Raw genomic sequence first — 218,240 nt, forward strand, 5'->3', positions numbered from 1 at the left:
CTAGTGGCTAGTGGCTAGTGGCTAGTGGCTAGTGGCTAGTGGCTAGTGGCTAGTGTTTGCCAGCGGAAGGGCGGCGCAAGCGTTTCTGCTGCACACTGCCGGCCAGCCACTAGCCACTCGTCACCAGCCACTCGCGGCGCGCAACGCTGCGCCCGGCAAGGTTTGGTTAACTTTACGGCCCCAAGGCTGACGCAAAGCCCGGCGACGCTGGGTTCAGCGCCCGTGCGACTCGGGCGAACCGATCCCGGAGCCAGACCATGCACCGCCGCCACCTGATCCAGTCCGGCCTCGCCCTCGGCGCGACGTCCGCCCTCGGCGCCTGCGCCAGCACCGGCCCGAGCGATCCCAACTATCCGATCCGCTCGGACCAGACGGCCCCGGCCTACACCTCAGACGAACTGATCGCCGCCGGCTCGCGCGAGCTGGGCATCGCGGCCGAAGCCATCGGCGGCGCCATCGAGCGCATCTTCGCCGACCAGGGCGACCGCCCGACCGCCTATATCGCGGGCGAGGAAGCCGCCGGCGCCGTCGGCGTGGGCCTGCGCTACGGCCGCGGCGCCCTGCACATGAAGGACCTCTCGGCCTCGCAGGAAATCTTCTGGCAGGGCATCTCGATCGGCTGGGACATGGGCGGCAACGGCAGCCGGGTCTTCACCCTTGTCTACGGCCTGTACCACCCCGACATGATCTACCGCCGCTACCCCGGCGTGGAAGGCTCGGCCTACCTCGTGGGCGGCCTGGGCGTGAACTACCAGCGCGCCGACGGCATCGTCCTGGCCCCCATCCGCACCGGCGTCGGCCTGCGCCTCGGCGCCAACGTCGGCACCATGGCTTACAGCCGCCAGCGGAACATCCTGCCTTTCTAAGGAAGGGCGCTACCGCTCGCGACGCGGTCGCTCGCTGCTTGAGCGCAATCTGAAAACTGCCCCGCCCGGTTCGCCGCGCGGGGCTTTTCATTGGCGACCGCTAGCCCGCGATCATCGCCTCCAGCCCCTCGCGCCAGCCCGGATACCGCGGCCGCCAGCCCAGCTCCGCCTTGGCCTTGGCGTTCGAGAGCCGCTTGGAGTCGCGATAGAAGCGGCGCATGGCGTCTGACACCGACGGATCGTCCAGGTCGACTTCCGGCGGCAGGGGCAGGCCCAGCCGCTTCGCCGCGCCTTCGATGACGACGTCCGCCGCTGACGGTTCGTCGTCGCATAGGGTGTAGGCCGCGCCCGGATGGGGCCGCGCCATCGAGGCGAACAGGCCGCTTACGGCGTCGTCCACATGTACACGGTTGAAGATCTGGCCCGGCTTGCGGACGATCCGGGCTGTGCCGTCGCGCAGGCGATCCAGCGGCGAGCGTCCGGGGCCATAGAGGGCGGGTAGGCGGAACAGCTGGACCGTCAGCCCCATGCCCCGCCCGGCGTCCAGCCAGTCCCGCTCGGACCGGACACGACGCGCGCCCTCCAGAGAGGCCGCGTTCAGTTCGTCATCCTCGAAGGCCCAGCCGCCCGCGCGATCGCCATAGACCGCCGTGGACGAGACATAGCCGATCCAGTCGGGCCAGGCGCCCGAGGCGGTGATGGCGGGGACCAGGGCCTTCAGCCCGGGGCAACCGTAGGCGTCCGGCGGGGCGGTGATCAACAGGGCCGAGGCTCCGGCGACAGCGGCGGCCAGTGCCGCCTCATCCGCCGGATCGACCGCAGCGATCCCATCCGCCTCCAGCGCCGCGCGGGTGTCGGCGTCGCGCGAGGTGGCGACCGCCTTTCCGCCCCGGCGGATGGCCTCAAGCGCCGCGGCGCGGCCCAGCCAGCCGCCGCCGAAGACCAGCAGCGAAACGGGCGACAGGACGGCGTCGGGCATCAGACCTCAGGCGGAACGGGCGTGGGAGTCGGCGGCGGCGGCGGCGGTCGCAACCGTGACGCTTCCCGTCTTCAGCGCTTCGGCGCGCTTGCCGTTCCAGCTCGAGACGCACGGAATCTTGGACAGATCAGCGCGGCCGGCATAGCGGCGCGCCACCTCGGTCACATCCTGCATCAGGCCCTCGGCGAGGGTGATCGGCTTCAGCCCCAGTTCCTTGAACTGGTCATTGGCCACGACCAGCTCATTCTCGTCGGCTTCCTGACGCGGATTGGGGACGTTGTGGACCTCGGCCCCGGTCATGCCGGCGATCATGGCGGCCAGGTCCCGGACGCGGCGGCTCTCGGTCATCTGGTTGAGGATCTTCACCCGCTCGCCCGACTTGGGCGGGTTCTTCAGCGCCAGCTCGACGCAGCGGACGGTATCCTGGATATGGATGAAGGCCCGCGTCTGGCCGCCCGTGCCGTGCACCGTCAGCGGATAGCCGACCGCCGCCTGCATCAGGAAGCGGTTCAGCACCGTGCCGTAGTCGCCGTCATAGTCGAACCGGTTGATCAGCCGCTCGTCCTTGCGGGTCTCCTCGGTCTGGGCGCCCCAGACGATGCCCTGATGCAGGTCGGTGATCCGCACGCCGTCGTTCTTGGCGTAGAACTGGAACAGCAGGGCGTCCTGGGTCTTGGTCATATGGTAGATCGAGCCCGGGTTCGGCGGGAACAGGATCTCCTGCTCGGTTGGGCCGAAATCGGTGTCCACGGTGACCTTCAGATAGCCCTCGGGGATGCGCAGGCCGGCGGTCGTATAGCCATAGACCCCCATGGTGCCCAGGTGGGCCAGGTGGACATCCCGCCCGCTCTCCACGATGGCGGCCAGCAGGTGGTTGGTGGCGTTCAGATTGTTGTCGACCGTGTACAGCTTGTGCCGGGCGGTCTTCATCGAATAGGGCGCGGCGCGCTGTTCGGCGAAGTGGACGACGCTGTCGGGCGCCCAGTCCCTGATCAGGGCGACGAGGCGGTCGAACTCCTTGCCGACCGTCATGTTCACGAACTCGATGGTCTTGCCCGAGACCTCCTTCCACGCGGCGATACGCTCGCCCATGGTCCGGATCGGGGTCAGGGACTGGACCTCCAGCTCATTGTCGATGTTGCGGCGGCTCAGGTTGTCGACGACCAGCACGTCCCAGCCTCGAGCCGACAGGTGAAGCGCGGTCGGCCAGCCGCAGAAGCCGTCGCCGCCAAGAACCAGTACGCGCATAGTCTTCCCCGTCATTGCGTCTCGCCCTGCAGGAGCCTGATCGGTTGAGATGGAATCGCTTCGCGATCCATCGATGCCGTGAATCAGGCTCCAGAATTGTGCTGGAGCGAAATCTAAGTTCGGATGCGAAGTCATCCGAACCGATTTCGCTCTAGCCGAAGCCGGGCGACCGTCAAAGCGACGCCTTATCGCAGGTTCAACGCCGCGGGCGGGCTTTCCAGTCGGCGCGGGTCTGTCCCCAGGCCTCGACGGGCATCTCGGCGAAGGGCGGCGGCAACTGTGTCGGACCCAGATTGCGCGAGCCAAGCCGCTCGGCCAGCCGCTGCGACGGGGTATTGTCCGGGTCGATGCAGTGGATGAGGTCGTCCCAGCCCAGCACGTCGAAGGCGTAGTCCAGCGTCGCCGTGGCCGCCTCGAAGGCATAGCCCTTGCCCTGAGCGTCCGGGTGCAGGCCCCAGCCGACCTCATTGCCCGGCCAGCCGTGCGGACGCCACGGCCCGATCCGGCCCAGCCACAGGCCGGTGTCGCGCTCGATCACCGAGAACATGGCGATCCCGGTCAGGCTCCACGCTCCGGCCATGGACATGAACCCGCGCCACGCCGTCGCCGCGGGCTGGACACCGCCGATAAAGCGCGACGCCTCCGGATCGGCCATCATCTCGGCCCAGCGCGGGAAGTCCTCCATCACGATGGGACGCAGGATCAGGCGTTCGGTCTGCAGTAGCGATCCGGTCAAAGCAGATACTCCCGTTCGAGCTGATACTGGCTGCCGTCCGAGGTCAGGACGCTTGAATACAGACCAAAGCGATCCACGCGGATCGGCGGCGAGTGCAGCAGGTTATGGCCGGTGATCCAGGCGCCGACGCGGGCCGGATCGGTTTGGGGTTTCAGATGGGCCAGGGTCAGGTGGGGGCGGTATTCGCGACGCTCGATCTCGATCCGCGCCCGCTCGGCCGCCGAACGACAACGGCCCGCCAATATGTTCAGCCGCTCGCTGGGCGAGATCCCGGCCCAGATCGTGTGGCTGCGGTGCGCGTCGCCGAAAGCCCCGACACCGGTCAGCTCGATCTCGAACGCCCCGCCGGTCGCGGCGCGCTCCAGTTCGGCGGCCAGATCATCGGCGCGACGCTCGTCGATCTCGCCGTAGAAGGCCAGGGTGATGTGCAGTTGCTCCTCGCCGCGCCATTTGGCGCCGGGCAGGCCGGTTTGCCGACGCCTCAGCGTCTCGGCCACATCGTCAGGGACGGAAAGGGCGGTGAAGAGCCGGATCATGCGACCGTTGGTAGCGGCTCCAGCGCGCGGACCCAAGTCCGGTTTTCCTTGCGGAAGGGGCAGGTGCGACCGATATTTGCGTCAACGGTCGGGATTGCCCGACCCAAAGGAGGATCGAAACCGCGATGAGCGATTTCAGAAACGGATATTCCCTTCCGCAGACCGCCGACATGTCGGTGGACGCGGGCCTGCGCAGCTTCATGCTGGGCGTCTACAACAAGCTGGCCATCGGCCTCGCGGTCGCCGCCGCCCTGGCCTGGATCGTCGGCAATGTGCCTGCGGTCACCCAGCTACTCTATGTGCAGACCCCGACCGGTCTCAGCGTGACCCTGCTGGGCATGGTCGTCCAGTTCCTGCCGCTGGTGCTGATCTTCGGCTCGATGTTCTTCATGAAGAACCCGACGTCGGCGGGCACCAGCCTTCTGTACTGGGCCGTGGTCGCCTCGGTCGGCGCCTCGATCGGCTGGATCTTCCTGCTGTACACCTCGGGCAGCATCGTCTCGACCTTCCTGGTCACCTCCGCGGCGTTCGGCGGTCTCAGCCTGTACGGCTACACCACCAAGCGTGATCTGGGGCCGCTGGGCACCTTCCTGATCATGGGCGTCATCGGCCTGGTCCTGGCCTCGATCGTGAACATGTTCCTCGGTTCGAGCATGCTCTACTGGATCACGACCTACGCGGGCGTGCTCATCTTCTCGGGCCTGATCGCCTATGACACCCAGCGCCTGAAGATGACCTACTACACCCTCGGCGGCGACAAGAACGCCATGGGCGTGGCGACCAGCTACGGCGCCCTGAGCCTGTTCCTGGACTTCGTGAACCTGTTCATGTTCCTGCTGCGCATCATGGGCGGCAACCGGAACTAAGGCTTCAAGCAGCGAGCCGCCGCGCGGCGAGCGCTGGACCACTTCAAAGAGAAGGCCCCGGAGCGATCCGGGGCCTTTTTCTATTCGATGACGGTGAACTTGCGGCTGTCGAAGACCCGCAGCACCTGCGGCAGTTCGCGGCCCCGCTTCAGCACCACGCCACCCTCGCCGATGACGGCCCACTCGCCCTGCTTCAGGCGCAGGGCCGGGCGCTTTTCGATCCGGTAGGCAGGGGCGTCCCCCGAGCGGCGGAAGACCGCGAACTCGGCCACGTCCTTGTGGCCGACCATGGCGTAGTCGCGCCACTCGCCGGACGCGACCATGCGTCCGTAGACCCTCAGGATTTGATCCAGCTCGCGCCGGTCGAAGAAGACCGGGCCGGCCTGCGGCTGCGCGTCGGCGGCATCGTTCATGCTCTTAATCTAGGCCGCTGCGCGCCCGGCGCCAGTCCCCACGCGGGCAGGGAACAGCGTGTCCGGAACGCCGCAATGCGAAGAAATTGAACCGAACACGAAAACGCCTCCGTTCCGCCCATCGCCCGCCCCCTTGAGAGGCGACACCGGTCACATCGGCTCGTCGGAGTTCGGAACGGTTCCGGATCCTGAACAGCCCCCCCAGCCCCCTGGAATTGTTCCATTCAAGGGCTTCGGCGGGCCGATGCTTCCTCCAAAGCGAGACGCCCGCTCCGCCACCCTCCCCCCTCCGGCCGAGCGGGCGTTTTGCTGTCCGGAGCCAGGGGACGCCCCCCCCCCGAAGGGCGCCGAGTGAGGGCGTCAGGGCAGGGTGACGCGTTCTGTATCCCCGCCCCGCTCGACCGACAGGCGACGCTCGCCGGTCCCGTCCAGAGCCCGCGCCAGAGCCGACAGATCCGACACCGACCGCCCGTTGACCGAACGGATGACGTCTCCGGCCACCAGCCCGGCGGCGGCGGCGGGCGAACCGCCCTCGACTGCGAAGACCTGCAGGCCGCCCGACGGGCCGACGCGCACGCTGGCGCCACGCGCCAGAACGATATCGGCGCCGATCACCACCTGACGCTCGGCGCGCGGGGTGACGGTGAGGGTGGCGCGGCCTTCATGGCCGTCGCGCAGATAGACGACCTCGACCTGGGTCCCCGGCTCGGCGATGCCGATTGTCGCCTGGACGGTGCCGGCGTTGGAGACCGGGCGATTGCCGATGCGGGTGATGACGTCGCCGCGACGCAGGCCCGCGGCCTCGGCCGACGAGCCCGGGGTGACGTCCTCGACCACCGCGCCGCGCACGATGCCCAGACCAAAGGTCCGCGAGCGTTCGGCGTTCAGCGAGCCCAGGATGGCGCCCGTCACGCCGCGCTTCACCTCGCCATTGGCCCGCAGTTGCTCGACCACATACATCATGATCCGGCTCGGCACGGCGAACGCGATGCCGTCGTTGCCGCCGCCGCCACCCGACAGGATGGAGGTGTTGATGCCGATCAGCCGGCCCCGGCTGTCCAGCAGCGGTCCACCCGAGTTGCCCGAGTTCACCGCCGCGTCGGTCTGGATGTAGTCCTCGATCCGGTCGCCCATGCCCGAGCGGCCCAGACCCGAGATGACGCCCATGGTCAGGGTCTGGTCGAGGCCCAGCGGATAGCCGACCGCGAAGGCCAGGTCGCCGGTCCGCAGGCGGTCCGAGCTGGCCACCTCGATCTGAGACAGGCCGGGGGCGACGATCTTCAGCACCGCGATGTCGGTCGCCTTGTCGGCGCCGATCAGGACGGCGTCGAAGATGCGGCCGTCGGTCAGGTCGACGGTGTATTTCCGCCCGCCCTCGACCACATGGTTGTTGGTCACGACGATGCCTTCGGCGGCGTCGAGCACGGCGCCGGAGCCGCTGGCCATCGGGCGGGGCTCGTTGTCGCCCGAGCTGGGGCCGGTAGACTGGCCCAGGGTCGTCACCTGCACCACGGCGGGCAGGACCCGTTCCAGATCGGTGGCGAAGCTGAACACGCCGCGTTCGGTGTCATAGGGCAGGGGCAGCTGCGGTGCGGCGTCCTGGGCCCAGGCGGGGGCGCCGAGCAGCAGGGGCGCGGCCAAGGCCAGCGCCAGCACGGAGACTCCGCCGGTCCGGAAGATGGTGCGCCGCATACTGTATCCCTCGTTCTTCAACGAGGACCCTAGCGCGAGAAACGCGCCGTGACGACAGCCCCCGGACGGGCGTCATCAATCGTCATGACGGCGCCGTGGCGCTTGAGGATGGACCGCACGAAGGCCAGCCCCATGCCGTGGCTCTCGCGACCCTCGGCGGAGGCGGCGGCGACCGTGGCGGCATCGCCCTTGCCGTTCCCCCGGAACCCCGGCCCCTGATCCGCGACCGCGAAGGTGGGCCGCCCCTCCCCCGCCGAGACGGTCAGGGTCACCACCCCGCCGTCAGGCGAATATTTCACCGCATTGTCCACCAGATTGGCGGCGGCGCGTTGCAGCAGGCTGCGTACGCCCAGCACCTCGACCGGTTCGGCCTCGACCCGGATGGCGACACCGCGCAGTTCGGCCAGCGGCTCGTAGAGCTCGGCTGTCTGGGTCGCCAGGGCGTCCAGCCGGATCGGCTCGAACGACCAGGCCTCGCCGTCGCGCAGGGCCATGGCCTCGTTCATCGCCCGGGTCAGTTCGTTCAGATCGGCGTGGGCCTCGGCCACCAGCCGCTTCATCTCCGGCGTCCGGGCCGTCTCTTCCAGCTTCTCCAGCCGCGCCGTGGCCCGGGCCAGCGGCGTGCGGAAGTCGTGGGCCAACTGGTCGGCGGAATCGCGCAGCCAGGCCAGCAGCTCCTCCAGCCGGTCCAGGGTCCGGTTCACATGACCGGACAGCTCGGTCAGTTCGGGCGCCACCTCGGTCTCGGGGGCGCGCTCTGAGAAGTCGCCGACGGCGGCGCGATCCAGCGCCACGCTGACCCGGGCCACGGCGCTGGTCAGGCGACGGCGGGCGAAGGTGGCCGCCGTCAGGCCGATGGCCAGCAGCAGGACCCCGGCCCCGATCACGGCCGCCACGGCCCAGCCCCAGGCGTCGCCCGAGGCGTCCACGACCCGGCCCACGGCGATATCCAGCGCGCCCACCGAGCGCTTGACCACCACCACCTCGACCCCGCGCAGGGGGCACAGCACCCCGCGCCCCAGCCGTATCACATAGACGTCGTCGCCCAGACGCGGCGACCGCTCGCCCCGGATGGTCTCCAGCTCGGTCAGGCCGGCGGGTTTGCCCACCGGAGCGCGAATGAAGCGCACCCCCGCCCCGCCCCGACCGGTGCGGCAGGTCTCTTCCAGCGTCCGCGCCTCGCGCTCCCGCGCCGGGCCGTTCTGGAAGGCCGTCAGCCAGTTCGACAGATAGACCGCGTCAGCAGGCGTCAGGGCGTCCCCGGTCATGCCTTCCACGCCCAGCTTGGAGGCCATGGAGCCATAGTCGTCCAGCGCCGCCAGCGCCGCCTTCTCGCGCTGGTCCATGCGCACCGCCGCGCTGGTCACCGCCAGAGAGCCGCTCAGGGCCAGGGCAGAGAGCACGGCGATCCCCGCCGCCAGCTGGGTCGTGGTGCGCCGCCCCAGCCAGACCCTGACGCGGCGCAGCAAGCCGATCATCCGGTCCAGGCGGACAGGTCGCGGAACACCAGGCTCTGGCTGCGCGCGGAGACGATCAGCGGATGCAGGTCATCGCCCAGCTCGGGCGCCTGTTCCTTCAGCCGCCGCCGCAGGGCGCTGATCCGGGCGTCGATGATGTTGACGAAATTGTCGGGCAGGAAGGTCCACTCGACCCAGCACCGGTCCCACAGCATGGTCTTGGTCACCGGCTGGCCGCGCGCGGTCATCAGCTCGCAGACGATGGCGAACTCCAGCGGCGACAGGTCGATGGTCCGGGCGCCGGTCGGCAGCTCCAGCTTCACCGTCCGCGCCCCGAACGACAGGCGGATCGGCCCGTTGACCAGATCGGAGTTCACCGGCTTGGCCCGCCGCGCGGCGCGGCGCAGCTGGGCGGCGATCCGGGCCAGTAGCTCCTCGTCGCCCACCGGCTTGGCCACATAGTCGTCGGCGCCTTCCAGAAGGCCCTCGACCTTCTGCCGCTCGCCGCCCAGCGCGGTCAGCATCAGGGCCGGCGCATCCGCCGACGGCCCGGTCGAGGCGCGCAGCCGCTTCAGCGTCTCAAGCCCGTCCAGCCCGGCGGTCATGCGGTCGAGGATCAGCACGTCATAGGCTTTGCCCGCCGCAGCCTCGAGGGCTGCTTCGCCCCGGTCGACCCGGTCCACCGTCGCGAACCCGGCACGCAGCAGGCGCTCGGCGACGTGTTCGGACAGATCGGGATCGTCCTCCAGCAGCAAGGCGGCGCGGCCCGCAAAGACCTCGCGCAGCTGGGCGAAAGCATCCTCGCCCGCGATCACAGTCTCTCCGTCCATCAGCCGCCTCCCGTCGTCCGAACGATAGGAGGTTGAGGCGCAATGGCAATGCTCAGCCGTCCCAAGCGCCACCGTGCCCGCGCGTGCGAAGGAGAGAGCCTGATTTTTCCTGATCGACACCAGTTGGCGCCACAAGGACAGCCGCCGCCCCTCCCACGCTCAAGCAGCGAGCCGCCGCGCGGCGAGCGTTAGCGCCCTAGAATGCGCTCAAGCAGCGAGGCTCCGCGAGCCGAGCGTTAGCGCGGCGCGAAGCCCCCTTCCTAGAAAGCGCTTTCACCCGTGATCGCCCGGCCCAGAATCAGGGCGTGGACGTCGTGGGCGCCCTCGTAGGTGTTGACGGTCTCGAGGTTCATCGCATGGCGCATCACATGCAGCTCGCCGGTGATGCCCGCGCCGCCGTGCATGTCGCGGGCCTCCCGGGCGATGGCCAGGGCCTTGCCGCAGTTGTTGCGCTTCATCATCGAGATGGCTTCCGGGCACCAATCGCCGTTGTCCAGTCGACGGCCCAGCGCCAGCGCGCCCTCGAAGCCGAGGAAGATTTCGGTCTGCATGTCGGCCAGCTTCTTCTGCACCAGCTGACGCGAGGACAGCGGACGGCCGAACAGCATGCGCTCGGCGACATAGTCGCGGGTGGCGTGGAAACAGAACTCGGCGGCGCCCATCGCGCCCCACGAAATGCCGTAACGCGCCTTGTTCAGGCAGGAGAACGGCCCGCGCAGGCCCTTCACGTTCGGCAGCAGGTTCTCTTCCGGCACGAAGACGTCGTTCAGGCCGATGTCGCCGGTGATGGAGGCGCGGAGCGACAGCTTGTCGCCGATCTTGTCGGTGGTGAAGCCGTCCATGCCGCGCTCGACGATGAAGCCGCGAATGACGTCATCCAGCTTGGCCCAGACGACGGCGAGGTCCGAGATCGGGGAATTGGTGATCCAGTATTTGGCGCCGTTCAGGCGGTAGCCGCCGTCGACCTTGACCGCCTTGGTCTTCATCGAGGCCGGGTCGGACCCCCCGTCCGCCTCGGTCAGGCCGAAACAGCCGATCAGTTCACCCGCCGCCATACGGGGCAGGAAGCGCATCTTCTGTTCTTCCGAGCCGAAGGCGTAGATCGGGTACATGGCCAGCGACGACTGCACCGACATGGCCGAGCGGTAGCCCGAATCGACCGCCTCGATCTCGCGCGCGATCAGGCCGTAGGCGACGTGGCTGGCGCCCGCGCCACCGTACTGTTCCGGCAGGGTGGCGCCCAGGAAGCCCATCTCGCCCATCTCGGTCATGATCGAGCGGTCAAAGGTCTCGTCGCGGAAGGCGGCGACCACGCGCGGCAGCAGTTTCTCGCGGGCATAGGCCCGCGCCGCGTCCTGGATCATCCGCTCGTCGTCGGTAAGGCGGCCGTCCAGATCCAGCGGGTCTTCCCAGCGGAAGGTCTTTTGGGTGGTCGAGCCGTCGGCCATGATCGTGTTTCCTGTCGGTGCGGGGTTCAGGCGATCGTGAGCATCCGTGACGATCAGCCCCCTGTTCTGACGCGCGGTTTAGGCCAGAATAGCGCTCGCGGGTAGAGGGACGGCCCGCGACATGTCAGGGTGGGGACCATGATGCGCACGCTGAATCGCCTGTTCGCCGATCACCCTCGTGAAGTGGGCGAGAGCTATTTCCAGCATATGGGCCAGGCCTTCGGCTTCGGCTTCAAGCTGGCGCGTCTGTCCGCCTGCGCCTTCGCCCACGCCTTCGTGCCGGGCGTCCACAAGGCAACGGTCTCCAACGAGATCAAATGCATGGCCCGCGAAATGGGCGGTCGCGCGGATGAAGCCCGCGAATGCCGCATGCGCGACGCGGGCGTCTGGGACGTGGGGCTCTGAGTGGCGAGTGGCGAGTGAAGCTGTAGGACGGTAGAGCCTTCCTCTGCCAACCCTGTTCGCAGGACATTCCCTTGCTCGCCACTCGCCACTCGCCACTCGCCACTCCCCCCGGCCCCCTCTCCGGCGTTCGCGTTCTCGATCTCAGCCGCGTCCTGGCCGGTCCCTGGGCCACCCAGACGCTCGCCGACCTCGGCGCCGAGGTGATCAAGATCGAACGGCCGGGCGTCGGCGACGACACCCGTCAGTGGGGCCCGCCCTTCACCACCAGGGCCGACGGATCGAAGGGCGACGCCGCCTATTTCCTGTGCGCCAACCGGGGCAAGAAGTCGGTCGAGCTGGATATCGCCAGCCCTGAGGGCGCCGCCGCCGTGCGCGAACTGGCCCAGACCTGCGACGTGGTGGTTGAGAACTTCAAGACCGGCGGCCTGCGCAAATACGGCCTCGACTACGCGGGGCTGTCAGCGATCAATCCGAAGCTGGTTTACTGCTCCATCACCGGCTTCGGTCAGGACGGGCCGGACGCCCACCGGGCGGGCTATGACTATATGATCCAGGCCATGGGTGGCCTCATGTCCGTCACTGGCCAGCCGGACGGAGCCCCCGGCGCCGAGCCGATGAAGGTCGGGGTGGCGGTCGTGGACCTGTTCACCGGCCTGTACGCCTCCAACGCCATCATGGCCGCCCTGTTGCACGCCCGCGCGAGCGGAGAGGGACAGCACATCGACATCGCCCTGTTCGACGTGCAGGCGGCCATGCTGGCCAATCAGGCGGCGAACTACTTTGTCTCCGGCAAGGCGCCGACGCGGATGGGCAACGCCCACCCCAACCTGGCCCCCTACCAGCCCTTCCCGTGCAGCGACGGCATGGTGGTGATCGCGGTCGGCAATGACGGCCAGTATCGCGCCCTGTGCCTGGCGCTGGGGGTCGAAAGCCTCGGGACCGATGCACGCTTCGCCACCAACGCCCAGCGGGTCGCGCATCGCGAGGACCTGACCCCCGCTCTTTCGGCCCTGACCGGCAAGCACAGCATGAAGGCCCTGATGGCCATGCTGGAGGCGGCGGGCGTCCCCTGCGGCCCGGTCAACACCATCGATCAGGTGTTCGAGGAGCCGCAGGCCATGCATCGCGGGCTGGAAGTGCGTCAGACCCGCGCAGATCTCGACGGCCCGGTCCGAACCGTCGCCTCTCCGATCCGGATGTCGAAAACGCCCGTCGCCTACGACCGCGCGCCGCCCGCGCTGGGCGCGGATACGGATGAGGTTCTGGGTGCGCTGAAGGGCTAGCCGCCGGGCTACATGCAGACCCAGTCATCATAAGGCACCGGCGCAGACTCCCACCCCGTCAGGGTCAACAAGATGCCCAATCCCACGGCGACGACGAAGAGAACCGGCCCCAGCCCACGCGCCGGGCCTGAGCGCGCGGCCGGAGCCTCCTCCGGCTCGTCCTCAATCTGCTCGTCGCCGGCGCGCAGACTGTTCAGCAGAACGCGGGCGGCGGCCGCCTGATTGTCCGGCACCGAAAGCCCCACTCCGCCCAGCGCAAGCAGCGCCAGCGTATTGATCTTGGCATGCTCCGCCCCGCCCAGCACCGGGTCATAGCCGTCCGCGCGGAGACGCGCGGCGGCGATCTCGGCTTCGTACACATCAGAGAAACGGGCGATCTCGGTCAGGTCCATCACCTCCAGATAGTGATGGTCGCCGTCCCGGCCAGTCGCCACCGGAATTGAAAACGGCGGTCGCCCGTCGACGACCGCCGCTTCCGTTCAGTCCGAAGACCGGCCTTACAGGTCCAGCAGCGCCCGCGCCGGGTCTTCCAGCAGTTCCTTGACGCGAACCAGGAAGGTCACGGCTTCCTTGCCGTCGACGATGCGGTGGTCGTAGCTCAGGGCGATGTACATCATCGGGCGGATCTTCACCTCGCCGTTGATTGCCATCGGACGCTGCACGATGTTGTGCATGCCCAGGATGCCCGACTGCGGCGCGTTCAGGATCGGCGTCGACATCAGCGAGCCGTAGGTGCCGCCGTTGGTGATGGTGAAGGTGCCGCCCTGCAGCTGGTCCAGGGTCAGGCTGCCGTCACGGGCAGCCTTGCCGAGCGCGCCGATGCCCCTCTCGATACCGGCCAGCGACAGGGTGTCGGCGTCACGCAGGACCGGAACCACCAGACCCTTGTCGGTGCCGACGGCGACGCCGATGTCGTAGTGGTTCTTGTAGATGATGTCGGTGCCGTCGATCTCGGCGTTGACCGCCGGGATCTCGTGCAGGGCCGCGACGACCGCCTTGGTGAAGAAGGACATGAAGCCCAGCTTCACGCCGTGGCGCTTCTCGAACACGTCCTTGTACTGGGCGCGCAGGGCCATGACGTTGGTCATGTCCACCTCGTTGAAGGTGGTCAGCTGGGCGGCCGTGTTCTGCGATTCCTTCAGGCGACGGGCGATGGTCTGACGCAGGCGCGTCATCTTCACCCGCTCCTCGCGCGGCTGGTCGGCGCGCGGAGCCGCCGGGGCGGCGGCCGGAGCCGGAGCCGCGGTCGGGGCGGCGGCGCCGATGGCGGCCAGAGCGTCACCCTTGGTGATGTTGCCCTTCGGACCCGTGGCGGCGATGGCTTTCGGGTCGAGGTTGTTCTCGGTGACCACGCGCTGGACCGCCGGCGACAGGTGCGGCGCGTCCGAGGTGATCTGGGCCGAACCGGCGTTGGCCGAGGCGGCGGCCGGGGCGGGAGCAGCGGCGGCGGCAGCGCCCGAAGCCGCGATGCTGCCGATCTGCTGGTTCGGGGTTACGGTCGCGCCCGCATCGGCCAGGATGGTCAGCACGCCCGCGGCCGGAGCCGAGACTTCCACGGCGACCTTGTCGGTCTCGATCTCGACCAGCAGTTCGTCCTTGGCGACGGTGTCGCCCGACTTCTTCAGCCAGGTCCCCATCGAGCCTTCGGCGACGCTTTCGCCCATGGTCGGAACATTGATGGCGACCGCGTCACCGCCCGAGGCTGCGGGGGCGGCAGCGGGCGCTTCGGCGGCGGCCGGAGCAGCCGGAGCAGCTTCAGCCTTCGGCGCGGCCGGGGCGGCGGCGGCTCCGCCTTCCGACACCACGCCCAGCACGGCGTTCGGGGTCACGGTCTCGCCCTCGGCGAACTTGATCTCGGCCAGCATGCCGTCCGACGGCGACACGACTTCCAGCGAGACCTTGTCGGTCTCCAGCTCCACCAGAACCTCGTCCTTCTTCACCGGATCACCGGCCTTCTTCGTCCACTTGCCGATGGTGGCTTCGGTGACGGATTCGCCGAGGGCGGGGGTGAGGATGTCGGCCATGGTCGGGTCCGGTTCTCTTCTGGTGCGGTCAGTTATCTAGGCATCATCCCGGCGGCGGGGGAACCGCCGATCGGGACTTTATTCTCAGGCGAAGGCGTCGGTCAGGAAGGCGTCCAGTTCCTTCAGGTGGCGGCTCATCAGACCCGCCGCCGTCGAGGCGGATGCCGGGCGACCCACATAACGGGCGCGCTTCGACTTCACGTTCAGCTTCTCAAGTGTCAGTTCGATCCACGGATCGACGAAGGTCCAGCCGCCCATGTTCTTCGGCTCTTCCTGGCACCAGACCAGTTCGGCGTTCGGGAAGCGCGAGAGCTCCGTCGACAGCGACTTGATCGGCCACGGATAGAACTGTTCCAGGCGCAGGATGTAGACGTCATCCACCGGCTTGCCGTCCTGGGCGTCCTTCTCGCGGCGCTCCAGCAGGTCATAGTAGACCTTGCCCGAGCACAGGATCACCCGGCGGATATCCTTGTCCGCCTTGATCTTGATGCCCGCGACGTCCGGACGGGTCTGGGCGTCGTCGTGCAGCACGCGGTGGAAGGAGCTGCCCTCGGCCAGATCGGCCAGCGGGGAGACCGCCTTCTTGTGACGCAGCAGCGACTTCGGCGTCATGATGATCAGCGGCTTGCGGAACGGCCGGTGCATCTGGCGACGCAGGATGTGGAAATAGTTGGCCGGGGTCGTGCAGTTGGCGACCTGGATGTTATCCTCGGCGCAGGCCTGCAGGAAGCGCTCCAGACGGGCCGACGAGTGCTCGGGGCCCTGACCTTCGTAGCCGTGCGGCAGCAGCATGGTCAGGCCGCTCATGCGCAGCCACTTGCGTTCGCCCGAGGTGATGAACTGGTCGATCACCACCTGCGCGCCGTTCACGAAGTCGCCGAACTGGCCTTCCCACATGACCAGGGTGTTCGGGTCGGCCAGAGAGTAGCCGTACTCGAAGCCCAGCACCGCCTCTTCGGACAGGGCCGAGTCGATGACCTCGAAGTGGGACTGCTTGTCCGACAGATTGTTCAGCGGGATGTAGCGCTTCTCGGTCGTCTGATCGACGATGCCCGAGTGGCGCTGCGAGAAGGTGCCGCGCACCGAGTCCTGACCCGACAGGCGGACCGGGAAGCCCTCTTCCAGCAGCGAGCCGAAGGCCAGGCTTTCCGCCGTCGCCCAGTCCAGGTTCTGGCCGGTCGTGATCATCTCGCGACGACCATCGATGACGCGCTTCAGCGTCTTGTGGATGTCGACGGCGTTCGGGATGGTCGTCAGGCGGTGGCCCAGGTCGGTCAGCTTGGCGACCGGCACGGCGGTCTCGCCGCGACGCTCATCACCCTCGGCCAGGCCGATGCCGGTCCACTGGCCGTCCAGCCAGTCGGCCTTCTTGGCCTCGAAGGCCTTGCCCGCGTCGAACTCGGCGTCGAGGAAGGCCTCGAAGCGCGCGACCTCGGCGTCCACGTCGGCTTGGGCGATCACGCCTTCCTTGACCAGACGCGCGGCGTAGATCTCGCGCGTCGACGGCAGGGCGCGGATCTTCGAATACATGATCGGCTGGGTGAAGGTCGGATCGTCGCCTTCGTTGTGGCCGAAGCGGCGGTAGCAGAACATGTCCACCACCACGTCCTTGTGGAACTTCTGGCGGAATTCGGTGGCCACCTTGGCGGCGAAGACGACCGCCTCGGGGTCATCACCGTTCACGTGGAAGATCGGGGCCTGGACCATCAGCGCCACATCCGACGGATAGGGCGACGAGCGGGAGTTCCGCGGGCTGGTGGTGAAGCCGATCTGGTTGTTGATGACGAAATGCAGGGTGCCGCCGGTGCGGTAGCCCTTCAGCCCCATCAGGGCGAAGCACTCGGCCACCACGCCCTGGCCGGCGAAGGCGGCGTCGCCGTGGATCAACAGCGGGATGACGTGGCTGCGGTCCAGCGCCCACTCTTCCTCGGGCTTGCCGGCGTTGGCCTCACGGATGTCGAAGGCCTGCTTGGCGCGCGACTTGCCCAGCACCACCGGGTTGACGATCTCGAGGTGCGAGGGGTTGGCCGTCAGCGACAGGTGGACGGTGTTGCCGTCGAACTGGCGGTCCGACGAGGCGCCCATGTGGTATTTGACGTCGCCCGAGCCGTCGATGTCCGACGGGACGGTCGAACCGCCCTGGAACTCGTGGAAGATGGCGCGGTAGGGCTTGCCCATCACCGCCGCCAGGGTGTTCAGACGGCCGCGGTGGGCCATGCCGAAGACGATCTCGTCAACGCCCAGATTGCCGCCGCGCTTGATGACCTGCTCCAGCGCCGGGACCATGGCCTCGCCGCCATCCAGACCAAAGCGCTTGGTGCCCGGGAACCGCTTGTGCAGGAAGCGCTCGAAGCCCTCGGCCTCGATCAGCTTGTTCAGGATGGCCAGCTTGCCTTCCTTGGTGAAGGCGTTCTGCTCGAACTTGTCCGGGCCTTCGAAGCGCTGCTGGAGCCAGGATTTCTCCTCCGGCTCGGCGATGTGCATGTACTGGATGCCGATGTTGCCGCAGTAGGTGCGCTTGAGGATCTCGAGCACTTGGCGGATCGAACCGGTCTGCAGGCCCAGCACGCCGTCCAGGAAGATCGGACGGTCCATGTCGGCGGCGGTGAAGCCGTAGAATTCCGGGGTCAGTTCCGGGTTGTGGGTCGGCTGTTCGATGCCCAGCGGGTCCAGCGTCGCCTGCAGGTGACCGCGCACACGGTAGCTGCGGATCAGCATCAGGGCGCGGATCGAATCGTGGGCGGCGGCGCGGACCTCATCCGCCGAGGCGGCGGGAGCGGCGGCGGCCGGAGCGGCGCCCGGCTTGGCGGCGGCCTTGGGATCAGGCTTCGGCGCGGGCCAGCGGCCGTCGAACACGCCGGTGGCTTCGGTCGGCTCGGTCGTGACCGGACGGCCCCAGCCGCCCGCCGCGCCCGAGGCCTTCACCTGGGCGGCGTTGTCACGCAACTGGTCGAAGAAGGCGCGCCACTCGTCGGACACGCTCGAGGGATTATCGGCCCACTTCTCGTGGAGATCCTCGATAAACGAGGCATTGGAGCCATACAGGAAGCTGGTCTCGGCAAAGACCTGGTTCAGCCGTCCGGCGTCGTCAGCCATCGTTCTCGTCAGTCCCTAAGATCGCGCGCGCACGTCTGCACGGAGGCGACGGCGCTCATATAGGCGCTGTTTCCTTATGGGTCATGACCGAATAGCGGCGCTGGGGTCGAAATTCGCCGGAATTCTGAAATTTTAGCCCTCGATTTGTCTCGCCCGCGAGACTTGCGTCGCCGTCCGGGTCGGATCAGCCCGAGCCGGACCTGCCCCCGCGCCAGATGCAAAAGGGGCTCCCGCGAGGGAGCCCCTTGAGCAGATCAGCTGTGGGACAGGCTTAGCCCTTCAGGACTTCAACCAGGGTCTTGCCCAGACGCGCCGGCGACGGCGACATCTTGATGCCCGCGGCTTCCATGGCGGCGATCTTCGACTCCGCGTCGCCCTTGCCGCCCGACACGACCGCGCCGGCGTGGCCCATGGTGCGACCCTTCGGCGCGGTGCGGCCCGCGATGAACCCGGCCATCGGCTTCTTGCGGCCCTTCTTGGCCTCGTCGATCAGGAACTGGGCGGCGTCTTCTTCCGCGCCGCCGCCGATTTCACCGATCATGATGATCGAGGTGGTCTCTTCGTCGGCCAGGAACATCTCCAGCACGTCGATGAACTCGGTGCCCTTGACCGGGTCGCCGCCGATGCCGACCGCGGTCGTCTGGCCCAGGCCCTCGTTCGAGGTCTGGAACACGGCTTCATAGGTCAGGGTGCCCGAACGCGACACGATGCCGACGTTGCCCTTCTTGAAGATCGAGCCCGGCATGATGCCGATCTTGCACTCTTCCGGGGTCAGGATGCCCGGGCAGTTCGGGCCCAGCAGGCGCGACTTCGAGCGGTCCAGGCGAGCCTTCACGCGCACCATGTCCAGCACCGGAATGCCTTCGGTGATGCAGGTGATGAAGGGGATCTCGGCCTCGATGGCCTCGATGATGGCGTCCGCCGCGCCTGCGGGCGGAACGTAGATGACGGTGGCGTCGGCGCCGGTGACGTCACGGCCTTCGGCGACCGAGGCGAAGATCGGCAGGCTTTCGCCGTGCGAACCGGTCCAGGTCTCGCCGCCCTTCTTGGGGTGGATGCCGCCGACCATTTGCGTGCCGTAGTAGGCCAGCGCCTGTTCGGTGTGGAAGCTGCCGGTCTTGCCGGTCAGGCCCTGGACCAGGATCTTGGTATTCTTGTTGACCAGAATGGACATGTCTGAGCTCTGAATTCTGTGTGTCTGCTGGGCGGTGCGGCGCTTACGCGACCGCCGCGACGATCTTTTGGGCGGCGTCGTCAAGGTCGTCGGCGGCCTGGATGGTCAGGCCCGACTCGTTGAGGATCTTCTTGCCCAGTTCGGCATTGGTGCCTTCCAGACGGACGACCAGCGGAACCTGCAGGCCGACTTCCTTCACCGCGGCGACAACGCCCTCGGCGATGACGTCGCAGCGCATGATGCCGCCGAAGATGTTGACCAGGATGCCTTCGACCTTCGGGTCGGCGGTGATGATCTTGAAGGCCGCCGCGACCTTGTCCTTGCCGGCGCCGCCGCCGACGTCACAGAAGTTGGCGGGCTCTTTGCCGTACAGCTTGATGATGTCCATGGTGGCCATGGCCAGGCCGGCGCCGTTCACCATGCAGCCGATGTTGCCGTCCAGGGCGACGTAGGCCAGGTCCCACTTCGAGGCCTCGATTTCCTTGGCGTCTTCCTCGGTCTCGTCACGCAGGGCCTTGATGTCCTCGTGGCGGAACAGGGCGTTGCCGTCGAACGAGACCTTGGCGTCCAGAACGCGCAGGTGGCCGTCCTTCATGACGATCAGCGGGTTCACTTCCAGCATGTCCATGTCCTTCTCGACGAAGGCCTTGTACAGCGCCGGGAACAGCGACTTGCCGTCTTCAGCCGCCGCACCGTCCAGCCCGTAGGCCGCGTTGATCTTGGCGACGTCGGCGTCGGTCACGCCCGCTTCCGGGTCGATGACGACGGTGATGATCTTCTCGGGGGTGTCGTGGGCGACGGTCTCGATGTCCATGCCGCCTTCGGTCGAGACGACGAAGGAGATGCGGCCATAGGCGCGGTCGACCAGCAGCGAGCAGTACAGCTCGCGCTCGATGTCGGCGCCGTCCTCGATGTACAGGCGGTTCACCTGCTTGCCGGCCTCGCCCGTCTGGGCGGTGACCAGGGTGTTGCCCAGCATTTCCTTGGCGTGGGCGACGGCTTCCTCGACCGAGAAGGCCAGACGGACGCCGCCCTTGGCGTCGGCGGGCAGTTCCTTGAACTTGCCCTTGCCGCGGCCACCGGCGTGGATCTGCGACTTCACGACATAGAGCGGGCCGGGCAGCGACTTGGCGGCGGCCTCGACTTCATCAACCGAGGTGACGGCCACGCCGGCCGCGACGGGCGCGCCGAAGCCCTTGAGGACCTGCTTGGCCTGATATTCGTGGATGTTCATGGGGAGACCGCCGCAACGCTGCTGGGGAAAGTTGCGGGGCTTATAGGCCCCCCGCCTTCGCAGGTGCAACCTCACGCCACGTCACGCGCGGGATCGCCGGTCCGGAACCCGCCCGGACCGGCCTTGTCGCCCTAGTCGACCCAGTCTTTCTTCAGCGTACGCGAGGCGCCGATCAGCAGGATGGACGCCATCACATAGAAGCCCATGCCGGTGTAGATCGCCCAGCGCAGGCTTTCGTCGCCGAAGCGCGGGGCCAGCAGGTCGCTCATCCAGCCGAAGTAGAAGAAGCCGACGGCGATGCCGAGCAGGTTGTTCAGCAGCAGGAACAGGGCCGAGGCGGTCGAACGCATCGGGGCCGGGACCAGATGCTGGACGGAGGCGGTGATCGGACCCAGCCAGGCCAGGTTCAGGCCGGTCGGGACCAGGAAGATGACGAAGGCCACGGCCAGTTGCTGGAACTGGGTGCCGCCGCCCGGGAAGATCAGGCCGATCAGCCACGGCGAGTTCATCGCCAGGATAAAGCAAGGCGCCGAGATCAGGAAGGCGATGGCCGGGACCAGCGGATAGGCGCCCTTGCCGCGCTTGGCCAGCTTGTCGGCGATGGCGCCGCCGCCCCAGATGCCCAGGATGCCGCCGATCAGCGCGATGCCGGAATAGTACCAGCTGACCTGCGGCAGGGTCATGTCGAAGCTGCGCATCATGAACAGCGGCAGCCAGCCCGCCACGCCGTAGCCGCAGACCGACGACGAGGCGGCCCCCAGCGCCAGCAGCCAGAAGCTCGGCTTGGGAATGACGGCGGTGGCGGTCACCCGGGCGATCATCAGCGAGCCGCCGATGACCCCGGCCAGCAGGCCGGCGAAGACCAGAACCAGGGCGCTGGCGGCGATGACGCCGAAATGGGCCAGGGCGGCGAGGATCACCAGACCGGCGGCCAGACCCAGCAGGCCCTGCGCGACGCGCTTGCCCAGACGTCCGTCGTTGGCCGGAGCGGCGACTGCGGGCGCATCCAGGGCGACAGCCTTGGGCGCATCGGTTCCGCCCCGGACCGGGTCCTTGACGGTCAGGCGCAGCAGGGGCGCGACCAGCAGGCCCAGCAGGCCGACCACGATGAAGGCGGTGCGCCAGCCATAGGTCGCGGCCAGCAGACCGCCGACCAGGGTCCCGGCGGCGGTGCCCAGCGGAATCCCGAAAGCGAAGGCGGCCAGGGCGCGCGCCCGCTGGTTCGGCGGGAAATAGTCGGCCACCAGCGAATAGGCCGGGGCCACGCCGCCCGCCTCCCCCACGCCGACGCCCATGCGGAACAGGAACAACTGGGTGAACGACCCGGCCACCCCGCACAGGGCGGTGAAGCCGGACCAGACGGCCAGGGCTCCGGTCATGATCCAGACGCGGCTGAAGCGGTCGGCCAGCCAGGCCAGAGGAATGGCGAGGGTCGAGTAAACCGAGGCGAAGGCGATGCCGCCCAGCAGGCCGAACTCGGTGTCCGACATGCCGAACTCGGCCTTCAGCGGCGCGGCGAGGATGCCGATAATCTGCCGGTCGAGGAAGTTCAGCATGTAGATGAGGATCAGGATCGCCAGAACGTAGAAGCGATACCCGGGTCGGTCGGTCGGCTGTCCGGGGACCGGAGCGTCCGTGGCGGTCATGGCGTTTCCCTCGACTGTACTTTTTCGTTGAACGAACCGTAGCGGCGTCGCGGCCCGACGCCAGAAGAAAAGGGCGGCGGCTCGCTTGAACCGCCGCCCTTGATCAGAACCGATCAGGCTTCAGGAGATCAGAACTTGAACTGCACCATCGCGGTCACCGTTTGCGGCGGGCCGTAGTAGGCGATCAGCGAGTCGTTGTAGAGCGCGCCTGCGAAGTTGTAGCCGCCGACCTTGTACTCTTCGTCGGTCAGGTTCTTGCCGTACACGCCCAGGGTCCAGCGGTTGGTCGGATCGGTCCAGACCACCGACAGATCGACCAGGGTGTAGGCCTGCTGGTCGAGGACCGGGTTCGGGAATTCGAACTGGCTGTAGTCGCCGCGGTAGGCGACCGACGGGGTCACCGCCAGCTCACCGCCGCCGACGTTACCGATCCAGGTGAAGCCCAGATAGCCCGTCCATTCCGGCGCGTTCTGCAGCACGACCTGATCCGAGATGTCCTCGTAGGCCATGGTGGTCAGGTTGTAGCGCAGGAACTCCTCGAAGTCGGAGTGCAGGTAGCCGACGGCGAAGTTGGCCGACAGGCTGTCGAGGATCTGCAGGCGACCTTCGAACTCGGCGCCGTAGAAGGTCGATGAGCCGACGTTGTCGACGAAGGAGGCGATGCCGCCCACGGCCGGAACCTGGGTCGTGACCTGCTGGTCGTTGTACTCGTTGTAGAAGATGGCCGACGAGAACGAGAACCGGCTCATCGCGCCCTTCAGGCCGATCTCGTAGGAGTCGACGGTTTCGGGGCTGTAGCCGTTGACGGTGTTCGGCGTCAGGATGGCGTCGCCGCGCATGTCGAAGCCGCCCGACTTGAAGCCGCGCGAGTACGAGGCGTAGGTCGTCAGATCGTCGGTCAGGTCATACGACAGCGAGATCTTCGGCGTGACCTGATCGAAGTCCTTGCTGGCCACATAGTTGGTGCGGACCAGGGTCGGGGCGCGGGCCGTGCCGCCCAGCAGCGGGCTGCGGGTCGCGCCAGCGTAGTTGGCGCGGAACACGCTGCCGGTCTTCTCGTCCAGCGTATAGCGCAGACCCAGACCCAGGTGCAGGCGGTCGGTGAAGTCCAGGTTCACATCGCCGAAGAAGGCGTAGCTGGTGGTGTTCACATAGCCGGCGGTGCCGATCACAATGCCCAGATTGCCCGCGATGGTGTCGAAGGCGCCCTCGGCGTGACCGTCGAGGTAGAAGAAGCCCATCACGCCCTGGATGCGGTCGTAGTTGAACAGGAACTGGAATTCCTGCGTCAGCTGGTCATCCGAATAGACAGCCGGGACGTCCAGGGTCGGCGCCGGGGTGTTGTCGAAGTCGATCAGGGTGTTGGTCTCACCCTCGCGCCAGGCGGTGATCGACTTGAAGGTCCAGGCGTCGTTCAGGTCGACCTGAACGGTGGCCGACAGGCCCTGGTTCATCACCTCATTGGTGTCGCCAAGACCGGCGTAGGTGTCATAGACACTGCCCGGAATACCCGCGCCCGGACCGACGCCGGCGACCTGACGGTGGCCGTGGCGGGGGTTCGAGTTGTCCTCGGTGCGGTCATAGGCCAGGCGCACCTGCACGCCGTCCTGCGGCTCCCACTCGGCGCTGACGCGACCGGCCAGCACGTCCTTGTTATAGTGCTCGGCGCCGGTGTTCAGGTTGGCGCCGTAGCCGTCGCGCTGATAGCTGGCGATCGCGCCGCCGACGCGGAAATTGTCGGCCAGCGGCATGCTGCCCGAGGCCAGCAGATCGATCTGGTTGTAGCTGCCGTACGACCCGCGCAGGGTCATCTCCGGATCGCGCGACAGGCCCGAGGTCACATACTTGACCGCGCCGCCGACCGTGTTGCGGCCGTACAGCGAGCCTTGCGGGCCGCGCAGCACTTCGATGCGCGAGACGTCGTAGACGTCCAGGACGGCGCCCTGCGGGCGGGCGATGTAGACGTCGTCGACATACAGGCCGACGCCGGGCTCGAAGCCCCACAGCGGGTCCTGCTGGCCGATGCCGCGGATGAAGGAGATCAGGGTCGAGTTCGAACCGCGGGCGACCTGCACCGTGGCGTTCGGGGTCTGCTGTTGCAGGGCGGTGATGTCGGCGACGCCGGTCTGCTCCAGCCGCTCTTCACCGATGGCCGACACCGAGATCGGCACGTCCTTCAGCGCCTCGTCACGACGACGGGCGGTGACGACGACTTCACCCAGATCCGACGCGCCTTCCTGCGGCGTGGCGTCCTGGGCGATGGCCATGGTCGAGAGCGCGCTCCAGGCGGTGCCGGCGAGCAAGGCGGTTTTCACGAGTCTGTTCATTTGCAGCCCCAAATCCCTGTGTGTTTCCGATCGACGCTTTTATTCAGCGTTCAATGATTTTCCGGGACCGTAACCGTTTTACGCCCCCTGTCAAACCGTGGCGCTTCCCCGGCGGAAGCATGGCGGAAATCTGTGGCGCCGTTGCACAGCCCCCGCGCCACGGCCTAGCGTGGGCCATGACCAAGCCTGACGCGCCCTCCCCTGAAGCCGACGCCCGCCCCGCGCGGCGCGGTCGGCCGCCGAAAACCCGGGCCGCCGGGGGCAGCGACACCCGCGAATCAATTCTCGACGCGGCCGAGGACCTGTTCTCGAAACACGGCTTCTACGGCGTCACCATCCGCGAGGTGGCGCGCGAGGCGGGCGTCGATACCGCCCTGGTCCACTATTATTTCGGGGCCAAGCGGGGCCTGTTCGACTCCGTCTTCCTGCGCCGGGCCGAGGTCTGGAACAACGAGCGGGTCGACGCCATCAACCGCTATGCGCGCGAGGCGGGCGAGGCCATGACGCTGGAGGGCCTGCTTGAAGCCTTCCTGCGCCCGCCGTTCCAATGGTCGCTCAAGGGCGGGCCGGGCTGGAAGCACTATTCGGCCCTGGTGGCCCAGACCAACGCCAATCCGACCTTCGGCGGCGAGACCATGGCCCGCTATTTCGACCCCGCCATCCGCCGGCTGATCGAACTGATCCACCAGACCATGCCGACCGCGCGCGAGGTCGATCTGTACTGGGCCTACCACAACCTGTCGGGCGCCCTGACGCTGACGCTGGGCGAGACCGGGCGCCTGGACCGGCTGTCGGGCGGCCTGTGCCTGTCCGGCGATCTGGAGACCGCGGGCGACTATATGGTGCGCTTCGCCGCCGCCGGGTTCCGCGCCGTCTGCCTGCCGGACGCCAAATGACCGACACGCCTGTTCGTCTCTCGCTGACGCTGGACCGGGGTCTGGTGAAGGGTCTGGCCGTCTCGGGCGCCGCCGGGGTGGTGCTGGCCTTCACCGGCGCCTTCGGCATGACCGGCATGGGCTTTGTGCACCGGCTGACCTACTGGCTGCCGCTGATGCTGATCGGCGCCGCCTGGGGCCATATCTGCGCCCGTCAGGTCGAGCGCTGGATCGATTTTGACCGCCGTCCATGGCTGGGCGCCCTGATCCTGACCGCCGCCATGTCCCTGCCCCTGACCCTGTTCGTCTGGGCCTATACGGTCTGGATCTTCGAGGGCGGACGGTATGCGACGCTGGAGCGGCTGGTCTATTTCCTGCTGCCCGTGACCGTGGTGACCGGCGTGCTGAGCGTCCTCAACATCTTCCTCCAGCGCGAGCCGGTGCAGACCCAAGCCGCCCCCGCAGGCGCCGCCCCGGCCCGCTTCCTCGACCGCCTGCCGCCCAAGCTGCGCGGGGCGACGATCCGCGCGGTGGAGTCCGAGGACCACTATCTGCGCCTGCACACCGACCGAGGCTCGGACCTGATCCTGATGCGCCTGTCCGACGCCCTCGCTGAGCTGGAAGGGCTGGAAGGCGCCCAGACGCACCGCAGCTGGTGGGTCGCCCGCGCCGCCGTCCGCTCGGTCAGCCGGGGCGAGGGCCGCGCCACCCTGACCCTGGACGACGGCATCGAGGCCCCGGTCAGCCGCCGCTACGCCAAGGCCCTGCGCGACGCCGGCTGGTACTAGGCTTTCTTTTTGGCCTATCGCGCTTCGCGCTACTTGAGGCCGGACGAACTCACCCCGCCCATATCCCATGGAAGCCCGCGGGCAGGGCGATGTCCGCCCGCCAGCTGGTTACCGGCCCGTCCACCACCCGGCCCGCGTCGAAGGCGTGCAGCTCGGTCACCCCCTCGCGCAGATTGATCGCCGGAGCCACCAGCCAGGCGTCCCGCTCGCCGGACCGGCCCGGCTTCGGGACCCAGTTGGCCTCCTCCATGATCACCCCGTCGCCGAAGTCGAAGGCGTCGGACCGACCGGTCTCCCAGTCGTGCACCGCCAGCCCGGTCGGCAGGGGCCGCCCGCCCCGCTCGCCCGCGACATGGACCGTATAGCGACGGGCCAGCCCCGCCCGGCGCGGATCGCTCTTGGGGAATTCCGCCGCCACGCCGGAGCGAACCATCTCGGCCCGCCCGTCCGTGTGCAGGGTCACCAGCGACAGGTCCGCCGGATCGCCCGACACCGTCCCGTGCCCCCCCACCAGCACCCGCGCCCCCTCCATGGCGAAGGTCACATCCTTGCCCGCCGCCACGTCGAAGCGGATCGTCCCCGAGCCGTCCTCCCAGGCGTCGCCGAGGTGGAAATAGCTGAAGGCGGGCAGTTCGAAGATGCGGGTCCGGGTCAGGTCCGCCTTGTCGATGACCATGACCTGGGTCCCCAGTTCCGGCTTCCAGGCGAACTGCGAGGCATAGGGCATGCCGTGGTGGTCGAAGACCCAGGGCTGCATCACGATCACCAGATGCCGGGCGGTAGCGGTGAAGTCGTGCATGTAGCTGGCGCGCGGCAGGCTCATGACCTCGGCGGTGTGCAGGCTGCGGTCGGCGTTCAGCCGCCACACGATCATCCGGTCGCCCCACAGACCGATATTCCAGATCGTGCCGTCCGCGTCGTAGCGGGGGTGCGCCTGGAAGGGCATGCCCTTCAGGTCGTCGCGCAGGGTGACGAACCGCTTGGTCGACAGGTCCGACGCGTCCATCGCCATCGGCGAGCCGCCCTCCCAGAGGGCCCAGACCTCGTCGCCCGCCGTCATCACCGCCGTATTGGCCGCGTTGGCGTCATTGGGCGAGCCGATCCGGGCGCGGCTGGCGTCTCCGACCGTGCCGAAGCCCGGAGTGACCACGGCGTCGATCTCGCTTTCGTAGCGACGCTTGGGCGTATCGGCGAAGCGGGCCTCCAGCGTGGCCTGACCGTCGCGGACGCGGAAGGCCCGCATCAGCCCGTCGCCGTCGAACCAGTGAGTCGCCCAGCCGCCCGGTCGCCGGAACTTGCCCGGCCCGTTGCGGAACAGGGCGCCCTCCAGTCCCGCCGGCGCCCGGCCATGGACCCGACGCATCACCCGGCGGGCGACATCGCCCTCAAGGTCAGCGGTGGCCAGCGACCAGTCGGCGGCGACCTGCATGGCGGCCATGGCCCGGACTGTCTCCGGCGTGACGACAGCAGCCGACAGGGCGGCGGCGCCCATCAGGAAATGGCGGCGGGAAGCGAGCATGGAAATCTCCGGACGCGTGGAGCGGATCGTGAAAGGTGTGAGAGCCGGGGGTCTGGGGGCTCAAGCAGCGCGAAGCGCGTTAGCCCCCAGGAAAAATGAGATCACTTGATGCTGATGGTCTGGGCGGTGCTGCCCGAGACGGCGAAGTGGGCGCGTTCCCAGCTGGCCGGGCCCATCATGCCGACGGCGTTGTTCGAGAAGGCGTAGGGCTCGGACGGCATGCCGAACGGATTGGTGTTCATCCGGCCGTCGCCGTTCACATCGTGGAAGGCGCGGGCCGCATAGTCGCCTGCGGGCAGGTTGCGGAACACCGCCACCGCCGCCTCGCCCGAAGCGTCGGCTTCCGCCGAGGCCACCGGCTGGCCGGCGTTGTAGGCCTCTTCCGAGTTGAACAGGGCGACCATCACCTTGCCGGTGTGGGCGCCGGTCTCATAGGTCAGGGTGATCGAGGCGTCCTGGGCCTGGGCGGGGGCGGCGGCGAAGGACAGCAGGGCGGCGGCGGCGAGAGTGGCGATGCGGATCATGTCGAGGTCCTCAGGGAAGAGAGCCCGACCACCGGGCCTCCGATGACCTGACCGTGGCGGCGACCTTCACCGTCCGCCACGCCGTTTGCAGGAGAGGACGCTCCGACTTCGCCAACGGCCACGGGTGTTCATTCGCGAAACGCGAACGGACACTTCGCTTGTGGGCCGCGGACTGTCGGCCGCTACGCGGACCTCCCGACCCGACGCGGCCTTGTCTTTTTTGGCCGCGGTCAGAAGGCTCCGCCTTCTCGACCCGACGCGGCCCTAGCGCGGCGCGCGTTTGGCGAGAATGCGCTGTAGGGTCCGGCGGTGCATGCCCAGACGGCGGGCCGTCTCCGAGACATTGTGGTCGCACAGCTCATAGACCCGCTGGATATGCTCCCAGCGGACCCGGTCGGCGCTCATCGGATTTTCCGGCGGCTCCGGGGCCTCGCCGGTCATCAGCAGGGCCTTCACCACATCATCGGCGTCGGCGGGCTTCTGCAGATAGTCGACCGCGCCGGCCTTCACCGCGGCCACGGCGGTGGCGATGGCGCCGTAGCCGGTCAGCATGACGATGCGGGCGTCCTCGCGACGGTCGCGGATCATCTCCACCACCTTCAGCCCGTTGCCGTCCTCCAGCCGCATGTCCAGCACGGCGAAGGCCGGGACCGAGGTGCGCAGGGCCTCGCTGGCCTCGGCCACCGAAGCGGCCATGGTCACCACGAAGCCGCGGCTTTCCAGCGCGCGGCCCATGCGGGTGCGAAGGGCGTTGTCGTCGTCCAGCACCAGAAGGGTCTTGTCCTCCAGCGCGGCGATGCGGGCTTCGGTCTCGGGCATCTTCGTCAGTTCCATCCGGTTCAAGTCGGTAACGACGACCCTGTGGTCAAGGTTCAGAACGGGGGTGCGACACCAGGGCTCAGGTGGGGGCTCAGGCGGCCACCTCCAGCGCCGGGCGCGCCCAGCGCACCCCGACACGGGCGCCGCGCGGCTGGCCCTTGCCGCCCTCGCCGACCCCGACGCTGACCTTTCCGCCGGTCCGTTCCAGCAGGGTGCGGGCGATGAAGAAGCCCAGTCCCATCCCGCCCTGACTGGGCGCGATCTCTTCCGGTCGGGGCGCGGCGGAGGCCTTGCGCGCCTTGCGCCCCGGGGCGGCGGCGGCCACCGAGGCGGCGATCTGGGCGGCCAGCGCCCGGCGCGCCTTGCCCTGCGGACGGCTGGTCACATAGGGCTCGCCCAGACGCGGCAGGATGTCGGGGGGGAAGCCCGGACCGTCGTCCACGACCTCGATCTCGATGAAGCCCGCATCGACCAGCGCCCGCACCCGCACTCGCGATCCGGCGAAATCGGCGGCGTTCTCGACCAGGGTGGACAGGCCGTGGATCACCTCCGGCAGGCGGCGCACACGCGGCGGCGGCTCGCCCGAGGCGGTCCGGACCGTCACCTCGAACTCCAGGTCAAAGCCCCGGTGCGGCTCGACCACCTCTTCCAGCAGCGCCTTCAGCCCGACCTCGGCGAAGGCGATGCCGCCCTCCTCCGGCTGCTGCGACAGGCGTTTCAAAATCTCCCGGCATCGCTCGGCCTGTTGCAGGATCAGGGCGGCGTCCTCGGCCGCCGGGCCGTCCTGGGCCGAGGCCCGCAACAGCTCCTTGGCGACCACCTGAATGGTGGCCAGCGGTGTCCCCAGCTCGTGGGCGGCGGCGGCGGCCAGTCCGCCCAGCGCCGCCATCCGCTGCTCGCGCTGCAGCACGTCCTGCGTCGTCGCCAGCGCCAGTTCCAGCTTCTCGGCGTCAGCGGCCACCCGCCACGCATAGGTGGCGGTGAACACCACCCCGGTCGTCAGGGCCATGCCGATGCCGAACTTGTACAGCGGCGGCAGGACCAGCTCGGTCCCCGCCTGCCACGGCAGGGGCAGGGAGACGAAGAACAGGCATACCGTGGCCAGCAGCACCAACAGGCCCATCAGCATCGCCTGCCGCGCGGGCAGGGACGCCGCCGCCACCGTCACCGGCGCGACCAGCAGCAGGCAGAAGGGGTTCTGCAGTCCGCCGGTCAGGCCCAGCAGGATGGCGGTCTGCAGGATGTCGAAGCCAAGATGCGCCGCCGTCAAGGCGCCGTCGGGGGTCGAACCGTCGCTGCGCTTCAGCCGCGCCATGGCGTTCAGGTTCATAATCGCGCTGGCGCCGATCACCGCCAGACAGCCCCACAGCGGCAGGTCGAAATGGAACCAGGCGGTGGCGACGAAGATGGTCGCGCTCTGCCCGAAGATCGTCATCCAGCGCACGATGACGAGGGTGCGCAGCGACAGCCCCCGGCTGCGGCGCGGCAGGTTCCGCCAATGGGCGAAGCGCCCCATGCCCTCCCCCCCTCCGTCGGAAGGATCGGCGAACTGCGGCGTTGATTGGTCTTCTGTAGCGCTCACCCGCCTTCTATAGACGCCTTCGGTCCGCGTGGGACCAGTACGAAAGGGTCGCGATGCCGCGCCGTTCCATTCTCGTTTTCGCCGGCGCCTGCATCGCCATCGCCGCGGCACTCGCCGTCGTCACCCTCGTGGTGGTCAACCGCCAGCCCGCCGCTCCGGTCTCGGGCGAGATATCCGTCACCGGTCAGGGCGACATCGGCGGTCCGTTCCAGCTGCTCAATCAGGACGGCCAGCCGGTCGACCAGACCATCCTCGACGGCAAATGGACGCTCGTCTTCTTCGGCTTCACCTACTGCCCGGACTACTGCCCCACGACCCTGACCATGCTGGAGGCCACCAAGGCCCGGCTCGGCGACAAGGCCAGGGACCTGCAGATCGTCTTCATCTCGATCGACCCCGAGCGCGACACCCCGCAGATGCTCAAGGACTATCTGTCCTCCGAAGGCTTTCCCAAGGGCGTCATCGGCCTGACCGGCACGCCTCAGCAGGTCCGCGCCGCCGCCGACGCCTATCGCGCCATGTACAGCAAGGTCGGCGAGGGCGAGGGCTACACCATGAGCCACTCGCTGATGATCTCGCTGATGGGGCCGGACGGACAGTTCCGCACCTCCGTGGCCCACGACCTCGGACCGGAGCGCTCCGCGCAGGTGATCGAACGCAGCATGGCCCGGGGCTGAGTCCCTACGACCGAATTTGACGCATCGAGGGTGTAGGGTGGTCTGAGTAACCGCTCTTTCCGCCCTCGCCTCCCGAAATGTCCACTTTTGTGCACTCAAAAAATAATTGAGTGTCGCGCCGCCTCTCCCGTTCACGATTTCAGTGATCGGTGATTATCTTTTTGCAGTGCGGCATAATCTATGATGCCTTGCCGCACTCTCGGCGGGGGCCGTGTCAGGACACGCATGCTGTATACGCTTCATGAGCTGGCCTACGCCTCGGCCGCTCCCTTCCGGATCGGGGCCCAGATGGCCCGGGACTTCTGGACCTCTCCTCTGAATCCGGCCGCCGACACCGCCATCGGACGGACCGCCTTCGCCTCGGCCGAGCTGTTCGAGAGCGTCACCCGTCGCTACGGCAAGCCCAAATGGGGCCTGGACGTGGTCACCATCGACGGCAAGCCGGTCCGCACGACCGAGCAGGTCGTCTGGTCCTCGCCCTGGTGCCGCCTGGTCCGCTTCGCCCGCCACATCGGCGACCTGAAGCGCGCGGGCAAGCCGACCGTCGCCCCGGCGGTGATGATCGTCGCCCCCCTGTCGGGCCACTACGCCACCCTGCTGCGCGGCACCGTCGAGGGCTTCCTGCAGGACCACGACGTCTATGTCACCGACTGGGCCAACGCCCGTCAGGTGCCGATGCTCGAGGGCCGGTTCGACTTCTTCGACTACATCGACCACGTCCGCACCATGCTGGCCCAGATCGGGCCGCGCGCCCACGTCGTCGGCGTCTGTCAGCCCGGACCGCCGGTGCTGGCCGCCTGCGCCCTGATGGCCGAGGATGAGGACCCGAACCGTCCCGCCTCGATGACCTTCATGGGCTCGCCCATCGACGCCCGCCTGTCCCCGACGGTGACCAACCAGCTGGCGGAGGAAAAGCCCTTCACCTGGTTCAGGTCGAACATGATCCACACCGTGCCCTGGCCCTATCCGGGCTTCGGTCGGCGGGTCTATCCGGGCTTCGTCCAGCTCTACAGCTTCATGTCGATGAACGAGGACAAGCACATCGACGCCCACCGCCGCTACTTCGAGAGCCTGGTCGACGGCGACGGCGACGGGACCCAGAAGCACGAGGAGTTCTACGACGAGTACCTGTCGGTGCTGGACCTGTCGGAAGAGTTCTACCTCCAGACCATCGACATTGTCTTCCAGCAGCACCTGCTGCCCCGCGGCCTGCTGGAGCACCGCGGGCGCAAGGTCGACCTGTCGAAGATCACCGACATCGGCCTGATGACCGTCGAGGGCGAGAAGGACGACATCTCCGGCGTCGGCCAGACCCAGGCCGCCCACGTCCTGACCCCCAACCTGCCGAACGACCGCCGGGTGCTGTACGTCCAGCCGGAAGTCGGCCACTACGGGGTCTTCAACGGTCGTCGCTTCCGCGACGAGATCTATCCCCGCGTCCGCGACTTCATCGCGGCCAACGAGGCCCTGAGTGGTTCAGTACCGGCACGGTCAGCAGCTGCCGCCTGAGGCGGTCGGGGTCCCCGCCCGCCTCTCGGTCAACCCGCGCGCCCGCCGCCTGTCGATCCGCATTGACGGGCGCAAGGGCGAGGCGGTGCTGGTCGCCCCGTCCGAGCGCAAGCTGGCGGAGGTGGTCGCTTTCGCCCGCACCAAGGCCTCATGGATGCGCGAACGGCTGGCCGAGCGCCCCGACAGCGCCCCGCTGGAGCCCGGCGCGGTGGTGCCCCTCTATGGCCGCCCCACCCGTCTGGTCGCGGTCGGCGGCACGGGCGCAGCCCGGCTGATCGACGGCCCCGACGGCCCCTTCATCCAGTCGGGCGGCGAGGGCGAGGCCTTCTCCCGCCGGGTCGAGAACCTGTTCAAGCGGCTGGCCCGGCAGGTCCTGGTCGAGCGGACCGAGCATCATCTGAAGACCCTCGGCCAGCGCCCGGTGACCGTCTCCATCGCCGACACCCGGTCGCGCTGGGGCTCATGCAGCCCCCACAACCGGTCCATCCGCTACAGCTGGCGTGTCATCCTGGCCCCGCCCGCCGTGGCCGACTATCTGGCCGCCCACGAGGTCGCCCATCTGGTCCACGCGGACCACAGCCCGGCCTATTGGTCGGTCGTGCATGCGCTGGTCGGCGACCACCGCCCCTACCGCAAATGGCTGCGCGAGCACGGGGCCGCCCTGCACGCCGTGGGGCGCTGAGCCGCCTCAGAAGAAGAGCGGATCGGCCTTCTTCTCGGGTGTCGGCTCTGGACGAGGCTCTTCCCGCTGCGGCTGGGGCTGGGTCGGACGGACCACCGGCTGCTGCTCGGGCCGGTTCGGCGCGATCGGCCGCTGGGCCGGCGCCGGATCGATCAGGCGCTCATCCAGCGGATCGGCGTTGCCATCGCCCGGCGGGTTGTCGCCAAACAGGTCGCCGATCTGCCCGATCAGGCTCTCCACCGGGCTCGGCGGCGTCCAGCCTTCCGGCATGGGCGGTCCGGCGGGGATGGCCGGGGCGCTCAGGCGCGGCAGGGCCGCCTCCATGAAGCCCTTCCAGATGGCGGCGGGCGACGAGCCGCCGGTCACGCCGCGCATCGGGGTGTTGTCGTCCTTGCCGACCCAGACGGCGGTCACGAAGCCGCCGGTGTAGCCGACGAACCAGGCGTCCTTGTAGTCAGAGGTGGTGCCGGTCTTGCCCGCCAGGTCGCGCCCGGCGATGGCCGCCGAGCGGCCCGATCCCGAGGTGACCACGCCCCGGAGCATCTGGTTCATGTAGTAGAGGTAGGGGTTGGTGATCGCCTGCACCGGCCCATCCGAGCGGCTGGCGCGCTGGTAGATCACCCGGCCCTGCGGAGTGCGGATGCGGCTGATGCCGTAGGCCTCGACGCGGCGGCCGCCGTTGGCGAAGGCATCATAGGCCTGGGCCATCTCGATGGGCGAGACCTCGACCGCGCCCAGCGCCATGGCGGGCTCCAAACCGATCCGGCTGGTCACGCCCAGACGGCGGGCGGTGCGGGCGACGTTGTCACGACCGATCTGGTCGGCCACCCCGGCGGCGACAGTATTGGTCGACTGCGCCACGGCGTTGGCCAGGGTCATCTCGCCGTTGAAGGCGCCGGAGTAGTTGCGCGGCGACCAGTTGCCGATCTGGATCGGGGCGTCATTGACCCGGGTCTCGGGCGTGTAGCCGCTCTCGACCGCCGTCAGATAGACAAAGGGCTTGAAGGCCGAACCGGCCTGACGACGCGCCTCGGTGGCGCGGTTGAACTGGCTGTCGGCATAGGAGCTGCCGCCGATCATGGCGCGCACCCGGCCCTCGCCGTCCAGCGCGACCAGCGCGGCCTGTTCGACGCCCTTGGACTTGTCGCGATCCAGGATGCGGCGCACCGAGCGCTCGGCCTGGGTCTGCAGGGTCAGGTCCAGCGTCGTCTCGACGATCATGTCCTCGGTCGGCTCGCCGACCAGTTCGCGGATCTGCTTGTCCAGCCAGTCGATGAAGTACTGGGCGTGCTGGGTGGCCAGGGTGCGCGAGACGCGGACCGGCTCGGTCACCGCCTGAGCACGCTGTTCGGGCGTGATGACGCCGGCGTCGACCATCTCGTTCAGCACGACGGTGGCACGATTGGCCGCCCGCTCGCTCTCGGACACCGGCGAGTAGCGGGACGGGGCCTTCAGCAGACCCGCCAGCAGGGCCGCCTCGCCGACGGTCAGCTGTTTGGCGCTCTTGTCGAAATAGCGTTGCGAAGCCGCCTCGATGCCATAGGCGCCCGCGCCGAAATAGACGCGGTTCAGGTAGAGGGCGAGGATCTCTTTCTTGGAGAACTTCATCTCCAGCCACACGGCCAGCATGAGCTCCTGGACCTTGCGCTTCAGGTTCTGGTCCGGTGACAGGAACAGGTTCTTGGCCAGCTGCTGGGTCAGGGTCGAACCGCCCTGCACCACGCGCCCGGCGCGCATGTTGGACACCGCCGCCCGGCTCATGCCGACAGGGTCGAAGCCAGGGTGGTGATAGAAACGCCGATCCTCGATGGCGATGAAGGCCGCCGGGACATAGTCGGGCAGGGCGTCGAGGTCCGCGGGCGGGGCCTGCTGCGTGCCACGCACGGCGATCAGGGCGCCGTTGCGATCCAGATAGGTGATCGAGGGCTGGCGATCGACATTGTACAGGGTCGAGGTGTCCGGCAGGTCGCGCGCGAACACGGCGAAGAAGACGACCAGGAAGATGGCGCCCCAGACGCCCAGCACCGCGCCCCAGTAGAGCACGCGCTGCAATGGCGTACGGGCGGGCTTGTCACCGCCGCCACGTCCGAAGCTGAAGCCACCGGCCATCTAAAACCTCACCCAACCCGTAGACGGGCCTTAGCCCATCGTACGGTGCACGCAAACGCCCCGCCTGTCTTCACGGGACCGTGAAGGCGATTTCCGCCGAAAGGATGACCTTTCAGGCCACTATTCTAAAAACGCGTTCACCTCGGCGGCGAATGCGGCGGGCTGATCCAGCATGATGAAGTGGGCGCTGTTGTCGATTCGCTTCAGCTCGACGCCCGACAGGCCCTGATAGGACATCCGGTAGATGGCGTCGGTGATCTCTGGCGTCATGCGCGGATCGTTGAACTTGACGTACAGCACCTCGGTCGGGGCGGTGATGCGCGACAGTTCCGGTCGCAGGTCGGTCACGATCAGCTCGCGGAACGACGAGGCGGCCACCTGCTGGTCGCTGGTTTCCATGTCGCGGATCGGACCGGCGCGCAGGGCCTCAGTGTTTATCATGCCGTTGATCGAGGCCGTGGCCTGGGCGTTGTAGGCCTCGCGCGGGCTGGACGACATCCCGGCGTAGACCTGATCGGCGATGGGGGCGACGCTTTCAGCGGTCGTGCCCGGAGGGCCGAACATCACGCCCATGAACGGCACCATGTCCACGACCATCAGCTTGCCGACGCTGTCCGGGTGACGGGCGGCCAGCATCATGGCGATGGTCCCGCCCATCGAGTGGCCGATGACCACCGGCTTGTTCAGGTTCTGCTCGGCGATATAGCGGGCTAGGTCCTCAGCGACCGGCGCGGCCACAGGTCCGGTGGCGTTGTCCTCGGCAGGCGCGCCGGCGAAGCCCTGCACATGGACGCGGTGGACGCGATAGCGGCCCTTCAGTTCGTCAGTCAGGCCGTCCCAGATTTCCGGCGAGGAGGTCAGGCCGGGGATCAGGATGATGTCGCCCACCGGATGCTCAGGCCCGTCGATACGGACATGGAAACGACCCGACTCGAACTCGGCGTGCTGGTGGCCATGCGCGGCATGAGCGCCGTGTGAGCCGTGCTCCTGGGCGAAGGCAGGCGCGGCCAGACCCAGCGACAGACAGGCGGCGAGCGCGGCGACGGCGGTCATGGTCTTCATGGAGGTTCCCCCGGAGGCGAGCCCTGCGCCCGCTGTTACCCTCTGGTCGCCGCAGGAGGCGCGATTGGATGCAGGCGGTCAAGACTTCCCGACACGGCGGCGCTAAAGAGGGCGCATGACCCTCGCCGATCCCGCTCCGGTTTCCCCCAACGCCCCTGAAGCCAAGGCTCCGCCGACCGCTTTCGGCAAGGGCTTCGTTACCGACGCCTGGTATTTCGTCGCCCTGTCGCGTGACGTGAAGCCGGAGTCGCTGAAGCGCCATGAGCTGTTGAACGAGCCGGTGCTGATTGGGCGGACCAAGGCTGGGCAGGTCTTCGCCATGCGCGACATCTGCCCCCACCGCGCCGCGCCGCTCTCCGCTGGACGGGTGGTGAACAAGCCCGGCGAAGGCGAGACGGTCGAGTGCCCCTATCACGGCTGGCGGTTCCGGCCGGACGGCGTCTGCGCCAACATTCCCTCGCTGGTCGAGGCGCAGGCCTTCGAGGCCGAGCGGATCAAGGTGCGATCCTATCCGGTGCGTGAAAGCCAGGGACTGGTCTTTGTCTGGGTCAGCGCCGATCCGCGTAACGCCAGCGAGCCCGATCACGAGCCGCCCCAGTTCCCCGGCGTGGTCGGCGGCGGCGCCAAACTGGTCGAGTGGATGGATTTCGACAGCCATATCGACCATGCGGTCGTCGGCCTGATGGACCCGGCCCACGGTCCCTTCGTCCATCAGCAATGGTGGTGGCGCTCCGAGCATTCGATGCACGAGAAGGCCAAGGCGTTTGAACCGCGCGAGCAGGGCTTCTCGATGGTGCGCCACGCGCCCTCGTCCAACAGCCGCGCCTACAAGATCCTGGGCGGCGCCCCGGCGACCGAGATCACCTTCCGCCTGCCCGGTTACCGCTGGGAGCATATCCAGGTCGGCGAGAAGCAGGTGCTGGCCCTGACCTGCCTGACCCCCATCACCGATACGAAGACGCGCATCACCCAGATCTTCTGGTCGGATCACTGGATCTTCGACCTGATCCGGCCCTTCCTGCGCATGGGGGTCGTCGCCTTCCTCAAACAGGATGGCGGCATGGTGAACCTGCAGAACGAAGGCCTGCGCTACGATCCGGCCCTGATCTGGATCGACGACGCCGACAAACAGGCCAAATGGTACCAGCAGCTGAAGCGCGAATGGATCAAGAGCCGTACCGAGGGCCGACCGTTCGTCAATCCGGTGAAGCCCACGACCCTGCGCTGGAAGAGCTGAAGCCTTTTATTGAGGCGCTATCGCTCGCGACGCGGTCGCTCGCTGCTTGAGCGCTATGCAGCGCAGACAAAAGAAAAGGCCGCGGGGTGAAACGCGGCCTTATCATTTTCAGTCTCTCGTCCGCTTACTGGCGGCTCAGCACGCCGGCGAGGATCAGGTCGATCTGCTTGCCGATCTGGGTCGTCAGCTGCTCGATGCCCCAGCCGTCATAGGCGGCGTGACGGTAGTTGCCGACGTAGGCGACGTAGACCAGCTCACTCAGCAGGCGGATGTCGGCGTCCTGATGCAGTTCGTTCTCGCGGACGCCGGTTTGCAGCACGTCGCTGATGACGCCGGTGACCGGGCGCAGGGCGGCGCGGCTGCGCATCTCGGCGGCGACCGGCTGGAACCACGAGCGGGCGACCACGGCCTGAACCAGCGGCAGGTGCTCCAGCTGGGCGTGGTAGGCGGCGGTCAGGGCGGCGAGCAGGCGACCGCGCAGGGTGCTTTCGGCGGCGACCGCGACGTTCAGCGAGTCGGCCAGGCGGGCGGTGTCCTCGGCCAGAACGGCCTCGAACAGTTCGGCCTTGTCCTGGAAGTTGGCGAAGACCGCGCCGGTCGACATGCCCGCGCCCTTCGCGATGTCGCGAATGGTGGCCGGCTCATAGCCGCGCTCGGCGAAGAGGGTGCGCGCTGCGTCCAGAACCTTCTGGCGGGTCCGGACCTTGGCGGCCTGGCGGCGGTTCAGGCGGGGGGCTTCAGCCTCGATCTCGGAGGCGGTCTGGGCGGAGCTCAGGGCGATGTCTCGCATATAAAACGGCTACTCGACTAAGCGGCGGGGGGAGGACCGCCGGCAGTGAAAGAACGCCACAAAGGCAGGGATGGAAAGCGCCCGGGAGAAGCGCCCGGCCCGACCGTGGTCCGGCGAAGGTGGGCACTCATCACGCAACGATGACCAAATTGGGGTGCACAGGTTAACAGTGGGGATAGTTGCTGGGTTAACGGCGCAGCTTTGCTACTCCGTCGCTGCGCCGCGCCGAATTGTTGACCTCAGGGCGCGGGGACGACGCTCTCCTTTACTTTCCGGCATGGCGTCCTGGAACAATTTGCGGAACCGGTCGCGCCGTTCGTGGATCGAGGCAAGGACCAGACCCATCGGCACGCCGAGGTCGACCAGAGTGTTTTCCGCGAGCTGCAAACTGGCCTCGGTCGTCTCAGGAACCGCATCGGTCACGCCCAGCCTATACAATCTTTCCGCGTGTTTCGAATCTCGGGCTCGGGCGATCAGGATCAGATCCGGCCGAAGCGAGCGCGCCGCGCTCACAACTTCGTCGACTTTCGCGGGCGCATCCATCGTAACCACCATGGCGCGGGCCTTTTCGATGCCACAGCGCTCCAGAAGCTCGGTCTGACCGGCGTCGCCGTAGAAGACATTCGACCCTTCGGCGCGTCCCTTGGCGACGGTCGCGGCATTCGCATCAACAGCCACGAAATTCTGTCCGTGTTCTGCCAGTAATTCGCCGACCAGACGCCCCACCCGGCCGAAGCCGACGATCAGGACCTGACCGTCAATCGACGGCAATTCCAACGCTTCGGTCGGAAGATCAGGCGTTGAGACATCGCCCTGTCGCGTCAGTCGATCCGCAAACATCGCCATCAAGGGAACAGTAAAAATACTTATCGTTGCAGCAAGCATCACGGTCCCGGTGAATCCGGGCGAGGCGATGCCCTCGACCATGCCCGCGCCGAGAATGACGAAGGCGAACTCGCCCGCCGGGCCGAGGACCAGAGCTGTCTCTATGGCCGTCCGGTTCTTGACGCCCCAGGCCCGGGCCACGCCGTAGATCAGTCCGGCCTTGAGCAGGGTCAGCAGGATGGCCAGCCCGAACACCGCCGCCGGGTCGGCCGCCACGGCATCGAGGTCCAGACCGATGCCGACGCCGACGAAGAAGACCCCCAGCAGCAGGCCCTTGAACGGGTCGATGGAGACCTCGACCGCCCGGCGGAACTCGGTCTCGGCCAGCAACAGGCCTGCGATCAGGGCGCCGAGGCTCATGGACAGGCCCGCCGCCTGCGCCGCCACGCCCGCGCCGACCACGACCAGAAGGCAGGCGGCCACGAACATCTCCTGCCCCTGACCCTGCGCCCTCGCCTTGGCGACGGAGCGGAACAAGGGGCGCAGCACCAGCCGTCCCAGCACCACCAGCAGGGCCAGGCCGATGGCGGCGGGCACAAGGGTGAACAGCGCCGGGCCCAGCACCGCCGGATCGAACTCACCGCCCGCCGAGCCCGCCTGCGCCAGCGCCGCCAGCACAGTGACGGTGATCAGGATCGGCGCCACGGCCAGATCCTGCGCCAGCAGAACCGAGAAGGTCGTGCGTCCGGCCGCGCCGCCCAACCGTCCGCGCTCGGCCAGCACCGGCATGACCACCGCGGTCGAAGACAGGGCCAGCCCCATCCCCAGCACGGCCGAGGAGACCAGCGGCTGGCCCATCAGCATGAAGACCGCCGCCAGACCCACGGTGCAGACCGCCACCTGACTGAGCCCCAGACCGAACACCAGCCGCCGCATGGCCTTGAGTCGTTCCCACGACAGCTCCAGACCGATCATGAACAGCAGGAAGGCCACGCCCAGTTCGGACAGCGAGCGAATCTGGTTGGCGTCCGATATGGTCAGCCACGACAGCCACGGTATGGTCTCGGCGAAACGCGCAAGGCCGTCGGGCCCCAGCAAAACGCCCGCCGCAAGAAAGCCGAGAACCGGACTGATCTTCAGCCGGTTGAAAAGGGGAACCACCACCCCGGCCGCCGCCAGGAAGACCACAAGGTCCTTATATTCGCCGCCGCCGCCGTGAGTCGCCATTCGCCCTCCGTACGGTTCAGCCTACAGGCTGAAACGCCACCCCGTCTGGGTTTCCGTCGATTCATGACAAAAATTTCAGGCGACAGCCTCTGAAGCGGGCGTAGGGTCCGCCCCGACCCTTCCAGATTGGTGAAGAGAAGTCGGGAAATCTCCTATGAAGAAGCTGCTTATCGGCGCCGCCCTGGGCGCGCTGCTCGTGCCTGCCGCCGCCCAGGCCCAGGATCATGACCACGCCTGCATCGACGAGGCGTGCACGATCTTTGAACTGTTCCAGGCTCCGGCCCAGGGCGCCGCGGTGCAGGGCTACCAGGGCACTGTCGCCCCCCGCTACGGGACCTGGGGGTTCGACCTCAACGGCCGCGACACCTCGGTGAACCCCGGCGACAGCTTCTTCCGCTACGCCAACGGCGCCGCCATCGACCGCCTGCAGATCCCGTCGGATCGCACCTCGTACGGCTCGTTCAACCTCCTGCGCGAACTGTCGGACAACCGCGTGAAGGGCATGATCGACGCCCTCGTCGCCCGCACTGATCTGGCCGCCGGTTCGGACGAGCAGAAGATCGCCGACGCCTACCGCTCCTATATGGACGTGGCGCGCATCGAGGCGCTGGACGCCCAGCCGCTGCAGCCCTACCTGGCCGCCATCCGCGCCGCCGACACCCATGACAAGGCCGCGGTCTACATGGGTCAGACCCAGGGCCGCATCGGCTCGTCCATCTTCGGCACCGGCATCACCATCGACCAGAAGGCGCCGACCCGGTACGCCGTGTCGACCGGCCAGTCGGGCCTCGGCCTGCCGAACCGCGACTACTATCTGGAGCAGCGCTGGGCCGAGAAGAAGGTCCTGTATCAGGCCTACGTCGCCCGCATGCTGGGCATGATCGGCTGGGCCAACCCGGAACAGTCGGCCGCGGACATCGTCGCCTTCGAGACCCGGATCGCCGAGGCCCACTGGACCCCGGAGCAGAACCGCAACCGCGATGAGACGTACAACGAGTACACCATCTCGCAGTTGGCGTCGGAGGCCCCGGGCTTCCCGTGGCAGGCCTATTACACCGCCGTCGGCGTTGGTGAAGTGCCGCGCCTGATCGTCCGTCAGGACACGGCCATGCCGAAGATCGCCGCCATCTACGCCGAGACTCCGATCGCGGTGATCCAGGCCTGGCAGGCCTTCCACACCACTGACGACGCGGCCGGTCGCCTGTCGCAGCGCTTCTCGGACGCCCAGTGGGAGTTCCGCTCGCGCGATCTGCAGGGCCAGCCGGCGCAGCGTCCGCGCGACAAGCGTGGCATCAGCTTCGCCGAAGGCATGCTGGGCGAGGCCGTTGGTCGCCAGTACGTCGCCGAATACTTCCCGGCCGAGTCCAAGGCCCAGATGGAGCAGTTGGTCGCCAACCTGCGCACCGCCCTAGCCAACCGCATCCGCAACTACACCTGGATGAGCGCCGAGACGAAGGCGGCGGCGGAAGAGAAGCTGCGCAAATTCACGGTCAAGATCGGCTATCCCGAGAAGTGGCGCGACTACTCGGCGCTGGAGATCCGCCCGGACGACCTGTTCGGCAATGGCGAGCGCGCGGGCCTGTTCCAATGGAACTACCAGCTGGCCCGTTTGAACCAGCCGGTGGACAAGGCCGAGTGGGGCATGACCCCGCAGACCGTGAACGCTTATTACAACTCGGCCAACAACGAGATCGTCTTCCCGGCCGCGATCCTGCAGCCGCCGTTCTTCGATCCGACCGCTGACCCGGCCGTCAACTACGGCGGCATCGGCGGCGTCATCGGCCACGAGATCGGCCACGGCTTCGACGACCAAGGCTCCAAGTCCGACGGCGACGGCGTGCTGCGCAGCTGGTGGACCCCTGCCGACCGCGCCGCCTTCGAAGCCCTGACCGGGCGTCTGGGCGAGCAGTACGGCCAGTTCGAGCCCCTGCCGGGCTTCCGCGTCCGTCCGGGTCTGACCATGGGCGAGAACATCGGCGACGCCGCCGGCGTGGCCGTGGGTCTGGAAGCCTACCACCTGTCGCTGAACGGCCAGCCCGCCCCGGTGCTGGACGGCACGACCGGCGACCAGCGCTTCTTCTACGGCTGGGCCCAGGTCTGGCAATCGAAGTACCGCGACGCCGCCCTGCGCCAGCAGATCGACACCGACTCGCACAGCCCGGCGGAGTTCCGCGTCATCGGCCCGCTGCGCAACGTCGATGCCTGGTACGAAGCGTTCGGCGTCCAGCCGGGGACCAAGTACTATCTGGCTCCGGAAGACCGCGTCCGCATCTGGTAAGCGGATCGCATAGACGATGAATGAGGGCCGGGGCGGCGACGCTCCGGCCTTTCTTTTGGGACCTATATACGTGTGTGACCCAATGAGGTATAAGCGGCGGTAAGGAGAGACCGTCGTGATCCAGCAGTTCGACAACCTAGTGCAGCTCTTTCAGGCCTTCCCCACGGAACAGGCCGCCATCGACCACCTGACTTCGATCCGGTGGGCGCGTGGGAAGTTCTGCCCGCTGTGCGGCAATGCTGACGAGAAGCGGATTGGGACGCTGGTCGGGACCAACACCCACAAGTGCTACGCCTGCCGGAAGCGATTCAGCATCAAGGTCGGGACGATCTTCCAAGACACCAAGCTGCCGCTGCGCACTTGGTACGCGGCCATCTGGATGATCACCAACCACCCCAAGGGGATCGCCTCGACCACGCTGGCGCGCGACCTGGGCATCACGCAGAAGACCGCATGGTTCGTGCTGCACCGACTCCGCCATGCGGCGCGAACGGACAGCTTCAACGGCCCTCTGTCGGGCAGCGTCGAAGTGGACGAGACCTTCGTCGGCGGCCGGGAGTCCAACAAGCACAAGTCCAAGAAGCTGAACCAGGGTCGCGGCATCGTCGGCAAGACGGTGGTGCTCGGCATGGTCCAGCGCAACGGGGAGATCAGGGCCGGCGTTGTGCCGGACACGCGACGGGCCACGCTGCAAGGCGTCGTCAGGGAGCACGTCGAGAAGGGGGCGAACCTCTACACCGACGAGCACTCGTCATATCGCGGACTGAACGACGAATACGCTCACCACACCAACCACCACATGAGCGGTCGGTACGTCATCGACGGTCACAACCACACCAACACGATTGAGAGCGTCTGGGCCTTGCTGAAGCGGCAGATCATCGGCGTCCACCACTGGATCTCGCCGAAGCATCTAAACCGCTACGTCGGTGAGATGACCTATCGCCTGAACAATCGGGAACTCAGCGTCGGCGGGATCGTCAACGACCTACTGCGCCGGTCGGAAGGCCCGCTGCCCTACAAGGTGCTGATCTCATGAACGCCAAGGACGTGGAGCGCCCCCTTTTCATCGACATGGACTTCGACGAGGCCCTAAGGCGCTTCGCCCAGACCAAGCCGGAGGAGGTTCAGCCGCCTCCCGGCCAAAAGAAGAAGGGCGCCCGCCCGGAGCCGAAGCTCAAGACGGGCGCCCCGAAGAAGGACGATTAGAGAAGTCGGTGCGGACGGACTTTCGGCGACCAGTGAGTGCGGACGGATACGATCTTTCCGCTCTGCCTGATCTGTCGATAGCCCTGCACGCGAGCGCGTTTACGCGTCGCCATCGGCACAATCTCCATCAAAGGGGTTGACGGGAATTAGTCGCCGCGAGAGAATTAGGTGTTCAAGCTATCTCTGCGCGGCAACGTGCGAGACGAGGGAGCCCCTGCGAAAGCGGGGGCTTTCGTCGTTTCTAGGTGTCGTTAATCCATAGTCGATGCCTCCTGAGCCGCAGCAAAGCTCCCCCATCACGTACAACCAATAATTGAAAGCGCTGTCGCGCCTAAGCTATTGAAGTTGAAGGGTAATCACCACCTCGGAGAGTATTTGTCACCACCCTTCCGGCACCGTAGCCGAGATGTGGCTGATCCAGCGGGCGCGTTCGGTAGCTGTGAATAACTTCGCCCCTCGACCGCGCCTCACCCCGGCGCCATAGTCCCGCTCGTTGCGGCTCGGCTTGAACACCGCCCGCGACCGCGCACACCGCGAACACAGGAGCCCCGCTTTGTCGGGCGGCTCCCGAAATACAACACCTCCCGTAGGGAATACGGGAGGCGCGTTCCCTGTGTGCGCGTGTTCAACCGTCCCGGCGCCAGCCCGGGCGAGACACGGGGAAGAGTCATGGTTGTTTCGGTAGCCCTCATGGTCGCTGTGCTGGCGCAGGACCCGAAGCCACCGACCACGCCTGAAAGCACCTCGCCTGTCGGCGCTTGGCAGGCCAGCGATGAGACCGCGCCGCTGGACGGCAGGCGGACCGTCACACGTACGCTGCTGTCCACAAATCAGGTGACTGACAGCACGGGGAGGCCGGTGCCCGGCATTCTGATGCTGAAGTGCCAAGGCCGGTCGATAATCGTCTATGTGACGTGGCCGGGAGCCTACTTCGGAACCCACCTGAACGATGTGTCGTGGCGCGTAGACGGTTCGGCGATCCGAAGCGAAGGATGGGAAGCCCCTTACGGGATGCCGAACGTCACCTCAGAAGACAATCCGCGCCGCCTGTTGGATGCCATAGCGGGTGGGCAGCAGCTCGTGATGCGCGTGAGCAGCTACAACGTGGCTCACGACTTCACTTTCGATCTGGGTGATGGTGCAGAGGCTGTGGGGGCGGTCCGCGAGGCGTGCGTGCGGCGATAATAAGCGTTAAAACTTCGAAGTCACTTCGCTGATTAATTCGACGTTACCCATACACGTTCATGTGGCGTTCAACGCGGTTAGCGCATACCATTGGTCATGTAGCGCGTTGCGTAAACGCATTATTGCGATTATGTACCGCGCCACGGAGCGTCGTATTTTAGGGAACCCTTAAGGCGACTCTCCATTTTTTGCCGGGACGGCAAACAGCGCTAGACCCTGGATAGGGTTGAAGGGAGAGAGTTATGCATATCGAACTAGAGGCCCTGAAGCGGCGGCTGTTCGATGACAATCAGGTCAAGAACATTAAGTTCTTCCCTGGCTGGAACGCGGACGCCTCTGGTGAGGACATGGCCCGTGAAGTCAACAAGTTCTTCGCCGAAGCGGCGAACCCTGCGGATGACATTTGTGAAGCTTGACCGCTAGCACGCAGGTTGTAAGGAAAGCGCTGGGCAACCGGCGCTTTTTTTATGTCTTACACTCTTCTCTACGAACAAGTTCAGGCCCAAGGCGGCCGCATAAGCACGAACTGGCTCAAAGAGCTGGCGGTGAAGTTTTCCGATTTCACGCATATCAACGAGCAGTGGTCCGGCGCTGTCGACCAGATGGGATTGCGCGGGTTTTTCCTTGAAGGGCCTTTTGCGGGTCCGCCTCAGATAAGTGAGCATCAAGCGCTTATCGTGCTGTCTCGACAGATGGTGAAGGGACCAGAGGGTGCGAACTGGCGCCGACTCGTGTTCACCAAAGAACTCATGCACGTCTTCGATACTGCAGAGGAAAAGGCTGACACCGGCGAGAAGCTAGAGCGTCAAGCGGACCGCTTTGGTAATCCTGGCGCGAACATCTCTCCTCAGTACCGAGCAGAGCAGAAGGCCGTTTGGCGCGCCCTAGGGGCACTATGTCCAGAGTCGGACAGGAGTGCTTACAAGCGTGCGGTAGACGCCAAGACGATGAGCATAGCGGTCTTGGCAACGACGGTTGGTGTTCCTGAACGCTTTGCCACCGAGTTGATGCGGGATGATTTCATGGACCAGCTAACGTCCTCCATGGAATGAAGCTCGTCGGGTCCAATGGGAGACTCGAATTCGATCGGGTCACACACGTATATAGGTCCCATAAAAAAGCCCGCCGCGGGGGATACATCGCGGCGGGCTTTCTTTCGCTCTTGTCGAGCGGACGTTTCCTCCCCGAAACGCCTCCGGGCGGCTGCTGCGTCGAAACGCTGCGCTTCCCGAGTGCGTCAGAAAGACGACAATTTCCCTCTCAAGTCAATCAAGACCCTGACGCGAACAGGGGAATTTACTTACTTATCAGCGATAACTCACAAAGCTGTGCGTCAGGAACCGATGATACCCCGGACCGTGGCCACAAGCTCGGCGCGAGCCACCACCTGCTGGCCCGGACGCTCGGCCTTCCAGGCTTCGTTGTCGGTGACCCCGGCGGCGGCGGCGCGACCGGCGTCGAGATCCTTGATGGTCACCGTCCCGGCCGCGATCTCGTCCCCGCCCAAGATGATGGCGGCGGGGGCGCCGCGACGGTCCGCATACTTCATCTGGGCCTTCATGCCCGCCCGACCGAGGTACAGTTCGGCCGCGATCCCGGCGTTGCGCAGTTCGGACACCGCATCGAGGTAGTGCTGCATGTCGGCTTCCGAGAAGACGATGACCACCACCGGGCCCCGCACGGAATCCTCGTCCCCGCGGCCCGCGGCGCGCAGGGCCGAGGCCAGACGCGAGACACCGAACGAGAAGCCCGTGGCGGGCAGGCGCTCGCCCGTGAAGCGGGCCACCAGATCGTCGTAGCGACCGCCGCCGCCGATGGAACCGAACCGCACGGCGCGACCCTTCTCATCGGTGGTCTCGAGCAGCAGTTCGGCCTCGAACACGGCGCCGGTGTAGTACTCCAGCCCGCGCACGATGGTCGGGTCGAAGCGGACGGCGTCCTGCCCGACCTTCATGGCGTTCAGGGCCCGGTCGATGGCCGCCAGTTCTTCCAGAGCGGCCTCGCCGACGGCGCCCAGCCCGCCCGCGCGGGCCACGGCCTCCAGCGTCTCCGCCCGGCCGAGGGCCGCGTCGCCCGCCGAGGCGAGGAAGGCTTCGATGGTCGAGGCGACGCCCAGCGGCAGTTGCGCGCCCTTGGTGTAGTCGCCGGACTCGTCCAGACGCCCCTCGCCCAGCAGGGCCGAGACGCCTTCCCAGCCGAGACGGTCAAACTTGTCGATGGCGCGCAGGGCCGTCAGCTTCTGGATCGGATCGGTGACGCCGCCCGCCTCGAACAGGCCGTCGAACAGCTTGCGGTTCGAAACGCGGATCACCGCCTGCCCCGGCGCCAGACCGGCGGCCTGAAGCCCCTCGCAGGCCATGGCGATGATCTCTGCGTCCGCTTCAGGGCGATCCGAACCGACGGTGTCGGCGTCGCACTGGACGAACTCGCGGAAGCGGCCGGGGCCGGGCTTCTCGTTGCGCCAGACGGGGCCGAAGGCGTAGCGGCGGAAGGGCTTGGGCAGGGTCTCCCACGACTGGGCCGCGAACCGGGCCAGGGGCGCGGTCAGGTCATAGCGGAGGGCCATCCACTGATCGTCGTCGTCCTGCAGGGCGAAGACGCCTTCGTTCGGACGGTCGGCGTCGGGCAGGAATTTGCCCAGGGCGTCGGCGTATTCGAAGGCCCCGGTCTCCAGCGGCTCGAAGCCCCAGCGCTCATAGACCTCGGACACCCGCTGGACGAGGCGGCGCTCGGCCACCAGGTCGCGGCCGCGACGGTCGGCGAACCCACGCGGGTTCCGGGCTTCAGGGCGGGCAGGAGCGTTGTCGGTCATGCCGCGCGCTTAAGCCAAAGCCCGCGCGCGGGCAACGATCAGGCGTCTGCTGTCTTCCTCAGCGGCACCCAGCGCCAATAGGTCAGGCAGCGCCAGAGCCATTCAAACGGGCCCATGGTGAAGACCGACAGCCACAGGGGCGACCAGATCAGCTGGGCGAGCCAGACCGCGCCGATGACGAGCCACAGCCGTCCCGGCTCGATGGTCCCAAACCAGTGCGGCCCCCACGGCATGTAGAAGAGGGTCGTCATGATCAGGGTCTGGGTCAGATAGTTGGTGAAGGCCATCCGCCCGACCGGCGCGAACACGCCGGTGATGATCTTCAGCCCAAAGCGGGTCATCAGGATCAGCAGGCTGACATAGGCCAGGGTGATCAGGGGCGCGAAGCTGCCCAGGACGCCCGCCATCCCCTTCGTTGGGTCCGGCGCGCCGTGCGGGGCGGCGTAGAACTGCCAGTCGTACCAGGCGAAGGCCGCCAGATTGGCGCCGCCGATCAGCAGCAGCAGGACATAGATCCAGGTCGGCGACCGTCCGCTCAGGAAGCCGGCCTTGAACAGCCCCATCCCCAGGATCATCAGCCCCGCGGTGACCGGGACCAGGGTCAGGCTCACCAGTTGCAGGATGACCGCCGACTTGAAGTTTTCAATCAGCGCGCCCGGCCAGCCGGACTGATAGGCCTGGATGATCTGCATGAGTTGATCCTGCGTCGTGCCGAACGGATTGCCGCCTTGCTGCTGGCCGGCGCCGGGCAAGAGGCCCGTCATCAGGGCCGTCACCGCCGACAGCAGGCCGAAGACGAGATTCAGCGAGACGCCTGTCCAGATCAGCGCGCGCGACGACCATGACCGCACCAGCATCACCAGCAGGCCGGTGTAGGCGTAGTGCAGCAGGATATCGCCGAACCACAGGGCGAAGCCGTGGATCAGGCCGAACAGGCCCAGCCAGAGCAGGCGGCGCAGCAGCAGCGGACCGCGCGCCTCATCGAAGCGGGTCCCGCCGATCAGGAAGATCGACACCCCGAACAGCATCGAGAACAACGAGCGGAACTTGTCCTGGAAGAAGACATCCTTGGCCCATTCGCCGAGGATGTTGGCGTGATCATGCGGCCAGGGCGGCGCCAGGGACGGATCCATCTCGATCGCAATGGGCCAGGCGAAGGCCATGGCGTTGACCGCGAGAATGCCGAGGATCGCCCAGCCGCGCAGCATGTCGAGGGTGAAGATGCGATCCTTGACCGCGATGGGCGCCAAACGGGCCGGTGACGGACTCCCGCCGGTCTGGGCGTCGGTTGCGGCCATGGTCATCCCCCCGAGCGTGGCTTTCGCGCAGGTTGCGCGTCACGCGAGAAGCGTCAAACCAATTCGAGGTAATAAATCAGCGCTCGCCGCCGATGACGCCGAGGCGATCGCGCACCTCGGGCTGGGGCGAGAAGGCGATGAAGGCCACGCAGAGCCCGGCCCACAGGGCGTAGGCCACGCCGACGACCACCGCCAGCGGCAGACCGCCGACGCCGTAGATGAGCAGGGTCGTCTGGCTGCTGCCGACGCCCTCGCCGATGTTGGCGGCGTTCATCCACTGCAGGACCACCTGGGCCAGGGCGAAGACGACCGTCAGGGCCACGGCGATCAGGCCGCCGTAGAACATGAAGCGCCAGATGACCCCGAGCCGGGTCGCCGGGCGGCCCGAACGCCGGGTCTCCTGCGCCAGCAGCCACAGGATGCCGGGCATGACCAGAAGGCCGATCAGCATGACCTGAAGCCGCCAGTCCATCTCCAGACCGGGGATCCAGTTGTGCGGCGGCCAGATCAACAGGGTGGCCCACAGCGGCGGCCAAAGCACGCCCAGCAGGGCGGCCAGAACCGTGCGCTGCGGCTCACGCCGCCAGACCACGCGCTGCTGTCCCGGGAAGTCCTCGGGCCGCTCCAGACGGGGGATCATCGCGTCGGCGCCGGCGTTTCGCCGGAATAGTCATAGAAGCCGCGGCCCGACTTGCGGCCCAGCCAGCCCGCCTCGACATACTTCACCAGCAGCGGGCAGGGGCGGTACTTGCTGTCGGCCAGACCGTCGTAGAGCACGTTCATGATGGCCAGGACGACGTCCAGCCCCATGAAGTCGGCGAGTTCGAGCGGACCCATCGGATGGTTGGCGCCCAGCTTCAGCGCCTTGTCGATGGAGGCGACGTTCCCGACACCCTCGTACAGGGTGTAGATCGCCTCATTGATCATCGGGACCAGAATGCGGTTCACGATGAAGGCGGGGAAGTCCTCGGAATTGGTGGTCGTCTTGCCCAGCGACTCGGCGAAGGCGACGGCGGCCTCATAGGTCTCGGCCGAGGTGGCGATGCCGCGCACGATCTCGACCAGCTTCATAACCGGAGCCGGCTTCATGAAGTGCAGGCCGATGAAGCGCTCGGGCCGATCCGTGGCCGAGGCCAGGCGGGTGATCGAGATCGACGAGGTGTTTGACGCCAGCAGGGTGTCGGCGCCCAGCAGAGGCACCAGATCGGCGAGGATGGATTTCTTGACCGTCTCGTCCTCGACGGCGGCCTCGATGACCAGATCAGCCTCGGCGGCGTCGGCCAGCGACCCGACCGCGGCGATGCGGGCCAAGGCCGCGTCGGCGTCCGCCTGGGTCGTCAGGCCGCGCGCGATCTGGCGCGACAGGCTGGCCGCGATAGCGCCCATGGCCTGGGGCACGCGGTCGCCCGCGGCGTCGTAGAGCTTCACGTCATAGCCGCCCGTCGCCACCGTCTGGGCGATCCCCGCGCCCATCTGGCCCGCGCCGATGATGGCGACTGTCTTGATCGTGGTCATGAAGTCCGGTCGTCTGTCAGGCCAGCGGCCCCGTGGGCGGGCACCTTAGGACGGTCGCCGAACGGTGCAAGCGCGGAACGTCCCCTAAACGGTGAAGACGCTCCGGCGTGACCTCCGCGCCGCGCCCTCAGCCCAGCAGGGCGATCAGGAAGGGCGCGCTCATCCGGTTGAAGAGAATCCCGAGGAACTGCAGCGTCAGGATGGCCACGACCGGCGAGAGATCGACACCGCCCAGCGGCGGAATGACCCGGCGGAACGGGGCGAGAATCGGCCCGGTCACGGAATCGAGGAACATCGCCAGCTGGTTCACGAACCGGTTGCGGTTGTTGATGACGTCGAAGGCGAACAGCCAGCTGAGGATAGCCGACAGAATGATCGCCCAGGTCATGAGCGACAGGATGGTGTTGACCAGCCAGACGATGGCGTAACCCAAGGGGCGTCTCCCGCGTTGAAGCCCTGCCTTTAACGCGTCGCCGTTCGCTGTCCAAGGATTCGCGTTGATCCGCGACGATCAGCGCCACGACAGTTGACACCACCTGCCCGCCGCTCGTATGTCGCCCGCTCGCCTGCACCCTTACGTTCCGTGGGTTTCGGGGGGCCGTAGCTCAGTTGGTAGAGCGCGTCGTTCGCAATGACGAGGTCAGGGGTTCGACTCCCCTCGGCTCCACCATCTTTCTTCGCGCTGGCGCGCTTCGAAGGATGGAAAGACAGGCAGGCAGGACCTTGCGGGTCCGGATCTAGTCCATGACGTTGTCCCCTTCCCCCGCCGCTCCGTTTCGCGTCGCCGCCCTGTATCGTTTCGCGCGGATCGAGGATCGCGAGGCCGTGCGCGACGCGCTGGAGGCGCTGTGCGCGCCGGATGTGCGCGGCATTCTGCTGGTCGCGCATGAGGGGCTGAACGGGACCATCGCCGGTCCGCCCGAGGCCGTGGATCGGGTGTTGGACGGCATTCGAGCCCTGCCCGGCTTTGACAGGCTGGAACTGAAGTTCGGCACGGCGGAGACGCCACCCTTCCGGCGCATGAAGGTGCGGATCAAGGCCGAGATCGTGACCATGGGCGAGCCGGACCTCGATCCGGCCAGCGACGCCGGGACCTATGTCCCGCCGGACCAGTGGAACGCCCTGATCGCCGATCCGGACACCCTCGTGATCGACACGCGCAATGACTACGAGGCCGCCGTCGGAGCCTTCGAAGGCGCGATCCAGCCGAACACCCGCAGCTTCCGCGACTTTCCGGAGTGGTTCCGCACCGAGGGCCGCGCCCTGCTGGACCGGCCCAGAGAAGGATCGGGCCCGCCGAAGGTCGCCATGTACTGCACCGGCGGCATCCGCTGTGAGAAGTCGACCGCCTTCCTGAAGGCCGAGGGGATCGAGGAGGTGTTTCACCTCGAGGGCGGCATCCTGAAATATCTCGAGACCGTGCCCGAACCCGAGAGCCTGTGGCGTGGCGAGTGCTTCGTCTTCGACGAGCGGGTGGCGGTCGGCCACGGCCTGTCCGAAGGCAGTCACAGCCTGTGCCGGGGCTGCCGCATGCCGGTCAGCGCCGAGGGGCGCGCCTCACCGCTGTATGTCGAGGGGGTCTGCTGCGAACGCTGCCACGACAGCCGCACGCCGGAACAGCGTGACCGCTACGCCGAACGGGCGCGGCAGATGGAAATCGCTGAGAAGCTGGGCATCGACCACGTCGGCGCGGTCTTGCCGGATCGAGCAAAGGCCTGACGGCCTACTGATCCTCGTCGAATTTCCGGTTCACGAGGTCGGACAGGGCCTCGATGGCCTCGGCGGCGTCGGGGCCTTCGGCCTCGATGTGGACGTCGCAGCCATTGCCGGCGCCCAGCATCAGCAGGCCCATGATCGACAGGGCGTTGACCGTGACGCCATCGCGGGTGACGCGGATCTCGCTGTCGAAGGTCGAGGCCAGCTTGACGAATTTGGCCGATGCGCGGGCGTGCAGGCCGCGCTGGTTGCAGATGCCGACGGTGGTGTTGATGGTGTCGGTCATTTCTCGCCCTGCAGGACCCAGCTGGCGACGGAGATGTATTTGCGGCCCGCGTCCTGAGCATGAGCGACGCAGGATTCCAGCGGCTCGCGGCCGCGGACGCTGGCCAGCTTGATCAGCATGGGCAGGTTCAGCCCGGCGATGACCTCGGCGTGGGTCTCTTCCATCACCGAGATGGCGAGGTTGGACGGCGTGCCGCCGAACATGTCGGTCAGCAGGATGACGCCGTCGCCGTCATCGACGGCGCGCGCGGCATCGACGATGTCGCGCCGACGGCGCTCCATATCGTCCTCCGGGCCGATGCAGATGGCCGCGACGCCCCGCTGGGGGCCGACGACGTGCTCCATGGCCGAAAGGAATTCGGAGGCCAACCCTCCGTGGGTGACGATCACCAGCCCGATCATGAAGGCTTCACCAAGACTTGCGCCCCCGCGTTCCGGTCGCTTCCTGAGCTGACCGCAGGCCGCGCGGAATAGCCCAACTCCGCGCCGGGTTAAAGTCGGGCGATGACCGCCGCGACCTTTTCACCCGCGGAAGCCTCTCGCGGATTGAGCCGGAGCAGGGGCAGATCGACCCCCTGAACCCGCTTCAGGGCGGGGTCCGGCAGCCGCTCGACCGGTTCCGGAGCCAGCTCGACGGCCAGCACCACCCGGGCCAGGTCCAAGGTGCCGGCGGACACGATTCCGACCCCGCGCACCTCGATCTTGCCCGCGATGGTGCGTGGCGCGCGGGCGTAGAGACGGCCCGAGGCGGCGAACAGATGGGCATAGTCATCCGCCGCCAGCCGCCAGCCGGCGCCCATAAGCCGGAGGGCCAGATCGCTCTTGCCCGCGCCCGGCGGGCCGAACAGGGCGGCGGCGCGCCAACCGCGGCCCGAGGCCCAGTGGGCGACCACGGTGGCGTGGACAGGCTGGGTCACGGACGGCGGGCGACGGGGGCGGCGGGCAGGGCCACCTCGAACCGGGCCCCGGCGGGACCCGCCTCGCCCGGACAGTTCTCGGCGCGGACCGTGCCACCGTGCGCCTCGACGATCTGACGCACGATGGACAGGCCGAGGCCCGAGTTGGCCCCAAAGGCCGTGCCACGCGGACGCGAGGTGTAGAACCGCTCGAACACCGTCTCGAGGTTTTCCGGCGGGATGCCCGGACCGTCGTCCTCGATGCGGACGTGGACCGCGCGCTCGTCGATGTCGTCGCGCAGCAGGGTCAGGCGGACCTCGCCATCCGGCGGGCTGAATGAGCGGGCGTTGTCGATCAGGTTGCGGAACACCTGCCCCAGCGGACCGTCACGGCCGACGACGAAGGCGTGATCCCCCTCGGGCGGGGTGAAGACCACCCGCGCCTCGCCCGGCTTCCGTCCGGCGTCATAGACGCTGACGATATCGGCCAGCAGGGTGGTCAGATCGATGGTGCGCGGCCGGTCTCGGTTCAGTTCGGCGTCCAGGCGCGAGGCGTTGGAGATGTCAGTGATCAGCCGGTCCAGACGCCGCACGTCCTGCTGGAGCAAGGCGGTGAGCTTCTCGCGCTGGGCCTCGGTCTTGACCAGCGGCAGTGTCTCCAGCGCAGAGCGGATCGAGGTCAGGGGGTTCTTGATCTCGTGCGACACGTCGGCGGCGAAGGCCTCGATGGCGTCCATTCGGGCCGAAAGCGTCTCGGTCATCGACTCCAGCGAGCGGGCGAGATCGCCGATCTCGTCCTTGCGGCCTTCAAGGTCGGGCAGGGAGATGGCGCGTGCGCGCTGCAGGCGGACCTCGTCGGCGGCGGCCGACAGGCGCATCACCGGGCGGGCGACGAACAGGTGCAGCAGCAGCGAGCCCAGCAGGTTCACCGCCAGCGCCACCAGGGCGAAGGGCATGAGGGCGCGGCGCTGGGCGCCGATGGTCTCGTCGACGTCCCCGGCTTCCAGCGTCAGCACGCCCAGCACCATCTGCACGTGGCGCACGGGAATGGAGACCGAGACCACGCGGTCGCCGGTCTCGTTGGTGCGGATATCGGCCTGCGGGACGCCTTCCAGCGCGCCCTCGACCTCAGCGGCCAGGGCGATGCGGGCGCGTTCAACCTTCTGGGCGTCGCCGGCGGTCTCGGCCTCGTCCGGCGTCGGCACGGGCGAGCCGGCGGGGCGCGCGGCGGGCAGGGGTTCGCCGGGAATGGCCTCGGTCACCCAGTAGCTGTCGGCCACCAGAATGCCGTCCACGTCGAACAGGCGGGCGCGCTGGCCCGCCGGAATGAAGTTGTCGCGCAGCCAGCGGCTGGCCTCGATGGGATCCAGCGAGGGAATGGGCTCGCCGCGCGTGACCCCGATCTGGGGCTCGCCCAGCACCCGGACCAGCAGCTCGGCCTGGGCCGCCAGCGTCTCCTGCCGCGACTCGATCAGCCCCCTCTGCCATTCGTTCAGCAGCAGGGCGCCCACGAACAGGATCAGCAGGCTGAGCAGGTTGAGCGCGAGAATCAGGCCGCCAAGGCGCGACCCGCCGAACCGTTTGGGTCGGCGGGGGCGGTCCTCCCCGGCCTTGGCCGGATCAGCTCTCGCGGTAACGGTATCCGACGCCATACAGGGTCTCGATCGCGTCGAACTCGGGATCGACGACCCGGAACTTCTTGCGCATGCGCTTCACGTGGCTGTCGATGGTGCGGTCATCGACATAGACCTGATCGTCGTAGGCGGCGTCCATCAGGTTGTCGCGGCTCTTTACGAAGCCGGGACGCTGGGCCAGGGCCTGCAGCAGCAGGAACTCGGTGACGGTCAGCTTGACCGGACGACCGTCCCAGGTGCTCTCGTGGCGCGCCGGATCCATGGTCAGCTTGCCGCGCTTGATGGCCTTGTTCGAATTCTCGGCGTTCGGCTCGGGCTCGCCGCCGTCGGCGCCGGTGCGGCGCAGCAGGGCCTTCACCCGCTCGATCAGCAGGCGCTGGCTGAACGGCTTGTGGATGTAGTCGTCGGCGCCGAGGTTGAAGCCGAGTATCTCATCGATCTCCTCGTCCTTCGAGGTCAGCATGATGACCGGGATCTGCGAGGTCTGACGCAGGCGGCGCAGGACCTCCATGCCGTCCATGCGGGGCATCTTCACATCGAGGATGGCCAGATCGGGCGGCGAGGTCTCCAGCGCCTCCAGTCCGGACGCGCCGTCGTGGTAGGCCGTGATCTTGTGGCCGTGGCTTTCGAGGGCCAGCGACACGGACGCAACGATGTTCTCGTCGTCGTCGACCAGGGTGATGTTGGCCAAATCGGCTTCTCCTTGCAGGCTCGTCGTGTGCGTCATCAACGCATGGCAAGCGTAACCGTTCTACGTCATCGCGGTTACATTACGGCGGAAAAGATGGGCCGCGTCGCCTGAATCCGCAACGAAACCTGACCTTAAAGTCTGTCAGGCAGGATCAGGGGCTATCCAAAGAGTGCTCCATGGCCGGCCCCGTCCACTACGAAGTCTACATCCGCAAGACCGCCCCCTCGTCGTGGAGCCTCCAGATCGCGACCGAGGACCGGACCCACGCGATCGACACCGCCGAGGATCTGTTGCGCGACGGACGCGCCGCCGCAGTCCGGGTGACGAAGGAGACGCTCGACCCGGACACCATGGAATTCAACAGCGTGACCGTATTCAGCCGGGGCGCTCCGGAGGTGCGGCAGAGCAAGGCGCCGGTCGAGGACGCATCCGGCCCGCGCTGCAGCACCGCCTATGATCTCTATGCCCCGATGGCGCGCGAACTGATCGGGCGGGTGCTGGAAGACTGGCTGCGTCGGCAGGGCGTGACCGCCTTCGAGCTCCTCCACCGCCCTGATCTGGCCGAGCGGCTGGACGCCACAGGCGTGGAACTGCAACACGCCATCCAGAAGGTCGCCGTGCCGGAGGCCCAGGCCGACGGCAAGCCGGTGCACGATCTGGTGCGCCACTATCAGAAGCTCTCAGACGCGGCGATCGAGCGGCTGGTCACGGCCGGGCGCAAGAATCGCTTCCCCAGCCTCGAGCATCACTCGCTGGCCGATCTCGCCCACAGACTGGAGGGCCAGCCCGAGCGCGCCTTCATCATGGGCGGCGTGATCGCCGGAGCCCTGGTCGGACTGAAGAACGACCGGTCCCGGCTGGACAAGCTGATGGACCTGGCCGAACGGGCGCCGATGGATGGGCAGCCCCGCGCCATGGTGCTGGTGCCGATCGAACAGATCCTGTGCGAGATGCTGGGGTCGCGCAGCGGACTGGCCGACATTCTCGGCCCGTCGCTGGATCAGGGCGCCGCCCTTGCCGCCGTGGTCCGCATGGTCGCGCCGCGTGAGGTCGGCCTGCTGGTCCATCAGGACCCGCGCATGGCCCTGCAGGTGCCCGCCGTCGAAGGCCCCGCCGCCCGGCTGGGCGCGCGTATCGAGATCGCCGAGTTCCCCCTGCTGTCCGCGGCCCTGGCCCGGATGGTGCTGCGTGAACTGATGAGCCCCCGCCGCCTGCGTCCCGCCGACGCCGCCGGGGAAATCGACATCCTGCGCGCTCTGGCGACCAGCCTGACCGCCACCGCGGGCCGTCTGCTGACGCTGGAGGAGGTCCAGAACGCCTTCAACGAACGCTCCAAGGCGCTGGTCACCGCTGATTTCGTGGCCGCCTACGTCAAGGGCTGCAGCACCGTGCTTTGCGAGGCAGAGGCCCTGACCCGACTGTGCGAGAACGTCACTGGCGTGGCGAACAAGCGCTCGGCCGCGCGCTGGCTATCGGCCTGTGTCGGCTCCCTGCGCTTCGAAACCGAGATGCGGCAGTCGAGCGGTCAGACCGCGGCCCAGAAGCTGGGCGTTCTGGCCGGACTGCAACGGGCGGTGCGCGCCTGCGGCCTTTCGGAGCGGGACGAGACGGACATTTGCACTTCGATCGGCACGGTCGGCGGCGCGGTGGAGGGCGAGGCCCGGATCGTGCCCCTGTTGGCTCGATCTCCCGCTCCGGCGCCGCAGAAGCTGGCGGTCCTGCTGCGTCTGGCGGCGGGCGAAACGGCGCCGCTGGGCCCGGCGGCGGATCGCGCCAAGGCCGAGGCCATCAAGCTGTTCCGCGCCCCCGAGGCCCGTGCTGCACTTGTGGCCGCGCCCGAGGTGCTGGCCCCGCTCAAGACGCTGATGAAGGCCGCCGGTCTGGCGGCCTGATCAGGGGGCCTGTTTGCTGGGCCGCGGTCAGAAGGCTCCGCCTTCTGACTGCTACGCGCCGCCCTTCGGGTCGACCCGACGCGGCCTAGTCGAAGATATCGAAGATGCTGTCGCGCTTCTTCTTTTTGTATTTGTACTCGTCGTCGCGGCGGTAGCGGTCGTCGTAGCGGCGGTCGTCGCGATAGCCCGGCTGACCGCCCCACGGCTGTTGGGCCTGCTGCGGCGGATAGGGGGCCTGCGGCTGCGGCGCCGGCGCGGCCTGCGGGGCCGAGGCGCGGCCTTCGGCGGTGGCCGAGTCCATCAGCTTTTCCAGTTCGCCACGATCCAGCCAGACGCCCCGGCAGGTCGGACACATGTCGAACTGGACGCCGCCGCGCTCCAGCGTCTGCATGGCGGCGTTGTCGTTGGGGCACATCAAGAGCGGCATGCGGGTCTCCTCGCGTTTCCCAACAGCTACGTCCACGGCGCCGTTACGGTAACCCCCACGCGGCGATCCGCCGCGCGCTTGCGAGGCGCAGCGACGCTCCCCAATGTCACGCCATGACCGACCTTCCCGCCTCTACCGCCGAAGCCATGGGCCGCATGCCGGGCCGCGACCTGCTGCAGGCCGTTATCGACGGCCGCATCCCGCCCGCCACCATCGGCGAGACCATGTCTTTCGCCTTGGCCGAAGTCGGCGACGGCGTGGCGATCTTCGAGGGTGTGACGGGTCCGCATATCCTGAACCCGCAGGGCATGGTGCACGGCGGCTGGGCCCTGACGCTGATCGACAGCGCCACAGGCTGCGCGGCCCATTCCACCCTGCCCGCGGGCGTCGGCTACACCTCGATCTCGACCCAGACCAACTTCACCCGCCCGATCACCGCCAACACCGGCAAGGTCGTCTGCGAAGGACGGGTCATCAACGTCGGACGCCAGATCATCACCGCCGAGGCGACGATCAAGGACAGCACGGGCCGCCTGCTGGCCCACGGCCAGTCGACGATCATGGTGCTGCAGCCGCGCGGCTAGTCTTCCGGCAGCGGCGCAGGCATCAGGTTGCCGAAGGGCGCGGCGTCTTCCAGCGCGCGCACAAAGGACGGGCGGGCCATCAGCCTTGCATGCCAGGCGCGCAGCCGGGGCCGGTCGCCGAACGGAACCAGGCGGCGTGCGTATGTCATCAGCGGCGCCGCCGCGCAGTCGGCCAGGGTGAAGGTTTCGCCCGCGCCCCAGGTCCGGCCGTCCGCCAGCCGGGCCTCCAGCATGTCCCAGGCGGTCTCCAGTTCCTTGGCGTCCTGGGCCATCGCCGTCTCGTTCGGCGTGCCCGCGCGGCCCAGCCGGTTGAAGACGATCCGGTTCATGTTGCCGCCGACGTAGATGTCGAGGATCCGGTCGACGAACCGGGCCTCCAGCGCGGCCTCCGGATCGGCCGGGATCAGGCGCCCGCCGCCCGCCAGCCGGTCCAGATATTCGATGACGATGCTGGACTCGATCACCGTCCGGCCCGCCGCCGTATCGATCAGCGTCGGCATCTTGGCGAAGGGCGATACGGCCAGGAAGCCTTCCATCGCCTCGGGCGAACCATCGACCAGCTTCACCTCATACGGCAGGTCCAGTTCGTACAGGGCGACGGCCGCTTTCTGGCCGTAGCCGGAATAGGGATGGGACCACAGGATCAGGGACATCAAGCGGCTTCCTCGTTCGCGGCCAGCCAGTCGGCCATCTGTTGCATTCCGACAGCGGTGCCTTCCCGGCGGTCGGCCCAGCCGTCCTCGCCGAAATAGACGCCCTGCTCATTGAAGATCAGCCGCGCCCCGTCGCCATCCGGCAGGATCTCGACCGAGGCGATGGAGGCCGACAGCTTGCGCCCGCCCACATGCATGACGAAGGCGAAGATGAACCGGCGCCCCTCGACGATGTCGAGATAGGTCCCCTCGAACAGGTGCTCGCCGTCCTCGCCGCCGCCCCGACTGATCTCCTTGCCGCCCACCCGGAAATCGAGTTGCTCGATCACCGGCGAAGCGACGTGCTCGCAACCCATCCACGCCTGTTTGATCTCACGGTCGGCGAAGGCGGCGAAGACGCGGGCGGGTCGAGCGTCATAGCGCCGCTCGATCGCAAAGCCGCCGAAGACGATGTCGCGCGCGGCCATCACCCGCCCTTCCGGACGATGCGGAGGTGGGTCGCCCGCTCGCCCGCCGTAGTCTCGGCCACCTCATAGCCGAGCGTCGGCAGGTCCAGCCCGGCCCAGAACGGCTCGCCTTCGCCCAGAAGCACCGGCGAGACGGCGATGTGCATCTCGTCGATCAGGCCCGCACGCAGATACTGGCGGATGGTGTCGGCCCCGCCGCCGATACGGATATCCAGATCGCCCGCCGCCGCCCGCGCCTTCTCCAGCGCCGCCTCGGGCCCCTCGGTTTCGAAATGGAAGACCGTGCCGCCGTCCATCTCGAACGACGCGCGCGGGTGATGGGTCAGGAGATAGACGGGAACCCGATACGGCGGGGTATCGCCCCACCAGCCCTTCCACGCCTCGTCCGGCCAGTCGCCCCGGATCGGACCGAACATGTTGCGGCCCAGGATCCAGGCGCCGATCCCGGCCATGCCCCGCTCGGCGAAGTCGTTGTCGACACCAGTCTCGCCCTGGCCGTCGCCGTACATTCTCTGGAAGGTCCTCGTTGGGAAGAACCACTGGTGCAGCCGCTCGCCGCCGACGCCCAGCGGCGCTTCGAGGCTCTGGTCCGGCCCGGCGCCGAAGCCGTCCAGCGAGATCGCATAGCTGCTGACGCGAACCTTGCCGGCCATCACGCGGCCTCCCCGAGTTCGCGAGCGAGCGCGCCCAGCATCTCGGCGCAGCCCTGTTCCCGCATCGGAATATGCGCCGCACCGTCCTCGCCGAAGAAGGCGCCCTGTTCGGTGTGGATCAGCCGCGTGCCGGAGCCGTCCGCGACCAGTTCGGTCGTCGCCAGCGAGGCCGAGGCCCTTTCCTTCTCGCCCCCGATCAGCCGGCCCATGACGTAGCTGATGATGATCCGACGGTTGTCGACGATATCGAGGTATTCGGTGTCGTTGAACCAGGTGTCGTTCTCCGGCCCGCCGAAGCGAAAGGTGCCACTGAAGCGACCGCCGACGCGGAAATCCAGGTCCCAGTGATGGACGGTCCACTGGTCGCCTTCGGCGAACCAGCGGCGGAAGGCGGCGGGATCGGAATAGGCCCGGAACACGCGCTCGGGCGAGGCGTCGTAGCGCCGCTCGACGGTGAAGGTCCCGTGGGCGACGGTCGGGGTTGCGGCGGTCATCACTTCTCCTCCTCGGGTTTCGTCTCGTCCAGAAAGGCGCCCAGCCGGTCGAGGCTGCGTTCGACCGACAGACGCCGGGCGTTCAGCCAGCGTTCGGCGGCGGTCAGAGCCTCGGGCTCGACCCGGCAGGTCCGGACGCGGCCAACCTTCTCCGAGCGCACCAGACCCGCCGCCTCCAGAATCTTCAGATGCTGCATCACCGCCGACATCGACATCGGCAGGGGCTCGGCCAGTTGGCTGACCGAGACCGGCCCCGCCGACAGCCGCTCGACCATGCGCCGCCGGGTCGGGTCCGACAGGGCCTGGAAGGCGAGATCGAGCGGTTCCTGATACTGAAGCATTCGCTTAAGTATCAACTTGGGGCGAGAACGGCAAGCGGCGGCTGAGGCCACGGCAACGCGCCGTTAATCGACGCGGCGCACGCTTCCCAAAAATCGTGTTGGGAGAGACGGGATGTCGACCATGCAGACCGGCAGTTACCGGCGTCAGCGCGACCATTTCGAGCCGCAGGATATCGATCCGCAGGAGCAGCGACGGCTGCGCGGCCTGCTTGAGCAGATCGACTATTCGGCCTTCATCGCCAACCGCGAGGTGCTGGCCCAGATGGTGCCGGGGCTGGACCCTTCCGCCTTCCAGCGGCTGGCGGTCATGACGGCCACGGCGCGCGGCAAATGGGTGTCCGAGGGCCTGCGCCAGTCGGAATCCGGCGCCCCCGCGACGCCCGACCAGATTGCCCGCCTGACCGCCGCGCGGGCGGCCTATGAGGAACTGGCCGAGGTCTATGAGGGCCTGCGGCGCATGGTCGAGCGGGGCTACATCACCCTGCGCTGAGGCGGATCAGTCCTGCGGCTGGGGGCGCGTCAGAATCGGCGCATCCGGATCCGACGGCGGACGCTCGGCCGCGGTCGGCGGCGGCGCCGAGGGCGCGGGCTCCGGCAACGGCTGGGTGACGATGGCGGGCGGCGGAGCCTCGACCGGACGCGGCGCGGGCTGGGCTGTCGTGGTGGTCGCCGGACGCGCCGGCGCGGGGGTCACAACAGGCGCGGCCGTGGTCCGTGCCGAAGTCGCGGCCGGAGCGACAGCGGCGGGAGCCGGGGTAGGCGTCACAGGCTCGGGCTCAGCGGCGGGCGGGGCTTCGACTGTCGCGGCCTCCCCCGGTTCAGCAGCAGGCGGGGTCAGGGGCGCGACGGTCGCCGGGGCGACCGGCGACACGGGCGTTTCCGCCGGAGCCCGCGTCAGCATCCAGCCGCCGACGGCGACCGCCGCCAGCACCACCACCGCGCCACCCGCATAGAGCGGCAGACGACCGGAGGACTTGCCCCGCGCGCTGGCGGCTTCCAGCACGCCCTTGACCGGCGCCGGGGCGGCGACCACGACGTCCGGCAGAACATGGACTTCAGCCGCCGCGACCGGCGCCGCAACGGGCGTGGGTTCCGGCTCGGGCTCGGGCTCGGGCTCGGGCTCGGGCTCGGGCTCGGGCAGAGGGCGCACAGTCAGATCCGGCGCGGCAACCGGCGCCGCCTCGGGCGCGGGCCGTTCAACCGGCGGCGCGACAGGAGTGGGCGCGACGGGCGCGGGCGTCGCGGCGCGCGGGATCAGCGACCCGCTCAGAATGCCCGCCGAGGGCGCCGCCACGGGCCGGGGCTTGGGCGGCTCAGGCAGGGGCGCCAGCGTTCCGCCGCGCGGCAGGGGACCGGCGCGGAACACCGCCTGGGGCGGACGGCCCCAGTTCACCTGGCGACGAAAAGGCTGGGGCTGGCCATTGACGGGCGAACCGGTCGGCTTGGCGTCGTTCTGGTCGGACATGCAGGCTCCCGCGCCGTGTACGGCGCGTTTCTCAAACGCGAACTGAGCCCGAAGGTGGCGACCGATCTGGCCGCTTTCGTGACCGCTCAGTTCTTGAGGCGGTAGCCCGTGCGGAACATCCAGCCGACGACGGCCAGACAGGCCAGGAAGAAGCCCAGCGTCGCGATCAGGCTGACGCCCACCGACACATCGCCCACGCCAAAGAACGCCCAGCGGAAGCCGGAGATCAGATAGACCACCGGGTTGAACAGGCTGACCATGCGCCAGCCCTCGGGCAGCATGTCGATCGAATAGAAGGCCCCGCCGAGGAAGGTCAGCGGCGTCACGATCAGCATGGGAATGAAGTTCAGCTGTTCGAAGCTCTGGGCCCAGATGCCGATGATGAAACCAAACAGGCTGAAGGTCGCGGAGATCAGGATCAGGAAGGCGATCATCCAGACCGGGTGCAGGATCTGCAGCGGCACGAACAGCGCCGCCGTGGCCAGGATGATCAGGCCGAGGATGACCGACTTGGTCGCCGCCGCCCCGACATAGCCCAGCACCGTCTCGAACGGCGAGACCGGCGCGGACAGCAGCTCATAGATCGTCCCCGTGAACTTCGGGAAATAGATGCCGAAGCTGCCGTTGAAGATCGAGTTGGTGAACAGGCTCAGCATGATCAGGCCGGGCACGATGAAGGCGCCGTAGGGCACGTCCGACACCTCGGTCATGCGGCTGCCGATGGCCGAACCGAAGACGACGAAATACAGGGCCGTGGTGATCACCGGCGTCACGATGGACTGCCACAGGGTGCGCAGGGCGCGCGCCATCTCGAAGCGGTAGATGGCCCAGACGCCGTAACCGTTGAACGCCATCACGCCGCCTCCGTCTTCGACTGGTGGACCAGGTCCACGAAGATGTCTTCCAGCGAGCTCTGCCGGGTCGACAGATCCTTGAAGCCCACGCCCAGCGCCTCGATCCGGCGCAGCAGGCCGGGCACGCCGGTGTCGTCGGCGTTGGCGTCAAAGACGTATTCCAGTTCGGCGCCGTCGCTCTTCAGCTCGACCTTCCACTCCGCCAGTTCGGCGGGGAGCGTGGTCAGCGGCTCCTGCAGCTGCAGGGTCAGGGTCTTCTTGCCCAGCTTCTTCATCAGGGCGGTCTTTTCCTCGACGAGGATCAGCTGGCCCTTCAGGATCACGCCCACCCGGTCGGCCATCTCCTCGGCCTCCTCGATGTAGTGGGTGGTCAGGATGATGGTCACGCCGCGCTCACGCAGCTTGCGGACCATCTCCCACATGTCCTTGCGCAGCTCGACGTCGACGCCCGCCGTGGGCTCGTCGAGGAACAGGATGTCGGGCTCGTGGCTCAGGGCCTTGGCGATCATGACCCGGCGCTTCATGCCGCCGGAGAGGGTCATGATCTTGGCGTCCTTCTTGTCCCACAGGCTGAGGTCGCGAAGGATCTGCTCGATATAGGCCGGGTTCGGCGCCTTGCCGAACAGGCCGCGGCTGAGGGTGACCGTGGCCCACACCGTCTCGAAGGCGTCGGTGGTCAGCTCCTGCGGCACCAGGCCGATGGCCTGACGCGCCTTGCGATAATCCTTGCGGATGTCGTGGCCGTCGGCGGTGACCGTGCCGCTGGAGGCGGTGACGATGCCGCAGATGATCGAGATCATCGTCGTCTTGCCGGCCCCGTTCGGGCCCAGCAGGGCGAAGATCTCGCCCTTGGCGATGGTCAGATCGACCGGCTTGAGGGCTTGCAGCCCGGATTTGTAGGTCTTGGTCAGACCTTCGATGACAATGGCGGACGGCATGGGGTCCCTCTCCCTGGGCGCACGCAGATATGTGTCGCCCGCGCGCGCCACAAGACCGCTTTGGCAGCAGCGGAGCCATATCTTTTCCCGCGTGTTGGGGTGGGGTGTCCCGCCTCTCCGCCGCTCTCAAATCCGGCCTGCGCCGACTGACGCCCGCCCGGCGGCGCAAGCGCGCGGTCGTGCTGAACAGCCTCGAGCTGATCGCCCGCATCGGCTACGGCGCGCGCGGCTTCGTCTATCTGTCCGGCGGCGCCCTGACCCTGCTGGCCATTCCCGGCCTGATCGATGGCGCGGCGGGAACGCGCGGCGCCATCAGTTGGCTGGCGCTGCAGCCCTTCGGCCGGGCGTGGGTGCTGCTGCTGGGCCTCGGCCTGCTGGCCATCGTCAGCTGGCGGCTGCTGCAGGCGATCTCGGACGCCGACAACGAGGGTACGGACCGGCAGGGGATAAGCACCCGCGTCAGCCAGGGCTTCAGCGCGACCGGCTACGCCCTGCTGGCGTTCAGCGCCTTCAGCCTGCTGTTCCACACCCCTGCCGACCCGGGCGCCGCCGATGTCGCCGCAGGTCACCGCGAGGCCGCGCGGATGCTGTCCCTGCCCTTCGGCAATCTGCTTCTGGCCGGTCTGGGCCTGTGCATCGCGGGGGTCGGCGTCTCCAACATCGTCAAGGCCTGGCGCGACGACTTCGCCGCCCATCTGTCCTGCTCGGTTGAGCTGTGCCGTCGGGTCGTGCCCCTGGCCCGCGCCGGTTACATGGCGCGGGGGATTGCCTGGCTTCCGCTGGCGGCCCTGATCTTCCTCGCGGGGATCCGGTCGCGCGCCTCCGACGTGACCAGTTTCGACGCGGCGCTGGACGCACTGGGACGTCAGCCGGGCGGGGTCGTGCTGCTGGCCGCCGCGGCGCTGGGCTTTATCGGCTTCGGCGTATTCTCCTTCATTGAGGCGCGTTTCCGTCGCATCCGCCCGCCGCGCGAGATCGTACCAGTCTGAGGTCGCGGAACCCCGTTCGCGGCCGGGTATTCCCGATCCGGAGATCGCCTTATGACCCCGCGCATCCTCGCCGCCCTTGCCCTGACGGGCGCACTTTCAGCCTGCGTCACCGCCCCCTCGCCGTCCGAGTATCGGGCCCCGCAACCCGCCCGTTCGGTGGATGCGGAGCGCCTGTGGTCGGGTCGCTGGATCGAGGTCGCCCGCCTGCCCGACCGGCTTACAGACGGCTGCGTCGCCGGGGCGTCGAACTATGTCCTGGTGTCCCCGACCCGCGTGGATGTCCGGGACACCTGTGAGCAGGGTCAGCCGGGCGGGCGCGAAAAGTCGATCGGCGGGCGCGGCGAAATCCTCGACCCCGGCACCAATGCGAAACTGCGGGTGCGGTATCTCGGCGGGTTCGTGACCTGGGATTACTGGGTGCTGGACCATGACGAGGCCTACACCTGGTTCATCTCGGCCGATCCGACCTTCGAGCGGCTCTTCATCTACACACGGGAAATCCCGACGGCGGCCCAACGGGATCGACTGACCGAACGCGCCCGCGCGCTGGGCTACGATGTTAGCCGGCTCGAGTTTCCCCCCCTGCCGGCGCGTTGAAGGAAGTCGCCATGCGCCTGTCACCACTGCTCGCCGTCTCGGTCGCCGCGCTGACGCTCGCGGCCTGCGGCACGGAATCGACGCTGGACCCCGCCGCCGGCTACGGGCCCAATCCCACCCTGCCCGAACCGAGCCGAAGCCTGCTGCCGACAGTCAATGTCGCCGACGCCAGAGGCTGGCCCGAGGGCCGGACGCCGGTTCCGGCGCAGGGCTTCCGGGTGCAGGCCTTCGCTTCCGGGCTGAACCACCCGCGCTGGATTTATCGCCTGCCCAACGGCGACATCTTGGTGGCGGAGACCAATGCGCCGCCCAAGCCTGAGGAACACCGGGGCGGTTTCCGGGCCTGGGCTCAGGGTCTGGTGATGAAAAAGGCCGGAGCCGTCACACCCAGCGCCAATCGCATCACACTGCTGCGCGACGCAGACGGCGACGGCGTGGCGGAGACCCGGACGGTCTTCCTCGAAAACCTGATGTCGCCGTTCGGCATGGCGCTGGTCGGAGACACCCTATACGTCGCCAACGCCGACGCCGTGGTGGCCTTCCCCTACCAGACCGGCCAAACGCGGATCGAGGTTCCCGCGCGCAAGGTGGCCGACCTACCCGCGGGCCGCAACCACCACTGGACCAAGAGCCTGGTCTCAAGCGCGGACGGTTCGCGCCTCTATGTCGGCGTCGGGTCCAACTCGAACATCGGCGAGAACGGGATGAAGGAGGAGACGGATCGCGCCGCCATCCTCGAGATCGATCCCGCGACGGGCGCACGGCGGGTCTACGCCTCGGGTCTGCGCAATCCGGTGGGGCTGGCCTGGCAGCCGGACAGCGGCAGGCTGTGGACCTCGGTCAATGAGCGGGACGAACTCGGCAACGATCTGGTGCCCGACTACATGACGTCGGTCACCCCCGGCGGATTCTATGGCTGGCCCTACAGCTATTACGGCCAGATCGTGGATGAGCGGGTTCAGCCGCAGAACCCCGCCCTTGTCGCCCGCGCCCTGCGGCCCGACTATGCGCTGGGCGCCCACACCGCCTCGCTGGGGCTGACCTTCGGCGAGGGGACGCTGTTCCCGGCCCGCTATCGCGGCGGCGCCTTCGTCGGCCAGCATGGGTCGTGGAACCGCAAGCCGCGCAACGGCTACCGCGTCCTGTTCGTCCCCTTCATCAACGGCGCGCCCGCCGGGCCGCCCGAGGATATCCTGACCGGCTTTCTGAACGAGGACGATCAGGCCATGGGCCGCCCGGTCGGCGTTCAGTTCGATCGGACCGGCGCCCTTCTGGTCGCGGACGACGTGGGCAATGTGATCTGGCGGGTTTCACCCGCCGCCTGACAGACTAAGGCCCCGGCGGATCGCTCCGCCGGGGCCTTGTCATTTCACTTATCGGACCCGGTTCAGCCCAGCGGCTCGACCACGATGGCCGGGGGCGGCGTCGGGGTCGCCGTCGGAGCCGGAGTGGACGGCGCGAGGGTCGGCGTGGCCGGGGCGCTGTTCAGCGTCGAGGTCATCGGCGACGGCTCGGGCGTCACGACCCGCGGGGCCGGAGTGGGCGCGGCGGCCGGGGCCTCGACACGCGCCGGCGCGGCGCGGCGGGCGACCGGAGCCTCGCGACGAGCCGGGGCAGGCGCGGCTTCACGCGCCACCGGGGCCGGGGTGGCGTCCACCGGCGCGGGCTCAACCGCCATCGGCGAGGTCAGGGGCGCCGGGGTCGCGGGCAGCACCGGCGCCGTGGCGGCGGGCTCGACCAGCGGGGCCTCGGCGACATCGCCGCCGTTCATCAGCATCATCGCGCCGGCGCCGCCGATCACCAGAACCCCGATCGGGGCCAGGATCATCCAGCTGCGCACGCCGCCCTTGCGGGCGCTGCGGCTCTTGGTGCGGGCGTAGACCGGAACGAAGGCGTCCTCGCGCACGGTCTCGGCATGATCGTCGGTATAGGTCACGGACATTGTCTGTCTCCTCCTTGAGCGTGGGTCCCAAACCCCTCCCCGATGATCGCGGTTCCGCGAACAGTTTGAATGCCCTTAAGAAACACCCTTGCGGTCACATGTGAGGCGACAACCGTCCGGACCGCGACCATCGCGGGGCCGCGAAGTGACGCAACGTCACCGCCGCTTCGGCGCCACGCCATCAGACCAAACCGTACGCAAACGGTTCTCAATCGATCAAAAACGCCCTGTCGATTCCCCCACCGGTTGACCCGGGGGGTGCGCTTGTTCATCACCAGAGGAGGGGCTTTAGACGAGTGGACGTGACTATGGGTTTGGTGGCGAACATCCGGCGTGACATGCGGTTCGTGAAGGGGCTGCGCCGCCTGCTGGGCCGCATCAAGCCGATCACCATGGACAGCCCGGACCTGGTCTGTGACGACTGGGAAGAGGCGGTCGACAAATTCGCCGACCACATCGCCATCCAGGACGACCGTCGCAGCATCAGCTATCGCGACCTGGACGCCATGGCCAACCGCTTCGGCCACTGGGCCGTCAGCCGCCGGCTGAAGCGCGGCGACACCGTCGCCCTGGTGATGCAGAACCGCGCCGAATACATCGCCGCCTGGATGGGCTTCGCCAAGGTCGGGGTCGGAACGGCGCTGATCAACACCAACCTGACCGGCCATGCCCTGGCCCACTGCTTGACCATCTCCAACGCCTCGCAGATCGTCACCGACGAGGAGTGCTGGCGCCAGATCGAGGACGCGCGCGGCCTGATCGACCGCAACATGATGCTGTGGGTGCTGGGCCTGGGTGAGGCGGATGAGGCCGATGAACGGCGCGGCCTCGACAAGCCGGTCCGCAGCGGCTCCTCGGTTCGCCCGGCCCGCTCGATCCGCGCCGGTCTGACTAACCGGGACACGGCCCTGTACATCTACACCTCGGGCACGACCGGCCTGCCCAAGGCGGCCAAGATCACCCACGCCCGCGCCCGCACCTATATGCGCGCGTTCGCCGGAGCCACGGCGGGCACCGACAAGGACGTCACCTTCAACGTCCTGCCGCTGTATCACTCGACCGGCGGTCTGGTCGGCATCGGCCCGGCCCTGCTGAACGGCGGCAAGCTGGTTCTGCGCAAGCGCTTCTCGGCCTCCAGCTTCTGGCCGGACGTGAAGGCCTCGGGCGCGACCCTGTTCGTCTACATCGGCGAGCTGTGCCGCTATCTGGTCAACTGCCCCGAGAACCCGGACGAGCGCGCCCACAAGCTGCGCCTCGCCTTCGGCAACGGCCTGCGCCCCGATGTCTGGGAAGATTTCCAGAAGCGCTTCGCCGTGCCGAACATCATGGAGTTCTACGGCTCGACCGAGGGCAACGTCTCGCTGTTCAACTTCGACGGCAAGGCGGGCGCCATCGGTCGCGTGCCGGGCTTCCTGAAAAAGCAGATCAACTGCCGTCTGGTCCGCTTCGACATCGACACGGAGCTGCCGGTCCGCGGCGCCAATGGCCTGTGCGAACTCGCCAAGCCCGGCGAGGTCGGCGAGGCGATCGGCATGATCGGTGACGACACCCGCCACGCCTTCTCCGGCTATGCCGACAAGGCCGCATCCGAGAAGAAGATCCTGCGCGACGTCTTCACCAAGGGCGACCGCTGGTTCCGCACCGGCGACCTGATGAAGCAGGACTCCGAAGGCTACCTCTATTTCATCGACCGGATCGGCGACACCTACCGCTGGAAGGGCGAGAACGTCTCGACCGCCGAGGTCGAGCAGCGGCTGGCCGATGCGCCGGGCATCAAGGAGGTCGTGGCCTACGGCGTTCCGGTGCCGGGCCAGGAAGGCAAGGCGGGCATGGTCGCCCTGGTGGTCGATGGCCGCTTCTCGGCCAAGGCCTTCGCAGAGTGGGTCGATCAGGAGTTGCCCTCCTACGCCCGTCCGGCCTTCGTGCGCCTGATCAAGGAAGCCGAGACCACCGGCACCTTCAAATACCGCAAGGTCGATCTGGTCGCCGACGGCTTCGATCCGGACAAGGTCGAGGGCGCGCTCTACGTCCGGGGCGGCAAGAGCGGTTACGCCAAGCTGACCGACGCGGCGCGCGCGGCGATTCTGAGTGGCGAAACCCGTCTCTGATCCCGCCCCCGCATAAATGCGGAGCGGTTCGGCAATCGCCGGTTAATCATTAACGACGAAGGTCGGGGCCTCTCGCGCGCGTTGGGGCCTCCCGTCTTCCATGTTCCAGATTATCGGCATCGTTCTGCTGTTCGCCCTCGTGTTCGGCAGCTACGCCATCTCGGGCGGCAAGTTCGAGGTGATCCTGCACGCCGCCCCGCACGAGCTGATGGCCATCGGCGGCGCGGGCGTCGCGGCCTTCCTGATCTCCAACAGCGTGCCGGTGCTGAAGTCGTCGCTGGGCGGTCTGGGCAAGGCCTTCGCCGGACCCAAATGGAAGAAGCAGGACTACAAGGACCTCCTGTCGCTGCTGTTCCAACTGACCAAGACGATGAAGTCCAAGGGCGTCATCGCCCTTGAAAGCCATATCGAGAAGCCGTCCGAGAGCACCATTTTCCAGAAGTACCCCAAGGTGCTGAAGGACCATTTCGCCACGGACTTCATCTGCGACACCCTGCGGATGATGACGATGAACCTGGAAGATCCTCACCAGATCGAGGACGCCATGGAGAAGCAGCTCGAGAAGCACCACCACGAGGCGCTGGGCGCTCCGGGCGCGCTGCAGAACCTCGCCGACGCCCTGCCCGCCCTGGGCATCGTCGCGGCCGTGCTGGGCGTCATCAAGACCATGGGCTCGATCACCGAGCCGCCGGAAGTTCTGGGCGGCATGATCGGCGGCGCCCTGGTCGGCACCTTCATGGGCGTGTTCCTGGCCTACGGCCTGGTCGGCCCGATCGCCGCGCGCCTGAAGTCGATCGTCGAGGAGGAAGGCGCCTACTACAAGATCATCCAGTCGGTGCTGGTCGCCCACCTGCACGGCAACGCCGCCCAGATTTCGGTCGAGATCGGCCGTGGCGACATCCCCTCTCCGGCGCAGCCCTCGTTCGCCGAGATGGAAGAGACTCTGTCGGCGGCCCCGACCGAGTAACTCACGGGCCGCTCACGACGCCTCAAGGTCAATCACGGACGCGGGAACACCCCAGGCGCTCGCCGGTTGTCTTTCTGACGGGCTGTGAAGGCGGCCGCTCCGCGCGGCGCCGCAGCCGTTGGAGAACGCGTCATGAAAGCCTCCATCCCCCTGCTCGCCGGCGTCGCGGCCCTCACTCTGGCCGCCTGCTCCGGACAGGATGACGCCAAGACCGATCCGGCCCCGGGCCCCGAGACGCCCATGACAGGAACGCCGAGGGGCGGCGTCACCACCCCCGCGCCCACCACGCCGCCGCCCGCGACCGTTCCGCCCACCGATGATCCGGCAGGCACGCCTCAGCCCCCGCCGACCTTGCCCGTTGAGCCCGGCACGACGCCCGATATGCCGGCCACCCAACCTCCGGCCTGACGCCGGCGAAGACCGGTTTTGTTACAAGCGTTCACGAAGCCGTGAGAAATTGACTTGCGCTGCGTGACCATCGGAATAGCCTCCCTTTTGCGGGGACTCATCGCCTCGTGAACCTTCTGAAGGATGAAACCAAATGCGCATCACTGCTCTGATCGCCGCCTCGGCCGCCGCTCTGGCCCTGGCCGCCTGCCAACCGGCCGCTGAAGAGAAGGCCGCTGACGCCGCCACGGACGCCGCCGCCGCCGCCGAAACCGCCACGGACGCCGCTGCGACCGCTGACCAAGCCGCGACCGACGCCGCCGCCGCCGCTGGCGACGCTGCCGCCGCCGCGACCGCCGCTCCGGCCGCTGACGGCGCCGCCGCCCCCGCCCCGGCTGCGCCGGCTCCGGCCGCTCCGGCCGCCGCTCACTAAGAGCGACAGGACAGGGACCTTCGGGTCCACGTCGATCGAAGGGTCGCCCTCGCGGGCGGCCCTTTTTCGTTGCCGCCCGCCCGTGTAGGTGCGGGACCATGACTGACGACCGCTCGCCCCGACTGCTGTGGACCGAAGATGGCGCGCCGCAGTCCGGCCGGTTCGGCGATGTCTATTTCTCGCGTGAAGACGGTCTGGCCGAAACCCGCGCGGTCTTCCTGACCGGCTGCGGCCTGCCAGAGACCTGGGGCGGACGACGCCAGTTCACCGTTGCCGAGTTGGGCTTCGGTACGGGACTAAACATCGCCGCGCTTCTGGACCTGTGGCGGCGCGAGGGACCGGCGGCCGGACGCCTGCACATCTTCTCGGTCGAGGGCTTCCCCCTGAGCCGGGACGAGGCGGCTCGCGCCCTGTCCAACTGGCGCGACACCGCCGACGCCGCGGAGGCCCTGCTGGCCGCCTGGCCCGCGCCGACGCCCGGCCTGCACCGACTGGATCTACCCGGCTTCAACGCCACCCTCGACCTGGCCATCGGCGAGGTCGAGGATGCGCTCACCCAGTGGTCCGGCAAGGCCGACGCCTGGTTTCTGGACGGCTTCGCCCCCTCGACCAATCCCGGCATGTGGTCGGATGCGGTGATGGACCTGATCGCCGCCCGGTCCGCCCCCGGCGCCCGCGTCGCCACCTTCACCGTCGCGGGGGTCGTGCGCCGAGGCCTGTCCCAGCGGGGATTCACCGTCGAGAAGCGACCCGGCCACGGGCGCAAGCGCGAACGGCTGGAGGCGGTCCTGCCCGGCGGCGCGCCGGAAGTCGCGCCGCCTCGCGTGGCGATCATCGGGGCGGGCATCGCGGGCGCGGCCCTGAGCCGGGCCTTCGTCGATCTGGGCCTGCGCCCGAAGGTGATCGAGGCGGACCGACCCGGCGCAGGCGCGTCAGGCTTCGCCGCCTCACTCGTCACGCCACGGCTGGACGCCGGAGACCGGGTCATCGCCGCCCTGCACGCCGCTGCGCTGGAGCGGGCCGGAACCCTGTACGCCGCCGTTCCCGGCGCGGTGTTGGCCCGAGGCGTGCTGCAGTTGGAACAGGCGCCGCGCGATGCAGGCCGCCACGCCAAGGTCGCGGCGCAGGATTTGTGGCCCGAGGGCGCCATGACGGTTCTGGACGCCGCCGCCTGCACCGACCGACTGAGCGAGCCCGTGGACACCGGCGGCCTGTGGATGCGCGACGCCATGGCCATCCGCGCCGCGACGGTGCTGCCGGTCTGGCTGGCGGAGGCGGACCGCCTGACCGCCGCCGTGGCCCGCGTCGAACGCGGCGAGGACGGCTGGCGGATTCTCAGCGCGGACGGCCAGACTCTTCTGGAGGCGGACATCGTCGTTCTGGCCGCCGGGTGGGGGAATGCAGCCCTGGCGCCCGACCTGCCGTTGTCGCCCGTCGCCGGGCAGGCCGAGGTCGTGGCCGGGATCGACAGCCCGACGGCCATCGCCTGGGGCGGCTACGCCATCCCGACCGGCGAGGGCCTGCTGTTCGGCGCCACCCACGACCGGGGCGTCACGACGCCAGACGCCAATCCAGGCGACAGCGCCCGCAATCTGGCGACCGTCGCAACGCGTCTGCCCAGCCTGGCCGCCCGGATCGAGGCCGCCCTTCCCTCCACCGCCCGGACAGCGGTGCGCGCCACGACGCCAGATCGCCTGCCGCTGGCGGGCGCACTCGAGGCCGGACTGTTCATCCTCGGCGGCATGGGCTCGCGCGGTTTCTGCGTCGCCCCCCTGCTGGCCGAGCACATCGCCGCCTCGGCCGTCGGCGCACCGTCGCCCCTGGCCCGCGATCTGGCCGCCCGCGTCGCACCGTCACGGTTTCTGACCGCGAGGGGGCTTGTGCAACCCGATGGATCGGCAGACGGTTGAGCTTGTCGGGGGACGACAAGAGGAAGCCTTCCATGCGTTCTTCCATCCTGGCCTGTTTGGGCCTCACCGCCGCCGCCCTGCTGACCGTATCCTGCGCGCCGACCACCACCGGCGGCGAAAGCGCCGACGACGCGCCGCTGGCCCGCCAGTGCTTCAACGTCCAGCAGGTCAACAACTTCCGTCAGGGTCGGACCGATCAGGTTTTCCTGCGCGTGGGCCGCAACGAGGTCTATGAGATGAACGGCGCCGCCTGCCGGGATCTGGATTTCGCCAACCGTCTGGCCATCCTGCCCGACTTCGGCAGCAGTTCGCGCCTGTGCACGAGCGACTGGGCTCGCGTCGTTGTGCCCGGCTCCGCCTCCCCCACCGAGGTCTGCCGCGTCCGCATCAGCCGCAAGCTGACGGCCGAAGAGGTCGCCGCCCTGCCGAGCGCTCACCGTCCCTGACGCGATAGGGCGGGCAGATCCGTCGCTTGGAGTGTTGCCGTTTGACGGTGGGCCCCCAACATGGGTCCATCGCCTCTTCAGGAGCTTCCCATGGCTGATTTGTCCGCCTTCCCGATCACGACCCGCTGGCCCGCGCAGAACCCGGACCTGCTGCAGCTCTATTCGCTGAACACGCCCAACGGGGTGAAGGTCTCCATCATGCTGGAGGAGATCGGCCTGCCGTACGAGCCGCACTTCATCGACATCGGCCAGAACGAGACCTGGATCCCGGAATATCTATCGCTGAACCCGAACGGGAAGATCCCGGCCATCATTGATCCGAACGGTCCGGGCGGGAAGCCGCTGGCCCTGTTCGAGTCGGGCGCCATCCTGGTCTATCTGGCCGAGAAGACCGGCAAGCTGATCCCCGCCGACCCGGCCCTGCGCTACGAGACGCTGCAGTGGGTCATGTTCCAGATGGCGGCCATCGGCCCGATGTTCGGACAGGTCGGCTTCTTCAATAAATTCGCGGGCAAGGCCTATGAGGACAAGCGTCCGCTGGAGCGTTACGTGGCCGAGGCCAGCCGCCTGCTGCGGGTTCTGGAGACCCGGCTGGAAGGCCGCGACTGGATCATGGGCGACTATTCCATCGCCGACGTCGCCACCCTGGGCTGGGTCCGCAACCTGATCGGCTTCTACGAGGCCGCCGATCTGGTGAAGTACGACGAACTGAAGAACGTCCCGGCCTGGCAGAAGCGCGGCCTGGCCCGCCCGGCGGTGCAGCGCGGGCTGGAGATTCCGGCCCGCCCCTGATTGCGGAGCCGACCACCGAACAGCAAAAAGGGGACGGCCTCGCGGTCGTCCCCTTTTCTCTGGATATCGTGCGGGCCCGCGGTGTCGGGGGGCTGACAGGGAACCGCGGGCCCGCTCCGGCCGGAGGCTACTTACGCCGCGTCGACCAGGACCAGTTCGGCGTCGGTCAGGGCCGTCACCGTGAGCGTCTCGACCTCGGAGATGGCCACGCCATCGCGGGCCTTGGCCTTGACGCCGTTGACCTCGATCTCGCCGAACGCCGGAACCAGATAGCCGCGACGGGTCGCGCCCAAGGGGTACTCGGCGGTCTCACCGGCCTTCAGCGTCGCCGCGACGACCCGACCTTCGGTGCGGATCGGCAGGGCGTCGCCGTCGCCTTCGAAGCCCGAGGCGAGGACCACGAACTGACCGGCGCGGTCACCCTTGGGGAAGGGACGCGAACCCCACGACGGCTTCTCGCCGCGACGGGTCGGCTCGATCCATATCTGGAAAATCCGGGTCAGTTCCGGCTCGGCGTTGTACTCGGCGTGACGGATGCCCGTGCCCGCGCTCATCACCTGGACGTCGCCGGCCTCGGTGCGGCCCTTGTTGCCCAGGCTGTCTTCGTGGGTGATGGCCCCTTCGCGGACGTAGGTGATGATCTCCATGTCTGCGTGCGGGTGGGGCGGGAAGCCCGTGCCGGCGGCGATCTCGTCGTCGTTCCAGACGCGCAGATTGCCCCAGCTCATCCGCTTCGGATCATAGTAGTTGGCGAAGGAGAAATGGTGTTTGGCGTTGAGCCAGCCGTGGTTGGCGCCACCCAGGCTCTCGAACGGACGCAGCTCGATCATGGTCTTGTCTCCGCGCCCCCGCCGTCGGGGGCCGCTGTTGCTTGACGCCAAGATAGCGATCCGCTTGGGATCAGAAATAGAAACACCTGAAACACATCGTTTCGCGGAGCGTGCATGTCGAAACTGCCGGACCTTGAGGCCCTGGCCATCTTCTCCAAGGTCGCCGAGACCCAGTCCTTCTCGCGCGCGGCGGAGGCCCTGGCCCTGTCCAAGGCCACGGTGTCCAAGGCGGTCAGCCGTCTGGAGCTGCGGCTGGGCACGACCCTGCTGCACCGGACCTCGCGCCGCTTCTCCCTGACCGATGCTGGCCGAACGCTGGCGGGACGCGCCTCCCAGATGCTGTCCGAGGCCGAGGCCGCCGAGGGCGAGATGCTGGATCAGGCGGTCCGTCCGCGCGGTCTGGTGCGGCTGGCCGCGCCCATGTCGTTCGGCATGGCCTATGTGGCCCCGGCCCTGCCCGAGTTCCTGGCCACCCATCCGGACGTGTCCGTGGACCTGCACCTGTCCGATGAGGTGATCGATCTGGTCGGCGGCGGCTTTGACTGCGCTCTGAGGATCGCGGCCTTGGCGGACTCCTCGATGACGGCGCGGCGGCTGAGGCCGATCCAGCGCTATCTGGTGGCGGCGCCCGACTATCTGGCCCAGCGTGGGCGACCGCAGCATCCGTCGGACCTCGTCCGCCATGCCTGCCTCAGCTACGCCTATCTGCCGAACGCCGAGCTGTGGAGGTTCGTGAATGGCAAGGGCGAGGAGGCGACGGTGCGCCCGCACGGGCCCTTCCGCGCCAACAACGCCGACGCCCTGACCTATGCCCTGTGCGCCGGTCTGGGCGTCGCCCCGCAGCCCGACTTCATCTACTGGCGCGATCTGGCGGCCGGAAAGCTGGAAACGGTGATGACGGACTGGAGCCTGCCGCCCATCAGCCTGCATCTGGTGGCGCCCGGCGGCGGTCCGCGCCCCGCCCGGGTCACGGCGCTGATGGACTATCTGGCCGCCAAATTCTCGGGTCCGCTCTGGCCCGGCGACACGGTCGGCAGGCGCCAAGCCTAATCTGATGGTATGATAGGCGGTCGGGTTCGCCCTGTGGCAGGGTCTCGCCCGCTTCAACCGACCGCGAGGGGACATGCAGGCGACGCCGGTCATCCATATCGTGGAAGACGACGTCTCGCTGCGCGAGGCGCTGGCCAGCCTGTTCCAGTCTGTCGAGCTGGAAACCCGCGAGTACGGCTCCACCGCCGCCTTCCTCGAAGCGCACAGGCCCGAGGCCCCCGGCTGTCTGGTGCTGGACGTGCGCCTGCCGGGCGTCAGCGGCCTGGATTTCCAGAGCCAGATGGAGGGCCTGGGCGTCCGCCTGCCGGTCGTGCTGATGACCGGCCACGGCGACATCCCGATGAGCGTGCGCGGCATGAAGGCCGGGGCCGTGGACTTCCTGGCCAAGCCCTTCCGCGATCAGGACATGCTGGACGCCGCCACCGCCGCCATCGCCCGTGACCGGGCGCGACGCGAGGCCGAGGGCGACAGCGACCGCCTGCGCGAGCTGTTCGAGACCCTGTCGCCCCGCGAGCGGCAGGTCATGACCCTGGTCACCGCCGGCAAGATGAACAAGCAGGTGGCGGGCGACCTGAACCTCAGCGAGGTGACGGTGAAGATCCACCGCGGCTCGGCCATGCGGAAGATGGGCGCCCGGTCGCTGGCCGATCTGGTGCGCATGGCGACGGCGCTGGGCCTGCGCGCCTGATCCCGCCCGAACAGGTAAAATCCACTAACACCAGCGTATGATTTCAAACCCTTGGCCGGGGTGCGAAGCAGGGACCTGATCCGGTTCTGAAAGTGTCAGCGTGCCCAACCCTCCCCTCATCGCCATCGTCGAGGACGACGACTCCCTACGGGAGGCCGTCGCCGGACTGGCCGAGTCCATGGGGCATGAGGCCGTCGGCTTCGCCTCGGCCGAGGCCTTTCTGGAGGCCGGGATCAACCCCGCCTGCATCATCACTGACATCACCCTGCCGGGCCTCAGCGGCATCGAGCTGAAACAGGCGCTGGACGCGGCAGGCGGGACGGTTCCGGTGATCATCATCACCGCCCGGTTGGAAGAGGCGGTGCTGGAGAAGGCGAAGGCCAGCGGCGCCCTTTGCGTCCTGCGCAAGCCCTTCACCCCCGCCGCCCTGATCGACTGCCTCGAGCGCGCTCTGGCGCTGTAGGGGCGGACCTTGAGCCGGACCGCGCCAGACCTTAGCGTCAACGGATCGCGGCGCGACCGCGGCAGGCCATATCGCGGGGACCAGGGGCGATGACCGGCATTTCGCGTGAGCCTCTGTTCGAGCTGGTCCACGAGAGCATCGTGACCCGCGATCTCGACGGCCGCATCCGCTCGTGGAACCGCGCCTCGACCGACCTCTACGGTTGGACCGCCGAACAGGCCGTCGGACAGGACATGGACGCCCTGCTGGGCGCCGTTCACGCCGAGCCGGTGGAGACCGCCATGGCGCGGCTGATGGAGACCGGACGCTGGGACGGGGAGCTGACCCGCACCGCCGCCTGCGGCACCCCGCGCAGCATCGAGGCCCGCTGGTCCCTGCGTCTCGACGCGGAGGGCCAGCCGGTCGAGATCATCGAGATCGGGCGGGACATCAGCCGCCGCCGCGCCGCCGAGGCCGCCTTGCATAGGAGCGAGCGGCGCTACTCCAGCCTTTTCCAGGCCATGGCGGCGGCTTTCTGGGAGCTGGATTTCAGCCCGGTGGGCGGCATGCTGCGTGAGTTGAAGACAGCGGGTGTGACGGACTTCGCCGCCTATTTCCGAGACAATCCGGCCTTCGTACGCCGGATGATGGCAGAGACCCGGGTGGTCGATGTCAACGAGACCACCCTGCAGATGTTCGGGGCCGCCGACCGGTCGGTGCTCCACGCCTCTGTCGAGCCCTACTGGCCGGAAGCGAGCTCCCCCGTGTTCGCCGCCGCCGTCATGGCCGCCGTCAGCGGCAAGCCCTATCTGAAGACCGAAACGCGGCTGCGCCGACAGGACGGGACGGATTTCGACGCCCTGTTCACCGCTTCCTTCCCTGATGAGAGTGTGGCGCGCGGGACCTTGCTGGTCGGCGTGGTCGACATCTCCGAGCGCATCCGCGCCCAGACCGCCCTGAGCCGGGTCCAAGCCGAGTTCGCCCACGCCGCGCGCGTCTCGATGTTGGGCGAACTGACCGCCTCCATCGCCCATGAGGTCAACCAGCCGCTGGCCGCCATCGCCACCAACGCCGCAGCCAGTCTGCGCTGGCTGGAACGGGACGAACCCAATCTGGAGCAGGGGCTACGGCTGACCCGGCGGATCGCCGATGACGCCCAACGCGCCGGCGACATCATCGCCCGCATCCGGGAGATGGCCGCCGACCGCCGCCGACCACCCGAGCCGGTGTCGGTCAATGCCCTGATCCAGGAAGGGGCCCTGTTCCTGAAGCATGAGTTGCAGGGTCAGAGGGTGACCCCGGTGCTCGTGCTGGAGCCGGATCTGCCGCCGGTGCTGGCCGACCGGACCCAGCTCCAGCAGGTGCTGGTCAACCTGACCGTCAACGCCATGCAGGCGATGGCCGCCGCGGGCTCCGAGGTGCGCGAACTGCATCTTCGCTCCGGTCGCGCCGAGGCTGGCCAGCTGCGCATCACCCTGCGCGACACCGGACTGGGCCTCGAACCTGACCAGATGGATCAGCTGTTCCGCAGCTTCTTCACCACCAAGGCGTCCGGCATGGGGATGGGGCTGGCCATCTGCCGCTCCATCGTCGAGGCGCACGGCGGGACCATCACGGCGGCCAATGCGCCCGAAGGCGGCGCCCTGTTCACCCTGACCCTCCCGGTGATCACCGCCGACTGAGGCGCGAGGACACTCATACCAAGGTGTGAGACCGCCTGACCGGATGGAGAATAGGCCCGCCCTGATAACGGTATCATTGTTCAGCTCATCGAGGACGCCCGTGGGGGCGTCGGGGGACCGAGGAGACCGACCGTGACCAAGACCATCCTGCTGATCCACGGCGCCTGGCTGAACTCGGCCAGCTGGGCCGGTTTCAAGGCCCGCTATGAGGCCAAGGGCTACACCGTCGTGGCGCCGGACTGGCCGCACGACGACCGCACCCCCGCCGAGCTGCGCGACTTCCCCGACAAGGCCCTGGCCAAGGTCGGTCAGGTCGATCTGTTCGACCACTATGAAAGGGTGATCCGCAGCCTGCCCGAGAGCCCGATCCTGATCGGCCACTCGCTGGGCGGGGTCTGCGTGCAGCACCTGCTGGATCGCGGTCTGGGCGTCGCCGGGGTGGCGATCAACCCGGCCCCAACCCCCGGCGTCCCGCTGGGTGGCCACGCGATCGTCTCGGCCCTGCCGGTCTTCCTGGACCTGTTCAGCTGGGGGAAGGTGAAGACGATGTCGCGCAAATTCTTCGCCGAGCGCTTCGCCCAGACGGCGCCGCGCGACAGGGTCACCGAGCTCTACGACGCCTACATCGTGCCGACGCCGGGCAAGGTCTACTGGGACGGCGTCACCGGCGCCTCGGGCAAGATCAGCTGGAAGAACCCCAACCGCGCGCCCCTGCTGCTGATCGCCGGGGAGATCGACCTTATCGCCGACGCCAGCATGGTGCGCGGCATCTACAAGCAGCAGCGCAAGGCCCCCAGCCGCACGGACTTCAAGCAGTTCGACGGTCGCTCGCACTGGACCTGTCTGGACGCGGGCTGGGAGTCGGTCGCCGACTACGCTCTCGACTGGGCCGCAGAACACCAGATCGCCCGCTGATCCAGAGCGAAATCGGTTCGGATGCCTTCGCATCCGAACTCAGATTTCGCTCCAGCATAATTCTGGAGCCTGATTCACGGCATCGATGGATCGCAAAGCGATTTATCTCCACCGATCAGGCTCCGGGTCAGTTTTGGAAAGAATGAGTTTCAATCGTTTCGGTTTTCGTCCGAACGATCCGGGACGATGATCACCTCGTCAAACACAAGCAACCGGCCCCGCCGGACCCTCAGGAGAAACCAAGATGGCCTTCATCACCGCGAACGACGGCGCCCAGATCTTCTACAAGGACTGGGGCAAGGGACAGCCGGTCCTGTTCAGCCACGGCTGGCCGCTGAGCGGCGACGCCTGGGATGCCCAGATGCAATTCCTCGGCACGAATGGCTATCGCGTCATCGCCCATGACCGCCGCAGCCATGGTCGCTCGGACCAGACCTGGGACGGCAACCACATGGATCAGTACGCCGACGACCTGCATGCCCTGATCGAGAAGCTGGACCTGAAGGACATCGTCCTGGTCGGCCACTCGACCGGCGGCGGCGAGATCACCCACTACGTCGGCCGTCACGGCTCCAGCCGCGTCGCCAAGATCGTGCTGATCGGCGCCGTGCCGCCGCTGATGCTGAAGACCGAAGCCAATCCGGGCGGCCTGCCGATTGAGGTCTTCGACGGCATCCGCGCCGGGACCTATGCGGACCGCAGCCAGTTCTACAAGGACTTGACCATCCCCTTCTACGGCTACAACCGGCCGGGCGCGAAGGTCTCGGAAGGCGTCCGCGACTCCTTCTGGCTGCAGGGCATGATGGGCGGCATCAAGGGCCAGCTGGACTGCATCCACGAGTTCTCGGAGGTCGACTACACCCCGGACCTCGAAAAGTTCGACAAGCCGACCCTGATCATCCACGGCAGCGATGACCAGATCGTCCCCATCGACGCCGCGGGCCGCAAGTCGCACGAGATCGTCAAGGGCTCGATCCTGAAGGTCTACGAAGGCAGCCCGCACGGTCTGGCGACGACTGAAGCGGACCGCCTGAACGCCGATCTGCTGGAATTCATCCGCAGTTGATCCCCGAAGGGAGTCCGTCATGGCCAAGGTCAGGGATGGGGTCGGAAAGACGGTCGTCCTGATCCACGGTCTCTGGGTCATGACGGACTCCTGGGCGGATTTCCGCAAGCCGTGGGAAGAGGCCGGATGGACCGTGCTCACCCCCACATGGTCCGTTCTAGAGGGGCGTTCGGCGGCATCGCTGAACGCCTCTCCGCCCATTGAACTGGGCGGGCTGACGGTGGGCCGGATCGTCGGCGGCCTGCAGGCCTTCATCGAGGCCCTGCCGGAGAAACCTCTGCTGGTCGGCCACTCCTTCGGCGGCCTGTTCATCCAGATGCTGCTGGACCGGGGCGTCGGCCGCGCGGGGATCGCCATCAATCCCGCCCCCATCGGCGGAGTCGTCCCCGACTGGTGGACCCTGACCGCGGCCCTGCCCCCCATCCTGCGCTGGAACGGCTGGAACCGGCCCTACGCCATGAGCCGCCAGCGCTGGGCCGACCGCTTCGCCACCGGCGCCCCGCCCGCGATCCAGAACAGTTCCTACGACGCCTATGTGATCCCGACTCCGGGCCGTGTCTTCTATCAGGCCGCCCTCTGGCTGGGCACGCGGATTGACCCGCGCCGCCGGACGCAGCCGCTGCTGATCACCTCCGGCGACCGCGACCGGCTGGTGACCCCCTACCTGTCGCGGGCCGCCTACCGCATCCAGTCGCGCTCGCCCGCGCGCACCGACTTCATCGCCTTCCCGGACCGCTCCCACCTGCTGCTCGCCGAGCCAGGGTGGGAGACGGTCGCCTCCGCCTGCATCGACTGGGCGGATCAACTCGAAGAGGCCGCCATGAGCATCCGCCCCGACACCCCGGACACCGACGCCGTCGAGAACGAGGATCTGGATGACCGTCTGGACGAGGCGCTCGAGGAAAGCTTCCCGGCCAGCGACCCGGTCGCCGTGCATCGACCGGACTAGGTCACCGGGCGCTTGGCCAGCTTCCGCGCCAGGGTCCGACGGTGCATGCCCAGGCGGCGAGCCGTTTCCGAGATGTTGAAATTCGTCTCGGCCAGGGTCTCGTTGATCCGTTCCCACTCCAGCGTCTTCAGCGAGGTCGGACGGACGGACAGGCGGGTATTTACATCGCCCTCGGAGCGATGGAAGGCGGCCTCGATCTCGTCGGTGTTGGACGGCTTGGCCAGATAGTGGCCCGCGCCCAGCTTGATCGCCTCGACCGCCGTGGCGATGCTGGCGAAGCCGGTCAGGACCACGATCCGCATGTCCGGATCGTACTCATGCAGCCGGGGAATACAGGTCAGGCCCGACGCCGCCGCCAGCTTCAGATCGACCACGGCGTATTGCGGCCGGGCCTCCTCCAGCCGTTCGTCCAGCTCTTCCACGCTGCCGGCCACCCACACCTCATAGCCACGCCGTTCGAACGAGCGACGCAGGGTGGCGGCGAACCGGACATCGTCCTCGACGATCAGCAGGCGGCGGGGCTCGGACATCAGGATCAGGTCTCCGGAAGCGAACGGGGGCTCGCCGGTTCGGGCGTCGACAGCAACGGCACGATCAGCCGCACATCCGCGCCTCCGTCAACGCGGTTCGCCGCCGTCAGCCGGCCGCCCAGCCGGCGCGCCAGGGTCGCGGCCAGGAACAGGCCCAGCCCCCGGCCGGCGCCCTTGCTGGACCGGTAGGGCTTGCCGATGACCGCCAGCTGCTCCTCGCTGAAGCCTGGGCCACGGTCCGTGATCGAGACCACCAGACCGTCGGGCTCGCGCCAGGCGCTGATCGCCACCTCGACCGGCGAGGCCTCGGCGGCGTTGTCCAGCAGGCTGGCCAGCACCTGGCGCAGGGCGGGCTCGACCACCAGCATGGCCTGATCCAGCCCGGCCTCAAGGGTCACATCCAGGCGCACGTTCGGATGGGTTTCGCGCCAGGCCTTGGTGACCGTCCGCAGCAGCATCTCGGCGGCGCCGCGCTCGGCGCCCTCGCCGCGGGGCGTTCCGGCCGAGTGCAGCATGTCGCTGACGATGGCCTTGCAGCGCCCGATGTCGATCTGCATCTCGTTGACGTCGGCCATCAGCTCTGGATCGCGGGCCACCTGCGGCATGCGGCTCCAGTCGTTCAGGACAACCGACAGGGACGACAGCGGCGTGCCCAGCTCATGCGCGGCCCCCGAGGCCAGCAGCCCCATGCGCAGCAGGCCATCCTCCTCGATCGCCGCCTGCCTCAGCTCGGCCAGATAGACGTCGCGGGCGCGCAGGTTGCGGATCACCCGGGTGATGAAGACCACCAGCAGGCCGCCGGTCAGGGCGAAGCTGACCCAGGCGCCGAACTTCTCCAGCAACGGGGCGATGGGCTGGATCACCTCGGGATATTGCAGCGGCAGATAGTAGACCCCCAGCAGGCCATAGGCGGTCGCCGTCACCGCCATCAGCAGCGCCACCATCCCCGCCTCCAAGAGGATGGCGCCCAGCACCAGCTGCAGCAGGAAGAGCGAGATAAAGGGATTGGACGCCCCGCCGCTGAAGCTCAGCTGCAGGGTCAGGGCCACGACATCGAACACCAGGGCCAGCAGGATGGCGGGCTGGCCGATGGGACGGCGGTACAGCACCACCCGGGCGAAATGGTTGGCCAGCGCCAGCGCCGCCACCACCGCCAGCATGGGCGCCAGCGGCAGGGGCACGCCGAGGCCGAAATGCACGCCCAGAATGGTCAGCAATTGGCCGCCCACGGCGATCCAGCGCAGCTGCACCAGCAGCCGCATATTGTAGCCGGACACGCTGGCGGGCGAGACGCCGTTCTCCTCGCCCACCCGGGTCAGGGCCAGAATCGGGCGTTCCATCACTTGCGCCTTCCTTGCCGGAAGACCAGCCAGGCCCCCGCCAGCGACAAGCCGCACAGGCCGAGCCAGGTCAGGGCGTAGATCAGGTGGCTGTTCGGGAATTTGACCACCGTCAGGCCGCCAATGGGAAAGCCACCGGGATTGGGCGTGGCGTCCGCATCGATGAAATAGGGGGCGACCGGCTCGGTCAGGCCGCGCGCCCGGGCGATGGCCTCGACGTCGCGGGAGTACCAGCGTCCGGCCTCGGGCGCATTGGACCGCAGGAAACCGCCCCGGGGCTCGCTCTCGCGCAGCAGCCCGGTCAGGCTGACCGGACCCGGCGCCTGTCCGCCCGGCCGGCTGTCCGGCCGACGGCGGTCGTCCGGCACGAAGCCGCGGTTGATCAGGATTATGCCCCCGCCGGTGCGCAGCGGGGTGACGACCCACCAGCCCGGCCCCTGTTCGGTGACGGCCTGGACCAGGGTCTCGCGGTCATGTTCGAAGACACCGGAAACGGCGACGCGGGTGTAGACGGCCTCGGGGCTCCAGTCACCGGCGGTCGGCGGGGTGACGGGCGCGGCGGTCAGCCGCGCCTCGACCCGGGCGATCAGCGCCTCCTTCCATTGCAGGCGCTCGACCTGCCAGACGCCCAGCGCGGCGAAGCCCGCGGCGAGCGTCAGACAGAGAACAAGGAAGAGCCCCCGGATCACCTCGCTGCCGGCATCGGCGGCGCGGTGATGCCCGACGGATCGACCACCGGCTGGGGCGCCATCGGCATCATGTTGCCGTGCAGGTGGTACATGATCCACAGCGAGCCGGCGATCACGATGACCACCAGAATGGCGGTGAACACGAAGGCCAGCAGGGTCCAGCCGCCTTCCGAGCGCGTGTTGACGTGCAGGAAGTAGTAGGTGTGGACGCCGATCTGAACCAGGGCCAGCAGGACCACGATGATGGCGGTCGCCGGACCCGGAAGGGCCCCGCTCATGACCAGCCAGAACGGAATGGCGGTCAGGATCACCGACAGCAGGAAGCCGATCAGATAGCTGCGCTTGGAGCCGTGATCATCGGCGTGCGCATCAGCGTGCCCGTCGGGGGCGTCATGGTGAGCCGTCACTGCAGCGCTCCCAGCAGATAGACAAAGGTGAAGACGCCGATCCAGACCACGTCCAGCAGGTGCCAGAACATGCCCAGGCAGGTCATGCGGCGCTGGTTCTCGACGCTCAGGCCGCGCTGGTTCAGCTGAACCAGCATGACCACGATCCAGATCAGGCCGAAGGTCACGTGCAGGCCGTGGGTCCCCACCAGGGTGAAGAAGGCCGACAGGAAGGCGCTGCGCTCCGGCGTCGCGCCCTCGGCGATCAGGTGCGAGAACTCATACAGCTCGACGCCGACGAAGGCCGCGCCCAGCAGGCCGGTCAAGGCCAGCCACAGCTTCACGGCGCCCGCCTTGCCCGCCTGCATCTCCAGCATCGACATGCCGAAGGTGATCGACGACAGCAGCAGCAGGCCGGTGTTCACCGCCACCAGCGGCAGCTGGAACAGCTCCGACTGGGTCGGTCCGCCCGCATAGCCCGCGGCCAGCACGCCGTAGGTGGCGAACAGGGTGGCGAAGATGAGCGCATCGCTCATCAGATAGATCCAGAAGCCCAGCGGGGTCGGGCTGGCGTGTGCGTCCCCGTGGTCGTGAGCCTCTTCCTCTACCAGGTAGAAGGTCGGGCTGGCGTTGGTTTCGGTCTTCGCGCTCATGCGCCGGCCTCCAGGGCGGTCCGCGCCTTCTCATCTTCCGCCACTTCCTCGGCGGGGATGTAGTACTCGCGGTCGTAGTTGAAGGTGTGGGCGATCGAGTAGCCGAGCAGGGCCACGAAGCTGATCGCCGCCAACCACCAGATGTACCAGATCATGGCGAAGCCCAGGACCAGGGCCAGTGCAGAGATGATCACCCCCGCCCCGGTGCTGCGCGGCATGTGGATCGGCTTGAAGCCGGCCTTGGGCCGCTGATGCCCGCGATCCTTCATGTCGTACCAGGCGTCCAGATCGTGCACGACCGGCGTGAAGGCGAAATTGTAGGCCGGGGGCGGCGAGGTCGTGGACCATTCCAGGGTCCGGCCGTCCCACGGATCGCCCGTGGTGTCCTTCAGCTTGTCGCGGTTCTTGATGCTGACCGCGATCTGGATGACGAAGGCCAGGATGCCGACGAGGATGATCAGGGCGCCGATGCCGGCGACGATGAACCACGGCTGCAGGGTCGGGTCCTCGAAGTAGCGAACGCGGCGCGTCGTGCCCATCAGGCCGACGATGTAGATCGGGGTCCAGGCGACCCAGTAGCCGATGACCCAGCCCCAGAAGCTGACCCAGCCCCAGAACCCGTCCAGCTTGAAGCCGAACGCCTTGGGGAACCAGTAGGTCATGCCGGCGAACAGGCCGAATACGACGCCGCCGATGATGACGTTGTGGAAGTGCGCCACCAGGAACAGCGAGTTGTGCAGCACGAAGTCCGCGGGCGGCACGGCCAGCAGCACCCCGGTCATGCCCCCAACCACGAACGTGATCATGAAGGCGACGACCCAGGCCATCGGCAGCTCGAACCGGATGCGGCCGCGGTACATGGTGAAGAGCCAGTTGAAGATCTTCGCGCCCGTCGGGATCGAGATCACCATGGTGGCGATGCCGAAGAACGAGTTGACGCTGGCGCCCGAGCCCATGGTGAAGAAGTGGTGCAGCCACACCAGGTACGACAGGATGGTGATGACCACCGTCGCGTAGACCATCGACGAATAGCCGAACAGACGCTTGCCGGTGAAGGTCGAGGTGATCTCGGAATAGACGCCGAAGATCGGCAGGATCAGCACGTAGACCTCCGGGTGACCCCAGATCCACACCAGGTTCCAGTACATCATGGCATTGCCGCCAAGATCGTTGGTGAAGAAGTTGAAGCCTAGGTAGCGGTCCAGCATCAGCAGGGCGAAGGCGGCGGTCAGCACCGGGAAGATGGCGATGGCCAGCACGTTCGAGCACAGCGCCGTCCAGACGAAGACCGGCATCTTCATCATCGTCATGCCCGGAGCGCGCATCTTGATGATGGTGGTGACCATGTTGATCGCGGATAGGGTGGTCCCCACCCCGGCGATCTGGAGCGCCCATAGATAGTAGTCAGGCCCGGTGCCCGGACTGTTCTCGATATTGGCCACCGGCACATAGTTCAGCCAGCCGGCGGTCGAGAACTCGCCGATGAACAGCGAAGCCATGACCAGCGCGGCGCCGGCCACCGTCAGCCACAGGCTGAGGCTGTTCAGGAAGGGGAAGGCCACGTCGCGCGCGCCGATCTGCAGCGGCATCACATAGTTGATGAGGCCGACGACCAGCGGGATCGCCACGAAGAAGATCATGATCGTCCCGTGGGCGGTGAAGACCTGATCATAGTGGTGGGCGTTGAGGTAGCCCTCGCTGCCGCCGAAGGCGATGGCCTGCTGCAGGCGCATCATCAGGGCGTCGGCGAAGCCGCGCAGCAACATGATGATGCCCAGGATCATGTACATGATCCCGATCTTCTTGTGGTCGACCGTGGTCAGCCATTCGCGCCACAGCCAGCCCCAAAGCTTGAAGCGGGTGACCAGCGCCAGAATGCCGAGACCCAGCACCACCACGACGGCGAAGGTGCCCACCAGAATCGGCTCATGGATCGGGAAGGACTCAAGGCTCAGCCGGCCGAACAGCGGGCTGAAGGACGGGGTCGTATGGGACATCTTACTCTCCGTCGGCCTGGCCGTGGGCGGTATGGCCGGTCACCGGCGCCTGGTGGGAGGATGGGGCCGGGGCGTGCGCCGGGCCTTGCGGGCCGCGCTCGCCGGATTCCGCCGGGTGGCCGGAGCCGCGGTGCTTCATCTGATCCGCGATACAGGGCGTGCCCGGCGCGACGCAGCGGTTCACGACCCGGTCGAACAGGCCCGACGGCGCGGCGCTGTACAGGGTGATCGGGTGTTTCTCGGTCGGATGCTCGAGCGCCATATAGTCGGCGGTGGTCAGGGGCGTGCCCGTCGCCTGGGTCTGGCGGACCCACTGTTCGAAGGCGTCCTGCTTCACGCCCTGCAGGCGGAAGCGCATGCCCGAGAAGCCGGCGCCGCTGTAGTTGGCCGAGAAGCCTCCATACTCGCCCGTGCGGTTTAGCACCGCGTGCAGCGAGCTCTGCATGCCCGGCATGGCATAGATCATGCCCGCCAGCGTCGGGGCGTAGAAGGTGTTCATCCCGTTGGTGGAGGTGATGTCGAACCGCACCTCGCGGTCCACTGGCAGCACCAGCTCGTTCACCGTGGCGACGTTCTGGTCCGGGTAGATGAACAGCCATTTCCAGTCCATCGCCACGACCTGCACCCGCAGCGGCTCTTCGGTCCGGTCCACCGGACGCCCCTCGGCAATGCGGTCCAGACGGCGGAACGGATCCAGCAGGTGGGTGCTCGACCAGGTCAGGGCGCCCAGGCAGATGATGATCAGCAGGGGCCCGGACCAGATGACCAGCTCAAGCGCGGTCGAATGGTGGAAATTTGGATCGTAGGTGGCCTTTCGGTTGCTGGCCCGATAGCGCCAGGCGAAGACCACGATGAGGATCAGTACCGGGACGATAATCAGCAGCATCAGCGCCGTAGAGGCGTAGATCAGGTCGCGTTGTTGCAACGCGATGTCGCCGGCGGGATTCAGCACAGCCCTCTCGCAACCCTGGAGCAATCCGATGATCGGAAGCAGGGCGATGCCGGCCAGACGTCTGGCGAAGGACAGATGTGCACGCATGTCTATGGCGGTAGGCCGCACCCGGCTGTGGCTACATTGGACATTTTGTCCAATGCTTTCGTTTGGCCTATGACGTCAAGGAGGAAGTCAGACTCGGGCGGTCTCCGGGTCAGGGCCTTCACGGCTGAATTCAGGAGCACGATCCATGAGCGCACCGAACGGCGCGTCGACCTCGACGCCTCTCGAACGGGACGCCCGTCTGGTCACGGCGGACGATCATCAGGTGAAGCCCAGCGAGATCGCCATCGGCGTAATCCTCGGTCGAACCAGCGAATTCTTCGACTTCTTCGTCTACGCCCTGGCGTCGGTGCTGGTCTTCCCGGCCCTGGTCTTCCCCTATACGGACCCGGTCACCGCCACCCTCTATTCCTTCGCCCTGTTCGCCCTCGCCTTCGTGGCGCGACCGTTCGGCACGCTCCTGTTCATGTGGATCGACCGGAATCACGGTCGTGGGGTCAAGCTGACCCTGGCCCTCTTCCTGCTGGGCGGTTCGACCATGGCCATCGCCCTTCTGCCCAGCCACGCGCAGGTCGGCGCCCTGTCCGCCGGTCTGCTGGCCGTCTTCCGCGTCGGTCAGGGCGTGGCCCTGGGCGGCGCCTGGGACGGCATGCCGTCCCTGCTGGCGCTGAACGCCCCGCGCGGCAAGCGCGGCTGGTACGCCATGATCCCGCAGCTGGGCGCGCCGCTTGGCCTGCTCGTCGCCGCCGCGCTGTTCGCCTACTTCCTGCACGTCCTGTCGCCCGAGGACTTCCTGTCCTGGGGCTGGCGCTATCCCTTCTTCGTGGCGCTGGCGATCAACGTGGTCGCCCTGTTCGCCCGCCTGCGCCTGGTCGCCACGCCGGAGTTCGAGCGCCTGTTCGAAAGCCGCGAGCTGCAGCCGTCGCCCGCCTTCGCCACCCTGTTCAAGGAATGGCGCACCATCGCCCTGGGCGCCCTGGCCCCGCTGGCCAGCTTCGCCCTGTTCCACATCGTCACCGTCTTCCCGCTGTCGTGGGTGACCCTGTACGCCCGTGAACAGCCCATCCGCTTCCTCATGATCGAGATCGCGGGCGCGGTCGTCGGCGTTCTGGCCATGCTGGCCTCGGGCATCCTGGCCGACCGTATCGGCCGCCGCCTGGTGCTCGCCGTCTCGGCCATCCTGATCGGCGCCTACAGCGGCTTCGCCCCGCAACTGCTGAACGCCGGTCCGGTTGGCGAAACCGCCTATATGATCACCGGCTTCGTGCTGCTCGGTCTGGCCTTCGGTCAGGCGTCCGGCCTGGTCAACGACCGCTTCCCGCCCCATCACCGCTATACGGGCGCGGCCATCGTCGCCAACTCGGCCTGGCTGGTCGGCGCCGGCTTCGCCCCTCTGGTCGCCCTGTTCGTGGCCAGCCGCTTTGGCCTGTGGTCGGTGGGCGTCTACCTGCTGTCCGGCGTGGTCTGCACCCTCGCCGCCCTCGCCATCAACCGCGACTGGTCCCGCAAGGAGAGCTGAACCTCTCCTCGCGGCGCTCAGCTCTACCAAAAGCGAAAACGGCGGCTCCCTGCGAGCCGCCGTTTTTGTTTGGGCGAAGGCCAGAAGATCGCGACGCGCCGCGTGGCGGCGTCTTCACTCTGGATTGTCAGGAGGGAAATGGTGGACGCGACAGGGATTGAACCTGTGACCCCTACGATGTCAACGTAGTGCTCTCCCGCTGAGCTACGCGTCCGCCTTGGCGGCCCTGGAGACAAGCCCCCGGGCGGGAAGGCGCGGTCTATAACCCGCTCGTGTCGGAGACCGCAAGGGCCTTGTGACACTAAATGCAGGAAGCGACGGGACGGCGACCGCGCAGCCGCCCCGTCGTCGGTTGATCACCAGTTGAAGCGGGCACCGACGCGGGCGGTGAAGCCCTCGATCTGGCCGAAGGACGACTCGCCCTGGACGAAGACCTGGATCGGCCCCCGCACCAGGTTGGCGCCCAGCACCACCTCACCCCACTGGTCCGCCGCCACGTCGGCGACCTCGATCACATCCGAGGCCAGATGGATCCTGGAGGCATTGTCGCCGTCGAACTCATTGAAGGCGTACAGGCCGACATAGGGCTGCAGGCGGCCGCCGTCGGACAGGGTGAAGTCACGCGCCACCCGCACCCCGGCATTGCCAAGGACGCTGACGGTGTCGCCGAACTCGACCTTTCCAGCCTCGGCCTCGATCGAATCCAGATCGGTCTCGGTCCAGGACAGCGACGCCCGCGGCTCCACCCGCCATTGGGAGCCGAGATCGATGCGCCAGGCGGCGTCGAGGCGCACCCCGATCGTCTGGCCGTCGGCGGTGTCCTGCAGGTCCACCGAGCCCCAGTCATAGTCGAGCTCATAAACGTCGCCGCGCGCCGTGAGGCCAAGGGCCAACGGCCCCTTGGTCCATTGGGCGTAGGCCGACAGACCCCAGCCGGAGAAGTCCGCCCGGTCGCCGTTCGAGGCGAAGGTCAGCTCGGTCTCGCCGTAGCCCGCCGCGCCGCCCAGAATCAGGTTGCCGCCGGCGAAGCCTCGCACCACGTCAAGCCCCATCTGCACCCCGGCCACATCGACGTCGTGGCTCAGATCGACGCTCTCGTCGTCCAGCGTGCGACGCCCATCGACCTCGCCCGAGCCGCCATAGGCCTGGACCCAACCCTGCGCCCGCTCACCGCGCCGCAAGCCGAGGGCCTCGCCATCGCGCAGTTCATCGAACCGGGCCGAAATCACGTCGGCGGCGCGACGCCACTGCATCTGGGCGCCCGAGGCGACCTTGGTCGGCTCCCAGGCCCGCTGCTCGTCCACGGCGCTGACGATGCGATACTCTCGCGTGGCGGGGTCGAAGACGGCGTCGTAGTCGAGGAAGCCGCCCGACGTGGTGATCGACAGTTCCGTCCCGGTCTGCGCCGCACCCGAGGTCACCAGCGTCACCCCGGTGTCTCCCAGGACCCCGGCGCCGAGGATGTCCAGACGCAGGTTGCTGACGCCCTCAAGCCCGCCGACCACCAGCCGGTCCGCCAGGGTGGTCGCGCCCCGGGTGTCGAGGTCCATCCGCACCAGGTTTCCGAGCCCGCCATTCAGCACGCCGTCCAGGGTCAGGACGTCTCCAGCCACGCCGTTGGCGAGGTTGATCGTCCCAGTGTTGTTCAGACGCTCCAGCCCGCGCAGGCGCACCGAGGTCGGCGTGGCGGATTCGACGAAGGTCAGGGTCCCCAGATTGCCCAGCACATCGGCGCCCGCGCCGAAGTTGCTGTCGCCGCGCAGACGCAGGGTCCCCTCGTTGGCCAGCACGTCCGCACCGGCGGTCAGGTCCACGCGACCGACCAGAAGGCCGCGGTTGTTGATCGTCGCCGCGCCGCCCTTGATGTCCAGGGCCAGGCCGGAGTCGGCCTCGATCGTCCCCGCATTGGTCACGGAGGTCCCGCTGCCGGAGGCGAGGCGTAGACCGTCATGGCCGCCGCTGACACGGGCGCCGCCGGCCACGGTCACCGTCGCCGTATCCACCGCTGTCAGGAGGGCGCCGGTGTCCGCGCCGCGCAGCACGCCGTTGACCGTCAACGCCGTGGTGGCGCCAGCCATCTCGACGCCCACGCCGCCTTCACCGATGGAGGCGACCTCGCCCACGGCCGCCGTCGCGGCGCCCTGGGTCGAGACGCGGATGCCCCGAGCCTCGGCGCCGAAGGCCGCGATGCGGTTGGCGGCCATCGCCACCGGGCCGGTGGCCTCGACATCGACGCCGTCCGCCGAGGCGCCGCGCGTGGTGATGTCGCGCGCCTCGACGCGGACCTGACCCACGCCGCCCGCCAGCAGCGGGTTCGGCTCGACGCTGGGGCCGACCTTCACGCCGTCGGCGTTGTCGCCCAGGGTGCTGACCGTGTCGGCGACGACCGTCACCTCAGCCGCATCGACCACATGGATGGCGTGAGCGGCCGCGCCGGTCGTCTTCGCCTCGCCGGTCACCCGGACGCCGACGACGCCCAGGTCCATCCCGTGCACGTACACCGCAGAAGCCGCTTCCGCCGAGGCCGAAGCCAGACGGATGTCCGAGCGTCCGGCGTTCCACGCCTCCACGCCGCTGGACAGGCCCGTGGTCGTCACGGAGCCGAGGTCGAGGCTCAGCACGCCATCGGGGGCGCCCATCTCGACGTGCACCCCGTCCGACTCGCCGTCATCGGCGGCGCCGGTCGCGCGGATGTCGCCGGTCTTGATGGTCACGTCACCGACCCCATAGACGACCACACCCGCCGAGGACCGCCCGGCGGTGGTGATCAGACCTGTCTCGATGGTGACGTCACCGGGGCCCTGGCTTTCCACCAGAATGGCGTCGGAGGCGTCGCCTTCGGTCGACAGGCCGCCGACCGTGATCCGGCTGTCGCCGGACACGATCATGTCGATGGCGCGGGCGTTGTCGCCCTTGGTCGAGATCGAGTCCGCCGTCACGGTCGTGGTCCCGGCCCCTGCATTGTGAGCGACCACGCCGATCGCCTCATCGCCCTCGGTGGCGATGCTTCCCGCCTGGACCAGCACCCGACCGCTGCCGCCCGCCTCGGCCACGGCGCGCACGCCGACCGCCTGCAGACCCAGCGTCTTCAGCGCGCCCACGGCGACGACCACGTCTCCACCCTGGCTGTGCGCGACAATGCCCGTGGCGTGATCGCCCCCGGTCAGCAGGGAGTCCACGCTGACCTTGGCCGAACCGGTTGCCGAATCCGCGATGATCCCGAAGGCCGAGCTCCCGCGCGTCGTGACGGTCCCGGCCTCGACCCGGACATCGCCTTGGCTGAAGACGTCCACGCCCATCGCATAGCCGCCCGACGTGCTCACCTCGCCGACCTGGACGGTGACGGCGTCGCGGCCCACCACCGCCACGCCGCGCGACATCTCGCCGTGGGTGGTGACCTTGTCGATATCGACGTTGACGGGACCGTGCACATCGATGCGCACCGCATCGGAATAGGCGCCGGCGTCCGGATCGCCCTCGACTCCGGTCTCCACGGCGTCGAGATCGACCGTCACGGCGCCGATATCGGTCATCAGGTCGGGGTAGCCCTCGTCAGACTGGTAGATCGAGACCCCAACGGCCGAATAGCCCTTGGTCGACACCGTCCCGCCGGTGAGGGTGATGGGCGCGCCCAGCATGGCCTCGACCTGGACCCCCATGGCGCCGTCGCCCTCGGTGCGGATCTGGCCCACATCGGCGATCACCGCGCCGCCCTCGTCGCTGTAGATGACCAGCCCGTTGGCGTTCCCTCCCATGGTCGAGATCTCGCCGACCTCGACCACCGCGCCGCCGTCAGCATTGACCGCCACGCCCGTCGCGCCGTCGCCGGTCGTGGAGACCACATCGGCGCGGACCGTCCCGATCCCGCTGGCGTTGGCGAAGATGCCGGTGGCGCTGCCGCCGGTGGTCGTGACCTGACCCAGATCGATGGTGACGTCGCCGCTGTTGTTCACGCCCGCGACGGCGGTGGCGCTTTCACCGCTGGTCGAGATCGAGGCTCCGGTGATGGTGACGTTCAGGCCCGCCGAACCGTCGCCGTCCAGAATGGCTAGAACCCCGAACTCGTCATCGGCGGTGGTGGAGATCACGCCCGCGTCGATATTGATGGGTGCGTCGGATTCAATCCGGATGCCGGGGCCGGCCGGTTCCTCGGCGAGGGCGGGCGCGGCGGCCAGCACCATCAGGGTGCAGCCCAGGGCGGTGCCGGCGATCAGCTCGGCAGAACGGCGGCGGGGGGAGGTGCGTCGCATGAAAGAGTGTCCGTGTTCGGTTGAAAGCGAACGCGGTCTCACTCAGCAGATCACAGGAGGGCCGCGCGGTGCGTCCCCTGGCGATGCCGTCATCCCTGCGGCATCCGTTTTCGACGAACGGCTATCCAGCTTCGACGAGTCGTCGAAAAGCTTGGCCGTTTATCAGGCGGCGACCATCCGCTCGACCTCGCCCACCAGGTCACGCAGGTGGACAGGCTTGGACAGGACCTTGGCCTGCGGGCTGGCCTGGGCGGCCGACAGGGCTACGGCGGCGAAGCCGGTGATGAACATGATGCGGATGCCGGGCTGGCGGGCGGCGGCCACGCGGGCCACCTCGATGCCGTCGGCGCCGGGCATGACGATGTCGGTCAGCAGCAGGTCCCAGGGGCCTTGGTCGAGGGCGTCGATCGCGTCGTCGCCGTTCTCGCAATCGATGACGTCGTGACCGGCGCGCTCCAGCGCACGGGTCAGGAAGCCACGCAGCGAATTGTCGTCTTCAGCCAGAAGGATGCGCGCCATAGGTGTTTCGTCGTCCGCCCCGGATCGTCTTGAACCCGAACGCTACGCCCCGACTGGTAAATCCGCCATGAAAAACGCCGTAAGGGCGAGCCGCAGGGATCAACCCGGCCTGTGGATGATGCGGCGAAACAGGCTATGCGGTCTGCGATGACCGAAACGGGCGCGAACCAGAGGCGGGAGGAGCAGGCGACGGTCACCGTCGTGCGCCCCGCCGCGCCCGGCCGGCTGATCTTCGCCTCCCCCCATTCCGGCGACCTGTACCCGGCGGACCTGAACGCCGACCCGGCCCTGTCCGGGCCCAGTCTGCGCAGCGCCGAGGATGCGCTGGTGGACCGGCTGATCGCCCCCGGAACGGATCATGGCGCGACCCTGGTGCTGGCGCGGCTGGGGCGAGCCTATGTCGATCTGAACCGGGATCCGGCGGATCTGGACCCGCAGTTGATCGAGGGGCTGGATCACCTGGCCTCGCCCCGGTCGGCGGCGGGCTATGGCGTCATTCCCCGACTGACCGGCGACGGACGCCCGCTCTACACGCGCCGCCTGACGTTGGAAGAAGCTCAGCAGAGGCTGGAAACCGCCCACGCCCCCTGGCATGCGGCCCTGACGGTCGAAATGCACGCCGCGCGCGACCGATATGGCGAGGCCGTGCTGATCGACTGGCATTCCATGCCCGAGCGCGCGACGCGGGCGCCCGGCGGCCCGCGCGGACCGGACGTGGTGCTGGGCGACCGTCACGGCTCATCCTGTTCGGCGGAACTGACGCGACAGCTGAGAGCCGCCTTCGAGGCGCTGGGCTGGCGGGTGGCCCTGAACCATCCCTATGCGGGCGGCTGGACGACCCAGAGCTGGGGCAGGCCCGACGAGGGCTTCCACGCCATCCAGATCGAACTGAACCGCGCCCTCTATTTCGACGAGATCGAACGCCGCCCCGGTCTGGGCTGGTCCCGCACCGCCAAGGGCGTGGGCCGCGTCATCGCCGCCCTCGGCCAGACCATCGGCGCGACAGGCCTCGGGACATAAAAAAAGCCGCGCCCGAAGGCGCGGCATGAAAAGTCTATAGGGAGGAAACGCCCAGGAAGGGCATGACGCCTCGCGGCGTCGAAAATGAAGCTAGTGTGCAGTGCACAAATGGTCAAGCGGGTATTTCGCACCTGCGTTCACACGATGTAACGGCATCCTTCTGTCGCATTTTCGGCCCGTAACCGATTTCATCGGAAAATTTCACCTGACAAGCTAGGCGCATGCGAACGAGCATGGCCGTTTGGCCCGGACTCAGCGCTCCAGCAGTCGACGGGCGCTGCGAATGGCGCGGGCCGCGGGCGACCCGGACTGCCGCCAGACCAGCAGACAGAAAGCCGCGGCCACCCCCGCCGCCAGCCAGACGGAACCGAACAGCCACGCGGCGGCGGCCAGGGCGAAATAATAACCCCGCACGCCCTGGCTGAAGGCGCCCAGCGCCGGATTGAGCAGATTGGTCGCCGCCTCGCCCAGCGCCACCCGGTCCGCCTCGGTGTGGATTTCCGGCGCGGCGCCGATCAGGGCCAGGGTGTAGTTCATCTGGCGCAGGGCCCAGATAAAATCGAGCAGCCCCCGCACCAGACAGATCAGGATCAGCGCCAGCTTGGCCTCCAGCACCCGCGTCGGCACAGCCTCGGCGCCGACCGAGGCGAAGCCGTCCAGCGCCGCCTGCCCGCCGAACAGAATCCCTCCGACTGCCGCGATCAGCAGCAGGTTGGTCGAGGCGAAGAAGCTGGCCGAGTTGATCGAATGGCCCATCAACTGGCTGTCGACCAGGCGGATCTCCCGGTGCGTCATGGCCGTCATCCAGACCCGGCGGACGATGCTCATATCGTCGTTCAGCGTCCCCGTGCGATGCGCCAGCAGCTTCAGCAGCGGGCCGTAGCCCAGCCAGCACACGAAGAAGAGGCCCAGCGCCAGATAGTCCAGGGTGGTCATTCAGTGTCCTCGGCCCGAACCCCCGGGCGGTGCGCCATGCTCGCCCGCATCGCTCCCCGGCTCAAGCCGCGACGGTGAAAACCGCCGCCCTTAACGACGCCTTCGCCTTGCTTCGGGCGCCGTGGAGGCCTATCACCCCGGCCTTTCCCGTTCGCAGTTGCAACATAGACGAGTCCGTCATGAACCTCGACGCCATCCCCGTCGGCCCGAACCCGCCCTGGGACGTCAACGTCGTCATCGAAATCCCGCAGGGCGGCCTGCCGGTGAAGTACGAAATGGACAAGGACTCGGGCGCGCTGTTCGTCGACCGCTTCCTGCATACCGCCATGTACTATCCGGGCAACTACGGCTTCATCCCGCACACCCTGTCGGACGACGGCGATCCCTGCGACGTGATCGTGCTGAACCCGACCCCGGTCGTGCCTGGCTGCGTCATCCGCTGCCGCCCGATCGGCGTGCTGAAGATGGTCGATGAAGCTGGCGGCGACGAAAAGATCCTGGCCGTGCCGGTCGACAAGCTGAACCCGTACTACACGGACATCGCCAGCTACCGTCAGCTGCCCGCCATCCTGGTCGAGCAGATCGAGCACTTCTTCACCCGCTACAAGGACCTGGAGAAGGGCAAGTCGGTCACAGTCAAGGGCTGGGGCGACGCCGGCGAGGCCGCCGAACTGATCGCCATCGGCATCAAGGCCGCCGACGAGAAGAAGAAGGCCAAGGCCGCCAACGCGGCCTGATCTCTCGGATCAGAGTTTCAGAAAGGCCCCGGCGGAAACGCCGGGGCCTTTCGCGTTTCAGCCCTTCACCACCAGGCTTGCCAGGTCTCGTCCGTTTCAGGCGTGAAAGTCCCGGCGGGCAGGGTGTTGAAGGCGTCCATCGATTGGTGCGCCCCTGTCTGCGGACAATCCAGCGTTCGCACGATGGGCGAGGCGCCGGTCTCGCCGTGCACCACGGTGACGCCCGAGATGCGCTTGCCCGGGACGTCCGTCAGGTTCCCCGCCACCATACTGTGCACGATGTACTGGTAGCCGTTGTTGCTGAAGCGGATGTGCTCCTGACGCCCGCCACCGCCCCCGACCACGCCGCCGGTATGGGCGCGCACATGGCCCGCGCGGGAATCGATCTCCAGATCGGTCCGACGCGCATCGCCGAAACGATAGCTCAGGCGATTGTCGTTGGCGCAGACCGCCACCTTCCGATCGCCGAAATTGCAGGCGTAGATGACCCTCTCGCTGCGCCGGCAGGCGGGGGCCTCAGCCCCGTCGCCACTGCGCTCCAGCGCCTTTTCAGCCCGCAGGGCGGTTTCGGTCAGCTCGGTGCGCGCCTCCCGGCTGATGGCCGGGGCCTCGGCCTCGCAACCGACCATGACGAACAGCAGGGCGGCGCCTTTCAGGATCGCGGTTTTCATGGACGCACTCCATCTCCGAAGACCCCACAGAATCCGCTGATCCGGTTGTCAGTTCGATAACGCCCCTTCCCCTTCGCGCCCTGTCCGCTAGATGTCCCTCATGGCCGCCGCCGAGACCCCGACAGACCTGTTCAAACGCGCCCTTGCCCACGCCGCGCGGGCCCTGGCCGAGCAATCGGAGCTGGAGGTCGTCTTCGGCTCGGATGGGCCCAAGCTGTCCAACGGCGTCCTGACCTTGCCGCATCCGCCCCGCGACCCCGGCGCGCCCGAGAGCGCCGCCCTGCGCGGTCAGGCCGACCGGCTGGCCCTGCGGCTGGCCAATCACGACGACGCCGTCCACGCCCGCCTGCGCCCCGCCGACAGCCGCGCCGCCGAGGTGTTCGAGGCCGTGGAGCAGGCTCGGGTCGAAGCCGTGGGCTCGCAGTCGCTGGCGGGCGTGCGCGCCAATATGAACTCGGCCCTGCTGACCCGGCTGGAGAAGACCGGCGCCCTGCGGGTCACTGACGCCGAGCGCGTGCCGGTGGCCGAAGCCGTGGCCCTGCTGGTGCGCGAACGCCTGACCGGCCAGCGCGCGCCGGACGGCGCCGGCGCCCTGCTGGACCTCGTGCGGACCGAACTGGAGAACAAGGCGGGTCGCAAGATCGACGCCCTGACCGAGGTCTCCGGCGACCAGACCGCCTTCGGCGAGCGGCTGCGCGACGTGCTCAAGGCGCTGGACATGGATCCCGGCGACGGGCGCGGCGACGACGTCTCCGAAGACCCCGGCGAGGAAGAGCCCGATCCCCAGGACCCGGACGCCGCTGATCCCGAGGACGAGGAAGAGGACGACGCCGGGGGTGGCGAAGGCCAGTCCATGGATGGCACCAGCGACGACCAGACCGCCAGCGACGAGCGCGACGCCCGCCCCGACGGGGCCCCCGCCGACCCGGACGGCGAGGCCTCCGAGGACGGCCCCGAGCTGAACGAGGGCGCCCTGCCCAACCGCCAGCAGACCATGGACGACGGCCGCGCCATCGACGCCTACCGCGTTTTCACCACCGCCTATGACGAGATCGTCGAGGCGTCGGAGCTGTGCGACCCCAATGAGCTGGAGCGGCTGCGCGGCCTGCTGGATCAGCAGTTGACCGCCCTGTCGTCGGTCGTCGCCCGACTGGCCAACAAGCTGCAGCGCCGCCTGATGGCCCAGCAGAACCGCAGCTGGCATTTCGATCTGGAAGAAGGCGTCCTCGATACCGCCCGCCTGACCCGGATCATCACCGACCCGACGAGCCCGCTCAGCTTCAAGGCCGAGAGCGAGAGCCCGTTCCGCGACACGGTCGTCACCCTGCTGCTGGATAACTCCGGCTCCATGCGCGGGCGGCCGATCATGGTCGCCGCCGTCTGCGCCGACATCCTGGCGCGGACGCTGGAGCGCTGCGGGGTCAAGGTCGAGATCCTCGGCTTCACCACCCGGGCCTGGAAAGGCGGCCTGGCGCGCGAAAGCTGGATTACCGCCGGCAAGCCCGCCAATCCGGGCCGCCTGAACGATCTGCGCCATATCATCTACAAGGCCGCCGACGCGCCCTGGCGCCGGGCCAAGAAGAACCTCGGCCTGATGATGCGTGAGGGACTGCTGAAGGAGAACATCGACGGCGAGGCCCTGCTGTGGGCGCACGACCGGCTGATGGCCCGGCCCGAGCAGCGCCGCATCCTGATGGTCATTTCCGACGGCTCGCCGGTCGATGACTCGACCCAGTCGGCCAATGCGGCCCTCTATCTGGACAAGCACCTGCGGCAGGTGATCGAGCAGCTGGAGACGAAGTCGTCCGTCGAACTGCTGGCCATCGGCATCGGCCACGACGTGACCCGCTGGTATCGCCGCGCCCTGACCATCGTCGATGTCGAGCAGCTGGGCGGCGCCATGATCGAGAAGCTGGCCGAACTGTTCGACGCCAAGCCCGCGGCGGAACGGCCGTCGCGCCGCCGGAGAGCCGCCTGATGACCCTGCGCCGCGGTCTTGTCGCCCTCGCCTTCCTGGCCCTGTCAGCCTGCGCGACGGTCTCGGCGGCCCCGCCCCCTTCAGCGCCGCTGCCCGGCTGGACGGTGGCGGCGGCGGCAACCCGCCCGGTCGGCCTCGGCCTGCCCTTCGGCGCCGCGCTGGATCGCAGCGTCCGGTTCGCGGGCGGCGTCGAGATCGTGCTGGATGAGGCCTCGCCCCTGCACAGCCTGTCGGACTTCAAGCTGACCGGCGACGGCGGCGGCTTCATCAGCGTCACCGACGCGGGCGATCTGGTGCGTGGACGGCTTGTGCTGAGCAGCCGCGACCGGCTCACCGGCGTCGCCGACCTGCAGTACCGCCGCCTGACCCTGCTGGACGGAGCCCCCATCACCGAGAAGGTCGACGGCGACGCCGAGGGGCTGCTGATCTCCACCGACGGCGAGCTGTATATCAGCTTCGAGCGCCGCCACCGGATCTGGAACTACGGCGCGCCGGACGCCCCGCACGCCCGGCCGACGCCGGTGCGCCATCCCGACGTCGAGTTCCCGCTGAACGACGGCATGGAGGGCATCTCCACCGGTCAGGCCGGCGGCTGGCGCGTCACGGGTGAGAATGGCGGGGTCTGGGACTGCCGCCCGGCCGCCTGCGTGGTCGTCACCCCCGTCCCGGCGGTTCCCGCCACCGACGCCGACTTTCGCACCACCGGCCTGGATCGCGACCCGTCCGGCCCCGGCTATTATGTGCTGCAGCGCCTGTTCCGCGAACCGGCGGATGTCCGCGCCCAAGTCCGCCACATGGCTATGGACGGAACCCTCGGCCCGGTGCTGGTCGAGCTCAAATTCCCCGGCACGACCGACAATTTCGAAGGTCTGGCCGCCGTCGCCCACAACGGGGGCGCCCGCCTCTACATCCTGTCCGACGACAACGCCTCGAAGAAACAGCGCACGCTGCTGCTGGCGTTTGATGTGAGGCACAGGGAGTAGGAATCAGGGCCTGGGAATTGGTGGGATCGCGCCCGAACGGCCTTCCCTAATTCCTATTTCCTCCCGATTCAGACCCTCTCCGACACCTTGATCGCCACTTTGCAGCCCGCCTTGATGACGGCGCTGAGCAGCTGATAGCCGGGCGCGTCGCGGCTGCCGTGTTCAACAGCGTGGTCGTGGTGGGCCAGCTCTTCCTCGCGGAAGACCGTCAGTTCGGCGGCCAGGGCCGGGTCCTGATCCTGAATTTCGGCGATCTGTTCGGCGTAGTGTTCCTCGATCACCGCCTCGACCGCCTCAGTGCAGGCGTGGGCCGCCTTCTCGCTGATCAGGGCCGTGCCGGCGCCCAGGGTCAGGGCGGCCAGGCGCCAGATCGGGGTCATCACCGTCGGCCGCACGCCCTCGGCGTTCAGCAGGGCGTTGAAGCGCGCCAGATGCACCTGCTCCTGACGCCCCATCTCCTCCATATCGGCGGTGATGGCTTCCTTGCCCTTGCGGCCCGCGAACACGGCCTGCTGGGCGCGGTAGATATGGACGGCGGCGTACTCGCCCGCATGATCCACCCGCAGGATTTCACCACGGCGGCGCTGGCTGGCGCCACGACCGGGACGGGGCAGGGGAATGCGGCGTTCGCCGGTCGTGTCGGCGGGGCGGGGGTCGGTCATCGGTTCAGGAGCGCGGTGCGCGGGCATCCTTGGGCCTCTTGGCGGCGAGAAGGCTGAACACGGCGAGGGCCGCCGCGATCAGGGCGTTCCATCCTGCCATGCTCAGGCCGAGGAAGCTCCACGCCACTGCGTCGCACATGGCCACGCGCTGGACCGGGCCGGTGCCCAGCGCCAGCGAGGCCATGCTGGCCAGGTCGACCGAGCCGCCGCCCATGCAGGTGGCGGGCAGGGCCCACCACTTCAGCTCGCCGCCCATGTGGTAGAAGGAGGTGATGGCGCCGGTGGCGAAGATCACGGCCAGCAGGAAGGCGGCGATGCGCGGGGTGCCCCGGCTGCCGCGGCTGAACAGGTGCCAGACAGTGGCCAGCAAGGCCACGACCACCGCGCCCCAGTAAACCTCGCGCGCCTTCAGGCAGAGATTGCAGGGCGCGATATCCCAGATCATCTCTGACAGATGGGCGAAGCCCAGCAGCGCCAGCGACGCCACGAGCGCGAAAGCGGTCCACCACCGCGTCAGGAGTCGATAAAGGCCTCTCATCGGACGATGTTCATAGCCGGGCTTGGCGCGTCCGTCGATTGGCTTGCGGCTTGATCCGCGTCACGCCGCGACCGTTAGTGCAGCACGACCTTCAGCAGGACGATGGCGCCGATCAGAACCGCCAGACCGATCATGGTCCACAGCGCCAGCCGCTTCTCCACCCGCTCCCACACCGCGGGGCCCCAGCGCTTGATCACATAGGCCACCGCGAAGAAGCGGCCGCCGCGCGTGATCACCGAGGCGATCAGGAAGATGGGGAAGCTGAACTGCGCAAGGCCCGAGGCGATGGTCACCAGCTTGTAGGGGAAGGGCGTCAGCCCCTTGATCAGGATCACCCACAGGCCGAACCGGTCATACCAGTGCTGGAACTGCGATTGGGCGTCGGCGCTGCCGATGAAGCTCAGGATCGCCTCGCCCACGCCGGTCAGGAAATAGCCGATGGCATAGCCGAGGATGCCGCCCAGCACCGAGGCCACGGTGCAGATGGTGGCGTAGAAATAGGCCCGGTCCGGGCGGGTCAGCACCATCGGCGCCAGCATCACGTCCGGCGGAATCGGGAAGACAGAGCTCTCGGCGAAGGAGACCGCCGCCAACGCCTTGGTGGCGTGCTTGCTGCGGGCCAGCGAAAAGACCCAGTCGTAAAGCTTGCGAAGCATCGATCCTCCGGCGACGAGCCGAACGGACGCGTCTAGCAGGCCCGGCGACCGCGCGCATCCGCCGAAACGCCTGTTGAGTCGCCGTCGCGGCGATCCGCCGCTATAAGGCCCGCCTCCCTTTCTCCTTCAGGCCGAACACCATGCGCTATCTGCACACCATGGTCCGCGTGACGGACATCGACGCCTCCCTGCGCTTCTGGTGCGACCTGCTGGGTCTGCAGGAGATGCGCCGCATGGAGAACGAGGCCGGGCGCTTCACCCTGATCTTCCTCGCCGCGCCGAAAGACACGGCGCGCTCGCAGGCCGAACGCGCCCCAGAGGTCGAGCTGACCTACAACTGGGACCCCGAGACCTACACCGGCGGCCGCAACTTCGGGCACCTCGCCTACAAGGTCGACGACATCTACGCCGCCTGCCGGCGGCTGGCCGACGGCGGCGTGGTCATCAATCGGCCTCCTCGCGACGGCAACATGGCCTTCGTCCGCTCGCCGGACGGCATCTCGATCGAACTTCTTCAGGAGGGCGAACCGCTCGCCCCCGCCGAACCCTGGGTCTCAATGCCCAACACCGGGAGCTGGTGAATTTGAAAGCCCTCGTCGTCCTTCCCCTGGCCCTTCTGGGCCTCGCGGCCTGCGCCTCGACGTCCGAAACCTATCCCTCGCGCACCGCGACCGAGCAGCTGCTGATTTCGCGCGCCGCCGACCGCGCGGTCGAGGGCCTGACCCTGCCGATCCCGGCGGGCTCGCGCGTCTTCGTGGACGACGCCTATTTCCGCGCTGAGAATGGCCCCTACGCCGTCAGCGCCATCCGCAACGCCCTGTCTGACGCCGGCTACGCCCTGGCCCCCAACAAGGGCGAGGCCGACGCCGTGTTCGAACTGCGCGCCGGGGCCCTGTCGCTGGAGCAGATGCGCCGCGTCTTCGGCCTGCCGGACATGCGGGTGCCGATCAACGAGAGCTTCAACGTCGTCTCCATCCCCGAACTGTCGGTCTACAGCCGCCGGGACCGGGTCGGCGTGGCCGAGTTCTCGGGCTTCCTCTACGAGCCCAAGACCGGGGCGCCGCTGGGCGCCGTCATGCCCATGACCGGCCAGTTCCGCATCCGCAGCCACAAGCTGCTGATGATCGTCGCCTGGGGCCAGCAGAGCGTCGACCCCGGCGAACGCGATCCGGGCGACAGCTGGCGGCAGTTCTAAGGCTTCGCGGGCGTCAGCACCTTCCGCGCCCCCATCGTCTCGGGCGTCCGCACATCCCACGCCAGCCCGGCCGTCTCCAGCAACTGGATGAAGCGCCAGCCCCAGTCGCTCTGACCGGGATACAGGCCGATGCGGGCCGAGCCGGGGAAGGCGTGGTGATTGTTGTGCCAGGCCTCGCCCATGGTCGGGAGCGCCGCCCACGGCACGTCGTGCGCCTGCACTCCCGCGCCTTCGACCAGCCAGCTCTGCGGCCCGCGCCGGTGCGCCAGATGGCCGACGAACCAGTGCCCGATCACCGAGGCTGACACCCGCGCGCAGACGCCCCAGATCACGAAGCCCCAGCCGCCCATCAGATACAGCCCGCCCGCGATCGGAACCTGCTGCAGCATCCAGGTGCGCTCCAGGAAGCGGTAGAAGCGGTCGCGCCCGATCTTGCCCAGATCAAAACCCGGTGGATGCGTCAGCTCCAGCCGACAATGCATCTGCCAGACGGCGTCGATCAGTATGGGCCGCCGATGGGCCAGGTAGTCGTGACAGTCGGACTGGCGTTGCGCCCAGTCGCGCAGATCGTGGGTGCGGATCATCCAGAACGGCCCGCTCATCCCCACGACGGTCCCGATCCATACCAGTACATGCTCCAGCCACAGCGGACATTTGAAGCTGCCGTGAATCAGCCGCCGGTGAAACCCGACCGAATGCCCGAGCAGGATGGCGCCGCCGGTCGTCGCCACGAACACCGCCACCGCGCCCGGACTGATTGTCAGCGGGCCCAGCACGAGCGCGCCGGCCAGCATGCCGCCGTTCCACAGCGAGTGCGCCGGATCCCACACCACCCGCCCCTCCACCGGGGAACAGCTCGGCGTCTCGATCAGGCTGTTGACCGCGCAGGGGTCGTGATGATCGCCGCTCATGCGCCCCGCGCCCCGTCGTACCCCATCCGCCAAGCGGCATAGCCGGCCGCCGTACCTCCGACCGCCCCCGGAAGCATGCTGATCAGAACATGGGACGCCCCGCTCATGTCGACGGTGAAACGCCCGTCCGAAGCCATTCCCCACAGGATCAGGGGCGTCGCGGCTCCGGCGACGACCGCCCCCGCCACGATCGCGCTTCGGCGGTCGCGATACCCCATCCGGTGCAGAACGGCCCAGACAGGGCCTCCCACGACAAACAGGCCGCCGACCCAGAACGGCAGGGTCGCCGTCCCGATCAGAGCCCCGAACATGACGCCGGGCACGCCTCCGAACAGGCCGATCACCGCCATCATCCCCGTCGCTGCGCCACACCCCACCACACCCGCGACGAACAGGGCGATAGCCCCCAGTCCGGCCCGCGCCAGAGATCGTCTGCTGTCGGCTGCAACGGACATGATCGCCCCTTCTATATTTAAGACATTACCTAAATACCAAATCGATCCGCTGGCAAGTGGTTCGCAAATCGCTTAAATGTCGCAGTATGCAGCGCGTGTTCGAAGCCCTCTCCTCCCAGATCCGTCGCAAGATCCTGGCCTACCTCGCCCACACCGACCTGACGGCGGGCGAGATCGCCGCGCGGTTCGAGATCTCCAAGCCCGCGGTCAGCCAGCATCTGACCGTGCTGGAGAACGCTGGCCTCGTGACCAGCGAGAAGAAGGGCCAGTACGTCCACTACAGCCTGGTCCCGGACCATCTGGCCAATACCCTGCACAGCTACGCGCAGGAGGTCTGCCCGGTCTCCAAACCGCTGAAGGCCGAGAGCGCCGAGATCGCCAAGACCCGCAAGGACTGACGCGCCGACTTGCGCCCGACCGCGCGAGCGGGAAAGGTCGCGCCCTCAGTTTCCGGGAGGGTTCCATGCGTCGTCTTCTGATCTCCACCGCCTGCGCCATGGCCGTGCTGGCCGGCGCGCCCGCCATGGCCCTGGCCCAGACCGCCGCCCCGACGGCCGCGGCGTCGATCCAGACCGAGGACGCCCGCCTGGCCGCCTTCTTCGAGACGGCGTGGCAGGAGCGGATCGCCCTGTCGCCGCAGAGCATGACCTCGCTGGGCCTCAAGACCGACTACGACAAGCTGGACGACACCACCGACGCCGCCGCCGACCGGTCGCTGGCTCTGGCCGAAAGCCAGCTGGCGCGGATGAAAGCCGGGTTCGACCCGGCCCACCTCAGCGCCGACAGCCGGATGTCGATGCGGCTGTTCGAATACGGGGTCGAACAGGCCCGGCTGTCCAACCGCTGGCGGGACTGGGGCTATCAATTCGCCGCCAACGGCAATCCGACCACCAGTCTGCCGGTCTTCCTGATCAACAACCACCGCGTCACCAGCGTCTCGGACGCCGAGGCCTACGTCTCCCGCCTGCGCGAATCCGAGCGGGTGATGGGCGAGATCGCCGCCGAGTTGCGCGACCGGGCGTCCAAAGGGATCATCTCGCCCAATTTCGTGTTCGAGCCCTCCATCGCCAACACCCGCAACATCATCACCGGCGCCCCCTTCGACGGCGCGGCCGACAATCCGGTCTGGGCCGACTTCCAGCGCAAGATCGGCGCGCTGGAGACCGATCAGGCCACCAAGGACCGCCTGCTGGCCGAGGGCCGCGCGGCCCTGACCGGCGAGTGGAAACGTGGCTATGAGGGCGTGCTCGCGGCCCTCGCCGAGGTCCAGCAGCAGGCAGCGGTCATGCCCGACCGCGACGGCGGCGTCTGGCGGCTCCCGGACGGCGAGGCCTACTACAACGCCCGCCTGCGCCTCTCGACCACCACCGACCTGACCGCCGACCAGATCCACGAGATCGGCCTGCGTGAAGTCGCCCGCCTGCAGGGCGAAATGCAGACCATCATGACCCAGGTCGGCTTCACCGGCTCCCTGCAGGAGATGTTCGCCTATCTGAAGACCGATCCGCGCTTCCAGTATCCGAACACGCCGGAGGGCAAGGAGCAGTATCTGACCGACGCCCGCGCCTTCATCGCCCAGGTGATGGAGGCCGCCCCGCGCTGGTTCAGCGACCTGCCGGAGGCCGCGCTGGAGGTCCGGGCGGTCGAGGCGTGGCGCGAGTCCACCGCCAGCATCGCCTTCTACAACGCCCCCGCCCCGGACGGCTCACGCCCCGGCATCTATTATGTGAACCTGTCGGACATGACCCAGGTCCTGAAGCCCCAGATCGAGGGCATCAGCTACCATGAGGGCGCGCCGGGCCATCACTTCCAGATCGCCTATGCGCAGGAGATGCAGGGCCTGCCGTCCTTCCGTCGCTTCGGCGGCTACGGCGCCTATGCCGAGGGCTGGGGCCTGTACGCCGAGCGTCTGGGCAAGGAGATGGGCTTCTACCAAGACCCCTATTCGGACTTCGGCCGCCTCTCGACCGAGCTGTGGCGGGCGGTGCGTCTGGTCACCGACACCGGCCTGCACGCCAAGCGCTGGACCCGCGAACAGGCGATGGACTATTTCCGCCAGAACTCCCTGCTCAGCGAGCGCGACATCCAGAAGGAGGTCGAGCGCTACATCACCAGCCCTGGTCAGGCGACCAGCTACAAGGTCGGCGAGCTGAAGATCATGGAGCTGCGCCAGCGCGCACAGGCGGCGCTGGGCGACCGCTTCGACATCCGTGACTTCCACGCGGTCGTGCTGGGCTCGGGCTCGGTGCCGCTGGACGTGCTGGAGGATCAGGTCGACAGCTGGATCGCGGCGGGCGGGGGCGCGCCGATCGCGTAGGCGGTTAGTGCGCTTCCGGCGGGCGGGCGGCCGGGCTATGGTATTCGCTCTCGGTCTTCTTCTTTCCACCGAGCACGAATTTGCGGTCGCAGTAGCCGCACTCGACGAAGTCGTCCTCGCCCATGTCCATATAGACCAGCGGGTGGCCGAGGGCCCCGCCGCCGCCGTCACAGGCCACGCGCTTCGAGGTCACCACGATCTCTTCCGGCGGGGGGATGATCACGGAGGTGGGGCGCGAGGACATTCGGACGGCTCTGACTTGGCGATTGAGACGAGGGCGCCTAGGTATGCGCCCGCGCTCCTTACCGTCAAACGGATGCGCCCGAAACACCCGAAAGCGCCCGAATGACCGAGACCGACGCCCTGCCCGTGAACGCCATTGAGGTTCGGGGGCTGGAAAAGACCTATGCCGGGACCAAGAAGTCCCCCGCCAAGACCGCCCTGCGCGGCGTCGATCTGGTCATCCCGCGTGGCTCCATGTTCGGCCTGCTGGGGCCGAACGGGGCGGGCAAGTCGACCCTGATCAACATCCTGTCGGGCATCGTCAACAAGACCGGCGGCACGGTCTCGATCTGGGGCCGCGACATCGACAAGGCCCCCCGCGACGCCGCTGCCGCCCTCGGCGTCGTGCCGCAGGAGATCGTCGCCGACGTCTTCTTCACCCCGCGCGAGGCGCTGGAGGTGCAGGCCGGCTTCTACGGCGTGCCGGCCAATGAGCGCCGCTCCGACGAACTGCTGGCCGCACTGGGCCTGTCGGACAAGGCCAACGCCTACGTCCGCGCCCTCTCGGGCGGCATGAAGCGCCGCCTGATGGTGGCCAAGGCCCTGGTCCACAATCCGCCCATCCTGATCCTCGACGAGCCGACCGCCGGGGTCGATGTCGAGCTGCGCCGCCAGCTCTGGGAGTACGTCCGCAAGATCAACGCCGAGGGCGTGACCATCCTGCTGACCACCCACTACCTCGAGGAAGCGCAGGAGCTCTGCGACACCATCGCCATCATGAACCGGGGCGCGGTCGTGGCCTGCGAGCCGACGCCGCAACTGCTGCGCCGTCTGGACACCCGCAACGTCGTGGTCACGCCCGAGGGCGAACTGGACGGCCTGCCGACGGTCCAGGGCTTCGACGTCGTCGCCCGTCCCAACGGCGCCTTCGCCATCAGCTACAAGAAGGGCCAGTCGTCGGTCGAGCACGTCCTCGCCGCCGTCCGCGCCGCCGGCGTCACCATCGCCGACATCTCCACCGAGGACCCCGACCTGGAAGACGTCTTCCTGGCCCTAACCTATGGGGATGCGTCGCAGGTGAGTCCGACGAAGGACTGATCGGAAGGGAGTAGGGTTTAGGAATTTAGGAATCCGCGGAGCGGCTCTCGTGGCGCGCACCGGGCCATCTAATTCCTAATTCCTAAGCCCTACTCCCTCCTCAAACCACCATCACCGTCCCGATCAGCAGCCGCGCACCGGCTCGCCCCATCACCGTATTCGTCGCGCCCTGAAGCGCGGCGACCAAGCGTTCCACGTCGGGCGCGGCGCCGGGCAGCAGCATGCCGGCCTGTTGCTGGACGACTTGGGCGTAGGCGGCGCGCAGGCGCGGCGCCGACTGGGCCACCCGGGCGCGCAGGGCCGCGTCGGGCGTATCCACACCGACCTCGACCGTCATGACGCCCAGCGCCCCACCCGGACGGCGGACATTGCCGGTCACCGTGGGCAGGCCGAGGTAGCTGGCCTGCGTCCCGCCTCCACCCCCGCCCGAAGACGCGGCGGCGGGCGTGGCCGCGGCGGCGGAAGCGGTGGCGACGGCGGCGAGGCCGAGAAGAGCGCGACGATCCATGCGACCGCCTTAGCGCAAGGCGCTTTAAGGTCGCGTTACAGCGCGCCGTCCCACGGCAGGGTCGGGAAGCGCCGACGCGCCTCCGCGCCCGGAACCGTCTCCAGCAGCCGCCCCGTCTTCACGTCCGCGACCACCACGACGGTTTCAACCGCGCCCCAGCGGCAGGCGCCGGTCTCGCGCCGCGCCTGGGCCAGCACATAGATCTGCTTGCCGTCCGCCGCCCACGCCATGCCCCAGGTCGTGGCGTCAGGATCGGGAACAGACGCGCAGCCGTTCAGCCGTCCCAGCTCGGCGATCGCGGCGCGATGGATCTCGGCGTGTTCACGGGCGGCGCCGTTCGGCCCGACCTCGAACAGGCGGAACCGGCTCCACGCCGCGCTGCCGGAATCGTTGATGAACAGATGCTTCGAATCCGGCGCCCACGAGGCCCGCGACGTCAGCTCGATCCGCGCGACGGGATCGCGGTTGAACAGGCCCGCGCTGATCAGCACCTCGCCGTCCCCCTTGGACACCAGCCGCATGGAGCCGTTAGGCGCGAGAACCACCGTCTCCCGCCCGGCCTCCAGCAGGGTCAGTTCGGAGGGCTGGGGCGGCGCCGGAACAGCCGCATCCCCGCCCGCGCAGGCGGCCAGCATCAGCAGGATCGACGGGATCAGGACGCGCTTCATCCGAAAGGCTTAGCTTGGACTTCGCCCCTCGTCATCAGCGGCGCTTTCCCTCCCTCGACCGGCTTCCTACAAACCCCTCATGACGGCCCCGCGCGAGATCGACACCGGACTGGACGGCTTCCGCTGGTGGCCCGGCGCGCTGGACGCCGCCGCCCAGGCGGCCCTGTTGGCCGAGGTGCTCCGGGCGGTCGAACTCAGCCCCTTCTATCGCCCGGTCACCCCCGGCGGACGACCCTTTTCGGTGCGGATGACCAATCTCGGCCCGCTCGGCTGGGTGTCGGACCGCGACGGCTATCGCTACCAGCCGACCCATCCCGAAACCGACGCGCCCTGGCCGCCCATCCCCGAGACCCTGCTGGACCTCTGGCGCGACCTGACCGGCTGGCCCGAGCCGCCGGACGCCTGTCTGGTCAACCTCTATCGCGAGGCGGCGAAGATGGGCCTGCATCAGGATCGGGACGAAGCAGACCTCAATGCCCCGGTCCTGTCGGTCTCGCTGGGCGATACGGCGATCTTCCGGGTCGGTCCGGCGGCGGGCGGACCGACGAAGAGCATCCGTCTGGCCTCCGGCGACGTCTGCGCCCTGACCGGTCCGGCGCGGCTGGCGCGGCACGGGATCGACCGGCTGCTGCCCGGCTCCTCCGGCCTGATCCCGGGCGGCGGGCGGATCAATCTGACCCTGCGCCGGGCGGGCCCCTCTTCACGGCAATCGTGACTCGACCCCGGCAGGCCTCACCGCCACTGTCACGCCCACCATAGACCGGAGCCCGCCCATGTCGCTGATCCGTCCCGAAGGTCCGCAGGCCGAAGACCTGGTCCTGAGCCGCCGCACCCTGGGCGCGGGCGCCGTCGGGGGCCTGTTCTTCGCTGGCTACGCCCCCGCCGCGCTGGCGGCCCAGGCCAGCCCGGTCACGACCGACGGCGCGGGCCTGACCCAAGGCGACGTCTCCTTCCCCGCACCGGACGGTTTCGACCTGCCCGCCTTCGTCGCCCGCCCGGACGGCGAGGGGCCCTTCCCGGTCGTCATCGTGGTGTCCGAAATCTTCGGCGTGCACGAATACATCCGCGACATCTGCCGCCGCCTTGCCAAGGCCGGCTACGCCGCCGTCGCCCCCAGCTTCTTCAACCGGGTCGAGGACCCGGCGCCCCTGTCGGACATGACCCGCATCATGCAGATCGTCGGCGCCGCCGATTATGAGCAGGTGATGGGCGATGTCTCGGCGACGCTGGACTGGGTCAGTCAGCAGTTGTGGGCCAATGGCGACAAGGTCGGCATCACCGGCTGGTGCTGGGGCGGCAAGGTGGTCTGGCAGGCCTGCGCCCGCTTCGCCGTCATCGACGCCGGAGTCGCCTGGTACGGCCGCTTGGCCCCCGCCGCCGACGCCACCCCCGCCCAGATCAGCGGCGGCCAGCCGTGGCCGGTCGATCTGGCCGATGATCTGAAATGCCCGGTTCTGGGCCTCTACGGCGCGGAAGACCGGGGCATCCCCCTGCCCAGCGTCGAGGCCATGCGCAGCGCCCTGGCCCGCGCGGGTCAGACCTCCAGCGAGATCTTGGTCTATCCGGGCGCCCCGCACGGCTTCCACGCCGACTACCGCGACAGCTATCGCGCCGCCGACGCCGCCGACGGCTGGTCGAAGCTGCTGGCCTTCTTCGAGGCGCGGGTGAAGATGTAGGTCTTGACGAAAACGTCATCGGACTTGAAATCGGATTTGGCCAATCCAAATCCCATTTGACCAGATCAAGCCACAGCTCGCGTGCTGAGTTGACAGTCTCGCAACTGCGCGCTAGCCAAGAAATGGGCCAGCCGGTTGCAGCCGGCTGGCCCGTCAACAACCACATTGGAGCGACCAATGCACATCGTGCTGACCGAAAACGATCTTAGCAGACTCAAGCCCTCAACTCGAGCCGACATTCTGTCGACCCTCTTTCCACGAACGGAAGCATCCGCCGGTAACGGCGAGTTCGACTGGTCCGACGTCGTCGATCTGACGCCTGGAGAAGTGGAGCTTTTCATGGAAGGCTGCGCACCCGAGACCATCGCCGGCCTGAGAGTCATCGCGGAAAATGGCCCGGTGATTCATGCGACCCTGCTGCAGCAAGCAGGCATTGAAAACTACGGCCACTTCCAAGGCCGCGTCACAAAACGTACGCGTACGGTTACAGGCGATCGACACGCCTTCTTGTTCACTTGGGACGACTGGAACCAAGCGGAAGATGGCGTAGGTCGCTATGCGGTAACTGACACGACCCACCGGTCGCTCAGGGTCTATTTCGATCTGATCTGACTAACCGGGGGGAAGGGGCAGGAATGACCCTTCCCCCAATTCGGGATTAAGCTTGTCCGTCGAAATTCCCGCCGGTCTGGACCGTCGCCGCATAGGCCGCATTGCCCGCCGCCGCGCCGGAGCCCTTGGCGGCGACCACCACCATGGCCGGGCGCACAGTGCGGCCAAACAGGGCATAACCGGCCTGCAGGGTCTGGATCACCTGACCGCCCTGAACCGTGTCGGACGGTTGCTCCATCATCGCCTGATGCAGGTGCGGGTCGAATATCTCGCCCGGCTCGGGCGCGACGCGCTTCAGATTGTTGGCCTCGAAGGCCGAGAACAGGGCCTTCTGGGTCAGCTCTAGGCCGGAGACCAGACCGGCGGCGGCGCCGTCGGCGTCCTTCGGCGCGGCCTGGATGGCGCGCTCCAGATTGTCGGCCACCACCAGCAGGTCGCGGGCGAATTTCTGGATGGCGTAGGCACGAGCGTCGTTGTTCTGGGTCTCGGCCCGGCGCTTGATGTTCTCGGACTCGGCCACGGCGCGCAGGGCGCGATCCTTCCACTGATCGCGCTCGGCGATCACGGCGTCCAGCGGAGCCAGATCATCCTCGCCCGCAAGGCCCTCGGCCGCGGCGATGGCGGCGTCCAGTTCGGTTTCCGGTTCGTAGTCGGGGGTGTCGTTCACGTCTCTTGTCCGTCCAGCATCCGGCCCAGCACCCGGGCGGTATAGTCCACCAACGGGATGACACGGGCGTAGTTCAGTCGCGCGGGTCCGATCACGCCGATGGCGCCCAACACCCGCTGTCGGCCGCTCATATAGGGCGCCGCGATGACGGCGGAACCCGAAAGTGAAAACAGTCGCGTTTCCGCGCCGATAAAGATGCGCACGCCCTGGGCTGAGGACACCCCGTCCAGCAGACCGATCAGCTGTTCCTTCTGCTCCAGATCGTCGAACAGCACGCGGACCTTCTCCAGATCCTCCATCGCGCCCGCGTCCTGCAGCAGATTGGCGCGCCCCCGCACGATCAGTGCCCGCTCGCGCTCGACTCCACCCGACCAGGCGGCCAGACCGTCCTCGACCAGTCGCGCCGCCGTCTCGTCCAGATCGCGGCGAGCGGCGTCCAGCTCGGTGCGCATCTCGGTGCGGGCCTCATGCAGCGGGCGCCCCCGCAGCCGGGCGTTCAGGAAGTTCGACGCCTCCTGCAGGGTCGAGGGCGTCACCCCCGCCTTCAGCGGCATCAGCCGGTTCTCGACCGAGCCGTCGTCGCCGACCAGCACAGCCAGCGCCTGATCATGGCCCAGGGCCACGAACTCCACATGCTTCACGCCCGCGTCGCGCACCGGGCTGGCCACGATCGACGCTCCGCCCGCCAGACCGGACAGCAGGGACGACGCCTCGTTCAGCGCCTCGTCGAAGCTACGCCCGCGCCCGGCCAGCCGCCCGTCGATCTCGCGCCGTTCCTCGGTCGAGATGTCCCCGACCTCCAGCAGGCCGTCGACGAACAGCCGGAGCCCCGCATGGGTCGGGATCCGCCCCGCCGAGGTGTGCGGCGACGCCAGCAGCCCGGCCATGGTCAGGTCCTGCATGGTGTTGCGGATCGACGCCGGCGACAGGCTGACCCCGCTCATCGCCAGGGTCCGCGACCCGACGGGTTCGCCGGTCTGCAGATAGCTCTCGACGATGCGCCGGAAGATGTCGCGGGCGCGCTGGTCGAGCGCGGGCAGGCCGGGCGAGGGGTTGAGGAAAGTCATGCGTGAGCGCCCGCGAGGGCGCGGTGGAAGATCCAGCGGGTGGCGGGGGCATACAGGCTCACGGTTTCAGGATAATCACCGGCGCGACCGCTTCCAAGGACTCCCGTCATGACCACGCCCCGCCATTCCCACCGCACCCCCGAACAACTCCGCAAGGTGACGCTGGAAACCGGCGTGAACCGTTACGCCGAGGGTTCCTGCCTGGTCACCTTCGGCAATACCAAGGTGCTGGTCACCGCCACGGTGGAAGAGAACGTCCCCGGCTGGATGCGCGGCAAGGGTCAGGGCTGGGTCACCGCCGAATACGGCATGCTGCCCCGCGCCACCCACACCCGGGGCCGTCGTGAAGCCGCCGCCGGCAAGCAGACCGGCCGGACGCAGGAAATCCAGCGCTTGATCGGCCGCAGCCTGCGCGCCGTCGTCGATCTGAAGGCGCTGGGCGAGCGTCAGGTGGTGCTGGACTGCGACGTCATCCAGGCCGACGGCGGCACCCGCACCGCCGCCATCACCGGCGCCTGGGTCGCCATGGCCTCGGCCTTCGACTACCTGCGCGCCGAGGGCGTGATGAAGACCGACCCGATCCTCGATCAGGTCGCCGCCGTCTCCTGCGGCGTCTGCAATGACCAGCCGGTGCTGGACCTCGACTATGAAGAGGATTCCTCCGCCGAGGCCGACAGCAATTTCGTCCTGACCGGCTCGGGGACCATCGTCGAGATCCAGGCCACCGGCGAGAAGCGCGGTTTCTCCCGCGCCGAGTTCAATCGGCTGTTCGAACTGGCCGAGATCGGCTGTGGCGAACTGTTCGCCCTGCAGCGGGCGGCGCTGGGCCGCTAAAGCTTCGCCATTAAGGCGTGCGGTCTTTTATCGGTAACCAAAACGCGGCATCGTCGTTTCTCCACGTCATGGGGAGATGACGATGCGCCTGCCGATCCTGCTGACCGCCGCTGTCCTGCTGCTGGCCGCCTGTGGCGAACAGACGGGCTCAAAGACCGCCGAGGCGCCCGCTCCGGCCGCCGAGGCCGCGCCCGAGCCGGTCATGCCCGCCGACGCCCCGCCGCAGGAAGAGGCCATCGCTCCGACCGAGGCGTCCTCCATGTCCTGCACACTCGATCAGGGCTCGGACGGCGCCATGGAGCTGGTCCGCCGCTGCATGGCCGTCAGCCCGGCCTCGCACCCGCCGTGCAACCCCGAAAACCCCTGCAAGCTGATCCAGGACGAGATCGACCGCTCCTGCGCCTTGTACAAGCCGGGTGAGACCAAACCGGCGGAATGCACCGCTTAACGGTTTCGCGACTTAAGCGAGTGTACGGTCACGGGCATGACACCCGTCGCCACACCCGCTGATCTCCGCGCCCTGACCACCCTGCGCTTCCTCGCGGCGGCCTGGGTGGTGCTCTACACAGCCTGGCCGCACCTCAACGTCGGCTTCACGCCCGTGGCGATCACCAAGGGCTATCTGGGGGTCGAGGTCTTCTTCGTCCTGTCTGGATTCATCCTCAGCCACGTCTATCTCGAGGCGGCGGGTACGAATCGCTATTCGCACAAGGGCTTCCTCTGGGCGCGGATCGCGCGGGTCTATCCGCTGCATCTGGTGACGCTCGCGGGCATGGCCGTGCTGGGCGTCGGCGCCGTGGTCGCGGGCCTGTCCGTCAGCGACAGCCTGACCGACTGGCGGGCGCTTCCGGCCCACATCACCCTGACCCACGCCTGGGGCCTGGCCCCGTCGTCGGCCTTCAACCACCCCTCATGGTCGATCTCGGCGGAGTGGTTCGCCTATCTGACCTTCCCGGCCTTCGCCTTCGTGGCCTGGCGGCTGCGGAACCGGCCCGTGCTGGCCACCGTTCTGGCCGCCGCCGTGGCTCTGGGCATCTACGCCGCCTTCCAGCCGCTGGCGGGCTTCTCCCTGACCGAGGCCACCTTCCGCTGGGGCGCGCTGCGCATCGTTCCCTGCTTCCTGCTGGGCTGCGCCCTGTATCTGATCTACCGCCGCGCCCCCATTCCGCACGCCAGTCTGGTCGCCCTCGTGAGCGGCGCCGGCATCCTCGCCAGCGCCTCGCTGGGCGTTTGGGACCCGATCACCGTCCTGTTCGCGGGCGGTCTGATCCTCGCCCTCGGCTCGCTGAGCAACACCCAGGCGGGCGTCCTCGCCTCGCCCTTCGGCGTCTATCTGGGCGAGATTTCCTACTCGATCTACATGGTCTGCGCCCCGGTCCTGCTGGTCATGACCAACGTCGCCGCGCGCCTCACCGGGGCCGAGGACAAGCGGTTTCACATCATTGTGTGGTTGGGAATTGTCGCCGCCATACCGGTCGCCGCCATGCTGACCTACCACCTCGTCGAACGCCCGGCCCGCAAGGCTTTGCGCGGGTTGGCGAAGCGCAACGGCAAAGGTCAAGCCACGACAGAAACCCGCACCGAACTCGCCTGACAGGGGTTCAAACCGCCGCCACGATCCGTTACGGGTTGTTTCATCGTCGGCGGGATAAAGTCACAGCATGTTCAAACGGCTCAAAGCCGTCGCGGTTGCGACGACCCTCGGAATGTTTGCGCTGGGCTTCTCCGCCCCCGCGAATGCCGGTGAGCCCTATTGGCAGTGCGTGACCTTCGCCCGGATGTTCTCGGGCATCCAGATCTTCGGCGACGCCCTGACCTGGTGGCGTCAGGCGCAAGGGCGCTTCCAGACCGGCAACACCCCTCGCACCGGCTCCGTCCTGTCCTTCGAGGCCAACGGCCGCATGAGCCGCGGCCACGTCGCCGTGGTGTCCGAAGTGCTGACCGATCGCGTCATCCGCATCACCCACGCCAACTGGGGCGGCAGCCGCGGCAAGGTCGAGGAGAACGTCACCGTCGTTGACGTCTCGGACGGTAATGATTGGACGGCGGTCAAGGTCTGGTACAACCCGATCAATGATCTGGGCACGACCGTCTATCCGACCAACGGCTTCATCTATCAGCAGGCGCCCGTCGCCGCTGAAGGCGTCCAGATGGCGTCGGCTCCGGCCCACGCCGCCGGTCAGAACTGACACCCCGGCCCCTCTGACGGGGCCGCACCCATGATCCGCCTCTATCGCTCGACAGGCACGGCCTGCGAGGACGCCGTGCTGGAGCCCGCCGGGCTGGTCATCGGCCCCGATGTGCTCTGGATCGATCTGGTCAATCCGACCCGCGAGGAAGACGCCGCCGTCGAGAAGGCGCTGGGCGTCGCCGTTCCCACCCGTGAGGAGATGCAGGAGCTGGAGGCCTCCAGCCGCGTCTATCGCGAGAACGGCGCCACCTATCTGACCGCCGACATCATCGTGCGCGGCGATGAGGAAATCCCCGGCGTAGAGCCCGTCACCTTCGTCCTGACGCCCGGCCCGCTGATCACCGTCCGCTATGTCGAGCCCAAGCCCTTCGCCCTGCTGCTGGACAAGCTGCAGCGCGAGCCCGGCCTGTGCGGCTCCGGCCCCGACCTGTTCCTGCACCTGATGGAGGTGGTGGTCGACCGCGCCTCGGACATCCTGTCCAAGACCGTCACCCGGGTGGAGGCCATCGCCAACCACGTCTTCTCAGGCGGCAAGACGGTCGGCTTCGAGAAGCTGATCACCAAGCTGGGCCGCGCTCAGATCGCCAACGCCCGCATCGAGCAGAGTCTCGCCGGCCTGACCCGCGTCTTCGCCTTCGTCGCCATCGACGAGCGGATCGACAGCGGCGAGGCCCGCGCCCACCTGCGCTCGCTCAGCCGCGACGTCGAAAGCCTGACCGCCCACAACCAGTCGGTCGCCGCCTCGATCAATTTCCAGCTCTCCGCCGCCCTGGGCCTGATCAACATCGAGCAGTCGTCGATCATCAAGATTTTCTCGGTCGCCGCCGTCGCCTTCCTGCCGCCGACCCTGATCGCCTCGATCTACGGCACGAATTTCGACCACATGCCCGAACTGCACTGGATGGGCGGCTATCCGCTGGCCCTCGCGGCCATGGTCATCTCGGCCATCCTGCCGCTCCTGTGGTTCCGGCATAAGGGTTGGCTGTAAAAGCGACGCTTGACCCCGTCGGGCTGGCGGGGCCTTCTGCCCGCCCCTCGCCGGAGTCCTCCATGCGTCTGCTCGCCCTCGCCGCCTCCGTCCTGATCCTGTCGGCCTGTTCGCAGGGCGGCGAGACGCCCGCCGCGCCCGCCGAACCAACGGCGCCCGCCGCCGTGCTGGCCGGGGTCAATCTGGCCGAGCCGGTCAGCCTGACCGGCACCGAGCCCTTCTGGGGCATCCAGCTGACGGCGGACGAACTGGTCTACAGCGGCGTTGACCGCCCCGAGCAGCGCGCCCCGCGTCCCGAGATCAGCATCCAGGGCACCGTCGCCACCTTCCAGACCGCATCCAGCGCGGGCACGACCTTCGACGTCACCCTGACCGCCACCGAGTGCAGCGACGGCATGAGCGACCGCACCTATCCCCTGACCGCCCTGGTCAAGGTCGGCGACGAGACCCTGATGGGCTGCGCAGCCTCCGCCGCCGCCTTGGCCCGCGCAGGCGAGAGCGGCCCGGTCGTCTAGCCTCCGACCGGCTCCCTCAGCGTCCGCATCGCCCCCAGCCGCCCGAAGGCGATGGTCAAGGCCTTACGCCGAGCGGGGGCCAGCGGACTGGACGGCGCCGCCCGCACCACAGCCCCGCCGAAGCCGTCCGCCACGATCAGCCCCGGTTCTTCCGGCAGGACGCCTTCGGGAAACTCGGGCGCCACGGCGAAATAGAAGGCGTCGCAGAACGGCCCGTACTCGTGCCATTTGCGGTCGACGCGATAGTCCTCCAGGCCGGACTTCACCTCCACGATGATGATGTCCCCGCGCGGTCCCAGCGCCATCACATCGGCCCGCCGCCCGTTCGGCAGCCCGACCTCCAGCAGCGGCGCATAGCCCAGATCCAGCATCACCCGCGCCGCGCCGCGCGTCACCGCCAGCGTCGTGTCGGGACGGCTGAAAACCAGATCGATCTGCAGGACGGCGGCGGCCATGGAGCCTTTATGTTCCGGCTCTGTTCTCAACTCAAGAGGCGGGGCGCCGACAGACGACCTGTGCTATGATCTCCGACGGGGGGCCCTCTTCAAGGGGGTAAGGCGATGGCCGAGGATCGGATCGCCCGACGGAACCGTGGAAACGCCAACGGCCTGTGGCTATTGGCGGCCCTGACCCTTGTGGCGGGCCTTCTGGTGTTCGCCGTCGTGCTCAAGGCCGGCGCCGAACGCCAGCGCGCCCGGATAGAGACCGAAGCCGCCGCGACCGCGCCGCAAGAAAAATCATCCACCAATTCGCCCACCGGGAGTCAGGCTTCGCCGTTGCCGGTGACATAACAACGTCTTATTAACCATTCTGAACGACGCGCCGGGAGGGCGAGCAGGAATGGTCGAGGACCGGGGCGCCAAGCGGAATCGCAACGAGGGCGGCGTTTGGCTGATCAACGCCCTGCTCTCGGTGCTCGTCGCCCTGCTCAGCCTCTACGTCTTCCGCGCGCCCGAAACCCGCGCCGACGCGGGCGCGGCCCTGCAGGCGGTCGAGACCCTGCCCGACCACATCGGTCCCTCGCGGGCCATGGCGGCGACCCGCGACGGCTACTGACCCGTCTGCACCACCTGACCGGTTTCCAGTCCCAGCGCCGCCGCCCGCCGCACCAGATCCGCCCGCACCGCCGCCGACGGGCTCTGGCTGCGATGCCAGATCCACCAGTCCGACCGGTTCGGCAGCGACAGGATGGCCCAGCTGTAGTCGTCGGCGTGGGCCTGCACCCGATAGTTCTGCCCCGCCAGCCCGCCGAAACTCAGCAGGCCGGTCAGGCTGAAGCGGAAATTCCGGTTGGTGCCCGGATCGGTCACCCGGGCGTTGGCGCGCAAGGTCTCCACCTCCCCATCAGCGCGGCGGGTGCAGGTCACCACGATTCCGTAACGGTCCGCCCGCGCCTGCGCCGTAAAGTCGATCTGGGCCCGGCGGCAGTCCTTCTGCACATCGTTGGGACTGCGGGCGATTTCGAACCAGCGCCCATCGAAACGGTCCATGTCCACCGCCTGCGCGGCGGCGCTCCCGGCTGAGAACACCCAGGCGGTGATCAGGGCGACAACGAGTGAACGGGAACCCATAGCGAAACGTCTCCTGTGACCCCGACGTCACTCCTACGCGCCGGGACCGGAAACGGATGCGCCCGCCCTACAGGATGTAGCGGCTCAGGTCGGCGTTCCTGGCCAGCTCGCCGATGCGCTCGCGCACCTGATCGCCGTCAAAGGTCACCGTCTGGCCCGCCAGATCGGAGGCCTTGAAGCTGGTCTCCTCCAGCACCCGCTCCAGCACGGTCTGCAGGCGACGGGCGCCGATGTTCTCGACCGCCGAGTTCGCCGCCACCGCCGCATCGGCCATGGCCTCGACCGCCTCGTCGGTGAAGACAAGCGTCACGTCTTCGGTCGCCAGCAGGGCCTGGTTCTGGCGGATCAGATTGGCTTCCGGCTCGGTCAGGATGCGCTTGAAGTCGTCGCGGGTCAGGGCCTTCAGCTCCACCCGGATCGGCAGACGGCCCTGCAGTTCGGGCAGCAGGTCGCTTGGCTTGGCGACATGGAAGGCGCCCGAGGCGATGAACAGCACATGATCCGACTTCACCGGCCCGTATTTGGTCGACACCGTCGTGCCTTCGATCAGCGGCAGCAGGTCGCGCTGCACGCCCTCGCGGCTGACATCGGCGCCGCGGCCTTCCGACCGCACCGCCACCTTGTCGATCTCGTCGATGAAGACGATGCCCTCGTTCTCGGCCAGCGACAGGGCCTCAGCGGTCAGGCTCTCCTGATCCAGCAGCTTGTCGCTCTCTTCGGTCGTCAGCGGCGCGACCGCGTCCTTGACCGTCAGCTTGACCTTCTTGGTCCGCGCACCGCCCAGCTTGCCCAGCATTTCGGACAGGTTGATCATCCCGACATTGCCGCCGCCCGGCAGGTCCATGCCCTGCATCGCCGAGGCCGTATCGGCCAGTTCCAGCTCGATCTCCTTGTCGTCCAGCTCGCCCGCCCGCAGCTTCTTGCGGAAGGCGTCGCGGGTCGCCGGCTGCGAGCCCGGCCCGACCAGCGCATCAAGGATCCGATCCTCGGCGGCGCCCTCGGCCTTGGCCTTCACCCCCGCCCGGCGCTTGTCGCGCACCATGACCAGCGCCGCTTCGACCAGGTCGCGCAGGATCTGGTCCACGTCCCGGCCGACGTAGCCGACCTCGGTGAATTTGGTCGCCTCGACCTTCAGGAAGGGCGACCCGGCCAGCTTGGCCAGCCGCCGCGCGATCTCGGTCTTCCCGACGCCCGTCGGCCCTATCATCAGGATGTTCTTCGGCGTCACCTCATCGCGCAGGTCGTAGGAGACGCGCTTGCGCCGCCAGCGATTGCGCAGGGCCACGGCGACAGCGCGCTTGGCGTCGTCCTGGCCAACGATGAAGCGGTCGAGTTCGGAAACGATTTCGCGGGGGGAGAGGTCGGTCATTTCAGGGACTAGGGATTAGGGACTGGGGATTAGGCGGATCGGGTTCACGGGGGCCGGACAGAGATGTGGGCACAGAGGCGACGCTTCGCGATAGGCGTTTCCGTCGCAGCTCTAATCCCTACTCCCTGGTCCCTAATCCCTCACCCTACTCCAGCATCTCCACCGTCAGGTTCCCGTTCGTGTAGACGCAGATCTCCGCCGCCAGCGCCATCGACCGGCGGGCGATGGTCTCCGCATCCAGGTCGGTGTTCTCGATCAGGGCGCGGGCCGCTGACAGGGCGTAGTTGCCGCCCGAGCCGACCGCCGCCACCCCATGCTCAGGCTCGAGCACGTCGCCGACGCCGGTCACGGTGAAGATCGAGTTCCGGTCCGCGACCAGCAGCATCGCCTCCAGCCGCCGCAGGTAGCGGTCCGTCCGCCAGTCCTTGGCCAGGTCGACGCAGGCGCGGGCGAGTTGGTCCGGGTACTGCTCCAGCTTGGCCTCCAGCCGCTCGATCAGGGTGAAGGCGTCGGCCGTCGCCCCAGCGAAACCCGCCAGAACCCTGCCGCCGGCCAGCACGCGCACCTTGCGCGCCGCGCCCTTGACGATGGTCGGGCCCATCGAGACCTGGCCGTCGCCGGCGATGACCGTCCGGCCACCCTTACGCACCGCAAGGATGGTTGTGCCGTGCCAGTCGGGGAATGAGGATGCGTTGTTCGTCATCCGTTGCAGATGGAGACCGAAATGCGGCGCGGCAAGCCGAAAAGCGCGAGAAATCAATGGTACGGCAGAGCCATATTATGACCAACCTGCGCCGTTATAAGGGTCGATTGTACCCGTGAAAATCCAGGATGAGGGAAGCGACGTGCTTCATCGCGTGATCTACGCCAGCGAAGCCGTTGGTGCTACCGGTGTCTCCACCCTCTCCATCGCCCAGATTCTGGGCGCATCGGAGATGAACAATCGCCGTGACGACATCACCTCCGGGCTGATGTTCCACCGAGGCCATATCGTTCAGGCCATGGAAGGCCGCCGCGCCGACCTGGACCGGCTGATGCGCCGCCTGCTGGCGGATCGCCGCCACACGGGCCTGCGAATCCTGCTGGATACGCCGATCTCGCAGCGCCTCCTGCGCGAGCCGATCAGCGTCTGCCCGGACCCCTCGGCCCTGCTGCACAGGATCGGCGTCGGCGAGATCTCGCGCCTCACCGCCCATGAGGCCTCGGCCATCCTCGAAGTCCGCAAGGCCGCCTGAGGGCGTGACCTTCGTCGCCACAGCCCCTAACTGGGGCGGGTGACCTTCTCTGACGACGAAATCGAGCGCTACGCCCGCCATCTGGTGCTGTCCGAAGTGGGCGGCCCCGGCCAGCAGCGGGTGAAGGCCGCGCGCGTCGGCCTGATCGGCTTGGGCGGCGTCGGCGCCCCCGCCGCCCTCTATCTGGCCGCCGCCGGGGTCGGGACCCTGCGTCTGATCGACGACGACACCGTCGGCCTGTCCAATCTCCAGCGCCAGATCGCCTTCGACAGCGCCGACATCGGCCGCGCCAAGGTCGTCGCCGGCGCCGAGGCCCTGGCCGCGCTAAACCCCCATGTCGCGCTGGAACTCCGCCCCGAGCGCCTGACCGAGGCCAACGCCGCCGCCCTGATCGAGGGCTGCGACGTGATCATCGACGGCACGGACGATTTCGCCACCCGCTTCTGCGTCAACGCCGCCTGCGTGGCCCACGGCCTCCCTCTGGTCTCCGGCGCGCTCGGTCGCTGGAGCGGTCAGGTCGGCGTCTTCAGCGGCAAGCCCTGCTATCGCTGCATGGTCCCCGACAGCCCGCCGGACGCCGAGACCTGCAGCCGCGTCGGCGTCATCGGCGCCCTGGCCGGCGTGGTCGGCGCCATGGCCGCGCTGGAAGCCATCAAGCTGATCGCCGGCGCGGGCCAGCCCCTGTTGGGCCGCCTGCTGCTCTACGACGGTCTGGCGGGGACGGCGCGCACGGTCCGCGTCGCCCCCGATCCCGACTGTCCGGTGTGCGCCGCGCCCTAGGCGAAGGCCTGACGGAACAGGGCGATGTAGCGGGTCATCAGCTCCTGCTCCTTGTCGTTCTCCCAGTCCGCGTGGCCGAAGTCCGCGACCTCGATCAACTCGACCGGGCGACCGGCCGAACGGAAGGCGTCACGCATCCGGCGGGACTGGATGATCGGCACCACCGTGTCCTCCACCCCGTGCACCAGCAGCACCGGGCAGGTGATCTCGGCGGCGCGGCGGCGCGGCGAGGCGGCCTCCAGCGCCGGACCGTCGGTGCGGCGGTCGCCGATCCGCTTGGTCCAGAACTCATAGATCGGCTTGCCCGCCAGATCGTCCTCGCGCTCGACCCAGCCCAGCATGTCCGGCAGGTCATAGACGCCGCAGATGCCGATGGCCGCCTTGTACAGGTCCGGCCGCTTCAGAGCGCTCATCAGGGCCGCATAGCCGCCGTAGCTGGTGCCCATGATGGCGACCTTGGTCGCATCCAGCCCCTTCAGGGCCACGACGTGGGCGACGGAGTCCTCGATGTCCTCCTGCATGCGGGCGCCCCAGCGGGTCCAGCCCTCGCGCGCGAAGGCCATGCCGTAGCCGCCCGAACCGCGGAAGTTCGGCCGCAGCACCCACCAGCCCTGCGCCGCCAGCACCTGCACCTGCCGGTTCCAGCCCGGCTCGTCGCGCGCTTCCGGCCCGCCGTGCGGCAGCACGATCAGCGGCCCCGGCGCCCCGCCCGGAGGCGCGGTCAGATAGGCCTCGACGCTCGCCCCGTCCCGCGTCGGGATCTGCAGGATGTCGGTCGCGCCCAGACGGTCCGGATATAGGGCCGTTGACTGGCCGATATTGACGATGGCCCGCGCCGTCTTATCGTAGAAATACCAGCTGCTCGGCTCATTGCCCGCCGTCACCCGGGCGATGAAGCGGTTCCGCGCGGCGTCCACGTCCGTCAGGGCCACGTTGCACTGGTTGTCGAAGAAGCGGTTCAGGGCGCGGTGGTGCGGGATCAGCGCCGGATCGGCGAACTCATACTCCAGCCGCTCGCCGAAATAGGCCGCGCCCAGATAGTTGTCCGCGGAGTCGGTCAGCCCGCCCAGCACATCCTTGCCCGCGCGCCCGTTCATGGCCGGACCGACCGCCAGACTGGCCAGGTCCATCTCGCGGACGGACATCACGTCCTCGCTCTCCAGCCGCGCGGCCACCAGCACCGTGCCGGGCCGGTCCGTGCCGCTCACCCAGTAAAAGTCCGGCGCATCGCGGAAGCGCGACCGGCGGGCCAGCTTCCACTGGGTCTCGCCCGGCGCCCGCACCTGGATGCTCTCCATCGTGCCGTGCAGGTTGATGTCATGCCGCATGACCGGCACGCCGTTGACGGTGCGCCACTGGAAGGTGCCCGCCACGCCCTTCTCGATCAGGGTGGCGCGGCCGGTGTTCACGTCGACGCGGTGCAGCGCCATGATCCCGTCCGGCTCCCAGGCCGCCATCATGATGTTGTCCGGGTCCGACGGCAGCAGGTCGACGATCCGCCCCATGTCGGAGGTGTTGCGCATCCGCGTGCGCTGGTCGTTGAACAGCACCACGATGGCGCCCGTCCCGGCGTGCACAGACAGGGTCCGGCGCATCACGAACTCGACGCTGTCCGAGGTGAAATTGGTGCCCGCCTGCGACCGGCGGCCGGTCTCGCGGCGGATCAGGATGCCGACCAGCAGCCGGTCGTCATTGGCCCATTCGACATAGCTGACCTCGACCGGCCCCAGGTCCAGCCGACGGCGCAGGCCTTCCGGCGCATCCGCCTGGATGATGTCGATGGCGCCCTTGGGCTCGTCCTTGGTGCCTAATTGCTCCAGCACCGCGATGCGGTTGCCCGACGGCGACAGGACCACGCCCCGCGTGCCCGCCTCGCCGAAGAAGTCGGCCATGGCGTAGGGCGAGATCGCCTCCTGCGCCGAAGCCAGATGCGCCGGCAGCAGCGCCGCCGCCCCCAGGGCGCCCGCACCCATCATCAGCCCGCGCCGCGACAGCACGGCCTGGGCCGCCTCGCTCAAACCCGTTTTCACTGTAATCCCCCACAACCAGCGGCGGCACCCAACCCAAGCGGGGCGGTTCGGTCAAGAGGACATGGCGCGCGGTTCGTCGAACCGGGTCAGAACATCGCGGGGATGACACGATCCGGCGGCCGGTGGCCGTTGGCGAAGGTCTGGATATTGGCGATCACGCGGTCGCCCATGTCCTGCCGCGCCTCGATCGTCGCCGAGCCCAGATGCGGCAGCAGCACCACGTTCGGATGCCCCAGCAGGCCCGGATGCACCTTCGGCTCCTGCTCGAACACATCCAGCCCGACGCCCGCGATCCGCCGCTGGGCCACCGCCTCGGCCAGGGCCGCCTCGTCGATAAGCTCGCCCCGCGCCGTATTGACCAGAATGGCCTCGGGCCGCAGCAGGGCCAGACGCCGCGCCGACAGCAGGTGATGGGTCTCCTTCGTCGCCGGGCTGTTCAGCGAGATCAGGTCCATCCGCCCCAGCATCTGGTCCAGATCGTCCCAATAGGTGGCCCCCAGCTCCTCGGCGATCATCGGCGAGACCGGCTTGCGGTTATGATAGTGGACCTGCATGCCGAAGGCCCTGGCCCGGCGGGCCAACGCCTGTCCGATGCGGCCCATGCCGACGATGCCCAGCCGCTTGCCCCACAGCTTGCGCCCGGTCATCCAGGTCGGGCTCCAGCCCTCGAACCGGCCCTCCTGCATCACCTGCGCGCCCTCCACGATCCGGCGGCTCACCGCGAGGATCAGGGTCATAGCCAGATCCGCCGTGTCCTCGGTCAGGACGCCCGGCGTATTGGTCACGATCAGGCCGCGCCCGACCGCCGCGTCGATGTCGATATGGTCCACGCCCGCGCCGAAATTGGCGATCATCTTCAGCTGCGGCCCGGCCTTCGCAATGAGGTCGGCGTCGATCACATCGGTGATCGTCGGCGACAGCACATCGGCCCGCTGCACGGCGGCTTCCAGCTCGGCGCGCGTCATCGGCCGATCCGTCAGGTTCAGCTCGGCGTCGAACAGCTCGCGCATCCGCGTTTCCACGGCGTCGGGCAAGCGTCTGGTTAATACGACCTTAAGCCTGGGAGCGGACATTCGGAGCCTTCGATTTCACGTCTCCGGCTTTAATGGTCCTCCCGGTGTCTGGCAAAGTTCCTCGTCTGAACCGCCTCGCGGCCATCGTCGGTCTGATCGGCTGCGCGGTGCTGACCGGCGCCGGGAGCCAGATGCCGGACGGTCGCCCGACCCCCAGCGGCCAGCCCGTCCCGCGCTGGCTTTCGCTCAAGTCGGACAAGGTCTTCGCCCGTCAGGGTCCGGGCCTCGACTATCCGATCCTGTGGCAATACGGGGTTTCCAACCTGCCGGTTCAGGTCATCGCCGAGACCGAGGGCTGGCGAAAGATCTGCGACCCCGAAGGCGGCGTCGCCTGGGTCCACCGCAGCGTCGTCTCCAGCCGCCGCAGCGTCATGAATATCTCGGACCGCGAGATTCCGATCCGCGCCGGCCGCTCCGACACCTCCCCCATGCGCGCCCGCCTGTCGCCCCGCTCGCTGGTCTCGCTGAGCGAATGCGTCGACGAATGGTGCGAGGTCCGCGTCCGCCGCATGCGCGGCTGGGTCCCCCAACGCGCCGTCTTCGGCGCCCAGACTCACACCCTCTGCAACCCCGACCGCCCCGCCGGGACGGGCCGGAACGGGAACTAGCTCGCAACCCTCTCCCATGGGGAGAGGGAGGGAGTGGGGTTACGCAGTCAGCCCCGCCTGACTCAAATCACCCCACGCCCAGCCTCCCACCACCCAAGCCCCACACCCTCCCACCGACTGCGTTGGCGGGCCCCACCCTCTCCCCAGGGGAGAGGGACGCCACCCCCCGAACCCTCCGCCCCCCGTTAAAAAGTTGAGCGTTTCGGCCCGCTCGTGTAACCCCACGGCAACATTCGGGGCGCGCTTCGCGTCCCGCCGCGAAGAGATCGACTTTGTCCGAACTGAAATATCCGTCGTCGTTCGATTACGAAGCCCTGCTGGCCTCGGGCCGGGGCGAGCTGTTCGGGCCGGGCAACGCCCAGCTGCCGGCCCCGCCGATGCTGATGTTCGACCGGATCGTCGCCATCAACGCCGACGGCGGCGCCCACGGAAAGGGCTATGTCGAGGCCGAGCTCGATATCCACCCCGACCTCTGGTTCTTCCAGTGCCACTTCATCGGCGACCCGGTCATGCCGGGCTGCCTGGGCCTGGACGCCATGTGGCAGCTGGTCGGCTTCTACCTCGGCTGGATCGGCGGTCCCGGCAAGGGTCGCGCGCTCGGCGTCGGCGAGGTCAAGTTCACCGGTCAGGTCCTGCCGACCGTCAAGAAGGTCGTCTACAAGATCGACCTGAAGCGGGTGATCAATCGCAAGCTGGTCATGGGCATCGCCGACGGCGTGCTCGAGGCCGACGGCGAGGTGATCTACACCTGCAACGACATGCGCGTGGGCCTGTTCGGCGCGACCACTGAAGCGGCCGCCGGCTAAGCCCCCTATATTCTCCAGACCGCGGCCTACGCGGCGCCTGAAAAAGACTTGGAAGGAATCCGCCATGCGGCGTGTTGTCGTCACCGGCCTGGGCATTGTCTCCTCCATCGGCACCGGAGCCGATGAAGTCACCGCATCGCTGCGCGACGCGAAGTCGGGCGTCCAGCACGCCGCCGACCACGCCACCCACGGCTTCCGCTCGCAGGTCTGGGCCCCGCCCGCCCTGGGCCACACCGCCGAGGACTGGGCGCCGCACGTCGACCGTCGCGCCGCCCGATTCCTCGCCAACGGCACCGCCTGGGGTCACATCGCCTTCGAACAGGCGCTGAAGGATTCCGGCCTCGATCCGGAAGAGATCAAGGACCCGCGCATCGGCCTGATCGTCGGTGAAGGCGGCCCCTCGACCCAGGTCATCCTGCAGGCCGCCCAGACCACGATGGAAAAGGGCTCGCCCAAGCGCATCGGGCCGTTCGCCGTTCCGAAAGCCATGGCCTCCGGCCCGTCGGCCGTTCTGGCCACCTGGTTCGAGCTCAAGGGCATCAACTATTCGATCAGCTCGGCCTGCGCGACCAGCGCCCACTGCATCGGCGCGGCCGCCGAGCAGATCGCCTGGGGCAAGCAGGACGTCGTCTTCGCCGGCGGTTGCGAGGACATCGACTGGTCCATGTCGAACATGTTCGACGCCATGGGCGCCATGTCGTCGAACTTCAACGAAACCCCGTCGAAGGCCAGCCGCGCCTATGACAAGGACCGCGACGGCTTCGTCATCGCCGGCGGCGCGGGCATCGTGGTGCTGGAAGAGTACGAACGCGCCGTGGCGCGCGGCGCCAAGATCTACGCCGAAGTCACCGGCTACGGCGCCAACTCGGACGGCTATGACATGGTCGCCCCCTCGGGCGAGGGCGCCGAGCGCTGCATGAAGATCGCGCTGGAAATGGCCGGCAATCCGAAGATCGACTATCTGAACCCGCACGGCACCTCGACGCCGGTCGGCGACAGCAAGGAAATGGGCGCCGTCCGCAACGTGTTCGGCGACAACCTGCCGATGATCTCCTCGACCAAGTCGCTGACGGGCCACTCGCTCGGCGCCGCGGGCGTGCAGGAGGCCATCTACTGTCTGCTGATGATGGACAACGACTTCGCCGCCGAAAGCGCCCACATCGAAAACCTCGACCCCGAGTTCGAGGGCATGCCGATCCTCCGCGCGCGCCACGACGGCCCGCTGAAGCACGTCATGTCCAACAGCTTCGGCTTCGGCGGCACCAACGGCACGCTGATCCTGTCGAAACTCGAAGCCTGATCAAGAAACGCCTGGCCTCAAGCAGCGAGCGACCGCGTCGCGAGCGTTAGGCCACCCAAGAAGGAAGACTCCAATGGCCGCCGAATCCACCTGGGACATGCCCAAGGGCGACCTCATGAAGGGCAAGAAGGGCCTGATCATGGGGGTCGCGAACTCCAGCTCCATCGCCTGGGGCATCGCCTCCCAGCTGGCCGCCCAGGGCGCCGAACTGGCCTTCACCTATCTCGGCGAAAGCCTTGAGCGCCGCGTGCGCCCGCTGGCCGAAAGCGTCGGCGCCAAGCTGCTGATCCCGGCCGACGTCACCGACGACGCCTCGATGGACGCCGCCTTCGCCGAGCTGGAAAAGACCTTCGGCACCATCGACTTCGTCGTCCACTCGGTGGCCTTCGCCAACAAGGACGAGCTCAAGGGCTCCTTCGTCGACAACACCACCCGCGACAGCTTCCTGCTGGCCATGAACATCTCGGCCTTCAGCTTCGTCGACGTCTCGCGTCGCTCCGCCAAGCTGATGCCGAACGGCGGCAGCCTGATCACCCTGACCTACCTCGGGTCCGAGCGGGTCATCCCGAACTACAACACCATGGGCGTGGCCAAGGCTGCGCTGGAAGCGGCGACCCGCTACATCGCCCGCGACCTCGGTCCCAAGAACATCCGCGTCAACGCCATCTCGGCCGGCGCCATGCGCACCCTGTCGCTGGCCGGCATCTCGGGCGGCCGCGGCCTGCACTCCAAGTCGGCGCAGTTCTCGCTGATCAAGGAAGAGACCTCGATGGAAGGCGTCGCCGGCGCCGCCCTGTGGCTCTGCTCGGACCTCGGCCGCTCCACCACCGGTGAAGTCGTCCACGTCGACGCCGGCTTCCACGCGGTTGGTCTCCCGGAAGACATCGAGGGCTAAGGCGAAAACACTCGCCTAAAGGGCTTGAAACAAGAGGGATAGGTTGCACATATCCAGACGAACACTCCTTCGTCTGGAGTTTGCGATGACCGACACCGGCCCTCCTTTTGACCTCGGCGACATTTACTCGGTGGGCCAGCGACGCCGCCCGGGAGGTAGTTTCCCCACTGGAGGTGGCGGCGGCTCGGGCGGCAACAGCGACATCCCGCCAGACGAGCCTCTGGAGACAGAAGAGGGCGATCCCAACGGCGGAGAACTCCCACTTCACCCTTGCAGCGATCCGGAAACGGCGCTGGATTGGAATGCCGATGCGGCGGCGGCTGAAGCGTTAAGGAGAATGCAGGAGGACGCCGACGACCCGCTACTGGACGGTCGCGAACGCTCGTTCGTCATCTACCGAAACCCGCTCACAGGGCGAATTCAGCTCGGCAACATCGCTGTCGGCCCAAACAGGGGCGGCGAAGTACAACCTGATGATACCGGGATCAACCGCGGCGATATCATTGGGTTGATTCACTCTCACCCTGGAAGCGGACCTTATCCCTCAGGTCCCGATAGAACTAATTTTACGGAATTCTGGCAGCCGGAAATTGCCGCAAATGGCGGAGACCCATCGGCGTTCCGGTTATACTTGGTGGGCACAAGGACTGACCCGGGCGGACAAGCGCGCTTGCAAATTCGTGTCTACGATCAGAGCAATCTAGAGGGCGACGAAAATAATCCTGGCCCGGAGGTAAACCCGAATGCGGAACCCTGCCCCAACTAAAGCTGTCATCCCCTGGACCACTGTCGCGGTTTTGGTTGGATTGGCCTCACCGGCTTTCGCCTTGCAGCCACAAGAACCGCCACCTACGCGCGTGAATGGGTTGACGGCGGTCGCGGGCTACTTAGTCCGCGATACACACTCCAACGTCCAAGAGAGCGTCGAGATATTCATCCGTCCGCGCCAAGAGATACGCCTACCGAACGGCTCACCTTGGATCGAGTTCGTAGCACGTCGCAACGTCGTCGGTGATAGTGGCGAAGAGACGACTTGGGCGAACTCCCAAGATTGCCCGGCCCTGCGGAACACTCTCATTTGGCTCACAACCCTGGTCGCGCCTCGGATTGAGATACCGGGCATCTCGCCGAGTGAAAGCTCTCCCGACGGCCGGCGGCCCAGAACCGTTGTAGAGGACGGGCTGCAGACCTTGGTTTGGGGGCGAGGCACTCAGCCTGACCACATCGCCAACACCCGCGTGGAGATTGAAAGTAACGGGGGGCTGGTCGCACAGTTCGGACGCGCAGCAAGGGACAATCTGGCGAGTTGTTGGAGACCTGAAGCAGGCTGACGGCGGTTCTTTTCTCGAGATCACCGACCCGTTACACGCAAGGAATGACCGCCCCCCGCCTGCCCATCTCCGCCCTGTCGGCGGCCGCCGTCGGAACCGTGATCGGCTTCGGCGGCACCGTCGCGCTGGTGGTGCAGGCGGGCCATGTGCTCGGCGCCTCGCCCGACCAGATCGTGTCGATGGTGACGGCGCTCTGCCTCGGCATCGGCCTGCCCGGCCTGCTGCTCAGCTGGCGGATGAAGGTCCCGGTCATCCTCGCCTGGTCCACCCCCGGCGCGGCCCTGCTGGCGGCCTCGACCCTCGGAGTCGGCTGGCCCACCGCCGTCGGCGCCTTCGTGATCGCCGGCGCCCTGATGGTCGTCACCGGCCTCGTCCCCGCGCTGGGGCGGCTGGCGGCCCGCATCCACGGCGGCATCGCCTCGGCCATGCTGGCGGGCGTGCTACTGCCCTTCTGCCTGAGGCTGTTCCTCGTCTTTCCAACCGATCTGGCCCTCGCCGCCGGTCTGTTCGCCGTCTTCCTGATCATGCGGCGGCTGGCCCCGACCTGGGCTCTCCCCGCCGTCCTCGTCGGCGCCTTCGCCGTCCTGGCCCTGCGCGGTCAGGTGACCCTGCCGCCCGGCACCGGCCTGTTCGGCCAGCTGTCGCCGGTCGTCCCGGTCTTCGATCTGAAGGTGGCGGTCAGCCTCGCCCTGCCGCTGTTCCTCGTCACCCTCGTCTCGCAGAACCTGCCCGGCCTCGTGGTGCTCAAGGCCGCCGGCTATGAGCCGCCGCCGGGGCCGCTGCTGCTCTCGACCGGTCTGGCGACCGTCGTCCTCGCCCCCTTCGGCGCCTACGGAATCAACATGGCGGCCATCGTCGCGGCCATCTGCACCGGCCCGGACGCCCATCCGGACCCGCAGCGCCGCTGGATCGTCGGCGTGATCTACGGCGGCCTCTATCTGGTCGTGGCCCTGTTCGCCGCGCCGCTGGCGGGCCTGTTCATCGCCATGCCGCCCGCCGCCCTCGCCGTCCTGACCGGCCTGGCCCTGATCGGCCCGCTGACCGGGGCCCTGTCCGGCGCCATGGCCGAGCCGGACCACCGGGAGGCCGCCGTCATCGCCTTCGCCGCCACCGCCTCGGGCGTCGCCCTGTTCGGCATCGGCTCTGCCTTCTGGGGCCTGCTGGCGGGCTTCGTGGCGCTGGCCGCCCTGCGCTGGAGGCGAAATGCCTAGTCCGGCTCGCGCTCGCCGACCTCATTGGGCCGCACCACCAGCACCCAGCCGTCGGCCAGATGCAGTTCGGGCACGGCGTCGCGGGTGAACGGCAGATACCAGGTCGGGCCACCGGCGGCCGGGGCGATCTCCAGCATGTCGGAGGCGCCGAAATTCTGCACCGACTTGACCGTGCCCAGCACGGTCCCGTCCGGCTCCCGCCCTTCAACGCCGACCAGATCGGTCAGATAGAACTCGTCCTCGTCCGGCTCGGGCAGGCGGTCACGCGGGATGAACAGCTTGAGGCCGCGCATGGCGTCGGCCTGCTCCTTGGTGGCGATCTCCTTCGCCCGCCCGACCACGCCGTTCTTGTCCGGCCGCGCCGAGGCCAGGGTCAATCCGACCGAGCCATCGGCCCGCAGCAGGTCGCGATAGGCCAGAAGGGCCATCGGATCGGCGGTGTAGGCGGTCACCCGCACCTCGCCCCTCACGCCGAAGCCGCCGGCGACCTGTCCGACCAGAATGAGCTTGTCCTGCGCCACGGGCGACCTCGCTTGGATTTACGCCTCAACTCGCGCGAAGCGCGGCAGGCGCCTTCTAAAAAGACGAAAGGCGACGCCCATCGGACGCCGCCTCCCTTCAGATCAAATCCGGCGAACCGGAAGCAATCAGGCTTGCTCTTCGGTCGCTTCGGCAGCCGGAGCTTCTTCAGCAGCGGCTTCAGCGGCCGGGGCTTCTTCAGCCGGAGTTTCTTCAACGGCCGGAGCAGCAGCGGCGGCGGCGGCAGCGGCAGCGGCTTCTTCCTTGGCGCGCTGGGCGGCTTCAGCGGCTTCCACCTTGGCGGCGGCTTCAGCTTCGGCGCGGTCAGCTTCGCGCTGGGCGCGTTCGGCGGCGCGCTCTTGCGCCTTCTTGCCCGGCTGGGCCTTGTTCGGGTTGTTGCCCTGGGCCCACTTCACCTTGCCGGCCAGCGCTTCGTCCTGCGACAGGAAGCGAGCGACGCGGTCGGTCGGCTGGGCGCCCTTGGCCAGCCATTCCGAGATGCGGTCGGCCTTCAGCACGACGCGCTTCTGCTCACCGTCGCGCGGCAGCATCGGGTTGTACGAACCCACGCGCTCGATGAACTTGCCGTCGCGCGGAGCGTGCGAGTCAGCAACGACGATATAGTAGTACGGGCGTTTCTTGGCGCCACCACGGGCCAGACGGATCTTCAGCATTTCGGTCTCTTTTCTTGGAAGTCGTTATTTCTTGGGAGGGAAGCCCGGCAGACCCGGAAGGCCTCCCGGAAGTTGTCCGCCGCCCCCGAGGGGGTTTCCAAGCCCGGCGAGCCGGTCCTGAAGGGCTTTCATTTCGTCGGCGCTCGGCTCGGGCATCTTGCCCCCGCCCATCGCCTTCAGACGGGCCATGTCTGGGCCGCCCATACCACCGCCGCCGAGGCCGCCCAGCATGGCGGCCATCTGCTGCATCTTCTTCGGACCGCCCTTGGACAGCGACTTGACCATGTCGGCCATCTGCCGGTGCTGCTTGAGCAGGCGGTTGATCTCCTGAACCTCGACCCCGGCGCCGGCAGCCACGCGCTTCTTGCGGCTGGCGTTCAGCAGGTCGGGCTTCTTGCGCTCGGCCTTGGTCATCGAGGAGATGATCGCTTCCTGGCGGGCGATCATGCGGTCGTCGATGTTGGCGTCGGCCATCTGGGCCTTCATCTTCGCGACACCGGGCAGCATGCCCATGATGCCCTGAAGACCGCCCATCTTCTTCATCTGCTGCAGCTGGGCGGCAAGGTCGTTCAGGTCGAACTGCCCCTTGGCCAGCTTGCGGGCCATGGCCTCGGCCTTGGAGGCGTCCAGCTCCTGCGACGCCTTCTCGACCAAGGCGACGATATCGCCCTGCCCCAGGATGCGACCGGCGACGCGGCGGGCGTCGAAGACGTCCAGCTGGTCGACCTTTTCACCGGCGCCCATATATTTGATCGGCAGGCCGGTGACGGCCCGCATCGACAGCATGGCGCCGCCGCGGCCGTCGCCGTCGGCGCGGGTCAGCACCAGACCCGTCAGCGGCAGGCGCTCGTGGAAGGCCTTGGCGGTGCGGACGGCGTCCTGACCGGTCAGGCTGTCGGCGACCAGCAGGGTCTCAACCGGCTTGGCGATGGAGGCGACTTCCGCCACCTCGGCCATCAGGGCCTCGTCCAGGGTGATGCGACCGGCGGTGTCGAGGATCAGGACGTCGAAGCCCTGAAGCTTGGCCGACTGCAGCGCGCGGCGGGTGATCTGGACCGCGCTCTCGCCCTTGACGATCGGAAGGGTGGCGACCTCGATCTGCTTGCCGAGGGTTTCGAGCTGCTCCATGGCCGCCGGACGACGCGTATCCAGGGACGCAAGCATGACCTTCTTACGGTCGAACTTGGTCAGACGCAGCGCCAGCTTGGCCGAGGTCGTCGTCTTGCCGGAGCCCTGCAGGCCGGCCATCAGGAAGACGGCGGGCGGGGTGGCGTTCAGGTTCAGCGGAACCGGCTCATCACCGCCCAGCATCTCGACCAGGCCGTCATAGACGATCTTGATGACCTGATCGGCGGGCTTGACCGAGCGGATGACTTCTTCGCCGGTGGCGCGCTCAGTGGCGAAGGCGATGAAGTCCTTGACGACGGGCAGGGCGACGTCGGCCTCGAGCAGGGCCACGCGCACCTCGCGCATCGCCTCCTGCACGTCCTTTTCGGACAGGGCGCCGCGACCGGTGATCCGGTCGAAAACGCCTGTAAGCCGCTCGTTCAGAGCCTCGAACATCAACTACCTCATTTGGCGCAGGCGAGGCGGCTCCATACGAAAACGGCCTCTGGCGACGATCACGTCGGCAGAGGGTTCTCGCCGAGCTCGTCCATCCGAAGATGGGGTCGTCCCGGTGGAGACGCGAGGTTCACTTGCGTCGGAAGCGGCGGCTTATGGCGGAAAGTCGAGGGTTTGTCGACTCAGGATCGGCTCAGACCATGATGTCCAGCAGGACCGCCTCGGTCTTGCCGGAGCGGGCGGCGTCTTCCATCGAGCGCTGCATGGTATCTTCCATCTTCTGCTGGATGAGGCGGGCGATCTCGTCTTCCACCGAGTTGCGCTGCTCGACCGACATGCCGGCGACGCCCTGTTCGGTCAGCTTGTTCTCGGACAGGACCTCGGCGCGGATCTTGGCCTTCAGGGCCTCCATCTTCTGCTCGCGCGCCCATTCGGTGAGCCCCTTCTCGCGGATCTCTTCCCGCTCCGACCGGGCGGCACTTATCGAGGCGGGCGAAATCTGCGGGGTCTCATTGGACCCCATCAGCCCGGCGAGACCACCGAGGAAGCCGTTAATCAACGAAATAGCCATGACTTTCCCTTTCCGCGTCAGGGGCGGGCGTTTGCTGTCAGGGCGAAACTTGCAATCGGCGGACCGAACGCACTTTGGGTTTCGGCGTTGCGGTCAGGCATGGCCAGTCTGAAAACCCCTGATACGGTGAAGGTCACAGCCTCCCCGCTGAGAGACCTCAAGATGATCCAGGCCGCCGACGACCGGTTGAGAGAAGAAGTCCGCCTGCTGGGCGGTCTGCTGGGCGAGGTCATCCTCGCCGAGGGCGGCAAAGAGCTCTACGACCGGATCGAGGCGGTGCGGCAGGCGTCGGTCGCCTGGCACCGCGACGCGGGCGCCGCCGACGCCCAGCGGCTGGAGCATCTGCTGGGCGACCTGTCGCTCGACCAGGCGGTCGGACTGGCCCACGGCTTTGCCGTTTTCTCCCTGCTGGCCAATGTCGCCGAAGACCGGGCGGGCAAGCGGCGCGCCAAGGAACAGACCGCCGCCGGCGCCCGGCCCGACACGCCCGAGGGCGCGCTGGAGCGACTGAAAGCCGCCGGGCGCTCACCCGAGGAGGCCCGCGACCTGCTGGCCTCAGCCCTGATCTCGCCGGTCCTGACGGCCCACCCGTCCGAGGTGCGGCGCAAGAGCGTGATCGACCGGATCGCCGCCGTCTCCGACCTGCTGGACGCCTGCGACCAGAACGGGCTGGCCTGCGCGCCGGACATCCTGACCGCGGGCCTGCGTCGCCAGACCACCATCCTGTGGGCGACCCGGCTGGTGCGGCAGGCCGGACTGGTGGTGCAGGACGAGATCGACACCGTCGTCTCGTTCCTCGACCGCGTCTTCCTGCACGTCGCCCCGGCCCAGTTGGCAGACTGGCGCAAGCGGCTGGATGCGCCTGACCTTCAGCCCTTCATCCGCATCGGCACCTGGGTCGGCGGCGACCGGGACGGCAATCCGAACGTTGACGGCGCGGTTCTGACCGCCGCCTTCCGGACGCAGGCCCGCTCGGTGCTCCGCTTCTATCTGGACGAGGTGAACGCCCTGGGCGCCGAGCTCAGCCTGTCCGGTTCGATGAGCGTCATCTCGCCCGAACTGGCCGCGCTGGCGGAAGCCTCGGGGGATCACTCCTCCCATCGGGCCGACGAGCCCTACCGTCGGGTGCTGAGCCAGATCTACGCCCGTTTGGCGGCGACCCACCCCGTTTTGACTGGCCAGCCCGCCCCGCGCGCCGCCGCCTTCGCCGCCGAGCCCTATGACGGGCCCGACGCCTTCCGCGCCGATCTGGCCGTGTTGCAGGACAGTCTGGTGGCCAACCACGGCGCGGTCTTCGCCGACGACCGACTGGCCCGGCTGATCACCGCCGCCGACGTGTTCGGCTTCCACATGGCGACACTGGACCTGCGCCAGAACTCCGATGTGCACGAGCGGGTGGTCGCCGACCTCCTGAAGGTCGCGGGCGTGGCCGAGGACTATTCGGCGCTCGACGAGGAGGCGCGACTTTCGGTGCTGGCCGCCGAACTGGCCTCGGGCCGCCTGCTGTTCAATCCCTATGAGACCTATGCCGACGAGACGCTTAAAGAGCGGGGCATCCTGCAGGCGGCGGCGAAGGCGCTACGCCTGTTCGGGCCGCAGGCGATCCGCACCCATATCGTCTCCAAGACTGACGCGGCCTCCGACCTGCTGGAGGTCTATCTGCTGCTCAAGGAGGTCGGCCTGTTCCGGCCCGAGGACCCGGCCGCCTGCCCGGTGCAGGCCGCGCCCCTGTTCGAGACCATCGGCGACCTGCGCGCCGCCAGGCACACGCTGGAACGTCTGTTGAAGGAACCCTCCGCCCGCGCCGTCGCCAAGGCGCGCGGGGTGCAGGAGGTCATGATCGGCTATTCCGACTCCAATAAGGACGGCTCCTACCTGACCTCGACCTGGGAGCTGCACGAGGCCTCGCGCGCCCTGCTGAAGGTCACGGACAAGGCAGGCCTGCGGCTGCAGCTGTTCCACGGCCGCGGCGGGGCGGTGGGTCGCGGCGGCGGCTCCAGCTTCGCCGCCGTCCTAGGCCAGCCCCAAGGTACGGTCGCCGGACGCATCCGGGTGACGGAACAGGGCGAGGTCATCGCCAACAAGTACGGCGAACCCGAGGTGGCGCGCCGGAACCTCGACGCCCTGACCTGCGGCGTGCTGCTGGCCTCGCTGGCCCCGCCGCCCGATGCGGAACTGACCGCCAAACACGGCGCCACCCTATCGAAGCTGTCGCAGGCCTCGATGAGCGCCTATCGCGCGCTGGTCTATGAGACCGAGGGCTTCGTCGACTATTTCCGCGCCGCGACCCCCATCGCCGAGATCGCCGACCTGAAGATCGGCTCGCGTCCGGCCTCGCGCACCGCCTCCACCGCCATCGAGGACCTGCGGGCCATCCCGTGGGTGTTCAGCTGGAGCCAGAGCCGGGTCATGCTGCCGGGCTGGTTCGGCTTCGGCTCGGCGATTGAGGGCGTGGACCCCGACCAGTTGCGCGAGATGCATCGCGACTGGCCCTTCTTCCGCACCCTGATCCAGAACATGGAAATGGTCATGGCCAAGGCCGACATGACCATCGCCCGGCGGTACGCGACCCTCGTGCCCGACACCGCGCTGGCGGATCGGGTGTTTTCGGCGATCAAGGCCGAGTGGGACCGGACCGAGGCCGCCGTGCTGTCGATCACCGGACAGGACTCCCTGCTCGGCGGTCAGCCTGAGCTGGATCGGCTGATCCGGCTGCGCATGCCCTATGTCGAGCCGCTCAACCACGTGCAGATCGAACTGATCCGCCGCCGCCGGGCCGGGGACGACGACCCCCGGGTGCGCGAGGGCATTCTGCTGGCCCTCAACGGGGTGGCGGCGGGGCTGCGCAACAGCGGCTGATCAGCGGTCAGTTTTCCGCGATTTAATGCGGCGTCGCGATTTCGCCGCTGAAGTCACACGGGCCTGAAACAGGGGCGGCTCATACGGCCAGGGTCGCCGCCCCCGAGCGACGCAGCGCTCCTCAGGAGACCGCCATGAAGATCCTCGCTTCCCTGTCCGCCGTCCTCGCTCTCGCCGCCGCCGGTTCGGCCTCGGCCGCCGACGCCCGCATCGGCTGGTCCGATCTGAATCTCTCCACCGTGGCCGGAGGCGACGCCTTCGACCAGCGCGTCGAGGCCGCCGCCCGCACTCTGTGCCGCGACGCCCGCCGTCCCGGCAGCCGCCAGAGCGACCGCGCCTTCTGCCAGGCCGCGGTGCGCCGCGAAGCCCTGCGCCAGCTGCCCGCCGCCGCCCAGGTCGACTACGCCTCCAGCCGCCGCGCCGTCGCCTACTAGGCCCTGGCCGAAAACGAAAAAGGGCCCCGCGGATCGCTCCGCGGGGCCCTTGTCTTTCAGGCGTCTCAGTTGGTCGGGAAGCCCCGGACCTTCAGCAGGGCGCTGACGTCCGGATCGCGACCGCGGAAGGCGCGATAGGCGTCGGCGCGATCCGTGGTGTTGCCCGGCGCCAGGATGATCTCCTTGTAGCGACGGCCGATCTCCGGATTGAAGACGTCCCCCGACTCCTCGAAGTAGGCCCAGGTGTCGGCGTCCATCACTTCCGACCACAGGTACGAATAGTACCCGGCCGAGTAGGCGTCGGACGTGAACAGGTGATTGAACTGCGGCAGGCGGTGCCGCATCACGATCTCCTTGGGCATGCCGTAGCGCGCCAGGCTGTCGCGCTCGAAGGCGTCGATGTCGGTCGGCGGCGTGGCCTGGGTGTGCAGATCCATGTCGACCAGGGCCGAGGACAGATAGCTGACCGTCGCATAGCCCTGGTTGAAGGTGGAAGCGCGCTCGACCTTGTCCACCAGCGCCTGCGGCATGGGCTCGCCGGTCTGGTAGTGCTTCATGAAGCCGTCGAGGATCGGGCGCGACAGCACCCAGTGCTCGTGCACCTGCGACGGATATTCCACGAAGTCGCGCGGCGTGCCGCCCAGGGCCGGGTAGTTCACCGTCGAGTTCAACGCGTGCAGGGCGTGACCGAACTCGTGGAACAGGGTCTCGGCGTCATCCAGCGAGATCAGCAGGGGCTCGCCTTCACCCGGCTTGGTGAAGTTGTTGTTGTTCGACGACAGGACGTTCTTGCGGCCGTCGTAGGTCGAGTGCGAGCGGTAGCTGGTCGCCCAGGCGCCCGAACGCTTGCCGGCGCGAGCGAAGTCGTCCGAGTAGAACAGGCCCACGTTGCGACCGGTCGCCTTGTCGTTGACCTCGAACACCTCAACGTCCGGGGTGAAGCCCGGGACCGTGCCCTTGGGCAGGGCCTTGAACTCCAGACCGTACAGACGCTCGGCCATGTAGAAGGCGCCGCGCTTGACCGCGCCCAGCTCGAAGTAGGGCTTCAGTTCGTTCTGATCGAGGTCGTACTTCTGCTTCTTCACCTTCTCGGCGTAGTACAGATAGTCCCACGGCTCGATGTCGTGGCCGGCGATGGCGCGCATGTCCGCCACTTCCTCGGCCACGCGGGCCTTGGCCGGCGCCCAGACGCGGTTCATCAGGTCGCTGGCCGCGGCCGGGGTCTTGGCCATGGTGTCCTGCATGCGCAGTTCAGCGTGGTTGCGATAGCCCAGCAGCTTGGCGCGCTGGTCGCGGAGGCGGACGATCTCGGCGATGGTCGCATTGGTGTCGTTGGCGTCGCCGTTGTCGCCACGGTTCACGAACTTGCGCCACACGATCTCGCGCTGGGCGCGGTCGTCGCCGAAGGTCAGGAAGGGATCGACGCTGGAGCGGGTGTTGACGATGGCCCAGCCCTGAACATTGCGGCTGCGCGCGGCGGCGGCGGCGGCGGCCTTGTTCGAGGCGGGCAGACCGGCCACGCCGGCTTCGGTCGCGATGACCGTCCAGGTGTTCTCGTCCGCGACGACCTTCTGGCCGAAGCTGGTGAAGGCGTTGGACAGGGCGGTGTTGATGCGACCCAGCTCGGCCTTCTTCGACGCGTCCAGCGCGGCGCCGCCGCGGATGTAGGCGTCGCGGCTGCGGGTGATGATGCGGGTCTGTTCGGCGGTCAGACCGGCCGATTGCGCGTTGTCGGCGACCGTCTTGATGCGGTTGAACAGCTTCTCATTGAAGGTGATCTCGTCACCCGCGGCGGACAGCAGGGGCGAGACCTCGCGGTCCAGCGCCTGATAGTCGGCCGAGCCGATGTTCGAGGTCATGACGCCGAACAGCGACATCGCCCGGCCCAGCGGCTCGCCCGCCATCTGCATGGCGACCGAGGTGTTGGCGAAGGTCGGGGCGTCGGGGTTGTTGGCGATCGCATTGATCTCGGCGCGACGCAGTTCGATGCCTTCCAGAATGGCTTCGCGCAGCTTGGGCGCGGTGACCTTGTCCCACGGGGGCACGCCCTCATACGGACCGGTCCAGACCTGCAGCAGCTCGGCGCGCGGGGTCTGGGTCGGCAGCACGGCGCGGGCGATGCGCGCATCTTCCGCATAGCTCGCGGCCGACGAGCCGGAACCACCGACGGTGGCGCAGCCTGCGGTGGCGGAAAGGGCCATGAGGCTGCCTCCGGCGATGAGAAGATGGCGTCTGTGCATGGGAACTCCGTAGCGTCGCTTCGTTTCCCCGGACCCTAGGCCCGGGGCTGGCGAACTGTCACATGAACGCCGTGTAACCTCCAGCCATGGACGGCGGGAGGCGGCGCGGCTAAATCGCCCCCCATGGCCATTGGCGTTTTTGACTCCGGCGTGGGCGGGCTGACCGTTCACCGCGAACTGACCCGACGCTTCCCCGAGCGGGATTTCGTCTATCTGGCCGATCAGGCCAACGCCCCCTACGGCGGTCGCGGCGGCGAGGAGATCGTCGAGCTGACCCGCGCGGGCTGCGAGCGCCTGTTCGAGGCCGGGGCCAATGTCATCGTGCTGGCCTGCAACACCGCCAGCGCCATCGCCCTGCGCCGCCTGCAGCAGACCTGGGTGCCCGAGGCGCGGGCGCGCCATGGTCGCCCGGTCAATGTTCTGGGCATCATCGTCCCGACCATCGAAGCCGCGACCGGCCTGCCCTGGACCTATGAGGCCGAGCAGCGGGCCGAGGGCGAGAAGGTCGAGGCCATCACCGTCAACGGCGTCTTCTGCACCGCCGCCACGGCTATGAGCCGGGTCTATGAGATCGAGATCGACAAGCGGCGCGAGGATCTGGCCGTCTTCTCCGAACCCTGCCCGGGCCTGGCCGGTCTGATCGAGCTGGGCGCCCCGACCGAGGAACTGGAAGTCGTGGTCCGCGACCACGTCGACGCCCTGCGCCGCCGCATCGGCCGTCACCCGGACAAGGCCATCCTGGGCTGCACCCACTATGAGATCGTGGCTGACATCTTCGCCGCGGCCCTGCCGCCTGAGACCGCCATCATCCACCAGCCCGCCGCCGTGGCCGACGCGCTCGAACGCTATTTCGAGCGTCACCCGGAGTATGCGCTCGGCGGCTTGGGCCGTCGCGACTTCCTGACCACCGGCGCCCCAGGCCCGCAGTCGGAACGGGTCAGCCAGTTCTGGGGCGCGCCGTTGAGCTTCCAGTCGGCCTGACTTGACGCCGCCTCCTGATCGGCGGCCACTGCCGTCGGGAGGAAGGACCATGTTGAAATCAGTACTGGCGGCCTGCGCCTTCGCGGCCTCGCTCATCGCCCTGCCCGCCTCGGCCCAGGTGATCGAGCGCGACGCGGACCATTTCGTCCTGCGCTACGAGATGGATCTGGAATCCCCGCCCGAGGACATGTGGGTCTCGTTGGGCGAGATCGGCCAATGGTGGGACAGCGCCCACACCTACAGCGGCGACGCCTCGAACATGACGCTGGCGCTCACGCCCGGCGGTTGCCTGTGCGAGAAACTGGCCGACGGGACCGAGTTCGAGCACGGCCGGGTCGTGGAGGCTGATCCGGAAACCGGCGTCCTGCTGGACGCGCCGCTGGGACCGCTGAAGGGCAAGACCACGATGGCGCGCTGGAGCATCGGCTGGATCGGCGCGCCCGGCGGCGGCGGCTGGCGGCTGGTCATCACCTATGTGGTGCGGGGCGAGGGCGTCGGCGCCTGGGCCGACGGCGTGGACGGGGTGATGCGCACCCAGTACGGCCGCTTCACTTACTTCCTGCACTATGGCGAGGCGCCGGCTTCCACCGACGCCTCGTCCTGAACCCGATCAGTTCGCCAGGGCCGTTTCCGAAGCCACGATACGGCTGGCGGCGTGGACAACCGCGCCGATGCGCAGGGCGGCCTGGACCTGGGTGTTGGGGACGCCGTGCTTGCGCAGCTCGCTCTCGTGGGCGTCCATGCAGGCGCCGCAGCCGTTGATGGCCGAGACAGCGGTCGACCACAGCTCGAAGTCCATCTTGTCGACGCCGGGGTTGGCGATGACGTTCATGCGCAGCTTGGCCGGGAGCGTCGTGTACTCCTGGTTCTTCATCAGGTGCAGGGCGCGGTAGTAGATGTTGTTCATGCCCATGATGGCGGCGGCCGACTTGGCGGCGTTCATGGCTTCCGGCGACAGGATGGTCGCGGCCTGGGCCTCGATGGCCCTGACCACGGGAGCAACGCCGATGGCGTGGGCCGAGGCCAGGAAGCAGCCCCACTTCTGCTGGTCGTTCAGAACCGTTTCGCCGGCCAGCGACGACAGGTTCAGGGAAATGTCCTTGGCGTAGGCCGGGATCAGGTCACGCAAGGCGTCGATGGACATGGGAAAACTCCGTCGAGAGAAACAGGGATCGCGCTCAAGCCGCGAGCGACCGCGTCGCGGGCGTTAGCGCGGAAAAAGAAAAGGCGGCGACGGTCTCCCGACGCCGCCCTCTTTAGGGACGGCCCGGACCCTACTCACGCGGTCCGGACCTCGCCTGGGCCAGTAATTAAGCGGCCAGGGTCTCGCCGCCCACCGGGCGGTTGCAGGCGCACAGCTCGTCGGTCTGCAGGGCGTCAACGACGCGCAGGGTGTCGGCCGGGGCGCGGCCCACGTTCAGGTTGGTGACGTAGACGTGCTGGACGACGTTGTGCGGGTCGACCACGAAGGTGGCGCGCAGGGCGACGCCCTCTTCTTCGTTCAGGACGCCCAGATCGCGGGCGAACTTGCCGCCGTTGTCGGCGAACTGCCAGATCGGCAGGGCGTTCAGGTCGGCGTGGTCACGGCGCCAGGCAAGCTTGACGAACTCGTTGTCGGTCGAACCGCCGAGGACGACGGTGTCGCGGTCCTCGAAGTCCTTACCGAGCTTGGCGAATTCGGCGATCTCGGTCGGGCAGACGAAGGTGAAGTCCTTCGGATAGAAGAAGATGACCTTCCACTTGCCTTCGAAGCTCTCGCCGGTGATCGGCTCGAAGGCCGAGACGCCGCCTTCTTCGTGGCTGTTGAAGCCCGGCTTCACGCCGATAATCTTGAATTCCGGCAGTTTTTGACCGACGCCCAGCATTGCTGTTCTCCTGGATGAGCTTGAAAGATGGAAATCCGGAGCGCCGGGGGAGCGGCGCCGCAGCCGCGAAATGGCGCGTGCGATGCACAAAGTCAATCATTGGAGATCGGAAAGGATGATCGATTTTTTTTATGACCTCCATAGGCCTGACGGGTTCTGACGATCCCCTCCGCCCCCTTTACCCGAGGCGCGCGCAGACGCAGGCTCAGCCCGTAACAGGGAGTTCCAGAATGCGCCGTCTCACCGCCGTCCTGCTGACCCTGGCGACCGCTGTGCCGGTCGTCGCCCCCTCCGCCGTTCTCGCCCAAACTCCGCCCGCCAGCATCGGCGACCGATATGTCCCCGCGCCCTGGTGGATGCGCTCGCCGGTCATCGCCTCCATCGGCTATGTCCGCGCGGAGGTGACCGCCAATCGCGCCTCCTTCGCCGCCAGTTTCCAGTCCATCGACCGGTCGGCGGCCGAGGCAGCGAGGAAGGCCGGCGATCAGGTCCGCGCCCTCAGCCAGGCGCTCGGCGCCTACGGCGTGGATGTGGTCCGGGTCGAAACCACCATCACCACCCGCCCGATCTATGATCAGTATCGCGACGAGAACGGCGTCATGCGCGACAACGTCCGCGCCGACCGGATCGCCCGTTATCAGTCCGACGCGACCGTCAGCGTCACCATCCGGGACGTCTCGGTGCTGGAGCGGGTCTACGCCACCGTCACCGCCTCGCAACCGACCGCCGTCAGCGGCGTGTCGTTCCAGCTTCAGCCTGACAACGCCCTGAAGACCGCGCTGCAGGGCGAGGCCGTGAAGGACGCGGCCCGCCGCGCCCGCGCCGCCGCGGAGAACGCCGGAGCCACCCTGGGCCGGGTGCAGGTGATCGACCCGACCGGCCGCGCCTGTGAAACCGACGTGCTGGCGGGCTGGCCGTCCTATGGCGGCGGAGGGGGACAGGCGACCGATGTGTCGGACATCGTGGTGACTGGCAACCGGATGGAAGCCTATGCACCGCCCCCTCCACCGCCTCCTCCGCCGCCTGCTCCGGCGGGAGCCGCGCCGACCGAGGCTCAGATCGAGGCCGCGCGCCTGGCGCTCCAGCCGCCGCTCCGCGAACTCACGGATCAGGCCTGCGTGGTCTACGCGCTGAACTGACCGGGCGGGTTGACGCCCCGCCCACGCCGCGCGACCGAAGGCGGATGAGCATTTCCTTCAAGGCAGACCCCGCCTTCGACGCCGGTTCCGTCATCGCCCTGGACTGGCCCCTGTGTCAGGTGCGCTTGCAGGACGACACCCGTTTTCCGTGGCTGATCCTGATCCCGCGCCGGGCCGGGCTGCATGAACTCGAGGATCTCGATCCGTCAGAGCGGGCCGTGCTGATGGAGGAGGTGCTGAAGGCCGGGGATGCGGTGCGGCTGCTCGGCGAGGCAGCGGGCCGTCCGGTGCAGAAGCTGAACGTCGGCGCCATCGGGAATGTCACCGCCCAGTTGCATGTGCATGTGGTGGGCCGTCGCCATGACGACGCCCTGTGGCCCGATCCGGTCTGGGGAAAGGGCCCGGCGATCCCCTACGGCGCCTCAGGTCTTCAGGCCGCCGTGTCGCGGCTCAGGCTCAGCGAGGCCGACTGACCGTCACCGCGCGGCTGCGCCCGCCCTCGGTCAGGTTCCCGCGCCAATCGCGCCCGGCGGGTTCCAGCGCCAGCACGCCCAGACCCTCGAGCGTCAGCACGGCGCCGTCAGAGGTCGCCACGCCCGCGCCGGCGGTTCCACGCCAGCCGCCTTCGACCGGGCCGCGCCCGTTGTCGTTCATCACCAGGCCGAACAGGACGCGACCGTGTTCGTCGGTCACCCGCCACTGGCCATCCATAGGCCCGGCGCTCTGATCGACGCGGATTTCCGCCGAGGCCACGCCCTGATCGTAAGCCGTCTCGGTGTCGCCCGGCGAAAACTCATAGGAGCGGACATAGGCCTCGACCGAGACCGGGGCCTCCAGCGGACGGCGGTGCGCGTCGGTCTCTCCATCACCCTGCGCCCGCTCGCGCCCGAAGTCGGACGGCGGCTCGAACGGGCGGATCGCCGGCGCCGCGTACAGCGTCTGCGTAGAGGGATGGGGCGCGGCCTGTTGCAACAGCGCGCCCGCGAAGGCGAGAAGGATGAACCCCGACATGAGATCCAAGCTGACCTCTGGTCGCGCCCGAAGCTAGTGCAGACGTGCCACACGCGAAATCGTGATGTGCCCCGCACACCCCGATCACGCGTCTGCGAGACGATCAACGACCTTGGCCGCGTTGACCCCCCGGTCCCGGCTGACTAAAGCCTGTTCACCGATTTCGAGCGCCTGATTTCGCTCAGGTTTTTGAGAACCATTCGCAATATGTCGAGCTCCCCTCTGCCGGGCGACGCCTCCAACGAACAGTCGGCCGATCGCACCGGTCGCTTCGTGCGTCAGCCCAATGGCCGCATCCGGCCGCTGTCTCCCCACCTCCAGATCTGGCGCTGGCACGTCACCATGGCGGCCTCGATCCTGTTCCGGGTCACCATCGGCGCGATGAGCGTCGCCTCGGCGATCGCCGTGGGCTGGCTGGCCGCCCTGGCCTTCGGGCCGGAGTCCTACGCCAAGGTCTCCGCCTGCCTGGGCTCGCCGTTCGGCCTGTTCATCGCCTTCGGCCTGACGGTGGTGCTGTTCTCCTTCATCCTGAACGGCGCCCGCCACCTCTTCAACGACACGGGCCGGGGCCTGACGCTGAACTCGGCCAACCTGCTGTCCAACGTCGCCGTCTGGGCGCCGATCCCGCTGGGCGTGCTGTTCTGGGTCCTGCTGTTCGCCACCGGGAGGGTCTCGCTGTGAGCGGCCAAAACACCAAAAACGGGGCCAAGTTCAAGAACAACGTCAAGATTTCCGAGCGCCACGGCTCGGGCGAATGGCTGATCGAACGCGTCGCACTGGCCCTGCTGATCCCGCTGGGCCTGTGGGTCCTGGCCAGCGCCTTCAGCCTGGCCGGTTCCGGCTATGACGCCCTGCTGACCTGGTTCGCCAGCCCGCTGAACGCCGGCCTGCTGATCGTCACGGTCCTGGCCCTGTTCACCTTCGTCAGCCTGGCCTGGAAGGTGATCGTCGAGGACTACGTCCACAAGCCGTTCTCCAAGACCTTGGCGCTGGGCGCCCTGAACCTCGTCTTCCTGGCGCTGGCGGCTGTCAGCGTCTTCTTCATCGTGCGTCTGGCGCTGGGTTCGGCCCCGCTGCCGGCTGGTATCGGAGCCTGATCGGTGGCTGCTTACGAATTCGTCGATCACGCCTATGACGTCGTGGTCCTCGGCGCCGGGGGCTCGGGCCTCCGCGCCGCCCTGGGCGCCGCCCAGCAGGGCCTGAAGGTCGCCTGCGTGACCAAGGTCTTCCCGACCCGCTCGCACACCGTCGCGGCGCAGGGCGGCATCTCCGCCTCGCTCGGCAACATGGGCGAGGACTCGTGGAAATGGCACATGTACGACACCGTGAAGGGGTCGGACTGGCTGGGCGACCAGGACGCCATCGAGTACCTGGTCCGCGAGGCGCCCAAGGCCGTCTACGAGCTGGAACACTGGGGCGTGCCCTTCTCGCGCACCGATGAAGGCAAGATCTACCAGCGCGCCTTCGGCGGCATGACCCGCAACTATGGCGAAGGCCCGGTGCAACGCACCTGCGCCGCCGCCGACCGCACCGGCCACGCCATCCTGCACACCCTCTACGGCCAGTCGGTCCGTCGCGAGGTCGAGTTCTTCGTCGAGTATTTCGGCCTGGACCTGATCATGCAGGACGGCGTCTGCACCGGCCTGACCGCGCTGAAGCTGGACGACGGCACCCTGCACCGCTTCCGCGCCAAGATGGTCATCCTGGCCACCGGCGGTTACGGCCGCGCCTACTTCTCGGCCACCTCGGCCCACACCTGCACCGGCGACGGCAATGCCATGGTGCTGCGCGCCGGCCTGCCCTGCCAGGACATGGAGTTCGTGCAGTTCCACCCGACCGGCATCTACGGCGCCGGTTGCCTGATCACCGAGGGCGCTCGCGGTGAGGGCGGCTATCTGACCAACTCGGAAGGCGAGCGCTTCATGGAGCGCTATGCGCCGACCGTGAAGGACCTGGCCCCGCGCGACATGGTCAGCCGCTCCATGACCATCGAGATCCGCGAAGGTCGTGGCGTGGGCCCGAACAAGGACCACATCTTCCTGCACCTGGATCACCTCGATCCGGCGATCCTGCATCAGCGCCTGCCGGGCATCTCGGAAAGCGCCAAGATCTTCGCCGGCGTCGACGTCACCAAGGCGCCGATCCCGGTCCTGCCAACCGTCCACTACAACATGGGCGGCATCCCGACGAACTATCACGGCGAGGTGCTGACGCTGCGCGACGGCAACCCGGACAGCGTGGTTCCGGGCCTGATGGCCGTGGGCGAGGCCGCCTGCGTCTCGGTGCACGGCGCCAACCGCCTGGGCTCGAACTCGCTGACCGACCTGGTCGTGTTCGGTCGCGCCGCCGGTCTGCGCACCGGCGAGGTCGTCGACAAGAACAGCGCTGTTCCAGACGCTCCGGCCGCGACCACCGACAGCCACCTGGCCCGTCTGGATCGCTTCCGCTTCGCCGACGGCTCGACCCCGACCGCCAAGCTGCGCATTGAGATGCAACGCGCCATGCAGTCGGACGCCGCGGTGTTCCGCACCGGCAAGACGCTGGAGGAAGGCGTCCAGAAGCTGCGCGCCATCCACGCCGCCGGCGACGACATCAAGACCACCGATCGCGGCCTGATCTGGAACACCGATCTGGTCGAGACCCTCGAGTACGACAACCTGATCGACCAGGCGCTCGTCACCATCGAGGGCGCGCTCAACCGGACGGAATCGCGCGGCGCCCACGCCCGCGAGGACTATCCGGATCGCGACGACACGAACTGGATGAAGCACACCCTCGCCTGGAAGACCCCCGGCGACGCGGTGAAGATCGACTATCGTCCGGTGCATAATTACACGATGTCCGACGAGGTCTCGTACATCGAACCCAAGGCGCGGGTGTACTAATGGTCCAGCTGGCTCTTCCCCGGGGCTCCAAGCCCACCACCGGCAAGGTTCACAAGGCCCCCGCCGGCGCCAAGAACGTCAAGACCTACAAGGTCTATCGGTACGACCCCGAGGTCGACGCCGATCCGCGCTGGGACACCTTCGAGGTCTCGGCCGACGATCACGGTCCGATGCTGCTGGACGCCCTGATCCATATCAAGAACGAGATCGACCCGACCCTGGCCTTCCGCCGGTCGTGCCGCGAGGGTATCTGCGGCTCCTGCTCGATGACCATCGACGGGCGCAACACGCTGGCCTGCACCAAGGGCATGGATGAGTGCGCCTCGGACACCATCTCGATCGGGCCGCTGCCGCATCAGCCGGTAGTCAAGGATCTGGTGACCGACCTGAGCCTGTTCTACGCCCAGTACGACTCGATCCAGCCGTATCTTCAGTCGGACGAGCCCGATCCGACCACGGAACGTCTGCAGTCGCCGGAAGACCGCGCCAAGCTGGACGGCCTGTACGAGTGCATCCTTTGCGCCTGCTGTTCGACCTCGTGCCCGAGCTACTGGTGGAACCAGGAAGAGTACCTCGGCCCGGCGGCCCTGCTGCAGTCCTACCGCTGGATCGCCGACAGCCGTGACGACGCGACGGACAAGCGCCTCGACGACCTTGAGGACCCGTTCAAGCTCTACCGCTGCCACACGATCATGAACTGCGCCCAGGTTTGCCCGAAGGGGCTGAACCCGGCCAAGGCCATCGCCGAGACCAAGAAGCTGATGGTCGCGCCCAGCCGCAAGAAGGAAAAGGCTTCGGCCTGATCCCGATGACCGAAGTTCTCCTCTTCTCCTACGGCACCCTCCAGGATCCGCGGGTGCAGGAGGCGAACTTCGGACGCCGGCTGGACGGTTCGGCGGACGCCCTGTCCGGCTATGGCCGGACCCTGGTCGAGATCACTGATCCGGAGGTTCTCGCCGAAAGCGGCCTGGCCCACCACCCGATCGTCCGCCCGACGGCGGACGGCTCGGGCCGGATCGACGGCACGGTCTTCCGCATCACCGAAGCCGAGCTTCGCGCCGCCGACGACTACGAGGTCAACGACTACCACCGCATCCGCGTGACGCTGGAATCCGGGCAGGACGCCTGGGTCTATGTCGCCCGGCCATAGTCTGATAGCAGCCCTCTCATGGCGAAGATCACCTACATCGAGCACGACGGCCGCGAGCATACGGTCGAGGTCAAGAACGGCCTCAGCGTCATGGAAGGCGCGATCCGGAACAATGTCCCGGGCATCGACGCCGACTGCGGCGGCGCCTGCGCCTGCGCCACCTGCCACGTCTATGTGGATGAGGCCTTCCAGGCCGAGACCGGCCGCGCCTCGGCCATGGAAGAGTCCATGCTGGACTTCGCCGAGAACGTTCAGCCGAACAGCCGCCTGTCCTGCCAGATCCGCGTCTCGGACGATCTGGACGGCCTGATCGTCCGCCTGCCGGAAAGCCAGCACTGACACCCGAACTGATCGCCCTGATCGGTCGCCTGATCCAGGCCGGCCCGACGGATCGCCCGCCGGTCATCGGCATCGCCGGATCGCAGGGCTCGGGCAAGACCACCCTCGCCCGCGCGGCGGCGGAGGCCTTCGGGGCGGCGCAGCTGTCGCTGGACGATGTCTATCTGACCCAGACCCAGCGGGCGGCGATGGCGCGGGACGTCCATCCCCTGTTCGCCACCCGTGGGCCGCCCGGCACCCATGATCTGGCTCTGCTGGAGCGGAAGATCTCGGCCCTGTCCGTGGCGGGACCGCAAGACAAGACGCCGCTGCCCGTCTTCAACAAGCTGACCGATGGGCGACTGCCCGAGATCGACTGGCCGCGCTTCCGGGGCCGCCCTCGCGCCATCCTGATCGACGGCTGGTGTCTGGGCGCCCTGCCCGAAGCGCCCGATGCGCTCACTCATCCCCTGAACCGACTGGAGACGGAGCGCGATCCGGACGGCGTGTGGCGCAAAGCCGTCAACGCCTTCACCGGCGGCGACTATCTGGCCCTGGCCGAGCAACTGGACGCCCGGCTGTTCCTGCGCGCCCCGGATTTCGACGCCGTTCTGGACTGGCGATGTGAGCAGGAGGAAGGGCTGCGGGGCCACGACCTGACCGCCAAAGAGCGTCACGCCATCGCCGATTTCATCCAGTATTTCGAGCGCCTGACCCGCAGGATGATCGATGGCGGCGTGCGCATGGACGTCGTCGTGCAACTGGATCGAAACCGATTGCCGGTCAGTATCACCTCATGAGTTCCCAGGACCGTCGCTTTGAACCGCGCTCGCCCGCCAATGCGCGCGGAGTCGTCGTCGCGCCCGGGCTGGAGATGCCCTGCGTGATCGCGGACGTCTCCACCGCCGGGCTGAAGGTGAAGCTGGACCGCAAGCTGGCCCTGCCGCCGCAGGTGCAGGTGGTCGACATCGCCCAGGGCGTCGTCATCGACGCCGACGTCGCTTGGTCGAAAGGGCAGGAAGCGGGCCTCAAGCGAAAGGGCCAGGCCAATCTGCGCGGCCTGACCCCCTCCCGTCTCGCCGCCGCCCGGGCGGCCTATGTCCGGGCCGGCGGGCGCTAGTTCAGCGTCCGCGCCATAAAGGCCACGACCTTGGGCCAGGCGTCGGCGCGCGCCGCCGCATCGGCCTGGGGCGTGCCGCCGCTGCGCTCCACCTGACGCCATCCGCCATCACCGACCAGATCGTGACCAGCGTCCGGATAGACCGCGGTCTCGGTTTGCAGCCCCGCCGCGGCCCGATCCGTGAAGATCTCCCGCACCGCCTGGGCCGAGTTCCACTGGGCATCCTTGCCGCCCGCGATCAGCAGCAGGGCGCCGGGATAGTTTTCGACCGGGATGCGGGCAGCCGCGGCCTTGTCCGGATGGTCGGCGCGGCCGTTCTCATGGATGGCGCGCAGATCCGCCGCCGGACCGGCCAGCAGGCCTTCGACGAAGCCGCGATAGGGCGTGAAGGGCAGGGGCTGGCCGCCGAACGAGAAGGACGATCGGGTGCCCTCGGCCTCGACCATCTCCAACCCCCAGCCTTCCCAGACCACGTCGGTCGGGGCGTAGGCGACGATGCTGTCGATCCACGGATAGCGGCTGCCCGCGATCAGGGCGAACTCGGCCCCCTTGGAAGCGCCGAACAGGCCGAAACGCTCGACGTCGGCGCCGGGCATGCCGCGCAGGGCCTCGCGCAGTTCGGCGATCTGATCGACACGGATGTCGATGAAGCTGCCGGGCAGATCGGGGAATTTCGGCGGCGGGCCGTATTCGCCCCAGTTCGGCGAATAGTAGGGCAGGCCCACGGCGGCGTAACCCATCCGCGCCAGGATCGGGCCGAAGCGCGTGCTGGCCTCGTCATTGCCGTCGGCGCCGTGGAGGATGACCACCACCGGCTTGGGTTGGTCGCCCACGGTGTAGAGGACGGCGTGCGGGAAGCCCGCGATCGGGCGCTGCGTTACATCCTGCGCCGTCGCCGCGCCTCCGAAGAGGAGGGCGGCGATCAGGGTCAGCAGGCCGGTTAGTCGGTTCAGCATGGAGAACTCCCGCGGCGGATCATCCGCCTTCATGAAGGTAGTCGCCGCGCGAACCGGGATTGGATGCGGCCGGAAGTTCAAACCCCGTCGGGCATGGTTCCGGCGTTGATGGCGATGCGGCCGATCAGACCCTTCACGATCAGGTCCAGCGGCGAGCCTTCACGATAGTCGGCGGCGGCGACGAAGTTGACCCGGTCCTCGGAGATCAGGGAGTAGATTTTCTTCTGGTCCTTCTCGGAGTTGCGCGGGTCATAGACCGCGATCGAGAAGCCGCCCTTGGTGTGCATCATCTTCATGGTCGGAACGTCGGTGTCCCCGTCGCCCAGGAAGATCATCCGTTCGAACGGGATCGGGCGAGCGTCGTCCGGCATGAATTTGTTGATCTTGTCGTGCTCCCAGTGGTTCAGCACGCCCTTGTTGATGCGGAACAGGTACTGGGTCTTGGTGGTGTAGTTCACCCCCACCGCCGGCCAGATCGCCACGCCGTTCCGGTCGTAAACGAATTTCGATGCGAAGACGTGGTGGAACTCCTCGCGGATCGGGCAGCCGTCGATCATCTCCTCCAGCCCGGCGGAGATGATGTAGTGCTCGATATCGAGGCCGTACTCGCGGCCCTTTTCGTTGATGCGCTCGAACCAGCCCTTGCCGGTCAGGTCGTTCTTCAGCCCGTCGAACAGCTTCACGTCCTGGCCGTGCTCGCGCAGCCCCTCGCGGGTGATCGGCGCCCCGTTCTGGCGGGCGTGCTGCAGCATCAGTTGCATGTACATCAGGATGCCGTCCCCGTCGGCCTCGCGGGTCAGGGTTTCGGCCTCGCCCCAGAAGTCGCCGATGCCCATGCCGACGGACGGAATGAAGCTGACTTCCTGCATATTCCCCCGGGCGAGGGTGCCATCGAAGTCGTAGATGAGGGCGGTCTTGAGCAGCTTGGCCATAGGGCGGATCCTGAAGTTCTCCGCCGCTCTATACCAAACTAGCCGAGCCGCAACTCCGGGGCGACCGCCGCGCCTGCGGCCTCAAGCGGCAGGTGGAGGATGAAGGCCGCGCCCTTGCCCGGTTCGCTCTCCACCTCGGCCCAGCCGCCGTGCAGTTCGACCAGCGCCTTGACCAGCGCCAGACCGACCCCCGGCCCGCCGCGCTCGCGCCGGACGAAGCGGTCAAAGACGTGGGCCTGCAGGTGGTAGGGAATGCCCCGCCCGGTGTCCTCGACCCGGATGCGCACTTCTGACGGCGCGCCTTCGGCGATCAGATTGACCTCGCCGCCCTCCCCCACCGCCCGGGCGGCGTTGTCCAGCAGGTGCTCCAGCGCCTGACCCACCCGCTGGGCGTCGGCGCGGATCGGGCGCAGGCCGGTCGGACAGGCGACGGTCAGGGCCGCTCCACGCCCCTCGATCCGTGCACGGACCTTGTCGGCGGCGGCGTCCAGAAGATCGCAGACCCGCACGTCGCCCAGGGTCAGCTCCATCTCGCCGGCGTCGATCTGGGCCATGTCCAGGACATCGTCGATGGAGGTGGCCAGCTGGCTGGCCGCGACACGGATGGCGCCCGCGTGCTGGCGGCTGCGCTCGGGCAGTTCGCCCTGAAGCTCCAGCAGTTCGGAATAGCCGACGATGGTCGTCAGCGGGGTGCGCAGTTCATACGAAACGCTGCCCACGAACTCGCGCTTCAGGGCGGTGGCCTCCTCCAGAGCCTGGGCCTTGGCGGCCAGGGCCTGCTCCAGATCCCGGCGGGCGGTGACGTCCGAGAAGGCGACCAGGGTGGCGCCGTCCGGCAGCGGCCGGGTCTGCCAGGCGGCGACGCGACCGTCGGCGGTGCGCCCCTCGCCCGAGATCGGCACGCGGCTTTCCGGGTCCGGATCGGCCACCCGAGCCTTCAGGCCCAGCCAAAGACTCGGATCGGGCATGGTCGCTTGGCACAGGGCGGCGACGGCGTCGAAGTCCCCGGCGGCGCGCAACTGCTCGCTCGACACGTTCCAGAAGGTCTCGAAGGCCTCGTTGTGCAGGCGGATGCGGCCGTCCGAGCCGAACACGGCCACGGCGTCGTTCAGCTTGTCTAGGGTGGCCGTCTGGACCTGGAGCTGGGCGTTGAAGCGGCTGCGCAGCTTCAGCTCATCGGTGATGTCCGAGAACAGCAACAGGACGCCGCCCAGCGGGTGCGGCTGCCGCACGACACGCAGGGTGCGCCCGTCCGGCAGCGACCAGCTATCGTCCGGCGCGGCGGCCGAGGCGCCGTAGAAGTCCAGTTCGCGCGCCTTCCAGCCCGCATAGTCGATCACTTCCGGCAGCAGGCGGCGCTGGCGCAGGCGGTCCAGCAGTTCGGCGTGCGTCGGGCGCTCGTCCAGATAGCCGGGATCGACGCTGAACATCTGCTGGAAGGCGGTGTTGTGGAAGGCCAGCCGCTTGGACGGGCCGAAGATGGCGACCGCGTCGGCGATGTGGTTCAGAGTCTCGTCATGGGCCTCGACGTGACGACGCAGGGTGTCGCGCGTCTCTTCGGCGTCGGTCATGTCCAGGGCGAAGGCCAGGACGCCACCGCCGGGCGCGGGTTCGGCCACGATCCGCCAGGCGCGACGGCGACCGCCGCCGGTCGTCCAGCGGAAGCCTTCCTGGCGCTGATGCAGGCGGCCCGCCTCGGCCACGATGGCGTCGGCGCCGCGGTCGAAGGTCAGGCCCTTGTCGCGCGCGGCCTCGGCGGTCTCGACCTTCATCTCGGCCAGCCAGGCGCGGTTGGCCCAGGCGAGGCGTCCGCCCGCATCGACCACCCATGTCGGGGCCGGATAATAGTCGGCCAGCAGGCCCAGCCCGCTCTCGGCGGCGGCGCCCATCAGGCCCAGACGCGACACGCGCAGCCAGGCGGCGCCGGCGGCGGATCGACCCTCGACCGCCCAGGCGCCCGACTGACCCTCCAGCACGGCGTCGAACGCTTCGCCCCGGTCGATCAGCCCGTCCAGGCGCGGCCCCGCCACGTCGCGCACAGCGTCCAGCACCACCATGACGGGGTCAGACGGGAAGACGTCGGCGCCGTTCGTCAGATCACGGACGATGATGTCCCAGGTCGCGGGCGAACCCAGTCGGTTCGCGCCTCCGCCGGGGGTCAGGGCGACCCGCACATCCTCGAAAGCGGCCAGGGCGCCGTCACGGGCTGAGAGATCGGCGTGGGCCTGCCCCATGGCGGCTTCCAGCGCGCGATTGCGGTCCGCCAGCCGCCCACGCAGCCGCGCGGCCCAGGCGCTGAGCGCCAGGGCGAGACCCGCGGCGCCCGCGGTCGCGACATAGGCGATGTCCGCCTCGGCCATGTGGTGTCGTTCAGCTCCCGCAGCTTGATTCGGTAACCATACCTGAAGAGGGATTCGGGACTAGGGATTAAGGGCGCTGAGGAAATGACTGAGGGCCATCGGTCGCGGGCTTCGAGCCTTCCCAACCTGATCCCCAGTCCCTAATCCCTAATCCCTATGTGGAAAGACCAACTCGCCCCGTCCCTCGAGGACTTCGCCCGGCTGGCGCAGGAGGCGTTCGACGCCCTGCCCGAACCGTTCAAGGGGCTGGCGGGAGATGTCGTCATCCGCATAGACGACTTCGCCGATGATGAGGTTCTGGCGAGCTTCGGCATGGAGGACCCGTTCGAGCTGACCGGTCTGTATCACGGCGTCGATATCGGCCTGCGCGACAGCATGGGGCCGGCCGCCGAGCCCTCGCGCATCTTCCTGTATCGCCGCCCGATCCTCGACGAATGGTGCGAGCGCGGGGACGTGGGCCTCAGTGAGATCATCGCCCACGTCCTGATCCACGAAATCGGCCATCACTTCGGGCTCGACGACGACCAGATCCATCACATTGAGGATGAGGCGGACTGAAAAGCGTCAGTCCCTGACACCAGCCTTGTGCAATGCCGCACTGGCTCGGAACCGTAAGCGAGCGCAACGGTCTGTGACCTCTGCCTCCGCATCCGGAGGACAATCGCACCTGCTCGCTAGCCACTCGAGGTCAGATGGATCGAGCCAGAGCGCAATACGGCCCTTGGATTGTTCGTCGGTGGGGTTAGTCGCAGCCACGGGGCGTTCCATGAAATCAGCCTACCGCCACCCCGCCTTAAATCCAGCGCGATCTGTGGTATAAGCCCGTTCTCCCGACCTCGAAGGATGCCGCCTTGAGCCTGACGCTCGACCTTTCGCGCACGACCGCTCCCGCTGTCCAAGCCCCCGTCAACCTGTCCGGTCTGACGCGCGCGGAGCTGCGGCAGGCGCTGATCGACGCCGGGGTCTGTCCGCCCGAGAAGGCCAAGATGCGAGCGTCGCAGGTGTGGAGCTGGATCCACCACTACGGCGTCACCGACTTCGCGGCGATGAGCAATGTCGCCAAGGACATGCAGGCCAAGCTGGCCGAGGCCTTCACCCTGGCCCGCCCCGAGATCGTCGAGCGTCAGGTGTCCAAGGACGGCACCCGCAAATGGCTGATCCGCACCGCGCCGGGCATCGAGATCGAGACCGTCTACATTCCCGACGTGGGCCGCGCGGGCGCCCTGTGCGTGTCGTCGCAGGTCGGCTGCACCCTGAACTGCACCTTCTGCCACACCGGCACCCAGAAGCTGGTCCGCAACCTGACCGCCGCCGAGATCGTGGCCCAGGTTCAGGTCGCCCGTGACGACCTCGGCGAATGGCCGTCGCCCAAGGAAGACCGCCGCCTGTCGAACATCGTGTTCATGGGCATGGGCGAGCCGCTCTACAATCTGGACCACGTCTCCAACGCCATCGACATCATCTCGGACAACGAGGGCATCGCCATCTCGCGCCGCCGGATCACGGTGTCGACCTCGGGCGTGGTGCCGAAGATCGCCGAGCTGGGCGAGAAGACCCAGACGATGCTGGCCATCAGCCTGCACGCCACCAACGACCCGCTGCGCGACGTCCTGGTGCCGCTGAACAAGAAATACCCGCTGGAACAGCTGATGGCGGCGATCCGGGCTTATCCGGGTCTGTCGAACGCGCGCCGCGTGACCTTCGAATACGTCATGCTGAAGGGCGTCAACGACAGCCCCGAGGAAGCCCGCGCCCTGATGAAGCTGATCGAGGGCATTCCGGCCAAGATCAACCTGATCCCGTTCAACCCCTGGCCCGGCGCCGACTACCAGTGCTCGGACTGGAAGACGATCGAGCGCTTCGCCGCCATCCTGAACAAGGCCGGCTACGCCAGCCCGATCCGTACACCGCGCGGTCGCGACATCCTGGCCGCCTGCGGTCAGCTGAAGTCCGAGAGCGAAAAGATTCGAGCGTCGGCGGCGCGCAAGGCGGCGGTGGACGAGGCGGAAGCCGCCTGACGGCGACACACGCCGTCACCAATCTTGACCACCTGTGGCATCCGCGCGCTTGCGGATTGGGGCGAAAAACGGGCAATCGTTCCAGACCCCCTGACCCACCGGATTCCCATGGACTCCACGTCCCTTTCCAGAGTGCTCGACAGCGCCGAGGTGCAAGCCTTCGCCACCGGCTTCCCCACGACCTTGGCCCATCTGGCCGTGACCCTGGGTCTGCTGATGGTGGGCGCGATCATCTATGCCCTGTTCACGCCGTGGAAAGAGATCGCGCTGATCCGCGAGGGCAACGCCGCCGCCGCGGTCGCCTTCGCCGGGGTGCTGGTCGGCCTGGCCATTCCGCTGGCCGTCAGCCTCAGCGTCTCGACCTCGATCAAGGACATCGTCCTGTGGGGCATCGCCACCCTGGCGCTGCAGCTTCTGGCCTTCCGTCTGGTCGAGCTGTTCCTGACCGGTCTGCCCCAGCGCATCCGCGAGGGCGAGGTCTCCGCTGCCGTCCTTCTGGTCGGCGCCAAGCTGTCCACCGCCCTGATCCTGGCGGCGGCTCTGACGGGCTGAGCCGATGCGGCCGCCCGACTGGTTGATCTACTCATCGGTGCTGGGCGCGCTGCTGTTCGCTTCACTGAACCACCGCGAGAACGCCGACGCGCCCCCGGCCCCGCCCGCGCCCGATGATGTCGAGGGCGCCCTGCTGGGCCCTGTCACCCCGTTCGATCCGGCGGTGACCGTCAACGCCCCGGACATTCCGTTCCAGCCCAGCACGGGCACCGCCTTCTCCATCGCCCGGACCGGCCGATGGGTCACCGCGCGGCACGTGGTCGAAGGCTGCCGCCGCCCCGCCATCCTGGTCGGCGGCGGACGGGCCGTGGCCGCCGACGTCCGGCTGGCCCCTCGCGCCGACATCGCCGTGCTGGAGACCGTGGGCGGTCCGCCCGCCCTGCCGCTGGCCCCGCAGGGCAGTCTGAGACAAGGCCAGCGCGGCTTCCATCTTGGCTACCCGCAAGCCCGCGCGGGCGAGGTGACCAGCCGCCTTCTCGGTCGCGAGACCCTGAACATCCGGGGCCGGGGCGAACGGGACGAGCCGGTGCTGGCCTGGGCCGAGGTCGGTCGCACCGATGGACTGGGCGGCACGCTCGCGGGCCTGTCGGGCGCCCCGGTGATAGACCGTCAGGGCCGCGTCGTCGGCGTGACCATCGCCGAAAGCCCCCGCCGGGGCCGCATCTACACGACCTCGCCCGACACCTTCCAGCCGACGGTGCGCGAGGTTCAGGGCGCGGACGAACCGGTGACCGGACGCGTCGTCACGGTCGACAACTACGGCCTCGTCGCCGACGATCTGCGCCGCGACCTGCGCGTCGCCCGGGTGGTGTGCCTGTCGGCGTAAGCCGTCGGCATCATCGTCGGCGTATCAACTCGCCGTCGTCGAAATCACACGAGATCTGTCGTCGAACTCTCCGGCGTTCGGATGGGGCGAACGCGCCCCATCCGGCCCGGGATGACGCCCTACTTCAGAGCCGCCGTATCCAGATCCAGCGCGGTCAGCGGCAGGACTTCGACGTTCGGATATTTGGCGCGCAGACCGTCGATGAATTTCGACGCATCCCCGACGATCACCAGGCTGGCGTTGGCGACCGGCAGGTGTTCGGCGAAGGCGGCCTGAACCTGTTCCGGCGTGATCGCCTCGACGCGACCGACATAGGCGGCCAGGTCGCTCATCGGCAGATCATAGAGGGCCAGGCTGGCCACCGCGCCGCCCAGACCATCGACGGTCTCCAGCGAACTGCCGAAGGCGCCGGTGACGATGGCCTGACGGGTGGTCATTTCGCTGGCGGTCGGCTGGCTAGTCGACAGGCGGTTCACCTCGCCCAGGATCAGGTCGGCCACCTCGACGGCGGCGTCGTTGCGGGTCTGGGCCGAAGCGACGAAGGCGCCCTCGCCCTGGCGCACGCCGAGGTTCGAGCGGGTGCCGTAGCTGAGGCCGCGCTTGATGCGGATCTCCTGGTTCAGGCGCGAGGTGAAGCTGCCGCCCAGCAGGGTGTTGCCCAGGGTCAACGGGAAGAAGTCCGCATCCGTCCGGGCGATGCTGCGCATGGCCACATAGACCGCCGCCTGACCGGCGCCGGGCTGATCGATAACCACGACGCGCGGAGCCACCGCCGCGCCCGCCGGATTGGCGCGCGGCGCCGGAACCGGGCCCGTGGCGCGCCAGTCGCCGAAGGCCTGTTCGGCCAGGGCGCGGGCCTGGGCCACAGTGATGTCGCCGGAGAAGATCAGGCGCGCGGTTTCCGGCCGATAACGCGAGGCGTGGAAGGCGGAGACATCCTCGCGGGTCAGGCCCGGCAGGGAGTCAGGCGTGCCGCCACCCGGCGCGCCATAGGCGGCGTTCCCGTACACCAGACGACCGGCGGCCATGCTGGCGACCGGGCCGGGCGAGCTGAGCGAGACGCGCAGGCCGTCCAGCGACTGATCCCGCTGCCGTTCGACTTCTTCAGCCGCGAAGTCCGGACGACGGACCACATCGGCCATCAGGGACAGGGCCTGCGGGAAGACGTTGGCCGGGGCGTTGACCGAGACGTTCGAGAAGTCCGCGCCGGACGAGGCGCCGAGCTGGGCGCCCAGCTGTTCGATCTCGGCGGCGATTTCCGGCGCCGAGCGGCCGCTCGACCCCTGGGTCAGCAGACCGGCGGTCAGGACCGACAGGCCGGTCTTGGCGCCATCATCCGCCGAACCGGCGGCCAGACCCAGACGGGCCGAAATCAGCGGCAGGCCCGGCTTGCGGGCGACATAGACTTCCAGCCCGTTGGCCAGGGTGAAGGTCTCCACCGCCGGGGTGACCAGATCGACCGCCGGACCGGCAGCCGGGATCGGGGTGCGCTGGCTCTCGGGCAGCAGTTCGAACACGCGGCCGACGGGGGCGAGATCGGCCACCTTCACCGGAGCGTCGACGTCCACCGACTGGGCCGTGACCGGGTTCTGGTCGTCAGCGTTCAGATAGCGAATGCTGATGCTGCGCTGGTCGGTCAGATAGCGGCGAGCGACGCGCTGGATGTCAGCGGCGGTGACGGCCTGCAGGGCGGCGATCTCGGCGTCGGCGGCGGCGGCGCCGCCGGTGTTGATCAGCGACCAGCCGAGCACATTGGCGCGATCCTCGACCGTCTCGCGCTCGCGCAGGGCGCCGGCGACCAGTTCGTTCTTGGCTTCCGTCAGTTCGGCGGCGGTGACCGGCGCGTCGCGCAGACGGGCGGCCTCGGCGCGGAGCGAGGCCAGGCCGGCCTCCGGCGTCTCGCCCTCGGCCATGATGGCGTAGGTGATGACCGCGCCGGCCTGCTGGCTGGCGTCAACGCTCGAGCTGGTCTGGGTGGCGATCTTCTGATCGTAGACCAGCGAGCGATACAGGCGCGAGCTCTCGCCCGTGGACAGGATGCCGTCCAGCACGGTCAGGGCCGCGCGGTCCGGGTCGTCATAGCGAACGCCCGGCCAGGCCAGGACCACCGCGGGCAGCGGCACGTTCGGGGCGTAGAAGGTCGCCTCGCGCGGGCCAGTCGGTTCGGGCTCACGCACATTGTTGACCGGCAGCGGGCGATCCGGATTGGTCAGCGGGCCGAAATACCGGTCGATCCAGCCGTCCAGCTGGGCCTGATCGAAATTGCCCGCCACGATCAGATAGGCATTGTCCGGGCGATAGAAGGTGGCGTGGAAGCGGCGCACGTCCTCGATGGTCGCGGCGTCCAGGTTCTCGATCGAACCGATGGTCGAGCGACGATAGGGGTGGTCCTGATAGATGGTCGCCGGAACGAACAGGCTGAACAGGCGGCCATAGGGGCTGGCCAGCACGCCCTGACGGTATTCCTCCTTCACCACGTCCCGCTCGCTGGCGAAGACGGATTCATTGACCACCAGCGAGCCCAGACGGTCGGCCTCGGCGAAGATCAGGCGCTGCAGGTGATTGGCCGGAACGGTCTCGTGATAGGCCGTCACGTCGTCCGAGGTGAAGGCGTTGTTGTTTCCGCCCACGTCCTCGGTCAGACGGTCGAAGGTCTCGTCCGGGAAGTTCTGCGTCGCCTTGAACATCAGATGTTCAAACAGGTGGGCGAAGCCCGAGCGATCCTCAGGGTCATCCTTGGAACCGACGCGGTACCAGACCTGCACGGTGACGTTCGAGGTCGAGGTGTCGCGCGAGGTGTAGACCTTCAGCCCGTTCGGCAGGGTGCGTTCCTGGAAGCCCAGCGGCGGCACGACGACCGAGCCCGCGGCGGGCGCGGCGGCGGTCTGGGCCAGGGCGGGCGCCGCGGCTGGCAGGCCGAACAGAAGCGTCGAGGCGGCGACGGTGAGGATCAGGCGGGTCTTCATGAGCGGGCTCCGGACGCCCGGACAACGGGCGGAGGCGACCCTATCAGCGCCGAACCGGGGCGCACCTTACAGACTCGTAATGAACCTCAGTCGAGGGTCAGGGCCTCGGCCAGCAGGCGGGCCTCGGCGGCGCGGCTGGAGCCGGTGCGCCAAGCGACCACGATCTCACGACGCGGGGCCTTGGCGGCGATCGGACGGACGACGACGCCCGGCATATCAGCCAGCCCGGCCCGCACGGCCATCTCGGGCAGGAAGCTGACCCCCAGCCCGGACGACACCATCTGGACCAGGGTGTGCAGGCTGGTGGCCGCGAAGACGTCATCGCCCTTGGGCGCCTCGATGTCGAAGGCCGCCAGCGCCTGATCTCGCAGGCAGTGGCCATCCTCCAGCAGGATCAGGTCCTCGGCCTTCAGCGAGCCGGGCGGGATCGGCCCGGCGCCCGCCAGCGCATGACCGACCGGGGCGGCGGCGAGGATTTCGTCATCCCCGATGCGGGCGTGATCGACCCCGGACGCGGTGTAGGGCAGGGCGATGACGGCGGCGTCGAGATGGCCGCTCTTCAGGGCCGTGACCAGCCGGGGCGTCAGATCCTCGCGGATGAACAGGCGCAGGTTCGGGTATTCGACCTTGATGTCCGGCAGACGCGCCGGAAGCAGGAAGGGCGCGACGGTCGGGATGACCCCCAGCCGGAACCGGCCCGACAAGGGCTTGCCCGCGTTGCGCGCTGCCTCGACCAGATCCTCGGTGCGGGCCAGCACATCCTCGGCCCGGCGCACAGCCTCGGCCCCGACGGCAGTCAGTTGCACATTGCCCCGCGTCCGCTCGACCACCGGCGCGCCGAGGATCTTCTCCAGCTCCTGAACCCCCGCCGACAGGGCGGGCTGGCTGACATGCGCGGCCTCGGCGGCGCGGCTGAAGGAAGCGTGCTCGGCGAGCAGACGCAGGTACTGAAGCTGACGGAGCGTGGGAAGCATCCGCGCCACATAAGGCGTCGTTATCGACATGGCAAAGTCTATGAAGAACGCTTTCACGTCTCCTCCCTGTTGCGCAGCAATGGGGAGGTGGCTCCGAGCCTCGCGAGGAGCCGGAGGGGTTGTTGACCGAGCACTCGGAACGAGCCCCTCCACCGCTTCGCGGTCCCCCTCCCCGTCGCCTCGAAACGGGGAGGAAACGAGCCTGATCAGGCCTTCAGATCATACCGATCCGCGTTCATCACCTTCACCCAGGCGGCGACGAAGTCCTTGACGAACTTCGGCCCCGCATCCGCGGAGGCGTAGACCTCCGACAGGGCGCGCAGCTGGGAGTTGGAGCCGAACACCAGATCGGTGCGGGTGGCGGTCCACAGCTCTTCGCCGGTCTCGCGGTCGGTGGCGACGAAGGTCTCGTCCCCCTCGCCATCAACCTTCTTCCAGCCGGTCTTCATGTCCAGCAGGTTGACGAAGAAGTCGTTGGTCAGCTGGCCCGGACGATCCGTGAAGACACCGTGGGTCGAGCCGCCGTGGTTGGCGCCCAGCACCCGCAGGCCGCCGACCAGAACCGTCATCTCCGGCGCGGTCAGGCCCAGCAGCTGGGCGCGGTCGATCAGCAGCTCCTCTGTCGGCACGCTGAAGCGAACCTGCAGATAGTTGCGGAAGCCGTCGGCGCGTGGCTCCAGCACCGCGAAGCCCTCGACGTCCGTCTGCTCGGCGGAGGCGTCGGTGCGGCCTGGGGTGAAGGGGACCTCAACCGACGCGCCGGCCGCCTTGGCCGCCTGCTCGATCCCGACGGAGCCGCCCAGCACGATCAGATCGGCGATGGAGACGTTCGCGCTCGCGGCGAGACCCTCATAGACCTTGAGGACCTTGGCCAGCTTCGCCGGTTCGTTGACCTCCCAGTCTTTCTGGGGCGCCAGACGCAGACGGCCGCCGTTGGCGCCGCCGCGATGGTCCGAGCCGCGGTAGGTCGCCGCCGAGGCCCAGGCGGTCGAGACCAGCTCGCTCACCGACAGGCCCGAAGCCGCGATCTTCTGCTTCAGAGCTGACACGTCGGAGGCCGTTAGCGCCGGGCCGGTCGCCGCCGGGATCGGATCCTGCCAGATCAGGTCTTCCGCCGGGACGTCCGGACCGAGGTAGCGGACCTTCGGCCCCATGTCGCGGTGGCACAGCTTGAACCAGGCGCGGGCGAACTGGTCGGCGAAGTAGGCCGGGTCAGACCGGAACTTCTCCATGATCACGCGGTAGGCCGGGTCGACCTTGAAGGCCATGTCGGCCGTGGTCATCATCGTCGGGACCTTCTTGCCCGGCGTGTGAGCGGCCGGAGCGAGGGTCTCTTCCGGGTTGCCGACCGGCTGCCACTGCTTGGCCCCGGCGGGCGAGCGGACCAGCTCGTAGTCGTGGTCCAGCAGCATGTCGAAATAGGTCATGTCCCAGGTGATCGGGGTCGGGGTCCAGGCCCCCTCGATGCCCGAGGTGATGGTGTGGTCGCCGATGCCGCTCTCGTGGCCCGACTGCCAGCCCAGGCCCTGCTGGGCGATGTCCGCGCCTTCCGGAGAGGCGCCGACCTTGGAGGCGTCACCCGCGCCGTGAGCCTTGCCGAAGGTGTGACCGCCCGCGGTCAGGGCCGCTGTCTCGACGTCGTTCATGCCCATGCGGGCGAAGGTCTCGCGGATGTCGCGCGCCGACTGCAGGGCCTCCGGCACGCCGCCGGGACCTTCCGGGTTCACATAGATCAGACCCATCTGGATGGCCGCCAGCGGAGCTTCCAGCGCGGCGCCGTCATCGGGACGGATGCGGGTCTGGTTGCCCTCGTCCCCGACCCAGTTCTCCTCGGTGCCCCAGTAGACATCCTTTTCGGGCTCCCAGACGTCAGCCCGGCCGCCGCCGAAGCCGAAGACCGGCCCGCCCATGCTCTCGATGGCGACGTTGCCCGCCAAGATCATCAGGTCGGCCCAGCTCAGCTTGGCTCCGTACTTCTGCTTGATCGGCCACAGCAGACGGCGCGCCTTGTCCAGGTTGCCGTTGTCCGGCCAGGAGTTCAGCGGGGCGAAGCGCTGCTGGCCCGCACCCGCGCCGCCGCGCCCGTCACCGGTGCGATAGGTGCCCGCCGAGTGCCAGGCCATGCGGATGAAGAAGGGGCCATAGTGGCCGTAGTCCGCCGGCCACCACGGCTGGCTGTCGGTCATCAGGGCGGTCAGGTCCCGCTTCACCGCCTCCAGGTCCAGCGTCTTGAAGGCCTCGGCATAGTTGAACTCGTCGCCCATCGGGTCGCCCGACTTTCCCTGCTGGTGCAGGATGTCCATCGTCAGCTGGTTCGGCCACCAGTCGCGATTGGTGCGACCCAGCAGGCTGCGCAGCGCCGCCGGTTCCTTCTTGGGGTCATTGAGGGGCGAGGGCCCGCCTGCGTTGCCGTCCATGGTGTCGTCTCCCTGATGTTGTGGAAGGAGCCTATGCCCACACTATCGACAGGGAAAATCAATAAACTTTGTCGCCAAGATAAGCTGAAGCTCAGCTCGGGCGATCGAAGACCACGACCTTCAGCCTCTGGCATGGGAGACGGGACAGGTCTCCCCGGTTGGGTTAGCCTCTCTCCATGATCCGCGCCCTTCACCTGCTGGCCCCGCTCTCCATCCTCGCCGCCGCAGGATGCGCAACAGCACCCGCGAGCCCGTCGTCCATCCCGTCCGACCGGGAAGTGGCCGCCTATGTCCAGACGAACTGGGCGATTTACGAGGGACAGTTCGCCTTCGTGAGCGAGCGCCGGGACCAGTCGGCCGTTCTTGTGTCGGTGACCAACGTCGACTGCGCCGCTGTCGAGGGCGACGCCCGTTGCACCTTCGACGTGCAAGGCAGGTTCGCGGACGGGACGGTCCTGAAACGCCCGCTGGAGAGCCGGTTCAGGCGTCAGGCGGACGGCTCTATCGAAATGCTCATTCCGGTCGTTCGAGGCTGAGGCTCGTCTCGGCGAACCACCGCATCCGGCAGGCCATGATGGCGGTCTCGCCCAGCCGTTCGACCAGCCGCCAGTTGACCACCGCCCCTACGGGCGCGCCGACCAGCGGCAGCAGTTGGGCCATCTTGGCCAGGTCGATGTAATCCCGGTACTCGATCTGGAAGGTGCGCCAATCATAGTCGGTCAGGACCTCGGGCTGGTTGACGTCGGCGATCCATCGCTCCAGATCGGCCAGGGCCTCGGGCCGTCGCCGAGCGCTGGCGAAAGCCAGATGGAAGATGTGCAGCACGAACAACCGCTCGCGCACCGAACCGCCGCCCCAGCCATAGGCCGCGACAATGTCGCCCAGCATCCGCACCTTGATCGCCATCAGGGCCGGAAAGTCGGCGGCGGCCAGAACGAAGCCGCCCGCCCCCGCCACTCCACCCTCGACACTGGCGGTGTTGCGATAGGCGCGAATGGCGACCCGCGCCTTTTCCTCCCGCGCGGCAAGCGAGCCGTCCCGGACCGGTTTGGCCTTCAGCAGGTCCGAGCCGAACAGGATGCCCTTGGTCATCGCCTCCACGCCCGTGGTGATGATGGCGTGGACCCGCTCTGGAATGATGCGGTTGATCCGGTCTTGGGTTCCGCGCGTGGCCTTGTCCCACAGGCCCGGCCGCCTCAGCACCTTCTCCCGCCAGACCTCCATCTCGGCCCGGATCGCCCGCGCGTTGGTGATCGGGACAAGGCCGGTCGGCACCTCATCGGGGGCGATGAACTCGGGCAGGGTCTGGGGGGATCGGGTCATGGTCGTTAAGGCCTCACGCGGCGTCACGGTTGCAGGTCGCGGCTCACGGGTCTAGACCGCCGCGCGACGGCGGTATCGCACCGCAGCAAACCCCTCGGAGACTGACAGTATGGCTCGCGCGAAGATCGCCCTTATCGGCGCCGGCATGATCGGCGGCACCCTGGCCCACGTTGCGGCGCGCGAAGCGCTGGGCGACGTGATCCTGTTCGACATCGCCGAGGGCACGCCGCAGGGCAAGGCGCTGGATATCGCCGAAGCCTCGGCCGTCTTCGGCCAGGACGTCGCCCTGAAGGGCGCGAACGATTACGCCGACATCGCCGGCGCCGACATCTGCATCGTCACCGCCGGCGTGCCGCGCAAGCCGGGCATGAGCCGCGACGACCTGATCGGCATCAACCTCAAGGTCATGAAGGCCGTCGGCGAAGGCATCAAGGCCCACGCCCCGAACGCCTTCGTCATCTGCATCACCAACCCGCTCGACGCGATGGTCTGGGCCCTGCAGAAGTTCTCGGGCCTGCCCAAGGAGAAGGTCGTCGGCATGGCCGGCGTGCTGGACTCAGCCCGCTTCGCCTACTTCCTGGCTGAAAAGACCGGCGTGTCGGTGCAGGACATCCACGCCTGGACCCTGGGCGGCCACGGCGACGACATGGTCCCGATGGTCCGTCACTCGACCGTCGGCGGCCTGCCGCTGCCGGACGCCGTCGCCGCCGGCTTCCTGTCGCAAGCGGAACTGGACGCCATCGTCGAGCGCACCCGCAAGGGCGGCGGCGAGATCGTCGCCCTGCTGAAGACCGGCTCGGCCTTCTACGCCCCGGCGGAATCGGCCATCGCCATGGCCAAGTCCTATCTGCTGGACCAGAAGCGCGTCCTGCCCTGCGCCGTGTGGCTGTCGGGCGAATACGGCCTGTCGGACCTCTACGTCGGCGTTCCGGCCCTGATCGGCGCCGCCGGCGTCGAGAAGATCGTCGAGTTCACCACCAACGACGATGAGAAGGCGATGTTCGCCAAGTCGGTGGAGTCGGTCCAGGGCCTCATCCAGGCCTGTAAGGACATCGAGCCCTCGCTGGCATAATGCCAGCGGGCGCTAACGCCCCGCTCGAGGAGCCGGGTTGCTTGGGCGCAGACTGATCGCCCTCAAGCAGCGAGCCGCCGCGCGGCTCGCGATAGGGCAAAAAGAATGGGGCCGTGGAGCGATCCACGGCCCTTTTTCTTGTCTGGAGACGCATGAGTTGTCGCTCGACCTAACCTTCGGATGCGCATACCGTGACCGTCATCACGGGAGACGCCCCATGCTTATGCTCATGCTTGCGCTGATCGCCGACCCGACCACCGAACCCGGTCCGCTGGTCACCCTGCCGTCCGCCGAACAGATGGAGGACTGGCAGGCCCGCTGTCAGGGTAGCGTCCTGCAACAGGCGAACATCATACCCGCTCCCGCAACGACATCCACGTCGTCAGCGCTTCAGACCGCAGTCGTAATTCGCCCGGAGAGCCCGCCGACCCGCACCGGCGATCTTCTCTATCGGCAGGGCGAGACCGTCCGTCTCTATCTGACGCTGGAACGGCGCATCAACGGATGCTCGGCGCCGCTGTTCACCGAGGTGAACAGCTTCGGCCCGGAAGAGGACTGACGCCTACTGCCCGGAGGGCGCGGCCGCGGGCACGGCGGGCGCCACGCTCTGGAACAGGGCGCGGGCGAATTGGGTCAGCATCTGCAGCCAGATATAGGTCGGCTCCTGCAGTTGGGTCGCGCCGTCGGCCAGCAGCAGGACATCATACTGCGCGAGAATGGTCGCGTCGGCGCCCGGCGTCGCAGGAGCAATCCAGACCGCCTTCAGATAGCGGTTGTCGCGGTTCCAGGCGCTGACCTGGGCCTCGGTGATCGGGCCGGTGAAGACGGCGTTGTACTGGATGTCATCGCAACGGGTCTGACAGCCGAACATGTTCAGGCTCCACGGCAGGGGCTCGTCGGCCACGCGCAGTTGGAAGCCGCCATCGATGGGCGCCGGATCGGCGACCGTGCCGCCCAGACCGGTCAGCCAGGTCTTCACATCGGCGGGCGCCACGCCCCGCTCGGGGGCGGCGGCCGGGGCCGGCGTCTGTGCCATGGCGGGCAGGGCGACGGCGCCGAATGTGAGGCTGAGGGCGGCGGTGAGAACAGTCAGGCGGCGCATGAACATCTCCGTGGGTGCGCGATCCAGCCGGATCGCCGCAGCGAAATTGTGGCCGCTACCTAAACCGCTCTTTCGTGGGCGAGCCAGTCCGCCGAGGCCATTTCGTTCAGACGCGAGACTGTGCGCTCGAACTCGAAGGCCCCGACACCCTCGGTATAGAGCGCCTCGGGTCGGGCGGCGGCCAGGGCCACCAGCCGGGTCCTGGCCTCGTACATGGCGTCGATCAGGGTCACGAAGCGGCGCGCCTCATGGTGGTTGGCGGGACCCAGCACCGGCACATCCTCGATGAAAATCGTGTGGAAGCGCGAGGCGATGGCCAGATAGTCCTGCGGCCCCAGCGGGCGGGTGCAGAGTTCTTCGAAGGTGGCGCGGGCCATGCCGCCCGCCGTCCGTTCGACTGCCACATCGCGACCCAGCACCGTCAGATGAACCGGCTCCTCCGGCTCGCCGCCGCGAAGTTCGAACCACAGGGTCTCGAAGGCTGTCCGCTGGTCCGGGGTGAACCAGACCGGCGAGCCCATCAACCGGTCCAATCGCCAGTCGCGGGCGCCGTCGATCTCGACCACCACGCACCGCTTCTCGATCTCGGCGATGAAGGGCAGGAAGAGCTGGCGGTTCAGGCCGTTCTTATAGAGGTCGGTCGGCGCGCGGTTCGAGGTCACCGCCAGCACCACCCGGCGCTCGAACAGGGCCTCGAACAGCCGGCCCAGGATCATGGCGTCGGCAATATCGGTGACCTGCAGCTCGTCAAAGCACAGCAGCCGCGCCTCTGACGCGATCAGCTCGGCGATCGGCTCAATGGGGTCGTCGCCCTTGTGCATGCCGAAGACGGCCTGCCGGGCCTTCCTGTCGCCCTTGCGCCACTGGTCGACCAGCCTGTGCACCCGGGCCATGAAGGCGTGGAAATGGGCCCGGCTCTTGCGCGGCTCGGGCGACGACGAGACGAACAGGTCCATCAGCATGGACTTGCCGCGCCCCGGCGGTCCCCAGATGTAGAGGCCGCGCACCTCGGGCTGTTTGCCGAACAGCCCTTTCTTCGCCAGATCGATCTCGAGCCGCTCCAGCGCCGTGATCAACGGCTCCTGCGCCGGGTCAGGAGTCAGCACCCCCTCCTGGATACGGATGTCATAGGCGGAGCGGATGCGGGAGGTCATCCCCTCCGGCATAGCCTTGCTGCGACCGCGAGAAAAGCCGTGATCCGGCCCAGCGCATAAGCAACGCCTATGGATCGGGACGCGGTTCTCGGGCTCGCTGACCCAGGCCCCACTGCGAAACCGATTGCTTCGCGCCTGCGAAAGACTACATGCAGACCCGTACGATCACACTTTACGCGCTGATGTCAGCGCGTCCGAAGGACACACCAAGATGGGCTATCGCGTCGCCATCGTAGGCGCCACCGGCAATGTCGGCCGGGAGATGATGAACATCCTCGAGGAACTGGAATTCCCCGTCGATGAAATGCACGCCATCGCCTCGCGAAAATCCAAGGGCATGGAGGTCGCCTTCGGCGATCGCACCCTGAAGGCCCAGGACCTCGAACAGTTCGACTTCTCCAAGGTCGATCTGGTCCTGATGTCGGCTGGCGGCAAGGTGTCCAAGGAGTGGTCCGAGAAGATCGGCAAGGCCGGTCCCATCGTCATCGACAACTCGTCCGCCTTCCGCATGGACCCGGACGTGCCGCTGATCGTGCCGGAAGTGAACCCGGACGACATCAAGCTGGCGACCAGGAAGAACATCATCGCCAACCCCAACTGCTCGACCGCCCAGTTGGTCGTCGCCCTGAAGCCCCTGCATGACGCCGCCAGGATCAAGCGCGTCGTGGTCTCGACCTATCAGTCGGTGTCGGGCGCCGGGAAGGAAGGCATGGACGAGCTGTGGAACCAGACCAAGGCCATCTACGGCCTCGGCGACGCCACGCCCAAGGTCTTCCCCAAGCAGATCGCCTTCAACGTCCTGCCCTTCATCGGCTCGTTCCGCGACGACGGCTACACCGATGAGGAAGCCAAGATGTGGGACGAGACCCACAAGATGCTGGACCCGTCGATCAAGCTGACGGTCACCTGCGTTCGCGTGCCGGTCTTCGTCGGCCACTCGGAAGCCGTGACGGTCGAGTTCGACAAATCGATCAGCCCCGACGAAGCCCGCGCCATCCTGCGCGACGCGCCCGGCGTGCAGGTGATCGATAAGCAGGAGGCCGACGGCTACATCACCCCGGTCGACGCCGCGGGCGAGCACGCCGTCTACGTCAGCCGCATCCGGAAGGACCACACGGTCGAGAACGGCCTGTCGTTCTGGGTCGTGTCGGACAACCTGCGCAAGGGCGCCGCCCTGAACGCCGTCCAGATCGCCCAGTTGCTGGACGAGACGGGCGTGATCAAGTCGTCCTCCGGCTACCGCACCCTTACCGTCTAAGACCCTTTCCGTCTCGCCGCTCCCCCGGCGATGGAGAAGCCCATGACCACCGCCACCGGCTCTGACGCGAGCCGCCCCGCCCTGCTGTCCGCTTTCGGCTGCTATGTGCTGTGGGGGCTGATGCCCCTGTTGTTCATGGGCCAGCACGCCATCGGCTTCGACGCGTTCGAGATCCTGGCCCACCGCGCCCTCTGGGCCGTTCTGGTGGCTGGGCTGCTGGTCGTGCTGGCGAAACAGGGCGGGCAGGTGCTCGCGGTGTTCCGCTCGCCGAAGACCCTGGGATGGCTGATGCTGTCCACCGTCTTGATCGCGGTGAACTGGGGCCTGTACGTCTGGGCCACCACCCACCACGCCACGCTGGAAGCCAGCCTCGGCTACTACATCAACCCCCTGCTCAACATGATCGTGGGGCTGTGGCTGTTCCGCGAGAAGATCGACAAATGGGGCTGGGTCGCCATCGGTCTGGCCGCTATCGGTGTCGTTCTCCAGGCGCTGGCTCTGGGCCGCCCGCCCTGGATCTCCATAGCCCTGGCCATCTCGTTCGCCAGCTACGGCGTGATCCGCAAGCGCGTGCCCATCGAGGCGCAGGCGGGTCTGTTCATCGAATGCCTGCTGCTGGCCCCGCTCGGCCTGCTGTGGGTGCTGTGGCTGGTCCACACCGGCGCCAGCGACGGGTTCGACAGCCCGACCAACCTGATGTGGGCCCTGGCCAACGGTCCGGCGACCGTCCTGCCGCTGGCCCTGTTCGCCTGGTCGGCCCGGCGCCTGCCCCTGTCGACCATCGGCTTCATCCAGTTCCTCGCCCCGACCATCCAGTTCGCGGTCGGCGTCTGGGCGGGCGAGCAGCTGACCGGCCTGCGCATCGCCTCCTTCGCCTTCATCTGGACCGGCGCGGGGGTCTTCGCCGCCGCCGCCTTCCTGCGCCAACGGGCGGCGCGGCTGGCGCTGAAGAACAGCGCCAGCGAAGTCGTGAACGGCTAGAGGGCGTCGTAGAGAGCGCTGATCAGTCGCTGCGCGCGCGGGTCGCCGATCAGGTGCGGCGACTGGCGGGTCATCACATAGGCCGCCGACAGACCGCGCGCCGGATCGGCGAAGGCGCAGCTGCCGCCCCAGCCGCAATGGCCCACCGCGTCCGGGTTGGTCCCGAAGATGTTCAGCCCGGCGTTGCGGGTGAAGCCGGCGGCCCAGCTCATCTGATAAGGCAGCACCCGATCCTGACCGTGGATGCGTTCGCGCGTGGCCGCGGCCAGAACGTCGGACGACAGCACCTGACGCCCATCCAGTTCTCCGCCGTTGGCGATCACCCCGACGATGCGGGCCAGGTCCGTCGCCGTGCCATGGAGATTGGCCGACGGAATCTCGATCATCCGCCACTCCGCCGAGCCGCGCCCGCCGGGCGAGGAGCCCTTGTCGAGGAAGGCCGCCTTCTTGATCGCATCGATCTCGCCGAGATTGGTCGCCTTGGTCGGCTTGCGCATCTGGGCCACGCGGTCGTGCTCGGCCTCCGGCAGGCCGATCCACAGGTCGAGGCCGGGGAAGTCCTCGCGCAGGGCCGTCCCCATGGTCCGCCCGTCGACGAGGCGGAATAGTTCGCCCGCCAGATAGCCGATGACGATCGGACTGTATCCTGACGCGGTGCCCGGCGCCCACATCGGCGCCTGGGCGCACAGCCGGGCCAGCGTCGCCTCGCGATCAAACCAGATGGCGGGGTCTTCGGGCGTGTCGAAGCCCGGCAGGCCCGCCTGATGGCTCATCATCTGGGCGACGGTGATCTGGTCCTTGCCCGCCCGCCCGAACGCCGGCCAGTAGCTGGCGACCGTCGCCTCATAGTCCAGCAGCCCCCGCTCGACGCAGGTGGCGATCAGCAGGGCCATCACCGCCTTGCCGGTCGAGAACACCGGCGTCAGGGTCCGCTCGCCGAACGGGATCGTCCCGGCCGCGTCAGCCGAGCCGCCCCACAGGTCGATGACCGTCTCGCCGCCTATTCGGACGCTGAACCGCGCCCCCTGCTCGTTCAGCCCCTCCGGCGCATCGGTGAAGTTGGCCGCGAAGGCGTCCTTCACGGCGGCGAACTCGGACGGGCAGACGCCGTGGATGTCGGGAAGATCGGTCATGAGAGGGGTCTAACTCCGACGTCCGCCCCTGTCACCGCCGCCGATCCGCCGACGCCTCCCGCGCCGCCTCGAACTCCGCGCCCTCATTCCAGCGCGGCCACTCGCGGCTGTCGGCGAGATCGCGACCGACGGCATAGAGTAGGTTCACGTCCACGGCGGCGGCGTCCATCACCCAGTCCGGGGTCCATTCGTCCGAGGGCTTGTGATAGCGGTTCTGGACGTAGTCACGGCTGGCCTCGTTATGACCGGTGAAACCGGCGGCGGCGAACACGGCGGGCACGCCCATCCGGGCCAGAGGGAAGTGGTCGGAGCGATAGAAGCCGCCCGCCTGCGGGGCCGGGTCGGGGATCAGACGGCGCCCCTGTTCGGTGGCGCGACGCTCGACCCAGCGGTCCGTCTCGCTCTTGCCCGCGCCGATGACCACGATCTCGGACGAGACGTCCGTGCCCGGAAGGAAGCTGTCCATGTTGATGTTGGCGACCGTCGTCTCCAGCGGCCAAACCGGATTGGCGGCGTAGTATTCGGCGCCCAGCAGCCCCGCCTCCTCGGCTGTCCAGGCGGCGAAGGCCACCGACCGTTCCGGCGGCGGCCCCGCCTTGAACATCCGGGCCAGCTCGATCATCGCCGCCACGCCCGTCGCATTGTCCACAGCGCCGTTATAGATGTCGTCTCCGTTCTGAGGCTTGGCGCGGCCATAGGCGTCCCAGTGGGCGCCGTAGAGGACCGTCTCGTCCGGATGCTCCGAACCCGGAATACGCGCCAGGATATTGCGGCTCTCGATGGTGGCGTGGGTCTGGCCGAAGTCGATCGACATGGTCACGCCCGGCAGCTCCACCGGCGTGAAGGCCTCGCTGCGGGCCTGATAACGAAGCTGGGCGTAGTCCAGCTTGGCGTCGCGGATCAGCTGTTCGGCCACATCGCTCTGGATCCAGCCCTGGGCCGGGACCCGCTCGGCTTCCCAGTCGGCGCGCACGATGTCGAAGTCCGGCGCCGTCGATGAGCCCTCCAGCACGCTCCAGCCGTAGCCGGCCCCGGCCGTGTCATGGATGACCAGCACGCCCGCCGCGCCCTGCCGCGCCGCCTCTTCGAATTTGTAGGTCCAGCGGCCGTAGAAGGTCATCGCATTGCCGTCGAACCGCTCGGCGACCGGGTGTCCCTCGGGCGCGCCGAAGTCCGGATCATTGACGATGACGAGGATGATCTTGCCCCGCACATCGAAGGCCTTGAAGTCGTCCCAGCCCTTCTCCGGCGCTTCGACGCCATAGCCGGCGAAGACCACGGGCGCGTCGGTCAGGGTGATGCGATCCACCGGTCGGTCGCTGGCCACGAGGATCTGCGGTCCGCGCTCCAGCGTCCGCACCTGCCCGTTCACCGTGGCGGTGATGGTCGCGGGGCCCGACTGCTGGGTGCGGCTCAACCGGGCGACCTGCACCCACTGGCCGTCAGGGCCGCCGGGTTCGAGCCCCAGGGCCTGAAACTGGCTGACGACATAGTCGACAGTCTTCTGCTCACCCGGCGTCGCGACGCCCCGCCCCTCGAATTCATCCGAGGCCAACACCCGCGTGTGTTCATTCAGTCGGGCGGGATCGGCCTGCTGGGCGTGAGCGGCGCCCGCCAGACAGAGCAGCGCCGTGGTCGAAACGAGAATCGATTTCAGGCGCATGGTTTACTCCGGGCGGTCAGGACGAAGCGGCACCCTGCCCCGCGACGCCCAGCCAGTCCATCACGCCGTCCGCCGCCACCACGCCAGAGGCGAAGCTGGCCTGTAGTAGATAGCCGCCGGTGGGCGCCTCCCAATCCAGCATCTCGCCCGCGACAAAGACGCCCGGCATAGCCTTCAGCATCAGCCCGTCCGTGACCTGATCCAGCCGCACCCCGCCCGCCGAGGAGATGGCGCGCTCCAGCCCCTGCACCCCGGTCAGGGTCAGGCGCACCGCCTTGATCCGTCGCGCCAGCTTGTCCGCCCCCTCGGGCACCGGACCAGGAATTTCCCGCATTACGCCCACCGCCGCCGGGGACAGGCCGCCCGCCTTGCGCAGCCAGTTGCTGACGCTGTCCTTGCCCCGCGGCTTGGCCAGCCGGGCCGCCAGCGCCTCGACTGACAGGTCCGGACGCAGATCCACCACCAGCTCGACCGCGCCGTTCCGCGCGATGGCGTCGCGCAGGCCCGCCGACAGGGCGTAGATCGCGCCGCCTTCCAGCCCGTAGCGGCTCAGCATCACCTCGCCACGAACGCTCTGCCCGGCATGACTGAGCCCAACCGTCTTCAGCGGCTGACCGGCGAAGCGTTCGATCAGGACCTCGCTCCAGGCCACATCGAAACCGACATTGGACGGTCGGAAGTCCATGACCTCCACACCCGCCGCCCGAAGCTCGCTCGCCCAGCCGCCGTCCGAGCCCAGACGCGGCCAGCTGGCGCCGCCCAGTGCCAGGACCAAGGCGTCGGCCTGCTCGACCGTCTCGCCTTCCGGCCCTGTGAAGACCCAGCCGCCGTCGCGGCGGCCGATCCAGCGCGACCGGGTCCGCACCTCGACGCCCAGGTCGGACAACCGGCCCAGCCAGGCGCGCAGCAGGGGAGACGCCTTCATCGCCCTGGGGAAGACCCGGCCCGAGGAGCCCGTGAAGGTCGCCTGCCCCAGCCCCTCGACCCAGCCGATCAGGCGGGTCGGCGAGAACCGCTCCAGCCAGCCCGCCACCACCGGCGCGGCCTCGTGATAACGGCCCAGAAAGCCGTCCAGCGGCTCAGAATGGGTCAGGTTCAGCCCGCCGCGCCCCGCCATCAGGAATTTGCGCGCCACTGAGGGCATGGCCTCGTGCATCACAACGCGGACGCCCGCGGTCGCCAGCCTTTCGGCGGCCATAAGGCCCGCGGGGCCTGCCCCGATCACATGGACGGTCTTCATCGGTGGACCTCAAGCGCGGTTCGCGCGGCGGCGCAACCTCAGACCGCTGCGGCCTCGCGTTCACCGGGGACGTTGGGATCGGGCGCGGTGTCGGCCTTGCGGGTGTCCTGACGGCGCGGCAGCCGCCAGACCTGCCCGACCTCGAACCGCTCACCGGTCCAGTTCATGGCGCTGACCGTGATCTCGTGCTTGTCCCAGTCAATCTGGTTGAAGCCCGCCGGAACGCCCCGCTCGCGATGCGACAGGGTCCCGCAGCCGATCGCATAGGAGCAGTGGTCGCCCAGATTGATCGGCAGGGCGAAGGGCACATGGACGTGGCCCGTGGTGATGATGTCGACCCCCGCCTCGGCGAAGATCAGCGCCGCCTCGTCGCCCCGCTTCACATCGCCGGTCATCGGCGTGCCGATCATCTCGACCAGCGGATGGTGACAGGCCAACACCCTGAGCGCGCCGACCGGCGCCTGACGCAGGGCCTCAGCGGCCTTGCGCGTCTGGGCCAGGTCGATCACCCCCTTGGACCAGTTGGGGCGCGCCTGCCATCCGCGCGCCGTCACGACGCCGCGCACCATCAGGTTCGGGCTCAGGAACTGGTGATCATGGGCCGGGTGGCCGGTCGCCTGCTCGAACGCCTTCCACGGACGGAACAGGCGCGCGGTCAGGCTCCAGTAGGGAACGTCGTGGTTGCCCACGATGACGAAGCGCGGATCGGGCATGCGCCGGATCCACTCGCCCGCCGCCGCGAACTCATCGGGAAAGCCCTGCTGGGTGATGTCGCCGGTGATCAGGATCAGATCGGCGGGATTGCCGTGGGCGTAGTCCAGCGCCGCGGCGCAGGCCCGCTTGTGCTCACAGCCGAAATGGATGTCCGAGAACTGGAGAATACGCCCCACTAGACGGCGTCCTCCGCCGCGGGCGGGATCGGCGCCAGCGCCTTGAAGGCCTTCCGGATGAAGCGGACGCTGGCCTCGTGGCGAAGCTGGATCGGTTCCCCATCGATCACCGCCGGAATACGCGACCGGGCGCGAACGGCCACCTTCTGGGTGGCGCGGGTGCTGACGGCGGGGTCATGGCGCCAGTCGTCCATCACCGCATGCGCCGCCAGCCGGAAGGCCTCCATGGCGTCGCTGGGGTTCATGGCGGCGGCCTCCAGCCCCGTGTTTTCTTCCATGGCGCGCGAGATCATTGGGCTGATCAGAACCAGCGCCTCGGCGCGTCGTTCCTTGCGACCGTCCAGCGAGAACCGCAGCCGCCCGCTGAAAGCCCGCTTCAGGGCCCGCCGGGCGTGTAGCCAGGCCAGTTTCACCTTGCCGGTCCGCATCGCCTCGCGCGCGGGCGCCCACAGGGCCGGAGAGCCCATGATGGCGGCGCAATAGAAGGACTGGGTCACCTCGCCGTCGGTCACCTCACCGCCCGCCACGTCCTGCGGCGCGCCCTCTTCCAGCGCCCGACGCAGGGCCAGCTTCCAGTCGGCGGTGCCGTACAGGGCGCGAGGCAGCATATTCATGGTCCCGCCCGGCAGCGGCGCGACCAGCGGCCCGTCCGGCCCGGCGCGCGAGGCGATGGTCCCCGCGGTGCCGTCTCCAGCCAGGACGAACAGGACATCCGGCTTCGCGTCCAGCGCGGCCTGGATCTGCTCATCGAACTGCCCGCCCTCCAGCGACACCACCGAGGCTTCGCAGTCGTATTCCGACAGAATGGCCTCCGCCTCTCCGGCTGCGCGCGGCCCCACGCTGCCGGACAGCGGATTGACCAGCATAAGCACGCGCGACAGCGCCAGATGCGGCGTCAGCGGACGCGTTTCGACCACCGCATCGCTGGACGCGGACGTCTGATCGGAAACCGTAGCCGTTGGGTCGCTCATTCCGCCCGAACGCCCCGCGACCCGGGATGTTCCGGCGACGCGCGCGTCGCCTGGCGGCTTATCTCTTCAGTTCGTCCGTGGCGGCGGCCGCTCCGGCCTGAGCGGCGTCGCCGGCCTTGTCCGCGGCGGCGCCGGCGGCGTCGACGGCTTCGTCCGCGACCTTTGGGGCCTCGCCCTTGACCGTTGCCACCAGGCTGGAGATCCAGCCATCCATGATCGCGCCACCTTCTGCCAGCGAACGCTCCTTGACGCCCAGAACGGCCGTCAGGACCCCGAACACCGCCAGCAGGGTCACGATCACGCCCACCACGGGGTTGGAGCCGCGACGGCGCTTGCTACGCGCCCACACCGGGCTGTGATCGCCATCGTCCGCCATACGGACCGGTTCAGAAAAACGCATACGAAAACCCCCGTCTGCACCTGGAAACCCCGGCAGACGCCCTCCGCGCCGCCAGGAACAAGCCTAATACAGGCTTAATCTTGAATATAGGCCGGGGAACCGTACAGCTTATCCAGCGTTCTCCCCCACGGGGCGAACCCGAGGGATGAAGGAACTCACCATGAAGAAGGCGATCATCGCGATTGCGGCTGCGGGGCTGATGGCTTCGGCCTGCGCCAGCGACGGCTACGGCGGCCCGAACGAAACGGTCCGTCAGGGCGCTATCGGTGCGGGTATCGGCGCTGTCGCCGGCGCCATCATCGGCAACAATGTCGGAAACGGCAACGCGGGCACCGGCGCGGCCATCGGCGCAGTCGTCGGCGGCGCCGCCGGCGCGATCCGCGGCTCCTCGCAGGACCGCGCGAACCAGCGTCGCTACACCGACAACCAGGGCCGGTACTACTATTGCTACGACGGTCGTCAGGACGAGTGTTACTGGGAAAACGGTCAGCGCCGCTACTAGGACGCGCGGGCTGGAAGCCTGAAGTTCAAGGGGCGGTTCGTCGGTGACGGGCCGCCCCTTTTCATGCGCCGCCCGGGGCTGGGCGGGGGAGAGGGGATCACATGAACAAGACGCGGCTGATCATGATCGCGCTGGGCGCGGCGGCGGTGGCCGGGTGCGGCTGGACACCGGGGATGCGGGACAGGAGCGCGCTGGTCGCCGAGACCTCGTCCTGCGCGCCGAAGCGGTTCGAAGTTTATTTCGCTGAGAATGAGGCGCGGCTGACGACGCCGGCGCTGCAGGCCATCGGCCTGACCGCGACCCAGTTGCAGGGCTGCGACATTCGTCGGGTGCGGGTCACCGGCCTGGCCTCGGCCACGGGCGGGGTGGAGTCCAACCTGAACCTTTCGGAGCGCCGCGCCGTGGCGGTCGCCGAGGCCCTGGTCGCCGCCGGATGGCCGACCCCGGCGTTCGAGCTGGGCGCGGTCGGGGACGCCGGAGCGGTCACGGCCGCCGGGACGAGCGAGCCCATGCGCCGCCGCACCGAGGTGGTCGTGGACGCCGCTCCGCGTCGCTGAGGCGACCTGACGCGATCAGCGGACGGTGACGGAGAGGGGGGCGAGCGGCTAAGGTCCCGCCTCCCCAGCGAGAGACCATCGCGTGCGCCGCCTTCTGTTCCGTATCCTGATCCTGCTCGGCCTGCTGGCGGCCCCCGGCCTGGCGCTGGCTCAAGCCGGCCCGCAACGCAGCGAGCGGATCGAGGCCGAACTGGTCTCCATGACCCGCTGGGCCGTGCCGGGCGGGACCGCCGTGGTGGCGATCCGTCAGGACATCCAGCCCGGCTGGCACACCTACTGGCGCAATCCGGGCGACAGCGGCGGCGCGACGACCCTGACCTGGACCCTGCCCACCGGCGTCCGCGCGGGCGAGATCGTCTGGCCCCTGCCCGAGCGGCAGCGGCTGCAGGGGCTGGTCAACTACGGCTATGAGGGCAAGGTCTATCTGCCCGTCCCCGTTGAGGTGCCCGCCTGGGCGAAGCCGGGCTCGTTCCTGCCGCTGACGGTCAAGGCCCTGTTCCTGGTCTGCAGCGCCGAAATGTGCGTGCCGGACGAGCTGACCCTGAAGCTGGACCTGCCGATCCGCGAGGGCGCGGCGCCACATGATCCGGCCCATGGCGAGGCCATCGCCCGCATCCTGGAACAGGCGCCCCGCCCCGCCGGGATCACCGCCCGCGCCACACTGGACAACGGCGTCCTGACCCTGACCGCCACCGGCGGTCCTCTGGCCGGACAGGACCCCGGCCCCAGCTATTTCTTCCCCTATGAGAGCGGGACGGTCGACCACGCCGCCGCCCAGACCGGGTCGTGGGGACCGAACGGCCTGACGCTGGTGCTGACCGCGGGCGGCAAGGTGCTGTCCGGCGACCTGACCGGCCCGGTGACGGGCGTACTGGCCACCTCAAAGGGCGCATACGAGATCACCGCCGAGCCGGGCGCGGTCCTGCCCGGCGCCACCGGCTTGGGCGAGCTGGACGCCCTGCCCGACGCGGCCCCGGCGGTCGAGGCCCCTGCGGGCGACTGGATGGTTTTCGCCCAGGCCATGGCCTTCGCCCTGCTGGGCGGGCTGATCCTGAACCTGATGCCCTGCGTCTTCCCCATTCTGGCGATGAAGGCCGCCGCGCTGGCCGCCTCGGCCCATGACGCGCGCCGGTCGCGGATCGACGGGCTGGCCTTCCTCGCGGGGGTTCTGGTCACCTTCCTGCTGCTGGCCGTCGCCCTGCTGGGGCTGAGGGCGGCGGGCGAGGCGGTGGGCTGGGGCTTCCAGCTGCAGTCGCCGCCGGTCACCGCCGGTCTGGCCCTGCTGATGCTGGCGGTGGCGCTGAACCTGTCTGGCGTCTTCCATGTCGGCGCGGGCCTGCAGGGCGCGGGCTCGGGACCGCTGTCGCGCCTGCCCGGCGGCGTGGGCGCCTTCTTCACCGGGGCGCTGGCCGTGATCGTGGCCGCCCCCTGCACCGCCCCCTTCATGGCCTTCGCCCTGGGCGCGGCCCTGCTGATGCCCTGGCCGATGGCGCTGGCGGTTTTTCTGATGCTGGGGCTGGGCCTGGCCCTGCCCTATGTCGCCGTCAGCCTGAGCCCGCGCCTGCTGTCGAAACTGCCCCGTCCGGGCGCCTGGATGGACCGGCTGAAGAGCCTGCTGGCCTTCCCGATGTACGGCGCCGCCCTGTGGCTGGCCTGGGTGTTCAGCAACCAGACCGGAGCCGAGGGGCTGGGCCTGCTGTTCGTGGCCGGTCTGGCGGCGGCGGCGGGCCTGTGGCTGGTCGGCGCGGGTCAGGCGCAGCGGACACTGGGCCGCCGGGGTGTGATCCACACGACGGCGGGCGCGGTGCTGCTGGTGCTGGCGGGCGGCGCCCTGACCCTGGCCGCGCGCGCGCCGGTCGAGGCGCGTTCAGGAGAAGCCGAAGCCGCCGGTCCCACCGCCTCGCCCTGGTCGGCGCAGGCGGTTCAGGGCGCGCTGGCGCAGGGCCGTCCGGTGCTGGTCAACTTCACCGCCGACTGGTGCGTAACCTGCAAGATCAACGAGCGCACCTCCCTGACCGCCCCCGGCGTGAAACGGGCGATTGAACAGTCGAACGCCGTCTATCTGGTCGGCGACTGGACGCGGCGTGATGACGCGATCACCGCCGAACTGCAGCGCCACGGCCGCTCGGGCGTTCCCCTGTACCTGCTGTACCGCCCCGGGCAGGCCGAGCCCGAGGTCTTGCCGCAACTGCTGACCGAAGGCGTCGTCATCGAGGCCCTGAAGCCCTGATCGCCCGAAGGAGATCGCCATGATCCGTTCACTGACCATCGCCCTCGCCGCCCTGACCCTCGCCGCCTGCCAGCAACAGGCCGCCGCCCCCGCCGAGAAGGCCCGGGCGCCCGCCTCCCCCCCGGCGACCGCGCCGGGCGCCATGCCGATGGCCGGTCAGGCCGCCCCGGCCTTCATCCTGGTCGACGCCCAAGGGACGTCGCGTTCGCTGGCCGACTTCCGTGGGAAGATCGTGGTGCTGGAGTGGACCAATGAAGGCTGCCCCTATGTGAAGAAGCACTATTCCGGGGCCATGCAGGCCCTGCAGCGTGAGGCGGGCGAGGACGGCGTGGTCTGGCTGAGCGTCATCTCCTCGGCCCCCGGCACACAGGGCTATGTCGAGGGCGACAGCGCCCGCAACTGGCAGACCCGCATGGGCGCCCACTCGACCCACCTGCTGCTGGATCCCACCGGTCAGGTCGGCAAGCTGTACGGCGCCAGGACCACGCCCGACATGCGCGTCATCGACCGCGAGGGCCGTCTGGTCTTCGTCGGCGGCATCGACGACAAGCCGACCAATGACGTCGCCGACCTGCAGGGCGCCACCAATTTCGTCCGCGCGGCGCTGGACGACGTGATGTCCGGCAAGCCGGTCCGGACGACGTTTGCGACGCCTTACGGGTGTTCGGTGAAGTACGCGGGGGAGGCGTAGGTGCACTCCTCCCTCTCCCGGCGGGAGAGGGACTACACTTCCGGCTGCGGCGGCGCCGTGATGACTTCGACGTTGTCGTTCAGCAGATAGTGGAGTTCGTCCAGCGCCACCCGGCGCTCGGCCGGGCTGGCGGCGGCTTCCACGGCTTCGACCTTTTTCGGCATGTCTTCCGAGATGCCGCGCAGGATGCATTTCAGGTCGCCGTCGGTGCCGCGTTCCTTGAGGATCAGGTGGCCCTGCATGTCCAGCGCGGCCAGTTGGGCGGCGCGGACCTTGAAGCCGGTGAAGGCCTCGCCGGTCAGGAAGTTGGGCTGGTCGGCCATCCCGGCGTCCAGCCAGCCCTGCACCACGCCGCGCAGATCGCCCGAGCGGGTGACGATGTCGGCGAACAGGGGCTCGCTCGCCACCGAGACCGGCGCGCCCGCGGGGGCCGGGGGCTGTTCCGCCGCGAGGGCGACATTCGGGTCCGTCAGGAGCAGGGAGAGAGCCAGGGCGACGCCGCAGGACATGAAAGCCTCCTCAGGCAACCTCAATTGTTTTGCCGAATCACCGATTCGACGTTGAACCGACTTACGCCCGACCCGTAAACGAGGGTTTACCCCTCCCCACGCCGCGCCCGCTTCGAGACTGCAGATGACCGCTCGCAAACAAGCCCTGGACCTGCTCCGCGCCGTGGCGCGCAAGGATGCGGGCGCGCGTATCGTCCATCACTTCGCCACCGATCCGGGCCGGATGGACCGGATGAGTGTGGATGCCGCGGGCCTGTATCTGGACCTGTCGAAACAGGCGTGGAGCGCCGAAGGCTTCGAGGCCGCGCTGGATCTGGCCCGCGCCTGTGACGTCGAGGGTCGCCGGGCGGCCCTGTTCGGCGGCGAGGCGGTCAACAACACCGAGGGCCGCGCGGTCCTCCACCCCGCCCTGCGCGCCGCCGACGACGCCGATTTCCACGCCTTGGGCGAGGCCGTGTCGAAGGAGGTCAAGGAGACCCGCGACGCCATGGCCGCCTTCGCCACCGACATTCGCTCGGGCGCCGAGACGGGCGGCACCAAACAGCCCTTCACCGCCATCGTGCACATCGGCATCGGCGGGTCGGACCTGGGCCCGCGCCTGCTGTGGGATGCGCTGAAGCCGCTGGAGCCGACCATCGACCTGCGCTTCGTCGCCAATATCGACCCGCGCGACATGGCCGAGGCCCTGGCCGGCCTGGACCCGGAAACGACGCTGGTCGTGGTCGTGTCCAAGACCTTCACCACGCAGGAGACCCTGGCCAATGCCGAGCTGGCCAAGGCCTGGCTGGCCGAGAGCCTGTCGCCGCGCCGGATGGTGCGCCACCTGATCGGCGTCACCGCCGCGCCGGAGAAGGCGAAGGACTGGGGCTGTGGCCGCACCTTCGGCTTCCGCGACTGGGTCGGCGGTCGTTACTCGCTGTGGTCGGCGGTGTCCCTGTCGGTCGCCGTCGCCCTGGGCTGGGACGTGTTCGAGCGCGTGCTGGACGGCGCCCGCGCCATGGACGAGCATTTCGCCCAGGCGGATCTGGAGAAGAACGCCCCGGTGCTGCTGGCGCTGGCGCAGATCTTCAACGTCGAGGGGCTGGATCGCCACGCCCGCACCGTCGCCCCCTATGCCCACGGCCTGCGCCGCCTGCCCGCCTTCCTGCAGCAGCTGGAGATGGAGTCGAACGGCAAGCGGGTGAAGCGGGACGGCGCCCCCGTCGACACCTCGACCGGCCCGGTCGTCTTCGGCGAGCCCGGCACCAACGGTCAGCACGCCTTCTTCCAGCAGATCCATCAGGGCCCGATGGTGGTTCCGGCCGAGTTCGTGGTCGTCGGCCACACCTCCGAGACCGCCATGGACGCCCGCGAGGGCGACGCCCCCCTGTGGTCCAATGCGCTGGCGCAGGCGCAGGCCCTGATGGTCGGCAAGACCGAAAAGGAAGCGCGGGCCGAGCTGATCGCGGCGGGCGCCGATGAGGCCGAGGCCGACCGTCTGGCCCCGCACAAGACCTTCCCCGGCGACCGCCCGTCCTCGACGATCCTGATGGACGCCCTCAGCCCCGAAGCCGTCGGCGCCCTGCTGGCCCTCTATGAACACAAGACCTTCGTCGAGGGCGTGATCTGGGACATCAACAGCTTCGACCAGTGGGGCGTCGAACTGGGCAAGGTGCTGGCCAGGGCCATCCTGAAGGACGTCGAGGCGGGCGAGCCGTCCGCCGGGCTGGACCCGTCAACGGCGGAGCTGATGAAGCGGTTGATGGTGTAGGAGTGAAGCTGGCTATCCGATCAGCAATCTGAGAGACGTCGCTGTCACAGCTAACGCGCTTGCGCCTATCGCTAGCTTGGTTCCTCCGCAGAAGGCGTAAGTGTTGCGCATGAGCTCCCACCAATAGGCGAGCCGAGCTGCAGAGAGCCCGATGCGATCAACGTTGTATTCATACCCGATCTGCATTTCGAGAACGGCCGTTTCGCGATGCTTTGCTGGTGTAAAGAAGCACACAAGTGCCTGCCCAACCCGAGGAGCGGTATAGGGATCGCGCCTTAGCTTCGCTTCCAGCGAAGCTATACGGCGCCGAAGCAGCACAATCCTGAATCTTCCGATCAAGAGCTTCAGCTTTCCGATCCCAAGAATCGCGGACCCTATGGCAATAACCAAATACGCCATGCTGAAGCTTTTCACCGCCAAGCCCACCCCTAGGGTACCTTCCGGACGCGACTTCCATTGATGATGAATCCGCCAGTGGATGGCGACGAAACGCTGGAAACGATCGTCCGGGGCCTCACCCGTGCTCATGCCGGTGCTCCTTGCCAGCTCTGATGGCTCGGGGCCAAAATTCCTTGAGCCTGCAAGACGGAAGCACCATGAGCAGTAATCTGATAGATGCGCTTACGGCGCCCCCCCCGCTTGTTATCCGGCTCGCTCCAACCTGAAGTGACGAGTCCCTTGTCGGTCATACGGTCTAGTGCGGTGTAGACAGCACCTAAACTGGGTGCACGGCGGCCAGTCTGGGCCTCAATTGTGCGGGCAATCGTTAGCGCATAATTTTCATTAGAAGTTCGAAGCAGGGCCCTCAGTAGCTCTTCCTCAAAAACGCCTAGCTGGTCTCTCGGCATTTCATATCTCCTACAACGTAGGAAATATAAATCATATCGAGATCGGGGTCAAAAGCCGAGGATCGGAACACCCAGCACGCCCAAGAAAAAGGCGGTCCCCGCTTCCTGGGAACCGCCTTCCTCGCCCACGCGTCCGGCCTGAACTCAAGCGACCGAACGGAAGCGCAGCTGATTACCAGCGACGGTCGTAGCGGTAGTCGCGACGGTCATCGCGGCGGTCACGACGCCATTCGCGATAGTCGCGGCGTTGTTCCCAGCGCGGGTCGCGGCTGTTGATGCCATGCTCGCGTTCCCAGTGGCCCTGGTTCCGGTAGCACTGACCGCCGCGGTAGTAGCCGCAGTCGTCGCCACGATTGCTGGAGGCGGCGCCGACCGCGGCGCCGGCCAGGGCGCCACCGGCGATATAGGTGCCGTCGCCATTGCCGATCAGGGCGCCGGCCAGACCGCCGACGACGGCGCCGACCACGGCGTTTCGACCGGTGTTGTCACGGTCGCGGCTCTGGGCCTGCGCCGGGGCTGCGGCCATCAGGGTCAGGGCGCCGACCAGGGCCGGCGTGGCGAAAGCGATTTTCGAAAGCGTCTTCATGGTCGGGTCCTTTCAGAACGGTCCGGCGCTCTTCGCCGGGGTGTGAGGACGGTTATGACGGGGCCAGCCTGAACAGGCCGGGAGGGGACCGTTCAGGTTCGGTTCACCTTGCATAAATCGCTGTAATGTCGGCTGATGCCGGAGAAACCGGGGAGACGTGGGTGAAACGGCTGTGGGGGATGGCGATTGTTGGGGCGGCGCTGACGCTGGCGGCGACGCAGGCGTTCGCCCAGACTCCGCCCGTGGTGCAGGAACCGCCGCCGCGCCCGACCGCCCCTCCGCCGCCGCCCCCGCCTCCTCCGCCGCCGATCGATGACGTGCGCCTGTCCGCCGCCACCGAGGTCGATCCCATTCAGGCCATCCTGCGGCGCGAAACCGATCCGCAGGCGGCCGCCGACGCCTTGGTCGCGCTGGGCATCGAACGCTACGGCGCCAATGACGCCGACGGCGCGGCGGTGGCGCTGAAGGCCGCCATCGAAACGCTCGAGACCCGGTTGGGCCGTGACTCCAAGGCGGTGGCCCATCCGCTGGCGGTGCAGGCGCGGCTGAAGCTGGAGAACGGCGACTATCCGGGGGCCCTGGCCGATATCGAGCGGGCCCTGTCGCTGCTGGACGAGGCGTCCTCCGACCCGCTGGAGCGGGCGACGCTGATCTATGACCGGGCGCGGGTCTTCGACCTGCTGGGCCGCAATGAGGAGGCCGAGGCCTCGGCCCGCGAGAGCCTGACGATCCGTCGCGCCCAGCTGGGCGAGGTGCATGAGAAGACCGCCGACAGCCTGAACCTCGTCGCCAACGCCCTGACCGCCCAGGGTCGCCATGCCGAGGCCGACCCGCTCTATCGGCAGGTGCTGGGCATGTATGAGGTGCTGTACGGGCCGGACGACTTCCATGTCGCCATCGTGCTGTCCAACCTCGGCAACTCCCTGCGTCGCACCGGGCGGGCGCATCAGGCCGAGCCGCTCTATGTGCGGGCCGTCACCATCGCCGAGGGGGCCAATGATCCTGTCCTGCTGGCCCAGTGCCTGACCAACTACGGCTGGTTCCTCCATGTGACGAAGCAGGGTGACAGGGCAGAGGCCCCCTTCCGCCGGGCGCTGGAGCTGGCGCTGGATATCGTCGGGCCGGATCACCCGTTCACAGGCAACGCCCGGGCCAATCTGGGCTTCGCCCTGTCCGATCAGGGCCGCTGGACCGAGGCCGAGACGCCGTTCCGCGAGGGGCTGGCGACCTATGAGGCGGGCGTGGGGCCGGACAGCCCGGACCTGCTGGAGACCCTTATGGGCTACGCCGCCGTGCTGGACCGGCTGGGCCGGGGCGAGGAGGCGGAGGGCCTGTACCGCCGCGCCCGGACCATCGCCGCCGACCGCCTGCCCCCCGCCCACGCCACCGCCCTGACCGGAACCGAACAGTACGCGGGCTTCCTGATCCACCGGGCGCGGTCAGACGAAGCGCTGGTGCTGGTGCGCGGCGGGCTGGGCGACCTGCTGGGCCAGCAGGCCCGGGGCCGCGACTGGCGCACCCGCGTGCGCGGCGCCCGCCCTCTGTTCGCCCGACAGGTCGAAGCCGCCTGGACCCTGGCCGCCGCTACGGATTGAAACCTGGCGAAATCTGTCGACGCACCGCTTGACGGTCGGGACCCTGCCGCCTACCTGCCGCTCGCGTTAGCACTCTCGCCCGTCGGCTGCCAAAGCGGCGGCGGGCGGCAGGGCCGCTCATCGTTTCAGAAACGCCCCGCTCAGGGGGTTCAGAGGAGACATTCAATGGCGTTTCGTCCGCTCGGCGATCGCGTGCTCGTGAAGCGCGTGGAAGAAGAATCCAAGACCAAGGGCGGGATCATCATCCCCGACACCGCCAAGGAAAAGCCGCAGGAAGGCGAAGTCATCGCCGTCGGCGCCGGCGTCCGTGACGACAGCGGCGTCGTCCAGGCCCTGGAACTGAAAGCCGGCGACCGCATCCTGTTCGGCAAATGGTCGGGCACCGAGATCAAGATCGACGGTGAAGACCTGATCATCATGAAGGAATCCGACGTGTTGGGCGTGCTGTCCTAAGCACCCGCGTCTGATCGCCTAACTCCAGAAATTCATACCAGACAGGAGCAGCCGCCAATGGCCGCCAAGATCGTACAATTCAACACGGATGCCCGTGACAAAATGCTCCGGGGCGTCAACGTCCTGGCCAACGCCGTGAAGGTCACGCTGGGGCCGAAGGGCCGCAATGTCGTGATCCAGAAGTCGTTCGGCGCCCCGCGCTCGACCAAGGACGGCGTTTCGGTCGCCAAGGAAATCGAGCTGGAGGACGCCTTCGAGAACATGGGCGCCCAGATGATCCGCGAAGTCGCGTCCAAGACGAACGACAAGGCGGGCGACGGCACCACCACCGCCACCGTCCTGGCCCAGGCCATCGTGCAGGAAGGCCTCAAGGCCGTCGCCGCGGGCATGAACCCGATGGACCTGAAGCGCGGCATCGACAAGGCGGTCACCGCCGTCCTGGCCGAGGTCAAGGCCAGCTCCAAGCCCGTTTCGAACAACTCGGAAATCGCCCAGGTCGGCACCATCTCGGCCAACGGCGACGCTGAAGTCGGCGGCCTGATCGCCGAAGCCATGGCCAAGGTCGGCAACGACGGCGTCATCACCGTCGAGGAAGCCAAGACCGCCGAAACCACCGTCGACATCGTCGAGGGCATGCAGTTCGACCGCGGCTACCTGAGCCCCTACTTCATCACCAACGCGGACAAGATGGAGGCCCAGCTCGAGGAGCCGCTCATCCTGCTCCACGAGAAGAAGCTGACCAGCCTGCAGACCATGCTCCCGATCCTGGAAGCCGTGGTCCAGTCGGGCCGTCCGCTGGTGATCATCGCCGAGGACATCGAGGGCGAGGCCCTGGCCACCCTGGTCGTCAACAAGCTGCGTGGCGGCCTGCGCGTCGCCGCCGTCAAGGCTCCGGGCTTCGGCGACCGCCGCAAGGCCATGCTGGAGGACATCGCCGTCCTGACCGGCGGCCAGGTCATCTCGGAAGACCTCGGCATCAAGCTTGAGAACGTCACCCTCGACATGCTGGGCCGTTCCAAGAAGATCACCATCACCAAGGACGACACCACCATCGTGGAAGGCGTCGGCGAGAAGGACGCGATCGAGGCCCGCATCGGCCAGATCAAGGCCCAGATCGAAGCCACGACCTCGGACTACGACAAGGAGAAGCTGCAGGAACGTCTGGCCAAGCTGGCCGGCGGCGTCGCCGTCCTGCGCGTCGGCGGCTCGACCGAGGTCGAGGTCAAGGAGAAGAAGGACCGCGTCGACGACGCCCTGAACGCCACCCGCGCCGCGGCTGACGAAGGCATCGTCCCGGGCGGCGGCATCGCCCTGCTCAAGGCCTCCAAGATCCTGGCCGACCTGAAGGGCGACAACGCCGACCAGAACGCCGGCATCGCCATCATCCGTCGCGCCCTGCAGGCTCCGATCCGTCAGATCTCGGAGAACGCGGGCGTCGAGGGTTCGATCGTCGTCGGCAAGGTGCTGGAGTCCACGGACGCTTCGTTCGGCTTCAACGCCCAGACCGAAGAGTACGGCGACCTGGTCAAGATGGGCGTCATCGACCCCGCCAAGGTCGTCCGCACCGCCCTGCAGGACGCCGCCTCCGTGGCCGGCATCCTGATCACGACGGAAGCCGCCGTCGCCGACGCCCCCAAGAAGTCGGGCGGCGCAGCCCCCGACATGGGCGGCGGCATGGGCGGCATGGGCGGCATGGACTTCTAAGCGGATCGAGGCGGGCCCAGCCCGCCTCGGGACGCCCCGGCGAAGGCCGGGGTCCGGAACGCTCGGTCGTTACAGGCTGAGAACGAAGAAGGCGCCCCGGGAGACCGGGGCGCCTTTTTTGGCGGCGTGGGAAACGCCTCTGCTTGCCAAGGAACGCCCTCCGACCTTAGCCCGCTTAACCGAGAGGGAATTCTGGCTCGGTCGCTTCGTGTACTTCGCAATTCATTTCGCCGCGTCCGCATAGGCCAAGAATTCCGCGTGCGGAGTCCGACTTGTCGTCCAAGGTCGATTGCTGGCAAAACCTACGGGACGGGAACGCCGGTCGCACCGCGTGAGAACCAACAGCCGCTTTGCGCGGGAGATGCCGACGAAGAAGACCGAGCGCTCTGCGGCCGGTTTTCCCCAGAAGGTTTGCGCCTCGATACCCGGCAGGATTACGGCTTCAAATTCAAGGCCCTTACTCTTGTGCATGGACATGATGCGCACAGCGTCATCTCCGCCGAAGGCAGCGAGCGCTTGGGCAGGATCAGCGCCCCGACCAATCAACGTGCCAGCCCGGATAATCGTGTCATCGATCAGTTGGTCCAACCGGTTACCGTGCGCATAGTCTGCCGACATGGCCACTACCTCGGCGCGCCCAACGGTCTGCATGAGTGCAGAAACCACCGTCTTTAGGTCGGTCGTGTTCGTCAGATCGATCTGCTTGGCGAGGACGCGCGCCCGTAGCGCTTGGACCGTCTGATTCCAGACCAGACGTCTTCGATAGTCCCGTTCGTCATTTTGGCCTTCGTCGATCATTACCTGGTCGAGGAGGCGGCGGTGCACGGATGCTTGGCTGTCGCTCGTGAGAACGAGCAAGAAGTCTATGATCAGTTTGGCGATGGGTTCAGAGGCAAGATCCTGCGCAACGTCCTCCTCACGGTACGGGATGCCTGCCTTATTAAACGCGATGGTCAGGCTTTGAGAAAAGAACTTCTGTTCGCGACTGTAGAGAACGGCGATCTCCGACAAAGGAACGGATTGCGTGTCAACGAGCTCACGAATGAGGTCGACTAAGGCGGCGGCCTCCGCCGCTTCGTCATCCAAAGCCAGGATACGAACCTCGCCAGCATCTCCAACGATCGCATCGTCCGCCAAGGCGGCTGGCGCATCCATAAACTTCACCATGGCGTTTTGCATGCGCCGTAGGCGCGGCTCTGAACGGAAGTTCTGATAAAGGTTCAGAGGAACGGCATCGAAATCTTTGGCGAAGGTTTCGAACACGCCTTCTAACGCACCGGCCCAGCCCATGATGCTCTGTTTGGTGTCACCAACTGCCGTCAGAACCGCAAGGGATCCCAAAAAGCATTCTTTGACCAAGGCATACTGATCGGTCGTGCAGTCTTGGAATTCGTCGAGGAACACGTGACTGTAAGTTTGACGCACTGCGTTTCGAGCGACCCGGTTATTCGAGATGATTGTTTGAGCCAAAGGCACCATGTCGCTGAACATGATGGACTGATGTTGGATGCGCGCCGAGCCAACAGCGTAGTCGGGGTTCAGTGCATCAGCGCCTTTCAGAGCGGGCCGGAAGCGGTCAATCAGCCGTTTGCCGAAGGCGTGAAAGGTGACGCTGTCAAGACGCGCGGCGAGATCCGATCCGCACCGTCGCCGCACGCGGGCTTTCAGGTTTTGTGCAGCATCAACCTTGAACGAAATCGCGAGAATGCGGCGTGGATAGGGGCACACACCTGAGCGAAGCAAAAAATCTGCCCGCTGGGCCAGCATTTCAGTCTTGCCAGCACCAGGGCCTGCGGTCAGGGCGAGATTCCGTTGTATCTCTTGGGCGGCGCGCAGCGCATTGGGCTCTAAAGAAAGCCCGTCTGACGGTGACCATCGATCAACCGTGATCATTCGGGGAGCGCCTCAAGTTTGGTCTCGATCTCGGCGATCATGCGGTTGAGCACAAGCGGCATATGCGCAATCAGGTCGGCGTCGCTAAGCTTCGAGAGCGCCTTAACGTGCTGGCTAGGTTTGCTGCCAAGTTTGAAGCTTCGATGGTAGAAGCCAAACAGCTCCTGCTGCTCTTTCGTGTACTGAGCGGCAAAATCGCCGTGCGATTTGCCCAACACGGCAACGGCCGTCTGCGCGTCGGGGGGGTCGAGGTCGATTATGTCGATAACCCCGTACGCATCGGGAAAGGCTTCGACCATCACGAAATCTAGGTCCAATGGGGTCGAGAAAAACACGCCCTGTTGCTCTAACCATGGGAGCCAGCCGTCCGTTGACGCGAGCAAGTGTTTGGTACCGTTCCATACGGGAACTCCATTGATCATGGCTTGGTCCAAACCGATGGGGTCGCCGTGATTGAGTAACTGCTGGAGGGCAGTTTTTACGCGCCCCCATCCCCCTTGATGGCGGCCAAGGTCGAGGTCCAAAAGGGTGACGTGCGGTATTCCCAACCCGTTCAGGAGCCGCCAGAAATGATTCACGTGTCGTCCGCCAAGCGGCACCACCGAAACCGAGGCATCGTCGGCGAGGACTCCTTTGGCGCTGAGCAATCGCGGAAGGACCACCTCCTCGGTGTCGCCCTCTCCCAAGATTACAAGCCGTGCGAAATAGAGTTCAGGAAACGCACGCACCGCTTGGCGCACGTATTTCTCGGCCTCTGCCTCGTCGGGCAAAGCGATGGTCGCCACCGTCGTACAGCGTTGGGCGTTAAGGCGTAGATAGCGGATCGCTTCGGGGTCAACCCGCCGAAGGAGAGATGGTGCATGTGTGGCTATGACGCTTTGAGCATCGCGGCCTTTGCCTAGTGCGGTTAGGGTACGGGCCACTCGTCCCAGATAATGCGGCGAAAGACTGTTTTCAGGTTCCTCGACGGCCAACAAGGTGAAGAGCGGTGGTCGGAGCTTGGCGACATCGAAAGCTTTTAGTTCGCCGGTGATCGCTCGCTCACCGATCTCACGAACCGCAAGCACAAGGCCGATGTAGAGAAGCGATTGCTGGCCATCGCTTAGCCTCGAGAAATCAACGTTTGGCGCCTCATGCCCGGGCGTGAAGCCGAGTGTCAGGTGCCGCAGAAGCGTTTCCATCGCGCTGTGGCCGAACGAAAGCGAGGGGTCGGCGTAGTATTTCCCCTTATGCAGGTCCAACCACGCTTTCGCGACTTCCCTACTAACTTCTTTAACGGCTGCGTTGCTGCTTAGTGCGCTTGAAATCTCTTGGGCGAATTGCTCGATGGCCTCCCGCTCGACACTCCAATTCGCAGCGCGCAATGCTCGACCCAATAGTGCGTTGGTCGAGTAGGAAATATGGTCTCCGGGGTTGCGGCGGGCCGGGAGGTAGTGAACCTGCACAGCGTTGCGATCATGTTTTGAGACGCGACTTAGCTCTACCGGTTTGCCGTTCGCCTCGACCCTGATGACCGAATTGAACGCCTCCTCAATATCGCCGTCTTGGTCAATCTTCGCATCGAGCCGGAAACGCACCCTAACGGTCTCATCGTCGGTCTCCATCCGCATGTGGGCGAAATGGGTGGGCACCGCGGCGAGTTGTTCTCCACTCTGCAGATCCGCGCTTAGCTCTGGAAACTCAAAATCGGCTTCAAGCCACAGGCTCCGCTCTGGGGGCGTATCGACCTCATCAAAGGCGACATGGAAATCCGAAGCCCTCACCTTCCTCTGAGCGGGATCAAGTCCGAACATCCGCACCAAAGCGAGAAGAACAGTCGTTTTGCCTGCACCGTTAGGACCGAGCACGAATGTTGTGTCGTCGAAATCGATGCCGACCGGCTCCGGACCGAAGCACCTGAAATTGCACAGTCGCAGCTGAACAAGCTTCACTCGCCGCCCCCCTCGTAGGTGTACCGCGCTCCCGATCGCACGCGGCAGTTGCGTCGTGTATGACCTAGAATCCCGCATAGTAAAATGTGGGATTCTCTGCTCCCGAGACTCCACGTCTGGCTCTCAAGGTTATCGTCCGCCCTCTGCCAGCACACCAAGGTCGAGCGGGACCAGGTGTGGCCACTGGCTTCGGTGCGCCTCAAGGACACGCATGAGCTTAAGAATCCTCAACCACCGGCTACACCCGGTCGCCCCCTTCCCCGCGAAGCGGACAGGTGAAGGGGGTTTGGTGCGTGGAGTGCCCCTTCCACCGTCCTTCGCCGCTGCGCGGTGGGGGAGGATGGGGGAGCACCGGGAACACCGCTGGCTTCCCGCCCATTCCGTCTCCGTAAGCAAACGGAGCCTCCCCATGACCGACCCCAAACCCCCGCTCGACGAAGAACTGGAAGACCTGCGCGAGGACGCCGAGGCGCTGGAGCGGCCGGGGCGGGCGATACCGCTGCCCAAGGACGAAGACGAGGACGACGGGGTGGGGCCGACGACGAGCGTCGTGCCTTGAGGGTGCGGCGGTTGAGCCTGGGCGAGGCCGTGTTCGAGCGGTCGCCGGGGCAGGACGCCGACATCTTCACCGCCGATGGGATCGAAGCCTCGGACGGCGGGCCGGTGACGGTCGGCTATGGCCGCTATGGTCCCGATCAGAGCCTGACCGAGACGATGAAGGTGCATGACACCCTGGTCGTGCTGGAAGGGCGGCTAACGGTGGAGAGCGACGGCGGCGGGATCGAGGACGCCGGGATCGGGGATATCGTCCATATGCCCAGGGGCGAGACGGTGACGATCCGGGCGGGGGCCGAGGGGGCGGTGACGGCTTATGTGACCTGGCCGCACTGGCGCGGGGCGTCGGGGGACTGAGTTTGGGGCGCCCTGCTTCGCTCGGAGAGCTTCGCAGGGTAGTCCTCCCCACGGTGTGGGGAGGAGATGGGGAGTGTGCGTGGGGTGGGCGCCCCTCCACCCTGCTTCGCCGCTGCGCGGCTTCGCAGGGTCCGGTCGTCCGGTCGCCTCCGGCGACCGTTCCTCCACCCCCGCAGGGGGAGGAACTCCAAGCAAGGCTGGCGCGACGAAACAGCCTGAAAACAGGGGGTTGGCAAAAAGATTCGGTGATCTTCCAGCGGCTGCTGTGGGCCGGCGCATAATTGTGTCCGGGCATGGGGTCCGGGAGAGCGCCGACGACGCGGGCGGGCGCTCGCCGGACCGGGCGGACGCGCTGGTCTGGGCGATCACCGAGCTGGCGACGCCGCGCCCGGCCGGGCCGAGGATCCGACAGCTGTGACGCCATAATCCTGACCATATTCGCTACAAATGTAGCGCTACATTTGTAGCGAAACAGGAGTGGGTGATGTCGAGGCAGGGGTGGAATGGGGCGGCGATCGTCCTGGCGGTGGCGGCGACGCTGGGGGCGGGGAGCGCGATGGCGCAGCAGGCCGCGCCGGCGCCCGCGGCGGTCGCGCCGATGGTGGAGCGGCTGAGCAGCGCGCAGATGGCGGAGATCGACCGCTATGTGCTGGCCGAGATGGGGCGGCAGCGGGCGCCGGGGCTGGCGGTCGGCGTCTATCTGAAGGGGCAGCCGGTCTATCTGAAGGGCTATGGGCTGGCCGATGTGGAGTGGGCGGCGCCGATGGGGCCGGACACGCGGATGCAGACCGGCTCGCTGGGCAAGCAGTTCGTGGCCACGGCGATCCTGAAGCTGGTCGAGGAGGGCAAGGTGGCGCTGGACGCGCCGGTGGGCCGGTACTTCCCCGAGGCGCCGGAGGGCTGGGCCGGGGTGACGGTGGCGCACCTGCTGTCGCACACCTCGGGCATCGGCTCGTACGACAATCCCGACCTGATCGGGCCGGGCGGGCCGTTCGACATCCGCCGCGACTATACGGAAGACGAACTGGCCACGGCCATCGCCGCCCTGCCGAACGAGTTCGAGGTCGGGACCCAGTGGAGCTACAACAACACCAACTATGTGCTGCTGGGCATATTGATCCATCGGGTGACGGGGCAGGCGTACGGCGACTATCTGCGCGACGCCTTCTTCGCACCGCTGGGGATGAGCGCGACGCGGGTGATCTCGGACACGGACGTGATCCCGCGCCGGGCCTCGGGCTATGAGATGCGGGCCGGGCGGCTGCGGAACCAGGCGTGGGTGTCGCCGACCTTCAACTCGACCGCCGACGGGACGATCTACACCACCGTCGAGGACATGGGCCGGTGGGAGAACGCCCTGGTCGAGGGCCGGGTGCTGTCGGCGGCGTCGCTGGAGAAGATGTGGACCGTCTTCCCGCTGGCGGACGGGACGCCGAACCCGGGCAACTACGGCTTCGGCTGGAAGATCGACGCCATGGGGCGGACCCGGCGGATCATCCACAGCGGCGCCTGGCAGGGATTCACCAGCAACATGACCCGCTATCCGGACCGGGGGGTGACGGTGGTGGTGTTCGCCAATCTGGACGGGACGGCGAACCCGGCTCTGGTCGCCAGAGTGGTGGCCGGGCTGGTCGATCCGGTCGTGATGCCGCGTCAGTTCCCCGCCCTGCCCGACGATCCGGCGCGGGCCGAGCGGATCCGGGCCTTCGTGGCCAAGGCGCAGGACGGCGGCGACCTGAAGGACGACTTCGTCGAAGGCAGCCCCTATGAGTACAGCCCGGAGCTGGCGCAGGGGCTGCAGAGCGCCCTGCCCCCGGGCTGGCGCGACGCGCCGATGACGCTGGTCCAGCACACCCCGCGACCGGACGGAGGCGGCCGGTTCGGCTATCGCGTCGGGCCGGAGGGGAACACCCGGCTGCTGACCATCTCGCTGGCGCCGTCGGGGCGGGTGCAGGGCTTCGGCGTGGCGGCCGATCCGGACAGCCGCTGAGGGGATGCGGGGGCCCGGTGAACCGCGCCGACGCCCCCGCGTTCGACTCCGCGTTCAATCGCGGAGGTTTCCATGGTCGCGCGTCCGACATGGCAAGGGCATCTGAAGCTGTCGCTGGTCACCTGCCCGGTGGCCATGTTCACGGCGACGTCGTCGACGGCGCACGTCAGCTTCCACCTGATCAATCCCGAGACGAACAACCGCATCCGCATGGTGCCGACCGATCCCGACGCGGGGCCGGTGGAGCGGTCGGATCTGGTGAAGGGCTATGAGGTGTCGAAGGACGAATATGTGCTGATGGACGAGGCCGACTTCGACAAGGTGAAGCTGGACTCGACCCGGACCATCGACATCCAGCAGTTCGTGGACGCCGCCGACATCGACCGCCGCTACTATGACAGCCCCTTCTATCTGGTCCCGGAGAAAGGCGTCGGGGCCGAGGCCTTCGCGGTGATCCGCGAAGCGATGAAGGAGACCGGCAAGACGGCCATCGGCGCGGTGGTGATGCGCGGGCGCGAGCGGCAGCTGGCGCTGGAGGTCTGCGGCAAGGGGCTGATCGCCTATTCCCTGCGGGCGCATGACGAGGTGCGGGCGGCGGACGACTTCTTCGATGACATCCCGGCGGTGAAGGCCGACCGCGAGATGGTCGAGATCGCCGAGAAGATCATCGGCCAGAAGGACTCGAAATTCGATCCGTCGAAATTCAAGGACCGTTACGACGAGGCGCTGAAGGCGCTGATCAAGGCCAAGCAGAAGGGCGGCAAGAGGCTGGTCGAGGCGCCGCAGCCGGAGGACACCAATGTCATCGACCTGATGGCGGCGCTGCGGAGCAGCCTGAAGGGCTCGGCCTCGGGAGCGAAGAAGGCCGCGCCGAAGAAGACGGCCGCGAAGAAGAAAACGACGGCGAAGAAGGCTCCGGCGAAAAAGAAGGCGGCCTAGAGCAAGATACCCTTCTCCCCTTGCGGGAGAAGGAAAAGGGCTGTTTTTACCGCTTCTTGCCCAGCTCGGCGGCGATGTCCTTGGTCATCCGGCCGACCTTGCGGTGGGCCGTGGTGATCTGGTCGCGGGTGACGCCCCAGCGCTTCATCCAGTATTCGACGGCCTGACGCTCGGACAGGTCGAGCCGATCCTTGTCGATGAAGCCGCGCTTGTCCTTCAGGCCTGCCATGGTCGTCTCCCTGTTCGCCCCACCCTAGACCCGCGCGCGGTCACAGGCCGAGCTTTTTGAGCGCGGGCTTGAGGCCGGCCTCCGACGTGCGGAAATCCTTCCACGGATCGGGTTTCTTCAGCAGGGCTGCGGCCTCGGCGATGGTGAAGGCGCGCGGGTCGAGACCGGCGCGGACCTGACCCCAGGACAACGGCAGGGCGATGGTCGCGCCGGGCCGGGCGCGCGGCGACCACGGCGCGACCGCCGTGGCCATCCGCCCGTTGCGCAGATAGTCGATGAAGATCTTCCCGCCCCGCGCCTTCTTGGCCAGCGTCGTGGTGAAGCGGTCGGGATGGTCGGCGCGGATCGCCTCGGCCACGGCCCGGGCGAACGCCTTGCACTGGTCCCAGTCGATGCGGCTGCGCGCATCAGACTTGATCGGGACGACGACGTGCAGACCCTTGCCGCCGGTCGTCTTGACGAAGGGCGTCAGGCCCAGCTCCTCCAGCTTCCGCTTCACCACCTTGGAGGCGGACAGCACATCGGCGAAGTCGAGGCCTTCGTCCGGGTCGAGGTCGATGGTGACCTGATCAGGCGTCCCCGGATCGCCGGGACGGGCGCCCCAGGGATGCAGTTCCAGCCCGCCCGCCTGGGCGAGGGCGACGAGGCCGCCGACGTCCGTGACGCCGACGTAGGGCTTGCGCTCCTTCACATCGATCAGCTTGAGCCGGGGATTGGAGCCGGGCATGGCGTGGCGCTGGAAGAAGCGCTGGCCCTCGATGCCGTCCGGGGCGCGGACGATGGAGACGGGCCGGTCGGCGACATGGGGCAACAGGCGATCGGCGACCTGTTCGTAGTAGCGGGCGAGGTCGGCCTTGGTGACCGCCGGGCGACCGTTCGCGGCGGGCCACAGGATCTTGTCGGGACTGGACAGGGTGACGCCCGCCACCACCGTCTTGCCCTTGGCCATTGAGACGGACTTCGGCGTGGCCTTCGCGCTCGGCGCCTGGGGCCGGTCGGTGACCTCGGCGGCGGTCTTGTCGTCCCGCAGGCCCTTGAAGGCGGCCTGACGCAGGGAGCCGGACTCGGTGTAGCCGCCGTGCTCCAGCTCGGCGACCAGAACGGGTTTGAGCCAGTGGATGTCGCGCCCGCCGCGGGGAGCGGACTTGCCCGCGAAGGGGCTGCGCTCCGCCGCCGCCGACTTCAGCGCGGGCAGCAGGGTCTTGAGCAGGGGTTGGGAATAGCCGGTGCCGACGCGGCCGAGATAACGCAGGCCGTCGCCTTCGCGCACCCCGACCAGCAGGGAGCGGAAGCGAACCCCGCCCTCGGACGACCAGCCGCCGATGACCACCTCGTCCCGGCCCCGGCATTTGGACTTGAGCCAGGTGGAAGAGCGGCCGTCGGTGTAGGGCGCGTCCAGCTTCTTGGAGATGACGCCTTCCAGATCCATCCGGCACGCGCTTTCGAGGATGGCCGAGCCGGTGGTGGCGAAATGGTCGACGTAGCGGATGCGCCTGCCCGCCGATTTCGGGATGCGGTCGATGTGGGCCTGGAGTCGGGCCTTGCGATGGGACAGGGGCAGTTGGCGCAGGTCGTCCGCGCCCTCGGTCAGGAGGTCGAAGGCGAAGAAGACCAGGCCGCCGGTCTTCCCCTCGGAGATGGACGCCTGCAGGGCCGAGAAGTCGGGCGTGTGGTCGTCGTTGAGGGCGCAGAGTTCGCCGTCCACCACCCCGTCCGGCCAGTGCGCCGCGTCGGCTACCACCTCGGGAAACCTGTCGGACCAGTCATGGCCGCGTCGGGTGTAGAGCCGGGCCTTGCCGCCGCCGGTGGCGATCTGGACGCGGTAGCCGTCGAACTTGATCTCATGCGCCCAGCCGGAGCCCTGGGGCGGATGGTCGGCGACCTTGCACAACTGGATCGGCAGGAAGGCCGAGGGCTTTTTCAGCGCCGCCTCTCGCGCCTGGGGCTCGGGCTTGCGCGGCCCCGCCTTCTTCACCGGCTTCGACGACGTCCACTGCTTGCGGCCCTCGGCGATCTCGGCCAGCGAGCGACCGGTCGCGACCGAGGCGTCGATCTCCATATTGGCGTCGCCCTCGCCCGGGACGGCGAAGGCGTCCTTCTCCTTGATCAGGAGCCAGTTCGACCGCTGCTTTCCGCGTCCCTGGGGCTTGCCCCGATCCGACCTGAGCCGCACCAGCGCCCAGCCGCCCTGCAGCCGTTCGCCGTGCAGGATCATCTTCACCGACCCCTTCTTGAAGTCGGCCTCAAGCGTGTCGGGGCTCTGCGGCTCCCATGTGCCGCGGTCCCACATCTGCACCGTTCCGGCGCCATAGTTGCCGGACGGGATGGTCCCCTCGAAGCCGCCGTAGTCGAGCGGGTGATCCTCGACCTCGACCGCAAGACGTTTCACCGCAGGGTCGCGCGACGGCGCCTTGGTGACCGCCCAGGACTTGAGCACCCCGTCCGCCTCGATGCGAAAGTCGTAGTGCAGACGCGTCGCGGCATGGCGCTGGATCAGATAACCCAGAGTCTTTTTACGCGACCGACGCTTGTGTCCCTTCGGCTCGGGCGTAGCGCCGAAATCCCGCTTGGCCTTGTAGGTTTCGAGCTCTCCGCGCACCCGGACTCCTCCTGCGACGCGGTCCAAACGCGCCGCGGGCGAAATCGCTCAAACACAGGGGCCGCGACCGAACACTACCTAAGCGCGTTCATGGTTACCGTGGTCGCCCATCACGGAAGGCTCTTGGAGAATCAAGGCTCTGGACGACCACGACCTAACGGACTTAGCTGTTCCCAGGGGAGGTTGCGGAATGCCGGAAAGGTTGACCAAACGGCAAGAAGAATGCCTGCGCCTGTCGGCGACCATGACCGACAAGGAGATCGCGCGCGCTCGGCATCTCCGAAAACACGGTCGACAAGCACTTCCGAGAGATACTCAGAAAGTTCGGGGTGAACACCCGAAAGGCGGCCTTGAGGCTACTGGCGTCTGACGCGTCATACGCGACGGACGCCATTCCCGCCGCCGCCGGACCGGGGCCTGTTCAGGGCGTCGACGTGGACCGGTTCGCCGATCCCCTCGCCCCAGCCGCCCCGGTCGATCGCAGCCTCTACGGAGCCTACGCCAGACTGGGACGGTGGCGGACCCCCGGCTCGCTGCGGGTTCGCACCATGGCCATCTTCGGATGGGCGCTGGTGGGGCTGTTCCTGCTCTCCATCCTCACGGGGCTGGTCGGGCTGGTGCTCGGGGGAACGGAGCCCTTCGCGCCGACAGGTGGAAATCCCTGACCCTGAAGGACCTCATGAACATCGCCCGGAAACCCGACGAGTTCGCCAGCGCCGTCGCTCTCGACCTGCGTGAAACCGAACACCTGCTGGACGCCGCCGGCGCCCGGCTGGCCGACACCATTTCGCACGCCCTCTCGGGCCGCATGGGCGCGGGCCTGGCGGCCAGCGCCGGTCACCGCGCCTTCAGCGCCGCGGCCAAGGCTCTGTACACCCTGACCGAAGCGCGCGGCGAACTGGTCGAAGCCCATAACCACGCCCTGCGCGACGCCCGTCGCATGGGTCTGGACCACACCCTGCTGATCCCGGGTGAGACCAAACCCGACGACGGCACCAAGGACTCGCCGTTCCCGAAACCCACCGGCCGACTGGCTACGGTCTGACGGTCCGGTCCGGGTGGTCACCATCGCGATCATCGCCGTCACCCTCGCCGGTGTGCTGGCCCTGTTCCGCTTCGGCGGCTGGGAAGAGCGCGTCGTCGGCGGGTTGGTGCTGGCCCTGCTGGTCCTTGTCCGCGTGATGGAGCCGATCCAGATCGGCGCCTGGCGGGTGGGGGTCGCGGGACTGGAAGTCGCCTTCCTGATCGCGATCCTGTGGCTCACCTACGCCCGTGATCGCTGGTGGCTGACCGCACTGGCCGGTTTCCAGCTGATCTCGGTCCTGACCCACGTCATGCCTCTGCTGGCCGCGGGCCGGTACTTCGTGTGGACCGCCGTCACCATCCGGCTGGAAGTGTGGCTGCTGATCTGTATCACTTTCTTCGTCGGCGCCTGGGAAGCCTGGGCCGCGCGACGCTTCGCCCTGGAGGGCGGAAACCATGCCCAAGACAAACATCGATCAAGCCTGGTCGATCTGGACGCAACCCAGCGGCCCTGACGACAGCGACGACGCTCGCCGCGCCCGCGCCGAAGCCCAGATCCTGGACCAGAAGCCCGAGACGCCCAAGCACGCGGCGATGATGCTGGAGGTCCTTCAGGACAACCTGCGCGCCGGGAGCCGGACGGACGACCGGGATCTGGGGGCCCTGGCCCGGCTGACCGCCTTCATGCGGCGGCTGGACCAGGACCCGCGGGCCAGCGTCAACTGACGCCGGCCTTCGGGGCCGTCCGGACGGGCCTCAGTCGAGGTCGGCCGGCAGGATCTGGCTGCTGAGCAGGGTCTCCATGCCCCGCCAGTGGTCCGAGCCCTGCCGTTCGACCCAGGCCTGAACCACGTCACGACCCAGACCGTAGTTGATGATGTAGCTGCGGTAGGTGTCGATGAAGCGCAGCCGCTGGGTCGCCTTGGCCCGGTCAGCGAGGGTGTATTTCATCAGCCGTTCGATGGACTCGTCGCGCGAGACGCGACCGGCCAGATAGTCGTCGGCGATGGTGTACTCCGCGCGAGCCAGCCGGCGTGTCAGGGCGCCGAGCTGGGCCTTCTTCTCGGCGGTGGCCGGATCGAGACCGGCCAGGGGGAAGAGCACCTCACGTTCGAACCGGGTGCCCTCGTCGCCCGGGAAGGCCAGGTCGATGCCGTAGTTGGCGCTGCCCTCGGCCACGAAGCTCATGGGGCTGAACAGGGGGTAGACGCTCATCTCGACCCAGCCGCGATCACGCACGAAGGTCTGTTCCAGCAGGGCGTTGTAGACGTGGTGGCCGGGGTAGCCCTCGTGGCAACCCAGGTCGATGGCGCGCTCGGTGTAGATGGGGAAGTCGGCGTTGATCTCGATCTTCGACTGGGCGTTGCCCTGGTAATAATTATAGCCCGACCACGGCTTGTCGCCGACGAAGGCGAGGGTGAAATTCTCGTTGGCGGGCAGGCGGATGTGGCGTGCGGTGCGGGCGCGGCACTCGGCGATGGCGGCGTCCATGACGGCCTGCAGCCGCTCTTTCGGAATGACGTAGTGCGAGCGGAACTCGGTCACCCGGTCGGTCAGGGAACCGGAGCCGGGGATCAGGGCGTCGATCTGGTCCAGGACCGGATCGTAGTCGCTCAGCGGCCTCAGCTCGGGGCGGACGCCGAACAGGGCGTAGGCCTCGTCGGCGAAGCTCATCTTCTCGCCCGACAGCATGCGCAGGCGGGCCGAGGCGGCCGAGACGTGGGCCAGAAGGTAGGCCTTGCGCTGGGCGACCATGGGCTCGGCGCCGGCGACCGGGATGGCGTTGAGGCGGTCGGTCAGGCCGGCGGCGCCCTGGATCAGCTGGGGCACGGTGCGCGGACTGGCGTGGGCGGCGGCCTGCCATTCGGCGGGGCCGTAATAGGCGTCGACATAGCCCGGCTCGCGCTCGCCGATTTCGAGGATCAGGGCGACATAGTCGCGGGCGACGGCGTCGAGGCTGTCGCCGCCGGGACCGACGGCGGGGGCCGGAGCCGGCGGTGTGGCGCAGGCGCCGACAAAACAGAGCAGAGCGAGAACAAGGGCGCGCATCGGAACCTCCGGCGAAGATCGGCGGCACGCTAGGCCGTCAGCGCGCCTGGGCCAAGCGCCGTCATGCTTTCGGGATTGAGGGCGGGCCGCTGGTGCTGTAGAGGCCTTCGTCCCGGCTTTCTCGCCGCCAGACGCACCCGTAGCTCAGCTGGATAGAGTACTGCCCTCCGAAGGCAGGGGTCAGAGGTTCGAATCCTCTCGGGTGCGCCATTCTCTATAACCAAAGTTAGGGCTGCGTCGGGCTCCGGTCCGGCGTACAACAGGACTGCAGGCGGCCCCGATGGAGGGGGCGCATGCGAATGATGTCGTACCGAACCACGTGGCTACGGTAGGGCGTCACGCCACGCGAAGGCCCTTGCGTCTCCTGAAAAGGCTCCGCGCGGTGCGTAACGATCCGGCGCCGCGGTCCATCCCCCCGGACGGGCGCCGGATTTGTCTGCGGCCAACTGATCCCTGACCGTCGCCCTAGCGCGGCGTGTCGGCGTTGGCTTCGTCCAGCTGATCGACCATGCGCTGATGGGCGCGGACGACCGGCAGGGTCTTGGCGGCCCAGGCCTTGAGGGCGTCGTTGTCGCCGGTGCGGCCCCAGGTCTCCAGCAGGGCGGCGGTCTCGTTGTGGGCGGCTTCCTGCTGCTGCAGGTAGACACGGTCGAAGTCCTGATCGGTGGCGCCGCGCAGGTTGTCGATCAGGCCTTGGTGACGCTGGTCCAGCGCGGTCGGAACGGTCAGGTTGGCGGCCTGGGCCACCGCCTCGAGCTCATCACCGGCCTTGCTGTGATCGGTGACCATCATCTCCCCCAGGGCTTTGATGCGGGGATTGGTCGAGCGCTGGGCGGCGATGCGACCCGCCTCGACCTCGTAAATGCCGCCAATGGCCGCGTTGGTGACGAAGGTTTCCGCGGTGGCGGCGCCGGCGGGACCGGCGACCGTGCCGACGACTCCGGCGGCATGGTCCTGGACGGCGTTGGCCGGCTGGTTTTGTTGATCGGGCGCGCCGCCCGTTTCCTGCTGGCAGGCGCCGAGGGCGAGGGCCAGCGAGCAGCCGCCCATGATGAGAAGGTGTTTCACGAAAGATCTCCCTGTTCCGTGGGCATGAAATCTTCCGGGGCCGCTGGTGTTCCGTCGGCTTTCCGACACAGGAACGACGCCGGAAGCGCGGGCGTTTAGCGGAGCAGGAGACCTGATCATGACCACACCCTCGACCCACCCCATCGAACGCGCCTTCCAGATGGCGCGAAGCGGCGACTATCGCGCCCGCAGCGAGATTTCGCGGGCGATGAGCAAGGAGGGGTTCACCATCGGTGAGTGCGAACAGCTCACCCTTCCCTCCCTGTCGCGCCAGTTGAACGATCTCTGCCGCGCCTCGTACCGGGGCGCCGGCGCCGAAGCTGCCTGATGTCGGGCCGACTTGAGCTTGAGCGGATCGTCTATTGCAGCCAGGCGCGTCGCCCGGAGGTCGCGCTGCAGTCCCTGGCGGAAATCCTGGCGGTGTCGGATCGCAACAACCGGCGTGATAACCTGACCGGCGTGCTGCTGATCAGCCGAGGCCGCTTCTTTCAGGTGCTGGAGGGCGCGGCGCAGGATCTGGATCGCACGATGAGCCGGATCCGGCTGGACCCCCGCCACCATGACGTCGAGATCGTCAGCCGCGGCCCCGCTCGCGGTCGACTGTTCGGGCAGTGGGGCATGGTCGCGGCGCGGGTGACGCCGATGCGCCAGGCGCAGATCGACGCCGTCATCGACCGGTGTCACGAGGACCCCGGCGCGGCGGTCGAGGCCGCGCGCAACCTGCTGGATCATCAGATCGCGGCGTGACGGCGAGACCGCGTCAAACTGATCCTTGATCAGTTTCTCTGAACCGGGTCACTGTGGGGCCAAGACCAGACCGCGAAAAGCGGCGGCCCCCAAGGAAACGCCAGGAAACGCCGATGACCGACACCGTTCGTCCCGCCGCGCCCGCATGGCCGGCGCTCAGCCTCGCCCAGGCCACCGCCGCCCTGACCGCGCCAGGATCGCCGTTCGAGGTGGTCGAGACGACCATCGAGGGGCGGCCGACGAAAATCTGGAAGAATGCGCCGCCTACCCTGATGCACAGCTTCCTGGCTGGGCGGCAGTGGGGCGGGCGGACCTTCATCGTCTATGGCGACGAGCGGGTGTCGTTTGACGCCTTCGCCCGGGCCACGCTGGCGCTGGCTGCGGACCTGAAGGCGCGCGGGGTGAAGAAGGGCGACCGGGTCGCCATCGCCATGCGCAACCTGCCGGAATGGCCGGTGAGCTTCTTCGCCGCGACCCTGCTGGGGGCCATCGCCACGCCGCTGAACGCCTGGTGGGCGGGCGAGGAGTTGGCCTATGGGCTGAAGGACTCCGGCAGCACCATCACCATCGTGGACGGCGAGCGGCTGGAACGGATCGCGCCGCATCTGGCCGAACTGACGGACCTGACCGATGTGCTGGTGTGCCGGGGGACGGAGGCGTCCGGCGATCCGCGCGTTGGACAGTTGGAGGCGGTGATCGGCGGTTCGGAGACCTGGGCGGACCTGCCGCCCGGCGAGATGCCGGACGTGCCGCTGGATCCGGAAGACCCGGCGGCGATCTTCTACACCTCCGGCACGACGGGGTCGCCCAAGGGCGCGCTGGGCACCCATCGCAACGCCGGATGCGGCGCGGTGGCGGGGCTGTACTCGCTGGTGCGCGCCTTCGTGCGGCGGGGCGAGGCGCCGCCGGCGCTGGACCCGACCGCCCCGCCCAAGGTCGGGCTGGTGTCGATCCCCTTCTTCCACACGACCGGCTGCAACGCCCTGCTGCTGCCCGCGCTGGTGACGGGGCAGACGCTGGTCTGCCAGCGCCGCTTCGATGCGACCGAGGCCCTGATGCTGATCGAGCGGGAGAAGGTGAACCTGATCGGCGGGGTGCCGACGGTGGCGATCCAGCTGCTGCAGCATCCGGACCGGGAAAAGTACGACCTGTCCTCGCTGGAGACCGTGACCTACGGCGGAGCAGCGGCGCCGACCGATCTGGTGCGCCAGATCGACGACCGGACGACGGCGCGGCCCGGCTCGGGCTGGGGCATGACCGAGACCTCGGCCACCCATACGCACCATTTCGGCGAGGACTATGTGAACCGCCCGGACAGCTGCGGCCCGGCCATGCCGGTCAGCGCGATCAAGGTGGTGGGGCCGGACGGCGCCGAACTGCCGACCGGCGAGGTCGGCGAGCTGCTGGCCTATGGGCCGAACATCGTGAAAGGCTACTGGAATAAGCCCGAGGAGACGGCCGCCACCTTCGTGGACGGCTGGGTCCGAACGGGCGACCTGGCGCGGATCGACGAGGAGGGCTTCTGCTTCATCGTCGACCGGGCGAAGGACATCATCATTCGCGGCGGCGAGAACATCTACTGCCAGGAGGTGGAGGCGGTGCTGTTCGACCACCCGGCGGTGGCCGAGGCGGCGCTGATCGCCAAGCCGCATCCGGTGCTGGGCGAGGCGCCGATCGCCGTGGTGTCTCTGGCGCCCGGCCTGACGGTCGACGCCGACACGCTGAAGGCCCTGACGGCGTCGCGTCTGGCGGCGTTCAAGACCCCGGTGGAGGTGCACATCCTCCACGAGCCCCTGCCCCGGAATGCGGCGGGCAAGGTGGTGAAGAGCGAGCTGAAGGCGCGGTTCGGGACGTAATTTTCCCTCCCCGTCCCGGGGAGGGAAAACGGCGGTGCAGGTCAGTTCGCCGGGGTGAACGCCGACTGCACCCGCTTGAGGCCCTGCATCAGGACGTCGGCCTCGGCGCCGGCCTTGCAGCCGCCGGCGAGGATGAGGCGCAGGGCCTTCACATGGACCTCGACCGCGGGCCAGCTCCAGATACCGTTGGCCTGCATGCGCTCGGTGAGGTCGCACAGGCTGTAGCCAGCGGTGTAGAGCGGGCCGGTGTCGAAGAAGCCGGCCATGTCCACCAGACCCGAGGCCAGGGCGTAGACCCGCGCCTGACGCGTGTCGTCGGCGGCGACGCACAGGTCTTCCAGCTGACCGATCAAGCGACCGAGGTCTTCCATGACCCCCGCCTTGTGGCTCTGCAGACCCGCCTCGGCCAGACGCTTGGCGTCGGCGATGGTGCGGCCGCCGGGGCGCGCCAGCTGGGTGGCGAGCGTGCTCTTGATCTTGGTCGCGCGAACCTCGGTCACAGCGCCACCCGCATGGGCTTCATCAGCATGTCGATGTCGGACTGATCCATATTGGCCTCGGCGGGCTCGCCCACGTGGGTGGACAGGTCGCCGGCGCGGCGGCCCGGCTGACCCAGCGGCGGGCCGAAGTTGCGGACCCGGCGGTCGGGGCCGACGTAGGTCTCGCACTCGATGAACTCGCGCTCGTCTCCGCCCAGCCAGAGGATGCGGCGCAACAGCACCGTCGGCGTCAGCGGCTTGGCCACCACGAAGCTGGCCCCGCAGTCACGGCTCTTGTGGATGGCCGACTGGGCCGCGTGACCGGTCAGCATGATGACCGGGATGTGCCGGGTCGGCGCGGGGGTCTCGCGACGCAGCCAGCGGGTGAAGTCATAGCCGTCAAGCTCGGGCATCGAGCAATCGACGAGGATCAGGTCGACGGCGCGGCGCTTGAGGATTTCGGTCGCTTCGACCGCGCTCTCGCACTTGATCTGCTCCTTGACCCCGAAGCCCTGGAAGATCGAGCTGAGCATGTCGAGCGACTTGGGATTGTCGTCGATGAGGAGCACCGAGGAGTGCTCGAGGTTCACGCGGGCGTTGGGGTTGTTGGACGAGGCGGCCATGGCGTCAGTCGAACAGCAGCAGGTCGCCGGACGAGGCCGGCGGATGGTCGGATGCGCGCGCCGACGCTTCGCCCGTCAGACGGACGGCGACGTCGGCCAGCAGGACCGCCGAGACGGCATCCGCCGACGTGCGACCGTCGGACAGGCCCTGAAGGACGCCCGCGACGGCGTCGAGCCGCTGGATCAGGACGTCCAGGGCCTGGGCATCGGTCAGGGCCTCGGCCCTGTGCTCGGCGGGCAGGCGGCGGACCAGATCGGTCAGCAGGCCCGAGACACGCTCCACGCCCGTGCGGACGTCGCCGATCTCGGCGGCCAGGGCGGCCAGCAGGGAGGGCGCGTCCGCGGGCATCAGAACAGCTCCAGTTCGCCGCCGGTGTCGACCACGGGCGGGGGGGCGACCACGGGACGAGCGGGCGGTGTGGCGGCGTCGGTCACGCCGCGCTGGAGAGCGCGGCCGCTGACGGGCCAATAGTGCAGGCGACGGCCGCCGGCGCCGCGCAGGCTGCCGCCCACGACGCGGATGCCTTCGTCACGCAGGAAGCGCTCGGCGAAGTCGGCGTTGGCCATGCCCACGTCGCGCAGGCTGTCGAACATGCGACCGCCGCCAAACAGCTTGGCTTCCAGACGCTCGCGGCGGGCGCCGGCCTTGATCAGTTCGTTGATCAGCAGCTCCATGGCGTAGGCGCCGTAGCGGCGGCCCGCGTCGGTGCCCGCTCCCGCGCCGTCCGGCAGCAGGAAGTGGTTCATGCCGCCGACCCCGGCGAGGGGATCGGTCAGGCAGGCGGCGACGCAGGAGCCCAGCACCGTGGTCAGCATGACATTGGGGTCAGCGCTGATGTGGTGCTCGCCCTGGCCGACGTGGACGCGGATCTCGCCCCGGTCTGAAGACAGGGCGGGGCTCATGTCAGCGGACCAAAGACGCCTTCCAGCTTCTCTTTCAGCTGGGCGACGGTGAAGGGTTTGACCAGATAGTTGTTCACGCCGAACTGGACGGCGCGCTGGACCAGTTCGCGGTCGGCGCGGCCAGTCAGCATGATGAAGGCGGTGGTCTGGATCGGCGGGTGGGCGCGGATGGCGCGCAGCAGGCCCAGGCCGTCCAGGTTCGGCATGTTGTAGTCCGAGATGACCAGGTGCACAGGCTTGGTGACGATCTCGCGCAGGGCGATCTCACCGTCGGCGGCCTCGCGGATTTCGCGGACGCCCAGCTGCTGCAGGCTGTTGCGGACCAGCGACCGCATGGTCAGCTGATCATCAACGACAAGGACATTCAGGGCGGCGGCGGCGGGCATGCGTAATCCTTCAGGCGGCGGTCGTGTCGGCTGCGCGGGGAGAGGCGGCGCAGAGATCGAGAATGGCGGGGCGCAGTCGGTGCAGCGGAAGCTGGCGCTCGACGGCGCCGAGTTCGTGGGCGGCCTTGGGCATGCCGTAGACGACGGACGAGGCTTCGTCCTGGCCGAGGGTCCGGGCCCCGGCCTCGCGCATGGCCAACAGGCCCCTGGCGCCGTCCTTGCCCATGCCGGTCAGGATGACCCCGGCCATCGGGCGCTTCAGGCCGATGACGGAATTGAACAGCACATCCACCGACGGCCGGTGGCCGTTGACGGTGTCGCTGCGGACCAGGCGGCAGCGCGGGCTGGCGCCCGAGACCTCAAGGTGGGCTTCGCCGCCGGGGGCGATGTAGATGTGGCCGGGCTTCACCGGGGCGCCGTCCTCGGCCTCGGTGACCGTGGGGGCGCAGACCTTGTCCAGGCGCGCCGCGAAGCTCTTGGTGAAGGTCGCCGGCATGTGCTGGGTGATGACCGTGGCCGGGCAGTTGGCCGGGAAGCCCTGCAGGATGGTCAGCAGGGCCTCGACCCCGCCGGTGGAGGCGCCGATGGCCAGCACCAGATTGGGGTCCGGACGATAGTCTGCGGGCGCGGCGGGTCCGGGCGGCGGGATGTCGCCCCGGGCGCGCGGACGCGAGCGGGCGGCGGCCTTCACCTTGGTGGTCAGTTCGGCGAAGGCGATGGAGGCCGGGGTGCCGTCCATGGGTTTGCCGATGGCGTCCACGGCGCCCATTTCCAGCGCGGCGACGGTGGTTTCGGCGCCCTTCTGGGTCAGGGTCGAGACCATGACCACCGGCATCGGCCGCAGGCGCATGATCTTCTCGAGGAACTCCAGCCCGTTCATGTTGGGCATCTCGACGTCGAGGGTGATGACGTCGGGGTTGAGCCGCTTGATGGCCTCGCGGGCCTCCAGCGGGTCGGCGGCGGAGCCGACCACCTCGATCTCGGGATCGCGGCGCAGGGCGGCGGTCAGCAGACCCCGCATGGTGGGGCTGTCGTCGACGACCAGGACGGTGACCACGTCTCCGCTCATGCGCCGGTCCCCAGTTGGTAGGTGGTCAGGCCGCTGGTGATCAGTCGGCTGGCGGCGCCGCCGGAGACCCGCTCGGAGTGGCCGATGTACAGGGTCGCGCCCGGGTTCATCAGCGGGGTGAAGCGGTTCCAGACCTTCTCCTGCGTGGCGTCATCGAAATAGATGACCACGTTGCGGCAGAAGATGACGTCGAACTTGCCCTTCATCGGCCAGTCGCCGATCAGGTTAAGCTCCTTGAACGACACCAGACGCTTCAGCTGGGACCCGGCGGTCCACTGGCCGCCCCCGGCGCGGTCGAAATACTTCCGCCACAGGGTGACGGGCGCGGGCTCCAGAGCCTCTTCCGAATAGGTGCCGTCGTGGCCCTGGGCGACCATGTTCGGGTCGATGTCCGTGGCCAGGATCTTGACGTCCAGATCCGCCGCCTCGGGCAGGGTCTGGAGCACGGTCAGGGCCATCGAATAGGGCTCCTGCCCGTTCGAACAGGCGGCGGACCACAGGCGGACGCGGCCCCCGGCGCGGGCGCGGGCGGCCAGCTTGGGCATCACCTGATCGCGCAGGTGATCGAAATGGTGCGGCTCGCGATAGAAGCGGGTGACGTTGGTGGTCAGGGCCGCCGTCATCAGCTGACGTTCGTCGATGCCTTCGACGCCCTCGATCAGGGCGCAGTACTCACGGAAGCTGCGCAGGCCGAGCGCGCGCAGGCGCTTGGCCAGGCGCGAATAGACCAGCGCGGCCTTGCCTTCGCCCAGCGCGATGCCGGCGTAGGCGTGCAGGGTATGGGCGATGTGGCGGAAGTCTTCCGGCGTGAGGACGAACTCGCCCTCCACCATCGACGACGCCCCGGCGGCGGAGGTCATGCGGCTTCGGCTTCCACTTCCGGCAGGATCATGCCCAGTTCGATGAGGCTGATCATGCGGCCGTCGAGGGCGAAGATGCCCTTCACGAAGGTGCGGACCTCGTCGCTGGCGACGTCCGGGGTGGCCTGAACGGCGCCGTCGGTCAGCTGGATGATATCCGACACCGCGTCAACCAGAAGGCCCACGGTGCGGCCGCCGATGTGGGCGACCATGATGACGTGGCGGGCCGTCGGCTCGGAGGTGCGCAGGCCGAAGCGGGCGCCCAGATCGACGATCGGCAGCACGGCGCCGCGCAGGTTGATCACGCCCTTCATATAGCCGGGCGAACGCGGCAGCGGGGTCGCGGGGGTCCAGCCCCGGATTTCTCGCACCGACATGATGTCGACGCAGAACTCCTGCTCGCCAATACGGAAGGCGATCAGTTCACGGACAGCGGCGTTGGTTTGCGGTTCGGTCATGGATCAGCTCGCGAGCTTGAGTTCAGGGCCCGACGCACGGCGGCGGGCGTTGGCGACGATGGCGTCCACATCGAGGATGAGGGCCACCCGGCCGTCGCCGAGGATGGTGGCGGCGGCGACTCCCGGGACCTGCTGGTAGTTGGTCTCGAGACTCTTGATGACGACCTGACGCTGCCCCTGGATGGCGTCCACCATCAGGGCGGCGCGGGCGCCGGATTCGGTTTCAACGACCACGGCCACGCCCTGTCCGGCGGCCACCGGCGCGTCGCGGAAGCCCATGGTCTGGGCCACGTCCACCAGGGGGACGTAGGTGTCGCGGAAGCGGATCACCGCGTCGCGGCCGCCGACGTAGTGCACGTCCTCGGCGCGGGGGGTCAGGCTTTCGACGATGTTGGTCAGGGGGGCGACCAGGGTCTGTTCGGCCGCGCCCACGACCATGCCGTCCAGGACGGCGAGGGTCAGCGGCAGGCTGAGGGTGAAGGTCGAGCCCTTGCCGGGGACCGAGCTGATCGAGATGCGGCCGCCCAGCGCCTGGATGGAGCGCTTGACCACATCCATGCCGACGCCGCGGCCCGAGACATCGGTGATGGTCTCGGCGGTCGAGAAGCCCGGCAGGAAGATCAGGTTGTCGATCTCGTCGTCGGTCAGGACGGCGTCCTCGGTGATCAGGCCTCGCGAGATGGCGATGCCCTTGACCCTTTCGCGGTTGATGCCGCGCCCGTCGTCCGAGATCTCGATGACGATGCGGCCCGAGCGGTGCAGGGCGGCCAGGTGGACGGCGCCTTCGGGCGACTTGCCGGCGGCCTCGCGGTCCTCGGGCTTCTCCAGCCCGTGGTCGATGGCGTTGCGCAGCATGTGGGTGATCGGCTCGGCCAGGCGTTCGACCACGGTCTTGTCGACCTCGGTGTCCTCGCCGGACGTGATCAGGCGGACCTTCTTGCCGGTCATGTCGCCGACTTCGCGAACCAGACGCGGCATGCGCTGGAAGACCGACTTCACCGGCTGGGCCCGGATGGCCATGACGCTGTCCTGGATCTCGCGGGTCAGCAGCTCCAGGTCTTCCAGACCCATCATCACCGCCGACGAGCGGGCGGCCATGCCGCTTTCGGCGACGCGCTGGGCCAGCATGGCCTGCTGGATGACCAGTTCGCCGACGGCGTTGATCAGGCGGTCGACGCGGTCGAGATCGACGCGGATGGTGACCGGAGCCACGGCCGGCGGCGCGGCGGGGGCGTTGGCGGCGGCGGGAGCGGCCGGGGCCGACGGGGCCGGAGCGGCGGCGACTACGGGGGCGGGAGCCGGAACGGCGACCGGCGCGGCCTCGATCACCGGAGCCGGCGCGGCGGCGGCCGCCAGCAGGGCCGAGATGTCCAGATCACCGGCGGGCGCGGGGGCGGCCAGATCCGGCAGGGACGGCCGCTCGGGCAGATCGGCCGAAAACGGGGCGCCGCCCAGCGGGGAGACGTTCAGATCGCAGTCGCTCTCGACGAAGTCGAAGACCTCGCGCACCGCCGCCTCGGTGACGTCGGCGGTCAGGTCGATGGTCCAGATCAGGTGGTTCTCTTCGGGGTTCAGCGCATCCAGCGGCGGGACGGCGCTGTCGTCCAGCGAGACCTCCATGGGGCCGAGACGGCCCAGCTCGCGCAGCAGCAGGCCGGTCTCGTTGGCGTGGGCGTACATGGCGTTGTGCGGGCGGAAGACCACGCGCCAGCCGGCCGGACCGGCGGGAGCCGCCAGCGGCGGCAGGTCGAGCGGGGGCAGGTCCAGCGACGGCAGGGGAGCCAGGCCGACGGTCAGGGGGGTGAAGCCGAAGTCGTCTTCCTCCTCCTCGACGGCGGCGGGAGCCGAGGCCTCGCCGTGGGTCAGGACCTCCATCTCGGCGACCAGACCGGCGGAGCGGGCTTCATCGACATCGGGGATCAGGCCCTGGGCGGCGGCGATGTGATCGGCCAGCACGTCGGAGGCGCGCAGCAGGGTGCGGACGGTGACATCGTCACACTCCTTGCGGCCCGCGCGCAGCTCATCCATCAGTGTTTCGAAGACGTGGGCGAAGCGGACCAGCGCCTCGAGGCCGAAAGCCCCCGCGCCGCCCTTGACCGAGTGAACGGCCCGGAAGACGGCGTTGATGGTCTCCAGATCGGTCTGACCCGACTCGAGTATCAGCAGCTTGGCCTCCAGGTCCGCCAGCAGTTCGGCGCATTCCTGGAAGAAGGTGGCCTTGATCGCTTCGAAGGCGTCCACGTGAACCTCTGTCCTCAGGCGGCGACGCGGCGGACGGCGTCCACCAGCTTCACCGGGTCGAAGGGTTTGACGATCCAGCCGGTGGCGCCGGCGGCGCGGGCGCGGGCCTTCTTCTCGGCGTCGCTCTCGGTCGTCAGGACCAGCACCGGCGTATGGCGATGGTTCGGATCGGCGCGCACGCCCTCGATCACGCCGAAGCCATCCATGCGGGGCATGTTGATGTCGGTGATGATGATGTCGGCGGCGTTGGCGGCCAGCACCTCGAGGCCATCGATGCCGTCAACGGCCTGGATGACGTTGTAGCCGGCATCTTCCAGCGCCATGCGCAGCATATCGCGCATGGTGCGGGAATCGTCGACGGTCAGAACAGTCTTGGTCACGCGGTAGCTCCCACGGAAGCGGTGTCGAGGGGGGCGGCCCCGAAGGCCGCCCATTGGTCGGAGAAGGTGGTGGAGTCGCCGGTCGTCACAGTCAGGGGCTGACCATCAGCATCCCAGGTGGCGCGGGCCGAGAGCAGGACCTGCAGGCAGAGCCCTCCCAGACGCTCGACCGCCGAGGCGTCGAGGGTCAGGGGCTGGCCGCGCTGGGCCAGGATCTCGGTCTTCAGGGCGTCCGCCGCGCGGATATCGAGCACGGCGGGCAGGACGACAGCGGCGGCCATCAGAACTCCTCCCAGCCGTCCTCGACGGCCTGCGGTTTCAGGGCGGCGCCGCCGCGGCCGATGGCGCGCATCTGCGGAACCGGAGCATGCGACTGACGCGGAGCCGGAGCGGCGCGCGGGGCCTGGACGCTGCCGTCGCCGATGCGGAAGCGGGCGACCGACGAAGCGAGGCTTTCGGCTTCCTGCGACAGCGAGTGGCTGGCGGCGGTGGATTGCTCGACCATGGCCGCATTCTGCTGCGTGACCTGGTCCATCTGGTTAACAGCGGTGTTGACCTGCTGCAGACCGGTGGCCTGTTCCTGCGCCGAGGCGGAGATTTCCGACACCAGGCCGTCGATCTCGGCGACGCGGCCGACGATGCGTTGCAGGGCTTCGCCGGTCTGGCCGACCAATTGCACGCCGGTGGCGACCTGGGCGCCCGAGGCCGAGATCAGGGTCTTGATCTCCTTGGCGGCTTCGGCGGAACGCTGGGCCAGGGCCCGAACTTCCGAGGCGACGACCGCGAAGCCGCGGCCCGCGTCACCGGCGCGAGCGGCCTCGACGCCGGCGTTCAGGGCCAGCAGGTTGGTCTGGAAGGCGATTTCGTCGATCACGCCGATGATCTGGCTGATCTGCTGGGCCGAGTGCTCGATGGCGCTCATGGCCGCGACCGCGTCACGGACGACGGCGCCCGAGGTTTCAGCGTCGCCGCGCGCGTCCTGGACCACGCTGGAGGCCTGACGGGCGCCCGAAGCGGTCTTGTTGACGGTGGCGGTGATCTGATCCAGCGCGGCGGCGGTCTCCTCCAGCGACGCGGCCTGCTGCTCGGTGCGGCGCGACAGATCGTCGGCGGCGTGGCTGATCTCGCCCGAACCCGACCGGATGGCCGAGACGTTGGAGACGACCACCGACATGGCGTCCTTCAACTGGCCGATGGCCGCGTTGAAGTCGGACTGCAGCTTCACATAGTCGGACGGGAAGGTCTGGGTCAGGCGGTAGGTCAGGTCACCGGCGCTCAGACGCTCCAGACCTTCGCCCAGGGCCGTCACGACGGCGGCCTGTTCCTCGGCCGCGGCCTCGGTGGCGGTCAGGTTGCGGCGACGCTCGGCCTCGGCCTTCTCACGGGCGTCAGCGGCTTCGGCCTCGACGCGGACCTTGTCGATGGCGGCGTCGCGGAAGGCGATGATCGCCTGGCCCATGGCGCCGAACTCGTCCTTGCGGGTGGCTTCCGGCACCTGCAGCGA

Annotated in this window: 224 protein-coding genes, 3 tRNA genes and 1 pseudogene (1 of these 228 running past the window's edge); 110 read left to right on the forward strand and 118 right to left on the reverse strand. The window is 68.0% G+C overall.

What is annotated here, in order from left to right; translation table 11 throughout:
- Window positions 1-257 precede the first annotated feature (257 nt).
- Window positions 258-866 carry a DUF1134 domain-containing protein gene (locus tag ACTIEF_RS00005; RefSeq protein ID WP_439470128.1) on the forward strand — a complete coding sequence of 203 codons (609 nt, stop codon included), beginning with the start codon at window positions 258-260 and terminating at the stop codon, window positions 864-866.
- A 100-nt stretch (window positions 867-966) separates the two neighbouring features.
- Here ACTIEF_RS00005 and ACTIEF_RS00010 read toward each other — a convergent pair whose 3' ends face one another.
- The 4 genes from ACTIEF_RS00010 to thpR form a co-directional block, all read right to left on the reverse strand.
- Window positions 967-1,845, reverse strand: coding sequence for an SDR family NAD(P)-dependent oxidoreductase (locus ACTIEF_RS00010; protein WP_439470129.1), 879 nt, complete (start codon window positions 1,843-1,845; stop codon window positions 967-969).
- A 6-nt stretch (window positions 1,846-1,851) separates the two neighbouring features.
- On the reverse strand, window positions 1,852-3,108 hold the full coding sequence (locus tag ACTIEF_RS00015) for an NAD-dependent epimerase/dehydratase family protein (RefSeq protein ID WP_439470130.1): 1,257 nt from the start codon (window positions 3,106-3,108) through the stop codon (window positions 1,852-1,854).
- A 181-nt stretch (window positions 3,109-3,289) separates the two neighbouring features.
- The gene (locus ACTIEF_RS00020) at window positions 3,290-3,829 is read right to left on the reverse strand and encodes a GNAT family N-acetyltransferase (protein ID WP_439470131.1); all 540 of its coding nucleotides are present in this window, start codon (window positions 3,827-3,829) and stop codon (window positions 3,290-3,292) included.
- On the reverse strand, window positions 3,826-4,365 hold the full coding sequence (gene thpR / locus ACTIEF_RS00025) for an RNA 2',3'-cyclic phosphodiesterase (protein WP_439470132.1): 540 nt from the start codon (window positions 4,363-4,365) through the stop codon (window positions 3,826-3,828). Before thpR ends, ACTIEF_RS00020 begins: the two co-directional genes overlap by 4 nt.
- 125 nt (window positions 4,366-4,490) lie before the next feature.
- Here thpR and ACTIEF_RS00030 point away from each other — a divergent pair, with 125 nt between their 5' ends.
- Window positions 4,491-5,231 carry a Bax inhibitor-1/YccA family protein gene (locus ACTIEF_RS00030; RefSeq protein ID WP_439470133.1) on the forward strand — a complete coding sequence of 247 codons (741 nt, stop codon included), beginning with the start codon at window positions 4,491-4,493 and terminating at the stop codon, window positions 5,229-5,231.
- An 80-nt stretch (window positions 5,232-5,311) separates the two neighbouring features.
- On the opposite strand, the gene ACTIEF_RS00035 is transcribed toward ACTIEF_RS00030, so the two are convergent.
- The 5 genes from ACTIEF_RS00035 to ACTIEF_RS00055 form a co-directional block, all read right to left on the reverse strand.
- Window positions 5,312-5,644: a DUF2794 domain-containing protein gene (locus ACTIEF_RS00035; protein WP_439470134.1), complete on the reverse strand. Its 333-nt coding sequence runs from the start codon at window positions 5,642-5,644 to the stop codon at window positions 5,312-5,314.
- 360 nt (window positions 5,645-6,004) lie between these two features.
- Window positions 6,005-7,336 (reverse strand): trypsin-like peptidase domain-containing protein, encoded by a 1,332-nt coding sequence (locus ACTIEF_RS00040; RefSeq protein ID WP_439470135.1) that lies wholly within the window; start codon window positions 7,334-7,336, stop codon window positions 6,005-6,007.
- Between the two features lie 29 nt (window positions 7,337-7,365).
- A complete protein-coding gene (locus ACTIEF_RS00045; RefSeq protein ID WP_439470136.1) occupies window positions 7,366-8,805 on the reverse strand; it encodes a sensor histidine kinase in 1,440 nt (479 codons plus the stop codon).
- A gap of 5 nt (window positions 8,806-8,810) precedes the next feature.
- Window positions 8,811-9,623 carry a response regulator transcription factor gene (locus tag ACTIEF_RS00050; RefSeq protein ID WP_439470137.1) on the reverse strand — a complete coding sequence of 271 codons (813 nt, stop codon included), beginning with the start codon at window positions 9,621-9,623 and terminating at the stop codon, window positions 8,811-8,813.
- A gap of 260 nt (window positions 9,624-9,883) precedes the next feature.
- A complete protein-coding gene (locus tag ACTIEF_RS00055) occupies window positions 9,884-11,071 on the reverse strand; it encodes an acyl-CoA dehydrogenase (protein WP_439470138.1) in 1,188 nt (395 codons plus the stop codon).
- A 141-nt stretch (window positions 11,072-11,212) separates the two neighbouring features.
- Here ACTIEF_RS00055 and ACTIEF_RS00060 point away from each other — a divergent pair, with 141 nt between their 5' ends.
- Window positions 11,213-11,476, forward strand: a complete 264-nt coding sequence (locus ACTIEF_RS00060) for a DUF6356 family protein (protein ID WP_439470139.1) — start codon at window positions 11,213-11,215, stop codon at window positions 11,474-11,476.
- Between the two features lie 71 nt (window positions 11,477-11,547).
- Window positions 11,548-12,759, forward strand: coding sequence for a CaiB/BaiF CoA transferase family protein (locus ACTIEF_RS00065; protein WP_439470140.1), 1,212 nt, complete (start codon window positions 11,548-11,550; stop codon window positions 12,757-12,759).
- An 8-nt stretch (window positions 12,760-12,767) separates the two neighbouring features.
- On the opposite strand, the gene ACTIEF_RS00070 is transcribed toward ACTIEF_RS00065, so the two are convergent.
- From ACTIEF_RS00070 to ACTIEF_RS00100, 7 genes are all read right to left on the reverse strand, one after another.
- Window positions 12,768-13,151, reverse strand: a complete 384-nt coding sequence (locus tag ACTIEF_RS00070; RefSeq protein WP_439470141.1) for a hypothetical protein — start codon at window positions 13,149-13,151, stop codon at window positions 12,768-12,770.
- 105 nt (window positions 13,152-13,256) lie between these two features.
- A complete protein-coding gene (gene odhB / locus ACTIEF_RS00075) occupies window positions 13,257-14,783 on the reverse strand; it encodes a 2-oxoglutarate dehydrogenase complex dihydrolipoyllysine-residue succinyltransferase (protein ID WP_439470142.1) in 1,527 nt (508 codons plus the stop codon).
- An 84-nt stretch (window positions 14,784-14,867) separates the two neighbouring features.
- Entirely contained in the window at window positions 14,868-17,879 is a 3,012-nt protein-coding gene (locus tag ACTIEF_RS00080) for a 2-oxoglutarate dehydrogenase E1 component (protein WP_439470143.1), read from the reverse strand.
- Window positions 17,880-18,150: 271 nt separating this feature from the next.
- A complete protein-coding gene (gene sucD, locus ACTIEF_RS00085) occupies window positions 18,151-19,053 on the reverse strand; it encodes a succinate--CoA ligase subunit alpha (protein ID WP_439470144.1) in 903 nt (300 codons plus the stop codon).
- 43 nt (window positions 19,054-19,096) lie between these two features.
- Window positions 19,097-20,287: an ADP-forming succinate--CoA ligase subunit beta gene (gene sucC / locus ACTIEF_RS00090; RefSeq protein WP_439470145.1), complete on the reverse strand. Its 1,191-nt coding sequence runs from the start codon at window positions 20,285-20,287 to the stop codon at window positions 19,097-19,099.
- 131 nt (window positions 20,288-20,418) lie between these two features.
- Complete coding sequence (locus tag ACTIEF_RS00095) at window positions 20,419-21,933, reverse strand: spinster family MFS transporter (protein WP_439470146.1); 1,515 nt, start codon at window positions 21,931-21,933, stop codon at window positions 20,419-20,421.
- Window positions 21,934-22,061: 128 nt separating this feature from the next.
- Window positions 22,062-24,260, reverse strand: a complete 2,199-nt coding sequence (locus tag ACTIEF_RS00100) for a TonB-dependent receptor (RefSeq protein ID WP_439470147.1) — start codon at window positions 24,258-24,260, stop codon at window positions 22,062-22,064.
- A gap of 176 nt (window positions 24,261-24,436) precedes the next feature.
- On the opposite strand from ACTIEF_RS00100, the gene ACTIEF_RS00105 reads away from it, so the two are divergent.
- Both ACTIEF_RS00105 and ACTIEF_RS00110 read left to right on the forward strand, forming a co-directional pair.
- Complete coding sequence (locus ACTIEF_RS00105; RefSeq protein ID WP_439470148.1) at window positions 24,437-25,156, forward strand: TetR/AcrR family transcriptional regulator; 720 nt, start codon at window positions 24,437-24,439, stop codon at window positions 25,154-25,156.
- Window positions 25,153-25,923, forward strand: a complete 771-nt coding sequence (locus ACTIEF_RS00110; protein WP_439470149.1) for a LytTR family DNA-binding domain-containing protein — start codon at window positions 25,153-25,155, stop codon at window positions 25,921-25,923. Before ACTIEF_RS00105 ends, ACTIEF_RS00110 begins: the two co-directional genes overlap by 4 nt.
- A gap of 49 nt (window positions 25,924-25,972) precedes the next feature.
- Here ACTIEF_RS00110 and ACTIEF_RS00115 read toward each other — a convergent pair whose 3' ends face one another.
- The 4 genes from ACTIEF_RS00115 to ACTIEF_RS00130 form a co-directional block, all read right to left on the reverse strand.
- Window positions 25,973-27,442 (reverse strand): carotenoid oxygenase family protein, encoded by a 1,470-nt coding sequence (locus ACTIEF_RS00115; RefSeq protein WP_439470150.1) that lies wholly within the window; start codon window positions 27,440-27,442, stop codon window positions 25,973-25,975.
- Window positions 27,443-27,543: 101 nt separating this feature from the next.
- Window positions 27,544-27,966, reverse strand: a complete 423-nt coding sequence (locus tag ACTIEF_RS00120) for a DUF2141 domain-containing protein (protein WP_439470151.1) — start codon at window positions 27,964-27,966, stop codon at window positions 27,544-27,546.
- A gap of 264 nt (window positions 27,967-28,230) precedes the next feature.
- Complete coding sequence (locus tag ACTIEF_RS00125) at window positions 28,231-28,785, reverse strand: ActR/PrrA/RegA family redox response regulator transcription factor (RefSeq protein ID WP_439470651.1); 555 nt, start codon at window positions 28,783-28,785, stop codon at window positions 28,231-28,233.
- Between the two features lie 91 nt (window positions 28,786-28,876).
- Entirely contained in the window at window positions 28,877-30,301 is a 1,425-nt protein-coding gene (locus tag ACTIEF_RS00130) for an ActS/PrrB/RegB family redox-sensitive histidine kinase (protein WP_439470152.1), read from the reverse strand.
- A 119-nt stretch (window positions 30,302-30,420) separates the two neighbouring features.
- On the opposite strand from ACTIEF_RS00130, the gene ACTIEF_RS00135 reads away from it, so the two are divergent.
- The 3 genes from ACTIEF_RS00135 to ACTIEF_RS00145 all read left to right on the forward strand — a co-directional run bounded on the left by ACTIEF_RS00135 (window position 30,421) and on the right by ACTIEF_RS00145 (window position 33,235).
- The gene (locus tag ACTIEF_RS00135; protein WP_439470153.1) at window positions 30,421-31,044 is read left to right on the forward strand and encodes an SCO family protein; all 624 of its coding nucleotides are present in this window, start codon (window positions 30,421-30,423) and stop codon (window positions 31,042-31,044) included.
- 225 nt (window positions 31,045-31,269) lie between these two features.
- Entirely contained in the window at window positions 31,270-32,553 is a 1,284-nt protein-coding gene (locus tag ACTIEF_RS00140) for a polyhydroxyalkanoate depolymerase (protein WP_439470154.1), read from the forward strand.
- Window positions 32,516-33,235 (forward strand): M48 family metallopeptidase, encoded by a 720-nt coding sequence (locus ACTIEF_RS00145; RefSeq protein WP_439470155.1) that lies wholly within the window; start codon window positions 32,516-32,518, stop codon window positions 33,233-33,235. The genes ACTIEF_RS00140 and ACTIEF_RS00145 overlap by 38 nt, the downstream gene beginning before the upstream one ends.
- A 6-nt stretch (window positions 33,236-33,241) precedes the next feature.
- Here ACTIEF_RS00145 and ACTIEF_RS00150 read toward each other — a convergent pair whose 3' ends face one another.
- Both ACTIEF_RS00150 and ACTIEF_RS00155 read right to left on the reverse strand, forming a co-directional pair.
- Window positions 33,242-35,344 (reverse strand): transglycosylase domain-containing protein, encoded by a 2,103-nt coding sequence (locus tag ACTIEF_RS00150; RefSeq protein ID WP_439470156.1) that lies wholly within the window; start codon window positions 35,342-35,344, stop codon window positions 33,242-33,244.
- A gap of 120 nt (window positions 35,345-35,464) precedes the next feature.
- A complete protein-coding gene (locus ACTIEF_RS00155) occupies window positions 35,465-36,406 on the reverse strand; it encodes an alpha/beta fold hydrolase (RefSeq protein WP_439470157.1) in 942 nt (313 codons plus the stop codon).
- 115 nt (window positions 36,407-36,521) lie between these two features.
- Between ACTIEF_RS00155 and ACTIEF_RS00160 the strand changes: the two genes are divergently transcribed.
- The gene (locus tag ACTIEF_RS00160) at window positions 36,522-37,643 is read left to right on the forward strand and encodes a Rieske 2Fe-2S domain-containing protein (RefSeq protein WP_439470158.1); all 1,122 of its coding nucleotides are present in this window, start codon (window positions 36,522-36,524) and stop codon (window positions 37,641-37,643) included.
- Between the two features lie 124 nt (window positions 37,644-37,767).
- On the opposite strand, the gene ACTIEF_RS00165 is transcribed toward ACTIEF_RS00160, so the two are convergent.
- Window positions 37,768-38,433 carry a TetR family transcriptional regulator gene (locus ACTIEF_RS00165; protein WP_439470159.1) on the reverse strand — a complete coding sequence of 222 codons (666 nt, stop codon included), beginning with the start codon at window positions 38,431-38,433 and terminating at the stop codon, window positions 37,768-37,770.
- 204 nt (window positions 38,434-38,637) lie between these two features.
- Window positions 38,638-40,485, reverse strand: coding sequence for a cation:proton antiporter domain-containing protein (locus ACTIEF_RS00170; RefSeq protein WP_439470160.1), 1,848 nt, complete (start codon window positions 40,483-40,485; stop codon window positions 38,638-38,640).
- Between the two features lie 154 nt (window positions 40,486-40,639).
- Here ACTIEF_RS00170 and ACTIEF_RS00175 point away from each other — a divergent pair, with 154 nt between their 5' ends.
- The 6 genes from ACTIEF_RS00175 (at window position 40,640) to ACTIEF_RS00200 (ending at window position 46,209) form a co-directional block, all read left to right on the forward strand.
- On the forward strand, window positions 40,640-42,763 hold the full coding sequence (locus tag ACTIEF_RS00175; protein ID WP_439470161.1) for a M13 family metallopeptidase: 2,124 nt from the start codon (window positions 40,640-40,642) through the stop codon (window positions 42,761-42,763).
- Between the two features lie 115 nt (window positions 42,764-42,878).
- A complete protein-coding gene (locus tag ACTIEF_RS00180; protein WP_439470162.1) occupies window positions 42,879-43,802 on the forward strand; it encodes an IS1595 family transposase in 924 nt (307 codons plus the stop codon).
- Window positions 43,799-43,972, forward strand: coding sequence for a hypothetical protein (locus tag ACTIEF_RS00185; RefSeq protein ID WP_439470163.1), 174 nt, complete (start codon window positions 43,799-43,801; stop codon window positions 43,970-43,972). Before ACTIEF_RS00180 ends, ACTIEF_RS00185 begins: the two co-directional genes overlap by 4 nt.
- Before the next feature lie 669 nt (window positions 43,973-44,641).
- Complete coding sequence (locus ACTIEF_RS00190) at window positions 44,642-45,157, forward strand: hypothetical protein (protein ID WP_439470164.1); 516 nt, start codon at window positions 44,642-44,644, stop codon at window positions 45,155-45,157.
- A gap of 242 nt (window positions 45,158-45,399) precedes the next feature.
- Window positions 45,400-45,573: a hypothetical protein gene (locus ACTIEF_RS00195; protein WP_439470165.1), complete on the forward strand. Its 174-nt coding sequence runs from the start codon at window positions 45,400-45,402 to the stop codon at window positions 45,571-45,573.
- A 51-nt stretch (window positions 45,574-45,624) separates the two neighbouring features.
- Window positions 45,625-46,209 carry a hypothetical protein gene (locus ACTIEF_RS00200; protein WP_439470166.1) on the forward strand — a complete coding sequence of 195 codons (585 nt, stop codon included), beginning with the start codon at window positions 45,625-45,627 and terminating at the stop codon, window positions 46,207-46,209.
- 281 nt (window positions 46,210-46,490) lie between these two features.
- On the opposite strand, the gene hisS is transcribed toward ACTIEF_RS00200, so the two are convergent.
- The 5 genes from hisS to ACTIEF_RS00225 form a co-directional block, all read right to left on the reverse strand.
- On the reverse strand, window positions 46,491-47,969 hold the full coding sequence (hisS, locus tag ACTIEF_RS00205) for a histidine--tRNA ligase (RefSeq protein ID WP_439470167.1): 1,479 nt from the start codon (window positions 47,967-47,969) through the stop codon (window positions 46,491-46,493).
- Between the two features lie 38 nt (window positions 47,970-48,007).
- Complete coding sequence (locus tag ACTIEF_RS00210; protein WP_439470168.1) at window positions 48,008-49,267, reverse strand: DUF418 domain-containing protein; 1,260 nt, start codon at window positions 49,265-49,267, stop codon at window positions 48,008-48,010.
- Window positions 49,268-49,343: 76 nt separating this feature from the next.
- Complete coding sequence (locus ACTIEF_RS00215; RefSeq protein ID WP_439470169.1) at window positions 49,344-49,907, reverse strand: phthalate transporter; 564 nt, start codon at window positions 49,905-49,907, stop codon at window positions 49,344-49,346.
- Window positions 49,904-50,782: a 3-hydroxybutyryl-CoA dehydrogenase gene (locus ACTIEF_RS00220; protein WP_439470170.1), complete on the reverse strand. Its 879-nt coding sequence runs from the start codon at window positions 50,780-50,782 to the stop codon at window positions 49,904-49,906. The genes ACTIEF_RS00215 and ACTIEF_RS00220 overlap by 4 nt, the downstream gene beginning before the upstream one ends.
- 127 nt (window positions 50,783-50,909) lie before the next feature.
- Window positions 50,910-51,215, reverse strand: a complete 306-nt coding sequence (locus ACTIEF_RS00225; protein WP_439470171.1) for a YggT family protein — start codon at window positions 51,213-51,215, stop codon at window positions 50,910-50,912.
- Window positions 51,216-51,376: 161 nt separating this feature from the next.
- Between ACTIEF_RS00225 and ACTIEF_RS00230 the strand changes: the two genes are divergently transcribed.
- Window positions 51,377-51,452: transfer RNA gene (locus tag ACTIEF_RS00230), tRNA-Ala, on the forward strand.
- 74 nt (window positions 51,453-51,526) lie between these two features.
- Window positions 51,527-52,501: an oxygen-dependent tRNA uridine(34) hydroxylase TrhO gene (gene trhO, locus ACTIEF_RS00235; protein ID WP_439470172.1), complete on the forward strand. Its 975-nt coding sequence runs from the start codon at window positions 51,527-51,529 to the stop codon at window positions 52,499-52,501.
- A 4-nt stretch (window positions 52,502-52,505) separates the two neighbouring features.
- Here the strand turns inward: trhO and ACTIEF_RS00240 are convergent, their stop codons facing one another.
- From ACTIEF_RS00240 to ACTIEF_RS00260, 5 genes are all read right to left on the reverse strand, one after another.
- Window positions 52,506-52,784, reverse strand: a complete 279-nt coding sequence (locus ACTIEF_RS00240) for an HPr family phosphocarrier protein (protein ID WP_439470173.1) — start codon at window positions 52,782-52,784, stop codon at window positions 52,506-52,508.
- A complete protein-coding gene (locus ACTIEF_RS00245) occupies window positions 52,781-53,185 on the reverse strand; it encodes a PTS sugar transporter subunit IIA (protein WP_439470174.1) in 405 nt (134 codons plus the stop codon). The genes ACTIEF_RS00240 and ACTIEF_RS00245 overlap by 4 nt, the downstream gene beginning before the upstream one ends.
- Window positions 53,186-53,274: 89 nt before the next feature.
- Window positions 53,275-53,700: an HPr kinase/phosphorylase gene (locus ACTIEF_RS00250; RefSeq protein ID WP_439470175.1), complete on the reverse strand. Its 426-nt coding sequence runs from the start codon at window positions 53,698-53,700 to the stop codon at window positions 53,275-53,277.
- Complete coding sequence (locus ACTIEF_RS00255) at window positions 53,697-55,331, reverse strand: sensor histidine kinase (protein WP_439470176.1); 1,635 nt, start codon at window positions 55,329-55,331, stop codon at window positions 53,697-53,699. The genes ACTIEF_RS00250 and ACTIEF_RS00255 overlap by 4 nt, the downstream gene beginning before the upstream one ends.
- Window positions 55,300-56,004: a response regulator transcription factor gene (locus ACTIEF_RS00260; RefSeq protein ID WP_439470177.1), complete on the reverse strand. Its 705-nt coding sequence runs from the start codon at window positions 56,002-56,004 to the stop codon at window positions 55,300-55,302. The genes ACTIEF_RS00255 and ACTIEF_RS00260 overlap by 32 nt, the downstream gene beginning before the upstream one ends.
- Window positions 56,005-56,180: 176 nt before the next feature.
- Between ACTIEF_RS00260 and ACTIEF_RS00265 the strand changes: the two genes are divergently transcribed.
- Window positions 56,181-57,896, forward strand: a complete 1,716-nt coding sequence (locus ACTIEF_RS00265; RefSeq protein ID WP_439470178.1) for a hypothetical protein — start codon at window positions 56,181-56,183, stop codon at window positions 57,894-57,896.
- An 85-nt stretch (window positions 57,897-57,981) separates the two neighbouring features.
- Here ACTIEF_RS00265 and ACTIEF_RS00270 read toward each other — a convergent pair whose 3' ends face one another.
- Window positions 57,982-58,323, reverse strand: a complete 342-nt coding sequence (locus tag ACTIEF_RS00270) for a zf-TFIIB domain-containing protein (protein ID WP_439470179.1) — start codon at window positions 58,321-58,323, stop codon at window positions 57,982-57,984.
- 113 nt (window positions 58,324-58,436) lie between these two features.
- Between ACTIEF_RS00270 and ACTIEF_RS00275 the strand changes: the two genes are divergently transcribed.
- Window positions 58,437-58,907, forward strand: coding sequence for a PaaI family thioesterase (locus ACTIEF_RS00275; protein ID WP_439470180.1), 471 nt, complete (start codon window positions 58,437-58,439; stop codon window positions 58,905-58,907).
- On the opposite strand, the gene ACTIEF_RS00280 is transcribed toward ACTIEF_RS00275, so the two are convergent.
- From ACTIEF_RS00280 to ACTIEF_RS00300, 5 genes are read right to left on the reverse strand one after another with little or no spacing between them, the layout of a single operon-like run.
- Window positions 58,904-59,560 (reverse strand): glutathione S-transferase family protein, encoded by a 657-nt coding sequence (locus tag ACTIEF_RS00280; RefSeq protein ID WP_439470181.1) that lies wholly within the window; start codon window positions 59,558-59,560, stop codon window positions 58,904-58,906. The two genes, ACTIEF_RS00275 and ACTIEF_RS00280, sit on opposite strands and share 4 nt — an antisense overlap.
- The gene (locus ACTIEF_RS00285; protein ID WP_439470182.1) at window positions 59,560-60,027 is read right to left on the reverse strand and encodes an SRPBCC domain-containing protein; all 468 of its coding nucleotides are present in this window, start codon (window positions 60,025-60,027) and stop codon (window positions 59,560-59,562) included. Before ACTIEF_RS00285 ends, ACTIEF_RS00280 begins: the two co-directional genes overlap by 1 nt.
- The gene (locus ACTIEF_RS00290; RefSeq protein ID WP_439470183.1) at window positions 60,027-60,680 is read right to left on the reverse strand and encodes a dihydrofolate reductase family protein; all 654 of its coding nucleotides are present in this window, start codon (window positions 60,678-60,680) and stop codon (window positions 60,027-60,029) included. Before ACTIEF_RS00290 ends, ACTIEF_RS00285 begins: the two co-directional genes overlap by 1 nt.
- A complete protein-coding gene (locus ACTIEF_RS00295) occupies window positions 60,680-61,174 on the reverse strand; it encodes an SRPBCC domain-containing protein (RefSeq protein ID WP_439470184.1) in 495 nt (164 codons plus the stop codon). The genes ACTIEF_RS00290 and ACTIEF_RS00295 overlap by 1 nt, the downstream gene beginning before the upstream one ends.
- On the reverse strand, window positions 61,174-61,515 hold the full coding sequence (locus ACTIEF_RS00300) for an ArsR/SmtB family transcription factor (protein WP_439470185.1): 342 nt from the start codon (window positions 61,513-61,515) through the stop codon (window positions 61,174-61,176). The genes ACTIEF_RS00295 and ACTIEF_RS00300 overlap by 1 nt, the downstream gene beginning before the upstream one ends.
- Before the next feature lie 112 nt (window positions 61,516-61,627).
- Here ACTIEF_RS00300 and ACTIEF_RS00305 point away from each other — a divergent pair, with 112 nt between their 5' ends.
- A complete protein-coding gene (locus ACTIEF_RS00305; RefSeq protein WP_439470186.1) occupies window positions 61,628-62,005 on the forward strand; it encodes a hypothetical protein in 378 nt (125 codons plus the stop codon).
- 6 nt (window positions 62,006-62,011) lie between these two features.
- Here ACTIEF_RS00305 and ACTIEF_RS00310 read toward each other — a convergent pair whose 3' ends face one another.
- From ACTIEF_RS00310 to ACTIEF_RS00320, 3 genes are all read right to left on the reverse strand, one after another.
- A complete protein-coding gene (locus ACTIEF_RS00310) occupies window positions 62,012-62,980 on the reverse strand; it encodes a hypothetical protein (protein ID WP_439470187.1) in 969 nt (322 codons plus the stop codon).
- A gap of 86 nt (window positions 62,981-63,066) precedes the next feature.
- A complete protein-coding gene (locus tag ACTIEF_RS00315; protein ID WP_439470188.1) occupies window positions 63,067-63,834 on the reverse strand; it encodes an ABC transporter permease in 768 nt (255 codons plus the stop codon).
- Entirely contained in the window at window positions 63,834-64,772 is a 939-nt protein-coding gene (locus ACTIEF_RS00320; protein ID WP_439470189.1) for an ABC transporter ATP-binding protein, read from the reverse strand. Before ACTIEF_RS00320 ends, ACTIEF_RS00315 begins: the two co-directional genes overlap by 1 nt.
- 104 nt (window positions 64,773-64,876) lie before the next feature.
- Between ACTIEF_RS00320 and ACTIEF_RS00325 the strand changes: the two genes are divergently transcribed.
- From ACTIEF_RS00325 to ACTIEF_RS00335, 3 genes are read left to right on the forward strand one after another with little or no spacing between them, the layout of a single operon-like run.
- Window positions 64,877-65,761 carry a DUF1206 domain-containing protein gene (locus tag ACTIEF_RS00325; RefSeq protein WP_439470190.1) on the forward strand — a complete coding sequence of 295 codons (885 nt, stop codon included), beginning with the start codon at window positions 64,877-64,879 and terminating at the stop codon, window positions 65,759-65,761.
- A 51-nt stretch (window positions 65,762-65,812) separates the two neighbouring features.
- Entirely contained in the window at window positions 65,813-66,358 is a 546-nt protein-coding gene (locus ACTIEF_RS00330) for a lipocalin family protein (protein WP_439470191.1), read from the forward strand.
- Window positions 66,359-66,369: 11 nt separating this feature from the next.
- Window positions 66,370-67,683: a PQQ-dependent sugar dehydrogenase gene (locus ACTIEF_RS00335; protein WP_439470192.1), complete on the forward strand. Its 1,314-nt coding sequence runs from the start codon at window positions 66,370-66,372 to the stop codon at window positions 67,681-67,683.
- Between the two features lie 62 nt (window positions 67,684-67,745).
- On the opposite strand, the gene ACTIEF_RS00340 is transcribed toward ACTIEF_RS00335, so the two are convergent.
- Complete coding sequence (locus tag ACTIEF_RS00340; protein ID WP_439470193.1) at window positions 67,746-68,300, reverse strand: hypothetical protein; 555 nt, start codon at window positions 68,298-68,300, stop codon at window positions 67,746-67,748.
- 308 nt (window positions 68,301-68,608) lie between these two features.
- Between ACTIEF_RS00340 and ACTIEF_RS00345 the strand changes: the two genes are divergently transcribed.
- From ACTIEF_RS00345 to ACTIEF_RS00375, 7 genes are all read left to right on the forward strand, one after another.
- A complete protein-coding gene (locus ACTIEF_RS00345; protein ID WP_439470652.1) occupies window positions 68,609-70,408 on the forward strand; it encodes a long-chain-acyl-CoA synthetase in 1,800 nt (599 codons plus the stop codon).
- Between the two features lie 100 nt (window positions 70,409-70,508).
- Window positions 70,509-71,375: a flagellar motor stator protein MotA gene (motA, locus tag ACTIEF_RS00350; RefSeq protein WP_439470194.1), complete on the forward strand. Its 867-nt coding sequence runs from the start codon at window positions 70,509-70,511 to the stop codon at window positions 71,373-71,375.
- A gap of 132 nt (window positions 71,376-71,507) precedes the next feature.
- The gene (locus ACTIEF_RS00355; RefSeq protein WP_439470195.1) at window positions 71,508-71,783 is read left to right on the forward strand and encodes a hypothetical protein; all 276 of its coding nucleotides are present in this window, start codon (window positions 71,508-71,510) and stop codon (window positions 71,781-71,783) included.
- Window positions 71,784-71,916: 133 nt separating this feature from the next.
- Window positions 71,917-72,195 carry a hypothetical protein gene (locus ACTIEF_RS00360; protein WP_439470196.1) on the forward strand — a complete coding sequence of 93 codons (279 nt, stop codon included), beginning with the start codon at window positions 71,917-71,919 and terminating at the stop codon, window positions 72,193-72,195.
- Between the two features lie 98 nt (window positions 72,196-72,293).
- Entirely contained in the window at window positions 72,294-74,105 is a 1,812-nt protein-coding gene (gene mnmD, locus ACTIEF_RS00365; RefSeq protein ID WP_439470197.1) for a tRNA (5-methylaminomethyl-2-thiouridine)(34)-methyltransferase MnmD, read from the forward strand.
- A gap of 32 nt (window positions 74,106-74,137) precedes the next feature.
- Entirely contained in the window at window positions 74,138-74,551 is a 414-nt protein-coding gene (locus tag ACTIEF_RS00370; RefSeq protein ID WP_439470198.1) for a DUF6491 family protein, read from the forward strand.
- 90 nt (window positions 74,552-74,641) lie between these two features.
- The gene (locus ACTIEF_RS00375) at window positions 74,642-75,343 is read left to right on the forward strand and encodes a glutathione S-transferase N-terminal domain-containing protein (RefSeq protein WP_439470199.1); all 702 of its coding nucleotides are present in this window, start codon (window positions 74,642-74,644) and stop codon (window positions 75,341-75,343) included.
- Window positions 75,344-75,474: 131 nt separating this feature from the next.
- Here the strand turns inward: ACTIEF_RS00375 and ACTIEF_RS00380 are convergent, their stop codons facing one another.
- Window positions 75,475-76,173 carry a pirin family protein gene (locus tag ACTIEF_RS00380; RefSeq protein WP_439470200.1) on the reverse strand — a complete coding sequence of 233 codons (699 nt, stop codon included), beginning with the start codon at window positions 76,171-76,173 and terminating at the stop codon, window positions 75,475-75,477.
- A gap of 114 nt (window positions 76,174-76,287) precedes the next feature.
- On the opposite strand from ACTIEF_RS00380, the gene ACTIEF_RS00385 reads away from it, so the two are divergent.
- From ACTIEF_RS00385 to ACTIEF_RS00415, 7 genes are all read left to right on the forward strand, one after another.
- Window positions 76,288-77,223: a LysR substrate-binding domain-containing protein gene (locus tag ACTIEF_RS00385; RefSeq protein WP_439470201.1), complete on the forward strand. Its 936-nt coding sequence runs from the start codon at window positions 76,288-76,290 to the stop codon at window positions 77,221-77,223.
- A gap of 73 nt (window positions 77,224-77,296) precedes the next feature.
- Window positions 77,297-77,911: a response regulator transcription factor gene (locus tag ACTIEF_RS00390; RefSeq protein ID WP_439470202.1), complete on the forward strand. Its 615-nt coding sequence runs from the start codon at window positions 77,297-77,299 to the stop codon at window positions 77,909-77,911.
- 100 nt (window positions 77,912-78,011) lie between these two features.
- A complete protein-coding gene (locus ACTIEF_RS00395) occupies window positions 78,012-78,374 on the forward strand; it encodes a response regulator transcription factor (protein WP_439470203.1) in 363 nt (120 codons plus the stop codon).
- A gap of 89 nt (window positions 78,375-78,463) precedes the next feature.
- Window positions 78,464-80,035 carry a PAS domain-containing sensor histidine kinase gene (locus tag ACTIEF_RS00400; protein WP_439470204.1) on the forward strand — a complete coding sequence of 524 codons (1,572 nt, stop codon included), beginning with the start codon at window positions 78,464-78,466 and terminating at the stop codon, window positions 80,033-80,035.
- A 132-nt stretch (window positions 80,036-80,167) separates the two neighbouring features.
- Window positions 80,168-80,950 (forward strand): alpha/beta hydrolase, encoded by a 783-nt coding sequence (locus ACTIEF_RS00405; protein ID WP_439470205.1) that lies wholly within the window; start codon window positions 80,168-80,170, stop codon window positions 80,948-80,950.
- A 244-nt stretch (window positions 80,951-81,194) separates the two neighbouring features.
- Entirely contained in the window at window positions 81,195-82,016 is an 822-nt protein-coding gene (locus ACTIEF_RS00410) for an alpha/beta fold hydrolase (protein WP_439470206.1), read from the forward strand.
- A 19-nt stretch (window positions 82,017-82,035) separates the two neighbouring features.
- Entirely contained in the window at window positions 82,036-82,965 is a 930-nt protein-coding gene (locus tag ACTIEF_RS00415; protein WP_439470207.1) for an alpha/beta hydrolase, read from the forward strand.
- Here ACTIEF_RS00415 and ACTIEF_RS00420 read toward each other — a convergent pair.
- Genes ACTIEF_RS00420 through cyoA form a run of 7 tightly spaced genes read right to left on the reverse strand, consistent with a single transcriptional unit; the run spans window position 82,962 to window position 89,599 of the window.
- Window positions 82,962-83,495, reverse strand: a complete 534-nt coding sequence (locus ACTIEF_RS00420) for a response regulator transcription factor (RefSeq protein ID WP_439470208.1) — start codon at window positions 83,493-83,495, stop codon at window positions 82,962-82,964. The two genes, ACTIEF_RS00415 and ACTIEF_RS00420, sit on opposite strands and share 4 nt — an antisense overlap.
- A gap of 5 nt (window positions 83,496-83,500) precedes the next feature.
- Window positions 83,501-84,835 (reverse strand): ATP-binding protein, encoded by a 1,335-nt coding sequence (locus ACTIEF_RS00425; RefSeq protein WP_439470209.1) that lies wholly within the window; start codon window positions 84,833-84,835, stop codon window positions 83,501-83,503.
- Window positions 84,835-85,524, reverse strand: a complete 690-nt coding sequence (locus ACTIEF_RS00430; RefSeq protein ID WP_439470210.1) for an SURF1 family protein — start codon at window positions 85,522-85,524, stop codon at window positions 84,835-84,837. The genes ACTIEF_RS00425 and ACTIEF_RS00430 overlap by 1 nt, the downstream gene beginning before the upstream one ends.
- Window positions 85,521-85,931, reverse strand: a complete 411-nt coding sequence (gene cyoD / locus ACTIEF_RS00435; RefSeq protein WP_439470211.1) for a cytochrome o ubiquinol oxidase subunit IV — start codon at window positions 85,929-85,931, stop codon at window positions 85,521-85,523. The genes ACTIEF_RS00430 and cyoD overlap by 4 nt, the downstream gene beginning before the upstream one ends.
- On the reverse strand, window positions 85,928-86,563 hold the full coding sequence (gene cyoC, locus ACTIEF_RS00440; RefSeq protein WP_439470212.1) for a cytochrome o ubiquinol oxidase subunit III: 636 nt from the start codon (window positions 86,561-86,563) through the stop codon (window positions 85,928-85,930). The genes cyoD and cyoC overlap by 4 nt, the downstream gene beginning before the upstream one ends.
- Entirely contained in the window at window positions 86,560-88,560 is a 2,001-nt protein-coding gene (cyoB, locus tag ACTIEF_RS00445; RefSeq protein ID WP_439470213.1) for a cytochrome o ubiquinol oxidase subunit I, read from the reverse strand. The genes cyoC and cyoB overlap by 4 nt, the downstream gene beginning before the upstream one ends.
- A 1-nt stretch (window position 88,561) precedes the next feature.
- Window positions 88,562-89,599, reverse strand: coding sequence for a ubiquinol oxidase subunit II (gene cyoA / locus ACTIEF_RS00450; protein WP_439470214.1), 1,038 nt, complete (start codon window positions 89,597-89,599; stop codon window positions 88,562-88,564).
- Between the two features lie 145 nt (window positions 89,600-89,744).
- On the opposite strand from cyoA, the gene ACTIEF_RS00455 reads away from it, so the two are divergent.
- Entirely contained in the window at window positions 89,745-91,076 is a 1,332-nt protein-coding gene (locus tag ACTIEF_RS00455; protein WP_439470215.1) for an MFS transporter, read from the forward strand.
- A 139-nt stretch (window positions 91,077-91,215) separates the two neighbouring features.
- On the opposite strand, the gene ACTIEF_RS00460 is transcribed toward ACTIEF_RS00455, so the two are convergent.
- The 3 genes from ACTIEF_RS00460 to cpdR all read right to left on the reverse strand — a co-directional run bounded on the left by ACTIEF_RS00460 (window position 91,216) and on the right by cpdR (window position 95,845).
- Window positions 91,216-91,290: transfer RNA gene (locus ACTIEF_RS00460), tRNA-Val, on the reverse strand.
- Between the two features lie 142 nt (window positions 91,291-91,432).
- Window positions 91,433-95,326 (reverse strand): autotransporter domain-containing protein, encoded by a 3,894-nt coding sequence (locus tag ACTIEF_RS00465; RefSeq protein WP_439470216.1) that lies wholly within the window; start codon window positions 95,324-95,326, stop codon window positions 91,433-91,435.
- Between the two features lie 162 nt (window positions 95,327-95,488).
- Window positions 95,489-95,845 (reverse strand): cell cycle two-component system response regulator CpdR, encoded by a 357-nt coding sequence (gene cpdR, locus ACTIEF_RS00470; protein WP_439470217.1) that lies wholly within the window; start codon window positions 95,843-95,845, stop codon window positions 95,489-95,491.
- A 147-nt stretch (window positions 95,846-95,992) separates the two neighbouring features.
- Here cpdR and ACTIEF_RS00475 point away from each other — a divergent pair, with 147 nt between their 5' ends.
- Window positions 95,993-96,865 carry an N-formylglutamate amidohydrolase gene (locus tag ACTIEF_RS00475; protein WP_439470218.1) on the forward strand — a complete coding sequence of 291 codons (873 nt, stop codon included), beginning with the start codon at window positions 95,993-95,995 and terminating at the stop codon, window positions 96,863-96,865.
- A gap of 252 nt (window positions 96,866-97,117) precedes the next feature.
- Here the strand turns inward: ACTIEF_RS00475 and ACTIEF_RS00480 are convergent, their stop codons facing one another.
- A complete protein-coding gene (locus tag ACTIEF_RS00480) occupies window positions 97,118-97,801 on the reverse strand; it encodes a DUF599 domain-containing protein (protein ID WP_439470219.1) in 684 nt (227 codons plus the stop codon).
- Window positions 97,802-97,980: 179 nt separating this feature from the next.
- Here ACTIEF_RS00480 and ppa point away from each other — a divergent pair, with 179 nt between their 5' ends.
- Window positions 97,981-98,538, forward strand: a complete 558-nt coding sequence (gene ppa, locus ACTIEF_RS00485; protein WP_439470220.1) for an inorganic diphosphatase — start codon at window positions 97,981-97,983, stop codon at window positions 98,536-98,538.
- A gap of 65 nt (window positions 98,539-98,603) precedes the next feature.
- Here ppa and ACTIEF_RS00490 read toward each other — a convergent pair whose 3' ends face one another.
- Window positions 98,604-99,209, reverse strand: coding sequence for a hypothetical protein (locus ACTIEF_RS00490; protein WP_439470221.1), 606 nt, complete (start codon window positions 99,207-99,209; stop codon window positions 98,604-98,606).
- A 100-nt stretch (window positions 99,210-99,309) separates the two neighbouring features.
- Here ACTIEF_RS00490 and cobT point away from each other — a divergent pair, with 100 nt between their 5' ends.
- The gene (gene cobT, locus ACTIEF_RS00495) at window positions 99,310-101,187 is read left to right on the forward strand and encodes a cobaltochelatase subunit CobT (protein ID WP_439470222.1); all 1,878 of its coding nucleotides are present in this window, start codon (window positions 99,310-99,312) and stop codon (window positions 101,185-101,187) included.
- Window positions 101,187-102,170: an esterase-like activity of phytase family protein gene (locus ACTIEF_RS00500; RefSeq protein WP_439470223.1), complete on the forward strand. Its 984-nt coding sequence runs from the start codon at window positions 101,187-101,189 to the stop codon at window positions 102,168-102,170. The genes cobT and ACTIEF_RS00500 overlap by 1 nt, the downstream gene beginning before the upstream one ends.
- 68 nt (window positions 102,171-102,238) lie before the next feature.
- On the opposite strand, the gene ACTIEF_RS00505 is transcribed toward ACTIEF_RS00500, so the two are convergent.
- The 3 genes from ACTIEF_RS00505 to ACTIEF_RS00515 all read right to left on the reverse strand — a co-directional run bounded on the left by ACTIEF_RS00505 (window position 102,239) and on the right by ACTIEF_RS00515 (window position 104,026).
- Window positions 102,239-102,832, reverse strand: coding sequence for a demethoxyubiquinone hydroxylase family protein (locus ACTIEF_RS00505; RefSeq protein WP_439470224.1), 594 nt, complete (start codon window positions 102,830-102,832; stop codon window positions 102,239-102,241).
- Window positions 102,833-102,836: 4 nt separating this feature from the next.
- Complete coding sequence (locus ACTIEF_RS00510; protein ID WP_439470225.1) at window positions 102,837-103,370, reverse strand: disulfide bond formation protein B; 534 nt, start codon at window positions 103,368-103,370, stop codon at window positions 102,837-102,839.
- Between the two features lie 74 nt (window positions 103,371-103,444).
- Window positions 103,445-104,026 carry a YqaA family protein gene (locus ACTIEF_RS00515; protein WP_439470226.1) on the reverse strand — a complete coding sequence of 194 codons (582 nt, stop codon included), beginning with the start codon at window positions 104,024-104,026 and terminating at the stop codon, window positions 103,445-103,447.
- 140 nt (window positions 104,027-104,166) lie between these two features.
- Between ACTIEF_RS00515 and ACTIEF_RS00520 the strand changes: the two genes are divergently transcribed.
- Together ACTIEF_RS00520 and ACTIEF_RS00525 are read left to right on the forward strand one after the other, a co-directional pair.
- Window positions 104,167-104,607: a VOC family protein gene (locus ACTIEF_RS00520; protein ID WP_439470227.1), complete on the forward strand. Its 441-nt coding sequence runs from the start codon at window positions 104,167-104,169 to the stop codon at window positions 104,605-104,607.
- Between the two features lie 2 nt (window positions 104,608-104,609).
- Entirely contained in the window at window positions 104,610-105,221 is a 612-nt protein-coding gene (locus tag ACTIEF_RS00525; RefSeq protein ID WP_439470228.1) for a DUF6655 family protein, read from the forward strand.
- On the opposite strand, the gene ACTIEF_RS00530 is transcribed toward ACTIEF_RS00525, so the two are convergent.
- Window positions 105,218-106,132, reverse strand: coding sequence for an acyl-CoA desaturase (locus ACTIEF_RS00530; RefSeq protein WP_439470229.1), 915 nt, complete (start codon window positions 106,130-106,132; stop codon window positions 105,218-105,220). The two genes, ACTIEF_RS00525 and ACTIEF_RS00530, sit on opposite strands and share 4 nt — an antisense overlap.
- Complete coding sequence (locus ACTIEF_RS00535; RefSeq protein WP_439470230.1) at window positions 106,129-106,587, reverse strand: hypothetical protein; 459 nt, start codon at window positions 106,585-106,587, stop codon at window positions 106,129-106,131. Before ACTIEF_RS00535 ends, ACTIEF_RS00530 begins: the two co-directional genes overlap by 4 nt.
- An 86-nt stretch (window positions 106,588-106,673) precedes the next feature.
- Here ACTIEF_RS00535 and ACTIEF_RS00540 point away from each other — a divergent pair, with 86 nt between their 5' ends.
- Window positions 106,674-106,985, forward strand: coding sequence for a metalloregulator ArsR/SmtB family transcription factor (locus ACTIEF_RS00540; RefSeq protein ID WP_439470231.1), 312 nt, complete (start codon window positions 106,674-106,676; stop codon window positions 106,983-106,985).
- 65 nt (window positions 106,986-107,050) lie between these two features.
- Window positions 107,051-108,904: a DUF885 domain-containing protein gene (locus tag ACTIEF_RS00545; RefSeq protein WP_439470232.1), complete on the forward strand. Its 1,854-nt coding sequence runs from the start codon at window positions 107,051-107,053 to the stop codon at window positions 108,902-108,904.
- A gap of 4 nt (window positions 108,905-108,908) precedes the next feature.
- Here the strand turns inward: ACTIEF_RS00545 and ACTIEF_RS00550 are convergent, their stop codons facing one another.
- Window positions 108,909-109,148, reverse strand: a complete 240-nt coding sequence (locus ACTIEF_RS00550; protein ID WP_439470233.1) for a zinc-finger domain-containing protein — start codon at window positions 109,146-109,148, stop codon at window positions 108,909-108,911.
- A 101-nt stretch (window positions 109,149-109,249) separates the two neighbouring features.
- Between ACTIEF_RS00550 and ACTIEF_RS00555 the strand changes: the two genes are divergently transcribed.
- Window positions 109,250-110,224 (forward strand): ABC transporter ATP-binding protein, encoded by a 975-nt coding sequence (locus ACTIEF_RS00555; RefSeq protein WP_439470234.1) that lies wholly within the window; start codon window positions 109,250-109,252, stop codon window positions 110,222-110,224.
- A 100-nt stretch (window positions 110,225-110,324) separates the two neighbouring features.
- Here the strand turns inward: ACTIEF_RS00555 and ACTIEF_RS00560 are convergent, their stop codons facing one another.
- Both ACTIEF_RS00560 and ACTIEF_RS00565 read right to left on the reverse strand, forming a co-directional pair.
- Window positions 110,325-110,732 carry a Tat pathway signal protein gene (locus ACTIEF_RS00560; protein WP_439470235.1) on the reverse strand — a complete coding sequence of 136 codons (408 nt, stop codon included), beginning with the start codon at window positions 110,730-110,732 and terminating at the stop codon, window positions 110,325-110,327.
- 35 nt (window positions 110,733-110,767) lie between these two features.
- On the reverse strand, window positions 110,768-111,400 hold the full coding sequence (locus ACTIEF_RS00565) for a hypothetical protein (protein WP_439470236.1): 633 nt from the start codon (window positions 111,398-111,400) through the stop codon (window positions 110,768-110,770).
- Between the two features lie 79 nt (window positions 111,401-111,479).
- Between ACTIEF_RS00565 and ACTIEF_RS00570 the strand changes: the two genes are divergently transcribed.
- The 3 genes from ACTIEF_RS00570 (at window position 111,480) to ACTIEF_RS00580 (ending at window position 113,688) form a co-directional block, all read left to right on the forward strand.
- Window positions 111,480-112,115: an alpha-ketoglutarate-dependent dioxygenase AlkB gene (locus tag ACTIEF_RS00570; protein WP_439470237.1), complete on the forward strand. Its 636-nt coding sequence runs from the start codon at window positions 111,480-111,482 to the stop codon at window positions 112,113-112,115.
- 58 nt (window positions 112,116-112,173) lie between these two features.
- Entirely contained in the window at window positions 112,174-113,076 is a 903-nt protein-coding gene (locus ACTIEF_RS00575) for a dienelactone hydrolase family protein (protein ID WP_439470238.1), read from the forward strand.
- A gap of 177 nt (window positions 113,077-113,253) precedes the next feature.
- The gene (locus ACTIEF_RS00580; protein ID WP_439470239.1) at window positions 113,254-113,688 is read left to right on the forward strand and encodes a hypothetical protein; all 435 of its coding nucleotides are present in this window, start codon (window positions 113,254-113,256) and stop codon (window positions 113,686-113,688) included.
- 46 nt (window positions 113,689-113,734) lie between these two features.
- On the opposite strand, the gene grpE is transcribed toward ACTIEF_RS00580, so the two are convergent.
- Both grpE and hrcA read right to left on the reverse strand, forming a co-directional pair.
- Complete coding sequence (grpE, locus tag ACTIEF_RS00585; RefSeq protein ID WP_439470653.1) at window positions 113,735-114,319, reverse strand: nucleotide exchange factor GrpE; 585 nt, start codon at window positions 114,317-114,319, stop codon at window positions 113,735-113,737.
- Between the two features lie 32 nt (window positions 114,320-114,351).
- Window positions 114,352-115,422, reverse strand: a complete 1,071-nt coding sequence (gene hrcA / locus ACTIEF_RS00590; RefSeq protein WP_439470240.1) for a heat-inducible transcriptional repressor HrcA — start codon at window positions 115,420-115,422, stop codon at window positions 114,352-114,354.
- 108 nt (window positions 115,423-115,530) lie between these two features.
- Between hrcA and rph the strand changes: the two genes are divergently transcribed.
- From rph to ACTIEF_RS00620, 6 genes are all read left to right on the forward strand, one after another.
- Window positions 115,531-116,256 (forward strand): ribonuclease PH, encoded by a 726-nt coding sequence (gene rph, locus ACTIEF_RS00595; RefSeq protein ID WP_439470241.1) that lies wholly within the window; start codon window positions 115,531-115,533, stop codon window positions 116,254-116,256.
- 82 nt (window positions 116,257-116,338) lie between these two features.
- A complete protein-coding gene (locus ACTIEF_RS00600; RefSeq protein WP_439470242.1) occupies window positions 116,339-116,704 on the forward strand; it encodes a hypothetical protein in 366 nt (121 codons plus the stop codon).
- A gap of 36 nt (window positions 116,705-116,740) precedes the next feature.
- Window positions 116,741-117,850, forward strand: coding sequence for an acyltransferase family protein (locus ACTIEF_RS00605; protein ID WP_439470243.1), 1,110 nt, complete (start codon window positions 116,741-116,743; stop codon window positions 117,848-117,850).
- A gap of 112 nt (window positions 117,851-117,962) precedes the next feature.
- Complete coding sequence (locus tag ACTIEF_RS00610; protein ID WP_439470244.1) at window positions 117,963-118,445, forward strand: CHAP domain-containing protein; 483 nt, start codon at window positions 117,963-117,965, stop codon at window positions 118,443-118,445.
- A 30-nt stretch (window positions 118,446-118,475) separates the two neighbouring features.
- Entirely contained in the window at window positions 118,476-119,435 is a 960-nt protein-coding gene (locus ACTIEF_RS00615) for a magnesium transporter CorA family protein (RefSeq protein ID WP_439470245.1), read from the forward strand.
- A gap of 62 nt (window positions 119,436-119,497) precedes the next feature.
- Window positions 119,498-119,950 (forward strand): COG3650 family protein, encoded by a 453-nt coding sequence (locus ACTIEF_RS00620; protein WP_439470246.1) that lies wholly within the window; start codon window positions 119,498-119,500, stop codon window positions 119,948-119,950.
- Here the strand turns inward: ACTIEF_RS00620 and mmcB are convergent.
- On the reverse strand, window positions 119,947-120,405 hold the full coding sequence (mmcB, locus tag ACTIEF_RS00625; protein ID WP_439470247.1) for a DNA repair putative endonuclease MmcB: 459 nt from the start codon (window positions 120,403-120,405) through the stop codon (window positions 119,947-119,949). The genes ACTIEF_RS00620 and mmcB overlap by 4 nt on opposite strands.
- A gap of 105 nt (window positions 120,406-120,510) precedes the next feature.
- Between mmcB and ACTIEF_RS00630 the strand changes: the two genes are divergently transcribed.
- Together ACTIEF_RS00630 and ACTIEF_RS00635 are read left to right on the forward strand one after the other, a co-directional pair.
- Window positions 120,511-120,741 carry a hypothetical protein gene (locus ACTIEF_RS00630; RefSeq protein WP_439470248.1) on the forward strand — a complete coding sequence of 77 codons (231 nt, stop codon included), beginning with the start codon at window positions 120,511-120,513 and terminating at the stop codon, window positions 120,739-120,741.
- Between the two features lie 49 nt (window positions 120,742-120,790).
- Complete coding sequence (locus tag ACTIEF_RS00635) at window positions 120,791-121,006, forward strand: hypothetical protein (RefSeq protein WP_439470249.1); 216 nt, start codon at window positions 120,791-120,793, stop codon at window positions 121,004-121,006.
- On the opposite strand, the gene ACTIEF_RS00640 is transcribed toward ACTIEF_RS00635, so the two are convergent.
- The 3 genes from ACTIEF_RS00640 to hslV all read right to left on the reverse strand — a co-directional run bounded on the left by ACTIEF_RS00640 (window position 121,000) and on the right by hslV (window position 123,593).
- A complete protein-coding gene (locus tag ACTIEF_RS00640) occupies window positions 121,000-121,521 on the reverse strand; it encodes a lipocalin family protein (protein WP_439470250.1) in 522 nt (173 codons plus the stop codon). The genes ACTIEF_RS00635 and ACTIEF_RS00640 overlap by 7 nt on opposite strands.
- A gap of 67 nt (window positions 121,522-121,588) precedes the next feature.
- On the reverse strand, window positions 121,589-122,890 hold the full coding sequence (hslU, locus tag ACTIEF_RS00645) for an ATP-dependent protease ATPase subunit HslU (RefSeq protein ID WP_439470251.1): 1,302 nt from the start codon (window positions 122,888-122,890) through the stop codon (window positions 121,589-121,591).
- Window positions 122,891-123,035: 145 nt separating this feature from the next.
- Window positions 123,036-123,593, reverse strand: a complete 558-nt coding sequence (gene hslV, locus ACTIEF_RS00650; RefSeq protein WP_439470252.1) for an ATP-dependent protease subunit HslV — start codon at window positions 123,591-123,593, stop codon at window positions 123,036-123,038.
- A 142-nt stretch (window positions 123,594-123,735) separates the two neighbouring features.
- Here hslV and ACTIEF_RS00655 point away from each other — a divergent pair, with 142 nt between their 5' ends.
- Both ACTIEF_RS00655 and ACTIEF_RS00660 read left to right on the forward strand, forming a co-directional pair.
- On the forward strand, window positions 123,736-124,125 hold the full coding sequence (locus ACTIEF_RS00655; protein WP_439470253.1) for a BLUF domain-containing protein: 390 nt from the start codon (window positions 123,736-123,738) through the stop codon (window positions 124,123-124,125).
- A 39-nt stretch (window positions 124,126-124,164) separates the two neighbouring features.
- The gene (locus ACTIEF_RS00660; RefSeq protein WP_439470254.1) at window positions 124,165-124,905 is read left to right on the forward strand and encodes a HesA/MoeB/ThiF family protein; all 741 of its coding nucleotides are present in this window, start codon (window positions 124,165-124,167) and stop codon (window positions 124,903-124,905) included.
- Here ACTIEF_RS00660 and ACTIEF_RS00665 read toward each other — a convergent pair.
- The gene (locus ACTIEF_RS00665; protein ID WP_439470255.1) at window positions 124,902-126,935 is read right to left on the reverse strand and encodes an alpha/beta hydrolase family protein; all 2,034 of its coding nucleotides are present in this window, start codon (window positions 126,933-126,935) and stop codon (window positions 124,902-124,904) included. The genes ACTIEF_RS00660 and ACTIEF_RS00665 overlap by 4 nt on opposite strands.
- A gap of 86 nt (window positions 126,936-127,021) precedes the next feature.
- Window positions 127,022-128,008 (reverse strand): 2-hydroxyacid dehydrogenase, encoded by a 987-nt coding sequence (locus ACTIEF_RS00670; RefSeq protein WP_439470256.1) that lies wholly within the window; start codon window positions 128,006-128,008, stop codon window positions 127,022-127,024.
- A gap of 44 nt (window positions 128,009-128,052) precedes the next feature.
- Here ACTIEF_RS00670 and ACTIEF_RS00675 point away from each other — a divergent pair, with 44 nt between their 5' ends.
- The 6 genes from ACTIEF_RS00675 to ACTIEF_RS00700 all read left to right on the forward strand — a co-directional run bounded on the left by ACTIEF_RS00675 (window position 128,053) and on the right by ACTIEF_RS00700 (window position 134,159).
- Window positions 128,053-128,616 carry an SH3 domain-containing protein gene (locus tag ACTIEF_RS00675; RefSeq protein WP_439470257.1) on the forward strand — a complete coding sequence of 188 codons (564 nt, stop codon included), beginning with the start codon at window positions 128,053-128,055 and terminating at the stop codon, window positions 128,614-128,616.
- A 281-nt stretch (window positions 128,617-128,897) separates the two neighbouring features.
- On the forward strand, window positions 128,898-129,422 hold the full coding sequence (fabA, locus tag ACTIEF_RS00680; RefSeq protein WP_439470654.1) for a 3-hydroxyacyl-[acyl-carrier-protein] dehydratase FabA: 525 nt from the start codon (window positions 128,898-128,900) through the stop codon (window positions 129,420-129,422).
- A gap of 64 nt (window positions 129,423-129,486) precedes the next feature.
- On the forward strand, window positions 129,487-130,722 hold the full coding sequence (fabB, locus tag ACTIEF_RS00685; RefSeq protein ID WP_439470258.1) for a beta-ketoacyl-ACP synthase I: 1,236 nt from the start codon (window positions 129,487-129,489) through the stop codon (window positions 130,720-130,722).
- 97 nt (window positions 130,723-130,819) lie between these two features.
- A complete protein-coding gene (locus ACTIEF_RS00690; RefSeq protein WP_439470655.1) occupies window positions 130,820-131,617 on the forward strand; it encodes an enoyl-ACP reductase FabI in 798 nt (265 codons plus the stop codon).
- 85 nt (window positions 131,618-131,702) lie between these two features.
- Window positions 131,703-132,383: a Mov34/MPN/PAD-1 family protein gene (locus tag ACTIEF_RS00695; protein ID WP_439470259.1), complete on the forward strand. Its 681-nt coding sequence runs from the start codon at window positions 131,703-131,705 to the stop codon at window positions 132,381-132,383.
- A 609-nt stretch (window positions 132,384-132,992) separates the two neighbouring features.
- On the forward strand, window positions 132,993-134,159 hold the full coding sequence (locus ACTIEF_RS00700) for a benzoate/H(+) symporter BenE family transporter (RefSeq protein ID WP_439470260.1): 1,167 nt from the start codon (window positions 132,993-132,995) through the stop codon (window positions 134,157-134,159).
- Here ACTIEF_RS00700 and rimM read toward each other — a convergent pair.
- From rimM to ACTIEF_RS00720, 4 genes are all read right to left on the reverse strand, one after another.
- Complete coding sequence (rimM, locus tag ACTIEF_RS00705) at window positions 134,156-134,680, reverse strand: ribosome maturation factor RimM (protein ID WP_439470261.1); 525 nt, start codon at window positions 134,678-134,680, stop codon at window positions 134,156-134,158. The two genes, ACTIEF_RS00700 and rimM, sit on opposite strands and share 4 nt — an antisense overlap.
- Window positions 134,681-134,806: 126 nt before the next feature.
- Window positions 134,807-135,352 (reverse strand): 30S ribosomal protein S16, encoded by a 546-nt coding sequence (gene rpsP / locus ACTIEF_RS00710; protein ID WP_439470262.1) that lies wholly within the window; start codon window positions 135,350-135,352, stop codon window positions 134,807-134,809.
- Window positions 135,353-135,376: 24 nt separating this feature from the next.
- Window positions 135,377-136,915, reverse strand: coding sequence for a signal recognition particle protein (gene ffh, locus ACTIEF_RS00715; protein WP_439470263.1), 1,539 nt, complete (start codon window positions 136,913-136,915; stop codon window positions 135,377-135,379).
- Between the two features lie 193 nt (window positions 136,916-137,108).
- Window positions 137,109-137,486, reverse strand: a complete 378-nt coding sequence (locus ACTIEF_RS00720) for a hypothetical protein (RefSeq protein WP_439470264.1) — start codon at window positions 137,484-137,486, stop codon at window positions 137,109-137,111.
- Window positions 137,487-137,585: 99 nt separating this feature from the next.
- Here ACTIEF_RS00720 and ppc point away from each other — a divergent pair, with 99 nt between their 5' ends.
- Together ppc and ACTIEF_RS00730 are read left to right on the forward strand one after the other, a co-directional pair.
- The gene (gene ppc, locus ACTIEF_RS00725; RefSeq protein WP_439470265.1) at window positions 137,586-140,345 is read left to right on the forward strand and encodes a phosphoenolpyruvate carboxylase; all 2,760 of its coding nucleotides are present in this window, start codon (window positions 137,586-137,588) and stop codon (window positions 140,343-140,345) included.
- Between the two features lie 134 nt (window positions 140,346-140,479).
- Complete coding sequence (locus ACTIEF_RS00730) at window positions 140,480-140,779, forward strand: UrcA family protein (protein WP_439470266.1); 300 nt, start codon at window positions 140,480-140,482, stop codon at window positions 140,777-140,779.
- A 65-nt stretch (window positions 140,780-140,844) separates the two neighbouring features.
- Here ACTIEF_RS00730 and ACTIEF_RS00735 read toward each other — a convergent pair whose 3' ends face one another.
- Window positions 140,845-142,980, reverse strand: a complete 2,136-nt coding sequence (locus ACTIEF_RS00735) for a M3 family metallopeptidase (protein ID WP_439470267.1) — start codon at window positions 142,978-142,980, stop codon at window positions 140,845-140,847.
- 162 nt (window positions 142,981-143,142) lie between these two features.
- On the opposite strand from ACTIEF_RS00735, the gene ACTIEF_RS00740 reads away from it, so the two are divergent.
- Both ACTIEF_RS00740 and ACTIEF_RS00745 read left to right on the forward strand, forming a co-directional pair.
- Complete coding sequence (locus ACTIEF_RS00740; protein ID WP_439470268.1) at window positions 143,143-144,000, forward strand: glutamate racemase; 858 nt, start codon at window positions 143,143-143,145, stop codon at window positions 143,998-144,000.
- A gap of 49 nt (window positions 144,001-144,049) precedes the next feature.
- A complete protein-coding gene (locus ACTIEF_RS00745; RefSeq protein WP_439470269.1) occupies window positions 144,050-144,604 on the forward strand; it encodes a hypothetical protein in 555 nt (184 codons plus the stop codon).
- Window positions 144,605-144,610: 6 nt separating this feature from the next.
- Here the strand turns inward: ACTIEF_RS00745 and ACTIEF_RS00750 are convergent, their stop codons facing one another.
- Together ACTIEF_RS00750 and ACTIEF_RS00755 are read right to left on the reverse strand one after the other, a co-directional pair.
- Window positions 144,611-145,144, reverse strand: coding sequence for a carboxymuconolactone decarboxylase family protein (locus ACTIEF_RS00750; RefSeq protein ID WP_439470270.1), 534 nt, complete (start codon window positions 145,142-145,144; stop codon window positions 144,611-144,613).
- A 166-nt stretch (window positions 145,145-145,310) separates the two neighbouring features.
- Window positions 145,311-145,865 carry a peroxiredoxin gene (locus tag ACTIEF_RS00755; RefSeq protein ID WP_439470271.1) on the reverse strand — a complete coding sequence of 185 codons (555 nt, stop codon included), beginning with the start codon at window positions 145,863-145,865 and terminating at the stop codon, window positions 145,311-145,313.
- A gap of 230 nt (window positions 145,866-146,095) precedes the next feature.
- Between ACTIEF_RS00755 and ACTIEF_RS00760 the strand changes: the two genes are divergently transcribed.
- Window positions 146,096-147,004 (forward strand): SIMPL domain-containing protein, encoded by a 909-nt coding sequence (locus tag ACTIEF_RS00760; RefSeq protein WP_439470272.1) that lies wholly within the window; start codon window positions 146,096-146,098, stop codon window positions 147,002-147,004.
- A gap of 44 nt (window positions 147,005-147,048) precedes the next feature.
- Window positions 147,049-147,477 carry an HIT domain-containing protein gene (locus ACTIEF_RS00765; protein ID WP_439470273.1) on the forward strand — a complete coding sequence of 143 codons (429 nt, stop codon included), beginning with the start codon at window positions 147,049-147,051 and terminating at the stop codon, window positions 147,475-147,477.
- On the opposite strand, the gene ACTIEF_RS00770 is transcribed toward ACTIEF_RS00765, so the two are convergent.
- Window positions 147,461-148,015 (reverse strand): hypothetical protein, encoded by a 555-nt coding sequence (locus ACTIEF_RS00770; protein WP_439470274.1) that lies wholly within the window; start codon window positions 148,013-148,015, stop codon window positions 147,461-147,463. The genes ACTIEF_RS00765 and ACTIEF_RS00770 overlap by 17 nt on opposite strands.
- Window positions 148,016-148,222: 207 nt before the next feature.
- Between ACTIEF_RS00770 and sdhC the strand changes: the two genes are divergently transcribed.
- The 8 genes from sdhC (at window position 148,223) to ACTIEF_RS00810 (ending at window position 153,488) form a co-directional block, all read left to right on the forward strand.
- Window positions 148,223-148,696 carry a succinate dehydrogenase, cytochrome b556 subunit gene (gene sdhC, locus ACTIEF_RS00775; protein WP_439470275.1) on the forward strand — a complete coding sequence of 158 codons (474 nt, stop codon included), beginning with the start codon at window positions 148,223-148,225 and terminating at the stop codon, window positions 148,694-148,696.
- Window positions 148,693-149,112, forward strand: coding sequence for a succinate dehydrogenase, hydrophobic membrane anchor protein (sdhD, locus tag ACTIEF_RS00780; protein ID WP_439470276.1), 420 nt, complete (start codon window positions 148,693-148,695; stop codon window positions 149,110-149,112). The genes sdhC and sdhD overlap by 4 nt, the downstream gene beginning before the upstream one ends.
- A gap of 3 nt (window positions 149,113-149,115) precedes the next feature.
- On the forward strand, window positions 149,116-150,900 hold the full coding sequence (sdhA, locus tag ACTIEF_RS00785; RefSeq protein WP_439470277.1) for a succinate dehydrogenase flavoprotein subunit: 1,785 nt from the start codon (window positions 149,116-149,118) through the stop codon (window positions 150,898-150,900).
- A complete protein-coding gene (locus tag ACTIEF_RS00790) occupies window positions 150,900-151,703 on the forward strand; it encodes a succinate dehydrogenase iron-sulfur subunit (RefSeq protein ID WP_439470278.1) in 804 nt (267 codons plus the stop codon). The genes sdhA and ACTIEF_RS00790 overlap by 1 nt, the downstream gene beginning before the upstream one ends.
- A 5-nt stretch (window positions 151,704-151,708) precedes the next feature.
- Window positions 151,709-152,050, forward strand: a complete 342-nt coding sequence (locus ACTIEF_RS00795; protein ID WP_439470279.1) for a gamma-glutamylcyclotransferase family protein — start codon at window positions 151,709-151,711, stop codon at window positions 152,048-152,050.
- Window positions 152,051-152,068: 18 nt separating this feature from the next.
- Entirely contained in the window at window positions 152,069-152,389 is a 321-nt protein-coding gene (locus ACTIEF_RS00800) for a 2Fe-2S iron-sulfur cluster-binding protein (protein ID WP_439470280.1), read from the forward strand.
- A gap of 188 nt (window positions 152,390-152,577) precedes the next feature.
- Window positions 152,578-153,168: a kinase gene (locus ACTIEF_RS00805; protein WP_439470281.1), complete on the forward strand. Its 591-nt coding sequence runs from the start codon at window positions 152,578-152,580 to the stop codon at window positions 153,166-153,168.
- Window positions 153,165-153,488: a PilZ domain-containing protein gene (locus ACTIEF_RS00810; RefSeq protein ID WP_439470282.1), complete on the forward strand. Its 324-nt coding sequence runs from the start codon at window positions 153,165-153,167 to the stop codon at window positions 153,486-153,488. The genes ACTIEF_RS00805 and ACTIEF_RS00810 overlap by 4 nt, the downstream gene beginning before the upstream one ends.
- Here ACTIEF_RS00810 and ACTIEF_RS00815 read toward each other — a convergent pair.
- From ACTIEF_RS00815 to ACTIEF_RS00825, 3 genes are all read right to left on the reverse strand, one after another.
- Entirely contained in the window at window positions 153,485-154,444 is a 960-nt protein-coding gene (locus ACTIEF_RS00815) for an alpha/beta hydrolase family protein (protein WP_439470283.1), read from the reverse strand. The genes ACTIEF_RS00810 and ACTIEF_RS00815 overlap by 4 nt on opposite strands.
- Window positions 154,445-154,521: 77 nt before the next feature.
- Entirely contained in the window at window positions 154,522-155,376 is an 855-nt protein-coding gene (locus ACTIEF_RS00820; protein ID WP_439470284.1) for an HAD family hydrolase, read from the reverse strand.
- Window positions 155,377-155,414: 38 nt separating this feature from the next.
- Window positions 155,415-157,736: an ATP-binding protein gene (locus ACTIEF_RS00825; protein ID WP_439470285.1), complete on the reverse strand. Its 2,322-nt coding sequence runs from the start codon at window positions 157,734-157,736 to the stop codon at window positions 155,415-155,417.
- Window positions 157,737-157,892: 156 nt separating this feature from the next.
- On the opposite strand from ACTIEF_RS00825, the gene ACTIEF_RS00830 reads away from it, so the two are divergent.
- The 4 genes from ACTIEF_RS00830 to ACTIEF_RS00845 all read left to right on the forward strand — a co-directional run bounded on the left by ACTIEF_RS00830 (window position 157,893) and on the right by ACTIEF_RS00845 (window position 161,132).
- Entirely contained in the window at window positions 157,893-158,294 is a 402-nt protein-coding gene (locus ACTIEF_RS00830; protein WP_439470286.1) for a metallopeptidase family protein, read from the forward strand.
- A gap of 293 nt (window positions 158,295-158,587) precedes the next feature.
- Window positions 158,588-159,754 (forward strand): 23S rRNA (adenine(2503)-C(2))-methyltransferase RlmN, encoded by a 1,167-nt coding sequence (gene rlmN / locus ACTIEF_RS00835; protein ID WP_439470287.1) that lies wholly within the window; start codon window positions 158,588-158,590, stop codon window positions 159,752-159,754.
- Window positions 159,755-159,862: 108 nt separating this feature from the next.
- Complete coding sequence (locus tag ACTIEF_RS00840) at window positions 159,863-160,306, forward strand: DUF350 domain-containing protein (protein ID WP_439470288.1); 444 nt, start codon at window positions 159,863-159,865, stop codon at window positions 160,304-160,306.
- A 4-nt stretch (window positions 160,307-160,310) separates the two neighbouring features.
- A complete protein-coding gene (locus tag ACTIEF_RS00845; protein WP_439470289.1) occupies window positions 160,311-161,132 on the forward strand; it encodes a S1 family peptidase in 822 nt (273 codons plus the stop codon).
- A 119-nt stretch (window positions 161,133-161,251) separates the two neighbouring features.
- Here the strand turns inward: ACTIEF_RS00845 and ACTIEF_RS00850 are convergent, their stop codons facing one another.
- The 3 genes from ACTIEF_RS00850 to katG all read right to left on the reverse strand — a co-directional run bounded on the left by ACTIEF_RS00850 (window position 161,252) and on the right by katG (window position 167,489).
- A complete protein-coding gene (locus ACTIEF_RS00850; RefSeq protein WP_439470290.1) occupies window positions 161,252-164,098 on the reverse strand; it encodes a M16 family metallopeptidase in 2,847 nt (948 codons plus the stop codon).
- A gap of 86 nt (window positions 164,099-164,184) precedes the next feature.
- Window positions 164,185-165,072 (reverse strand): hydrogen peroxide-inducible genes activator, encoded by an 888-nt coding sequence (locus ACTIEF_RS00855; RefSeq protein WP_439470291.1) that lies wholly within the window; start codon window positions 165,070-165,072, stop codon window positions 164,185-164,187.
- A gap of 206 nt (window positions 165,073-165,278) precedes the next feature.
- On the reverse strand, window positions 165,279-167,489 hold the full coding sequence (gene katG / locus ACTIEF_RS00860) for a catalase/peroxidase HPI (protein ID WP_439470292.1): 2,211 nt from the start codon (window positions 167,487-167,489) through the stop codon (window positions 165,279-165,281).
- A 176-nt stretch (window positions 167,490-167,665) separates the two neighbouring features.
- On the opposite strand from katG, the gene ACTIEF_RS00865 reads away from it, so the two are divergent.
- Entirely contained in the window at window positions 167,666-168,025 is a 360-nt protein-coding gene (locus ACTIEF_RS00865) for a hypothetical protein (RefSeq protein WP_439470293.1), read from the forward strand.
- Here ACTIEF_RS00865 and ACTIEF_RS00870 read toward each other — a convergent pair.
- Complete coding sequence (locus tag ACTIEF_RS00870) at window positions 168,003-168,812, reverse strand: EcsC family protein (RefSeq protein ID WP_439470294.1); 810 nt, start codon at window positions 168,810-168,812, stop codon at window positions 168,003-168,005. The two genes, ACTIEF_RS00865 and ACTIEF_RS00870, sit on opposite strands and share 23 nt — an antisense overlap.
- Window positions 168,813-168,921: 109 nt before the next feature.
- On the opposite strand from ACTIEF_RS00870, the gene mdh reads away from it, so the two are divergent.
- Together mdh and ACTIEF_RS00880 are read left to right on the forward strand one after the other, a co-directional pair.
- On the forward strand, window positions 168,922-169,884 hold the full coding sequence (gene mdh, locus ACTIEF_RS00875; RefSeq protein WP_439470295.1) for a malate dehydrogenase: 963 nt from the start codon (window positions 168,922-168,924) through the stop codon (window positions 169,882-169,884).
- A gap of 217 nt (window positions 169,885-170,101) precedes the next feature.
- Entirely contained in the window at window positions 170,102-170,443 is a 342-nt protein-coding gene (locus ACTIEF_RS00880; protein WP_439470296.1) for a hypothetical protein, read from the forward strand.
- Between the two features lie 3 nt (window positions 170,444-170,446).
- On the opposite strand, the gene ACTIEF_RS00885 is transcribed toward ACTIEF_RS00880, so the two are convergent.
- Together ACTIEF_RS00885 and zapE are read right to left on the reverse strand one after the other, a co-directional pair.
- Window positions 170,447-170,986, reverse strand: coding sequence for a hypothetical protein (locus ACTIEF_RS00885; RefSeq protein WP_439470297.1), 540 nt, complete (start codon window positions 170,984-170,986; stop codon window positions 170,447-170,449).
- Window positions 170,987-171,045: 59 nt separating this feature from the next.
- Window positions 171,046-172,140 carry a cell division protein ZapE gene (gene zapE, locus ACTIEF_RS00890; RefSeq protein WP_439470298.1) on the reverse strand — a complete coding sequence of 365 codons (1,095 nt, stop codon included), beginning with the start codon at window positions 172,138-172,140 and terminating at the stop codon, window positions 171,046-171,048.
- A gap of 211 nt (window positions 172,141-172,351) precedes the next feature.
- Here zapE and ACTIEF_RS00895 point away from each other — a divergent pair, with 211 nt between their 5' ends.
- On the forward strand, window positions 172,352-173,398 hold the full coding sequence (locus tag ACTIEF_RS00895) for an aspartate-semialdehyde dehydrogenase (RefSeq protein ID WP_439470299.1): 1,047 nt from the start codon (window positions 172,352-172,354) through the stop codon (window positions 173,396-173,398).
- Between the two features lie 42 nt (window positions 173,399-173,440).
- Window positions 173,441-174,379, forward strand: coding sequence for an EamA family transporter RarD (gene rarD, locus ACTIEF_RS00900; RefSeq protein ID WP_439470300.1), 939 nt, complete (start codon window positions 173,441-173,443; stop codon window positions 174,377-174,379).
- On the opposite strand, the gene ACTIEF_RS00905 is transcribed toward rarD, so the two are convergent.
- The 6 genes from ACTIEF_RS00905 to ACTIEF_RS00930 are packed head-to-tail and all read right to left on the reverse strand — an operon-like array spanning window position 174,376 to window position 180,676.
- Window positions 174,376-175,512 (reverse strand): serine hydrolase domain-containing protein, encoded by a 1,137-nt coding sequence (locus ACTIEF_RS00905; RefSeq protein WP_439470301.1) that lies wholly within the window; start codon window positions 175,510-175,512, stop codon window positions 174,376-174,378. The genes rarD and ACTIEF_RS00905 overlap by 4 nt on opposite strands.
- A 31-nt stretch (window positions 175,513-175,543) precedes the next feature.
- Entirely contained in the window at window positions 175,544-177,175 is a 1,632-nt protein-coding gene (locus ACTIEF_RS00910; RefSeq protein ID WP_439470302.1) for a M20/M25/M40 family metallo-hydrolase, read from the reverse strand.
- 16 nt (window positions 177,176-177,191) lie between these two features.
- On the reverse strand, window positions 177,192-178,415 hold the full coding sequence (locus ACTIEF_RS00915) for an NAD(P)/FAD-dependent oxidoreductase (RefSeq protein WP_439470303.1): 1,224 nt from the start codon (window positions 178,413-178,415) through the stop codon (window positions 177,192-177,194).
- A 38-nt stretch (window positions 178,416-178,453) separates the two neighbouring features.
- Window positions 178,454-179,305, reverse strand: a complete 852-nt coding sequence (locus ACTIEF_RS00920; RefSeq protein ID WP_439470304.1) for a metallophosphoesterase family protein — start codon at window positions 179,303-179,305, stop codon at window positions 178,454-178,456.
- Window positions 179,305-180,276: a diacylglycerol/lipid kinase family protein gene (locus ACTIEF_RS00925; RefSeq protein ID WP_439470305.1), complete on the reverse strand. Its 972-nt coding sequence runs from the start codon at window positions 180,274-180,276 to the stop codon at window positions 179,305-179,307. Before ACTIEF_RS00925 ends, ACTIEF_RS00920 begins: the two co-directional genes overlap by 1 nt.
- A 58-nt stretch (window positions 180,277-180,334) precedes the next feature.
- Window positions 180,335-180,676, reverse strand: a complete 342-nt coding sequence (locus ACTIEF_RS00930; RefSeq protein WP_439470306.1) for a hypothetical protein — start codon at window positions 180,674-180,676, stop codon at window positions 180,335-180,337.
- A 145-nt stretch (window positions 180,677-180,821) separates the two neighbouring features.
- Between ACTIEF_RS00930 and ACTIEF_RS00935 the strand changes: the two genes are divergently transcribed.
- From ACTIEF_RS00935 to ACTIEF_RS00950, 4 genes are all read left to right on the forward strand, one after another.
- Window positions 180,822-181,178, forward strand: a complete 357-nt coding sequence (locus ACTIEF_RS00935; RefSeq protein ID WP_439470307.1) for a YMGG-like glycine zipper-containing protein — start codon at window positions 180,822-180,824, stop codon at window positions 181,176-181,178.
- Between the two features lie 101 nt (window positions 181,179-181,279).
- The gene (locus ACTIEF_RS00940; RefSeq protein WP_439470308.1) at window positions 181,280-181,735 is read left to right on the forward strand and encodes an OmpA family protein; all 456 of its coding nucleotides are present in this window, start codon (window positions 181,280-181,282) and stop codon (window positions 181,733-181,735) included.
- 82 nt (window positions 181,736-181,817) lie between these two features.
- Window positions 181,818-183,965, forward strand: a complete 2,148-nt coding sequence (locus ACTIEF_RS00945) for a protein-disulfide reductase DsbD family protein (protein ID WP_439470309.1) — start codon at window positions 181,818-181,820, stop codon at window positions 183,963-183,965.
- Between the two features lie 19 nt (window positions 183,966-183,984).
- Complete coding sequence (locus ACTIEF_RS00950) at window positions 183,985-184,656, forward strand: thioredoxin family protein (RefSeq protein WP_439470310.1); 672 nt, start codon at window positions 183,985-183,987, stop codon at window positions 184,654-184,656.
- 32 nt (window positions 184,657-184,688) lie between these two features.
- On the opposite strand, the gene ACTIEF_RS00955 is transcribed toward ACTIEF_RS00950, so the two are convergent.
- Window positions 184,689-185,165, reverse strand: a complete 477-nt coding sequence (locus ACTIEF_RS00955) for a hypothetical protein (protein ID WP_439470311.1) — start codon at window positions 185,163-185,165, stop codon at window positions 184,689-184,691.
- A 124-nt stretch (window positions 185,166-185,289) separates the two neighbouring features.
- On the opposite strand from ACTIEF_RS00955, the gene pgi reads away from it, so the two are divergent.
- Window positions 185,290-186,915, forward strand: a complete 1,626-nt coding sequence (gene pgi / locus ACTIEF_RS00960; protein ID WP_439470312.1) for a glucose-6-phosphate isomerase — start codon at window positions 185,290-185,292, stop codon at window positions 186,913-186,915.
- A gap of 12 nt (window positions 186,916-186,927) precedes the next feature.
- Here the strand turns inward: pgi and ACTIEF_RS00965 are convergent, their stop codons facing one another.
- From ACTIEF_RS00965 to ACTIEF_RS00975, 3 genes are all read right to left on the reverse strand, one after another.
- A complete protein-coding gene (locus tag ACTIEF_RS00965) occupies window positions 186,928-187,443 on the reverse strand; it encodes a hypothetical protein (protein ID WP_439470313.1) in 516 nt (171 codons plus the stop codon).
- Window positions 187,440-187,763, reverse strand: coding sequence for a PadR family transcriptional regulator (locus ACTIEF_RS00970; protein ID WP_439470314.1), 324 nt, complete (start codon window positions 187,761-187,763; stop codon window positions 187,440-187,442). The genes ACTIEF_RS00965 and ACTIEF_RS00970 overlap by 4 nt, the downstream gene beginning before the upstream one ends.
- A gap of 172 nt (window positions 187,764-187,935) precedes the next feature.
- On the reverse strand, window positions 187,936-188,349 hold the full coding sequence (locus tag ACTIEF_RS00975; protein WP_439470315.1) for a hypothetical protein: 414 nt from the start codon (window positions 188,347-188,349) through the stop codon (window positions 187,936-187,938).
- A gap of 179 nt (window positions 188,350-188,528) precedes the next feature.
- On the opposite strand from ACTIEF_RS00975, the gene ACTIEF_RS00980 reads away from it, so the two are divergent.
- The 3 genes from ACTIEF_RS00980 to groL all read left to right on the forward strand — a co-directional run bounded on the left by ACTIEF_RS00980 (window position 188,529) and on the right by groL (window position 192,101).
- The gene (locus ACTIEF_RS00980) at window positions 188,529-189,944 is read left to right on the forward strand and encodes a tetratricopeptide repeat protein (RefSeq protein ID WP_439470316.1); all 1,416 of its coding nucleotides are present in this window, start codon (window positions 188,529-188,531) and stop codon (window positions 189,942-189,944) included.
- A gap of 165 nt (window positions 189,945-190,109) precedes the next feature.
- A complete protein-coding gene (gene groES, locus ACTIEF_RS00985; RefSeq protein WP_439470317.1) occupies window positions 190,110-190,397 on the forward strand; it encodes a co-chaperone GroES in 288 nt (95 codons plus the stop codon).
- Window positions 190,398-190,454: 57 nt separating this feature from the next.
- Window positions 190,455-192,101 carry a chaperonin GroEL gene (gene groL / locus ACTIEF_RS00990; protein WP_439470318.1) on the forward strand — a complete coding sequence of 549 codons (1,647 nt, stop codon included), beginning with the start codon at window positions 190,455-190,457 and terminating at the stop codon, window positions 192,099-192,101.
- A 222-nt stretch (window positions 192,102-192,323) separates the two neighbouring features.
- On the opposite strand, the gene ACTIEF_RS00995 is transcribed toward groL, so the two are convergent.
- Window positions 192,324-193,994, reverse strand: a complete 1,671-nt coding sequence (locus ACTIEF_RS00995) for a UvrD-helicase domain-containing protein (protein ID WP_439470319.1) — start codon at window positions 193,992-193,994, stop codon at window positions 192,324-192,326.
- A complete protein-coding gene (locus tag ACTIEF_RS01000) occupies window positions 193,991-195,925 on the reverse strand; it encodes an ATP-dependent nuclease (RefSeq protein ID WP_439470320.1) in 1,935 nt (644 codons plus the stop codon). The genes ACTIEF_RS00995 and ACTIEF_RS01000 overlap by 4 nt, the downstream gene beginning before the upstream one ends.
- A gap of 409 nt (window positions 195,926-196,334) precedes the next feature.
- Between ACTIEF_RS01000 and ACTIEF_RS01005 the strand changes: the two genes are divergently transcribed.
- The 4 genes from ACTIEF_RS01005 (at window position 196,335) to ACTIEF_RS01020 (ending at window position 199,766) form a co-directional block, all read left to right on the forward strand.
- Window positions 196,335-196,484: a hypothetical protein gene (locus ACTIEF_RS01005; protein ID WP_439470321.1), complete on the forward strand. Its 150-nt coding sequence runs from the start codon at window positions 196,335-196,337 to the stop codon at window positions 196,482-196,484.
- Between the two features lie 11 nt (window positions 196,485-196,495).
- On the forward strand, window positions 196,496-196,837 hold the full coding sequence (locus ACTIEF_RS01010) for an ethanolamine utilization protein (RefSeq protein WP_439470322.1): 342 nt from the start codon (window positions 196,496-196,498) through the stop codon (window positions 196,835-196,837).
- 484 nt (window positions 196,838-197,321) lie between these two features.
- On the forward strand, window positions 197,322-198,827 hold the full coding sequence (locus tag ACTIEF_RS01015) for a serine hydrolase (RefSeq protein ID WP_439470323.1): 1,506 nt from the start codon (window positions 197,322-197,324) through the stop codon (window positions 198,825-198,827).
- Between the two features lie 72 nt (window positions 198,828-198,899).
- Window positions 198,900-199,766, forward strand: a complete 867-nt coding sequence (locus ACTIEF_RS01020) for a Ku protein (protein ID WP_439470324.1) — start codon at window positions 198,900-198,902, stop codon at window positions 199,764-199,766.
- A 46-nt stretch (window positions 199,767-199,812) separates the two neighbouring features.
- Here ACTIEF_RS01020 and ACTIEF_RS01025 read toward each other — a convergent pair whose 3' ends face one another.
- Together ACTIEF_RS01025 and ligD are read right to left on the reverse strand one after the other, a co-directional pair.
- Window positions 199,813-199,995 carry a DUF3606 domain-containing protein gene (locus ACTIEF_RS01025; RefSeq protein WP_109102243.1) on the reverse strand — a complete coding sequence of 61 codons (183 nt, stop codon included), beginning with the start codon at window positions 199,993-199,995 and terminating at the stop codon, window positions 199,813-199,815.
- Window positions 199,996-200,035: 40 nt separating this feature from the next.
- Window positions 200,036-202,594 (reverse strand): DNA ligase D, encoded by a 2,559-nt coding sequence (ligD, locus tag ACTIEF_RS01030; protein WP_439470325.1) that lies wholly within the window; start codon window positions 202,592-202,594, stop codon window positions 200,036-200,038.
- A gap of 272 nt (window positions 202,595-202,866) precedes the next feature.
- On the opposite strand from ligD, the pseudogene ACTIEF_RS01035 reads away from it, so the two are divergent.
- From ACTIEF_RS01035 to ACTIEF_RS01050, 4 genes and pseudogenes are all read left to right on the forward strand, one after another.
- A pseudogene (locus ACTIEF_RS01035) lies at window positions 202,867-203,259 on the forward strand (hypothetical protein); the annotation flags it as partial.
- 14 nt (window positions 203,260-203,273) lie between these two features.
- Window positions 203,274-203,639: a hypothetical protein gene (locus tag ACTIEF_RS01040; RefSeq protein ID WP_439470326.1), complete on the forward strand. Its 366-nt coding sequence runs from the start codon at window positions 203,274-203,276 to the stop codon at window positions 203,637-203,639.
- 13 nt (window positions 203,640-203,652) lie between these two features.
- Window positions 203,653-204,132, forward strand: coding sequence for a hypothetical protein (locus ACTIEF_RS01045; RefSeq protein ID WP_439470327.1), 480 nt, complete (start codon window positions 203,653-203,655; stop codon window positions 204,130-204,132).
- Window positions 204,074-204,343 (forward strand): hypothetical protein, encoded by a 270-nt coding sequence (locus tag ACTIEF_RS01050; RefSeq protein ID WP_439470328.1) that lies wholly within the window; start codon window positions 204,074-204,076, stop codon window positions 204,341-204,343. Before ACTIEF_RS01045 ends, ACTIEF_RS01050 begins: the two co-directional genes overlap by 59 nt.
- Window positions 204,344-204,373: 30 nt before the next feature.
- On the opposite strand, the gene ACTIEF_RS01055 is transcribed toward ACTIEF_RS01050, so the two are convergent.
- Complete coding sequence (locus tag ACTIEF_RS01055; protein ID WP_439470329.1) at window positions 204,374-205,666, reverse strand: hypothetical protein; 1,293 nt, start codon at window positions 205,664-205,666, stop codon at window positions 204,374-204,376.
- 133 nt (window positions 205,667-205,799) lie between these two features.
- Here ACTIEF_RS01055 and ACTIEF_RS01060 point away from each other — a divergent pair.
- A tRNA-Arg gene (locus ACTIEF_RS01060) sits at window positions 205,800-205,876 on the forward strand.
- Window positions 205,877-206,131: 255 nt separating this feature from the next.
- Here ACTIEF_RS01060 and ACTIEF_RS01065 read toward each other — a convergent pair.
- Window positions 206,132-206,734 (reverse strand): DUF4142 domain-containing protein, encoded by a 603-nt coding sequence (locus ACTIEF_RS01065; protein ID WP_439470330.1) that lies wholly within the window; start codon window positions 206,732-206,734, stop codon window positions 206,132-206,134.
- A 118-nt stretch (window positions 206,735-206,852) separates the two neighbouring features.
- Here ACTIEF_RS01065 and ACTIEF_RS01070 point away from each other — a divergent pair, with 118 nt between their 5' ends.
- From ACTIEF_RS01070 to ACTIEF_RS01080, 3 genes are all read left to right on the forward strand, one after another.
- Window positions 206,853-207,062 (forward strand): hypothetical protein, encoded by a 210-nt coding sequence (locus tag ACTIEF_RS01070; RefSeq protein WP_439470331.1) that lies wholly within the window; start codon window positions 206,853-206,855, stop codon window positions 207,060-207,062.
- Window positions 207,062-207,481: a BLUF domain-containing protein gene (locus tag ACTIEF_RS01075; protein ID WP_439470332.1), complete on the forward strand. Its 420-nt coding sequence runs from the start codon at window positions 207,062-207,064 to the stop codon at window positions 207,479-207,481. Before ACTIEF_RS01070 ends, ACTIEF_RS01075 begins: the two co-directional genes overlap by 1 nt.
- A 113-nt stretch (window positions 207,482-207,594) precedes the next feature.
- The gene (locus tag ACTIEF_RS01080) at window positions 207,595-209,337 is read left to right on the forward strand and encodes a class I adenylate-forming enzyme family protein (RefSeq protein ID WP_439470333.1); all 1,743 of its coding nucleotides are present in this window, start codon (window positions 207,595-207,597) and stop codon (window positions 209,335-209,337) included.
- Between the two features lie 41 nt (window positions 209,338-209,378).
- Here the strand turns inward: ACTIEF_RS01080 and ACTIEF_RS01085 are convergent, their stop codons facing one another.
- The 12 genes in view from ACTIEF_RS01085 to ACTIEF_RS01140 are tightly spaced (at most 14 nt apart) and all read right to left on the reverse strand, a layout consistent with a single transcriptional unit that may run on beyond the window.
- Window positions 209,379-209,837 carry a chemotaxis protein CheE gene (locus ACTIEF_RS01085; protein ID WP_439470334.1) on the reverse strand — a complete coding sequence of 153 codons (459 nt, stop codon included), beginning with the start codon at window positions 209,835-209,837 and terminating at the stop codon, window positions 209,379-209,381.
- Window positions 209,834-210,439 carry a response regulator gene (locus ACTIEF_RS01090; protein WP_439470335.1) on the reverse strand — a complete coding sequence of 202 codons (606 nt, stop codon included), beginning with the start codon at window positions 210,437-210,439 and terminating at the stop codon, window positions 209,834-209,836. The genes ACTIEF_RS01085 and ACTIEF_RS01090 overlap by 4 nt, the downstream gene beginning before the upstream one ends.
- A 4-nt stretch (window positions 210,440-210,443) precedes the next feature.
- On the reverse strand, window positions 210,444-210,788 hold the full coding sequence (locus ACTIEF_RS01095; RefSeq protein ID WP_439470336.1) for a hypothetical protein: 345 nt from the start codon (window positions 210,786-210,788) through the stop codon (window positions 210,444-210,446).
- A complete protein-coding gene (locus ACTIEF_RS01100; protein WP_439470337.1) occupies window positions 210,788-211,342 on the reverse strand; it encodes a chemotaxis protein CheD in 555 nt (184 codons plus the stop codon). Before ACTIEF_RS01100 ends, ACTIEF_RS01095 begins: the two co-directional genes overlap by 1 nt.
- Window positions 211,339-211,728, reverse strand: coding sequence for a response regulator (locus ACTIEF_RS01105; protein WP_439470338.1), 390 nt, complete (start codon window positions 211,726-211,728; stop codon window positions 211,339-211,341). Before ACTIEF_RS01105 ends, ACTIEF_RS01100 begins: the two co-directional genes overlap by 4 nt.
- 10 nt (window positions 211,729-211,738) lie before the next feature.
- Window positions 211,739-212,797, reverse strand: coding sequence for a protein-glutamate methylesterase/protein-glutamine glutaminase (locus ACTIEF_RS01110; RefSeq protein ID WP_439470339.1), 1,059 nt, complete (start codon window positions 212,795-212,797; stop codon window positions 211,739-211,741).
- Entirely contained in the window at window positions 212,794-213,657 is an 864-nt protein-coding gene (locus tag ACTIEF_RS01115; protein WP_439470340.1) for a CheR family methyltransferase, read from the reverse strand. Before ACTIEF_RS01115 ends, ACTIEF_RS01110 begins: the two co-directional genes overlap by 4 nt.
- Entirely contained in the window at window positions 213,654-214,115 is a 462-nt protein-coding gene (locus tag ACTIEF_RS01120) for a chemotaxis protein CheW (protein ID WP_439470341.1), read from the reverse strand. The genes ACTIEF_RS01115 and ACTIEF_RS01120 overlap by 4 nt, the downstream gene beginning before the upstream one ends.
- Window positions 214,116-214,118: 3 nt before the next feature.
- A complete protein-coding gene (locus ACTIEF_RS01125; RefSeq protein WP_439470342.1) occupies window positions 214,119-216,356 on the reverse strand; it encodes a chemotaxis protein CheA in 2,238 nt (745 codons plus the stop codon).
- A gap of 14 nt (window positions 216,357-216,370) precedes the next feature.
- Window positions 216,371-216,736 (reverse strand): response regulator, encoded by a 366-nt coding sequence (locus tag ACTIEF_RS01130; RefSeq protein ID WP_439470343.1) that lies wholly within the window; start codon window positions 216,734-216,736, stop codon window positions 216,371-216,373.
- A complete protein-coding gene (locus tag ACTIEF_RS01135; protein WP_439470344.1) occupies window positions 216,733-217,017 on the reverse strand; it encodes an STAS domain-containing protein in 285 nt (94 codons plus the stop codon). Before ACTIEF_RS01135 ends, ACTIEF_RS01130 begins: the two co-directional genes overlap by 4 nt.
- Window positions 217,017-218,240, reverse strand: partial view of a methyl-accepting chemotaxis protein gene (locus tag ACTIEF_RS01140; protein ID WP_439470345.1) — the 3' portion only. Its footprint extends 678 nt past the window's final position; only the last 1,224 of its 1,902 coding nucleotides appear in the window; its start codon lies beyond the right edge, outside the window; the stop codon is at window positions 217,017-217,019. The genes ACTIEF_RS01135 and ACTIEF_RS01140 overlap by 1 nt, the downstream gene beginning before the upstream one ends.

Source organism: Brevundimonas sp., assembly GCF_051858995.1.
In the GTDB taxonomy this organism is placed as follows: Bacteria; Pseudomonadota; Alphaproteobacteria; order Caulobacterales; family Caulobacteraceae; genus Brevundimonas.

Bases quoted from the DNA above. Each gene is read 5' to 3' on its own strand.
- ACTIEF_RS00005 (WP_439470128.1), top strand. From the start codon at position 258: ATGCACCGCCGCCACCTGATCCAGTCCGGCCTCGCCCTCGGCGCGACG.
- ACTIEF_RS00010 (WP_439470129.1), bottom strand. From the start codon at position 1,845: ATGCCCGACGCCGTCCTGTCGCCCGTTTCGCTGCTGGTCTTCGGCGGC.
- ACTIEF_RS00015 (WP_439470130.1), bottom strand. From the start codon at position 3,108: ATGACGGGGAAGACTATGCGCGTACTGGTTCTTGGCGGCGACGGCTTC.
- thpR (WP_439470132.1), bottom strand. From the start codon at position 4,365: ATGATCCGGCTCTTCACCGCCCTTTCCGTCCCTGACGATGTGGCCGAG.
- ACTIEF_RS00030 (WP_439470133.1), top strand. From the start codon at position 4,491: ATGAGCGATTTCAGAAACGGATATTCCCTTCCGCAGACCGCCGACATG.
- ACTIEF_RS00035 (WP_439470134.1), bottom strand. From the start codon at position 5,644: ATGAACGATGCCGCCGACGCGCAGCCGCAGGCCGGCCCGGTCTTCTTC.
- ACTIEF_RS00040 (WP_439470135.1), bottom strand. From the start codon at position 7,336: ATGCGGCGCACCATCTTCCGGACCGGCGGAGTCTCCGTGCTGGCGCTG.
- ACTIEF_RS00050 (WP_439470137.1), bottom strand. From the start codon at position 9,623: ATGGACGGAGAGACTGTGATCGCGGGCGAGGATGCTTTCGCCCAGCTG.
- ACTIEF_RS00055 (WP_439470138.1), bottom strand. From the start codon at position 11,071: ATGGCCGACGGCTCGACCACCCAAAAGACCTTCCGCTGGGAAGACCCG.
- ACTIEF_RS00060 (WP_439470139.1), top strand. From the start codon at position 11,213: ATGCGCACGCTGAATCGCCTGTTCGCCGATCACCCTCGTGAAGTGGGC.
- ACTIEF_RS00070 (WP_439470141.1), bottom strand. From the start codon at position 13,151: ATGGACCTGACCGAGATCGCCCGTTTCTCTGATGTGTACGAAGCCGAG.
- odhB (WP_439470142.1), bottom strand. From the start codon at position 14,783: ATGGCCGACATCCTCACCCCCGCCCTCGGCGAATCCGTCACCGAAGCC.
- ACTIEF_RS00080 (WP_439470143.1), bottom strand. From the start codon at position 17,879: ATGGCTGACGACGCCGGACGGCTGAACCAGGTCTTTGCCGAGACCAGC.
- sucD (WP_439470144.1), bottom strand. From the start codon at position 19,053: ATGTCCATTCTGGTCAACAAGAATACCAAGATCCTGGTCCAGGGCCTG.
- sucC (WP_439470145.1), bottom strand. From the start codon at position 20,287: ATGAACATCCACGAATATCAGGCCAAGCAGGTCCTCAAGGGCTTCGGC.
- ACTIEF_RS00095 (WP_439470146.1), bottom strand. From the start codon at position 21,933: ATGACCGCCACGGACGCTCCGGTCCCCGGACAGCCGACCGACCGACCC.
- ACTIEF_RS00100 (WP_439470147.1), bottom strand. From the start codon at position 24,260: ATGAACAGACTCGTGAAAACCGCCTTGCTCGCCGGCACCGCCTGGAGC.
- ACTIEF_RS00105 (WP_439470148.1), top strand. From the start codon at position 24,437: ATGACCAAGCCTGACGCGCCCTCCCCTGAAGCCGACGCCCGCCCCGCG.
- ACTIEF_RS00110 (WP_439470149.1), top strand. From the start codon at position 25,153: ATGACCGACACGCCTGTTCGTCTCTCGCTGACGCTGGACCGGGGTCTG.
- ACTIEF_RS00115 (WP_439470150.1), bottom strand. From the start codon at position 27,442: ATGCTCGCTTCCCGCCGCCATTTCCTGATGGGCGCCGCCGCCCTGTCG.
- ACTIEF_RS00120 (WP_439470151.1), bottom strand. From the start codon at position 27,966: ATGATCCGCATCGCCACTCTCGCCGCCGCCGCCCTGCTGTCCTTCGCC.
- ACTIEF_RS00125 (WP_439470651.1), bottom strand. From the start codon at position 28,785: ATGCCCGAGACCGAAGCCCGCATCGCCGCGCTGGAGGACAAGACCCTT.
- ACTIEF_RS00130 (WP_439470152.1), bottom strand. From the start codon at position 30,301: ATGGGGCGCTTCGCCCATTGGCGGAACCTGCCGCGCCGCAGCCGGGGG.
- ACTIEF_RS00135 (WP_439470153.1), top strand. From the start codon at position 30,421: ATGCCGCGCCGTTCCATTCTCGTTTTCGCCGGCGCCTGCATCGCCATC.
- ACTIEF_RS00140 (WP_439470154.1), top strand. From the start codon at position 31,270: ATGCTGTATACGCTTCATGAGCTGGCCTACGCCTCGGCCGCTCCCTTC.
- ACTIEF_RS00150 (WP_439470156.1), bottom strand. From the start codon at position 35,344: ATGGCCGGTGGCTTCAGCTTCGGACGTGGCGGCGGTGACAAGCCCGCC.
- ACTIEF_RS00155 (WP_439470157.1), bottom strand. From the start codon at position 36,406: ATGAAGACCATGACCGCCGTCGCCGCGCTCGCCGCCTGTCTGTCGCTG.
- ACTIEF_RS00160 (WP_439470158.1), top strand. From the start codon at position 36,522: ATGACCCTCGCCGATCCCGCTCCGGTTTCCCCCAACGCCCCTGAAGCC.
- ACTIEF_RS00165 (WP_439470159.1), bottom strand. From the start codon at position 38,433: ATGCGAGACATCGCCCTGAGCTCCGCCCAGACCGCCTCCGAGATCGAG.
- ACTIEF_RS00170 (WP_439470160.1), bottom strand. From the start codon at position 40,485: ATGGCGACTCACGGCGGCGGCGGCGAATATAAGGACCTTGTGGTCTTC.
- ACTIEF_RS00175 (WP_439470161.1), top strand. From the start codon at position 40,640: ATGAAGAAGCTGCTTATCGGCGCCGCCCTGGGCGCGCTGCTCGTGCCT.
- ACTIEF_RS00185 (WP_439470163.1), top strand. From the start codon at position 43,799: ATGAACGCCAAGGACGTGGAGCGCCCCCTTTTCATCGACATGGACTTC.
- ACTIEF_RS00190 (WP_439470164.1), top strand. From the start codon at position 44,642: ATGGTTGTTTCGGTAGCCCTCATGGTCGCTGTGCTGGCGCAGGACCCG.
- ACTIEF_RS00195 (WP_439470165.1), top strand. From the start codon at position 45,400: ATGCATATCGAACTAGAGGCCCTGAAGCGGCGGCTGTTCGATGACAAT.
- ACTIEF_RS00200 (WP_439470166.1), top strand. From the start codon at position 45,625: ATGTCTTACACTCTTCTCTACGAACAAGTTCAGGCCCAAGGCGGCCGC.
- hisS (WP_439470167.1), bottom strand. From the start codon at position 47,969: ATGACCGACAACGCTCCTGCCCGCCCTGAAGCCCGGAACCCGCGTGGG.
- ACTIEF_RS00210 (WP_439470168.1), bottom strand. From the start codon at position 49,267: ATGGCCGCAACCGACGCCCAGACCGGCGGGAGTCCGTCACCGGCCCGT.
- ACTIEF_RS00215 (WP_439470169.1), bottom strand. From the start codon at position 49,907: ATGATCCCCCGTCTGGAGCGGCCCGAGGACTTCCCGGGACAGCAGCGC.
- ACTIEF_RS00220 (WP_439470170.1), bottom strand. From the start codon at position 50,782: ATGACCACGATCAAGACAGTCGCCATCATCGGCGCGGGCCAGATGGGC.
- trhO (WP_439470172.1), top strand. From the start codon at position 51,527: ATGACGTTGTCCCCTTCCCCCGCCGCTCCGTTTCGCGTCGCCGCCCTG.
- ACTIEF_RS00240 (WP_439470173.1), bottom strand. From the start codon at position 52,784: ATGACCGACACCATCAACACCACCGTCGGCATCTGCAACCAGCGCGGC.
- ACTIEF_RS00245 (WP_439470174.1), bottom strand. From the start codon at position 53,185: ATGATCGGGCTGGTGATCGTCACCCACGGAGGGTTGGCCTCCGAATTC.
- ACTIEF_RS00255 (WP_439470176.1), bottom strand. From the start codon at position 55,331: ATGGCGTCGGATACCGTTACCGCGAGAGCTGATCCGGCCAAGGCCGGG.
- ACTIEF_RS00265 (WP_439470178.1), top strand. From the start codon at position 56,181: ATGGCCGGCCCCGTCCACTACGAAGTCTACATCCGCAAGACCGCCCCC.
- ACTIEF_RS00270 (WP_439470179.1), bottom strand. From the start codon at position 58,323: ATGCCGCTCTTGATGTGCCCCAACGACAACGCCGCCATGCAGACGCTG.
- ACTIEF_RS00275 (WP_439470180.1), top strand. From the start codon at position 58,437: ATGACCGACCTTCCCGCCTCTACCGCCGAAGCCATGGGCCGCATGCCG.
- ACTIEF_RS00280 (WP_439470181.1), bottom strand. From the start codon at position 59,560: ATGTCCCTGATCCTGTGGTCCCATCCCTATTCCGGCTACGGCCAGAAA.
- ACTIEF_RS00285 (WP_439470182.1), bottom strand. From the start codon at position 60,027: ATGGCCGCGCGCGACATCGTCTTCGGCGGCTTTGCGATCGAGCGGCGC.
- ACTIEF_RS00290 (WP_439470183.1), bottom strand. From the start codon at position 60,680: ATGGCCGGCAAGGTTCGCGTCAGCAGCTATGCGATCTCGCTGGACGGC.
- ACTIEF_RS00295 (WP_439470184.1), bottom strand. From the start codon at position 61,174: ATGACCGCCGCAACCCCGACCGTCGCCCACGGGACCTTCACCGTCGAG.
- ACTIEF_RS00300 (WP_439470185.1), bottom strand. From the start codon at position 61,515: ATGCTTCAGTATCAGGAACCGCTCGATCTCGCCTTCCAGGCCCTGTCG.
- ACTIEF_RS00305 (WP_439470186.1), top strand. From the start codon at position 61,628: ATGTCGACCATGCAGACCGGCAGTTACCGGCGTCAGCGCGACCATTTC.
- ACTIEF_RS00310 (WP_439470187.1), bottom strand. From the start codon at position 62,980: ATGTCCGACCAGAACGACGCCAAGCCGACCGGTTCGCCCGTCAATGGC.
- ACTIEF_RS00315 (WP_439470188.1), bottom strand. From the start codon at position 63,834: ATGGCGTTCAACGGTTACGGCGTCTGGGCCATCTACCGCTTCGAGATG.
- ACTIEF_RS00320 (WP_439470189.1), bottom strand. From the start codon at position 64,772: ATGCCGTCCGCCATTGTCATCGAAGGTCTGACCAAGACCTACAAATCC.
- ACTIEF_RS00330 (WP_439470191.1), top strand. From the start codon at position 65,813: ATGACCCCGCGCATCCTCGCCGCCCTTGCCCTGACGGGCGCACTTTCA.
- ACTIEF_RS00335 (WP_439470192.1), top strand. From the start codon at position 66,370: ATGCGCCTGTCACCACTGCTCGCCGTCTCGGTCGCCGCGCTGACGCTC.
- ACTIEF_RS00340 (WP_439470193.1), bottom strand. From the start codon at position 68,300: ATGTCCGTGACCTATACCGACGATCATGCCGAGACCGTGCGCGAGGAC.
- ACTIEF_RS00345 (WP_439470652.1), top strand. From the start codon at position 68,609: ATGGGTTTGGTGGCGAACATCCGGCGTGACATGCGGTTCGTGAAGGGG.
- motA (WP_439470194.1), top strand. From the start codon at position 70,509: ATGTTCCAGATTATCGGCATCGTTCTGCTGTTCGCCCTCGTGTTCGGC.
- ACTIEF_RS00355 (WP_439470195.1), top strand. From the start codon at position 71,508: ATGAAAGCCTCCATCCCCCTGCTCGCCGGCGTCGCGGCCCTCACTCTG.
- ACTIEF_RS00360 (WP_439470196.1), top strand. From the start codon at position 71,917: ATGCGCATCACTGCTCTGATCGCCGCCTCGGCCGCCGCTCTGGCCCTG.
- mnmD (WP_439470197.1), top strand. From the start codon at position 72,294: ATGACTGACGACCGCTCGCCCCGACTGCTGTGGACCGAAGATGGCGCG.
- ACTIEF_RS00370 (WP_439470198.1), top strand. From the start codon at position 74,138: ATGCGTTCTTCCATCCTGGCCTGTTTGGGCCTCACCGCCGCCGCCCTG.
- ACTIEF_RS00375 (WP_439470199.1), top strand. From the start codon at position 74,642: ATGGCTGATTTGTCCGCCTTCCCGATCACGACCCGCTGGCCCGCGCAG.
- ACTIEF_RS00380 (WP_439470200.1), bottom strand. From the start codon at position 76,173: ATGATCGAGCTGCGTCCGTTCGAGAGCCTGGGTGGCGCCAACCACGGC.
- ACTIEF_RS00385 (WP_439470201.1), top strand. From the start codon at position 76,288: ATGTCGAAACTGCCGGACCTTGAGGCCCTGGCCATCTTCTCCAAGGTC.
- ACTIEF_RS00390 (WP_439470202.1), top strand. From the start codon at position 77,297: ATGCAGGCGACGCCGGTCATCCATATCGTGGAAGACGACGTCTCGCTG.
- ACTIEF_RS00400 (WP_439470204.1), top strand. From the start codon at position 78,464: ATGACCGGCATTTCGCGTGAGCCTCTGTTCGAGCTGGTCCACGAGAGC.
- ACTIEF_RS00410 (WP_439470206.1), top strand. From the start codon at position 81,195: ATGGCCTTCATCACCGCGAACGACGGCGCCCAGATCTTCTACAAGGAC.
- ACTIEF_RS00415 (WP_439470207.1), top strand. From the start codon at position 82,036: ATGGCCAAGGTCAGGGATGGGGTCGGAAAGACGGTCGTCCTGATCCAC.
- ACTIEF_RS00420 (WP_439470208.1), bottom strand. From the start codon at position 83,495: ATGTCCGAGCCCCGCCGCCTGCTGATCGTCGAGGACGATGTCCGGTTC.
- ACTIEF_RS00425 (WP_439470209.1), bottom strand. From the start codon at position 84,835: ATGGAACGCCCGATTCTGGCCCTGACCCGGGTGGGCGAGGAGAACGGC.
- cyoC (WP_439470212.1), bottom strand. From the start codon at position 86,563: ATGAGCGCGAAGACCGAAACCAACGCCAGCCCGACCTTCTACCTGGTA.
- cyoB (WP_439470213.1), bottom strand. From the start codon at position 88,560: ATGTCCCATACGACCCCGTCCTTCAGCCCGCTGTTCGGCCGGCTGAGC.
- cyoA (WP_439470214.1), bottom strand. From the start codon at position 89,599: ATGCGTGCACATCTGTCCTTCGCCAGACGTCTGGCCGGCATCGCCCTG.
- ACTIEF_RS00455 (WP_439470215.1), top strand. From the start codon at position 89,745: ATGAGCGCACCGAACGGCGCGTCGACCTCGACGCCTCTCGAACGGGAC.
- ACTIEF_RS00465 (WP_439470216.1), bottom strand. From the start codon at position 95,326: ATGCGACGCACCTCCCCCCGCCGCCGTTCTGCCGAGCTGATCGCCGGC.
- cpdR (WP_439470217.1), bottom strand. From the start codon at position 95,845: ATGGCGCGCATCCTTCTGGCTGAAGACGACAATTCGCTGCGTGGCTTC.
- ACTIEF_RS00475 (WP_439470218.1), top strand. From the start codon at position 95,993: ATGACCGAAACGGGCGCGAACCAGAGGCGGGAGGAGCAGGCGACGGTC.
- ACTIEF_RS00480 (WP_439470219.1), bottom strand. From the start codon at position 97,801: ATGACCACCCTGGACTATCTGGCGCTGGGCCTCTTCTTCGTGTGCTGG.
- ppa (WP_439470220.1), top strand. From the start codon at position 97,981: ATGAACCTCGACGCCATCCCCGTCGGCCCGAACCCGCCCTGGGACGTC.
- ACTIEF_RS00490 (WP_439470221.1), bottom strand. From the start codon at position 99,209: ATGAAAACCGCGATCCTGAAAGGCGCCGCCCTGCTGTTCGTCATGGTC.
- cobT (WP_439470222.1), top strand. From the start codon at position 99,310: ATGGCCGCCGCCGAGACCCCGACAGACCTGTTCAAACGCGCCCTTGCC.
- ACTIEF_RS00500 (WP_439470223.1), top strand. From the start codon at position 101,187: ATGACCCTGCGCCGCGGTCTTGTCGCCCTCGCCTTCCTGGCCCTGTCA.
- ACTIEF_RS00505 (WP_439470224.1), bottom strand. From the start codon at position 102,832: ATGACCGACCCCCGCCCCGCCGACACGACCGGCGAACGCCGCATTCCC.
- ACTIEF_RS00510 (WP_439470225.1), bottom strand. From the start codon at position 103,370: ATGAGAGGCCTTTATCGACTCCTGACGCGGTGGTGGACCGCTTTCGCG.
- ACTIEF_RS00515 (WP_439470226.1), bottom strand. From the start codon at position 104,026: ATGCTTCGCAAGCTTTACGACTGGGTCTTTTCGCTGGCCCGCAGCAAG.
- ACTIEF_RS00520 (WP_439470227.1), top strand. From the start codon at position 104,167: ATGCGCTATCTGCACACCATGGTCCGCGTGACGGACATCGACGCCTCC.
- ACTIEF_RS00530 (WP_439470229.1), bottom strand. From the start codon at position 106,132: ATGAGCGGCGATCATCACGACCCCTGCGCGGTCAACAGCCTGATCGAG.
- ACTIEF_RS00535 (WP_439470230.1), bottom strand. From the start codon at position 106,587: ATGTCCGTTGCAGCCGACAGCAGACGATCTCTGGCGCGGGCCGGACTG.
- ACTIEF_RS00540 (WP_439470231.1), top strand. From the start codon at position 106,674: ATGCAGCGCGTGTTCGAAGCCCTCTCCTCCCAGATCCGTCGCAAGATC.
- ACTIEF_RS00545 (WP_439470232.1), top strand. From the start codon at position 107,051: ATGCGTCGTCTTCTGATCTCCACCGCCTGCGCCATGGCCGTGCTGGCC.
- ACTIEF_RS00550 (WP_439470233.1), bottom strand. From the start codon at position 109,148: ATGTCCTCGCGCCCCACCTCCGTGATCATCCCCCCGCCGGAAGAGATC.
- ACTIEF_RS00555 (WP_439470234.1), top strand. From the start codon at position 109,250: ATGACCGAGACCGACGCCCTGCCCGTGAACGCCATTGAGGTTCGGGGG.
- ACTIEF_RS00560 (WP_439470235.1), bottom strand. From the start codon at position 110,732: ATGGATCGTCGCGCTCTTCTCGGCCTCGCCGCCGTCGCCACCGCTTCC.
- ACTIEF_RS00565 (WP_439470236.1), bottom strand. From the start codon at position 111,400: ATGAAGCGCGTCCTGATCCCGTCGATCCTGCTGATGCTGGCCGCCTGC.
- ACTIEF_RS00570 (WP_439470237.1), top strand. From the start codon at position 111,480: ATGACGGCCCCGCGCGAGATCGACACCGGACTGGACGGCTTCCGCTGG.
- ACTIEF_RS00575 (WP_439470238.1), top strand. From the start codon at position 112,174: ATGTCGCTGATCCGTCCCGAAGGTCCGCAGGCCGAAGACCTGGTCCTG.
- ACTIEF_RS00580 (WP_439470239.1), top strand. From the start codon at position 113,254: ATGCACATCGTGCTGACCGAAAACGATCTTAGCAGACTCAAGCCCTCA.
- hrcA (WP_439470240.1), bottom strand. From the start codon at position 115,422: ATGACTTTCCTCAACCCCTCGCCCGGCCTGCCCGCGCTCGACCAGCGC.
- rph (WP_439470241.1), top strand. From the start codon at position 115,531: ATGACCACGCCCCGCCATTCCCACCGCACCCCCGAACAACTCCGCAAG.
- ACTIEF_RS00600 (WP_439470242.1), top strand. From the start codon at position 116,339: ATGCGCCTGCCGATCCTGCTGACCGCCGCTGTCCTGCTGCTGGCCGCC.
- ACTIEF_RS00605 (WP_439470243.1), top strand. From the start codon at position 116,741: ATGACACCCGTCGCCACACCCGCTGATCTCCGCGCCCTGACCACCCTG.
- ACTIEF_RS00610 (WP_439470244.1), top strand. From the start codon at position 117,963: ATGTTTGCGCTGGGCTTCTCCGCCCCCGCGAATGCCGGTGAGCCCTAT.
- ACTIEF_RS00615 (WP_439470245.1), top strand. From the start codon at position 118,476: ATGATCCGCCTCTATCGCTCGACAGGCACGGCCTGCGAGGACGCCGTG.
- ACTIEF_RS00620 (WP_439470246.1), top strand. From the start codon at position 119,498: ATGCGTCTGCTCGCCCTCGCCGCCTCCGTCCTGATCCTGTCGGCCTGT.
- mmcB (WP_439470247.1), bottom strand. From the start codon at position 120,405: ATGGCCGCCGCCGTCCTGCAGATCGATCTGGTTTTCAGCCGTCCCGAC.
- ACTIEF_RS00630 (WP_439470248.1), top strand. From the start codon at position 120,511: ATGGCCGAGGATCGGATCGCCCGACGGAACCGTGGAAACGCCAACGGC.
- ACTIEF_RS00635 (WP_439470249.1), top strand. From the start codon at position 120,791: ATGGTCGAGGACCGGGGCGCCAAGCGGAATCGCAACGAGGGCGGCGTT.
- ACTIEF_RS00640 (WP_439470250.1), bottom strand. From the start codon at position 121,521: ATGGGTTCCCGTTCACTCGTTGTCGCCCTGATCACCGCCTGGGTGTTC.
- hslU (WP_439470251.1), bottom strand. From the start codon at position 122,890: ATGACCGACCTCTCCCCCCGCGAAATCGTTTCCGAACTCGACCGCTTC.
- hslV (WP_439470252.1), bottom strand. From the start codon at position 123,593: ATGACGAACAACGCATCCTCATTCCCCGACTGGCACGGCACAACCATC.
- ACTIEF_RS00670 (WP_439470256.1), bottom strand. From the start codon at position 128,008: ATGTCCGCTCCCAGGCTTAAGGTCGTATTAACCAGACGCTTGCCCGAC.
- fabB (WP_439470258.1), top strand. From the start codon at position 129,487: ATGCGGCGTGTTGTCGTCACCGGCCTGGGCATTGTCTCCTCCATCGGC.
- ACTIEF_RS00690 (WP_439470655.1), top strand. From the start codon at position 130,820: ATGCCCAAGGGCGACCTCATGAAGGGCAAGAAGGGCCTGATCATGGGG.
- ACTIEF_RS00695 (WP_439470259.1), top strand. From the start codon at position 131,703: ATGACCGACACCGGCCCTCCTTTTGACCTCGGCGACATTTACTCGGTG.
- ACTIEF_RS00700 (WP_439470260.1), top strand. From the start codon at position 132,993: ATGACCGCCCCCCGCCTGCCCATCTCCGCCCTGTCGGCGGCCGCCGTC.
- rpsP (WP_439470262.1), bottom strand. From the start codon at position 135,352: ATGCTGAAGATCCGTCTGGCCCGTGGTGGCGCCAAGAAACGCCCGTAC.
- ffh (WP_439470263.1), bottom strand. From the start codon at position 136,915: ATGTTCGAGGCTCTGAACGAGCGGCTTACAGGCGTTTTCGACCGGATC.
- ACTIEF_RS00720 (WP_439470264.1), bottom strand. From the start codon at position 137,486: ATGGCTATTTCGTTGATTAACGGCTTCCTCGGTGGTCTCGCCGGGCTG.
- ppc (WP_439470265.1), top strand. From the start codon at position 137,586: ATGGCCAGTCTGAAAACCCCTGATACGGTGAAGGTCACAGCCTCCCCG.
- ACTIEF_RS00730 (WP_439470266.1), top strand. From the start codon at position 140,480: ATGAAGATCCTCGCTTCCCTGTCCGCCGTCCTCGCTCTCGCCGCCGCC.
- ACTIEF_RS00735 (WP_439470267.1), bottom strand. From the start codon at position 142,980: ATGGCCCTTTCCGCCACCGCAGGCTGCGCCACCGTCGGTGGTTCCGGC.
- ACTIEF_RS00740 (WP_439470268.1), top strand. From the start codon at position 143,143: ATGGCCATTGGCGTTTTTGACTCCGGCGTGGGCGGGCTGACCGTTCAC.
- ACTIEF_RS00745 (WP_439470269.1), top strand. From the start codon at position 144,050: ATGTTGAAATCAGTACTGGCGGCCTGCGCCTTCGCGGCCTCGCTCATC.
- ACTIEF_RS00750 (WP_439470270.1), bottom strand. From the start codon at position 145,144: ATGTCCATCGACGCCTTGCGTGACCTGATCCCGGCCTACGCCAAGGAC.
- ACTIEF_RS00755 (WP_439470271.1), bottom strand. From the start codon at position 145,865: ATGCTGGGCGTCGGTCAAAAACTGCCGGAATTCAAGATTATCGGCGTG.
- ACTIEF_RS00760 (WP_439470272.1), top strand. From the start codon at position 146,096: ATGCGCCGTCTCACCGCCGTCCTGCTGACCCTGGCGACCGCTGTGCCG.
- ACTIEF_RS00765 (WP_439470273.1), top strand. From the start codon at position 147,049: ATGAGCATTTCCTTCAAGGCAGACCCCGCCTTCGACGCCGGTTCCGTC.
- ACTIEF_RS00770 (WP_439470274.1), bottom strand. From the start codon at position 148,015: ATGTCGGGGTTCATCCTTCTCGCCTTCGCGGGCGCGCTGTTGCAACAG.
- sdhC (WP_439470275.1), top strand. From the start codon at position 148,223: ATGTCGAGCTCCCCTCTGCCGGGCGACGCCTCCAACGAACAGTCGGCC.
- ACTIEF_RS00790 (WP_439470278.1), top strand. From the start codon at position 150,900: ATGGTCCAGCTGGCTCTTCCCCGGGGCTCCAAGCCCACCACCGGCAAG.
- ACTIEF_RS00795 (WP_439470279.1), top strand. From the start codon at position 151,709: ATGACCGAAGTTCTCCTCTTCTCCTACGGCACCCTCCAGGATCCGCGG.
- ACTIEF_RS00800 (WP_439470280.1), top strand. From the start codon at position 152,069: ATGGCGAAGATCACCTACATCGAGCACGACGGCCGCGAGCATACGGTC.
- ACTIEF_RS00805 (WP_439470281.1), top strand. From the start codon at position 152,578: ATGGCGCGGGACGTCCATCCCCTGTTCGCCACCCGTGGGCCGCCCGGC.
- ACTIEF_RS00810 (WP_439470282.1), top strand. From the start codon at position 153,165: ATGAGTTCCCAGGACCGTCGCTTTGAACCGCGCTCGCCCGCCAATGCG.
- ACTIEF_RS00815 (WP_439470283.1), bottom strand. From the start codon at position 154,444: ATGCTGAACCGACTAACCGGCCTGCTGACCCTGATCGCCGCCCTCCTC.
- ACTIEF_RS00820 (WP_439470284.1), bottom strand. From the start codon at position 155,376: ATGGCCAAGCTGCTCAAGACCGCCCTCATCTACGACTTCGATGGCACC.
- ACTIEF_RS00825 (WP_439470285.1), bottom strand. From the start codon at position 157,736: ATGGCCGAGGCGGACATCGCCTATGTCGCGACCGCGGGCGCCGCGGGT.
- ACTIEF_RS00830 (WP_439470286.1), top strand. From the start codon at position 157,893: ATGTGGAAAGACCAACTCGCCCCGTCCCTCGAGGACTTCGCCCGGCTG.
- ACTIEF_RS00840 (WP_439470288.1), top strand. From the start codon at position 159,863: ATGGACTCCACGTCCCTTTCCAGAGTGCTCGACAGCGCCGAGGTGCAA.
- ACTIEF_RS00845 (WP_439470289.1), top strand. From the start codon at position 160,311: ATGCGGCCGCCCGACTGGTTGATCTACTCATCGGTGCTGGGCGCGCTG.
- ACTIEF_RS00850 (WP_439470290.1), bottom strand. From the start codon at position 164,098: ATGAAGACCCGCCTGATCCTCACCGTCGCCGCCTCGACGCTTCTGTTC.
- ACTIEF_RS00855 (WP_439470291.1), bottom strand. From the start codon at position 165,072: ATGCTTCCCACGCTCCGTCAGCTTCAGTACCTGCGTCTGCTCGCCGAG.
- katG (WP_439470292.1), bottom strand. From the start codon at position 167,489: ATGGACGGCAACGCAGGCGGGCCCTCGCCCCTCAATGACCCCAAGAAG.
- ACTIEF_RS00865 (WP_439470293.1), top strand. From the start codon at position 167,666: ATGATCCGCGCCCTTCACCTGCTGGCCCCGCTCTCCATCCTCGCCGCC.
- ACTIEF_RS00870 (WP_439470294.1), bottom strand. From the start codon at position 168,812: ATGACCCGATCCCCCCAGACCCTGCCCGAGTTCATCGCCCCCGATGAG.
- mdh (WP_439470295.1), top strand. From the start codon at position 168,922: ATGGCTCGCGCGAAGATCGCCCTTATCGGCGCCGGCATGATCGGCGGC.
- ACTIEF_RS00880 (WP_439470296.1), top strand. From the start codon at position 170,102: ATGCTTATGCTCATGCTTGCGCTGATCGCCGACCCGACCACCGAACCC.
- ACTIEF_RS00885 (WP_439470297.1), bottom strand. From the start codon at position 170,986: ATGCGCCGCCTGACTGTTCTCACCGCCGCCCTCAGCCTCACATTCGGC.
- zapE (WP_439470298.1), bottom strand. From the start codon at position 172,140: ATGACCTCCCGCATCCGCTCCGCCTATGACATCCGTATCCAGGAGGGG.
- ACTIEF_RS00895 (WP_439470299.1), top strand. From the start codon at position 172,352: ATGGGCTATCGCGTCGCCATCGTAGGCGCCACCGGCAATGTCGGCCGG.
- rarD (WP_439470300.1), top strand. From the start codon at position 173,441: ATGACCACCGCCACCGGCTCTGACGCGAGCCGCCCCGCCCTGCTGTCC.
- ACTIEF_RS00905 (WP_439470301.1), bottom strand. From the start codon at position 175,512: ATGACCGATCTTCCCGACATCCACGGCGTCTGCCCGTCCGAGTTCGCC.
- ACTIEF_RS00910 (WP_439470302.1), bottom strand. From the start codon at position 177,175: ATGCGCCTGAAATCGATTCTCGTTTCGACCACGGCGCTGCTCTGTCTG.
- ACTIEF_RS00915 (WP_439470303.1), bottom strand. From the start codon at position 178,415: ATGAAGACCGTCCATGTGATCGGGGCAGGCCCCGCGGGCCTTATGGCC.
- ACTIEF_RS00925 (WP_439470305.1), bottom strand. From the start codon at position 180,276: ATGAGCGACCCAACGGCTACGGTTTCCGATCAGACGTCCGCGTCCAGC.
- ACTIEF_RS00930 (WP_439470306.1), bottom strand. From the start codon at position 180,676: ATGCGTTTTTCTGAACCGGTCCGTATGGCGGACGATGGCGATCACAGC.
- ACTIEF_RS00935 (WP_439470307.1), top strand. From the start codon at position 180,822: ATGAAGGAACTCACCATGAAGAAGGCGATCATCGCGATTGCGGCTGCG.
- ACTIEF_RS00940 (WP_439470308.1), top strand. From the start codon at position 181,280: ATGAACAAGACGCGGCTGATCATGATCGCGCTGGGCGCGGCGGCGGTG.
- ACTIEF_RS00950 (WP_439470310.1), top strand. From the start codon at position 183,985: ATGATCCGTTCACTGACCATCGCCCTCGCCGCCCTGACCCTCGCCGCC.
- ACTIEF_RS00955 (WP_439470311.1), bottom strand. From the start codon at position 185,165: ATGTCCTGCGGCGTCGCCCTGGCTCTCTCCCTGCTCCTGACGGACCCG.
- pgi (WP_439470312.1), top strand. From the start codon at position 185,290: ATGACCGCTCGCAAACAAGCCCTGGACCTGCTCCGCGCCGTGGCGCGC.
- ACTIEF_RS00965 (WP_439470313.1), bottom strand. From the start codon at position 187,443: ATGAGCACGGGTGAGGCCCCGGACGATCGTTTCCAGCGTTTCGTCGCC.
- ACTIEF_RS00970 (WP_439470314.1), bottom strand. From the start codon at position 187,763: ATGCCGAGAGACCAGCTAGGCGTTTTTGAGGAAGAGCTACTGAGGGCC.
- ACTIEF_RS00975 (WP_439470315.1), bottom strand. From the start codon at position 188,349: ATGAAGACGCTTTCGAAAATCGCTTTCGCCACGCCGGCCCTGGTCGGC.
- ACTIEF_RS00980 (WP_439470316.1), top strand. From the start codon at position 188,529: ATGGCGATTGTTGGGGCGGCGCTGACGCTGGCGGCGACGCAGGCGTTC.
- groES (WP_439470317.1), top strand. From the start codon at position 190,110: ATGGCGTTTCGTCCGCTCGGCGATCGCGTGCTCGTGAAGCGCGTGGAA.
- groL (WP_439470318.1), top strand. From the start codon at position 190,455: ATGGCCGCCAAGATCGTACAATTCAACACGGATGCCCGTGACAAAATG.
- ACTIEF_RS00995 (WP_439470319.1), bottom strand. From the start codon at position 193,994: ATGATCACGGTTGATCGATGGTCACCGTCAGACGGGCTTTCTTTAGAG.
- ACTIEF_RS01005 (WP_439470321.1), top strand. From the start codon at position 196,335: ATGACCGACCCCAAACCCCCGCTCGACGAAGAACTGGAAGACCTGCGC.
- ACTIEF_RS01015 (WP_439470323.1), top strand. From the start codon at position 197,322: ATGTCGAGGCAGGGGTGGAATGGGGCGGCGATCGTCCTGGCGGTGGCG.
- ACTIEF_RS01020 (WP_439470324.1), top strand. From the start codon at position 198,900: ATGGTCGCGCGTCCGACATGGCAAGGGCATCTGAAGCTGTCGCTGGTC.
- ACTIEF_RS01025 (WP_109102243.1), bottom strand. From the start codon at position 199,995: ATGGCAGGCCTGAAGGACAAGCGCGGCTTCATCGACAAGGATCGGCTC.
- ACTIEF_RS01040 (WP_439470326.1), top strand. From the start codon at position 203,274: ATGAACATCGCCCGGAAACCCGACGAGTTCGCCAGCGCCGTCGCTCTC.
- ACTIEF_RS01050 (WP_439470328.1), top strand. From the start codon at position 204,074: ATGCCCAAGACAAACATCGATCAAGCCTGGTCGATCTGGACGCAACCC.
- ACTIEF_RS01055 (WP_439470329.1), bottom strand. From the start codon at position 205,666: ATGCGCGCCCTTGTTCTCGCTCTGCTCTGTTTTGTCGGCGCCTGCGCC.
- ACTIEF_RS01070 (WP_439470331.1), top strand. From the start codon at position 206,853: ATGACCACACCCTCGACCCACCCCATCGAACGCGCCTTCCAGATGGCG.
- ACTIEF_RS01075 (WP_439470332.1), top strand. From the start codon at position 207,062: ATGTCGGGCCGACTTGAGCTTGAGCGGATCGTCTATTGCAGCCAGGCG.
- ACTIEF_RS01080 (WP_439470333.1), top strand. From the start codon at position 207,595: ATGACCGACACCGTTCGTCCCGCCGCGCCCGCATGGCCGGCGCTCAGC.
- ACTIEF_RS01090 (WP_439470335.1), bottom strand. From the start codon at position 210,439: ATGGCCGCCTCGTCCAACAACCCCAACGCCCGCGTGAACCTCGAGCAC.
- ACTIEF_RS01095 (WP_439470336.1), bottom strand. From the start codon at position 210,788: ATGCCCGCGGACGCGCCCTCCCTGCTGGCCGCCCTGGCCGCCGAGATC.
- ACTIEF_RS01100 (WP_439470337.1), bottom strand. From the start codon at position 211,342: ATGAGCCCCGCCCTGTCTTCAGACCGGGGCGAGATCCGCGTCCACGTC.
- ACTIEF_RS01105 (WP_439470338.1), bottom strand. From the start codon at position 211,728: ATGCCCGCCGCCGCCGCCCTGAATGTCCTTGTCGTTGATGATCAGCTG.
- ACTIEF_RS01110 (WP_439470339.1), bottom strand. From the start codon at position 212,797: ATGAGCGGAGACGTGGTCACCGTCCTGGTCGTCGACGACAGCCCCACC.
- ACTIEF_RS01115 (WP_439470340.1), bottom strand. From the start codon at position 213,657: ATGACCTCCGCCGCCGGGGCGTCGTCGATGGTGGAGGGCGAGTTCGTC.
- ACTIEF_RS01120 (WP_439470341.1), bottom strand. From the start codon at position 214,115: ATGACCGAACCGCAAACCAACGCCGCTGTCCGTGAACTGATCGCCTTC.
- ACTIEF_RS01135 (WP_439470344.1), bottom strand. From the start codon at position 217,017: ATGGCCGCCGCTGTCGTCCTGCCCGCCGTGCTCGATATCCGCGCGGCG.